Annotated in this window: 203 protein-coding genes, 3 tRNA genes and 1 other RNA gene (2 of these 207 only partly in view); 140 read left to right on the top strand and 67 right to left on the bottom strand. The window is 70.5% G+C overall.

Annotation, left to right across the window (positions count from 1 at the left end):
* On the top strand, window positions 1-4,117 hold the 3' portion of the coding sequence (locus LLS1_RS12135; RefSeq protein WP_226655869.1) for an Ig-like domain-containing protein. 164 nt of this gene lie to the left of the window's left edge; only the last 4,117 of its 4,281 coding nucleotides appear in the window; its start codon lies beyond the left edge, outside the window; it ends in the stop codon at window positions 4,115-4,117.
* A gap of 180 nt (window positions 4,118-4,297) precedes the next feature.
* Here LLS1_RS12135 and LLS1_RS12140 read toward each other — a convergent pair whose 3' ends face one another.
* The 6 genes from LLS1_RS12140 to LLS1_RS12165 form a co-directional block, all read right to left on the bottom strand.
* Complete coding sequence (locus LLS1_RS12140) at window positions 4,298-4,756, bottom strand: YbaB/EbfC family nucleoid-associated protein (RefSeq protein WP_226655871.1); 459 nt, start codon at window positions 4,754-4,756, stop codon at window positions 4,298-4,300.
* Window positions 4,757-4,801: 45 nt separating this feature from the next.
* Entirely contained in the window at window positions 4,802-8,515 is a 3,714-nt protein-coding gene (locus tag LLS1_RS12145; RefSeq protein ID WP_226655873.1) for an FtsK/SpoIIIE domain-containing protein, read from the bottom strand.
* Window positions 8,512-9,816: an EsaB/YukD family protein gene (locus LLS1_RS12150; protein ID WP_226655875.1), complete on the bottom strand. Its 1,305-nt coding sequence runs from the start codon at window positions 9,814-9,816 to the stop codon at window positions 8,512-8,514. The genes LLS1_RS12145 and LLS1_RS12150 overlap by 4 nt, the downstream gene beginning before the upstream one ends.
* Window positions 9,813-10,133 carry a hypothetical protein gene (locus LLS1_RS12155; protein ID WP_226655876.1) on the bottom strand — a complete coding sequence of 107 codons (321 nt, stop codon included), beginning with the start codon at window positions 10,131-10,133 and terminating at the stop codon, window positions 9,813-9,815. The genes LLS1_RS12150 and LLS1_RS12155 overlap by 4 nt, the downstream gene beginning before the upstream one ends.
* A 70-nt stretch (window positions 10,134-10,203) precedes the next feature.
* A complete protein-coding gene (locus tag LLS1_RS12160) occupies window positions 10,204-10,497 on the bottom strand; it encodes a WXG100 family type VII secretion target (RefSeq protein ID WP_226655878.1) in 294 nt (97 codons plus the stop codon).
* A 21-nt stretch (window positions 10,498-10,518) separates the two neighbouring features.
* Entirely contained in the window at window positions 10,519-10,827 is a 309-nt protein-coding gene (locus tag LLS1_RS12165; protein WP_226655880.1) for a WXG100 family type VII secretion target, read from the bottom strand.
* Between the two features lie 208 nt (window positions 10,828-11,035).
* On the opposite strand from LLS1_RS12165, the gene LLS1_RS12170 reads away from it, so the two are divergent.
* Window positions 11,036-11,617 (top strand): TetR/AcrR family transcriptional regulator, encoded by a 582-nt coding sequence (locus tag LLS1_RS12170; protein WP_226655882.1) that lies wholly within the window; start codon window positions 11,036-11,038, stop codon window positions 11,615-11,617.
* A gap of 25 nt (window positions 11,618-11,642) precedes the next feature.
* Here LLS1_RS12170 and LLS1_RS12175 read toward each other — a convergent pair whose 3' ends face one another.
* Together LLS1_RS12175 and LLS1_RS12180 are read right to left on the bottom strand one after the other, a co-directional pair.
* The gene (locus LLS1_RS12175) at window positions 11,643-12,836 is read right to left on the bottom strand and encodes a mannosyltransferase family protein (RefSeq protein ID WP_226655884.1); all 1,194 of its coding nucleotides are present in this window, start codon (window positions 12,834-12,836) and stop codon (window positions 11,643-11,645) included.
* Entirely contained in the window at window positions 12,833-13,576 is a 744-nt protein-coding gene (locus LLS1_RS12180; RefSeq protein WP_226655886.1) for a polyprenol monophosphomannose synthase, read from the bottom strand. The genes LLS1_RS12175 and LLS1_RS12180 overlap by 4 nt, the downstream gene beginning before the upstream one ends.
* A 267-nt stretch (window positions 13,577-13,843) precedes the next feature.
* On the opposite strand from LLS1_RS12180, the gene LLS1_RS12185 reads away from it, so the two are divergent.
* The 3 genes from LLS1_RS12185 to LLS1_RS12195 all read left to right on the top strand — a co-directional run bounded on the left by LLS1_RS12185 (window position 13,844) and on the right by LLS1_RS12195 (window position 16,247).
* On the top strand, window positions 13,844-14,104 hold the full coding sequence (locus LLS1_RS12185) for a hypothetical protein (protein WP_226655888.1): 261 nt from the start codon (window positions 13,844-13,846) through the stop codon (window positions 14,102-14,104).
* Window positions 14,105-14,263: 159 nt separating this feature from the next.
* Window positions 14,264-14,923: a response regulator transcription factor gene (locus LLS1_RS12190; protein ID WP_226655890.1), complete on the top strand. Its 660-nt coding sequence runs from the start codon at window positions 14,264-14,266 to the stop codon at window positions 14,921-14,923.
* Between the two features lie 118 nt (window positions 14,924-15,041).
* Complete coding sequence (locus LLS1_RS12195) at window positions 15,042-16,247, top strand: sensor histidine kinase (protein WP_226655892.1); 1,206 nt, start codon at window positions 15,042-15,044, stop codon at window positions 16,245-16,247.
* Between the two features lie 31 nt (window positions 16,248-16,278).
* Here the strand turns inward: LLS1_RS12195 and LLS1_RS12200 are convergent, their stop codons facing one another.
* Entirely contained in the window at window positions 16,279-16,896 is a 618-nt protein-coding gene (locus LLS1_RS12200; RefSeq protein ID WP_226655893.1) for a response regulator transcription factor, read from the bottom strand.
* 400 nt (window positions 16,897-17,296) lie between these two features.
* On the opposite strand from LLS1_RS12200, the gene LLS1_RS12205 reads away from it, so the two are divergent.
* The gene (locus LLS1_RS12205) at window positions 17,297-18,388 is read left to right on the top strand and encodes a sensor histidine kinase (protein WP_226655895.1); all 1,092 of its coding nucleotides are present in this window, start codon (window positions 17,297-17,299) and stop codon (window positions 18,386-18,388) included.
* A 4-nt stretch (window positions 18,389-18,392) separates the two neighbouring features.
* Here LLS1_RS12205 and LLS1_RS12210 read toward each other — a convergent pair whose 3' ends face one another.
* A complete protein-coding gene (locus LLS1_RS12210) occupies window positions 18,393-19,781 on the bottom strand; it encodes an MFS transporter (RefSeq protein WP_226655897.1) in 1,389 nt (462 codons plus the stop codon).
* A 147-nt stretch (window positions 19,782-19,928) separates the two neighbouring features.
* On the opposite strand from LLS1_RS12210, the gene LLS1_RS12215 reads away from it, so the two are divergent.
* Both LLS1_RS12215 and LLS1_RS12220 read left to right on the top strand, forming a co-directional pair.
* A complete protein-coding gene (locus LLS1_RS12215; RefSeq protein ID WP_226655899.1) occupies window positions 19,929-22,115 on the top strand; it encodes an adenylate/guanylate cyclase domain-containing protein in 2,187 nt (728 codons plus the stop codon).
* Window positions 22,112-23,476: a mechanosensitive ion channel domain-containing protein gene (locus LLS1_RS12220; protein WP_226655901.1), complete on the top strand. Its 1,365-nt coding sequence runs from the start codon at window positions 22,112-22,114 to the stop codon at window positions 23,474-23,476. Before LLS1_RS12215 ends, LLS1_RS12220 begins: the two co-directional genes overlap by 4 nt.
* Window positions 23,477-23,560: 84 nt before the next feature.
* Here the strand turns inward: LLS1_RS12220 and LLS1_RS12225 are convergent, their stop codons facing one another.
* Genes LLS1_RS12225 through LLS1_RS12235 form a run of 3 tightly spaced genes read right to left on the bottom strand, consistent with a single transcriptional unit; the run spans window position 23,561 to window position 26,584 of the window.
* Entirely contained in the window at window positions 23,561-23,983 is a 423-nt protein-coding gene (locus tag LLS1_RS12225) for a DUF3060 domain-containing protein (RefSeq protein ID WP_226655903.1), read from the bottom strand.
* A 22-nt stretch (window positions 23,984-24,005) separates the two neighbouring features.
* A complete protein-coding gene (locus tag LLS1_RS12230; protein ID WP_226655905.1) occupies window positions 24,006-25,121 on the bottom strand; it encodes a glycosyltransferase in 1,116 nt (371 codons plus the stop codon).
* Window positions 25,121-26,584: a sugar transferase gene (locus tag LLS1_RS12235; RefSeq protein ID WP_226655907.1), complete on the bottom strand. Its 1,464-nt coding sequence runs from the start codon at window positions 26,582-26,584 to the stop codon at window positions 25,121-25,123. Before LLS1_RS12235 ends, LLS1_RS12230 begins: the two co-directional genes overlap by 1 nt.
* 400 nt (window positions 26,585-26,984) lie before the next feature.
* Between LLS1_RS12235 and LLS1_RS12240 the strand changes: the two genes are divergently transcribed.
* The gene (locus LLS1_RS12240) at window positions 26,985-27,944 is read left to right on the top strand and encodes an LCP family protein (protein WP_226655908.1); all 960 of its coding nucleotides are present in this window, start codon (window positions 26,985-26,987) and stop codon (window positions 27,942-27,944) included.
* 3 nt (window positions 27,945-27,947) lie between these two features.
* A complete protein-coding gene (locus LLS1_RS12245) occupies window positions 27,948-29,114 on the top strand; it encodes a glycosyltransferase (RefSeq protein WP_226655910.1) in 1,167 nt (388 codons plus the stop codon).
* 40 nt (window positions 29,115-29,154) lie between these two features.
* On the opposite strand, the gene LLS1_RS12250 is transcribed toward LLS1_RS12245, so the two are convergent.
* The 3 genes from LLS1_RS12250 to LLS1_RS12260 are packed head-to-tail and all read right to left on the bottom strand — an operon-like array spanning window position 29,155 to window position 32,643.
* A complete protein-coding gene (locus LLS1_RS12250) occupies window positions 29,155-30,033 on the bottom strand; it encodes a glycosyltransferase family 2 protein (protein WP_226655912.1) in 879 nt (292 codons plus the stop codon).
* Window positions 30,026-31,135, bottom strand: coding sequence for a polysaccharide pyruvyl transferase family protein (locus tag LLS1_RS12255; RefSeq protein ID WP_226655913.1), 1,110 nt, complete (start codon window positions 31,133-31,135; stop codon window positions 30,026-30,028). The genes LLS1_RS12250 and LLS1_RS12255 overlap by 8 nt, the downstream gene beginning before the upstream one ends.
* Window positions 31,136-31,137: 2 nt before the next feature.
* The gene (locus LLS1_RS12260; RefSeq protein WP_226655915.1) at window positions 31,138-32,643 is read right to left on the bottom strand and encodes a lipopolysaccharide biosynthesis protein; all 1,506 of its coding nucleotides are present in this window, start codon (window positions 32,641-32,643) and stop codon (window positions 31,138-31,140) included.
* A gap of 63 nt (window positions 32,644-32,706) precedes the next feature.
* On the opposite strand from LLS1_RS12260, the gene LLS1_RS12265 reads away from it, so the two are divergent.
* Genes LLS1_RS12265 through LLS1_RS12275 form a run of 3 tightly spaced genes read left to right on the top strand, consistent with a single transcriptional unit; the run spans window position 32,707 to window position 36,024 of the window.
* Complete coding sequence (locus LLS1_RS12265; RefSeq protein ID WP_226655917.1) at window positions 32,707-34,056, top strand: hypothetical protein; 1,350 nt, start codon at window positions 32,707-32,709, stop codon at window positions 34,054-34,056.
* Window positions 34,035-35,426 carry a polysaccharide biosynthesis tyrosine autokinase gene (locus LLS1_RS12270; protein WP_226655919.1) on the top strand — a complete coding sequence of 464 codons (1,392 nt, stop codon included), beginning with the start codon at window positions 34,035-34,037 and terminating at the stop codon, window positions 35,424-35,426. Before LLS1_RS12265 ends, LLS1_RS12270 begins: the two co-directional genes overlap by 22 nt.
* Window positions 35,386-36,024, top strand: a complete 639-nt coding sequence (locus tag LLS1_RS12275; protein ID WP_226655921.1) for a hypothetical protein — start codon at window positions 35,386-35,388, stop codon at window positions 36,022-36,024. The genes LLS1_RS12270 and LLS1_RS12275 overlap by 41 nt, the downstream gene beginning before the upstream one ends.
* On the opposite strand, the gene LLS1_RS12280 is transcribed toward LLS1_RS12275, so the two are convergent.
* Window positions 36,005-36,973: an NADP-dependent oxidoreductase gene (locus LLS1_RS12280; RefSeq protein WP_223359721.1), complete on the bottom strand. Its 969-nt coding sequence runs from the start codon at window positions 36,971-36,973 to the stop codon at window positions 36,005-36,007. The genes LLS1_RS12275 and LLS1_RS12280 overlap by 20 nt on opposite strands.
* Before the next feature lie 180 nt (window positions 36,974-37,153).
* On the opposite strand from LLS1_RS12280, the gene LLS1_RS12285 reads away from it, so the two are divergent.
* Complete coding sequence (locus LLS1_RS12285) at window positions 37,154-37,864, top strand: DUF998 domain-containing protein (RefSeq protein ID WP_226655923.1); 711 nt, start codon at window positions 37,154-37,156, stop codon at window positions 37,862-37,864.
* Here the strand turns inward: LLS1_RS12285 and LLS1_RS12290 are convergent.
* The 5 genes from LLS1_RS12290 to LLS1_RS12310 all read right to left on the bottom strand — a co-directional run bounded on the left by LLS1_RS12290 (window position 37,858) and on the right by LLS1_RS12310 (window position 42,993).
* Window positions 37,858-38,613 (bottom strand): YqaJ viral recombinase family protein, encoded by a 756-nt coding sequence (locus tag LLS1_RS12290; protein ID WP_226655925.1) that lies wholly within the window; start codon window positions 38,611-38,613, stop codon window positions 37,858-37,860. The genes LLS1_RS12285 and LLS1_RS12290 overlap by 7 nt on opposite strands.
* A gap of 35 nt (window positions 38,614-38,648) precedes the next feature.
* Window positions 38,649-39,704 carry a Gfo/Idh/MocA family protein gene (locus LLS1_RS12295; RefSeq protein ID WP_226655927.1) on the bottom strand — a complete coding sequence of 352 codons (1,056 nt, stop codon included), beginning with the start codon at window positions 39,702-39,704 and terminating at the stop codon, window positions 38,649-38,651.
* Between the two features lie 119 nt (window positions 39,705-39,823).
* On the bottom strand, window positions 39,824-40,561 hold the full coding sequence (locus LLS1_RS12300; protein ID WP_226656194.1) for a ThuA domain-containing protein: 738 nt from the start codon (window positions 40,559-40,561) through the stop codon (window positions 39,824-39,826).
* Window positions 40,558-41,643, bottom strand: a complete 1,086-nt coding sequence (locus LLS1_RS12305) for a Gfo/Idh/MocA family protein (protein ID WP_264186907.1) — start codon at window positions 41,641-41,643, stop codon at window positions 40,558-40,560. The genes LLS1_RS12300 and LLS1_RS12305 overlap by 4 nt, the downstream gene beginning before the upstream one ends.
* 159 nt (window positions 41,644-41,802) lie before the next feature.
* On the bottom strand, window positions 41,803-42,993 hold the full coding sequence (locus tag LLS1_RS12310) for an ROK family transcriptional regulator (protein WP_226655932.1): 1,191 nt from the start codon (window positions 42,991-42,993) through the stop codon (window positions 41,803-41,805).
* 170 nt (window positions 42,994-43,163) lie between these two features.
* On the opposite strand from LLS1_RS12310, the gene LLS1_RS12315 reads away from it, so the two are divergent.
* Genes LLS1_RS12315 through LLS1_RS12335 form a run of 5 tightly spaced genes read left to right on the top strand, consistent with a single transcriptional unit; the run spans window position 43,164 to window position 47,854 of the window.
* Window positions 43,164-43,886, top strand: coding sequence for a sugar phosphate isomerase/epimerase (locus LLS1_RS12315; RefSeq protein ID WP_226656196.1), 723 nt, complete (start codon window positions 43,164-43,166; stop codon window positions 43,884-43,886).
* Window positions 43,883-44,980: a Gfo/Idh/MocA family protein gene (locus tag LLS1_RS12320; RefSeq protein ID WP_226655934.1), complete on the top strand. Its 1,098-nt coding sequence runs from the start codon at window positions 43,883-43,885 to the stop codon at window positions 44,978-44,980. Before LLS1_RS12315 ends, LLS1_RS12320 begins: the two co-directional genes overlap by 4 nt.
* Before the next feature lie 8 nt (window positions 44,981-44,988).
* Window positions 44,989-46,146, top strand: a complete 1,158-nt coding sequence (locus tag LLS1_RS12325; RefSeq protein ID WP_226655935.1) for a Gfo/Idh/MocA family protein — start codon at window positions 44,989-44,991, stop codon at window positions 46,144-46,146.
* Between the two features lie 6 nt (window positions 46,147-46,152).
* Complete coding sequence (locus LLS1_RS12330) at window positions 46,153-47,208, top strand: sugar phosphate isomerase/epimerase (protein WP_226655937.1); 1,056 nt, start codon at window positions 46,153-46,155, stop codon at window positions 47,206-47,208.
* Window positions 47,209-47,254: 46 nt separating this feature from the next.
* Window positions 47,255-47,854: a pentapeptide repeat-containing protein gene (locus LLS1_RS12335; protein ID WP_226655939.1), complete on the top strand. Its 600-nt coding sequence runs from the start codon at window positions 47,255-47,257 to the stop codon at window positions 47,852-47,854.
* A gap of 78 nt (window positions 47,855-47,932) precedes the next feature.
* Here the strand turns inward: LLS1_RS12335 and LLS1_RS12340 are convergent, their stop codons facing one another.
* Complete coding sequence (locus tag LLS1_RS12340; RefSeq protein WP_223359736.1) at window positions 47,933-48,604, bottom strand: ABC transporter ATP-binding protein; 672 nt, start codon at window positions 48,602-48,604, stop codon at window positions 47,933-47,935.
* A 23-nt stretch (window positions 48,605-48,627) separates the two neighbouring features.
* Window positions 48,628-50,196 (bottom strand): ABC transporter permease, encoded by a 1,569-nt coding sequence (locus LLS1_RS12345; protein ID WP_226655941.1) that lies wholly within the window; start codon window positions 50,194-50,196, stop codon window positions 48,628-48,630.
* A 165-nt stretch (window positions 50,197-50,361) separates the two neighbouring features.
* Between LLS1_RS12345 and LLS1_RS12350 the strand changes: the two genes are divergently transcribed.
* From LLS1_RS12350 to LLS1_RS12375, 6 genes are all read left to right on the top strand, one after another.
* On the top strand, window positions 50,362-51,132 hold the full coding sequence (locus tag LLS1_RS12350) for a response regulator transcription factor (protein WP_308443812.1): 771 nt from the start codon (window positions 50,362-50,364) through the stop codon (window positions 51,130-51,132).
* The gene (locus tag LLS1_RS12355) at window positions 51,129-52,820 is read left to right on the top strand and encodes a HAMP domain-containing sensor histidine kinase (RefSeq protein WP_226655942.1); all 1,692 of its coding nucleotides are present in this window, start codon (window positions 51,129-51,131) and stop codon (window positions 52,818-52,820) included. Before LLS1_RS12350 ends, LLS1_RS12355 begins: the two co-directional genes overlap by 4 nt.
* Window positions 52,817-53,599: an alpha/beta fold hydrolase gene (locus LLS1_RS12360; RefSeq protein ID WP_226655944.1), complete on the top strand. Its 783-nt coding sequence runs from the start codon at window positions 52,817-52,819 to the stop codon at window positions 53,597-53,599. Before LLS1_RS12355 ends, LLS1_RS12360 begins: the two co-directional genes overlap by 4 nt.
* A gap of 242 nt (window positions 53,600-53,841) precedes the next feature.
* Window positions 53,842-54,357, top strand: a complete 516-nt coding sequence (rplJ, locus tag LLS1_RS12365) for a 50S ribosomal protein L10 (RefSeq protein ID WP_223359741.1) — start codon at window positions 53,842-53,844, stop codon at window positions 54,355-54,357.
* Window positions 54,358-54,430: 73 nt separating this feature from the next.
* Window positions 54,431-54,820, top strand: coding sequence for a 50S ribosomal protein L7/L12 (rplL, locus tag LLS1_RS12370; RefSeq protein ID WP_223359743.1), 390 nt, complete (start codon window positions 54,431-54,433; stop codon window positions 54,818-54,820).
* 229 nt (window positions 54,821-55,049) lie between these two features.
* Window positions 55,050-55,193, top strand: a complete 144-nt coding sequence (locus LLS1_RS12375; RefSeq protein ID WP_223359745.1) for a hypothetical protein — start codon at window positions 55,050-55,052, stop codon at window positions 55,191-55,193.
* A 62-nt stretch (window positions 55,194-55,255) separates the two neighbouring features.
* On the opposite strand, the gene LLS1_RS12380 is transcribed toward LLS1_RS12375, so the two are convergent.
* On the bottom strand, window positions 55,256-55,696 hold the full coding sequence (locus tag LLS1_RS12380) for a DoxX family protein (RefSeq protein ID WP_226655946.1): 441 nt from the start codon (window positions 55,694-55,696) through the stop codon (window positions 55,256-55,258).
* A 179-nt stretch (window positions 55,697-55,875) separates the two neighbouring features.
* Between LLS1_RS12380 and LLS1_RS12385 the strand changes: the two genes are divergently transcribed.
* Entirely contained in the window at window positions 55,876-56,565 is a 690-nt protein-coding gene (locus tag LLS1_RS12385; RefSeq protein WP_226655948.1) for a class I SAM-dependent methyltransferase, read from the top strand.
* Here the strand turns inward: LLS1_RS12385 and LLS1_RS12390 are convergent.
* On the bottom strand, window positions 56,520-58,022 hold the full coding sequence (locus LLS1_RS12390) for an amino acid permease (RefSeq protein ID WP_226655949.1): 1,503 nt from the start codon (window positions 58,020-58,022) through the stop codon (window positions 56,520-56,522). The genes LLS1_RS12385 and LLS1_RS12390 overlap by 46 nt on opposite strands.
* A 102-nt stretch (window positions 58,023-58,124) precedes the next feature.
* Between LLS1_RS12390 and LLS1_RS12395 the strand changes: the two genes are divergently transcribed.
* Window positions 58,125-58,595, top strand: a complete 471-nt coding sequence (locus LLS1_RS12395; protein WP_226655952.1) for a MarR family winged helix-turn-helix transcriptional regulator — start codon at window positions 58,125-58,127, stop codon at window positions 58,593-58,595.
* The gene (locus LLS1_RS12400) at window positions 58,520-59,884 is read left to right on the top strand and encodes an MFS transporter (protein WP_374758273.1); all 1,365 of its coding nucleotides are present in this window, start codon (window positions 58,520-58,522) and stop codon (window positions 59,882-59,884) included. Before LLS1_RS12395 ends, LLS1_RS12400 begins: the two co-directional genes overlap by 76 nt.
* Window positions 59,885-60,128: 244 nt before the next feature.
* On the opposite strand, the gene LLS1_RS12405 is transcribed toward LLS1_RS12400, so the two are convergent.
* The 5 genes from LLS1_RS12405 to LLS1_RS12425 form a co-directional block, all read right to left on the bottom strand.
* On the bottom strand, window positions 60,129-61,145 hold the full coding sequence (locus tag LLS1_RS12405) for a LacI family DNA-binding transcriptional regulator (protein WP_223360899.1): 1,017 nt from the start codon (window positions 61,143-61,145) through the stop codon (window positions 60,129-60,131).
* A 16-nt stretch (window positions 61,146-61,161) separates the two neighbouring features.
* Window positions 61,162-61,401 (bottom strand): hypothetical protein, encoded by a 240-nt coding sequence (locus LLS1_RS12410; RefSeq protein ID WP_223359754.1) that lies wholly within the window; start codon window positions 61,399-61,401, stop codon window positions 61,162-61,164.
* A gap of 4 nt (window positions 61,402-61,405) precedes the next feature.
* The gene (locus tag LLS1_RS12415) at window positions 61,406-62,320 is read right to left on the bottom strand and encodes a carbohydrate ABC transporter permease (protein ID WP_223359755.1); all 915 of its coding nucleotides are present in this window, start codon (window positions 62,318-62,320) and stop codon (window positions 61,406-61,408) included.
* Window positions 62,317-63,354 (bottom strand): carbohydrate ABC transporter permease, encoded by a 1,038-nt coding sequence (locus tag LLS1_RS12420; protein ID WP_226655955.1) that lies wholly within the window; start codon window positions 63,352-63,354, stop codon window positions 62,317-62,319. The genes LLS1_RS12415 and LLS1_RS12420 overlap by 4 nt, the downstream gene beginning before the upstream one ends.
* A gap of 85 nt (window positions 63,355-63,439) precedes the next feature.
* The gene (locus LLS1_RS12425; protein WP_226655957.1) at window positions 63,440-64,723 is read right to left on the bottom strand and encodes an ABC transporter substrate-binding protein; all 1,284 of its coding nucleotides are present in this window, start codon (window positions 64,721-64,723) and stop codon (window positions 63,440-63,442) included.
* 283 nt (window positions 64,724-65,006) lie between these two features.
* Here LLS1_RS12425 and LLS1_RS12430 point away from each other — a divergent pair, with 283 nt between their 5' ends.
* Window positions 65,007-66,890: an ABC transporter ATP-binding protein gene (locus LLS1_RS12430; protein WP_226656200.1), complete on the top strand. Its 1,884-nt coding sequence runs from the start codon at window positions 65,007-65,009 to the stop codon at window positions 66,888-66,890.
* A gap of 299 nt (window positions 66,891-67,189) precedes the next feature.
* Window positions 67,190-68,431 carry an Nramp family divalent metal transporter gene (locus LLS1_RS12435; protein WP_374758274.1) on the top strand — a complete coding sequence of 414 codons (1,242 nt, stop codon included), beginning with the start codon at window positions 67,190-67,192 and terminating at the stop codon, window positions 68,429-68,431.
* A 111-nt stretch (window positions 68,432-68,542) separates the two neighbouring features.
* Here LLS1_RS12435 and LLS1_RS12440 read toward each other — a convergent pair whose 3' ends face one another.
* Entirely contained in the window at window positions 68,543-69,211 is a 669-nt protein-coding gene (locus LLS1_RS12440; RefSeq protein WP_223359759.1) for a metal-dependent transcriptional regulator, read from the bottom strand.
* 64 nt (window positions 69,212-69,275) lie between these two features.
* On the opposite strand from LLS1_RS12440, the gene LLS1_RS12445 reads away from it, so the two are divergent.
* Window positions 69,276-70,640 carry a cystathionine beta-synthase gene (locus tag LLS1_RS12445; RefSeq protein WP_226655960.1) on the top strand — a complete coding sequence of 455 codons (1,365 nt, stop codon included), beginning with the start codon at window positions 69,276-69,278 and terminating at the stop codon, window positions 70,638-70,640.
* Window positions 70,641-70,669: 29 nt separating this feature from the next.
* Window positions 70,670-71,857 (top strand): cystathionine gamma-synthase, encoded by a 1,188-nt coding sequence (locus LLS1_RS12450; RefSeq protein WP_223359762.1) that lies wholly within the window; start codon window positions 70,670-70,672, stop codon window positions 71,855-71,857.
* A 31-nt stretch (window positions 71,858-71,888) separates the two neighbouring features.
* On the opposite strand, the gene LLS1_RS12455 is transcribed toward LLS1_RS12450, so the two are convergent.
* Window positions 71,889-72,686: a hypothetical protein gene (locus LLS1_RS12455; protein ID WP_226655962.1), complete on the bottom strand. Its 798-nt coding sequence runs from the start codon at window positions 72,684-72,686 to the stop codon at window positions 71,889-71,891.
* Window positions 72,687-72,854: 168 nt separating this feature from the next.
* Here LLS1_RS12455 and LLS1_RS12460 point away from each other — a divergent pair, with 168 nt between their 5' ends.
* Together LLS1_RS12460 and LLS1_RS12465 are read left to right on the top strand one after the other, a co-directional pair.
* Window positions 72,855-73,976, top strand: a complete 1,122-nt coding sequence (locus LLS1_RS12460) for a glutamate--cysteine ligase (protein ID WP_226655964.1) — start codon at window positions 72,855-72,857, stop codon at window positions 73,974-73,976.
* A 91-nt stretch (window positions 73,977-74,067) separates the two neighbouring features.
* The gene (locus tag LLS1_RS12465; RefSeq protein WP_223359767.1) at window positions 74,068-74,337 is read left to right on the top strand and encodes a hypothetical protein; all 270 of its coding nucleotides are present in this window, start codon (window positions 74,068-74,070) and stop codon (window positions 74,335-74,337) included.
* 55 nt (window positions 74,338-74,392) lie between these two features.
* On the opposite strand, the gene LLS1_RS12470 is transcribed toward LLS1_RS12465, so the two are convergent.
* On the bottom strand, window positions 74,393-74,599 hold the full coding sequence (locus tag LLS1_RS12470) for a hypothetical protein (protein WP_226655965.1): 207 nt from the start codon (window positions 74,597-74,599) through the stop codon (window positions 74,393-74,395).
* Between the two features lie 120 nt (window positions 74,600-74,719).
* Entirely contained in the window at window positions 74,720-74,911 is a 192-nt protein-coding gene (locus tag LLS1_RS12475) for a hypothetical protein (protein WP_226655967.1), read from the bottom strand.
* 180 nt (window positions 74,912-75,091) lie between these two features.
* Here LLS1_RS12475 and LLS1_RS12480 point away from each other — a divergent pair, with 180 nt between their 5' ends.
* From LLS1_RS12480 to LLS1_RS12500, 5 genes are all read left to right on the top strand, one after another.
* Window positions 75,092-75,295 (top strand): cold-shock protein, encoded by a 204-nt coding sequence (locus tag LLS1_RS12480; protein WP_223359771.1) that lies wholly within the window; start codon window positions 75,092-75,094, stop codon window positions 75,293-75,295.
* Window positions 75,296-75,393: 98 nt separating this feature from the next.
* Window positions 75,394-76,644: a bifunctional glycosyltransferase family 2/GtrA family protein gene (locus LLS1_RS12485; protein WP_226655968.1), complete on the top strand. Its 1,251-nt coding sequence runs from the start codon at window positions 75,394-75,396 to the stop codon at window positions 76,642-76,644.
* Window positions 76,645-76,648: 4 nt separating this feature from the next.
* Window positions 76,649-78,718, top strand: a complete 2,070-nt coding sequence (locus LLS1_RS12490; protein ID WP_374758269.1) for an ArnT family glycosyltransferase — start codon at window positions 76,649-76,651, stop codon at window positions 78,716-78,718.
* Window positions 78,719-78,759: 41 nt separating this feature from the next.
* The gene (locus tag LLS1_RS12495) at window positions 78,760-80,079 is read left to right on the top strand and encodes an APC family permease (protein ID WP_226655970.1); all 1,320 of its coding nucleotides are present in this window, start codon (window positions 78,760-78,762) and stop codon (window positions 80,077-80,079) included.
* A 139-nt stretch (window positions 80,080-80,218) separates the two neighbouring features.
* Window positions 80,219-81,202, top strand: coding sequence for a LacI family DNA-binding transcriptional regulator (locus LLS1_RS12500; RefSeq protein ID WP_226656204.1), 984 nt, complete (start codon window positions 80,219-80,221; stop codon window positions 81,200-81,202).
* Between the two features lie 4 nt (window positions 81,203-81,206).
* Here LLS1_RS12500 and soxR read toward each other — a convergent pair whose 3' ends face one another.
* Complete coding sequence (gene soxR, locus LLS1_RS12505; RefSeq protein WP_308443813.1) at window positions 81,207-81,674, bottom strand: redox-sensitive transcriptional activator SoxR; 468 nt, start codon at window positions 81,672-81,674, stop codon at window positions 81,207-81,209.
* 36 nt (window positions 81,675-81,710) lie between these two features.
* Here soxR and LLS1_RS12510 point away from each other — a divergent pair, with 36 nt between their 5' ends.
* The 3 genes from LLS1_RS12510 (at window position 81,711) to LLS1_RS12520 (ending at window position 84,963) form a co-directional block, all read left to right on the top strand.
* Entirely contained in the window at window positions 81,711-82,118 is a 408-nt protein-coding gene (locus LLS1_RS12510; RefSeq protein WP_226655973.1) for a hypothetical protein, read from the top strand.
* Window positions 82,031-83,140 carry an MFS transporter gene (locus LLS1_RS12515; RefSeq protein WP_226655976.1) on the top strand — a complete coding sequence of 370 codons (1,110 nt, stop codon included), beginning with the start codon at window positions 82,031-82,033 and terminating at the stop codon, window positions 83,138-83,140. Before LLS1_RS12510 ends, LLS1_RS12515 begins: the two co-directional genes overlap by 88 nt.
* A gap of 62 nt (window positions 83,141-83,202) precedes the next feature.
* Complete coding sequence (locus LLS1_RS12520) at window positions 83,203-84,963, top strand: glycoside hydrolase family 9 protein (protein ID WP_226655978.1); 1,761 nt, start codon at window positions 83,203-83,205, stop codon at window positions 84,961-84,963.
* Window positions 84,964-85,098: 135 nt separating this feature from the next.
* Here LLS1_RS12520 and LLS1_RS12525 read toward each other — a convergent pair whose 3' ends face one another.
* Window positions 85,099-86,076, bottom strand: a complete 978-nt coding sequence (locus LLS1_RS12525; protein WP_226655979.1) for an alcohol dehydrogenase catalytic domain-containing protein — start codon at window positions 86,074-86,076, stop codon at window positions 85,099-85,101.
* Between the two features lie 250 nt (window positions 86,077-86,326).
* Here LLS1_RS12525 and LLS1_RS12530 point away from each other — a divergent pair, with 250 nt between their 5' ends.
* From LLS1_RS12530 to LLS1_RS12580, 11 genes are all read left to right on the top strand, one after another.
* Window positions 86,327-87,409, top strand: a complete 1,083-nt coding sequence (locus tag LLS1_RS12530; protein ID WP_226655981.1) for a Gfo/Idh/MocA family protein — start codon at window positions 86,327-86,329, stop codon at window positions 87,407-87,409.
* A gap of 11 nt (window positions 87,410-87,420) precedes the next feature.
* Window positions 87,421-88,164: a ThuA domain-containing protein gene (locus LLS1_RS12535; RefSeq protein ID WP_226655982.1), complete on the top strand. Its 744-nt coding sequence runs from the start codon at window positions 87,421-87,423 to the stop codon at window positions 88,162-88,164.
* A complete protein-coding gene (locus tag LLS1_RS12540; protein WP_223359788.1) occupies window positions 88,161-89,135 on the top strand; it encodes an ABC transporter permease in 975 nt (324 codons plus the stop codon). Before LLS1_RS12535 ends, LLS1_RS12540 begins: the two co-directional genes overlap by 4 nt.
* 11 nt (window positions 89,136-89,146) lie before the next feature.
* Window positions 89,147-91,213: a dipeptide/oligopeptide/nickel ABC transporter permease/ATP-binding protein gene (locus LLS1_RS12545; RefSeq protein ID WP_226655984.1), complete on the top strand. Its 2,067-nt coding sequence runs from the start codon at window positions 89,147-89,149 to the stop codon at window positions 91,211-91,213.
* Window positions 91,210-92,379 carry an ABC transporter ATP-binding protein gene (locus LLS1_RS12550; RefSeq protein WP_226655986.1) on the top strand — a complete coding sequence of 390 codons (1,170 nt, stop codon included), beginning with the start codon at window positions 91,210-91,212 and terminating at the stop codon, window positions 92,377-92,379. The genes LLS1_RS12545 and LLS1_RS12550 overlap by 4 nt, the downstream gene beginning before the upstream one ends.
* Window positions 92,376-94,034 (top strand): ABC transporter substrate-binding protein, encoded by a 1,659-nt coding sequence (locus LLS1_RS12555; protein ID WP_226655988.1) that lies wholly within the window; start codon window positions 92,376-92,378, stop codon window positions 94,032-94,034. Before LLS1_RS12550 ends, LLS1_RS12555 begins: the two co-directional genes overlap by 4 nt.
* A gap of 81 nt (window positions 94,035-94,115) precedes the next feature.
* Window positions 94,116-94,784 carry a ThuA domain-containing protein gene (locus tag LLS1_RS12560; protein WP_226655989.1) on the top strand — a complete coding sequence of 223 codons (669 nt, stop codon included), beginning with the start codon at window positions 94,116-94,118 and terminating at the stop codon, window positions 94,782-94,784.
* Window positions 94,781-95,548: a sugar phosphate isomerase/epimerase gene (locus LLS1_RS12565; protein ID WP_223359794.1), complete on the top strand. Its 768-nt coding sequence runs from the start codon at window positions 94,781-94,783 to the stop codon at window positions 95,546-95,548. Before LLS1_RS12560 ends, LLS1_RS12565 begins: the two co-directional genes overlap by 4 nt.
* Window positions 95,545-96,555 carry an NAD-dependent epimerase/dehydratase family protein gene (locus LLS1_RS12570; protein ID WP_226655991.1) on the top strand — a complete coding sequence of 337 codons (1,011 nt, stop codon included), beginning with the start codon at window positions 95,545-95,547 and terminating at the stop codon, window positions 96,553-96,555. The genes LLS1_RS12565 and LLS1_RS12570 overlap by 4 nt, the downstream gene beginning before the upstream one ends.
* Window positions 96,556-96,591: 36 nt before the next feature.
* On the top strand, window positions 96,592-97,365 hold the full coding sequence (locus LLS1_RS12575) for a GntR family transcriptional regulator (protein WP_226655992.1): 774 nt from the start codon (window positions 96,592-96,594) through the stop codon (window positions 97,363-97,365).
* Window positions 97,366-97,469: 104 nt separating this feature from the next.
* Complete coding sequence (locus LLS1_RS12580; RefSeq protein ID WP_226655994.1) at window positions 97,470-98,189, top strand: SDR family NAD(P)-dependent oxidoreductase; 720 nt, start codon at window positions 97,470-97,472, stop codon at window positions 98,187-98,189.
* Between the two features lie 4 nt (window positions 98,190-98,193).
* On the opposite strand, the gene LLS1_RS12585 is transcribed toward LLS1_RS12580, so the two are convergent.
* The gene (locus LLS1_RS12585) at window positions 98,194-98,898 is read right to left on the bottom strand and encodes an SDR family oxidoreductase (protein ID WP_226655995.1); all 705 of its coding nucleotides are present in this window, start codon (window positions 98,896-98,898) and stop codon (window positions 98,194-98,196) included.
* Between the two features lie 380 nt (window positions 98,899-99,278).
* Between LLS1_RS12585 and LLS1_RS12590 the strand changes: the two genes are divergently transcribed.
* The 11 genes from LLS1_RS12590 to LLS1_RS12640 all read left to right on the top strand — a co-directional run bounded on the left by LLS1_RS12590 (window position 99,279) and on the right by LLS1_RS12640 (window position 111,018).
* Complete coding sequence (locus tag LLS1_RS12590) at window positions 99,279-100,319, top strand: Gfo/Idh/MocA family protein (protein WP_226655997.1); 1,041 nt, start codon at window positions 99,279-99,281, stop codon at window positions 100,317-100,319.
* Window positions 100,316-101,116: a GntR family transcriptional regulator gene (locus tag LLS1_RS12595; RefSeq protein ID WP_226655998.1), complete on the top strand. Its 801-nt coding sequence runs from the start codon at window positions 100,316-100,318 to the stop codon at window positions 101,114-101,116. The genes LLS1_RS12590 and LLS1_RS12595 overlap by 4 nt, the downstream gene beginning before the upstream one ends.
* Window positions 101,113-103,161, top strand: coding sequence for a primary-amine oxidase (locus tag LLS1_RS12600; RefSeq protein WP_226656000.1), 2,049 nt, complete (start codon window positions 101,113-101,115; stop codon window positions 103,159-103,161). The genes LLS1_RS12595 and LLS1_RS12600 overlap by 4 nt, the downstream gene beginning before the upstream one ends.
* Window positions 103,158-103,862: a sugar phosphate isomerase/epimerase gene (locus LLS1_RS12605; protein WP_226656001.1), complete on the top strand. Its 705-nt coding sequence runs from the start codon at window positions 103,158-103,160 to the stop codon at window positions 103,860-103,862. Before LLS1_RS12600 ends, LLS1_RS12605 begins: the two co-directional genes overlap by 4 nt.
* Window positions 103,859-105,028, top strand: a complete 1,170-nt coding sequence (locus LLS1_RS12610) for a Gfo/Idh/MocA family protein (RefSeq protein ID WP_226656003.1) — start codon at window positions 103,859-103,861, stop codon at window positions 105,026-105,028. Before LLS1_RS12605 ends, LLS1_RS12610 begins: the two co-directional genes overlap by 4 nt.
* Window positions 105,025-106,044: an SIS domain-containing protein gene (locus tag LLS1_RS12615; protein WP_226656004.1), complete on the top strand. Its 1,020-nt coding sequence runs from the start codon at window positions 105,025-105,027 to the stop codon at window positions 106,042-106,044. The genes LLS1_RS12610 and LLS1_RS12615 overlap by 4 nt, the downstream gene beginning before the upstream one ends.
* Window positions 106,041-106,937, top strand: a complete 897-nt coding sequence (locus tag LLS1_RS12620; RefSeq protein ID WP_226656006.1) for a BadF/BadG/BcrA/BcrD ATPase family protein — start codon at window positions 106,041-106,043, stop codon at window positions 106,935-106,937. Before LLS1_RS12615 ends, LLS1_RS12620 begins: the two co-directional genes overlap by 4 nt.
* 72 nt (window positions 106,938-107,009) lie before the next feature.
* Entirely contained in the window at window positions 107,010-108,386 is a 1,377-nt protein-coding gene (gene aldh / locus LLS1_RS12625) for an aldehyde dehydrogenase AldH (RefSeq protein WP_226656007.1), read from the top strand.
* A complete protein-coding gene (locus LLS1_RS12630) occupies window positions 108,383-108,925 on the top strand; it encodes a hypothetical protein (RefSeq protein ID WP_226656009.1) in 543 nt (180 codons plus the stop codon). Before aldh ends, LLS1_RS12630 begins: the two co-directional genes overlap by 4 nt.
* A gap of 74 nt (window positions 108,926-108,999) precedes the next feature.
* Entirely contained in the window at window positions 109,000-110,028 is a 1,029-nt protein-coding gene (locus tag LLS1_RS12635) for a LacI family DNA-binding transcriptional regulator (RefSeq protein WP_226656010.1), read from the top strand.
* Window positions 110,029-110,037: 9 nt separating this feature from the next.
* Window positions 110,038-111,018 (top strand): LacI family DNA-binding transcriptional regulator, encoded by a 981-nt coding sequence (locus tag LLS1_RS12640; protein ID WP_226656012.1) that lies wholly within the window; start codon window positions 110,038-110,040, stop codon window positions 111,016-111,018.
* 109 nt (window positions 111,019-111,127) lie between these two features.
* Here the strand turns inward: LLS1_RS12640 and LLS1_RS12645 are convergent, their stop codons facing one another.
* From LLS1_RS12645 to LLS1_RS12670, 6 genes are all read right to left on the bottom strand, one after another.
* A complete protein-coding gene (locus LLS1_RS12645; protein WP_226656013.1) occupies window positions 111,128-112,027 on the bottom strand; it encodes a carbohydrate ABC transporter permease in 900 nt (299 codons plus the stop codon).
* Window positions 112,024-112,992, bottom strand: a complete 969-nt coding sequence (locus LLS1_RS12650; RefSeq protein ID WP_226656015.1) for a carbohydrate ABC transporter permease — start codon at window positions 112,990-112,992, stop codon at window positions 112,024-112,026. The genes LLS1_RS12645 and LLS1_RS12650 overlap by 4 nt, the downstream gene beginning before the upstream one ends.
* Before the next feature lie 104 nt (window positions 112,993-113,096).
* The gene (locus tag LLS1_RS12655; RefSeq protein ID WP_226656016.1) at window positions 113,097-114,410 is read right to left on the bottom strand and encodes an ABC transporter substrate-binding protein; all 1,314 of its coding nucleotides are present in this window, start codon (window positions 114,408-114,410) and stop codon (window positions 113,097-113,099) included.
* 108 nt (window positions 114,411-114,518) lie between these two features.
* Window positions 114,519-115,940 carry an aldehyde dehydrogenase family protein gene (locus LLS1_RS12660; protein ID WP_226656018.1) on the bottom strand — a complete coding sequence of 474 codons (1,422 nt, stop codon included), beginning with the start codon at window positions 115,938-115,940 and terminating at the stop codon, window positions 114,519-114,521.
* 52 nt (window positions 115,941-115,992) lie between these two features.
* Window positions 115,993-117,003: a hydroxyacid dehydrogenase gene (locus tag LLS1_RS12665; RefSeq protein WP_226656019.1), complete on the bottom strand. Its 1,011-nt coding sequence runs from the start codon at window positions 117,001-117,003 to the stop codon at window positions 115,993-115,995.
* A 204-nt stretch (window positions 117,004-117,207) separates the two neighbouring features.
* Complete coding sequence (locus LLS1_RS12670; RefSeq protein ID WP_226656021.1) at window positions 117,208-117,876, bottom strand: ThuA domain-containing protein; 669 nt, start codon at window positions 117,874-117,876, stop codon at window positions 117,208-117,210.
* A gap of 178 nt (window positions 117,877-118,054) precedes the next feature.
* Between LLS1_RS12670 and LLS1_RS12675 the strand changes: the two genes are divergently transcribed.
* From LLS1_RS12675 to LLS1_RS12695, 5 genes are all read left to right on the top strand, one after another.
* Window positions 118,055-119,329 (top strand): MFS transporter, encoded by a 1,275-nt coding sequence (locus tag LLS1_RS12675; protein WP_226656022.1) that lies wholly within the window; start codon window positions 118,055-118,057, stop codon window positions 119,327-119,329.
* A 148-nt stretch (window positions 119,330-119,477) separates the two neighbouring features.
* The gene (locus LLS1_RS12680; RefSeq protein ID WP_374758270.1) at window positions 119,478-120,680 is read left to right on the top strand and encodes a Gfo/Idh/MocA family protein; all 1,203 of its coding nucleotides are present in this window, start codon (window positions 119,478-119,480) and stop codon (window positions 120,678-120,680) included.
* Window positions 120,677-121,855, top strand: coding sequence for a DUF993 family protein (locus LLS1_RS12685; RefSeq protein ID WP_226656024.1), 1,179 nt, complete (start codon window positions 120,677-120,679; stop codon window positions 121,853-121,855). Before LLS1_RS12680 ends, LLS1_RS12685 begins: the two co-directional genes overlap by 4 nt.
* The gene (locus tag LLS1_RS12690; RefSeq protein WP_226656026.1) at window positions 121,852-122,745 is read left to right on the top strand and encodes a sugar phosphate isomerase/epimerase; all 894 of its coding nucleotides are present in this window, start codon (window positions 121,852-121,854) and stop codon (window positions 122,743-122,745) included. The genes LLS1_RS12685 and LLS1_RS12690 overlap by 4 nt, the downstream gene beginning before the upstream one ends.
* Before the next feature lie 58 nt (window positions 122,746-122,803).
* Window positions 122,804-123,964, top strand: a complete 1,161-nt coding sequence (locus LLS1_RS12695; RefSeq protein ID WP_226656206.1) for a glycerate kinase — start codon at window positions 122,804-122,806, stop codon at window positions 123,962-123,964.
* 129 nt (window positions 123,965-124,093) lie between these two features.
* On the opposite strand, the gene LLS1_RS12700 is transcribed toward LLS1_RS12695, so the two are convergent.
* The 6 genes from LLS1_RS12700 to LLS1_RS12725 all read right to left on the bottom strand — a co-directional run bounded on the left by LLS1_RS12700 (window position 124,094) and on the right by LLS1_RS12725 (window position 132,441).
* Window positions 124,094-125,527 (bottom strand): xylulokinase, encoded by a 1,434-nt coding sequence (locus tag LLS1_RS12700; protein ID WP_226656027.1) that lies wholly within the window; start codon window positions 125,525-125,527, stop codon window positions 124,094-124,096.
* 98 nt (window positions 125,528-125,625) lie between these two features.
* Complete coding sequence (xylA, locus tag LLS1_RS12705; protein WP_226656029.1) at window positions 125,626-126,816, bottom strand: xylose isomerase; 1,191 nt, start codon at window positions 126,814-126,816, stop codon at window positions 125,626-125,628.
* A gap of 53 nt (window positions 126,817-126,869) precedes the next feature.
* Complete coding sequence (locus LLS1_RS12710; RefSeq protein WP_226656031.1) at window positions 126,870-129,182, bottom strand: beta-glucosidase; 2,313 nt, start codon at window positions 129,180-129,182, stop codon at window positions 126,870-126,872.
* A gap of 34 nt (window positions 129,183-129,216) precedes the next feature.
* Window positions 129,217-130,101, bottom strand: a complete 885-nt coding sequence (locus LLS1_RS12715; protein WP_226656033.1) for a carbohydrate ABC transporter permease — start codon at window positions 130,099-130,101, stop codon at window positions 129,217-129,219.
* Window positions 130,098-131,144, bottom strand: a complete 1,047-nt coding sequence (locus tag LLS1_RS12720) for a carbohydrate ABC transporter permease (RefSeq protein ID WP_226656035.1) — start codon at window positions 131,142-131,144, stop codon at window positions 130,098-130,100. Before LLS1_RS12720 ends, LLS1_RS12715 begins: the two co-directional genes overlap by 4 nt.
* A 10-nt stretch (window positions 131,145-131,154) precedes the next feature.
* Window positions 131,155-132,441 carry an ABC transporter substrate-binding protein gene (locus LLS1_RS12725; protein WP_226656036.1) on the bottom strand — a complete coding sequence of 429 codons (1,287 nt, stop codon included), beginning with the start codon at window positions 132,439-132,441 and terminating at the stop codon, window positions 131,155-131,157.
* A gap of 172 nt (window positions 132,442-132,613) precedes the next feature.
* On the opposite strand from LLS1_RS12725, the gene LLS1_RS12730 reads away from it, so the two are divergent.
* Window positions 132,614-133,609: a LacI family DNA-binding transcriptional regulator gene (locus LLS1_RS12730; protein WP_226656038.1), complete on the top strand. Its 996-nt coding sequence runs from the start codon at window positions 132,614-132,616 to the stop codon at window positions 133,607-133,609.
* 297 nt (window positions 133,610-133,906) lie between these two features.
* Here the strand turns inward: LLS1_RS12730 and LLS1_RS12735 are convergent, their stop codons facing one another.
* Window positions 133,907-134,881 carry an acetylxylan esterase gene (locus LLS1_RS12735; protein ID WP_226656040.1) on the bottom strand — a complete coding sequence of 325 codons (975 nt, stop codon included), beginning with the start codon at window positions 134,879-134,881 and terminating at the stop codon, window positions 133,907-133,909.
* A 26-nt stretch (window positions 134,882-134,907) separates the two neighbouring features.
* On the opposite strand from LLS1_RS12735, the gene LLS1_RS12740 reads away from it, so the two are divergent.
* The 4 genes from LLS1_RS12740 (at window position 134,908) to LLS1_RS12755 (ending at window position 139,018) form a co-directional block, all read left to right on the top strand.
* Entirely contained in the window at window positions 134,908-135,942 is a 1,035-nt protein-coding gene (locus LLS1_RS12740) for a LacI family DNA-binding transcriptional regulator (protein WP_226656042.1), read from the top strand.
* A gap of 91 nt (window positions 135,943-136,033) precedes the next feature.
* Window positions 136,034-137,221 carry a Gfo/Idh/MocA family protein gene (locus LLS1_RS12745; RefSeq protein ID WP_226656044.1) on the top strand — a complete coding sequence of 396 codons (1,188 nt, stop codon included), beginning with the start codon at window positions 136,034-136,036 and terminating at the stop codon, window positions 137,219-137,221.
* 22 nt (window positions 137,222-137,243) lie between these two features.
* The gene (locus LLS1_RS12750) at window positions 137,244-137,936 is read left to right on the top strand and encodes a ThuA domain-containing protein (protein WP_223359824.1); all 693 of its coding nucleotides are present in this window, start codon (window positions 137,244-137,246) and stop codon (window positions 137,934-137,936) included.
* Window positions 137,921-139,018: a Gfo/Idh/MocA family protein gene (locus LLS1_RS12755; protein WP_226656046.1), complete on the top strand. Its 1,098-nt coding sequence runs from the start codon at window positions 137,921-137,923 to the stop codon at window positions 139,016-139,018. Before LLS1_RS12750 ends, LLS1_RS12755 begins: the two co-directional genes overlap by 16 nt.
* A 27-nt stretch (window positions 139,019-139,045) precedes the next feature.
* On the opposite strand, the gene LLS1_RS12760 is transcribed toward LLS1_RS12755, so the two are convergent.
* Entirely contained in the window at window positions 139,046-140,404 is a 1,359-nt protein-coding gene (locus LLS1_RS12760) for an alpha/beta fold hydrolase (RefSeq protein ID WP_226656048.1), read from the bottom strand.
* A 146-nt stretch (window positions 140,405-140,550) separates the two neighbouring features.
* On the opposite strand from LLS1_RS12760, the gene LLS1_RS12765 reads away from it, so the two are divergent.
* From LLS1_RS12765 to LLS1_RS12815, 11 genes are all read left to right on the top strand, one after another.
* Window positions 140,551-141,774: an ROK family transcriptional regulator gene (locus LLS1_RS12765; RefSeq protein WP_226656050.1), complete on the top strand. Its 1,224-nt coding sequence runs from the start codon at window positions 140,551-140,553 to the stop codon at window positions 141,772-141,774.
* Window positions 141,775-141,984: 210 nt separating this feature from the next.
* The gene (locus LLS1_RS12770) at window positions 141,985-143,295 is read left to right on the top strand and encodes an extracellular solute-binding protein (protein WP_223359830.1); all 1,311 of its coding nucleotides are present in this window, start codon (window positions 141,985-141,987) and stop codon (window positions 143,293-143,295) included.
* Between the two features lie 68 nt (window positions 143,296-143,363).
* Entirely contained in the window at window positions 143,364-144,320 is a 957-nt protein-coding gene (locus tag LLS1_RS12775; RefSeq protein ID WP_226656052.1) for a carbohydrate ABC transporter permease, read from the top strand.
* The gene (locus LLS1_RS12780; RefSeq protein ID WP_226656053.1) at window positions 144,320-145,219 is read left to right on the top strand and encodes a carbohydrate ABC transporter permease; all 900 of its coding nucleotides are present in this window, start codon (window positions 144,320-144,322) and stop codon (window positions 145,217-145,219) included. Before LLS1_RS12775 ends, LLS1_RS12780 begins: the two co-directional genes overlap by 1 nt.
* Before the next feature lie 2 nt (window positions 145,220-145,221).
* The gene (yicI, locus tag LLS1_RS12785) at window positions 145,222-147,465 is read left to right on the top strand and encodes an alpha-xylosidase (protein ID WP_226656055.1); all 2,244 of its coding nucleotides are present in this window, start codon (window positions 145,222-145,224) and stop codon (window positions 147,463-147,465) included.
* A 16-nt stretch (window positions 147,466-147,481) separates the two neighbouring features.
* Window positions 147,482-148,666: an ROK family protein gene (locus tag LLS1_RS12790; protein WP_226656057.1), complete on the top strand. Its 1,185-nt coding sequence runs from the start codon at window positions 147,482-147,484 to the stop codon at window positions 148,664-148,666.
* A gap of 318 nt (window positions 148,667-148,984) precedes the next feature.
* On the top strand, window positions 148,985-150,214 hold the full coding sequence (locus LLS1_RS12795; RefSeq protein ID WP_226656059.1) for a multidrug effflux MFS transporter: 1,230 nt from the start codon (window positions 148,985-148,987) through the stop codon (window positions 150,212-150,214).
* Window positions 150,215-150,314: 100 nt separating this feature from the next.
* A complete protein-coding gene (locus LLS1_RS12800) occupies window positions 150,315-151,004 on the top strand; it encodes a phosphatase PAP2 family protein (protein WP_226656061.1) in 690 nt (229 codons plus the stop codon).
* 97 nt (window positions 151,005-151,101) lie between these two features.
* Window positions 151,102-152,373: a saccharopine dehydrogenase family protein gene (locus LLS1_RS12805; RefSeq protein ID WP_226656063.1), complete on the top strand. Its 1,272-nt coding sequence runs from the start codon at window positions 151,102-151,104 to the stop codon at window positions 152,371-152,373.
* Between the two features lie 33 nt (window positions 152,374-152,406).
* Entirely contained in the window at window positions 152,407-154,356 is a 1,950-nt protein-coding gene (locus tag LLS1_RS12810) for a helicase HerA-like domain-containing protein (protein WP_226656065.1), read from the top strand.
* Between the two features lie 20 nt (window positions 154,357-154,376).
* Window positions 154,377-154,865, top strand: a complete 489-nt coding sequence (locus LLS1_RS12815; RefSeq protein WP_226656067.1) for a DUF2247 family protein — start codon at window positions 154,377-154,379, stop codon at window positions 154,863-154,865.
* A 47-nt stretch (window positions 154,866-154,912) separates the two neighbouring features.
* Here LLS1_RS12815 and LLS1_RS12820 read toward each other — a convergent pair whose 3' ends face one another.
* Complete coding sequence (locus tag LLS1_RS12820) at window positions 154,913-155,698, bottom strand: DeoR/GlpR family DNA-binding transcription regulator (RefSeq protein WP_223359840.1); 786 nt, start codon at window positions 155,696-155,698, stop codon at window positions 154,913-154,915.
* A gap of 300 nt (window positions 155,699-155,998) precedes the next feature.
* On the opposite strand from LLS1_RS12820, the gene LLS1_RS12825 reads away from it, so the two are divergent.
* The 3 genes from LLS1_RS12825 to LLS1_RS12835 are packed head-to-tail and all read left to right on the top strand — an operon-like array spanning window position 155,999 to window position 159,093.
* Window positions 155,999-157,240 carry an extracellular solute-binding protein gene (locus tag LLS1_RS12825; RefSeq protein ID WP_226656069.1) on the top strand — a complete coding sequence of 414 codons (1,242 nt, stop codon included), beginning with the start codon at window positions 155,999-156,001 and terminating at the stop codon, window positions 157,238-157,240.
* Window positions 157,241-157,246: 6 nt separating this feature from the next.
* On the top strand, window positions 157,247-158,200 hold the full coding sequence (locus LLS1_RS12830) for a carbohydrate ABC transporter permease (RefSeq protein ID WP_226656071.1): 954 nt from the start codon (window positions 157,247-157,249) through the stop codon (window positions 158,198-158,200).
* Window positions 158,197-159,093 (top strand): carbohydrate ABC transporter permease, encoded by an 897-nt coding sequence (locus LLS1_RS12835; RefSeq protein WP_226656072.1) that lies wholly within the window; start codon window positions 158,197-158,199, stop codon window positions 159,091-159,093. Before LLS1_RS12830 ends, LLS1_RS12835 begins: the two co-directional genes overlap by 4 nt.
* A 15-nt stretch (window positions 159,094-159,108) precedes the next feature.
* Here the strand turns inward: LLS1_RS12835 and LLS1_RS12840 are convergent, their stop codons facing one another.
* Both LLS1_RS12840 and LLS1_RS12845 read right to left on the bottom strand, forming a co-directional pair.
* Entirely contained in the window at window positions 159,109-159,969 is an 861-nt protein-coding gene (locus LLS1_RS12840; RefSeq protein WP_226656074.1) for an aminoglycoside phosphotransferase family protein, read from the bottom strand.
* Window positions 159,966-160,781 (bottom strand): AraC family transcriptional regulator, encoded by an 816-nt coding sequence (locus tag LLS1_RS12845; protein ID WP_226656076.1) that lies wholly within the window; start codon window positions 160,779-160,781, stop codon window positions 159,966-159,968. Before LLS1_RS12845 ends, LLS1_RS12840 begins: the two co-directional genes overlap by 4 nt.
* Window positions 160,782-160,798: 17 nt before the next feature.
* Here LLS1_RS12845 and LLS1_RS12850 point away from each other — a divergent pair, with 17 nt between their 5' ends.
* Window positions 160,799-161,407 (top strand): N-acetyltransferase, encoded by a 609-nt coding sequence (locus LLS1_RS12850; RefSeq protein WP_226656077.1) that lies wholly within the window; start codon window positions 160,799-160,801, stop codon window positions 161,405-161,407.
* 23 nt (window positions 161,408-161,430) lie between these two features.
* Here the strand turns inward: LLS1_RS12850 and LLS1_RS12855 are convergent, their stop codons facing one another.
* Window positions 161,431-162,003, bottom strand: a complete 573-nt coding sequence (locus tag LLS1_RS12855) for a hypothetical protein (RefSeq protein WP_223359847.1) — start codon at window positions 162,001-162,003, stop codon at window positions 161,431-161,433.
* Between the two features lie 15 nt (window positions 162,004-162,018).
* Window positions 162,019-162,246, bottom strand: a complete 228-nt coding sequence (locus LLS1_RS12860) for a hypothetical protein (RefSeq protein WP_226656079.1) — start codon at window positions 162,244-162,246, stop codon at window positions 162,019-162,021.
* 58 nt (window positions 162,247-162,304) lie between these two features.
* On the opposite strand from LLS1_RS12860, the gene LLS1_RS12865 reads away from it, so the two are divergent.
* The 6 genes from LLS1_RS12865 (at window position 162,305) to LLS1_RS12890 (ending at window position 169,490) form a co-directional block, all read left to right on the top strand.
* Window positions 162,305-163,381, top strand: a complete 1,077-nt coding sequence (locus tag LLS1_RS12865; protein ID WP_226656081.1) for a LacI family DNA-binding transcriptional regulator — start codon at window positions 162,305-162,307, stop codon at window positions 163,379-163,381.
* A 125-nt stretch (window positions 163,382-163,506) separates the two neighbouring features.
* Window positions 163,507-164,766 (top strand): ABC transporter substrate-binding protein, encoded by a 1,260-nt coding sequence (locus tag LLS1_RS12870; RefSeq protein ID WP_226656083.1) that lies wholly within the window; start codon window positions 163,507-163,509, stop codon window positions 164,764-164,766.
* A 56-nt stretch (window positions 164,767-164,822) separates the two neighbouring features.
* Complete coding sequence (locus tag LLS1_RS12875) at window positions 164,823-165,770, top strand: carbohydrate ABC transporter permease (RefSeq protein ID WP_226656085.1); 948 nt, start codon at window positions 164,823-164,825, stop codon at window positions 165,768-165,770.
* Entirely contained in the window at window positions 165,770-166,657 is an 888-nt protein-coding gene (locus tag LLS1_RS12880; protein ID WP_226656087.1) for a carbohydrate ABC transporter permease, read from the top strand. Before LLS1_RS12875 ends, LLS1_RS12880 begins: the two co-directional genes overlap by 1 nt.
* The gene (locus tag LLS1_RS12885) at window positions 166,654-167,946 is read left to right on the top strand and encodes a family 1 glycosylhydrolase (RefSeq protein ID WP_226656089.1); all 1,293 of its coding nucleotides are present in this window, start codon (window positions 166,654-166,656) and stop codon (window positions 167,944-167,946) included. Before LLS1_RS12880 ends, LLS1_RS12885 begins: the two co-directional genes overlap by 4 nt.
* 26 nt (window positions 167,947-167,972) lie before the next feature.
* The gene (locus tag LLS1_RS12890) at window positions 167,973-169,490 is read left to right on the top strand and encodes an alpha-N-arabinofuranosidase (protein ID WP_226656091.1); all 1,518 of its coding nucleotides are present in this window, start codon (window positions 167,973-167,975) and stop codon (window positions 169,488-169,490) included.
* 215 nt (window positions 169,491-169,705) lie between these two features.
* Here the strand turns inward: LLS1_RS12890 and LLS1_RS12895 are convergent.
* Window positions 169,706-169,793: transfer RNA gene (locus LLS1_RS12895), tRNA-Ser, on the bottom strand.
* Window positions 169,794-169,892: 99 nt separating this feature from the next.
* On the opposite strand from LLS1_RS12895, the gene ffs reads away from it, so the two are divergent.
* From ffs to msuE, 23 genes are all read left to right on the top strand, one after another.
* Window positions 169,893-169,989, top strand: an RNA gene (gene ffs, locus LLS1_RS12900) — signal recognition particle sRNA small type.
* Window positions 169,990-170,086: 97 nt separating this feature from the next.
* Complete coding sequence (locus LLS1_RS12905) at window positions 170,087-171,505, top strand: DUF1254 domain-containing protein (protein ID WP_226656093.1); 1,419 nt, start codon at window positions 170,087-170,089, stop codon at window positions 171,503-171,505.
* A 3-nt stretch (window positions 171,506-171,508) separates the two neighbouring features.
* Complete coding sequence (gene pta, locus LLS1_RS12910; protein ID WP_226656094.1) at window positions 171,509-173,632, top strand: phosphate acetyltransferase; 2,124 nt, start codon at window positions 171,509-171,511, stop codon at window positions 173,630-173,632.
* Window positions 173,629-174,825, top strand: a complete 1,197-nt coding sequence (locus LLS1_RS12915) for an acetate/propionate family kinase (protein WP_226656096.1) — start codon at window positions 173,629-173,631, stop codon at window positions 174,823-174,825. The genes pta and LLS1_RS12915 overlap by 4 nt, the downstream gene beginning before the upstream one ends.
* Window positions 174,826-174,924: 99 nt before the next feature.
* On the top strand, window positions 174,925-176,223 hold the full coding sequence (locus LLS1_RS12920; protein ID WP_226656098.1) for an acyl-CoA thioesterase/BAAT N-terminal domain-containing protein: 1,299 nt from the start codon (window positions 174,925-174,927) through the stop codon (window positions 176,221-176,223).
* Window positions 176,224-176,231: 8 nt separating this feature from the next.
* Window positions 176,232-177,488 carry an acyl-CoA thioesterase/BAAT N-terminal domain-containing protein gene (locus tag LLS1_RS12925; RefSeq protein WP_226656099.1) on the top strand — a complete coding sequence of 419 codons (1,257 nt, stop codon included), beginning with the start codon at window positions 176,232-176,234 and terminating at the stop codon, window positions 177,486-177,488.
* Between the two features lie 46 nt (window positions 177,489-177,534).
* Window positions 177,535-180,135, top strand: a complete 2,601-nt coding sequence (locus tag LLS1_RS12930; protein ID WP_226656100.1) for a DNA polymerase III subunit gamma and tau — start codon at window positions 177,535-177,537, stop codon at window positions 180,133-180,135.
* Between the two features lie 3 nt (window positions 180,136-180,138).
* Entirely contained in the window at window positions 180,139-180,735 is a 597-nt protein-coding gene (gene recR / locus LLS1_RS12935) for a recombination mediator RecR (protein ID WP_223359860.1), read from the top strand.
* A gap of 108 nt (window positions 180,736-180,843) precedes the next feature.
* Entirely contained in the window at window positions 180,844-182,130 is a 1,287-nt protein-coding gene (locus tag LLS1_RS12940) for an aspartate kinase (RefSeq protein ID WP_226656101.1), read from the top strand.
* Between the two features lie 112 nt (window positions 182,131-182,242).
* Window positions 182,243-183,313 (top strand): aspartate-semialdehyde dehydrogenase, encoded by a 1,071-nt coding sequence (locus LLS1_RS12945; protein ID WP_223359862.1) that lies wholly within the window; start codon window positions 182,243-182,245, stop codon window positions 183,311-183,313.
* Window positions 183,314-183,443: 130 nt separating this feature from the next.
* A complete protein-coding gene (locus LLS1_RS12950) occupies window positions 183,444-183,932 on the top strand; it encodes a DUF1801 domain-containing protein (RefSeq protein ID WP_226656102.1) in 489 nt (162 codons plus the stop codon).
* An 85-nt stretch (window positions 183,933-184,017) separates the two neighbouring features.
* Window positions 184,018-185,493, top strand: coding sequence for a malate:quinone oxidoreductase (locus LLS1_RS12955; RefSeq protein WP_223359864.1), 1,476 nt, complete (start codon window positions 184,018-184,020; stop codon window positions 185,491-185,493).
* A 235-nt stretch (window positions 185,494-185,728) separates the two neighbouring features.
* Window positions 185,729-187,366: an ABC-F family ATP-binding cassette domain-containing protein gene (locus LLS1_RS12960; protein WP_226656103.1), complete on the top strand. Its 1,638-nt coding sequence runs from the start codon at window positions 185,729-185,731 to the stop codon at window positions 187,364-187,366.
* A 31-nt stretch (window positions 187,367-187,397) separates the two neighbouring features.
* Complete coding sequence (locus LLS1_RS12965; protein ID WP_226656104.1) at window positions 187,398-188,585, top strand: Rv2578c family radical SAM protein; 1,188 nt, start codon at window positions 187,398-187,400, stop codon at window positions 188,583-188,585.
* Between the two features lie 170 nt (window positions 188,586-188,755).
* Complete coding sequence (locus LLS1_RS12970) at window positions 188,756-189,964, top strand: sensor histidine kinase (RefSeq protein ID WP_226656105.1); 1,209 nt, start codon at window positions 188,756-188,758, stop codon at window positions 189,962-189,964.
* Entirely contained in the window at window positions 189,961-191,178 is a 1,218-nt protein-coding gene (locus LLS1_RS12975) for a hypothetical protein (RefSeq protein ID WP_226656106.1), read from the top strand. The genes LLS1_RS12970 and LLS1_RS12975 overlap by 4 nt, the downstream gene beginning before the upstream one ends.
* The gene (locus LLS1_RS12980) at window positions 191,175-191,849 is read left to right on the top strand and encodes a response regulator transcription factor (RefSeq protein WP_223359869.1); all 675 of its coding nucleotides are present in this window, start codon (window positions 191,175-191,177) and stop codon (window positions 191,847-191,849) included. The genes LLS1_RS12975 and LLS1_RS12980 overlap by 4 nt, the downstream gene beginning before the upstream one ends.
* Window positions 191,850-191,876: 27 nt before the next feature.
* Window positions 191,877-192,554 carry a thymidine kinase gene (locus LLS1_RS12985; protein WP_223359870.1) on the top strand — a complete coding sequence of 226 codons (678 nt, stop codon included), beginning with the start codon at window positions 191,877-191,879 and terminating at the stop codon, window positions 192,552-192,554.
* Between the two features lie 30 nt (window positions 192,555-192,584).
* Window positions 192,585-193,892 (top strand): UDP-glucose/GDP-mannose dehydrogenase family protein, encoded by a 1,308-nt coding sequence (locus LLS1_RS12990; protein ID WP_226656107.1) that lies wholly within the window; start codon window positions 192,585-192,587, stop codon window positions 193,890-193,892.
* Between the two features lie 71 nt (window positions 193,893-193,963).
* Complete coding sequence (locus LLS1_RS12995; protein ID WP_226656108.1) at window positions 193,964-195,829, top strand: DUF4012 domain-containing protein; 1,866 nt, start codon at window positions 193,964-193,966, stop codon at window positions 195,827-195,829.
* Window positions 195,830-195,880: 51 nt separating this feature from the next.
* Window positions 195,881-196,441, top strand: a complete 561-nt coding sequence (locus LLS1_RS13000) for an LPXTG cell wall anchor domain-containing protein (protein ID WP_226656109.1) — start codon at window positions 195,881-195,883, stop codon at window positions 196,439-196,441.
* 55 nt (window positions 196,442-196,496) lie between these two features.
* Complete coding sequence (locus tag LLS1_RS13005; protein ID WP_226656110.1) at window positions 196,497-197,513, top strand: LLM class flavin-dependent oxidoreductase; 1,017 nt, start codon at window positions 196,497-196,499, stop codon at window positions 197,511-197,513.
* 90 nt (window positions 197,514-197,603) lie between these two features.
* Window positions 197,604-198,197: an FMN reductase gene (gene msuE / locus LLS1_RS13010; RefSeq protein WP_223359875.1), complete on the top strand. Its 594-nt coding sequence runs from the start codon at window positions 197,604-197,606 to the stop codon at window positions 198,195-198,197.
* A 224-nt stretch (window positions 198,198-198,421) separates the two neighbouring features.
* Here msuE and LLS1_RS13015 read toward each other — a convergent pair.
* From LLS1_RS13015 to LLS1_RS13025, 3 genes are all read right to left on the bottom strand, one after another.
* Window positions 198,422-198,495: transfer RNA gene (locus LLS1_RS13015), tRNA-Pro, on the bottom strand.
* A 63-nt stretch (window positions 198,496-198,558) separates the two neighbouring features.
* A complete protein-coding gene (locus LLS1_RS13020; RefSeq protein WP_226656111.1) occupies window positions 198,559-199,539 on the bottom strand; it encodes a metallophosphoesterase in 981 nt (326 codons plus the stop codon).
* On the bottom strand, window positions 199,539-202,091 hold the full coding sequence (locus tag LLS1_RS13025; protein WP_226656112.1) for a transglycosylase domain-containing protein: 2,553 nt from the start codon (window positions 202,089-202,091) through the stop codon (window positions 199,539-199,541). Before LLS1_RS13025 ends, LLS1_RS13020 begins: the two co-directional genes overlap by 1 nt.
* 52 nt (window positions 202,092-202,143) lie before the next feature.
* On the opposite strand from LLS1_RS13025, the gene LLS1_RS13030 reads away from it, so the two are divergent.
* Together LLS1_RS13030 and LLS1_RS13035 are read left to right on the top strand one after the other, a co-directional pair.
* Complete coding sequence (locus tag LLS1_RS13030) at window positions 202,144-202,311, top strand: DUF4177 domain-containing protein (protein WP_223359879.1); 168 nt, start codon at window positions 202,144-202,146, stop codon at window positions 202,309-202,311.
* Window positions 202,311-202,781: a RidA family protein gene (locus tag LLS1_RS13035; protein ID WP_223359880.1), complete on the top strand. Its 471-nt coding sequence runs from the start codon at window positions 202,311-202,313 to the stop codon at window positions 202,779-202,781. Before LLS1_RS13030 ends, LLS1_RS13035 begins: the two co-directional genes overlap by 1 nt.
* Before the next feature lie 60 nt (window positions 202,782-202,841).
* On the opposite strand, the gene acs is transcribed toward LLS1_RS13035, so the two are convergent.
* On the bottom strand, window positions 202,842-204,791 hold the full coding sequence (acs, locus tag LLS1_RS13040; RefSeq protein ID WP_226656113.1) for an acetate--CoA ligase: 1,950 nt from the start codon (window positions 204,789-204,791) through the stop codon (window positions 202,842-202,844).
* Between the two features lie 346 nt (window positions 204,792-205,137).
* Between acs and LLS1_RS13045 the strand changes: the two genes are divergently transcribed.
* The 5 genes from LLS1_RS13045 to LLS1_RS13065 all read left to right on the top strand — a co-directional run bounded on the left by LLS1_RS13045 (window position 205,138) and on the right by LLS1_RS13065 (window position 208,588).
* Entirely contained in the window at window positions 205,138-206,136 is a 999-nt protein-coding gene (locus LLS1_RS13045; protein ID WP_226656114.1) for a TadA family conjugal transfer-associated ATPase, read from the top strand.
* On the top strand, window positions 206,133-207,314 hold the full coding sequence (locus tag LLS1_RS13050) for a pilus assembly protein TadB (protein WP_226656115.1): 1,182 nt from the start codon (window positions 206,133-206,135) through the stop codon (window positions 207,312-207,314). Before LLS1_RS13045 ends, LLS1_RS13050 begins: the two co-directional genes overlap by 4 nt.
* A 278-nt stretch (window positions 207,315-207,592) precedes the next feature.
* On the top strand, window positions 207,593-207,823 hold the full coding sequence (locus LLS1_RS13055; RefSeq protein WP_226656116.1) for a DUF4244 domain-containing protein: 231 nt from the start codon (window positions 207,593-207,595) through the stop codon (window positions 207,821-207,823).
* A complete protein-coding gene (locus tag LLS1_RS13060) occupies window positions 207,798-208,199 on the top strand; it encodes a TadE family type IV pilus minor pilin (protein ID WP_226656117.1) in 402 nt (133 codons plus the stop codon). The genes LLS1_RS13055 and LLS1_RS13060 overlap by 26 nt, the downstream gene beginning before the upstream one ends.
* On the top strand, window positions 208,199-208,588 hold the full coding sequence (locus tag LLS1_RS13065) for an Rv3654c family TadE-like protein (RefSeq protein ID WP_226656119.1): 390 nt from the start codon (window positions 208,199-208,201) through the stop codon (window positions 208,586-208,588). Before LLS1_RS13060 ends, LLS1_RS13065 begins: the two co-directional genes overlap by 1 nt.
* A gap of 53 nt (window positions 208,589-208,641) precedes the next feature.
* On the opposite strand, the gene LLS1_RS13070 is transcribed toward LLS1_RS13065, so the two are convergent.
* Window positions 208,642-208,893: a hypothetical protein gene (locus LLS1_RS13070; protein ID WP_226656121.1), complete on the bottom strand. Its 252-nt coding sequence runs from the start codon at window positions 208,891-208,893 to the stop codon at window positions 208,642-208,644.
* Window positions 208,894-209,139: 246 nt separating this feature from the next.
* On the opposite strand from LLS1_RS13070, the gene topA reads away from it, so the two are divergent.
* The 6 genes from topA to LLS1_RS13100 all read left to right on the top strand — a co-directional run bounded on the left by topA (window position 209,140) and on the right by LLS1_RS13100 (window position 216,239).
* Complete coding sequence (gene topA, locus LLS1_RS13075; protein WP_226656123.1) at window positions 209,140-211,935, top strand: type I DNA topoisomerase; 2,796 nt, start codon at window positions 209,140-209,142, stop codon at window positions 211,933-211,935.
* Window positions 211,932-212,549 (top strand): dTMP kinase, encoded by a 618-nt coding sequence (tmk, locus tag LLS1_RS13080; RefSeq protein WP_226656125.1) that lies wholly within the window; start codon window positions 211,932-211,934, stop codon window positions 212,547-212,549. The genes topA and tmk overlap by 4 nt, the downstream gene beginning before the upstream one ends.
* A 38-nt stretch (window positions 212,550-212,587) precedes the next feature.
* Window positions 212,588-213,754: a DNA polymerase III subunit delta' gene (locus LLS1_RS13085; protein WP_226656127.1), complete on the top strand. Its 1,167-nt coding sequence runs from the start codon at window positions 212,588-212,590 to the stop codon at window positions 213,752-213,754.
* Window positions 213,751-215,310: an alpha/beta hydrolase gene (locus LLS1_RS13090; protein ID WP_374758271.1), complete on the top strand. Its 1,560-nt coding sequence runs from the start codon at window positions 213,751-213,753 to the stop codon at window positions 215,308-215,310. The genes LLS1_RS13085 and LLS1_RS13090 overlap by 4 nt, the downstream gene beginning before the upstream one ends.
* 69 nt (window positions 215,311-215,379) lie before the next feature.
* A complete protein-coding gene (locus tag LLS1_RS13095; protein ID WP_226656129.1) occupies window positions 215,380-216,075 on the top strand; it encodes a TetR family transcriptional regulator in 696 nt (231 codons plus the stop codon).
* Between the two features lie 91 nt (window positions 216,076-216,166).
* Window positions 216,167-216,239: transfer RNA gene (locus tag LLS1_RS13100), tRNA-Thr, on the top strand.
* A gap of 64 nt (window positions 216,240-216,303) precedes the next feature.
* Here LLS1_RS13100 and LLS1_RS13105 read toward each other — a convergent pair.
* Together LLS1_RS13105 and LLS1_RS13110 are read right to left on the bottom strand one after the other, a co-directional pair.
* Window positions 216,304-217,356 carry an ABC transporter ATP-binding protein gene (locus LLS1_RS13105; RefSeq protein ID WP_226656131.1) on the bottom strand — a complete coding sequence of 351 codons (1,053 nt, stop codon included), beginning with the start codon at window positions 217,354-217,356 and terminating at the stop codon, window positions 216,304-216,306.
* On the bottom strand, window positions 217,343-218,347 hold the full coding sequence (locus LLS1_RS13110; protein WP_226656133.1) for an ABC transporter ATP-binding protein: 1,005 nt from the start codon (window positions 218,345-218,347) through the stop codon (window positions 217,343-217,345). Before LLS1_RS13110 ends, LLS1_RS13105 begins: the two co-directional genes overlap by 14 nt.
* Before the next feature lie 167 nt (window positions 218,348-218,514).
* Here LLS1_RS13110 and LLS1_RS13115 point away from each other — a divergent pair, with 167 nt between their 5' ends.
* Genes LLS1_RS13115 through LLS1_RS13145 form a run of 7 tightly spaced genes read left to right on the top strand, consistent with a single transcriptional unit; the run spans window position 218,515 to window position 226,380 of the window.
* Complete coding sequence (locus LLS1_RS13115) at window positions 218,515-219,723, top strand: dipeptidase (protein WP_226656134.1); 1,209 nt, start codon at window positions 218,515-218,517, stop codon at window positions 219,721-219,723.
* Window positions 219,723-221,339, top strand: a complete 1,617-nt coding sequence (locus LLS1_RS13120; RefSeq protein ID WP_226656136.1) for an ABC transporter substrate-binding protein — start codon at window positions 219,723-219,725, stop codon at window positions 221,337-221,339. Before LLS1_RS13115 ends, LLS1_RS13120 begins: the two co-directional genes overlap by 1 nt.
* Before the next feature lie 22 nt (window positions 221,340-221,361).
* Window positions 221,362-222,324 carry an ABC transporter permease gene (locus LLS1_RS13125; RefSeq protein WP_223359902.1) on the top strand — a complete coding sequence of 321 codons (963 nt, stop codon included), beginning with the start codon at window positions 221,362-221,364 and terminating at the stop codon, window positions 222,322-222,324.
* Entirely contained in the window at window positions 222,321-223,235 is a 915-nt protein-coding gene (locus LLS1_RS13130; protein ID WP_226656138.1) for an ABC transporter permease, read from the top strand. Before LLS1_RS13125 ends, LLS1_RS13130 begins: the two co-directional genes overlap by 4 nt.
* 30 nt (window positions 223,236-223,265) lie before the next feature.
* Window positions 223,266-224,438: a Xaa-Pro peptidase family protein gene (locus tag LLS1_RS13135; RefSeq protein ID WP_226656139.1), complete on the top strand. Its 1,173-nt coding sequence runs from the start codon at window positions 223,266-223,268 to the stop codon at window positions 224,436-224,438.
* Between the two features lie 14 nt (window positions 224,439-224,452).
* Complete coding sequence (locus LLS1_RS13140) at window positions 224,453-225,364, top strand: alpha/beta fold hydrolase (protein WP_226656141.1); 912 nt, start codon at window positions 224,453-224,455, stop codon at window positions 225,362-225,364.
* A complete protein-coding gene (locus LLS1_RS13145; RefSeq protein WP_226656143.1) occupies window positions 225,298-226,380 on the top strand; it encodes an Lrp/AsnC family transcriptional regulator in 1,083 nt (360 codons plus the stop codon). The genes LLS1_RS13140 and LLS1_RS13145 overlap by 67 nt, the downstream gene beginning before the upstream one ends.
* Window positions 226,381-226,462: 82 nt before the next feature.
* Here the strand turns inward: LLS1_RS13145 and LLS1_RS13150 are convergent, their stop codons facing one another.
* The gene (locus LLS1_RS13150; RefSeq protein WP_226656145.1) at window positions 226,463-228,073 is read right to left on the bottom strand and encodes a hypothetical protein; all 1,611 of its coding nucleotides are present in this window, start codon (window positions 228,071-228,073) and stop codon (window positions 226,463-226,465) included.
* Window positions 228,070-228,669, bottom strand: a complete 600-nt coding sequence (locus tag LLS1_RS13155; RefSeq protein WP_226656146.1) for an RNA polymerase sigma factor — start codon at window positions 228,667-228,669, stop codon at window positions 228,070-228,072. Before LLS1_RS13155 ends, LLS1_RS13150 begins: the two co-directional genes overlap by 4 nt.
* Before the next feature lie 127 nt (window positions 228,670-228,796).
* Between LLS1_RS13155 and LLS1_RS13160 the strand changes: the two genes are divergently transcribed.
* Both LLS1_RS13160 and LLS1_RS13165 read left to right on the top strand, forming a co-directional pair.
* Window positions 228,797-230,422, top strand: a complete 1,626-nt coding sequence (locus LLS1_RS13160) for a D-alanyl-D-alanine carboxypeptidase/D-alanyl-D-alanine-endopeptidase (protein ID WP_226656148.1) — start codon at window positions 228,797-228,799, stop codon at window positions 230,420-230,422.
* 34 nt (window positions 230,423-230,456) lie between these two features.
* Window positions 230,457-230,686, top strand: partial view of an isochorismatase family protein gene (locus tag LLS1_RS13165; protein WP_226656150.1) — the 5' end (the start) only. Its footprint extends 352 nt past the window's final position; the window shows 230 of its 582 coding nt (coding positions 1-230); it begins with the start codon at window positions 230,457-230,459; its stop codon lies off the right edge, out of view.

Genomic DNA, 230,686 nt, shown 5'->3' on the forward strand with positions numbered 1-230,686 from the left:
CTCGGGCAGCATCACTCCCAACAACGGGCCCGCCGCCGGCGGCGGTACCGCGACGATCTCCGTCCCCGAGCTGACGACGGGGGTGACCCCCAAGGAGCTGGACCACGGTGGTGGTGTGCTCGGCTCTGACGACCAGTTCTACATCCCTCACGCGGCCTTTCGCCCGATGGGGCTCCCGACGGGTGTCACCGTCGTCAAACACACCAGCTGGTTCGCCGGCGGGTACTTCTACGCATCGGTCATCGGCTCCGACGGCAACCTCTACTACACCGGCAGCGGTTTCGACTTCTACCGGATCAACCTTCCATCGGGTGTGAACCCGCAGTCGTTCGTCGCGGACGGAACCGTCATCGGGTCGAACGGTACCCTGTACCGGAGCACCGACGGCGCGGCGCTGCCCATGCCGGCAGGGGTGACTCCCGCACAGATCACCAGCGACATGCACGGCTGGGCGGTCACCATGATCGGCTCCGACGGCAACCTGTACTTCAACGACTTCGGCGGAACCTTCCGCAAAGTCAGCCTGCCGAGCGGTGTGACGCCCAAGTCGGTTGTCGACGGCGGGACCGTCATCGGCTCCGACAACAACCTCTACCGGCCGGGCGACGGCGGGCTGATCGCGCTTCCGAGCGGTGTCACGGTCTCGAAGGCGAGCGGTCTGCGTGCCTGGACCACGGTCATCGGTTCCGACGGGAACGTCTATACCAACGACGGTGGCTCGTCAGGCACGTCGTTCCGGAAGCTGGCGTTGCCGGCCGGCGTGACCGCGAAGTCTCTCTTCCCCGGCGGGGGTATCAACGGTTCCGACGGTAAGATCTACCGCCCCGACGGCCAGGAGCTCGTCATGCCGGCCGGCATCCAGGTCGTGTCGGCCGTCGCGATCAACGACTACGCCTACGGCGCACAGATCGTCGGCTCCGACGGATTCATGTACGCCGCCGACAACAACTCCATGCCCTCCAAGATGCAGGGCTTCCCGACCGGTGTGACGAAGACCGTGACCGGTGTCACGATCGGTGGTGTGGCCGCGACCGGTCTGACGCAGTCGGGCACGTCGGTGTCGGTGACGGTCCCGGCTCATGCGGCCGGTGCCACGGACGTGGTCGTCACGACGTCTGACGGCTCGACGTACACGCTTTCCGGCGCCTACCGCTACAACGCGCCGTTCGTGATCTCGTCTCCTGCCTCTGGCGCGACGGTGACGACGGCGAAGCCGACCTTCACGGGTACCGGGACAGTCGGCGCCGCGATCTCGGTGAAGTCTTCTGACGGAACGGCTCTCGGTACGGGCACCGTGGGCTCGGACGGGAAGTGGTCGGTGACCTCCACCGCTGCGCTGTCCGCGGGTGCCGCGAGTGTGACGGTGTCGCAGGACGCATCGGGTTCGACCACGTCCGCTTCCGTGTCCTTCACGGTGGCGCCGGGCGCTCCGGTGGTCATCTCGTCTCCCGTCGCCGGATCGACGGTCAACGTCGCGAAGCCGACGTTCACCGGAACCGGTGAGAAGGGCGCGGCGATCACCGTCAAATCGGGCGCGACGACGCTCGGCACCGGCACCGTCGGCAGCGACGGCAAGTGGTCGGTGGCCTCCACGGTCGCTCTGGCCGCCGGCGCGGCGAGCGTGACCGTGTCGCAGTCGGCGTCGGGGATCACGACCGACACCTCCGTGTCGTTCACGGTCGCACCGGCGTCGCCGATCGCGATCGTCACCCCGGCGCAGGACTCGACGGTCCCGAACCGGAAGCCGACGTTCACGGGCACCGCGGTGCCCGGCTCGGACGTCTCGGTGAAGACCTCCGCGGGCACGGCCCTGGGCTCGGCGAAGGCCGGAACCGACGGGAAGTGGTCGGTGACGTCCTCGGTGTCGCTCCCCGATGGCGCGGTGTCGGTGACGGCGGCGCAGACCACTCCGGGCGGGATCACGACGGACACGTCGGTGTCGTTCACGGTCCAGGCTCCGGCCTTCGCACTGGGGTCGCCGGCCGTGGGCTCGCTGGTGCGCACAGCGCCGACCGCCTTCACGGGCACCGGCGACGCAGGTGCCACCATCGAGATCGACGACGAAGACGGTGGGCTCCTGTCGTCGGCGACGGTGGACGCGGACGGCAACTGGACTGCTCCGGTGTCCGGCCTGACCGAGGGCGTCTACAAGGGCGAGGTCCGTCAGATCACGACCGACCACACGGTGTCCGAGCTCGCGTACGAGTTCGAGTACCGCAAGGTCGCTCAGGTGAGCCTGACGGCTCCGGCGATCGACGCGACGGTGTCGAGCTCGCGCCCGACCTTCTCCGGCAAGGGTGAGCCGGGCGCGACGGTGACCATCACGGACGCCAACAAGCGCCAGCTGGCCACGGCCACCATCGGCACCGACGGCACGTGGTCGGCGACGTCGATCTACACGCTGACCGCCGGCAAGCAGGAGGGTGTCGTCACCCAGTCCTACAACGGCGCGGTGTCGTCCGCTCCGTACCGGTTCACCTACAAGAACACCCCGGTCGTCGCACCGGTGGTCCTGACCGCCCCGGCGAACGGCTCCACTGTGACGACGGCGACCCCGGCGTTCCAGGGCACCGGTCAGCCGAACGCGACGGTCAACGTCTACGGCAGCAGCGGTCGCCTGCTCGCCTCGGGCACGGTCGACTCGACCGGTCACTGGTCGGCGACCTCGACCGTCTCCCTCGGCAACGGCGCGTATGTCGGCACCGTCTCCCAGACGGCGTCGGGCGTCACCAGCTCTGACACGTTCAGCTTCACGGTCAACACGTCCGCCCCGGCGACCGCGGTGACCCTGTCGACTCCGGCGAAGGACGCCACGGTCAAGACCCCGACTCCGGTGTTCGCCGGATCGGGTCAGGCCGGCGCGGCGATCACGGTCCTGGACGCCAAGGGCAACACGCTGGCCACCACCAAGGTGGGTGCAGGCGGAACCTGGTCGGCGACTTCGATCTCGCTGCCGTCCGGCTCCTACACGGGCACCGTGCGCCAGAACATCGATGGTCAGACCAGCGATGCGGACTTCGCGTTCACTGTCGCCCTGGCCAACGTGACCCTGCTGGCGCCGACCATCGACCAGGCTGTCACCACCGCGACCCCGGTGTTCTCCGGCACCGGACAGCCGGGTGCGAAGGTCACCGTCAAGACTGCTTCCGGCACGACTCTGGCTCAGGCCACGATCTCGGCCGACGGCGTCTGGTCGGCGACCTCCACGGTCACCCTCGCCAAGGGGTCCTATGCCGGCACCGTGTCCTCGGACGCCGCCGGTCAGACCAGCAGCACGCCGTTCCGGTTCTCCGTCGTCGCCAACCCGGCGGCACCCGTGAAGCTGACCACTCCGGTGGCCGACGCGAAGCTGTCCGACCCCAACCCGGTGTTCACCGGGACCGGTCAGGCCGGAGCCACGATCACCGTCGCCGGATCCTCCGGCAAGGTGATCGCCTCCACCACGGTCGGCAGCAACGGCACGTGGAAGGCGACGTCCACGATCGCGCTGGGCGACGGCAGCTACGTCGGGACGGTCACCCAGAACGCCTCGGGTGTGACGAGCACCGCGAAGTACTCCTTCACGATGATCAAGCACGTCAACGTCACGCTGACCAGCCCTGCGCTGAACTCCACCGTGACCTCGACGACCCCGACGTTCTCCGGCAAGGGGACCCCGGGTGCGACGATCAGCGTCAAGGGAAGCAGCGGCAAGGTGGTGGCCTCCACCACGGTCGCCTCCAACGGCACCTGGTCGGCCACCTCCACCATCACCCTGGTGAAGGGGACCTACGTGGGAACGGTCAACCAGACCGCTGACGGCAACACCGACAGCACTCCCTACCAGTTCACTCTCAACCCGGCCGCCCCGGTGAGCGTCCTGACGCTGACCAGCCCGGCCAGCGGTGCGACGGTCACCACCACGTCGCCGACCTTCATCGGCACCGGCGCACCCGGCGCCACGATCAAGGTCGTCGGCAACAGCGGGAAGGTCCTGGCGACCACGACCGTCGGCACCGACGGCAAGTGGACGGCCACGACCAGCCTCACCCTCGCGCGTGGCAACTACATCGGGAACGTCGTCCAGACGCTGTCCGACAAGACCACCCAGGTGGCGTACGCGTTCAGCATCAAGTGATCTGAACCCGGCCGAACGACAAGCCTGAAGCCCGGGAGCACATGCTCCCGGGCTTCAGGCCTTTCTCGTCCGGCGGCATCCTGACGGATCGCGCGGCTCGAGGCGCCGAGCAGAGTGGCGCCCCGGAGCGGAGCAGGCTGAACCGGTCCTCGCCTCTCGCGGCCGTTCCGGACGAGGGCGTCAGTTCGCGCGACCGGTGTGGTGGCGCACCCGGGCGCTGGAGCTCTCGACCTCGTGCAGAGTGAGATCCCGGCAGCGGGCGATGGCGTTGGTGAACGCGGAGGCGATCGCCCGCTCGAGCTCTTTCGGTGTCGCCGTGGCCGCGCCGGGGCCGAGCGACACCGCGACATCCTCCAACCGCGCGCTGCATCGCACGGTGACGAGTCCCGACTCGTCGGAGGCGACGGCCTCTGTGTCGCCGAGCCGTCGGGTGGCGTTGTCCATGGTGGTGCCGAGCGCCTGCAGTGAACGGATCAGGTGCGAGAACTCGCTACGGAAATGCCCCGGGTCGATCGTGTCGTCCAGCGCTGTCGCCTGGCCGGCGATGGACCCGAGGGTCTGTGCGGTCTCCGGCAGCCGTCGACGCACCCGGTCGAGGTAGGCCTCCAGCGCTTGACGGTCGGTGAGGTTGTCGTTCATGTCGTTTTCTCGCGATCTCTCGGATGCGGATGGATGGACAGGCGTTCAGGGCAGGTCGATCCGGGGGATGCGGACATCCTCGGGCGGCGTGCCGGGGCGGGCGACCCTCCCGGTGCCGACCGCCCTCACGGTGGTCGACGCCTGCCGCCCGGAGGCGGAGCCATCGGCGCTGCCGAGATCGAGAGCGACGGCCCCGAGCGCGCGCAGCTGCTGAGCGGCGGCCGTCCCGTCGGTGGACGACACCACGATCGAGAGCCCGAGCAGCCGGGAGAACGAGAGCAGTTCCGTCAGTGCGGTGAGAGGGTTCGTCCGCATGGCGAGGTGAGCGTCATCGATGGCGAGCACGATCCGCGGCCGCCGGCTGTCACCGGGGCTTCGCACGAACTGCGGGAGCTCGTCCGGAGCGGGCAGGCGCTCGAGCAGCCGTGTGTGCAGCTCGGAGAGGACGGCTTCGGCGCGGGTCGCCGTCGCGGCCACGGTGTGGGAGAGATCGGCGGGCAGCGAGGCGCTCAGCGTCAGCCGGGGGTCCAGGAGGGTGACGATCGCGTCCGGCGCTTGTTCGCTCACCTGCGCGAGGACGAGGCGGATCGCGTTGGTCTTGCCCGATCCGCTCGGTCCCACGATGCACAGGAGCGATTCGCTGTCCAGGAAGTCGACGCTGACGACTCTGTCGTCGGAGGCGGCGACGCCGAGCACGATGCCGCTGCCGCCCGTCCGATCGATCGACGAGAACGACAGGGGTGGTCGGCCGAGGTCGGGCAGTCGAGACGCCGTCCCCGACCAGGTGATCCGGAGCAGCCCGACGGCACCATCGATCCCGGCGGAGTCGAGTTGCGGCAGCGCCACCTGCATGACCCCGTCCGCGGTCGCCGCACGGCCGGGGATGTCCTTGGGCACCGGGTGGCGGCGCTGGTAGATCGAGTCGGTGGGATCGTTGAGTCCCAGCTCGATACGCGTGGCGACCATCTCCTGCGTCGATATCCGCAGCTCCCCCCAGCGCCGCACGGTGAGAACGACGTGGATGCCGACTCCCGGGCCTTCGGCGAGCAGAAGCCGGACCAGCGCCTCGAACTCCGGGTCCGCGGCGGCGAACGACGCCAGGCCGTCGATCAGGACGAAGAGACGTTGCGGCCCGGCGGCGGCCCGGTCGTCGTCGGTCCAGGACTCGAACAGGGCATCGACATCCAGGAGCAGCCGCCGGCGGAGCGCCCGGGTGCGGTACGCGAGAGAGTCCTGCAGGAACGCGATCAGGTCCGCGAGCTGCGCGTCGGAAGGATGCGCGTAGAACGTGAGATGCGGCAGCGACGTCAAGCGGGCGAGTCCGCCATCTGCGTCGAAGAGCACAAAACCGATCGCGTTCGGCGAGGTCGCGTACGCCGCGGACACGACGAGGGTCTGCACCAGCGTGGTCTTGCCACGGCGGGCGGAGCCGGCGATCGCGACACTCGCATCGCGCCCGAGAGGATCGAGCGACCAGACCGATTGGCGTTGCAAAGCGGGTTCATCGAGGAGCGCGATCGGAAGAGCGGTGTCCCCGTGGGCGGTGCGCGCCGCACTCAGCAGTGAGGAGAGCGGGAGGGTCCGGGGGAGGGGCGCCAGCCAGATCTGATGCGCCGCGGGGAGGACCCCGTCGAGGGCTTCGCTCAACCGCTGGACGGCGGTGCGTGGATCGGCAGTGCGGGGGAGCGGTGCGCTCCGCTGCGCCTCCCAGCGTCGTCCGTCGAGGCCGCGGACGACCACTTCGGCGCGTCCAGTGCCGGGGTCGGTGAGACGCGCGCCGACGTGGTCGGCGCGGAACGCGAGGAGTTCGCTCCCCGAGGTCCGCAGCAGGGCGGTGCCGGGCTCGCGGGGGAGAGAATACGCGTCGCGCGTGCCGATCGCGGCCATGCTGTCCGAGACGTTGAACGTGCGGAGCGCGATCCGGAAGCTGAGGTGACTCTCCAGGCCCCGGATCCGTCCCTCGTCCAGCCGCTGGGAGGCGAGGATCAGGTGCAGGCCGAGGCTTCGCCCCAGCCTCCCGACACTCACGAAGGTGTCGACGAACGACGGCTCCTTCTCCAGCAGCTCGCTGAACTCGTCGATGACGAGCACCAGGTGCGGGAGAGGCGCCCACTCGGGGTGCTCGCGTCGGCGTCGTTCCCGGTACTCGCTCACCGAGGCGGCGCTGTGCGCGGCCAGAAGCTCCTGCCGCCGATGCAGCTCTCCGTCGATCGACAGCTGGACACGGGCGATGAGGTGGGCGTCGGCATCCAGATTGGTCACCACTGCGGAGACGTGGGGCAATGCCGAGATCCCGATGAAGGAGGCGCCGCCTTTGAAGTCGGCCAGAAGGAAGGCGAGGTCGTCGGTGTGATGGCGTGCGGCGAGAGAGACGACCAGCGTGCGCAGCAGCTCGCTCTTCCCCGAGCCCGTGGCGCCGACGACGACACCGTGCGGACCCACCCCGCCACTGGACGGCTCCTTCAGGTCGAGTGCGACGGGCGCACCCTCGGGCGTTCGGCCGAGGGCTGCGACCAGGAAGTCGGCGTTCTCCTCGTCGATCGGCGTCGCCGTCCGGCTCTCCCAGTCGAGGATGGCCCTCGCCGTGCCGGTGGAGAGCGGACCGCTTGCCGTCGATGTGCCGTCCACCGGCGCGGGGGAGGCTCGGGCGAGCGCGCGGGCGAGCACCTCGGCCGCAACGGCGCCGAGCCGATCGGGTTGGAACGACACCGCGGGACGACCGGGAGACCGGAGTCGGCAACGCTCCTCGTCGTGCGCTTCGATGACGACATCGAGGCGGCCGACACGCTGCGAGCGTCCGACTCTGACCACGCACGCCGTCTCGTCGTGCGCCGTCAGCGCCTCCAACGCCTCCTCGATCGGATCATCCGGAGCCGGATCGAGAGCGATGACGAGGAGCACCGAGTCCGTCTTGCCGTTCAGGCGGGCGCTCAGCGCGTCGAGTGCACCCATCGTCGTGGTGACGCCCGTCGCGCTGAGCCGATGGGGCAGCCAGCGCGTCCATCGCCAGCCCGGGTGCAGGGCCGGGGGAGCCACGACGAGGATCTGCAGGTCGACCGTGGAGTGACAGGCGCAGGCGGAGGCGACCAGAGAGCGCAGGAGGTCGTTGACCGCCGGAGAGTCCGCGTCGCCGATGACGCGAATGGGCGCCGAGCCGACGGCGAGCCGGATCGGCCAGCTGTCGACACCTGATAGCGCGCGCAGTGCCTGCTTTCCGGCCTCGAGACAGGCGGGGTCGGAGTCGATGGACGCGCGGCTGGTGACCTCGTCTCCGATCCCGCCCAGCGGCAGCGGCCCTGACCCGACTCGGACGAGGAGGTGGTCGGTGCGCTCCCGCCCGCGCACCAGATCGCGATCGCGCACGCGCCAGACGAGGTCGTGGGCGGCGGGAGCCGCTCGGGTCACGGCTCTCTCGGCTCGGGCGGCATCCTCCAGCGCACGACGCAGCGCCGCGTCGAGGTCGTAGAGATAGAGGAGCTGGCTCTTCCGGCGGCGGCGGGCCGCACGAAGCCGCGTGGCCACGGTCGTCCCGACCACGGAGACGATGGTCGTCATGATCACAGCGCCGCCGACCAGCATCGCCTGCGGCGTGGGGTTGACCACATAGAGGAGCGACATCCCGGCGACGCTGACCAGGGGGAGCACCGCCTGGGCGACCGATGCGCCCGCCGCGTCGTCCTGCTCGCGAGCCGGCACCGCGGGCACGTCGACGGCCAGCTCGAAGTCGGCAGCCAGCGGGTCGCCGGATGCTCTGCTCATGATCCGGTCACCGCGTGCCCGAGCGCTTCACCGAGTTGCCAGCATCGGCGCCAGGCGTCGATGTCGGCGAGGAAAAGGCAGAAGACGATCAGCAGGAGCGGCGTCTCCGAGCGGGCGACGACCATCGCCCCGAGACCCGGCGGGAATCGGATCAGGCCGGAGAGCGCGACGGCCGTGGCGGCCGCCGCAGCCACCAGTACTCCGCTGATGGGTGGGGCCCAGGCGGTGACGAGCGCCGTCAGGGAAGCGACGGCGATGATCATCGTGACCATTCGCGCGGAGTGACGGACCCGAGCGGCGGTGCCGAGGAGCGACAGCATCGCCGCCGTGTAGAGGAGGAGAGTGTAGAGCGACGACCGGTCGAGGCCGATGCAGTAGACGACGAACACGGACGCCCCGATGACGTGGGCGACCTGGACGGCGCGCGCCCGTGCGATGTACTGCCGCGATCGGTCGGTCTCGTGCAGGCGGACCTCGTCGAGGTCGGCGGCGCGTGCGGCGACCCGCTCGCGTGACCGAGGCGTCATCGCCACGGCGAGACGCGGCGCGTAGGCGGCGACGCAGACCGCGGCGACGACGGCCGCGCCGATGCGCATGGGCTCGCTCACCGGGAGGTACCCGGTGGCGCTCAGCGCCCCGACGAAGGCGGAGAACACGACCGCGCTCAGACCGACCACGGGCCACGGTGCGGTGAGCCAGAGAGTGAGCCCCGCGGCGCCGGTCGCGAGCGCGACGGCCGCCCCGAGATCGAATCCCTGATCCAGCATCGCTGCGGCAGCGTTACCGGCGCCGAGTATGACGAGCGCGACGTGCACCAGCCAGAGAGGCCGCACGGTTTCCCTCCCCGTGACCGCGCGCCGGGCCCAGAAGAGCCCCCCGAGCTGGCCCGCGTACAGAGCGAGCACGCACCACAGCAACCCGCTCGAGGTCCCCTGCAGGACCATGGTCGCTTGGGCGCCGAACAGGATGGCGGACGCCAGGCAGCTGCCCGACAGAAGCAGGCGTGAGCGGTCGGGGCCGTCCGCCGTGCCGTCGTCCTCCAGCTGCAGCTCGACCTGATGGGGGCGGACCGCGCGCGCGATCACCGCGCCCGGTGCGACGCCCTGCGCCTCGAGCCCGGCGGCGGGGTCGAGCGGGGCGTGGTCCGGCCCGATCCAGGGGGCGGCCTCGGTCTCCGCGTCGATGGGGATGCCGCGTGCGGCGAGGATCTCGACCACCTCCGCCTCCCACTCGGCGATCGGGACATCGCCGGCGAGGTCGAGGTCGAAGCGATGCTCCCCCCAGTGCACGTGGATCCTCACGGCCGGACCCTGTCGTCCGCGGTCTGAGACGGGGCCGGACGCTGCGGCGATGGCTGCGTCGTCGACGTCGCCGGGGCCGGATGGACCTGTGAGACGGCGATCGTGACGAAGCCGGCGAGGAACGCCACGACGAGCGAGATCGTGCAGAGCAGGGCGGCTCGCAGCACCCCGTCCGCCGGTCGCAGCTTCTGCAGCACTTCGGCCACCTGATCGCCGTGGACGAGGCCACGACGCAGCCGTCGGTCCAGGGTGCGGAGCTCATGTTGTGCGATCGCCGTCCCCACGGGAGTGGGATCGCGGTGAGTGTCGTCTGTCATCGTCTACCTCCGAGACCCGACGGGGGCGGGATCGACCGCACCCGCGGTCGATCCCGCCCCCGTCCGGACTTCAGCGCCACATCCGCGCGTTGGCGGACTCGGCCTCCTCGTAGTTGGACGCGATGGTGGCGGTACTGGAGGCGAGGAGCTCCAGGATGCGGTTCATCTCTGCCGCCGCCCTGTTCCACTGCTCCTTCTTCTGCTCGTACTGGCTCTTGGCGGACCCGGACCAGCCCGACATCTCCGCTTCCACGCGGGACTGGAGCGCGCTCAGGAGCCCGGTGATGCGCTCGTTCTGCGACGCCATATCGGCATTGACGCTGCGCATCGCCGCGGTGTCGATGCGGATGGTGTTGTTCGACATGCTCTGTTCCTCGTCTTCCGGTCAGATCGCGTAGGTGAACTTCTCGAGGGCCGTGAGATGCTCCGTCTCCGCCTGGTCGTAGTTCTCCTGCGAGACGGAGAGCGCCCGCGCGATCGAGGTGAGCGCGTCGAGGATGGAACGGGCGTCTCCGTTCCACTTCTCGACGGCGCGCCGGTAGGCGTCTGCGGCCGGGCCCTGCCACCCTTCGAGCTGGGCGGACGTCCTCGACACGAGGCCCTGGACGACCTCCTCGATCTCGTTCGCGCAGGTCTGCGTGGCGTGGGCGGCGTCGGCGATGCTGCCCGTCTGTGCGGCGAATTCCACACTCATGACTGTCCTTTCTCCTCACGGTTGCCGGGTGGCGGAAAGCACAGCGACCGGCATGGTTGCGCACAACTCAATCCCGATCGGCGGGAGCGGGCCAGGGCACCCCGGCGACTGTCAACTTTGGTCGGAGCCGGGAGGAGATCCGTGGCCGAAAAGAGAATTCTCTGTGTCAAAAAAGATCACTAAGGAGTTCTGCCGTAGAGTCGTCGTCATGGGAAACATTCCGGACGGCCTGGCCTCGACGCCGGCGCAGCGCAGGGCGGTCGCCGCCATCCTCGACACGGCGCGTCAGCTGCTGCCCTCCGCGCCGGCGTCGTCGCTCATCGACATCGCGGCCGCCGCTCAGGTCTCCCGCAGCACCCTCTATCGCTACTTCCCCGACCGTACCGCCCTGGTCAAAGGTCTGGCTGTGCAGGCGTACGCCGAGGCCGACGAAGCCGTGCGTCGCATGCTCGCACTGGATCTGGCCCCCCTCGTGACGCTCCGCAAGGTGGTGGAGGCGCATCTGGCCCTCGGGCCCACGATGATGTTCCTCTACGCCGACCCGTCGATCAGCGACGACGACGAGTTCTGGGCTTCGCTCCGACGAGAGGGCGACCCGGTCGATGTCCTGCTCGCACGCGTTCGCGTGGCGGACGCCGAGGACGGCATGACCGCATCCTGGCTCCAGCGTTCCTATTGGGGTCTGCTCTACGTCGGCTGGGAATCGATGGCCGAGCAGGAGCTGAGCGCATCCGAGGCGGCCGAGCTGGTCGTCCGCTCCCTCCACGACGGCGTCCTCGGCCGGCACTGACCGCCCCGAGACCCCCGGGGCGGCGTCAGGGCGCGCCGCGCAGCCAGAGTAATGCGATCGCGACCGGCTGCAGGGCGAGGAACACGACGAGGATCCCGACGCGGCGTGCCCGCGTACGAGTGAGCCGTTCGTCGGCGAAAGCCGGCGCCAACGGGAGCATCACGCGCGGCAAACTCTGCTGCGGCAGGAACACCGCGAACAGATACAGCGTGTACGACCACAGATAGCCGGCCGTCACCGGGCCCAGACGACGGAACGGCTTCCCGCACATCCAGACGATCCCAGCCGCCACCGCGACGGCGACGGCCACCGCGCCTGCGATGCCGAGATACGCGTACCCGACGAGGAACCAGGGGGTGAGCGGGAACAAGTGCGGGTCCGGGATCGTGTTCGACCACCAGGCCGTCTCCGTCGCGATGTACGCGTCGGGACGCCCGGTCACGGCGGCGGCGATCAGGGGCCAGGCGAGTCCCGCGGAGGCGGTCACCAGGCCTGCGACGGTGATCCGCGCCGCGTCCCGTACGGCGAGCGGGTCGTCGCGTCGCCGCACGAAGCGGACGACGAGGTGAATAGCGAGAACCAGTGCGAGGGCGAGCGCGCCCGGCCGGGTGAACGCCGCGACCACCGCCACGGCGGTCGCGAGCTCGTATCGACGCTGTTCGATGAACACCAGGCCACTGAACAGGAGCAGGACGAACAGGGCTTCGGCATAGGCGGTGCTGAAGATGAACGACCACGGACTGAAGCAGAAGAGCAGGACCGCCCAGCGCGCCTGCTGCGGCGCGACCCGCAGAGAGACCAGTCGATGCAGGACCACGGCGGCGGCGGCGCTCGCGGCGATGGAGATCAGCGTGCCGAGCAGCGGAAACGGGGCGCCGGTCGCCATCAACCCACGGACGAGTGCGGGGAAGACCGGCAGGAACGCCCAGGCGTTCTGTCCGACGGAGCCGCCGACCATCGGCAGCTGGTGGGGATACCCCTGGGTAGCGATCTCCGCATACCAGCGGCTGTCCCACATGCCCAGGAATGCGACGGAGTCCGGCACCGGATGACGGGCGTCCATTCCCGTCCACCCGTGGGCATGGGCGATCGTGAAGGCGATGAGGAGGAGGATCAGGCTGAGCACGCGTGCCGCCAGAGCGACGAGGCAGATCCTGACCCAGCGAGGCAGGGCGGACCAGGCGCGACGGCTGCGCGCGATCACGGAGCGCTCGCTCATCGCCGGACACCGGCTACCGGCCGGGCCTGCCGGTGCGTCCTCAGCGTCACGAGCTGGTGCGCGAACGCGAGGCCGTTCGCCAGCCCCGCCTTCGACTCGCCGTCATGGCGCTCGCCGAAGGCGAGCGGAACCTCCGCCACGCGCGGCGACGTCCGGACGAGGATCTCCAGCAGGATCTTGAAGCCGGTGGGCGCCAGAGCGTCGAGATCGACCGCTGAACGTCGAACGGCGAAGAATCCGGACATCGGGTCGCTGCACTGGCGCAGGCGCCGCGGGAACAGCATCTTCGCGACGGTCGTCGACACGTGGGAGACCAGGCGGCGCACCCGGGTCTCCAGGCCGGAGGAGGATCCGCCGGGAATGTTGCGTGAGGCGACGACGACATCCGCGCCCGAGGTCTGCGCCTGCCGCAGTACCGCGGGGATCGTCGCGGGATCGTGCTGAAGGTCGGCGTCGAGCACGACGACCCAGTGACCGCGCGCGTCGCGCATTCCGGCGACGACCGCCCCGGCCAGACCTCCGACCGCGTCGTCGCGGTGCAGCAGCCGCACCGGCAGGTCACGGATTTCCGACTGGTCGAGGATGCGATCGGGCGTGTCATCGCTGGAATCGTCGACGAAGAGCACTTCCGTCGTCGCGGCGTCGACGGCCTCCTCGATCTTGTCGAGCAGGCGCACGATGTTCCCGGCCTCGTTGAAGGTCGGCACCACCAGGGTGACGTCGCAGCGCGGATGGCTCATGGCTCGGGGCCTTTCGATTCCTCGGAGAGATGGGCGGAGCCGGACGACCCCGGAATCCACTCTGGTGGGGCGGCATACGGCGCGCTTCACCCGGCCGCAGACGATCAACCAAAGGTGATGGGTCGTCGCCGAAGCGCTGGATCACGGCGGCCGCCGGATCACCCGATGGTGGACTCTTGCCCGTCTTCGGCGGGGACCCCGAGCTGGGGTCGGTGAGGTCGGGGTGTGCCCACCCGGGCAGTGCGTGACCACACGAGAGGAATGTCCATGAAGAAGTCAACGATCGCTGTGATGACCGCGGGTGCCGCGGTCGCCCTCGGGGTGCTCGTTCCCGTCGCCGGCTACGCGGCGACCCAGGGCGCGGCACGGCCTGCGAGCAGCAGCGTGCCGGCCGTCGGCGGCGTCACCGGAGAAAGCACCCCCTCCGGAGTCTCGTCCACGCCGTCCGCCGACATCGGCTCGGGTGCCTCGGCCGACCCGGCAGACGCGTCGACGGCTCGCATCGGGGTGGAGAGCCCGGGCCGCTGAGTCGATGGGCGGCCCGCCTTCCGCCCGAAGGCGGGCCGCCCTCCCCCTCTCTCTTCGAATACTGTTTGTGAGGGTAGACCGACTCGTTCACCAGAGACCGGGTAGCACTAGGAGGAGGCGAGCGGGAGGTCCGTCCGCCGTGCGACACCGGGAGGCGCCATGATCGCGGACGAAACGAGATGCAGACTACTGATCGTCGATGACGACCCGATCGTGCGGCGAGCGTTCCGACTCGCGCTGCACGGCGAGACGATCACCGTCGTCGGCGAGGCCTCGGACGGTGTCGACGCGCTGCTCCTGCTCGAGACGCACCGGAATCTCATCGATGTCGTACTGCTCGACGTGCGGATGCCGACGATGAGCGGGATCGCGACCGTCAACCCGATCAGGGTGCGCTTTCCCGCCGTGCGCATCGTTCTGACCACCAGCTTCCTCGACGACTCCCTCTCCGCCCACATCTCGAACATGGGCGCGCATGGGTTCGTCGCCAAGAGTGCTCCCATCGATGACTTCACGCGAGCGATCCTGGGCGATCAGAGACGCTCTGAGGAGCCGCCAGGCGTCATCGAGACGACCTTGACGACACGCGAACGATCGGTCGCGGCCCTCGTGGCCGAAGGCTACTCGAACTCCGGTATCGCGGCGGTGCTCGGTCTCAGTGTCAACACCGTGAAGACATACACGTCACGGATCTTCGCGAAGCTCGGCGTCCGCAACCGGGTGCAGCTCGCGAACCGAGTCAGCCTGGGGCAGAACCGGGTACCTCCTTTAGTTGACGGAAGGGCACGGGACGGCGATCGCGCCGGGAGCGGGGTCTAGCGTCGATGTCGAGCAGGTGGCCGGTTCGGGTCCGGACTGTTCGTGGCGGTGGAGCCGGGTCGGGTTCCGGCTCCACCGCCCTTCCGAACGGCCGAGACGCCGATCGTAGACTGGACGCATGGCGACGACGGGCGCTCCGATGATGGGGACACGCGTGTTCCGTGCCGTCACCGCGCTCGTGGCGATCGCAGCCGGGATCATGCTCTACGCCTTCGAGGAGTCCTGGCGCACGAACGGCGTGGTGCTCCTCGTCCTCGCACCGCTGGCAGGCCTGGTCGCCGCGTCGGCCATCCTCTTCGTCTCACGCGGATGGGCGCAGGCGCTGATCGTGCTCTGCGCGGCGGTGTCTCCGGTCGCCGTGCCGGCGCTCTGGGTGGCGCTGTTCGTGCGCGGCGCCCAGGGGGCACGCCGCAAGGTGATCGCCACCCTCTGCGCGGCGTGGGTCGCCGGGCTGATCCAGACGGTGCTGTACACGACACGCGTCGACGGGGGATTCGAGTGGGGCGTGACTGTCCGTCAGATCGTCTTCCTCGAGATCGGATTCGCGCTGGTCGTGTTCGTCGGCCTGGGGTTCGGCGAGCTGCAGTCCCGTCAGCGTCGGATCGACCACCTGGTCGCGTCGCTGGACGACAGCCACCGCGCGGCCGCCTCCGAGGTGCGGGAGCGGGAGCGGATCCAACTGGGGCGCGACCTCCACGACACGCTCGGCGCCAACGTGACCGTGCTCAGCCTCTACTCGCGCGCGCTGCTGGCCGATCCCGAACTCGACGAATCGGAGCGGATCGTCGCGGTCGAGCAGCTCGCCCGAGCAGGGCAGACGCTTTCGTCCGATGTGCGTGCGACGATCACCAGCCTGGTCGCCGGCCACCAGGCGGAGCTCGTACCCGCGGATCCGGAGAACACGGCGCGCACCTTCGTCGCGGCATTCGCGCAAATCGGGTCGACATTCGAGATCGACTGGGGCGACATCGCGGCGCCCTTGCCGCCGGAGGTCGAGCGGGTGCTGGCGATGTTCGTCCGCGAAGCGCTGACCAATGCTCTGAAGTACTCCGCTCCGGGCGTGGTGCGGTTGAGCGTCGAGCGAACGGTGGGCGATGGGGTGCGCGCGACGGTCCTCTCCCCGCTTCCGTCGATCGTCGCCGACGACGTGCGCCGCCGGATCGACTCCACGGGTGTCGGCCTGCGGAGTCTGCGCGTGCGGGCGGAGAACGCCGGCGGATCCCTCCGCGCTGCGCCGGAGGGCAACCAGTATCTCGTGAGGCTGGTTCTCCCGGGTCGGCGCCAGGATGACGAGGCACAGCCCGCAGACGATCGGAGTCCGTGACCGGCCCGTGCAGGCTGGGCGATGTCGACGATCAGGTCAGGCGGTCCCGGTCGTTGGCGCGTACTTCGTTGGCGAGCTGGACGCGATTCTCCAGGCCGAGCTTGGCCAGGCAGCGCGACACGTAGGTCTTGACGCTGTTGACGCTCAGGTGCAGTTCCCGGGCGATGCTCTCGTTCGACAGTCCCGTCGCGACCGCCCGCGCCACCGACAACTCCCGTGCGGTCAACGACATCAGCGCGCTCTCCGTCTCGCTCACGAGGTTGGACGTCGTCGCCGCCCGTTCGGTCGCGGTGCCGAGGAGAGCCTTTCGGAGTGTCTCGGTGGTCGCCGTCTTGGGGACGAAGGTCGTCGATCCGATGTTCCGCGCATGCTGGGCGAACTCCTCGTTCAGCAGCGACGACATGAGGACGATCCGGAGATGCGGGTAGCGCTGGCGGATCGAGCGGGCGGCGGCGATGCCGTTGACGTGCCGCATGCGGATGTCCATCAGGACGACATCCACAGGGATCGTGTCGAGGAGTCCGGCGACCTCGCTGCCGTCGATCGCCTCGCCCACGATGTCGAGTTCGGGGATCGAGCGGAACAGCAGCCGGAAGCCCATGCGCACGATGGGGTCGTCGTCCACGATCAGGACTCGTGTCGATACCATGTTCTCCTCGTTCGTCGGTGGACCCCGGTGGGCGGTCGCCTGGTGTCACTGTATTTATAGCCCGCCTCACAACGGCCGCGATCAACTTAGGAGGACCACTGTCTTCCTAAGTTGATCGCACGTGTTCTCTTTGGTTGACCAGTCGTCACGGGCGGGTTCACCGCCGTGCCCCGGTGCCTACGCTCGAAGCAATCGATCACTGGGGGAATTTCCATGCGACTTCTTTCGTCAGCAGACCGTGCCCTGTTGCGGCGATTGGGGCTCCTCGTCGGCGAGGAGGCGCACGCCAGCGCTGTCTCTGCTCTGGTGGAACGCCGGCTCCGCGATCACGTGTGCCCGGTGTTCCCCTGTTGCGTGATGCCACAGGCAACCTCGCGCGCCCCCCGCGGCGTCGTGAAGAATGCCCGGTGAGCTGGGACGGACACGAAGCCGCCTCGCCAGCGCGACCGGCGTCGCCCTGGCGGGTCTCAGTGTGCACTTCGCGATCGGGTGCACGGGGTGGCTCGTGTATCCGGCCCTTCTTCTGTGCGCGGCGGCACTCCTCCTCGATACCTGTCCGCCGTACACGACGGCGTTCGTCGCCGCCGCTGTCATCGGCCTCGCGCCGGATGCCATCCCGTTCGCGTGGTATGTGACCTTCGTTCTCGCCGTCAGCGGCCGACGGAGCGCGCTCTCGGTCGCGACCGGCGTGTTCCTGACGGTGGGAGGCCTTCTGCCGCTCGTGCTCGCTGTCATGCTCGTCGGCACCGTGTCGGGACAGGCCCAAGCACAGACCTGGATCCTGGTCGCGGGGGAGGCCACCGTCATCGTGGCCGGCGTGCTCGTGCGCAGGCAGACCCTGGCGGCGCGCCGATCCAGGCCCGACGAGCAGGGGCCCCGGATCGAAGAACTCGTGGAGATCCTGCACGATCAGCTGGGCCACCGACTCGCGCTCCTGAACCTGTATGCCTCGACGCTGCAGAACCGGCGTTCGCTCAGTCATGACGAGGAGGAACAGGTTTCGCAGGCGATCCAGTACAACGTGCGAGAAGCGGCGACCACCCTCGCCACTCTGCTGTCGAACACGACGCCGCCCAGCAGGACACCGCTGGCCGACCTGAACAACCTCCTGCTGGAGTTCCGGGCCGCTGGCATTCCCATCCACGCGCAGCTGACCGACCAGATCGAGGATTTCGCGCAGGATGTCTGTCTGTTCGTCTTCCGATTCGTCCGGGAGTGTTTGACCAACGCGGCCAAACACGGATCGATCCGGGGTATCGACATCCTGGTGTCCTACGACCGCGTCCACGACGTCGCGGGCATCGTCGTCCGCTCCGCGTCGGGTGCACCGGCGGTCTCCGGCGGCGTCGCGCGCGTGGAGTCGTCCTCCGGACTCGGCCTCGCCTCGCTGCGCGAGCAGGCGGCCGCGCTGGGCGGAGCGGTCCAGGTCGGCGCCGAGCCGGGCGTGTTCACCGTGTCGGCGGAGGTCCCTCTGCGGCGCAACGCCGCCTGACGGATCACACCGAAGAGCGCCGTCGGAGCGCGATTCCGACACCTGCTCCCGAGACGGCCAGTAAGACCGCCGCCACGAGGACGGCCAGGTGGAAGCCCTGGCCGGATGACGGTGCGGTCACGGCGATGGCTCCGAGGATCGCGGTGCCGAAGCCGCCGCCGAGATCGTACGAGATCTCCTCCAGCGCCGCCGCACCGCCCACTTCGTGCAGTCCCGCCGACGAGACGATCAGGTCGTTGGCGCTCACGGCGGCGATCTCGATGCTCAGCCCGACCAGGGATGTGCAGGCGGCGAAGAGCAGGAAGCTCAGGGGTTCTCCGAGCAGCGCTATCGGGGACAGAGCCACGCCGGCGACGATGAGCGCCATGCAGATGCTGACGCGGTGCCCGAGGAGGCGGAGGACCCAGGGCGAGACGAACGCACCGACCAGCGTCGCCAGAGCGAGAGGGATCAGGAGCATCGCTGCGTCGAACGGAGAGAGCCCCCGCACCAACTGCAGGTATCGGGCGAACTGGAGTTCGAGTCCGACGACGGCGAACATCGCCAGTCCGACGGCCAGCAGCGCGGAGGAGAAGGCGCGGTTGAGGAAGAGACGCACGTCGAGCATCGGCTGACGGCCGCGTCGCAGCATCCCGCGCTGCCGTCGGACGAAGATCCAGACGAGTACGGCGGCCGTGGCCAGACCGACGGCGAACACCACCGTCCCGTGGTCCGACAGGCTGTTGGCGGCGACCGCTGCGCAGAGCACGGCGGCGACCGCGAGGAGCTGACTGGCGATGTCCGTGCTGCCCGGTCTCTCCGAGCGCGACTCCGGGATCCAGGCCGCGGCCGCCGCGATCACCGCGATGCCGAGCGGGAGGTTGAAGAGGAACACCCCTCCCCACCAGCTGTGCTCGACGATGAGACCTCCGAGCACCGGTCCGGCTGCCGCCGCAGCGGCCGAGGACATGGACCAGATCGCGACCGCGCGCACTCGTCGCCGGCGATCGGGGTAAGCGACCCGAAGGAGCGACATCGTCGACGGCAGCGCCGCCGCCGCACCGACCGCCATGGTCGCGCGCGCGGCGATCAGCAGCTCCGGTGAAGGGGCGAACGCGGCGGCCGTGGAAGCGGCGACGAACACGAGCATGCCGACGACGAGGAATCGGCGCCGCCCGAACCGATCGCTCAGGACACCCGCCGAAAGCAGCAGCGGAGCGATCACGAACGGGAACGCGTCGATGATCCACAGCAGCTCCGCGTCGGTCGCGTCGAGGTCGCGCGCGATCGTGGGCGCCGCCACGTGCAACACGGTGACATCGATCGAGATCAGCGCGAGCGCGCCGCAGACCGTCGCCAGCACCAGGGCCGGACGTCGGACGGCTGCTGCCGCCGGCGGGGTCGGGTCATCCACGTTCCCATAGTGCCGGAACGGCGCGACGGGAGGGACGCGCCGGACGAGACCGTCCACGAAGGAATGCCGCTCCCGTGCCGGAACACGGGGTATCTTGGCGGACAAGTCAGTTCTGTCAGCCAGCGAGCACAGCGCGAGGAGTGGCGTGTGGAGTCGTCCGTGAACACCGAGCCGACGCTGCCGGTGCCTCCGCGGAAGCCGTTCCGCAGGCGCCGCGGGCTCACCATCCAGTCGAAGCTGCTGGTGATGCTGCTCGTCGTGGGAGTCGGCGCCACCGCCGTGACCGGCTTCATCTCCTACTACAGCTCGGCACAGTCGTTGCGGGAGGCGGCGTTCGATCAACTCACGAGCGTTCGTGCCAACCGGTCGGCCGAGGTGCAGCGGCTTTTCTCCAGCGTGCGCTCGGCGGTGGCTCTCGCCTCGAGCAACGCGAGCGCCGCCGAGGCGTCGAACGCGTTCAACGCCGGATTCTCCGCACTCGCCACCTCCTCGATCGAGCCGGGTGGCGAACAGTCGCTGACCGCCTACTACACCGATCAGTTCCTGCCCAAGGTGACCGAGCGCACCGCGAAGACCTACGCGGTGGACTCCTTCCTGCCGACGGATCCCGCCGCGCGCTATCTGCAGGCGAAGTACACGGCGGTGGTCGGCTCCGACTACCAGAAGGCCCTCGACTATGTCGATCCGGCCGATCAGGGCCCGTGGAGCGCCGCGAACGCGACGTACGGTCCGTACTTCGCGGATCTCGCGACGAAGCTCTCGTTCAATGACGTCCTCCTCCTCAACACCACCGGGGACATCGTGTACTCGGCGTACAAGGGCGTCGATCTCGGCACGAACGTCGAGACCGGGCCGTTCCGTGATTCCCTCCTGGCCGACGCGTACGAGGAGGCCCTGCGTTCCAACACGGTCGACACGACGGTGACGACGGACTTCCAGAACTACCTGCCGGCGTTCGACGAACCCGTTCTCTGGATCGTCTCCCCGGTCGGCAGAGACGGTGTCGTGACGGGCGCCCTCGCCTTCCAGATCGATGTCAGCGCGATCAACGACGTGATGACCGGAGGGACGAAGTGGCAGGCGCAGGGCCTCGGCAAGACGGGTGAGTCGTATCTGGTCGGCCCGGGGAGCACCATGCGCTCGACCTCGCGGCTGCTCGTGGAATCGCCGAAGACCTATCGCACGGCGGTCGTCGACGCCGGGACCGCGCCGAGCGTCGCCGACCAGATCGTCCGGACGGGCGATCCGATCCTCCTCCAACCGATCGAGACGACCGCGGCGAAGGAGGGGTTGCGCGGAGAGACGGGTCTGAGCACCGAGACCGGTTACACCGGGCGCGAAGCGTTGATGGCCTACGCGCCCCTGCGCGTGCAAGGCCTGGACTGGGCGATCGTGGCGCAGATGGACACGAGCGAGGCATTCGCCCCGGTGAATCAGCTGACCCAGGCCCTGCTGATCGCCATCATCGTGATCGTCATCGCGGTCTGCCTGCTCTCCCTCGGCCTCGCACAGGTCTTCCTGCGGCCGATCCGCCGGCTGCACCGGGCCGTCGAGGAGACGGCGGGCGGCGAGCTGGGCACGCAGGTCGACGTGCGCTCGACCGACGAGATCGGCGACCTCGGACGGGCGTTCAACGACCTCTCGCGGTCGCTGCAGACCAAAGATGCCCTGCTGCAGGAAGAGAAGCGTCAGCATCAGGACCTCTTGCGCACGATGATGCCGGACGACGTCGCCCGACGCTTCCAGGGCGGAGAGGAGACGATCGCCGACGATCACGCCGGTGTCGCCGTGCTCTTCGCCGATGTCGATGGATTCGAGCAGTACAGCCGCGGCCGTGAGTCCGCAGAGTCGCTGGCCACCCTGAACTCCATCTTCCGTGCGTTCGACGACGAGGCCAACCGGTTGGGGGTCGAACCCGTTCGCAGCACACGCCAGCAGGGCTACCTCGCCAGCTGCGGGCTCACCGTGCGGCGCGTGGACGCTCCCCGCCGGATGGTCGAGTTCGCGCTCGCCGCCGATCGGGTCGTCCGGCGGTTCAATGCGCAACTCGGCGTCGATCTCCGCCTGCGAGCCGGGATCGATTTCGGCACGGTCACCAGCGGGCTGGTCGGCCGGAGCGGTGTCATGTTCGACATGTGGGGTGACACCGTCGATCTCGCCCACCGGGCCTTCGAAGGGGAGGAGCGCTCGGGCATCTTCGTGACGGCCCGGGTGGCCGCCGCATTGCCCTCGACGATCGATGTCGTGCAGGCAGAGGAGGCCGCCGACCCGCAGACCGGTGAGCCGCTCTGGCGCGTACTGCCAGCCGCGGACGCGGAGCCGACCGGCCGATGAACACGACGCTGCTCTGGACCGCCGGAATCGTCGTCGTGGCGCTCCCGCTGGCGATGCTCGGCCTGACCGAGTTCGCCGCGGCCCTGGGGCGCCGAGCACATCCCGCCGCGAGACTCGTCCGGCTGGTGCGCGATGTCGTGCTGCCTCTCGCAGCGATTCTGGTGTTGCTGACTCAGCTTCACCTGCCCGCCGAGTCGGTGTCCTGGACGCGGGTGGTGGCGACCGTCCTCGGCTTCCTGATTCTGCTCGTGCTGCTGAACGGCCTCAACATCGGGCTCTTCGTCACGGCGCAGCGGGGAACGTGGCGCGCGCGCATCCCTTCCATCTTCGTGGACATCGTCCGGATCGCTTTGATCGTCGTCGGTCTGGGCGTGCTCTTCTCCTGGGTCTGGGGAGCAGACGTCGGCGGCCTCTTCGCCGCTCTCGGAGTCAGCTCGATCGTGATCGGTCTCGCCCTCCAGCAGGCGGTGGGCCCGATCGTGGCCGGTCTCTTCCTGCTGTTCGAGCAACCGTTCCGGCTGGGCGACTGGCTCGTGATCGGGTCCATCGAAGGCCGCGTGGTCGAGGTCAACTGGCGTGCCGTGCATCTCGACACCGCCCGCGGTGTCGAGATCATCCCGAACGGCTCCCTCGCGACGACATCGTTCGCCAACCGCTCGCGCGGACCGGGGCCGACCACGGTGATGCTCGACGCGGCATTCGCGAGTGACGACGCGCCGAGTGCCGTCGCGGTGACGCTGCGCGCCGTCGCCGCGGACCTGCCGACCTGCGTCTCCCCGGACGCCGTCCGGGTCGATCACGCGGGCGCGGGCTCCTACCGAGTGACGGTACCGATCGCGAGTCCCGCGGATGAGACCCGCACGGTCTCGATTTTCAATCAACGGCTGTGGTACGCGGCACGCCGTGCCGGGCTCGCCCTCGATGGCGACGTCTCCGCCAGGGAGGCGACTCGTGTGCCGGAGGCCGACGCCACCGCGGTGACCGGTGCGTTCCGGCTGGGCGGCAGCGCGGTCGAGGTGTTCATGCGATCGAGCAGGACGCTCGTCTTCGGCGTCGGCGAGGTCGTCGAGCGAGAGGGCGTGCAGACGCCGTTCGTGGGCATCATCCTCGCCGGCCGGGCGCGCATCGACGTGACGCAGCGTCAGGGAGACGACGCATCGCCTGCCACACTCGACCGCGACGACATGGTCGGTGTCACGACCCTTGTCGGGCGGTCGCCGCGGGCCCGAGTGGTCGCGGAGACGGATGTGCGGATCCTCGCGCTCGACGTGGAGGCGGCCGACCGGCTGATGGACGAGAACCCCGGTTTCGGTCGGCGCATCGGACAGATCATCGACTTCCGGCTGGCGCTCGCGCCCTGAGGGGTGCTCCGCGGAGCTGCTGGACGCACGACCGCGGTCCTCGGCGGACCGCGGTCGTGCTGGCGGGCGGGCATGCGTTGCGGGTCAGTGGGCCGCAGTGATCTCGTTGCCCTTCCCGTGGTCGGTGACGGAGGGGGTGCCCTTGGTCGTGACGATGTTGCCATCGGCCGTGAGCTCCACCGAGCCGACCTCGCCCGCGCGAATGAGGTTGATCGAGCCCGACACGATCACGTGCTTGACCGAGCCCAGGTCCAGGATCGAGTTGGAGGCCTTCACCTCGACGGTGTCGCACGGACCCGAGAGCGTCGCCTGGACGTTGTTCTCGGTGAGGACGGCTTTGCCGTCCGTGCAGGTGAGGGAGGCACGAGGCAGATCGGTTGCCGGGGCGACGTTCGCGTTCCCGGTCGAGCTCGGGGCCGGGGCGGGTGCCGAGCAGCCGGTCAGGACGGCGGCGAGGACGCCGAGCCCGAAGAGGGCGCCGGCGGTCTTGGTGTGGCGGATACGCATGGGTTTCTTCTTTCTCTGTGGGTCAGCGATGGCGTGTCATCCAGGTGCGGATGCCACGTTCGAACTCCTCCGTGCGGAATCGGCGCGCGCCTGCGCGCACGACGGCCCGGTCGAAGCTCTGAACCGCTTCGAGGGCCGAGCGGAACGCCCGATGGTCCTCGAAGTCGGGGATCGCGATGCCGGAGACACCGGCTGCGATGGTCTCGGCGGCCCCGCCTCGGCGGTTGACGATGACAGGGGTGCCGGTCGCCATCGCTTCGACGGGGGTGATTCCGAAATCTTCGACACCAGGAAGCACGTACACCGTCGCGCGCTGCATGAGAGCGCGCAGCAACGGGGTGGAGGGTGCCGTGACGAACGTCGTCGCGGAGCCGAGCGATTCCGCGATGTCGCGCAGGCGCGGCAGATCCGGTCCCGCACCGGCGATGACGGAGGGGATGCCTGCGTCGTGAGCGACCCTGATGACCGTGTCGAGACGCTTGTAGCGGACCAGACGCGACGCTCCGAGGACATAGTCCCCGGGGATCCCGGCGAGCACAGCGGCGTCGGCGTCGTCGAGCTGTGTGCTCCAGTCGTCGACCGCTTGGATGCCGTCCACGTCGACCGGGGGATGGATGACGGTCGAGTCGACGCCCCAGCTCCGGGCGATCCTTTCGCGGACGTACGCGCTGTTGGCGGCGAGGTTGACGTGACCGTCGGCACGTCGAGCGTCGATCGCCCGGAAGACAGGGGCCACGGTGCGGACGGCGAGGCTGCGGCCGCGATCGTCGCACTCCGGAGCCCAGAGGTAACGAGCGGGCGAGTGCGTGTACACGAACTTGCGCGTGTCGGGCAGTCCGCGGAGTCGCGCGTGGTGAGCGAACAGGTGCGAGCTGACCAGCAGCCAGTCGTACTCCCGGTTCGGCAGCCGCCGCCAGATCATCGGCATGAGCGGCAAGGAGGCCGCCTTCCGGCCGCGGAGGGGGGTGCGAGCCAGTGCGCTCTCCCGCACACGGTTCGTGGGGTAGCGTCCCGCGTGGTCGTTCCACAGGGTGAAAATGTCCGCGTGCGGGTAGAGGGAGGCGAACGAGTCCAGCACTCGCTCTGCGCCGCCGAGGCGTTCGATCCACTCGTGCGCTATGAGTCCATGGGCGACCATCAGTAGGCTCCCTTCGGCCGGATGACGACGGTGACGGTGCGGGCCAGGACGATCAGATCGAGGATGAGGGACCAGTTCTCCACGTAGTGGAGATCGAGGCGCACGCCTTCTGTCCAGCCCAGGTCGCTGCGACCGCTGACCTGCCAGAGACCGGTGACGCCCGGGCTCACCATCAGCCGTCTGGCTTCGTGGGGTTCGTACTCCAGCACCTCCGACGGCAGCGCCGGCCGGGGGCCGACGAGGCTCATCTCTCCGCGGATCACGTTGAGCAGCTGCGGAAGCTCGTCGAGTGAATAGCGCCGCAGGATGCGGCCGACGGGGGTGACTCGAGGATCGTCGCGAAGCTTGAACAGGGGGCCTTCGGCGTCGTTGCCCGTGAGGGAGGAGCGCAGGTGTTCCGCTCCATCGCACATGGTGCGGAACTTGAGGATCGAGAACACCCTCCCGCCCTTCCCCACGCGTTGCTGGCGGAACAGCACCGGGCCGGGGCCGCTGGATCTGACCGCGACCGCGACGGCCACGAGCACGGGGGTCGCGAGGACGAGGGCGATGCTCGCGGCGACGATGTCGAATCCGCGTTTCAGCCGGGACGCGACCCCGTGGTGGTCGGGGAGGGCGACGTGCTGGAACGGGAAGCGCCCGACAAGACGGGGCTGGATGCGTGCGTGGTCGACGCCGACCAGCGGCGAAGAGATGATCATCTCGATGCCGGCCTGTTCGAGGTCCCACATGAGGCGTTGGGTTCCGCGGCTGTCGTTGGCGAGTTCCCCGACGAGCAGCACGACGGATGCGTCGGCGCCGATCGCCTCGCGGGCGATCTGGTCGAGTGTGCCGTCGTCAGCGGAAAGCGGGCGGCCCTCGTCGGTGCTGAACACCCCGACGACGCGAAGACCGCAGTGCGCGTCGTCGCGGATCTGGGACTGCACCAGCGCGGCGGCGGCGGCGTCGCCCACGATCAGAGCGGAAGCGAGGCACCGCCCGCGGGAGCGCTGGGCGACGAGGGCTCGGCGCATCGCGGCCCGGCCGACCAGGAGCGCCAGGGATCCCAGCGGGACGACGATGGCGAGGTAGCCGCGAGCGACGTCGGTGTGCAGGGAGTAGGAGCCGATGGCCATGAATCCGGCTGCGCAGATGCAGGAGAACAGCACCCGCTTGTACTCGAGGTATCCGCGCCCGAGGATACGGGGATCGCGCGACCGAGACGTCCCGAGCAGCAGCCACCAGAGGGCTGCGCATACTGCGGAGACGAGCCAGTACTGGACCGGTGTGTAACCGACGACCAGTGTGTCGGGGGACGCGGTGCCGCTGAACCGGGCGAGGTGCGCGACGACGAATGCCGCGAGGATCACGATGGAGTCGGTCGCTGCGAGGAGCTGCGGCCAACCATCGGCGTCGGCCCGGCCCGGTACCCGATGAGCGCCTCGTGCCGACGCGATGGCCGGTGTGCGAGCAGAGGTTGACACGTCGTCGACCCTTCCTTTCCCCCTTGGTGGTGTCCGGCCCGATCCCGGTTCCGGCATAGACACGGTTGTCCATCGAGAGAGGCGGAGGCGCCTGCGCATCGGAAGGTGTCGCCGAAAGTGGACGCCCCGCGTGACTCGAGCACAACTGTGACAACTAGAGTCTTTTTGAACCTATCTGTCTCATCAACCCCGCCCGCCCGACCGTCAACTTTCGTGGACCTCTCTGCTTCGGCCTCGGCGGCGAGGGTGCCTGGTCATCGACAGTGGGAGTGGGTGGCCGCCCATCACGGCGAGCTGCGCCCTGGAAATAGAACGGTATGTTCTAAAAAGAGTCTTTATGTATCACTGAGGGGAAATCATGGGAAAGAGGGTCCGGGCGCGTACGGGTCGAAAACGCTCTGTGCTCGTCGTCGTCGCGGTTCTCGCCGGGCTTCTGGTCTCGGGCGTTCTCGCCGCCGCGCTGGCGTTCAACACTCTGGTGACGACCTTCGCGAGCAATGCGACGGTGCTGCCCGACTCACAGGTGTTCCCGTCGGGTGCCCGGCCCGATCCTGCGTCCAACGGCGCGAAGAACATTCTGCTCGTCGGTGTGGACGGGCCGGCCGCGAGCGCGGATACGGTCACCCCCGGGGCGACCGGCATGCGATCGGACACGATCATGCTGGTCCACCTGCCCGCCGATCGATCGTCCGTGCAGATCATCTCGATCATGCGCGACAGCTGGGTCCCGATCCCCGGACATGGGACGGACAAGATCAACGCGGCCTTCTCGTGGGGTGGCGCGCCATTGCTCGTCCAGACCGTCGAGCAGCTCACCGGCGCGCGCATCGATCACGTCGCGATCGTGGGATTCGACGGTTTTCGTGACATGGTCGACGCGCTGGGGGGCGTGTCCGTCACCGTTCCCCAGGGTTTCGCTACCGATCACTACACGTTCGCTCCTGGTCCACGTCGCCTCGACGGCCGGGAAGCGCTCGAGTTCGTGCGCACCCGCGTCGGGCTCCCCGGTGGCGACTACCAGCGGGTGCGGAATCAGCAGGCTCTGATCGGGGGCATCGTGCAGGCCCTGATCGCGCGTTCCACGCTCACCAGCCCGGAGAAGATCTTCACGTTCACCGGCGCCGTCACGAAACATCTGACCATCGATCAGGGGCTCACCTTTCAGACGATCTTCGAGATCGGCATGAACTACGGGCGGATCCGCTCCAGCGATGTCCGTTTCGTCACCCTGGCGACCTCCGGGAGCGGGATGGAGGGGGACCAAGCCGTCGTCTACCTCGACCAGAAGCAGCTGGGCGAACTCCGCAGCGCATTGCGAAGCGACACCGTCGACGCGTTCGCCCGTTCGGCCCAGGGCTGACCCGTGGAAGAGACACCGGCCTCCTCTGACGGGCGACGTCCGGTCGTCCTCCTGCTCTCGCAGAGCGCGCAGCTGGCCGGCGCGGAGATCCTCATGGCGCGGCTCTCCGGCGGTCTGCGTCGGCTCGTCCCCTTCGTCGTGCTGGGCGAGCACGGTCCGATCGAGCATGAGCTTCGCGTGCGCGGCGTCGAGTATCTGGTCGTCCCCTTCCCGTCCTCGTCCGCGCGGTCCCGAGGGCGCCGGGCCGCGCGTCTCCCGCTGGACATGCTGCGAAGCCTGCGCGCGTTGTGCGCCGTGGTCGGGCGACGTCGGCCCGACGTCATCTATACGCACTCCGCCCAGGCGCACGTGCTCGGCGGTCTCGTCGGCCTGCTCCGAAACGTCCCCGTCGTCCAGCATCAGCACGTGGTGCTCGACCGCGGGCTGCTGAGCAGGCCGGCGATTGCGATCTACCGGGTCTGCGCGGCTGTGCTCGCCGATGGCATCATCGGCAACTCGCGGGCGAGCCTCGCCTCCATCGGCGCCTGGCGGCTCGGCAAGCCGGGCTTCGTGATCCGCCCTCCGCTGCCGTACCCGCCCGTCGATCGTCCCGTGGTGCGGCCGACCGTCACGCGGTTCGTGCTCGCGGGCCGGATCAGCGAGCAGAAAGGACAGGACATCGCCGTCCGCGCGTTCGCTGCGGCACGTCACGCGCTCGCCCCGGATGCCCGGCTGCACATCGTCGGGGACGCGCTCTTCGCCCGGGACCAGTCGTTCAAGGCCGCTCTGCGCGCGCTCATCGACGAACTCGACCTCGGAGACGCGGTGGTCATGCACGGGGCACGCTCCGACATGGACGCGGTGATCGCGGAGGCGGATGTCTGTCTGCACACGGCACGATGGCCCGAGGGCTTCGGCATGGTCGTGGCGGAGGCGATGGCAGCAGGGACCCCGGTCATCGCGTCGAGGCTGGGAGGTCCGGCTGAGATCGTCAGCGACGGGATCAACGGGCTGCTGGTCGAGCCGGACGTCGACGCGATCGCGACCGCTCTGGTCTCGGTCGCGGAGAGCATCGGGCTGCGTGCGAGGCTTGCAGTGGCCGGATTGCAGACGGCGCGCCGTCTCACGACCCCGCGGATCGTGGCCGCGACCGAGAACGCGCTCCTCCGGCTCATCCGTCGCCGCTCCTGAGCACGTCGATGACGCCGCCGGGGGCGGGCTCGTCAGCGGTTCAGCGCCGTCGCGCAGCTCGTGCGAGCGCGCCGATCGTGCACGCGTGTCCGGCGAATCGTCCGGATCGACTGGCGAGCTTCGTCCTGCCGTCGGCCGACACGACGGCCTCGGCGGCGGCGACGGCGACGCCTGCCGCCTCGCGCACGAGATCATGGATCGCCCAGTGGGCGCCGTGCGGTCGATGGCGTGCCAGCAGCACCGCATCCGACCGGGCATCGGCCCACGCTTGAGCGAAAAGCGCCCGCGCTCCGCTGCGCCGCCGCACATGCACGACGGCGGCGGGCGCACGCTCGACCCGCATGCCATGCTGCTGCGCCCGCCAGGAGAGATCGACGTCCTCGCCACGATGCAGGCCGACGTCGAACCCGCCCAGGGCCTCGAGTGCCGCCCTTCGCGCGCCGAGGGTGCCGCTCGGTATGAACGGCAGATAGCGGAACTTGCGAGGAAGCGAGCAGCTCCCGGTGGCTCCCCAGGAGGTTCGCACGAGTCCGCTGAGAGTGTCGTGCTCGAGTGTCCCGCCGACCAGGTCTGCTCGGCCCAGCGCCGTGAGCAGCCCCTGGGCCCACCCCGATGCGACGATGTCGTCGGCGTCACAGAAGAGGACCGTGGGGCTCGACGATCGCCGCCACCCGCTGTTCCGCGCGTAACTCGGGCCGCTCATCTCGGCGGCGTCGATGATCTCGATCGTGTGGGGGCCCTGCCAGGTGTCCGCGACCAGCGACCGCGCTGTGGCGGGCGGGCAGCCATTGCAGGCCAGGATCACGTGAAGCGGGCGATCGGTGACCTGACGGGCGAGCGCTCGGAGTTGTTCCGGAAGGTGCTCAGCGCGGGGGCCGACGGGGACGACGACGGTCGCGTCACCATGCTCGTCAGGCATCGCACATCACCGCTTCTGGCCGGAATCCGAAGAGTGAGGCGGTGTCGCGTTCGCCGCGCTGCCAGGCATCGAGGGTCCGCGAACACTCCAGCAGGGAGCGCTGGGCCGCCTCGACGGCGCGCGCGACACGGCCGGTGAACGCGGGTTCGACGCAACGGCGGACTTCCGCCATCACGTCAGACGTGCGGGAGGTGGGCGAGAGACGAGGCATCTCGCCGGTGATGCTCAGCCAGAAGTCGTCGCACTTGCTCCCGTAGGACAGCGGCACGACAGGAACCCCCACGGCGGCGGCGGCGACCGTGCCATGCAGGCGTTCCGAGACGAACGCCGCGCAGGCTGCGATCTCGCCCATCATGGCGTCGACGTCGCCCTCGAAGGCGACCACCCGGGCGCGGTTCCCGAGCCGCCTGCGGGCGGCGATGGTCACCGGCCGGTCGGCCGGCGTGAGCTCGAAGAGCACCACCTCGCAGTCGCGCGTCCATGCGTAGCGGTTGATGGCGTCCACGATCTGGGGCACCGAGTAGGCGCTCGTTCCTTCGGAGCCGAGGCACAGGCCGATCGCCGGGGCGGCGAGGCGGCTCTCCAGCGGCCGGACGACCGGATAGAGGAGGGCCGGGTCGCCGACGACCGGGGCGGAGAGGCCGGCGCGGGCGCATTCGTCCTGCGTCGACGGGCCGCGGACACCCCACAAGGCGAAGGCCTCCAGCTGCGACCAGCGCCGCCAGTCCTGTGGCTGACGGGTCGCCGTCACCGGGTCGTCGTGACGTGCCGCTCCGGCACCGGCGGCGACCAGGGCGCGGGCCCCGTACATGCGCAGCGCGAGCTCGGCGTGGTCGGCCCAGGCGTCGAAGCCGACGGTGGTGCCACCCCCGAGAAGCACGATCCGCTCATCGCCCAGGGTGCGGGCGCGCTGGCGAAGGAAGGAGGCGGCCTCCGTCACCAGGTAGCGCCGGAGCGTCAGCGGTGCCTCGTCGTTCAGCGACGAGGAGAGCGCGGCCTTCCAGGTGTCATAGAGCAGCTCATCGCCGAAGTTGTCGTTGCCTTGCCAGCCGAGGTAGACGATGCTCCGGCGAGCGGGTCGGAAGGGAGAAGTCGTTTTCATGATCATGCTTTCTGGGTCGGTCCGGCGATGGGGCGTCGGACGGTCGAGACGAGCGCGGCGACCGTCCGGCGACCGTGCGGGAGGAGGAAGATGGTGACCAGCCCGCCGGCGGCGCCGGCGGACACGCCGGCGATCAGACGGGGCAGGTCCGGTGCCGGAGCGAGTTGAGCCGCTACGGCGGACACAGCTGTCGCCGCCCCGACTGCGACGGGGCCGAGCAGGGCGCTCAGGAGGTCGCTCGTCGTCACCGGCGCCCGGCGCCGGGCGAGCAGGAAGCCGACGACCGCCGTGACGGTCGCACACCCCACCACCGCGATGGCGGTGCCCGTCGCGCCGAAGGTCGAGGCGATGGCGACGGCGGCGACGGTGACGAGCATGGACGCGGCAAGCTGTCGCGACTGGCTGCGCACAGCGGCCGTCGCGACGAAGACCCAGGAGTTGAGGTATGTGACGACGGTGGCCACGACACCGGTGCACAGGACGACGATCAACGGGGCCGATTCCGCCCAGCTGGGCCCCAGCACGACGAGGACGAGCGGGGACGCCGTCGCCGCGCAGAGCCCGGCGACAGGGAAGAGGACGTATCCGAGCAGCGCTGCAGCGTGCCGGTAGTAACGGCGGAACTGCGCCGGGTCGGCCATCGCTCGGCTGAGCACGGGCAGCATCACCCGCTGCACGGGTCCTGCGGTCTGGCCGATCGGAACCGTGACGACTTGGCTTGCCTGAGCGTAGAGGCCGGTCTGCGCCGGGCCGGCGAACAAGGTCAGCGCGACGCGATCGCAGGTCAGCGACACATAGCGGAAGAGCTGTCCGGCGCTCGAACGCAGGCCGAAGACGAGGAGGGTGCGTGATTCGCGGAGGCTTGCGGGCCGCCACGGGAGTCGCGGGCAGACCGTGAGAACGCCCAGCGTGGTCAGTCCGGCGGTGAGGACCGCCTGCCAGAGGAACGCCTGCGCGCCCGCGCCGAGCCATCCCAGAGCGATGCTGGTCGCGCACGCCACAAGAACGGCACACGTCTCCACGACGGCGAGTGCGCCGAATGCGAGTGCGCGCGACAGCAGGGCGCTGGGGATCGCGCTGATGCCCACGAAGGCGAACACCAGACCGAGCCAGGGGAGGGCGCCCGCGAACTCACGCTCGCCGATCGCGGTCGCAATGGCGACCGCGCCCCCCGTCACGATCGCGCCGAGCGCGACGGCGACGGCGATGCAGACGTAATGGACCGTCGCCGTTCGCCGAGGGTCCAGGGTCGGCGACTGGATGATCGCGTGCGTGAACCCGGAGAACCGGATCAGCTCCGATGCCGTGGCGGCGGCGACGACGATCGCTCCGAGGCCGTATCCTCCTGGCCCCGTCAGGCGGGCGAGGACGAGCGCGCTCACGAACTGCGCGGCGGATCGCAGCACAGAGCCTCCCCCGCTCCACAGACCCGCGAGCGCGGCAGCGCGCGGGGGTGTCGGGGCGTGCTCCCAGGGGATCTCGATGCGCGGACGGGAAGTTGTGAACATAATGGTTTATTATGGTACAGTCTGATTCGAAATAGAACAAGTAGATCAATTTAGGAGGAGAAGGTGACCGCCCTCGGCGTGGTGTTCCTGCTCGGCGCGCTCGCGTGCCTTGCCTTCCGCAGGGATGCATTCGTCGTCGTGGTCGCTGCGTCCGCCGGGGTGCCTGCGAGTGCTGCCATCACCGTCGGAAGCATCTCGATCTCGCCGTTCCAGATGCTCGGAGTGATCTGCGCGATCGCTCTGCTGTTCACAGCCCGGCGCGTCTCCGGCGGGGCCGGGCACGTGCCGATGGTGATGTTCACGGCCTGGTGCGTGCTCATCACGGCCGCGGGCCCGCTGATCTTCGCCGGACTCGATGTTCTTCCGGCTCGGAAAGGCGTGGACATCGCCGTGCGGTCTCCCGAGGCCCTGACCTACACCGTCTCGACGATAGCCCAGACGGTCTACCTGCTCATCGGGTTCGCGGTGATCGTCTACTTTGTGGTCACGAAGCGTTCTCCGCTGCTCGCGGCGATCCCGCTGGCGGTCGGCACCGTTCTCAGCAGCCTGCGCATCGTGTCGGGCCTCGTCGGCGTCCGCTGGCCCGCCTGGATCTTCGACAACGCGACCAACGTCATCTACGCCGACGAGACGAGCCGCGCTCGCGGGGTGCTGGCGGAGCCGTCGGAGCTCGCCGGCTTCTCTCTGGCCGCGCTCGCGTTCGGCGTCGCGTGCTGTGTCTCGTCGCGTGTGTCGGTTCGCCTGCTGGGCGCCGGACTCAGCCTCCTCGCGCTGATGAACCTGCTGCTCTCCGGCTCCGGCACCGCCGTCGTCGCCGGTGCGGTCCTCGCGGCGATCGCCGGCGTGGTCAGCATCCTCCGCGCTGTCCGCGAGGATTCCCCGCGCGTGATCTGGCTGTCTCTGGTGGCGCTCGCGCTCATCCTGGGCGCGGTGCTCGCCGGCAACAGGCTGGCATCGTGGGCCACGGACATCGTCACGCGCAAGGTCGGCAGTGCATCGATGGGATTCCGGAGCTCGGCGGACTCCTTCTCTCTCGAGATCGTTCGGCAGACGTTCGGCCTGGGCGTGGGGCTGGGAGGCAACCGCCCCTCGTCGTTCGCGCTCATGCTCCTCTCCAACGTCGGCGTCGTCGGCTTCGTCCTGCTCGCCGTGGCCATCGCCGCGCTCGTGCGCCACGCGTACAAGGCGCGCTCCGCCGTTCCGGCGTGCTGGTCGCTCGTGGGACTCCTCATCGCCAAGATCATCGGCCTGCCCGACCTGTCCACGCCGATCCTCTGGGTGCTCCTCGCCGCGTGCGCGGCGGCGGTGTGGACCACGCAGGACCGTCAACCCCTCACGCGTCGGACACTCCCGTCCGTACCCTCGACCATCCCTTCACGAAAGAGAATCCCATGCACCTCAAGGACTATCTGAGAGTCCTCCGCACGCGCTGGCTGCTGATCGCCTTCAGCACCCTGCTGGCCGCCCTCGCCGCGGTCGGTATCACGACGATCACTCCGCCGAGCTACCAGGCATCCGCCCAGTTGTTCGTCCTGGTCCAGGGGAACGACAGTGTCATCGACCTCAACCAGGGGAACGCTTTCGCGCAGAGCCGGGTGAGCTCGTACGTCGCGCTCGCCACCAGTGCGCGTGTGCTGCGTGACGCGTCGCGCGAGGTGGGCGTCGATCCCGGCGTGCTCAAGGGCAGCATCGGCGTGGAGAACCCCGCCGACACCGTGCTGATCAACATCCGCGCGACCGCGCCGACGGCCAGTCAGTCGGAGAACTGGGCGAACAGTGTCGCCGACACGCTCGTCAGCGTCGTCAACGGCCTGGAGAACACCGACACCGCCTCGCCATCGGCCGCGCCCGTGACTCTGAAGAAGGTGCAGGACGCCACCCGTCCGACCGTCCCGTTCGACCCGAGTCTGACCCGCAACGTCGGCATCGGGATCATGCTGGGGCTGATCCTCGGCATTCTCGCCGCATTGCTGACCGAGGTGCTGGACACGCGCCTGCGGGGCCGCGAGGCCATCGAACGGGTCAGCGGTGCCGGCGTGCTCGGCAGCTTCGAAGCCGAGCCGAAGGAATCGGCGGCGCTCGTCCTCGAGACTCTCCACTCCTACAGCAGCCGCACCGAGAGCTTCCGCCAGCTGCGGACGCATCTGCAGTTCGTCAGCATCGACCGCGGCATCCGCTCGGTGCTCGTCACGTCGTCGATCCCGGGGGAGGGAAAGAGCACGATCGCCTCGAACCTCGCGATCGTCCTCGCGGAATCGGGGATGCGGACGGTCCTGATCGACGCTGATCTGCGTCGTCCCCGGATCGCGGAGCTCTTCGGCCTCGAAGGCGGGGTGGGGCTGACCACCGTCCTCACCGGGGCGGCCGAGCTCGACACGGCCCTTCAGCCTGTCTCGGACGTGCCGGCGTTGCGTGTGCTCGCGGCTGGAGCGCTCCCTCCGAATCCGGCCGAGATGCTCGCCTCGGCGACGATGGAGAAACTGATCCACCGTCTTCAGGGTGATGCGGACATCGTCATCATCGACAGCCCGCCCCTGGTGAGCGTCTCCGATCCCTCGGCGCTCGCCGCACTGACGAGCGGAGTGCTCGTCGTGGCAGCAGCCGACGGGCGGCTGCGCCGCGATCAGCTGCGTCAGTCGTTCGAGACCCTGAACTTCGTGGGTGCAACCATCTTCGGGATGGTCGTGAACCGAGTGCGCCCGACCGGGAAAGCCAAGTACTACGGCTACGAACCATCCGGGCGTGACCGAGCGCGCAAGCGCCGCGAGCGGAAGAAGGGGTGAGAACGTGCTCTCGGTCCTCTTCGTGTGCACGGGCAACATCTGCCGATCGCCCTACGCCCAAGCGATCGCCGTGGCGAGAGCCACCGCCGCCGGCGCGGCGCTCACGTTCGCGAGCGCCGGCACGCAGGCGCGAGACCGGATGCCGATGGATCCCCGGACGGTCGCGCTGCTCGCGCGCGCGGACGTCCCCGTCCCCGCACACCAAGCGCGCCTTCTCCGCGAGGAGTTCGTGTCCATGGCCGACCTCATCGTGACGATGACCGGTGAGCAGCGTTCGGCTGTCGTGCGCGCCTGGCCGGACGCCCTGCGGCGCACGTTCACGATCGCCGAGCTCCCCGAGCTCGCCGACGCCTCGGGAGCGACGCCGGACGGATCGGCACCGATCGACGTCTATCTCGACGCGCTTCGCGCGGCGCGACCCCGGCTCCGTGATTCGGTGACGGCGCGGGTCGATGTCGCGGATCCGTACGGCGGTCCGGCCGCGGGGTACGCAGCCATGGCCGAGCATCTCGGCCCGCTGGTGGAACGCCTCGTCGACCTGCTCGCGAACCGGACCACGCGACCTGATGCGGGCGGCGTCAGCCCTCGGCGACCTTGACCACGACCTTGCCGCGGGTGTGGCCGCCCTCGACGGCGCGGTGCGCGTCGGCGATCTGGTCGAGGGCGAAGATCTCGTCGACGTGCACGCGCACGTTCCCCGCCTCGAGCAGACGCGCGATCACCGACAGGGTGTTGCCGTCGGGCGCCACCTTGTAGTGGGTGCCCCGCATCCCGGCCGCCGCCACCTCGTCAGCGAAGCCGGGCCAGCTCCCGGTGGGGGCGTTGACGATGAGCCCGCCGGGGCGGAGGACCTCGAGCGAGCGGCTGCCGGTGTCGTCGTGCACGTTGCCGACGAGGTCGATGACGACGTCGACCTCGCGCACGGCGTCCTCGAAGCGGGTCGTCGTGTAGTCGACCACCTCGGAGGCCCCGAGCGAGCGCAGCCAGGACGCCTTCGACCCCGACGCGGTCGCGATCACGTGGGCCCCGAAGTAGGAGGCGAACTGCACGGCGAAATGGCCGACACCGCCGCTGCCCGCGTGGATGAGCATCCGCTGCCCTTCGTGCGCCTTGGCGACCTCCACGACCATCCCCCACGCGGTGAGTGCGGCGAGCGGCGCGGCCGCCGCCTCGATGTGGGAGAGGGTGGCCGGTTTGCGCACGACACTGAGGCTGGGAACCGAGATGTACTCGGCGAACGAGCCGCCGAAGCGGGGGACCATGACCATCCCGAAGACCTCGTCCCCCGGCCGGATGGGATGCGCGCTGTACGGAGACTCCACGACCACTCCGCTGAAGTCGTGGCCGAGCACGGCGGGGAAGCTGTGGATGGCCTCGAACACCCCGCGGCCGGCACGGGTCTTCGCGTCGATCGGGTTCACCCCGGCCGCGACGACCTTGACGAGGAACTCGGCGTTCACGCGGTCGGGGGTCGCTGTCTCGCCGACCCGCAGCGCCTCCGGTCCGCCCGCGGCGTCCAGGAGCGCGGCCCGCATCGTCTTCGGCATTCATCGTCCCCTCGTCGGTCCCACCGGTGGTGCGGTCGGTTCGTCACCAGTCAATCCCGGGATTGCGTCACCGGTGTTACGCCGGGGTCACCGCATGTGAACACTCTGTTTCGGATACCCCCAGGTCGTTTCCAGCCGACGTCACGTTAGGATGCTTCGACCCCGAACCGAGGAGCCCGCGTGGAGCGATTCCTGCGCATCGTGCGCCAGCCGTTCGCGGCGCCGCCCCTGGTCCGCGGGTGGCAGCGCGCCGTGCCCGTCCTGCTCGCGATCGGCACCATCTGCGTCCTCGGGGGCCTCACGATCATCTGGGCGGCGCGGCTCACGGTCGCGTACCCGGTGTACGTCAGCGAACTGGGTGCAGAGGGCGCTCCGACCGCGGGGATGTTCCGGATCGCGCTCCTGCTGATCGCCGCGGGCGGGTTCTCGATCGCGTTGGCGAGCGGGCACGTGCGTTCGCGGGTCCGCCTGCTCGACCGCTGGGCACCGGCGCTCAGCCTCGGCGTCGCTGCGCTGTGCTTCGTCATCGCGTCGCAGGTCACGTGCACGGCGAACTGTCCGGTCCCCCTCGCGGATCCACGGTCGACGGGCCAGGATCTCGCCCACACCGTGTCGGCGGTGCTCGGCTTCGCGGCGGCCTGCTTCGCCATGCTGCAGGTGGCGTTCGCCGCGCGGTTGCCGCGGGTGGCGCGGTTCTCCCTCGCGAGCTGCGTCGCCGTCGCCGTCATCACGATCGTCGGCGGGATGCTGGCGATCGTGCACGCGGCGACCGACGTGGGGGCATGGCTGGAGCTGATCGGGACGACCGTGGCGATCGCGTGGATCGCCGTCTACTCGCTGGCGTTGGTGCGGACGCCGCTGCGCTCCGCGGAGCCCGCCACCGCTCAGTAGAGCGTCGGCAGCGGGGTGGACACCGCCTCCGCCGGTGGGGGTGCCGCCGGCCGCGCGGTGGCCTGGCGCAATAGTTCGATGAGGTCGCCTGCGAGCGTCACCAGCTTCGCGATCTCGTTCTCGTCACGGTCGACCCAGCGGCACTCCGGCTCGTCGTGCAGCGGAACGAACCCGTCGTGCTGCTCCCAGACGAAGAGGGTGCGCTCGGCGCCGAGCACATACTGCTGCCACCAGATCTGCCGCAGGTAGCTGCGCGGGATGCTGCGGAACGGCTTGTTCGTCGTCTTGATCTCGCAGAGCTCGATGCGCTCGTCCGCTCGCACCGCGAGGCCGTCCGGCGTCGCCAGGTGACGGCGGTCCCGCTCGGCGTGGAAGAGGGCGTCGGAGGGCTGGATGCCGTGCGTGGCCGCGACCCAGGCGGCGATCTCCGGCTCGCGCACGCGTCCGTGCTGGGTGAAGGAGTTGCCCGAGAACCCGCTGCCGTGCAGCTTGTCGTACACGGCCGCCCGCAGAGAACGCGGGGTCGAGAGCTTGGCGACATCCGTGGCGGTGATGCCACGGCTCCGTGCGCGCAGCCAGCCGACGCGGTCGCTGGAGCGCGCGACGACGCGCGCGAGATGCCCCGTCTGCCCGGGTACCGCCGGGATCACGGGCACAGGGGCCGGAGCGGCCGCGCGGACCGGCTCGAGATCCGCCAGCACGCCCGGCCGGTAGAGGTCGGCGGAACGGAGCGGGGCGTGGTCGAGCACCCCTCCATTGTGCCCCGCCCCGGCGACTCCGGCGATCAGCCCACGCCCACGTCGACGCCCGCGGCGCCGAGCTGCCGGCGCGCCTCGTCGATGGTCTCCAGCGTCGACACGGCCTCGTCCAGCGGGTGGACGGGCGACTCGGTCCGACCCTCGGATACGTAGCGGGCGAGAGCGGCGCCTTCGTACGACATCCCCTGCCGGTGGGGACGGCCGTACGGATCGCGCCAGTGGGCGGCCAGCGAGCCGTCGGCCCGGTGGACACGCAGGCCGCTCGGACCCCAGAACGGCGCATCCGTCTCGATCCGCCCGTCCACTCCGCTGATGGTGGCGAGCGACGGGGTGCCCGCGCGCAGTCCCGTGCTGAGCAGCGCCTGAGCCCCGGAGATCGTGCTCAGCACCAGCGCCGCCTGCTCGTCGACGCCCGAGGGGGCGAGGGTGCCGCTCGCGATGATGCCGGCGGGAGCGCCGAGGGCGAACGACGCCCACGACACGACGTAGACGCCGAGGTCGAGCAGGGCGCCGCCCGCCAGCGCCGGGTTCCAGAGGCGACCCGCCGCGTCGTACGTCGCGTTGCCGCCGAAGTCCGCCGTCACCACGCGCAGCTCGCCGAGTGCGCCGTCGTCGAGCAGCTGCCGGGCGATGTCGGTCTGCGGCAGATAGCGGGTCCACATCGCCTCCATGGCGAAGACACCGGCCTCCCGTGCCGCGGAGACGATACGCCGCGCCTGCCCTGCGGTCGCGGCCATCGGCTTCTCGATGAGGACGTGCTTGCCCGCCGAGATCGCGAGGAGCGCGTGCTGCAGGTGCTCGGAGTGCGGCGTTGCGACGTAGACGACGTCGACGCCCGGGTCGGCGACGAGCGCCTCGTACGACGCGTGCGCGCGTTCCACACCGTGCGTCGCGGCGAAGGCGGCGGCGCGCTCCGCGGAGCGCGACCCGCACGCGACGACCCGCTGGGCGGTGTGCGCGTGCAGGGCTTTCGTGAAGTCGGCGGCGATCACGCCCGGACCGAGCACTCCCCAGCGCAGGGGCGGGGCGTCGGCGGGATCGGGATGCCGTGGTGCGGGGAGGGGCGAGAGCGCGTCCGTCATGTGCTCAGTCTGCCGTGCGGCGATCGGAGGAGGTTCGGGCCGGTGCACGGCGCGCCGTGCGGGAACGGAGGGGATCGGGCCCGGATGGGCTGGGATCCCCTCCGTTCGCGGCACGGCCGCTAGACCGGCTCGGGGTTCGAGACGGCCGGGGCGACACGGGCGCCCTCGACCGGCGCCGCCCAGCGGACGCCGTTCGCGAGCACGCGCCGCACCTGGGGGTGGAAGTACATCGGGTACTCCTGGTCGCCGGGGGAGAAGTAGAAGATCTTGCCGCGCCCGCGCGTGAAGGTCACACCAGAACGGAACACCTCCCCGCCGGTGAACGAGCTGATGAACACCAGGTCGTCCGGCGTCGGGATGTCGAAGAACTCGCCGTACATCTCCTGCGCCTCGATCACGATCGGCTGGTCGACGCCCGCCGCGATGGGGTGGGTCGGATTCACGTTCCACACCAGCTCGCGCTCGCCGCCCTCGGGGTTGCGCCAGCGCAGTGAGCACGTGGTGCCGAGCATGCGGATGAAGATCTTCGAGAAGTGACCGGAGTGCAGGACGATCAGCCCCATGCCGCCGAGCACGTGCTCGCGGACCCGCTCCACGACCTCATCGGAGACCTGATCGTGCGCGATGTGGCCCCACCAGAGCAGCACGTCGGTCTCGCCGAGCACGGCTTCGCTCAGCCCGTGCTCCGGGTCGGCGAGGGTCGCCGTGCGCACCGCGACCTCCTCGCCGAGCAGCTCGCGCAGGCCCGCGGCGATCGCGCCGTGGATTCCCTCCGGGTAGAGGGCGGCGATCTCGGGCTGGGTCGTCTCGTGGACGCCCTCGTTCCAGACGGTGACGCGGAGTGCGGACACGCTCAGGCTCCCTTCGGTGCGGTGGCGGAGGTGGTGGTGGCGTCGACGGGCTCGTCGGCACCCTGAGTGGACGGCTGCAGCCGGACCTCGGCCCCGCGCTGCGCCGACTCGTACGCGGCGTCGATCACGCGGGCGCGGTCGAGGGCCAGTGAGCCGTCCCAGTGCGCCCAGTTCGCCTCGTCGGCGACGTGGGCGAGGAACGTCTCGACGACGGCGACGTGCCCCCGGCCGGGATCGGCCGCCACCCGCACATCCGCCGTCTCCTCGCCGTCGCCGGTGAAGATCGTCAGCTCACCGGCGGGTGCGTAGTCGACCACCCGGAGATCGGCCCCGCCCTCGGTGCCGTACAGCGTGATGCCGAACTCGTCTCCGGCGGGCCGGTACGCCGCCCAGCTGGTCTCGAGGACGATCGAGCCGCCGCCCTCGAGCCGCAGGAGCAGGCTGGCGAGATCTTCCACCTCGTAGGCCGAGCCCACGTGCTGCTTGCCCCCGGCCGAGCCGCCCCGCCCGCGGATGCCGAGCTCGGAGTGCGTCACGGCGGACACGGCGGTGACGACCGGCTCGCCGAAGAGGTGCAGCGCGTAGTCGAGCACGTGCACGCCGATGTCGATCAGGGGACCGCCGCCGGCCATCTCGCGGTTGGTGAACCAGCTGCCGAGCGCCGGGATGCCCGATCGCCGCAGCCAGATGGCGCGCGCGTGGTACGGGCGCCCGATCTGGCCGTCGTCGATGGCCGCCTTGAGCGCCTCGATGTCGCCCCGGCGGCGGTGGTTGAAGGCGACCTCGAGCACGCGTCCAGCCCGGTGGGCGGCGTCCACCATGTCCTGGGCCTCGGCTGCCGTGCGCGCGATGGGCTTCTCGCTGAGCACGTGGATGCCGGCGTCGAGGGCGCCGACCGCGATGGGTGCGTGCAGGAAGGTCGGCACGGCGACGCTCACGACGTCGAGACCCCCGTCGGCGACGAGCTCCTTCCAGTCGCGGTAGCGGCGCCCGACACCGTACTTCTCGCCGAGCTCGTCGCGCGGGCCGTCTTCCATGCCCGCGATGGCCACGAGTTCGACGCTCGGCAGCGTCGCGTACGCGTCCATGTGCTGCTGCCCGGCCCAGCCCAAGCCGATGACTCCGGCGCGCAGTGGGCGTCCGGCGCCGGTGCCGGAGGAGGAGGATGCGATGGTCACGAGATTCCTTTCGAAGAGTCGAATCGATTCGATGCTGACGGGGAGGGGAGGGGAGGGGAACCCGACGGGTCAGCGCGCGGGAGTGCGCGCCGCCCCGGAGCCGGGGTCCAGCACGTGCTGGATCACCATGATCGCCGCGCCGATCACGCCGCCGGTCCCGCCGGAACGGGACTCGGTGATCGTGAGGTGCTGCGTGGCCAGCGGTGTCGACCGCTGGTAGACGACCTCCCGCACCCCGGCGAGCAACTGCTCGCCGACGCGGGAGAGACCTCCGCCGACGATGACCATCGACGGGTTCAGGAGGTTGACGCAGGTCGCGACGACCTCGCCGAGATCGCGCCCCGCCTGACGGATGGCCTGCTGCACGACGGGGTTGCCGGTGCGGGCGAGGTCGACCACGTCGTCCGTCGTCTCGGCGGGGATGCCCACCGCGGTGAGGGCGCGAGCGATGGCCGGTCCGCTCGCGAGCGCCTCGAGGTCCGCGTCCTGTGCGCCGTGGCTCGGGGTGTCCGTGCCGAACGGCACGCGGACATGGCCGAGGTCGCCGGCGGAGCCCTGCGCGCCACGCTGCAGGCGACCCCCGCTGATGAGGCCGGCGCCGATTCCGGTCGCGACCTTCACGAACAGGAGATCGGTCTGCTCCGGCCAGACGCGGGCGTGCTCGCCGAGGGCGAGGAGGTTCACGTCGTTGTCGACGAGCACGGGGACGTCGAAGACCCGCTGCACGTGGGCGGGGATGTCGAAGCGGTCCCAGCCCGGCATGATCGGGGGGTTTACGGGCAGCCCCGTCGAATGCTCCACCGGCCCGGGCACGCCGATGCCGACACCGACCAGGTCGTCCGCCGGCCGTCCGCTTGCGCGATACAGGCGGCGCGCGCTCTGCAGCGCCCAGTCGAGCACCGCCTCGGGACCGTCGGCGATGCGCAGGCGCTGCGAGTCGCTCGCGAGGATGTCCCCCGCGAGGTCGGCCAGGGCGACGACGCCGTGCGTGGCGCCGAGATCGATCGCGACGACGACGCGCGAGGCGGGGTTGAACCGCACGCGGGACGGCGGGCGCCCTCCGGTCGAGACGTCGTCGCCCGCCGGGGCGATGAGGCCCGACGCGGTGAGGGCGTCGATCCGCACGGCGACGGTCGATCGGGCCAGGCCGGTGAGCTCGGCGAGCTGCGCGCGTGTACGCGGGACGCCGTCGCGCAGGATCGCCAGCAGGTCGGCGGCGTCCGTGGCGACCAGTCCCGTGTCGCGCGCGGTGTCGGTCATGCGGTCATTGAACCACACGTGTCGGCATCCGTCCAAAGATAGCCAGAGACCGTATGACTTTTGATTGACATCCGACAGAAGTCTCGATTGAATGGAGCCACCGCCGTCCGGCGGCCACCCATCCGCACCACCACTCGACGAGGAGCACTGTGTCGACGTCAAAACTCTCCGTGCAGCTCTATACGGTCCGTGAGCTGCTGACCGAGGACACGGTCGGCACACTGCGCCGCATCGCGGACATCGGATTCACGCAGGTCGAGCCGTTCGCCTTCCTGTCCTTCGGCGACACCCTCCGCGAGGGCCTCGCCGAGGCGGGCCTGACGGCCCCCACCACCCACCAGGGCTTCATCGGCGGCGACCTCGACGAGGTCTTCTCCGCCGCCCAGGCGCTCGGCATCCAGACGGTCATCGACCCCTACGTCGCGCCCGAGCGCTGGCAGTCGGCGGAGGACGTCGCCGCGATCGCCGAGCAGCTCAACGAGGCCGCCTCCGTGGCCTCCCGCTACGGCGTCCGCGTCGGCTACCACAACCACGCGCACGAGCTCGAGAGCACCGTCGAGGGCACCACCGCCCTCCAGTTCTTCGCCGGCAAGCTGGCGCCGGAGGTCGTGCTGGAGGTCGACACCTACTGGGTGGCGGTCGGCGGGCACGATCCGCTGACGCTCCTCCCCGCGCTCGGCGACCGCGTCGTCGCCCTCCACATCAAGGACGGCCCCGGCACCACGGAGACCAAGGACCAGGTGGCCGTCGGCCAGGGCTCGCTCCCGATCGCCGACATCATCGCCGCCGCTCCGGATGCGCTCCGCGTCGTGGAACTCGACGACTCGCGCGGCGATCGCTTCCAGGCCGTCGCCGACAGCTACGCCTTCCTCACCGAGAAGGGCCTCGCGTGAGCGCCGGGCGCGTGGGTGTCGGCGTCATCGGCGCGGGCGTCATCAGCAACCAGTACCTCGAGAACCTGACGGCGTTCCCGGACCTCGAGGTCCGGTTCGTCGCCGACATCGACCAGGAGCGCGCTCGCGCCCAGGCCGAGAAGTACGGCGTCCCGGGAGCCGGGTCCGTCGAGGAGCTCCTGGCCGACGACGGCATCGAGATCGTGGTCAACCTCACCATCCCCAAGGTGCATGTCGAGGTGGCGCTGCAGGCGCTCGCCGCGGGCAAGCACGTGTGGAGCGAGAAGCCGTTCGCGCTCGACCGCGCCAGCGGCACCGAGCTCCTGGAGGCCGCGCACGCCGCCGGACTCCGCGTCGCGACCGCGCCGGACACCTTCCTGGGCGCGGGAATCCAGTCGGCGCGCCGCCTCATCGAGAGCGGCCGCATCGGCGCGCCCCTCACGGCGCTGACGCTCATGCAGTCGCCCGGCCCGGAGTCGTGGCATCCCAACCCGGACTTCCTGTTCCAGGAGGGCGCCGGCCCGCTGTTCGACATCGGCCCGTACTATCTGACGGCCCTCGTGCAGCTCTTCGGTCCGGTCGCCCGGGTGACGGCGGTCGCCTCCCGATCGCGTGAGACGCGCATCATCGGCTCGGGCCCGCGTGCCGGCGAGGAGTTCGCGGTGACGGTGCCCACCCACGTGAGCGCGCTGTATCAGTTCGAGAGCGGTCAGACGGCGCAGGCCATCTTCAGCTTCGACTCGAAGCTCGGTCGCACGCTGTTCGAGGTCGCGGGCGCCGACGGGACCGTCGAGGTCCCCGACCCCAACACCTTCGAGGGCGAGCTGCGTGTCCACGGCGCCGACGGCCAGGAATCGGTCGCGTCGACCGGGTCGACCTCCAGCCGAGGCACCGGCGTCGTCGAGCTGGCGCGGGCCATCCGCGCCGGAGTGCCCGAGCGGGCCTCGGGCGAGCAGGCCTACCATGTGCTCGACGTCATGGTCTCGACGATCGAGGCGGGCGAGTCCGGCGTGCCGGTCGAGGTCGCGAGCACCGTGCAGGTGGCTCCGGCCCTCCCGGAGGACTGGGACCCGCGAGCGGCGACCCTGGCGTAGGCGGCACGATGACAGAGAGTGCGAGTGCGCGCGAGTCGGCACGCGGCGACGCGACACAGGGCGGCCTGACCCGCCGCGACGGCAGCCGGGCGGGGGAGCGCCTCCGGGTCGCAATCGTGGGCGGAGGCTTCATGGCCGAGGTCCACAGCCGCGCGGCCCGCGCGTCGCGAGCGGACCTGGCCGGGGTCGTGTCGTCGACGGCCGAGAGATCGGCGGCGGCGGCGGAGCGCCTGGGCATCGCCCGTGCGTACGGCTCGCTCGACGAGCTGCTCGCCGACGACACGGTCGATGTGGTCCACGTGACCACGCCGAACGCGCTGCACGCGAAGCAGGCCGGAGCGGTGCTGGCCGCGGGCAAGCACGTGATCTGCGAGAAGCCGCTCGCGACCACGACGGCCGATGCCGAGGAGCTGGTGCGCGCGGCCGAGGGCCGGGTGGCCACCGTGCCGTTCATCTACCGGTTCCACCCGATGGTCAGGGAGGCGCGCCACCGCTTCGCGTCGGGCCAGGCCGGGCACGTACTCAGCATCAATGCCTCCTACTTGCAGGATTGGCTGCTGGGCGCGGGCGACGACAACTGGCGGGTCGATGCCGCCCAGGGCGGCCGGTCGCGCGCCTTCGCCGACATCGGATCACACCTCGTCGACCTGGTCGAGTTCGTCTCGGGCGACCGCGTCTCGCGCGTGTCCGCGACGAAGCGCACAGTATTCGCCGAACGGGCGTCCCACTCCGCCATCACGACCGAGGACGCCGTGGCCGTGGTGGTCGAGACCGAGGGCGGCGCGCTCGGCACCCTGCTGGTGTCGCAGGTCGCCCCGGGTCGCAAGAACCGGCTCTGGCTCGAGATCGCGGGCACCGCCGAGAGTGTGGCGTTCGACCAGGAGCAGCCGGAGACGCTCTGGGTGGGCCGCCGGGCCGGCAGCCTCCTGGTCCCGCGCGACGCCGACCAGCTGAGCGCCGACGCGGCCCGGCTCTGCGTCGTCCCCTCTGGGCACCCGCAGGGCTACCAGGACGCGTTCAACGCGTTCGTGGCCGACAGCTACGCGGCCGTCGCGGGGGAGGAGCCGGACGGGCTCCCGCGCTTCACCGACGGCCTGCGCGCCGTGCGGATCACCGACGCCGTGCTCGACTCCGCCGAGTCGGGTACCTGGATCGAGATGGGATAGGGATCGATGACCGATCAGAACACGACTGCACAGCGTGAACCGGCACAGGCGGGGCACACGCACCCGGTCACGCTGTTCACGGGCCAGTGGGCCGACCTGACGCTGGAGGAGGTGGCGAAGCTCGCCTCCGAGTGGGGCTACGACGGCCTCGAGATCGCGGCGTCGGGGGAGCACCTGGATGTGTGGCGGGCGGCGGAGGACGACACGTACCTCCAGGGCCGCCTCGACATCCTGGACCGGTACGGCCTGAAGGTGTGGGCGATCTCCAACCACCTCAAGGGCCAGGCCGTGTGCGACGACCCGATCGACTTCCGTCACCAGGCGATCGTCGGCTCGAAGGTGTGGGGCGACGGCGACCCGGAGGGGGTGCGCCGGCGCGCCGCGGAGGAGCTGAAGCTGACCGCGAAGGTCGCCCGCAAGCTGGGCGTGGACACGGTCGTGGGGTTCACCGGCTCGAAGATCTGGCCGTATGTCGCGCAGTTCCCGCCGGTTCCCGCCTCCGTGATCGACGCCGGGTATCAGGACTTCGCCGACCGCTGGAACCCTATCCTCGACGTGTTCGACGGGGAAGGCGTGCGGTTCGCCCACGAGGTGCACCCGTCCGAGATCGCCTACGACTACTGGTCGTCGGTCCGGTCGCTGGAGGCCATCGACCACCGGACGGCGTTCGGCTTCAACTGGGATCCGTCGCACATGATGTGGCAGGACATCGACCCGGTCGGCTTCATCGTCGACTTCCAGGACCGGATCTACCACGTGGACTGCAAGGACACGCGCCTGCGCCCCCGCAACGGCCGTGCCGGCGTGCTGGGTTCGCACCTGCCGTGGGGCGACCCGCGCCGCGGCTGGGACTTCGTCTCGACCGGGCACGGCGACGTGCCGTGGGAGGACTCCTTCCGCGCCCTCGAATCCATCGGCTACACCGGTCCGATCTCGATCGAGTGGGAGGACGCCGGCATGGACCGGCTGCACGGTGCGAAGGAGGCCGTCGGCTACATCCGCTCGCTGCTGTGGACGACGCCCACCGCGTCCTTCGACGCCGCGTTCAGCAATCAGGACTGACGCGCCGCCGCGCGGCGGCGTCACCCCGGATGGCTAGGCTCGAACCGTGAGCACGGAGAGCACCATCCGGGGTGAGGACTGGTACGGACGCGACCTCGACGGCGTCGAGTACACCGATGTCGAGTTCGTGGATGTCGACATGACGGAGCTGCGCTCCTCGGGAGCGACCTTCACCGGGTGCACGTTCCGCTCGGTGCGCTTCAACGTGAGCGAGCACACCGACTCGGCCTTCGTGAACTGCACCTTCCACGGCTGCAACTTCTTCGACTCGGCGTTCCGCCGCTGCAAGCTGACCGGCAGCACGTTCGATGCGTGCGAGTTCGCGCTGCTGAAGGTGGAGGGCGGCAACTGGGCGTTCGTGGACCTGGGGCGCGCCGACCTCGGCGGCGCCGACTTCCGCGGCGTGCGTCTGCGGGAGGCCGACCTCAGCCGTGTGCGCGCCGTCGAGGCGCGGTTCGACGGCTGCGATCTCTCCGCAGCGACCCTCACCGGTGCGGACTTCTCCGCGGCCTCCCTGGTCGGGAGCGACCTCACGGGCGTCGACCCGGCCGAAGTCTCGTTCCGGGGCGCGACCATCGACGAGCGTCAGGCCGTCGTCTTCGCCGAGGCCCTCGGCATGCACGTCGTCCCCACCCCCGAGCGCTGAGACGCCCCTCGACATTCGTGCCGAATGTCGACTCCACCGCCGCCAGAGCCGACATTCGGCACGAATCGCGCGTGGGGGTCAGGCGACCTCTTTGACCTGGCCGTGCTTGATGTGGAGGCGGCGCTGGGCGCGTTTTGCGACGGCGCTGTCGTGGGTCACGATGACGAGGGTGAGACCGCGGTCGCGCCAGAGGCCCTCCAGCACGTCCATGATCTCGTCGCGGGTCTCCTCGTCGAGGTTTCCCGTGGGCTCGTCGGCGAGGAGCACCTCCGGGTTCTTCACCAGGGCGCGGGCGATCGCGACGCGCTGCTGCTGACCGCCCGAGAGTTCTGACGGCAGGTGTGTGCCGCGGTCGCCGAGCCCGACGGAGGCGAGGGCTTCCGCGGCGCGACGCTTGCGCTCGTCCCCGCTGATCTTGAGCGGGGCCAGCGCGGTCTCCACGTTCTCCTGCGCCGTCAGCGTCGGGATGAGGTTGAACCCCTGGAAGACGAAACCGATCTCGCTCGCGCGGATTCCGGCCAGCTTGCCGTCGCCCAGCTTCGAGAGGCTCGACGAGCCGAGCTCCACCGACCCGGAGGTGGGGCGGTCGAGGGCGCCGAGCATCTGCAGCAGCGTGGACTTGCCGCCGCCGGTCGGCCCCTGGATGGCGACCAGCTGGCCGTCCGGGATGTCGAGGGTGACGTCCTTGAGGGCGACGACCTCCCGCTTGGACTGCGTGTACTTCTTGGTGACGTTCGTGAGGGTGTACATGGCTGCTCCTTGAGGCGGTGGGTTCAGGCGACCGAGCGGAGGGCGGCTGCGGGACGGAGACGGGAGGCGCGCCACCCGCCGATCGCGCCGGCGAGCAGGCCGCCGAGCACGGCCAGGCCCACGGCTCCGAGGATGATCCAGAGGGTGACGGGCGCGTGGAGGGCGATCTCCGTCGTGGAGGCCGCGGCCCGGCGGACGCCCTCGAATCCGCCGCCACCGCCGAATCCGCCGCCTGCACCGCCGAATCCGCCGCCGGGCGCGTTGGTCGCCGCCGTGCCGACCGCGCCGGTCCCGCGGCCCGCCGCGTCGGCGAAGCCCGACTGCGAGCTGACGCTGCCGGTGAGCGTGGGTGAGACCAGGTTGACGATGAAGACGCCGATCAGGCCGACCGCGACGCCGATGATGCCGCCCAAGACGCCCTGTACGACGGACTCGCCCGCGACCTGTCCGACGATGCGCCGGTTGGACCAGCCGATCGCCTTGAGCGTGCCGAACTCGCGGGTGCGCCGGGTGACGCCGGAGATGGTGAACAGGATGGCGATCAGGAACGCCGCCGCGAGCACGATCAGCGAGAGCCAGGTGCCGAGGTTGGCGATGAGCTGCCCCGCGCTGCCCAGCGAGCCGGACACGTCGGAGGCGAGGTCGGCCTCGGTGCTCACGGTCGCGCTCGGGAGGGCCTTGGTCAGGTCGGTCTTGATCTGCGAGATGTCGCTCGACGACGCCGCGGTCACGTAGACCGAAGAGATCTTGCCGGCCTGACCGGACAGGGTCTGCGCGACGTCGAGGGGGATGTAGGCGTTGGAGGCGGTGGTGGAGTCGGAGCCGGTGGCTGCGACGATCCCGATGACGCTGAAGTCCGTCCCGCCGATCGTGAGGCTGTCCCCGACGGTCTTGCTGGCGGTCTTCGCGTACGCCGAGTCGAGCACGACGACATCCTTGCCGGCGTCGGCCTTCGTGAAGGTGCGGCCGGAGGTCAGGGTGACGGAGGCGAGCGGTCCGACGGACTTCCCCGCGGGGTCGAGGCCGAGCACGGTGAAGGAGTCGACGTTGAACGAGCTGCCGCCCGCGCCGTCCGCCCCGCCGGTGGGTGCCGGGTTCGGCACCTCGCCGCCGCCGCTCCCGCCCGTGCCGCCGGACTCACGCTCCTGGCGCAGCTGCTGGAAATCGGGGAGGGTTCCGCTGAAGCTGGTGTTGGTGAGCGACAGAACGGCCGCGGCCGCCGACACGTTCTGCACCTTCTTCACCGTGGCGAGCGTGGTGTCCGCCATGACGGTGGCGCCGCGTGCGGGCTCGAGTCGCGACGTGTTGACGCTGCGGCTGCCGCCTGCGTCCGTCCCGGCGTTCGCGCCGAAGTCGAAGCGGCCGCCGCCCGCCTCGGGGGTGCCGCTGCCCGCGGTGGCGGGCTGGCTGACCGTGATGTCGGTGCCGACGCCGTAGACGGACTGCAGCACACTGGCCTGCGCGTCCTTGACTCCGGCCGAGACCGCGTTCACGAGGATGACGAGCGCGATCGCGAGGGCCATGCCGATCGCGATGATGACCGTCTGCTTGCGACGGCCGAGGAGTTCCCGTCGCAGATACGTCCCGAACATGTGGCTTCCAAACTTGGCTGGGGGGCTTGTGCTGACGGGGGGACGCTAGGGCCGGGTCCTTTCGACGGCGTAGGCCCCGCCTATGTTTTCGCTGAACACGGGTCGCTCGACGCTCACAGACTCTCCATAGGTTTCGCATAGCCACCGCGAAGAGGTCTCCACATAATGGAGAAGGTGACCATCAACGCCCGCGCCGCCTCCAGCGCCTCCAGCCAGCCTCGTACCCTTCTGCGCCGCGCCGACGGCAGCTCGATCCGCGTGCTCGTCGTCGACGACGAGTCCACGCTGACCGATCTGCTCGCCATGGCGCTGCACTACGAGGATTGGGACGTGCGCACGGCGGCCACCGGCCAGCAGGCGCTGCAGCTCTCGCGCGAGTTCAAGCCGGACGTCGTGGTGCTGGACATCATGCTGCCCGACATCGACGGGATGCAGGTGCTCTCGCGGATGCGTGCCGACGGCAACGAGGCGCCCGTGCTCTTCCTCACGGCGAAGGACTCCCTCGACGACCGCATCGCCGGCCTGACCGCCGGCGGCGACGACTACGTGACGAAGCCGTTCAGCCTGGAGGAGCTGGTGGCGCGTCTGCGGGGGCTGCTGCGCCGGTCGCGCGCGGCGGTGGCGGATCAGGACGACCCGGTGCTGATCGTCGGTGACCTGGTGCTCGACGAGGACAGCTACGAGGTGCACCGCGACGGCGAGCTCATCCAGCTCACGGCGACCGAGTTCGAGCTGCTCCGATTCCTCATGCGCAACCCGCGCCGCGTGCTCAGCAAGGCGCAGATCCTCGACCGCGTCTGGAGCTACGACTTCGGCGGCTCCAGCAGCGTGGTCGAGCTCTACATCTCCTACCTCCGCAAGAAGATCGATGCCGGCCGCCCCGCGATGATCCACACCGTCCGTGGCGCCGGCTACATGGTGAAGGCCGCGCAATGACCGCTGCCCGCACCGCGGGCGCACCGGCACCCCACGGCGGGACCAGCTGGACCCAGCGCATCCGCCCCTTCCGGTCCTGGACGCTGCGCAGCCGTGTCGTGCTCGCCGTCGTGGCGATGCTCGCCGTGCTCGGTGCGGTCATCGGGACGGTGAGCGTGCTGGCGTTGCAGAGCTACCTCGTCGGACGACTGGACGCGCAGCTCACCTCCTCGTTGAACCGGGGGCAGCAGCGGGCGAACTCGTTGTTCGGCGAAGGCCCGACCACTCCCCAGGTGACCCAGGTGGTGGCGGCCCCCGGACAGCAGACGGAGACGTTCGGCGTCGTCCGCAACGGCCAGAACCTTCTGTACCCGGTCATCCTGGCCGACCGGCCGCCGCAAGGGTCGCCCGATCAGTCCGCCGCCCCCCAGACGGTCGACATCGACAGACAGGCGCTGCTCAAGCTTCCGGCGGACGGGACGCCGCGGACGATCACGCTCGGACCGACGGTCGGCGACTACCGGGTGGCGGCCGTCCCCCTCGACAACGGCGACAGCGTCATCATCGGCCTCCCGCTCACCTCGGTGAACGCGACAGTGGCCCAGCTCACGCTCGTCATCGTGCTGGTCACGCTGGCGGGGCTGATCTTCGCCTTCCTGCTGGCGAGCTCTATCGTGCGCCTCGCGATGAAGCCCCTCGAGCGTGTCACCGGCACGGCCGAGCAGGTGGCGAACATGCCCCTCGACCGCGGAGACGTCGCGCTCTCGGTGCGCGTCCCCGACGAGGACACCGATCCGCACACCGAGGTCGGCAAGGTGGGCTCCGCCCTCAACCGGATGCTCGGCCACGTCGCCTCCGCCCTGACCGCCCGCCAGGCGAGCGAGCAGAAGGTGCGCCAGTTCGTCGCGGACGCGAGCCACGAGCTGCGCACGCCACTCGCCTCGATCCGCGGCTACGCCGAGCTGACCCGGCGTGCCCCGCACGAGCTGCCGCCCGATGTGACGCGCTCGCTCGGGCGCATCGAGTCGGAGGCCACCCGCATGACCTCCCTCGTGGAGGACCTCCTGCTGCTCGCCCGCCTCGATGAAGGACGGGAACTCGACCGCGACCCGGTGGACCTCTCCCTGCTGCTCATCGACGCCCTCAGCGACGCGCACGCGGCCGGGCCCGACCACCGCTGGCGGATCGTGGTGCCGGAGGCTCCCGTCGAGGTGGTGGGGGATGCGCCGCGACTCCACCAGGTCGTGATGAACCTGCTGGCCAACGCGCGTGTGCACACGCCGGAGGGCACCGTGGTCACGGTGGCGCTCGACGTCGACGCGGACGCCGGCCGGGCGATCGTGACCGTGGAGGACGACGGCCCCGGCATCCCGGAGGAGCTCCAGTCCACACTGTTCGAGCGCTTCGCGCGCGGTGACAGTTCCCGCAACCGTGCGACGGGGTCTACGGGGCTGGGCCTCGCGATCGTGCAGGCGGTGGTCGAGGCCCACGGCGGCGACGTGTCGGTGCGCAGCGAGCCGGGCGCCACGGCCTTCACCGTGAGCCTGCCGCTCGTGGAGGGTGCGGGCCATGCGACCGCGCCCGAGCCGATGCTCGAGCCGGAGGAGATCGACACGGACGACGCCGACACGGCCCCGCACGAGGCGAAGGCCACCGAAGTCGCCGACACCTCGGACGCCGCCGACACCGCCGAGACGGGCCGGGAGTGACCGGGCGCGCGACGATCGCGGCGACGCCGTACGGTCCGGCCTCCGCGCCCCCGCTGGTCTTCTTCCGCGGTCTGCCGGCGGCGCCGCACGCCCCGCGTGGCGTCGACGCGGCCACCGAGCGCCTCACTCTGCGTGGCACCCAGGGGCATCGGGTGCACGCGCTGGGGCGGCCGGGCGCGCTTCCCGACGGGGCGGACATGGCCGAGATCGCCGACCTCTACGGGCGGGCGCTCCGCCGCCGGTTCGCCGCCCCCGTGCCGGTGCTGGCGACGTCCACCGGGGCGAGCATCGCCCTGCAGCTCGCGGCCGATCATCCCGAGCTCGTGAGCGCGCTGGTGGTCGTCTCGGGCGCCGGCCGGCTCGGCGACGAGGGGAGGCTGCTCCAGCGGCGCTACGCCGACCAGCTGGAGGCCGGCGACCGTCGCGCCGACACCGAGCTCGCGCTGGCCACGCTCGACTTCTTCGGCGCGGGGCCGATCCTGCGAACGGTGGCGCCGCTCCTTCCGGTGCCGGAGGCCCTGGAGACGCTCGTCCCGCTGGTGCGCGCCGAGGACGGCTACGACATGCTCGGCCGCGCACACCGCATCAGCGCGCCCACGCTCTTCCTCTGCGGCGATCACGACGCGTTCTATCCGCCCGAGGTGGTCTACGAGACCGCTCGCCGCATCCCGCACGCCCGGGTGGTGCTGCACAGGCGCTGCGCCCACGGGGAGGTCGTGCTGCGGCCGGGGCACGGTGCCGCGGTGCGCGGGTTCCTGCACCGGCACCGGGTGCGCTGACCGCGATTTGCGCGATCCGGTGCGTGTCGCGTACCCTGGATGAAGCCAAAGACCGCTGGTCCGCGTGTTCGCACGCAGAGAAGATCCACTCAGGTGGGCGCCCGCGCAGGTGTATGAAGCAAGATTCGCAGGTTTCTGCAACCCTCTCGCTCCGTGCCTCTGCGCCGGAGCTTTTTTCTTGCCCGCGGTCGAGGCGCACATCGCTCCCGCGGTGTGCGACGAAGAAGATTGAGAGGTAGGCCATGGCGAACAAGGAAGCCACGGTTGCCGAGCTCGAGAACCTGTTCACGAGCTCGACCGCCGTTCTGCTGACCGAGTACCGCGGTCTCACTGTCGCTCAGCTCAAGGAGCTGCGCACGTCGATCAGTGAGCACGCGACGTACGCCGTGGTGAAGAACACGCTGACCAAGATCGCGGCGAACAACGCCGGCATCTCGTCGTTCGACGACGAGCTCGCCGGTCCGTCCGCGATCGCATTCGTGCACGGTGACCCGGTCGCCGTCGCGAAGGCGCTGCGTGCCTTCACCAAGGCGAACCCTCTGCTGGTGGTCAAGGGCGGTTACTTCGACGGTAACCCGCTCACCGCCGAAGAGGTAGGCAAGCTCGCCGACCTCGAGTCCCGTGAGGTTCTGCTGGCCAAGCTGGCCGGCGCCTTCAAGGCCTCGCTGTTCGGAGCCGCATATCTGTTCAACGCACCGCTGTCGCAGGCCGTTCGCACGGTCGACGCGCTGCGTGAGAAGCAGGAGTCCGCTGCGTAAGTCCCCCGCCCCGGCCCTGGCCGGACGGAGACCCGCACGCGGTGAGTAACCAACACACACTAAGGAGAAAATCATGGCAAAGCTGTCGACTGACGAGCTGCTCGAGGCGTTCAAGGAGCTCACCCTGATCGAGCTCAGCGAGTTCGTGAAGAAGTTCGAGGAGACCTTCGAGGTCACCGCCGCCGCCCCCGTCGCGGTCGCCGCCCCGGCTGCCGGTGGCGCCGGTGCCGCTGCCGAAGAGGTCGAGGAGAAGGACTCCTTCGACGTCGTCCTCGAGGCCGCCGGTGACAAGAAGATCCAGGTCATCAAGGAGGTGCGCGCCCTCACCAGCCTCGGCCTCGGTGAGGCGAAGGCTCTCGTCGACGGTGCGCCCAGCACCGTTCTCGAGGGTGCCAACAAGGAGACCGCTGAGAAGGCGAAGGCCCAGCTCGAAGAGGCTGGCGCCACCATCACCCTGAAGTAAGTCGCGCCCCATCGGGGCTCTTCTACTCGCAGGCTGATAGACGCTGCACGACGCGGACTCCTCTCACGAGAGTGTCCGCGTTGTGGAGGGCGTCGCCCCCACTCCGGGGCGACGCCCTCCGTGCGTTAAGGCGCGCGGACGCGGATGCTCATCCATCACCAGAGCGTCCGATCGCGCCTGCCTGCGTGCATCGCTGTGCAAGGACGCACAACCATGAGGAAGAACCACGATGAGCACATCGCTGTGGCGCAGCTGCGCCGACTACCTGCGCGGTCTCGGGGCCGCGCTCCTGCACGGTGAGGACGGCGACACCGCCTCCCACCCGCCGGATCTCTGCCGCAGGACCCTGCTGTACGACCGGTACCTGCGGTAATCCGATGAGCGAAGCGCCCCCGGCCATCACGGCCGGGGGCGCTTCTGCGTGCGGCGCGGGCGTCAGGCGGCCAGCGGTGCCCGCCCGCGCAGCAGGGCGGTGTGCACCGAGAGCCGTCCCGGTCCGGTCAGCGCGAGCGCCACGGCGGCGCACGCGATCAGCAGCGGCAGCTCGAAGCCGCCGTCGGTGGCGAAGAAGCCCGCACCGGCGTGCGCCGTGAAGACCGCGCCGAGCATCGCGGCGGCGGCCAGCAGGCCGGCCACCCGTGTACCGATGCCGAGGACGATGAGGCTGCCGCCGATCAGCTCGATGGCTGCGACGGCCGGGGCGACCACCTCGGGCAGCGGGATGCCCATCCCCGCGAACGACCCGGCCACACCCGGCAGGGTGAAGACGAGCAGCTTCTGCAGGCCGTGGGCCACCAGGGTGCCGCCGACCGCGAACCGCAGGAGCAGCAGTCCGAGGTCGAGGGTGGCGGGGCGGGATGTCGAGCGAGCGCTCATGGGATTCCTCCGTCGATCGGTTGTCGTGGGTCGCGTCGGGTTCCGCATCGCCCACCCTCCCAGCGCGTCCTGGCCCTCTCGTGCGGAAGCCCTCCGAATCGCCGGGGAACGGCGCGTCGGGTGAACCGCCGGGCGCCACGTCTCGTGTGCCAGCCCACGGGTTGGGGGAGAATGCGGTGATGAGCGAGACCGCCGACACCGCCGCGACCCGCGCCGCCTACGACATCGTCGCCCGGTCCTACGCCGACCTGCTCCGCGACGACCTGCGGACGAACGTGTTCGACAGGGCCGCGCTCGCGGCGTTCGCCGAGCAGGTCGACGCGGACGGAGGGGGAGCGGTGGCCGACCTCGGCTGCGGTCCCGGCCGGATCGCCGGGCACCTCGCGGATCGGGGACTCGACATCTCGGGCGTCGACCTGTCACCCGGGATGGTGGAGGTCGCCCGCCGCGAGCACCCGCACCTGACGTTCGCCGTCGGCTCCATGCTGGACCTGCCGTTCGGCGACGCCGGACTCGCAGGTGCTCTCGCCTGGTATTCGATCATCCACATCGCTCAGGACGAGCAGGACGCGCTCTTCCGCGAGTTCGCGCGAGTCGTGCGCCCCGGCGGGCGTCTGCTGCTGGCGTTCCAGGTGAGCGCGGCCGGCGACGAGGACGTGGTGCATCTGACGCGCGCGTACGGGCACGACATCGATCTGCGCACCCGGCGCCAGTCGGTCGGCCGGGTCCGCGAGCGGCTGGCCGTCGCCGGGTTCTCCGTGGTGGCCGAGCTTGTCCGCGAGCCGGTCGCCCCGGAGAAGTCCCGGCAGGCGTACGTCTTCGCTCAGCGGACGACCGTCTCGGCGTCGCCCGCATCGTCCGCCTCCTGAGCAGGGACTCCGGAGCTCCGAGCGGCGGCCTCCTCGGCCGAGTACAGCCGCACACGATCGCGCACGAGGCGCCAGCCGAGGACGAGCAGGGGGATGACGACGACGACCGCCGCGCCCACCGTCAGCGTTCCGGTCGGCCAGTCGAGGAGCATGAGCAGGGCGATGACGCCGAGGAACGCGAGGGCGGCGTAGCCGGACCACGGCGACCACGGCATCCGGAACGGAGGGCGCTCGTCCTCGCCGCGAAGAGCCCTCCGGTGCAGCTCGAGCTGGCACAGCACGATGACCGCCCAGGCGACCAGCAGGCCGACGGAGGTCAGGTTGATGCCGATCTCGAAGGCGTGATCGGGCACGAAGACGTTGAGCACGATCCCGATCAGGGCGACCGCGCCGGTGATGACGATGCCGCCGTAGGGGACTCCCGCGCGGTTCACGCGGGCCGCGAAGGCGGGAGCCGCACCGCGCAGCGCGAGCGAGCGGGCGACCCGGCCGGTCGAGTAGAAGCCCGCGTTGAGGGAGGAGAGCGCAGCGGTGAGCACGACCAGGTTCATCACGACGTCCGCACCCTCCACACCGATGGAGGAGAAGAAGGTGACGAACGGACTCTCGCCCGCCGAGTAGGCGGAGGAGGGGAGCAGCAGGGAGAGCAGCAGCACGGACCCGACGTAGAAGAGTGCGATGCGGAGGATGACCGAGTTGATCGCGCGCGGCATCGTGCGCTCGGGGTTCGCCGTCTCGCCCGCCGCGGTGCCGATGAGCTCGATCGCTCCGTACGCGAAGACAACGCCCTGCACGACGAGCACGAGCGGCAGAAGGCCGTTCGGGAAGAGCCCGCCCTCGTCCGCGAGGAGCGCGAACCCGGGAGTGCGGCCGGCGACGGGCGTTCCGAGCACCACGAAGAGCGTGCCGACCACGAGGAAGACGACCAGCGCGGCGACTTTGATCAGTGCGAACCAGAATTCCAGCTCGCCGAAGACCTTGACCGACAGCAGGTTCAGGGCGAAGACCGTCACGAGTGCGCAGAGCGCCCAGACCCACTGCGGGACGTCGGCGAAGAACGGCAGGTAGGTTCCGAAGAACCGCAGGTAGACCGCGACCGCGGTGGCGTCGACGACACCGATCATGGCCCAGTACATCCAGTAGGTCCAGCCCATGACGAAGCCGGCCTTCTCGCCGAGGAACTCGCGGGCGTAGCTGACGAACGAGCCGGAGTCGGGCCGGCGCAGCACCAGCTCGCCGAGGGCGCGGAGGATCAGGAACGCCACCAGGCCGCACACCGCGTACGCGATGACCAGGGAGGGCCCGGCCGCCGCGAGACGGCCGCCGGCGCCGAGGAACAGGCCGGTTCCGATCGCCCCGCCGATGGCGATCATCTGGATGTGCCGCGGCTTGAGCGTCCGCCGGTACGCTGCGGACGGGCTCGTTCGGGTGTCGAGAGAGGGGGTGCTTCGTCGCATGCTCCGATTGAAGCACCCCGGATGGTGTATATCACCAGCTTGCATTGATTGCATTGCGGTCAGGGGTTGATTTATATAGGCAAGCTATATAAAATGGACGGCATGTCCGAGAACCGCACCGAAGAACTGCGGCGCACACTGGGCGACCTGGTCGTCGCCAGCCACCGCCTCGCCCGCCTCGCCGCCCAGGTCACCGGGAGTACCGAGTCGCCCGCGGTCTGGCGCACGCTGAGCGTGCTGCAGGCTTCCGGTCCGTTGCGCCTCGGCGAGCTCGCGTCGCACAGCCGGGTCTCGCAGCCCACGATGACCAAGCTCGTCCGCACGCTGGTGGAGTCCGAGTGGGTCAAGCGCATCGCCGACACCGACGACGCCCGCGCCTGGCAGATCGCGCTCACCCCGAAGGGGGCGGGCGCCCTCCTGGCCTGGCGCGACGAGCTCTCGGCCGCGCTGGTTCCGATGTTCGCCGATCTCAGCGACGACGAGCTCGCCGCCATGCGCTGCACGGTCGAGATCATCGGCTCGCGCGTGGATCTCTCGACCGCGGCCTCCGCCGCCCTCGCCGGCGCCCGCTAGCGGCCCGCACCCGTACCTCACCCCGACCCACCAGGAGCACACACCCCCTCATGTCGCACGACAAGCCGGACAACATCCTCAAGCAGCCCACCGCCGTCTGGGCCGTGGCCTTCGCCTCCGTCATCGCCTTCATGGGCATCGGACTCGTCGACCCGATCCTCCCGGCGATCGCCACGAGCCTGAAGGCCACGCCCACCGAGACGGAGATGCTCTTCACGAGCTACCTGCTCATCACGGGCGTCGCGATGTTCTTCACGAGCTGGATCTCGAGCAGGATCGGGGCCAAGCGGACCCTCCTGATCGGGCTCGCGCTCATCGTCGTCTTCGCGCTCGCCGCCGGGCTGTCGCAGAACGTGGAGTCCATCATCGGGTTCCGTGCCGGCTGGGGGCTCGGGAACGCGCTCTTCATCTCGACGGCGCTCGCGACCATCGTCGGTGCGGCATCGGGCGGCACCTCGTCCGCGATCATCCTGTACGAGGCGGCTCTGGGTCTCGGCATCGCGATCGGACCCCTGCTCGGCGGTCTGCTCGGCAGCTGGAGCTGGCGCGGGCCGTTCTTCGGCACGGCCACCCTCATGGCGATCGGCTTCATCGCCATCGTGGCCATGCTCAGGAAGAACCCTGAGAAGCCCGTCCCCACGAAGCTCTCGGCGCCGTTCCGCGCGCTGGCCCGCCCGGCCCTCGGCTTCCTCGCCGCCGCCGCGCTGTTCTACAACATCGGCTTTTTCGTGCTCCTGGCCTACACGCCCTTCGCCCTCGTGCCGCTCGGCGTCGCGGACGCGATCACGCTCGGCCTGATCTTCTTCGGCTGGGGCGTCTCGCTCGCGGTCACGTCGGTGTGGGTCGCGCCGCTGCTGACCTCCCGCCTCCCGCGCACCCGCGTGCTCTGGATCGTGATGCCGCTCCTGGCGATCGATCTGCTCGCTGCCGGTCTCTTCATCTCCTCGCTGGCGGCGCTGATCGTCTGCGTGATCATCGGCGGCCTGCTCCTCGGCATCCTGAACACCGTGCTCACCGAGTGCGTGATGGAGGCCACGGACCTGCCGCGCTCCGTCGCATCGAGCGCGTACTCGGGCGTGCGGTTCCTCGGCGGGGCGATCGCCCCGCCCGCCGCGACGCTGCTGGCCGACACCATCAGCCCGGCCACCCCGTTCTTCGCGGGCGCCGTCTCGGTGCTCATCGCCGTCGCGCTCATCATGATCGGCCACACACACCTGCGCCGGGTCGACGCTCCCCAGGAATCCGCGCAGCAGGAGGCCGAGGTGCTGTCGCTCGCCGACGCCGACTGACGCGGGCAACCGGTTTCCGGCACCGGCGGCGCCCTCCCGATGAAACGGAGTTCCGCGGTGGCGGGACCGGTCTCCTCGCCCCCGGAATTACGAAGGGCCGCCCTGTCCTAGTCAGGGCGGCCCTTCTCGCGTCGAGAGCTAGGAAGCCCGTCGCGAACAGCCACTGCGCACTCGATCGTGCCTACCCGAAAGGCGCGATCCGCGGCAGCGGTGCAGGAACATTCTTTCAGATGAGGACGGGTGCTCAGTACACGCCGCGCGGGGGAGCCGTGGAGGTGCGCACGACGAGTTCGACGGAGGACCGCACCGACCGGGAGCGCGGCTCGGAGCCGGCGAGCTCGTCCAGCAGGATGCGGGCCGCGACGGAGCCTTGCTCGAACGGGCTCTGCGCCATGGTGGTCAGCCCGAACGAGGCGGAGAAGTCGTGGTCGTCGATGCCGATCACGGACAGATCCCCCGGCACGCTGAGACCGTGGTCGCCGGCGGCGAGGATCGCCCCGAACGCCATCTCGTCCGAACCGGCGAACACCGCGGTCGGTCGCGGACCCGGCCGGTCGAGCAGCCGGTTCATGGCCGCCCTGGCCTCCGGGAGTGCGAAGCCGCCGGGGATGATCCAGTCCTGCCGCACGGGCAGTCCTGCCGCGCGCATCGCGGTCGTGAAGCCGCGGAGCCGGCCGGCGGGCACCTGGCTGTTGAGACCCTCCTCGTCCTCGCCGCCGAGGTGCGCGATCTCGGTGTGCCCGAGGTCGATCAAGTGCTCGGTCGCGCGTCTCGCCGTGGAGCGTTCGTCGATTCCGACGCTCCTGAGCCCCTTGACGGGGCCGCCCACGACGATCGTCGGATGGCCGAGGGAGGCCAGCTGCTCGCGCTCCTCCACGGTGAAGTCGAGGCAGAGCGCGAGCAGGGCGTCCGTGCGCTTGCGGAGAATGCTGCGATGGAACACGCGCTCACGGTCGCCGCGATGGCCGCCGAGGTTGAACAGGATCATGTCGTAGCTGGCGGCGCGCAGCTCGGCGTCCACCCCCTCCAGCACCTGCGTGTAGAACCACCGGCTCACCGACGGGACGACGACGCCGAGGGCGAGGGTGCGGCCGCTGGCCAGACCCGATGCGCTGGACGACGCGACATAGCCGAGCTCGTCCGCCGCCCGGCGCACTGCGGCGCGGGTCGTATCGGAGACGTTGGGGAGGCCGCGGAGCGCCCGTGAGACCGTCGCCGTCGAGACGCCGGTCGCGCGCGCCACCTCCTCGATCCCCGGCATCCGCATGGTCGCCCGCTCAGAGGTTCTCGGAGGCGGCCTGCTCCTCGCGCGCTCGCAGGCGCGCCGCGATGATGCGGCGACGCGCCTGCCAGAGCGCCACGAAGAGCAGCACGAGCACCAGCGTGATCAGCGCCCACACCAGCGCCGGCTGGCCGGTCAGCTCGCAGACCAGCGTGATGACGAAGAACGCGACCGCGAAGAAGCCGACGAAGCCGATGCCAACGTCGACGGCCTCCCGCGGATCGCTCCAGCGCATCTGCTCAGCCCTTCACTCCGCCGGCGGTGAGTCCTGCGACGATCCGGCGCTGGAAGATCAGCACGAGGATGATGAGCGGGACGGTCACGATCGTACCGGCGGCCATGACGGCGGTGTAGGGCTCCTGGTGGGGCTGGCTGCCGGTGAACGACGCGATCGCGACGGTGACCGGCTGGGTGGCGTCCGAGGACAGCTGGCTCGAGATGAGGAACTCGTTCCAGGAGGAGATGAACGCCAGGATCGCGGTGGTGAAGACCGCGGGTGCGGCCAGCGGCAGGATGATCTTGCGGAACGCCTGCGCCTGCGTGCATCCGTCGATGCGGGCGGCCTCCTCCAGGTCCCACGGCATCTCGCGGAAGAACGAGGTGAGCGTGTAGACCGTCAGCGGCAGGGCGAAGGAGATCTGCGGGATGATCAGCGCCTGGTAGGTGCCCATCCAGCCGATCGAGGTGAACAGCTGGAACAGCGGCGTGATGAGCGCGACGCCGGGGAACATCGAGGCGGCCAGGATGATGCCGAGCACGATGCCCTTGAACCGGAAGTCCAGGCGGGCCAGGGCGTAGGAGGCGAAGATGCCGAACACCAGGGACACGACGGTGACGCAGACGCCGATGATCAGCGAGTTCAGGAGCGCCTGGCCGAGGTGGTTGCCCAGGTTCGTGGAGAACGCGGTCACGTAGTTGTCCCACGTGAAGTGCGTGAACCACGGGGTCGTGTCGAACGTGTAGCCGACATCCCGGAACGAGGTCACGACCATCCAGTAGAACGGGAGCAGACACCACAGCACGATCACGATCGCCTGCACACCGGTGCGGACACCGGCATTGCGGCGACGGGCTGCGCCCTTTCGCTTGGTCTGGGTGCGGGGGAGGGCGTTCGCCTCGGCGGTGGCGGCGGCGGGGCCGGCGACTGCGGTCATCCCTTCGCTCCCTTCTGCTGGGCTTCCTGCGTTCTCACGACGTTCGTGCCGAGGAGCCGCACGAAGATGAACGCGACCAGGAAGATGATGATGAACGTGATGGTGGAGAGGGCGGCCGCGCTGTTGAAGCCCTGCCTGATCTGATCGATCACCAGGATCGACAAGGTCGTGGTGGCATGGCCCGTCCCTCCTCCACCTCCGGTGAGGATGGCCGGCAGGTCGTAGATCCGGAGTGCGTCGAGCACACGGAACAGGATGGCGACCATGAGCGCCGGCTTCAGCAGCGGCATCGTGACCCGCCAGAAGCGCTGCCAGGTCGACGCGCCGTCCATCTTGGCCGCCTCGTAGACATCCTCGGGGATCAGCTGCAGACCGGCGAGGATGAGGAGCGCCATGAACGGCGTGGTCTTCCAGGTGTCGGCGATGATGACCGCGAACCGGGACGCCCACTCGTCGCTGGTCCACAGGATGTGCGCACCGAGGATGGCGTTGGCGATGCCGGCGACCGAGAAGATGAAGAACCACAGCTTCGCGGTGACGGCGGTCGGGATGGCCCACGGCACCAGGATGGCCGCGCGGACGAAGCCGCGGCCGCGGAAGGCGCGGTTCATGATGAGGGCGAACCAGAGGCCGAGGACGGTCTCGAGGATCACGGTGGTCACGGTGAAGAAGAACGTGACGAAGACCGCGTTCCAGAAGGTCGAGCCGAGGTTGCCGGGCGGGCAGGCGATGGTGGAGCCGTCGGTTCCCATGCACTGCTGGAACAGCCAGTGCGCGTAGTTCTGGAAGCCGGCGAAGCCGCCCTGGACGAACAGGCCGGTCGCGGGATCGAGGCCGGCGTCCTTCTGGAAGGACATGACGATGGCGCTCACCACCGGGTAGCCGATGACGACGGCCAGGAGGATGAGTGTCGGGATGATCAGGTAGAGGGCCCAGCGGCTCTGCTGACGCCTGTTCTGCTTGATCCCGGCCCGGACCGGTGGTTTGCCGCCTGTTGTGGTGGATGAGGGGGCGACGACGTTCGACGCTGACATGTGTGCCTCCGGTGACGTGGCAGAAGAGTGTGGGACCGGGCGGCGGGAGGGGTCCCGCCGCCCGGTGACCGGGAGACCGGCCGGGTCAGCCCTGGCTGGCGGTCTGGATCGCCGAGGCCATGTCCTTCAGGGCCTGGTCGACGCTCTTGTCCCCCTTGAGGGCGGCGTAGGAGTTGTCCTGAACGGCCTTGGTGATGGCCGGGTAGAACGGCGACACGGGACGCGGCACCGCGTTCTCGATCGACGTCTTCAGGGTGGACAGGTACGGCAGCTGGGTGTTCAGGTCCGCGTCGTCGTACAGCGAGGACAGCACCGGTGCGAGCGAACCCTGGGTGACGAAGAACTTCTGCGTCTCTTCCGACTGCAGGAACTTCAGGAACTCGAACGCGGTGGCCTTGTGCTTGGAGTACACGCTGATCGCGGCGTTGTGACCGCCGAGGCTGGAGACGCCCGGCTTGCCGTCACTGACTCCCGGCAGCGGCGCGATCCCGAAGGTGTCCTTCACCGTCGAGGAGCCGTCCGTCTTGGCCAGGTTGTACACGTACGGCCAGTTGCGCAGGAACATCAGCTTGCCGGCCTCGAACGCCTGCCGGCCCTGCTCCTCCTGGTAGGTGATGGCCTCGGCCGGGATCTGGCCGTTCTTGAAGCCGTCCACCAGCCGGGTCAGGCCCGCGTTGGCCTCCTTCGAGTCCACCGTGACCGTCTTGCCGTCCTCGCCGACGATGGTGCCGCCGTTGGTGTTGATCGCCTCGGCGACGTTCACCGTGAGGCCCTCGTACTGCGCGAACTGACCGGCGTAGCAGCCGATGCCCTTCGCCTTGGCGATGTCGCAGTCCTTGAGCATCTCATCCCAGGTCTTCGGCGGGGACTGGACGAGGTCCTTGCGGTAGTACAGGATGCCGCCGTCGGAGGTCTGCGGGGCCGCGTACTGGGTGCCGTTGTAGGTGCCCGACTTCACCGTCGGGGCCAGCAGGGCCGAGTTGTCCATCTTGAAGTCCCCGGTCAGCGGCTGCAGCCAGCCCTTCGCGGCGAACTCACCCGTCCACACCACGTCGACGTCGACGACGTCGTAGTTGGAGTCCTTCGCCTGGAAGTGCTGCACCAGGTCGTCGTGCTGCTGATCCGCCTGATCGGTCTGCTCCTTGAACGTGACCTTCTCGTCGGGGTGTGCGGCGTTCCACTTCTCGATCAGGGGGCGGACCACATTCGAGTTGTCCTTGCCCTGCACGTAGGTGATCGGACCCTTGCCCGTGAGGTTCTGGCTGGCGTCGCCGCCGCCGCTGCCCCCCGATCCGCCACCTGTGCATCCGGCCAGTGCGAGGCCGACCAGGGCGACTCCCGCGACCACGGAGAGACGTGCTGCTTTCATTTCACTCCTCGTTGAGCTCTTGGTGCAGGCGCAGGTGCGCCCGCGGTCACGGTACTCCCGGCGTGCGCGGTTATGCAAGCGTTTACGTCAAGCGCTTGCATCACGGTTCCATCACGGCAGTCGACCCCTGGGCGGGGGTCAGTGTCGCGCAGCAATGCGTCGCCCGCAGCCCGATTTCGCGTCGTTGCGGCCATGGGACCGGTCATACGCGCAACGTCCCGCACCTCGGGTGCGCGGGTGCGGGGTGGGGGAGAGCCGGGCTTAGGCTGACACCGTGAGCGGGATGCGTGGGATGGGCATGGCCGGTGGCGGCGGCGGGATGCGGTCGCGCGTCAGCGGGGGCGACGCCGAGGCGCAGAAGGCGCTGAACGCGACGGCGCCGAAGATCCCGCATCTGTTCCGCCGGATCGTGTCGCTCTTCTCGGCCCATCGTGCCGCGATCGTCATGACCATGGTGCTCGTGCTCGTCGGTGCGGCGCTCTCCGTCATCCCGCCCCTGCTGACCCAGCGGGCGTTCGACGACGGCCTGTTCCCGAAGGGCGGGCCGGACATGCCCGTGCTGATCGAGATCGTGGTGGCCATGATCGTGGTCTTCGTCGGCTCGGCGCTCCTCGGGGTGTGGCAGACGTACCTCACCGCGTCCGTCGGCAACAAGGTGATGGGCGCGTTGCGCGTGCGGCTGTTCTCGCACCTGCAGGACATGGAGCTGAGCTTCTTCACCAAGACCAAGACCGGCATCATCCAGTCGCGGCTGCAGAACGACGTCGGCGGGGTGGCGAGCGTGCTCACCAACACGATGTCGAGCATCCTGGGCAACACGGTCACCGTGATCGCCGCGCTCGTGGCCATGCTGCTGCTCAACTGGCAGCTGACGATCGTGGCCGTGATCCTGATGCCGATCCTCGTGATCGCCCAGCGTCGCGTCGGACAGGTGCGCGCCCGCATCGCGACCCGCACGCAGGAGTCGCTGTCGGACATGACCGCGATCACCCAGGAGACGCTGAGCGTGTCGGGCATCCTGCTCTCGAAGAGCTTCAACCGGCAGGGCGCGGAGGTGCAGCGCTACTCCGACGAGAACGAGAACCAGATCCGCCTGCAGGTCTCGCAGGCGATGAGCGGCCAGTGGTTCTTCGCGATGGTCAACATCTTCCTGTCCTCCATTCCGGCGATCGTCTACCTCGTCTCGGGCTGGCTCATCCTGGGCGGGGCCACGGACATCACCGCGGGAACCATCGTCGCCTTCACCACCGTGCAGGCGCGGCTGCTGTTCCCGCTGCTCGCGCTGATGCGGGTGGCACTCGACCTGCAGACCTCCGGCGCGCTCTTCGCCCGCATCTTCGAGTACCTCGACCTGAAGCCCGCCATCGCCGACCGGCCCGATGCGGTGCCCGTCGACCCCTCGCGCGACCTCGGCCGCATCGAGTTCGACCACGTCGTGTTCCGTTACCCGGACGCCCGCGAAGGGGAGCGGAACACCCTCGACGACGTCTCGTTCACCATCCGCGCGGGAGAGTTCGCTGCGTTCGTCGGCCCGAGCGGCGCGGGCAAGACCACGGTGTCGTACCTCATCCCTCGTTTCTACGACGCGACCGGCGGCCGCATCCTGTTCGGCGGCGCCGACATCCGCGAGCTGCAACAGGACTCCCTCGTCTCCCACATCGGCGTCGTCAGCCAGGAGACGTACCTGTTCCACGCCTCCATCGCCGAGAACCTCCGCTATGCCCGCCCGGACGCCACCCAGGAGGAGCTGGAGGCCGCCGCCCGCCAGGCCAACATCCACGACACCATCGTCAGCTTCCCCGACGGCTACGCCACCGTCGTCGGCGAACGCGGGTACCGCCTCTCCGGCGGCGAGAAGCAGCGCATCGCCATCGCCCGTGTGCTGCTCAAAGACCCGGAGGTCCTCATCCTCGACGAGGCCACCAGCGCCCTCGACACCATCTCCGAGCGCGTCGTGCAGCAAGCCCTCGACACCGCCTCCCGCGGCCGCACCACCATCGCGATCGCCCACCGCCTCTCCACCATCGTCGCCGCGGACGTCATCTTCGTCGTCGACCACGGCCGCATCATCGAGCACGGCACCCACCGCGAACTGCTCGAGGCCGGCGGCGTCTACACCCGCCTCTACCGCGAGCAGATCGAAGGAACGCTCAGCACCGAGGCCTGAGCACCCGAGCAATTCCGGAGGTCTATGCCGCGCGGGCTGGGATCTCCGGAGTTCCGGCGAAATGAGCGGCGTGGCGCAGAATAGCTCCGGATTCGCGTGTCGAGCGACGCCAGGACAGGAGGTGCACCGTCCTGGCGTGATAACTCCGGAGTCTCGCAGTGGCACGCCGCTCATTTCGCCGGAACTCCGGTGACTCGTGCCGTGACCTGGTAGATCTCCGGAATTGCTAGGGCGGGCCTGGACCGGGGGTGCGCGTCAAGTGTTAGGCTGGGCTAACACTTGAGTTTGAGGTGGTGAGCATCGTGGTGGTGACGGAGGAGCGGGCGACCGGATCGCGGGCGCGACTGCTGGCCCTGCTCGGGCCGGCATTCGTCGCGGCGATCGCCTACGTCGATCCCGGCAACGTGGCCGCGAACCTGACGGCGGGCGCGAAGTACGGCTACCTGCTCGTCTGGGTCCTCGTCGCCGCCAACGCCATCGCGGTGTTCGTGCAGTACCAATCGGCCAAGCTGGGCATCGTGACGGGACGCAGCCTCCCGGAGCTGCTGGGCGCGCGGCTCGGCACCGGGTCGCGCCGCGCCTACTGGGTCCAGGCCGAGCTGGTCGCCGCCGCGACCGACATCGCCGAGGTGATCGGCGGCGCGATCGCGCTGAACCTGCTCTTCGGCCTCCCCCTGCCCGTCGGCGGCATCATCGTGGGCATCGTCGCGATCGGCATCCTGAGCATCCAGTCGCGACGGGGCCAGCGCCCGTTCGAGGCCGTCGTGCTCGGGCTGCTGGGAGTCATCGCGATCGGGTTCCTCGCGGGGCTGTTCGTGAGCCCGGTCGACTGGGGCGCTGCGGCGGGCGGGCTGGTCCCGCGGTTCGACGGAACGCCGACGGTGCTGCTCGCGGCGAGCATGCTCGGGGCGACGGTGATGCCTCACGCGATCTATCTGCACTCGGCGCTCGCGCGCGATCGGCACGGCGCCTCGAGCGACGCGGGGCGGGTGCGAACGCTGCTGCGCGCCACGCGGCTCGACGTGGTGCTCGCGCTCATCCTCGCCGGAGCGGTGAACATCGCGATGCTGCTGCTCGCGGCCTCCGCGCTGCGCGGCGTCGACGGCACCGACACGATCGAGGGGGCGCACGCCGCGATCTCGTCCGCGCTCGGACCGGTCGTGGGAGTGGTCTTCGCGATCGGCCTCCTCGCCTCCGGGCTCGCCTCCACCTCCGTCGGCAGCTACGCGGGGGCCACCATCATGAGCGGTCTCCTGACGGTGCGGGTGCCGCTGCTCGCGCGCCGGATCGTGACGCTCATCCCCGCCGTCGTCATCCTCGCCGCCGGCGTCGACCCGACCTGGGCGCTGGTGCTCTCGCAGGTGTTCCTGAGCCTGGGCATCCCGTTCGCGATGATCCCGCTGCTGCGGCTGACCGGGTCGCGCACGGTGATGGGAGACCGCGCAGACGCGGCGTGGGTGCGGGTCGCAGGCGGCCTGGTCGCCGCGCTGGTCGTGGTGCTCAACCTCGCGCTGGTGGTCCTCACGGTGACCGGCGGGTAGTCGCTGCGGGGACGGGAGGGGATCGTGCGGGGCACGCCGGGGCGCGGCGGCTGACGGAGGCGATGCCGGGCGCGCTCGCCGGGATCTCCTCCGGTGGCTGCGGCCTCCGGATCAGGCGGTGACGACCCAGACCGCGGCGGCGGCGGTCGCGCCGAGCACGATCGTGGAATCGGCCGTGCGTACGGTCACATCGCCGGCGAAGGCGCGGTGCTCGTCCACGGTCAGGGCCGTGTCCAGGCCGATGCGGAGCTCGTCGAGGTAGCGCAGGATGGCCGGGTCGGCGTCCGAGATGCGCGCCACCACGACCTCCACGCCCGTCGGCGCCGACAGCAGCGGCACGGCGTCCGGGCGGCGGGGCTGGCCGTCGGCCGTCGGGATGGGGTCGCCGTGCGGGTCGCGCGCCGGGAAGCCGAGACGCTTGTCGATGCGGTCGACGAGGTCGTCCGAGACAGCGTGCTCCAGCACCTCGGCCTCGTCGTGCACCTCGTCCCAGCCGTACCCGAGCTCTTCGACGAGGAACGTCTCGATGAGCCGGTGCCGGCGGACCATCGCGACCGCGTGCCGCCGGCCGTCGTCCGTGAGCTCGATGCCGCCGTACGGCTCGTGGGCCAGGAGGCCCTGCTCGGTGAGCCGCCGGATTCCGTCGGAGACCGTCGCCGCGCGCACGCCCATCCGCTCCGACAACTGCTTGACGGTGATGGGGTCGCCCTCCCATTCGGTGGCGGACCAGATGAATTTGAGGTAGTCCTGCGCCACGGGAGAGAGGTCGGACACGGGCATGCACGAGAGTCTACGGGCTGTAACGCGATCGATCCGCGGAGGCGGCGCTGTTACGGTTGTCCCCGTGAAGTACGCAGAGACCATCACAGACCTGGTCGGCGACACCCCGCTCGTGAAGCTCAACCGGCTGACCGAGGGGATCGCGGCGACGGTACTCGTCAAGCTCGAGTACCTGAACCCCGGAGGATCCTCCAAGGACCGCATCGCGAGCCGCATCATCGATGCCGCGGAGCGCGACGGCCACTTGAAGCCCGGCGGCACCATCGTGGAGCCCACGAGCGGCAACACCGGCGTGGGCCTGGCGCTCATCGCCCAGCAACGCGGCTACCGCTGCGTCTTCGTGCTGCCCGACAAGGTGGGCGAGGACAAGCGCAACGTGCTGACCGCCTACGGGGCGGAGATCGTGGTGACGCCGACATCGGTTCCGCCGGATCACCCCGACTCCTACTACTCGGTGTCCGACCGCCTCACCGCGGAGATCCCCGGCGCGTTCAAGCCGAACCAGTACGCCAACCCGAACGGCCCGCGCAGTCACTACGAGACCACCGGTCCGGAGATCTGGCGCGACACCGAAGGAAAGGTGACCCACTTCGTCGCCGGCGTCGGCACGGGCGGGACCATCTCGGGCACGGGCCGGTACCTCAAGGAGGTGTCCGACGGCACGGTGCGCATCGTCGGCGCCGACCCGGAGGGCTCGGTCTACTCGGGAGGCACCGGCCGGCCGTATCTCGTGGAGGGCGTCGGCGAGGACTTCTGGCCGGGCGCGTACGACCCGACCGTCGTCGACGAGGTCATCCCTGTCACGGACGCCGAGTCGTTCCACATGACCAGGCGCCTCGCGCGCGAGGAGGGCATCCTCGTCGGCGGCTCCAGCGGCATGGCCGTCGCCGCCGCCCTGCGCGTCGCGAAGAGCCTCAGCGCCGACGATGTCGTGGTCGTCCTCCTCCCCGACGGAGGCCGCGGCTACCTGGCCAAGATCTTCAACGACAAGTGGATGCAGTCCTACGGTTTCAGCGAGGTGCCGGACGAGTCGACGGTGCAGGACGTCATCAAGACCAAGCGCGGCGACCTCCCGGACCTCGTGCACACGCATCCGGCCGAGACGGTGCGCGACGCCATCCAGATCATGAACACGTACGGCGTCTCGCAGCTGCCGGTGCTGACGGCGGAGCCGCCGGTCGTGATGGGGGAGGTCGCGGGCGCGCTCGACGAGACGTCGCTGGTCGACGCCGTGTTCAGCGGACGGGCCGCGATGAGCGATCCGGTCGCGAAGCACGTCGGCGACCCTCTGCCGCTGATCGGCGTGAACGAGTCGGTGACGGCCGCGCGCTCCGCGCTGGCCACCGCGAACGCGCTGCTCGTGACCGAGGGCGGCAAGCCGCTCGCCGTGCTCACCCGCCAGGATCTGCTCAACTACCTCAGCGACTGAGCGCTCGGCTCCGCCTCGCTCACGCCCCGATGACCGACACGAAAGACACCGCCATGACCGCCGAGAACGACCACCAGCACGGCTTCGCCACCCGCGCCATCCACGAGGGCCAGGAGTTCGACCCCACGACCGGCGCCATCATCCCGCCGATCTACCAGACCTCCACCTTCGTGCAGGACGGCGTCGGCGGCCTCCGGAACGGCTACGAGTACGGGCGCGGCGGCAACCCGACGCGCACCTCGCTCGAGACCCTGCTCGCGTCGCTCGAAGGCGGCGTGCGCGCGCTGTCGTTCGCGTCGGGCCTCGCCGCGGAGGACGCCCTGCTGCGCGCCGTCCTCGCCCCGGGCGACCACGTGGTGCTCGGCAACGACGTGTACGGCGGCACGCATCGCCTCATCAACCGCATCCACCGCGCGTGGGGGATCGGCAACACGACCGTCGACCTGTCCGACCTGGACGCGGTGCGCGCCGCCCTGACGACGGAGCGCGCGCGCATCCTCTGGATCGAGACGCCGAGCAACCCGCTGATGAAGATCAGCGACCTGGCGGCGTTGGTCGAGATCGGCCACGCAGCCGGCGTGCTCGTCGTCGTCGACAACACCTTCGCCTCCCCCGCATTGCAGCAGCCGCTGTCGTTCGGCGCCGATGTCGTCGTCCACTCGACCACGAAGTACCTCGGCGGGCATTCCGACGTGATCGGGGGCGCCCTGGTCTTCGCGGACGAGGAGCTGGCCGAGAAGGTGCAGTTCATCCAGTTCGCCGCCGGCGCGGTGTCCGCCCCCCTCGACGCGTTCCTGACCGTGCGCGGCATCAAGACACTCGACGTGCGCATGCAGCGCCACACCGCGAACGCACAGGCGATCGCCGAGGCGCTGGTCGGGCACGCGGGCATCGACGCGGTCTACTACCCCGGCCTCCCGACGCACCCCGGTCACGAGCTGGCCGCGCGTCAGATGAGCGGCTTCGGCGGCATGATCTCGGTGGCGCTGAGCGGTGGCGCGCCCGCGGCCCGCCGATTCGCGGAGTCGACGCGCGTGTTCCAGCTCGCGGAGTCGCTGGGCGGAGTGGAGTCGCTCATCGGCTACCCGTCGGAGATGACGCACGCGTCGGTGCGCGGCACGGAGCTCGAGGTGCCCGACAACATCGTGCGCCTGTCGGTCGGCATCGAGGACATCGCCGACCTCCTCGCCGACGTGGAGCAGGCGCTCGGTCGCTGACCCCGGTTCGCGGCGATCGTCACGAATCGCGTCAGGTCGTGAGCGAGGAGGCCTCGCGGGCCACGGCCAGCAGGTCGTCGAGCGGGCGGAGTCGCGCCTTCTTCAGGTTCTCGCGGGCGATCCAGCGGGCGTCGGGATCGGCCGAGGTGGCCAGGCGCTCGAGGAGCGGGACGCCGTCGTCGGGGGCGGCGGCCGCGACCACGCTGACGGCGTAGCCGAGCGCCTGCCGGAGCACCCGCACGTCGCCGTCGCGGCGCTCGCTGTCGGGGAGGGAGAGCAGCAGATCGGTCGCGGCGGCGACCACGGCGCAGGCCTCCGAACCGTGCGGCGGACGCTTCAGGAGGCGCGGCTCCGCGACGGCCGCGGCCGCGGCACGGGCGAGGAGCGCGCGATTCCGCAGAGGACCGCGGTCGCGCAGCCACACGCGCACCTCCCGCAGGCCGCCCTCCCAGTCGCGGTCGAGGATGCGCTGCATGCCGGTGGCGGCGAGCTCGCGCACACGCCAGCGCTCGTCGACCGCGGCGGTCGTCAGCAGCGGCACCTCGCCGAGGGCGCCGGCCGCCAGCGCGGCGCACGCGGCCACGTACTCGCGATGAGGCTCGGGCAGCTCGGCGGCGACCAGCGGGGGATGCGCGAGCCAGCCCGTGAGCAGGCGGATGGCGCCGGCGTGGCCGTCGGCAGGGGTGCTGCCGGCCACGTCCGCCAGCCGGCCGGCGAGCTCCAGGTCGGCGCGCGGTCCCGGGAGCCGGCTGTTCGCGCCGAGCATCGCCTCGAGCGGCGCCGCATCCCCCGCGAGCGCCTGCCCCCACAGAGCAGAGAGATCATCCACATCCCCGATCCTACGGACGACATCGCGCTGCGAAGCGGCACGAAATGAGCGGGTCCGCTGCGAGACGGCGAGCATTCGGCCGTCTCGCGGGGAGGACACGGGTGGGCACGGGAGTGTCGGATTGTCCAGGGATTGCCGGGTGCCCGGGCGTACGCGCAGACTGAAGCGGTGAGGACGGTCGGAGTGGAGGAGGAGCTCCTGCTGGTCGACGCGCGCGGCGCGGCGTCGCCCGTGGCGCCCCTGCTGCTGGCGGACGCCCCCGCCGCCGGCGCCGGACCGGTGGTCAGCGCCGAGATCCAGCAGGAGATGATCGAGACCCAGACGCGGCCCCAGGAGTCGATGACGGCGCTGCTCTCGGACATCGTCGCGGGCCGGACGCTCGCCGACGACCTCGCGCGCGGTCATTCCGCCCGCGCGGTGGCTGTGGCGATGTCCCCGCTGCGCCTCCGGCCGCACGCCACCTCCGACCCGCGCTACGACAGCATGATGGACCGGTACGGGCTCACCGCGCGTGGCACCCTCGTCTGCGGCTGCCACGTGCACGTCGCCATCGCCTCCCGCGAGGAGGGCGTCGCGGTGCTGGACCGCATCCGCACCTGGCTGCCCGTGCTGCTCGCGCTGACGGCGAACTCGCCGTTCGCCGGCGGCGTGGACACCGGGCACGCGAGCTACCGCTTCGTGGCGTGGCATCAGTGGCAGAGCGCCGGCCCCACCGACCTGTTCGGGTCGGTGGACGCGTACGACCGTTTCGAGAGCATCCTCGTCGACACGGGGGTCATCCTCGACAAGGGGATGCTCTACCTGGACGCGCGGCTGTCGCACAAGCAGCCGACGATCGAGGTGCGCGTCGCCGACGTCTGCCTCGACGCGCGCGACACCGTGGTCCTGGCCGCCATCGTGCGCGCCCTGGTCGAGGAGGCGGCGGCAGAGTGGCGCGCGGGGGTTCCTCCGACCCCGATGCCCTCGGCCGCGCTGCGCCTCGCCGAATGGCAGGCGGCGCTCACCGGCGTGAGCGGACGGCTGCCGCATCCGCAGACCGGTCTCGCCGGGACGGCCGCGGACGCAGTGTCCGCGCTGCTCGCGCACACGCGCCCGCAGCTGGAGCTCGCCGGCGACCTCGCGCTCGTGCGCAGAGGGGTCGCACGCATCCTGCGCACGGGGGGAGGAGCCGGCCGGCAGCGCGCGGCGTTCGCCCGCCGGGGGAGGATGCGCGATGTGGTGGAGGCTGCGGTGGCGGCCACCCACGAGCGGACGGAGGACGACGACGGCGATGACCGCGACGCAGCGTGAACGCGGTCCGTGGCGGTGCCGGCGCCGTGGTGTCCGCCCGGTCCGCGGTGCTCTCTTCCGTGGCGCAGAGAAGACGCCTATCCTGCCGAACATGACGGACAAGCAGCTCGCGCATCAGCACGCCGTCTACACGTACGGCTCCCGCCCGCTGACCCTCATGTACAGCCCCACCTCGACCGCGGCGTGGGAGCTCTACTACGGCGGGGACTATCTCGGCCTGGTCGAGGAGCAGCATTCCGCCGGCGCGACGTGGCCGTCGTTCGTGGCGCGGCTCCCCGGTGAGGAGGAGACCGGCGACGGGATCGCGACGGACGACTGGCGCGCCGCCGTCGAACTGCTCGCCGCGCGCGCCGGGCTCTGACGCACGTCTGCCTCGGCGGACCCGCTCCGCTGGGGCGACCGCGCCCGACCCGCGGTCAGAATGCGAACTGCGCCCATTCCTCGCGCGGCAGCTCGACGCGAGAGCCGTGGGACTCCACGATCCAGTCGCGCCGCGTTCCCGCCAGATACGTGCAGAGCAGGGTCTCGCTGCTCCAGCCGTCGGCCCGATGCACCCAACGGACCAGATGGATGTCCTGCCCGGCCTTCGGTGTGTTACCGATCGGTGTCTCATAGGTCGTCACGCGGCACTCCTCCCCGAACGTGCAGCTTGCTTGGCTCGACCCTAGCGGGGTACATGGTCGGGGGACAAGAGGGCTGGGATGAACGGCAGCCGTACGGATGGACGCGCTCGGCCGGCGTCGTCAGTCGCGCCGGAGCCCGCAGTCGTCCGCATCGTCGCGCAGCGCTTCGTCGTCGTCGGCCGTCTCGTCGTGCTCGGGCTCGAACACGCCGTCGGCGTCGTAGGGACCGCTGCCTCCGCCCTCCGCGATCGCGTCCACGTCGATCGGCTCGCCCGAAGGCGTCTCGGGGAACTGCTCTCGCGCGTCGGTCATCGTCGGGCCTCCTGTCCGCCCCGCGGTGGCCGGCATGCCGCCGCTGGACCGGATGGTAGGCGTGTCGCGGGCGGTCGGGAAGGGGCGGGTGACGCCGAAGCACTCGCGTTTCCTCCCCGGTTGGGGGACACTGGCGGAGGGTCGTACCCGTGACCCGTGCAGAAGAGAAGGCAGAGAACGATGGCAACAGGCACCGTCAAGTGGTTCAACTCGGAGAAGGGGTTCGGCTTCATCGCCCCGGACGACGGGTCGCCCGACGTGTTCGCCCACTTCAGCGAGATCGCCGGGGACGGATACCGCAACCTCACCGAGAACCAGCGCGTGGAATACGAGGTGACGCAGGGGCCGAAGGGTCTCCAGGCGTCGAACATCCGTCCCGCCTGACGCGCGTCTCCTGCACATAGGAAGTGCGCAGGAGACGCATGAGCCGCCCATAGTCCCGCGAAAGGTCACGGGAATGTAACAGGGCGAGGGTGGTGCGCATGTCGTACGAAACCGCCACCCTCTCGCTCGACATCGTCGTGCCCGTCTACAACGAGCAGGCGACGCTCGAGTCGTCCATCCGCCGGCTCCACGCCTATCTGACCGACGCCGTCGAGCAGGCCTGGCGGATCACCATCGCGGACAACGCCAGCACCGACGAGACGGCCGCCCTCGCGGACCGCCTCGCCGGGGAGCTCGCCGGCGTCGTCGCGGTGCACCTCCCCCTGAAGGGCCGCGGTCGCGCGCTCAAGCAGGTGTGGGGGGCCTCCGAAGCCGAGGTGCTCGTCTATCTGGACGAGGACCTCTCCACCGATCTCGCGGCGCTTCCCCCGCTGGTCGCCCCGCTGCTCTCCGGGCACTCCGACCTCGCGATCGGCACGCGGCTCGGCCGATCGTCGCGCGTCACGCGCGGCGGCAGACGCGAGTTCATCTCGCGCAGCTACAACCTGCTGCTGCGGCGGACGATGTCCGTCGGCTTCAGCGACGCCCAGTGCGGGTTCAAGGCGATCAGGAGGGATGTCGCGCAGCGGCTGCTCCCGCTCGTGGAGGACGACGCCTGGTTCTTCGACACCGAGCTCCTGATCCTCGCCGAGCGATCCGGGCTGCGCATCCATGAGATCCCCGTCGACTGGGTCGATGACCCGCACAGCTCCGTGGACGTCGTGAGCACCGCTCTGGAGGACGTGAAGGGCATGGTGCGCGTCGGCACGAACATCGCCCGCGGCCGGATCCCGATCGAGTCGGTGTACGCGGAGCTCGGGAGGCGGCCGTTCGAGCCGCCCCGGCCGCCGAGCTTCTTCGGCCAGGTGGTGCGGTTCGGCGTCGTGGGGGTGCTCTCCACCGTGGCCTACGCGCTGCTGTACCTGCTGCTGCAGACGCTCGTGCCCGCGCAGGTCGCCAACTTCGCCGCGCTGCTCATCACAGCCGTCGCGAACACATGGGCCAACCGGCGCTTCACCTTCGGGGTGCGCGGGCCCGGGATGGTGCGGCATCAGTTCCAGGGGCTCATCGTCTTCGGGATCGCGTGGGCGCTGACCAGCGGATCGCTGCTCACCTTGCACGCGCTGGCACCCACGGCCTCCGCCCGGTGGCAGCTGATCGTGCTCACCGCGGCCAACCTCGTCGCAACGCTGATCCGCTTCGTGCTCCTGCGGCTCTGGGTCTTCCGGGCATCGCGCCGGGCGATCGCGCCGTCCGCCGATGCGGCTGCCTCCCGCCCCCTCTCCTTCACCACCAGCGAAAGCGAGTGACACCATGACCACCACGACGACCACTGCGTCCACCCCGGCCGCCCCCGTCGCGGCGCATCCCGAACGGGCGGCCGCGCCCGGCCGCATGCGCGCCGCCCTCCGCCGGCTCGTCCGAGGCAGGGAGGACGCCGCCGCCTGGGAGCGGCCGGCGCTGCTCGGCCTCCTCGCCGTCACGGCGTTCCTCTACATCTGGGACCTCGCAGCCAGCGGCTGGGCCAACTCCTTCTACTCCGCGGCCGTGCAGGCCGGATCGGTCGACGGGGAGGCGTTCTTCTACGGATCCAGCGACGCGGCGAACTCGATCACGGTCGACAAGCCGCCCGCGAGCCTGTGGATCATGGCGCTCTCGGTGCGCATCTTCGGGTTGAGCTCGTGGAGCATCCTGGTTCCCGAGGCGCTCATGGGGGTCGCGACCGTCGCGCTCGTCTACGTGACGGTGCGCCGCCACTTCTCGGCGCGCACCGCGCTGCTCGCGGGAGGCGTGCTGGCCATCACCCCCGTGGCCGCCCTGATGTTCCGGTTCAACAACCCGGACGCGCTGCTCGTGCTCCTGCTCACGCTTGCGACCTCCCTGACCCTGCGCGGCATCGAATCCGGCCGCATCCGCTGGGTGGTCTGGGCGGGCGTCGCGATCGGCTTCGGCTTCCTCACCAAGCAGCTGCAGGCCTTCCTCATCCTCCCGGTCCTCGCCGGGGTCTACCTGGCCGCGGCACCGCTCTCCTGGAAGAAGCGGTTCGGGCACTTGTTCGCCGCGCTCGGCGCGGTCATCGTGGCCGCCGGCTGGTGGGTCGCGGTCGTCGAGCTGGTGCCGGCCTCGTGGCGTCCGTACATCGGCGGCTCGCAGACCAACAGCTTCCTCGAGCTGACCTTCGGCTACAACGGGCTCGGCCGCCTCACCGGCGACGAGACCGGCAGTGTCACCGGAGGCGGCGGCACGACGGGCGGCGGGATGTGGGGCTCCACCGGCATCACGCGTCTTTTCGAGAACGAGATCGGCGGTCAGATCACCTGGCTCCTGCCCGCGGCCCTCGTCCTCTTCGTGCTCGCCCTCGTGCTGGGGCGGCGGAGTGCGCGGACCGACGCCCGCCGTGCGACCCTCCTGCTCTTCGGCGGCTGGCTCGTCGTGACCGCGCTCGCGTTCAGCTTCATGGCCGGCATCTTCCACGCCTATTACACCGTGGCCCTCGCCCCGGCGCTCGCGGGCGTCGTCGCGATCGGCGCCGCAGCGGCCTGGGAGGCACGCGACCGGCTCTGGGTTCGCATCGTCTCGGGGGCTGTCATGCTCGGCACCGGAGGGTGGGCCTGGGTACTGCTGGACCGCGCGACCGACTGGCTGCCCTGGCTGAAGGTCCTCGTGGTGCTGCTCTCGATCATCTCCGCCGGTCTGCTCCTGCTCCCGCAGCGCGGCCGGGCGCTGCGCACCGCGACCATCGCCGCCACCCTGGTCGCCGGCCTGCTCGCCCCGTTCGCATACACGATCCAGACCGTCACGACCCCCCACACCGGGTCGATCGTGACCGCGGGCCCGACCGTGTCCGGCTCGATGGGCGGACCGGGCGGGGGAGGCGGCTTCGGCGGCTTCGGCGGAAACGGCGGCCAGGGCGGACCCGGCGGGCCGGGCGGCACGCCGCCGAACGGGTTCGGCGGGAACACCGGCGGGACCGGAGCCCCCGGCGGCGGGACCGCGACGCAGACCGCGCAGGGCGGCGGTGGAGCGGGCTCCCTGCTCTCCTCCGGCAGCGTGGGCTCCCGGCTCGCATCGATGCTGAAGGCCGACGCCGCGAAGTACACCTGGGTCGCGGCCGCGATCGGCTCCAACTCGGCTGCCGGATACCAGCTCGCGACGCAGGAGGCGGTGATGCCGATCGGCGGGTTCAACGGCTCCGATCCGTCGCCCACGCTCGCGCAGTTCGAGCAGTATGTGGCCGAGGGGAAGATCCACTACTTCATCGGCGGCGGTGTCGGGCGGTCGAACGGCGGGAGCAGCGCCTCCAGCGAGATCGCCGGCTGGGTGGAGCAGAACTACACCGCCCAGACCGTCGACGGTGTGACGGTGTACGACCTGACCGAGTAGGCGGAGGGAGGAACGTCGGGGGCCCGGGCCATCATGGGGACATGACGGACGGGCCCCCTCGCACACGCACGCCCGCTGACCCGATCGACGGGTCGCACGGCAGGCTCGGCGTCGCCGGCGGCACAGCGCTCTATGTCGCCGCGGTGCTCGGGACGGGCATCCTCGTGCTCCCGGCGCTCGCGGCCTCCGTCGCCGGCCCCGGGGCGATCCTCGCGGTGGCGGCGCTCGCGCTGATCTCCGTCCCGCTCGCCGCGACCTTCGCCGCCCTCGCGCGCCGGCATCCGGACGCGGGAGGCGTCGCGACGTTCGTGCGGCGTGCCTTCGGGGCGACGGCGGCGCGCATCGTCTCGTACTGGTTCTTCTTCGGCACGCCGATCGGGGCCCCGATCGCGGCACTCATGACGGCGCGCTACGTCGTCGCCGTGATCGGCGGGGACGCCGTGAGCACGACCATGATCGCAGTGGCGCTCATGGTCGTGCCGGTCACCGTCACCGCGTTCGGCGTCCGGTTCGCCGCATCGGTGCAGCTCGTGCTGTCGGGCGCGCTCATCGCGGTGCTGGTGTTCGTGCTCGCCGCTGCCGCTCCGCACGGCGATCCCGCGCGCCTCGAGCCGCTCCTCCCGCACGGCTGGGCCGGAGTGGGTCTCGCCATGAGCCTCTACATCTGGGCGTTCGCCGGGTGGGAGGCGGTGGCCGGCATCGGCGGAGAGTTCCGCGACCCGCGACGCGACATCCCGCGCGCCACGGCGCTCGCGCTCGTCATCGTGTCGGTCGCCTACCTCGCGATCCAGACGGTGACCGTGCTCGTGCTGGGCGACGCGGCGGCCACCAGTGAAGTGCCGCTCCTCGATCTGGTGTCGGTGGCGACCGGGACGGGCGGCGGAGTCGTCGTCGCCGTGATCGCGGCGATCGTCGTCACCGGGGTGTTCAACGCGTACCTCGCCGCGTTCTCCAAGCTGGGCGCGGCGATGGGACGTGACGGAGACCTCCCGCGCTGGTTCGGTCGCGGTGTCGAGAACGGCGCGGTCGCCCGGCGCGGGCTGCTGCTCTCGACCGTGGTCATGGCCGCGTACTCGGTCGTGGTGCTGGCGAGCGGCGACCTCGAACCCTTCATCCTGGTGCACACGAGCATCGCGGCGGCGGTCTACGGTCTCGGCGTCGCGGCGGCCGTGGTCCTGCTGCCGCGCGGATCCGTCGGTTGGTGGATGGCGGTGCTGTCGTGCGTGTTCGCGGCGGGGCTGCTGCTCCTCGCCGGCTGGCATCTGGTGTTCCCGGCCGGCGTCGCACTCGTCGCCGTCCTGGTCGGCCTGCTGTCGGCGCGCGCGGCGCGGGCGCGGCGGGCGGTGACGGGCGGGGTGTGACGCGTCCGCCGGTCGCCCGCGGCACCATGACGCATAATTGGGGAAGCCGCGCCGGACCGGCGCACGTCCGAAGGGGGAGGCCGTGGCTGCTGACGCTGACGTGCCCGCCGACCGGCCGCACCCGCCGCGGGCCGCGAGCATGCGCGACGTCGCCGCGCTCGCCGGGGTGTCGCACCAGACGGTCTCGCGCGTGCTCAACGGGCACGAGAGCATCCGTGACGCGACCCGGGAGCGCGTGCAGCGCGCGATGGATGAGCTGAACTACCGGCCGAACCGTGCCGCGCGCGCCCTGGTCACCGCACGCTCGCGCACGATCGGCGTGCTCTCGACCTCCGCGGCGGCACTCTACGGGCCGGTCTCCAGCATCAACGCGATCCAGGACGCCGGGCGCGAGGCCGGGTACTACATCGCCGTCGCCCAGCTGGCCGACCTGACGCCCGCCGGGATCGAGGCGGGAATCGACCACCTCCTCGCGCAGGCGGTCGAGGGCGTCATCGTGATCGCGCCGCAGGAGGTCGTGCTCGAGCAGGTCGCCGCCGCGCGGATCGGCGTGCCGTACATCACCCTCCAGAGCGGCACGGCGAGCATCGATCGCGAGCTCTCGGTCGACCAGGTGGCGGGCGCGCGGGCGGCGACGCGCCACCTCATCGATCTCGGCCATCGCACGATCGCCCACCTCGCAGGGCCGCTCGAATGGTTCGAGGCGCAGGCGCGTCGCGCCGGCTACGAGCAGGAGCTCGCCGCGGCCGGGCTGCCGGTCCCGGTGGTGCTGCACGGCGACTGGACGGCTGAGTTCGGCTACCGGTCGTCCCTGCAGCTGCTCGCCGGTCGCGAGGTCACGGCGGTGTTCACCTCCAACGATCAGATGGCGCTCGGCGTGTACCACGCGGCGCACGAGCTCGGCCGTACCATCCCGGGCGACCTGAGCGTGGTCGGCTTCGACGATATCCCCGAGGCGGCGCACTTCTGGCCGCCGCTGACCACCGTGCTTCAGGACTTCACCGTGCTCGGCCGGGGAAGCGTCGAACGGCTGGTCGCCGAGATCGAGGGCGGTGCGGAGGCGACCGGGACGAGCATCCAGCCCGACCTGGTGGTGCGGGCCTCGACGGCGGCACCGCGCTGAGGGATCAACCCCCGGTCGCGTCGGCGTCGCCGTCCATCCAGCGGCGCGGCCCCGCGCCTTCGGCCGCCAGCTCATCGGACGGGTTCTGCAGCGCACACGTGCGCAGGCTGAGGCAGCCGCAGCCCATGCAGCCGGTGAGGTCGTCGCGGAGGTGCTGGAGGTCGCGGATGCGCTGGTCGAGTTCCGTGCGCCAGAGGCGGGACAGCCGCGCCCAGTCCTTCTTGGTGGGAGTCCGGCCCTCCGGGAGAGAGTCGAGGGCGGCCCGGATGTCGGCCAACGGCACGCCGACACGCTGCGAGACGCGCACGAACGCGATGCGCCGCAGGACGTCGCGACGGTAGCGGCGCTGGTTGCCCGCGGTGCGCTCGCTGGCGATGAGGCCCTGACGTTCGTAGAAGTGCAGGGTCGAGACGGCGACGCCGCTGCGGGAGGCGACGTCGCCGACGCTCAGGATGGGTTCGGCGGGAGTCATTGACCTCAACAATAGTTGAGGTTCTAAGCTCGGACCATGACCTCCCGCGACACGGACGCCGAACCCTTCGGCGCCCCGACTCACCCTGACACCACCGTCGTCGAGACGCCCGTCGACCGCTCTCCCCCCGGCGGTGTGCTCAGCGCGCACTACCGCTGGGTCAGCATCGGCATGTGCCTGCTCATCATGCTGGCCGCCTTCGAGGCGCTCGCGGTGACGACCATCATGCCGACGGTGAGCCGGGAACTGGACGGCGCGTCCCTCTACGCCTTCGCGTTCGCCGGTCCGCTGGCGGTGAGCGTCGTCGGCATGGTGCTTGCGGGAGCGTGGTCCGACCGGGCAACCCGCGCTCGGCGATGTTCGCATCCGTCGTGTTCTTCTCCGTCGGCCTGCTCGTGGCCGGGACGGCGACGGCGATGCCGCTCTTCGTCGCCGGCCGCCTGATCCACGGACTCGGCGGGGGCGGCCTCACCGTGTCGCTGTACGTGATCGTCGCGCGCGTCTACCCGCCGCGGCTGCATCCCCGTATCTTCGCCGGCTTCGCCGCCGCGTGGGTCGTCCCGTCGCTCATCGGGCCGCTGATCGCGGGGCTGCTCGCCGAGACGGTGGGCTGGCGGTGGGTCTTCCTCGGCGTCGTCGCGCTCGTCGTGCTGGCGATGCTGATGGTGGTCCCCGCCATGCGCGGCGTGCACGGTCCCGACGACGAGGCGGACCTGCCTCCGCGCGACCTCGGCCGCATCGGCTGGGCGGTGCTGGTCGCCGCGGCGGTGCTCGTGCTGACGCTCTCGGCCGAGGCGACCGGGCCCGTCCAGTGGATCCTGCCGCCCCTGGCCGCGGCCGTCGCCATCGTCGCCATCCGGCCACTGCTCCCGCGCCGGACGCTGCGTGCCGCCCGGGGTCTCCCGAGCGTCATCCTGACCCGTTCGCTGGTGGCCGGGACCTTCTTCGCTGCCGAGGTGTACGTCCCGCTGCTGCTGGTGACGCAGTACGGGATGTCGGCGGCCCTCGCCGGGCTCGCGCTCACGGCCGCCGGGCTCAGCTGGGCGGCCGCCTCCTGGGCGCAAGGGCGCTTCGAAGGGATCTCCAACGGCACGGCGGCGTGGCTCGGCGCGCTCGGTCTGTCCATCGCGATCGGCTCATTGATCGCGACGGCCGCCCTCCACCTCCCGCCCGCGGTGGTCGTGGTCGGCTGGGCGTTCGCCGGGGCGGGGATGGGTGTGCTCTACCCGCGTCTCGGCGTGCTGACCCTCGAGTACTCGTCGCGCGACGACCAGGGGTTCAACAGCTCGGCCCTCTCGATCGCCGATTCGATCGGCTCCGCGATCTCGCTGGCGGCGACCGCGATCGTGTTCGCCGCGCTCGGAGCAGCGGCAGGCGGGGCGGTGCCGTTCGTCGGAGCGTTCGCCTTCACCGGCGTGCTGTGCGCACTGGCGTGGATGGTGGGGCCGCGCATCCTGCGGCGCTGACGACCCGCGTTCCGCTGGTATTGTTTTGGTACTAGTGGTACGCATGTTGTCTGGAGGCGCGGATGGAGACGGTCGCGGGACCCGCTGTGCTGGTGAGCCAGCTCGGCTACAACGGGCGGGCGGACAAGGCGGCCGTCATCGTCGGACGCCGGGTCGCCGAGGCGCGGGTGGAGACCGTCGACGGCGACCCGGTCGACGTTCCGGTGCATATCGCCGGCGCTCCGGAGCCGGTCGCGCACTGGTCGGGCGCCCGCTACACGCGGGTGGAGTTCAGCGGTCTCACCAGGCCGGGCCACTACCGCGTGATCGCCGAGGTCGACGGAGCGGACGTCGCGTCCGAACCGTTCGCCGTCGCGGCCGACCGCCTGCCGGGCCTCGTCGTCGCCGATATCACGGCGATGTTCCGTGCCCAGCGGTCGAGCGGCGAGATCGAGCGCAAAGACGCCGCCGCCCGCTTCTACGACGACGACTCCGGGCGCACGGTCGACGCGCGCGGCGGCTGGCTCGACGCCTCCGGCGACTACAGCAAGTTCCTCAGCCACCTGACCTACACGCGCATGATGAGCCCGCAGCAGATCCCGCTCTGCGCCTGGGCGCTGCTGACCGCGGGCCGGGAGCTGCGCACGGCGCATCCCGCGTTCCGGACGAGCCAGTATCCGCGGCTGCGGGACGAGGGGCTCTTCGGCGCGGACTTCCTCGTGCGGTTCCAGGACCCGGCCGGGTTCTTCTACACCGGGATCTTCGACGCGCTGACCAAGCGGCTGGAGGAGCGGGTCATCACCGCCCCGCTGCAGGACAGCGTGCGGACACAGCGCTGGCAGGCGGCGTACCGGCACGGCGGCGGGCTCGCCATCGCGGCACTGGCCCTCGCCTCGACGGCGGACGAGGACGGCGACTACTCGCGCGACGCGTACTTCGACGCCGCCGAGCGCGGGTTCGACCACCTCGAGCGGCACAATCGCGAGTACCTCTTCGACGGCGAGGAGTCGGCGATCGACGACTACTGCGCCCTGCTGGCCGCGGCCGAGCTCGCGCACGCGGCTTGGACGCGCGGCGGCGATGCGTCGCGGTTCGTCGCGGCGGCGCACGGGCGCGCGGCCGCGCTCGCCGGCCGCGTGCGGGCGGGGGAGACCGGTGCGTGGCTGGTCGGAGACGTGGAAGGGCGGCCGTTCTTCCACGCCGCCGAGCCCGGGCTCCCGGCCGTCGCGCTGCTGCGCTGGGCCGAGGTGCTGCGCGCCGGGGCTGCGGGCGACGTCGCGGGCGATCGCCTGACGGATGCGCCTGAGCAGGCGGCACGCGCCGAGGAGGTCGCGCTCACCGTCCTGAGCGGGTTGCTCGAACGCACCGACGCGGTCGCGAACCCGTTCGGGTATCCCCGCCAGCGCGTCCGACCGCTCAGCGGCGCCGACCGGGACGCGTTCTTCTTCCCGCACGAGAACGAGACCGGCTACTGGTGGCAGGGCGAGAACGCGGGCATCTCGTCCCTCGCGTACGCGGCAACGGTCGCCTCCCGGCTCCCCGGGGGCGACGACGCGGCGCGCGAACGGCTGCGACGCCTCCACGCGGACGTGATCGGCTGGGTGGGCGGCCTGAACCCGTTCGACGCGTGCATGCTCCAGGGCCGCGGACGCAACGGGGTCGAGTACTCGGCGGAGTATCAGAACACACCGGGCGGCATCGTCAACGGGATCACCTCCGGCTGGGGGGACGAGGAGTCCATCGCCTTCCTGCCGGCCGAGGCGCCGGACGGCGAGGAGTGGCGCTGGGCGGAGCAGTGGATCCCGCACTCGGGATGGTTCCTCCTCGCCGTCTGCGCGGGCTGAGCGGGCACGCCGGCCGGGCGCGATCGGGCGCCCGCCCGGTGATGTGGACCAAATGTCGCGAAAAGCGGCGTTGTCCAACACATTTGGCCCGAATCGGCGGAGGAAGGGGGCGGGGAGAAGCGGGACTGCGTGGGGTCAGGGCTCGATGACGGCCTTGACGAAGCCGGGAGCGTGGGCGGCCATGAGGGCGTAGGCGGCGTCGACGCCGTCGAGGCCGAAGCGATGGGTCACGAGCGGGGCGAAGGTGAACCGGCGGTCGGCGACGTGGCGCAGCGCGTCGGTCATCGCCTGCATCACGCGGGGATGGTCGGGGCAGAAGCCGTTGACGACGGTGGCGCCCTTGTACCAGAGCTCCATGTCGAAGGGGGCCGTCCCGGCGTGGTGGTAGCCGACGACGCACAGGGTTCCGAACGGGCGGACCAGCGGGGAGGCGGTGGCGAGCCCGGGGGTGACTCCGGTGGCCTCGAGGACGACGTCGGCGCGCGGGTCGGCCGCGCCGTCCGCCGCCGCTGCGCCGCCGGAGCCCTCCGCTCGTCCGGTCTCCGCGTACGCCGCGACGTCGTCGGGGTGCAGCGCCACGTGTGCTCCGAGCGCCAGAGCGCGCTCCCGCGCCTCGGGATTGGGATCGACGGCGATGATCGTGCGCGGGGCGCGGGTGCGCACGAGCTGCAGCAGGCCGAGGCCCATGAAGCCGAGGCCGATGATCGCGACGCGCGACCCGGCGGTGACCGGCGTGCGCGAGATCGCCTCCTCCAGGGTGGCGATGGGCTCGCCGATCGCGTGGGCGGGCTCGACGCCGGCAGGAACGGGGAGCAGCAGGTCGGCCTCCAGTACGGCGTGCGTGGCGAAGCCGGGACCGCCGAGCCCCGTGACCAGCTCGCCGTCCCGCCATCGGGACGCTCCCGGACCGGTGGCGACGACGCGGCCGGCGATCTCGTGTCCGAGGGCGATCGGGCCGCCGCCTGGGGTGGGTCCGTCACGCCAGGGCGTCAGGTCGGAGGTGCACACCCCGCTGGCGAGGATCTCGACGAGCACCTGCCCGGCGCCGGGCGCGGGGGTGGGGATCTCATCGATGCGGGAGGTGCGGGCGGAGACGACGCGGCTGATCAGCATGCGGTCAGTGTAGCCCTCGTGGTCGATTGTGGTTCTATGTGGATCGCTCCCGTATCCGGCGTGACCGCGCGATTCCGGCTTCCGCTTCGGCCTCCGGCATGTTTCGTCCGTGTGAAACCTCCTCCGCGCTCTTGTTACCGTGCACTTTTCGTCTTAGTCTGGCATCGGGTGGTATTGATTTGGGATACCGTTCGGTTCACCCGCCCGGCGCCGCACAGGGTGCCGGACGGCGCATTTCAAGGGAGAGTGTGTGGTGCAGACGTATTCCGCGGCGGTGGTCGCCGCCGGCGGCCAGGGCAGGGTCCATGCGGCCGCCTACCTCGCCGATCCCCGCGTGCGCCTGGCCGGGGTAGCCGACCTGGATCTCCCGGCGGCCGAGCGCCTGGCCGCCGAGCTCGACATCCCGCACGCCGTCGCCGATGCCGCGGCCATGATCGCCGCGGTGCGGCCCGACATCGTGAGCGTCTGCACGCCGCCGCAGCACCGCCGCGCGGTGGTGGAGGCCGCGATCGATGCGGGTGTCCTCGCCGTCCACTGCGAGAAGCCGTTCGCCCTCACCTACGGGGACGCTGTCGCGATGACCCAGCGTGCGGCGGACGCGGGTGTCCAGCTGACCGTCAACCTGCAGCGTCGATTCGAGCCCGTGCACCGCTTCGCCCGCGCCCAGCTGGACGAAGGGATGATCGGCGAGCTGGTGACCATCGAGGGCTACTGCCCGAACCTTTTCGACTGGGGCAGCCACATCGTGGACCTCGCCCTGTTCTACCGCCACGACGCGCCGGCCGAATGGGTGCTCGCGCAGCACGACGTGAGCATCAACCGCTACGTCTACGGCGCGTTCGTCGAGACCTCCTCGGTCACGCAGATCGCATGGGCCGACGGCGTCCGCGCGACGATCGCGACCGGCCGCGAGCCGGCCACGCCCGTCCTCAACCGTGAGAACAACCTCGGGCTCATCCTGCAGGGCACCCGCGGGCGCATCGTCGTCAACGGCCAGGAGTGCGTCGTGCAGCGGTTCGGCGCCGACGGGATGCGCTTCGCCTCCCCGTACGCCTCCGACCCCGCGGGCTGGGACCACGGGATCGACCCGGCCATCTTCGCGTGCACCGCGGAGGCGGTGGCCGACCTGGTGGATGCGCTGGAGACCGGCGCGGAACCCGTACTCGCGGGCCGCCACGCCCTCGCCGGGGCCGAGATCGTGTTCGCCAGCTACGAGAGCGCACGATCCCGCGGTCGCGTGACGCTGCCGCTCCGGGTCTACGACAACGCCCTGACCGCAGGACTCGACGAAGGACTGTGGTCGCCGGTGGGCGAACTGCGGTCGACGTGGTGAGGGAGGGCGTCATGACGACGGCGACGGTCGTGCTCACGGGGGACGACGTGTACGAGGACCTCTTCGGCGCAGGCGTCGAGCTGCAGGGGCTGCTGGCCGCGGAGGGGCTCGCGACCCGCGTCAGGATCGGCACCGGATCCCTCGGCCGGGACGAGACCACCACCGACGTGCTGATCGCCCTCTACCGGGCGGCGGGCGACCTGGGCCCGCGGGAGCGCGCCGGACTGCGGGAGGCCGTGGCCGCCGGGGCCGGTCTGCTCGCGGTGCACTCCACCGCCTACTTCGACGACGGCGCCACCGCCGACGCGGAGCTCGCCGAGTTGATCGGCGCCCGCTACCTCGACCACGGCCCCCAGCCGCACGAGAGCCGGTACACCGTGCGGCTCGCGGAGCATCCCATCACCGCGGGCGTCGAGCCGTTCGATCTGCAGCACGAGCACTACCGGCTGGCCGTGCGGCCCGGCTCCGACGTGCTCGCCTGGCGGGACGCTCCCTACGGGCGCGAGCCTCTCGTGACGGCGCACCGCTACGGGCAGGGCCGGGTCTGCTACCTCCAGTTCGGCCACGACCTGCGCGCCTGGGCGTCGAGCGGCGTCCGCGCGCTCGTCGCCGGCGCGGCCCGCTGGCTCGTCGCCCCGCCCGCCGCCGAACCGGTGCCCGCCGCCGTCCCGGCGGCCGCCGCACGCGGCCCCGGTGGCGCGCCCGGCACCGCCCCCACCCGTCCGACCGAGACCGAGAGCAGCGACACCCCATGAGAGTGCTCCTGAGACGAGCCGTCTTCTACCTGATCACCGCCTGGGCGGCGATCAGCCTCAACTTCCTGCTTCCGCGCATCATGCCAGGGAGCCCGGCCGACGCGTTGATCGCCAAGTTCCACGGCAAGCTGTCGCCGCAGGCGATCGAGGCGTTGCGCGTGCTGTTCGGGCAGAGCGACGCGAGCCTCTGGCAGCAGTATCTCGACTACTGGAAGAACCTGTTCAGCGGCAACTTCGGCATCTCCTACGCGTACTACCCGACCCCTGTCGCCGACGTGCTCGCGAGCAGCATCGGCTGGACGCTGGTGCTCATCACGGTCTGCACCGTCCTCGGCTTCGTCATCGGCACCGGGCTCGGGATGATCGTCGGCTGGAGGCGCGGCAGCTGGCTCGACGGCCTCATCCCCGTGACCACGCTGCTGTCGAGCATCCCGTACTTCTGGTTCGCGATCTGTGTCGTGCTGGTCTTCTCGATCATCCTGCACTGGTTCCCGCTCTCCGGCGGCTACGCGGTGACCGAGACGATCGGCTGGAATCTCGGCTTCATCGGCAGCGCGACCTACTACGCGATCCTCCCGGCGCTCACGATCGTCGTCGCCTCCATCGGCGGCTGGCTGATCGGAATGCGCAACATGATGGTGACCACGCTGAGTGAGGACTACGTGCGGCTCGCCGAGGCGAAGGGGCTGCCGAAACGGCGCGTGATGTTCACCTACGCGGCGCGCAACGCCATCCTGCCGTCGTTCTCGAGCTTCGCGATGTCGCTCGGCTTCGTGGTCGGCGGCTCCATCGTGACCGAGGTCGTCTTCAACTATCCGGGCATCGGCACCGTGCTGTTCAAGGCGGCGCAGGCGCAGGACTACCCGCTGATGCAGGGCATCTTCCTGGTCATCACCATCACGGTCCTGATCGCGAACATGCTCGCCGACCTCATGTACGTCTTCCTCGACCCCCGCACCCGAGAGAGCTGAGAGCGCAACCCATGGCCATCACCACCGCCACCGTCGCCGAGGCCGAGTCCGGCGAGACGGACACCCCCACCTCCCGCTTCGCCTGGATGCGCGCCTTCCGGCGCCCCTGGACCCTAACGGGCGTCGTCATCGTCGCCGTGTTCTGCGTGCTCGCCATCATCGGCCCCTGGATCGCTCCGTACGACCCGTCGGCCGTCAGCAAGCAGACACTGCAGCCGCCGAGCCCCGAGCATTGGCTGGGCACGACCCAGACCGGCCAGGACGTCTTCTCGCAGATGCTCTACGGCACGCAGATCTCGCTGCTCGTCGGCGTCGGCGCCGCGATCGTCGCCACCGTGCTGTCGGTGATCGTCGGCCTGGCCGCCGGGTATCTGGGCGGGCTGTCCGACGAGCTGCTGTCGCTGCTCGCCAACGTCTTCCTCGTCATCCCGGCGTTGCCGCTGACCGTCATCCTCGCCGCGTATCTGCCGAAGTCGGGTTCGATCGGGATCATCCTGGTCATCTCGATCACGGGATGGGCGTGGGGCGCGCGCGTGCTGCGCGCGCAGACCCTGTCGCTGCGCAAACGCGACTTCGTCGAGGCCGCCCGAGCGACCGGCGAGCGCACGTCGAGCATCATCTTCCGCGACATCTTCCCGAACCAGATCGCCGTGATCGCCGCCAGCTTCCTCGGCACGGTCACCGGCGCGATCCTGACCCAGGCCAGCCTGGCCTTCCTCGGGCTGACGAACGTGACCGAGTGGTCCTGGGGCACCATCCTGTACTGGGCGCAGGTGTCGAGCGCAATGCTCACCGGGTCGTGGTGGTGGTTCGTGCCGGCCGGCCTCGCGATCGCGTTGCTGGGCACGGGGCTGTCGCTGGTCAACTTCGGCATCGACGAATTCATCAACCCCCGGCTGCGCCAGGCGGGAATCGGAACGAAGAAGGCCCAGAAGGCGCAGGCGCGGGCACAGCGCGCGAAGACCGTCCGACGCCCGGCGCGCGTGCGCGGAGAGCGCCCGCCGCACCGGCCGTTCGACCCGGCGACCAGCGACGTGATCCTCCGGGTCGAGAACCTGCACGTGGACTATGTGGGGGAGTCGTCGGTGACGCCCGCGGTCAACGACGTCACACTGACGCTGCGCCGCGGCGAGGTGCTCGGCGTCGCCGGCGAGTCCGGCTCGGGCAAGTCGACCCTGGCCTACGCCATCACCCGTCTGCACAAGCCGCCGGCGCAGATCACGAGCGGCCGGATGCTCTACACGAACCCGGACGGTTCGGTCACGGACATCCTCGCGATGAGCGACAACGACCTGCGGGACTTCCGTTGGGAGGAGCTGTCGATCGTCTTCCAGTCGGCGATGCACGCCCTGAACCCGGTGCTCACCGTGGGCGCCCAGATCGACGACGTGCTCCGCGCCCACCGGCCCGGGATGTCGCCGGCCGAGCGCGCGGCGCGGGTCGTGGAGCTGCTCGGGCTGGTCGGCATCCAGACGGATCGCGTGAACGCGTACCCGCACGAGCTCTCCGGCGGCATGCGCCAGCGCGCCATGATCGCCGTCGGCCTCGCGCTCGATCCCGAGATCATCGTGATGGACGAGCCCACCACCGCGCTCGACGTCGTGATCCAGCGCCAGATCATCGAGAAGATCATCGAGCTGAAGGACCGCCTCGGTTTCGCGGTCGTGTTCATCACGCACGACCTGTCGCTGCTGATCGAGCTCTCGGACACCATCGCCGTCATGTACGCCGGGCGCGTGGTCGAGCTCGCGGACGCCGACGAGTTCTACCGCAACCCGCGGCACCCGTACAGCCAGGGTCTGCTCGGGTCGTTCCCGACGCTCTCGGGCCCGAAGCGCGAGCTCGCGGGCATCCCGGGATCGCCGCCCGACCTGCGCCGGCTGCCCGCGGGATGCGCGTTCGCCGACCGTTGCCCGCTCGCGTTCGACCGCTGCCACGAGGTGGTGCCCGAGCTGCTGACGCTCGCCGGCCCCGCCGAGTGGCGGCAGACCGAGGCCGCGTGCCTTCTCTACGAGGGCGACGGCAGCGCCCCCGACCGCCCGGCCGACGCCGACACCCTGATGGAGGACGCCCGATGACCACGATCGAGACCGCACCGGCGGCCGCCGACGAGCGGGCGGACGTCCCCGTGCTCGAGGCGCTCCACGTCACCAAGCACTTCCCCGCTCGCGGACGGCTCTTCGCACGCGGCCCCAAGCGCGTGGTGCACGCGGCGGACGACGTGTCCCTCGCGCTGCACGCCGGCCGGATCATGGCGCTCGTGGGCGAGTCCGGTTCGGGCAAGTCGACCTTCGCGCGCCTCCTGGCCCAGTTGCACCCGGTGACGAGCGGCGAGATCCGCTACCGCGGCACGCCCGTGCGTGTGAAGGGCGGCCGCTCGCTGCGGGAGCACGTGAGCCACGTGCAGCTGATCCTGCAGGATCCGTTCGGCTCCTTCAACCCCGTCGCGACCATCGCCAGGACGCTGACGCGGGCCGTCCGCATCCACCATCCGAAAGCGTCGCCGAAGGAGCAGACGGCCCTCATCGACGACCTGCTGGGGCAGGTGAGCCTCCGGCCCGCACGACAGTTCACCGAGAAGTATCCGCACGAGCTCTCCGGGGGCCAGCTGCAGCGCATCTCCATCGCGCGGGCGCTCGCGGCGAACCCCGACGTGTTCCTCGCGGACGAGCCGGTGTCGAGCCTCGACGTCTCCATCCGCCTCGGCGTGCTGAACCTGCTGCGGCGGCTGGTGGAGGAGCGCGGGGTCGCCCTCCTCTATGTGACGCACGACATCGCCTCCGCCCGCTACTTCGCCGAGGACACCAGCGTGATGTATGCCGGGCAGCTGGTGGAGGCCGGGCCCAGCGAGACGGTGACCCAGAAGGCCGCGCACCCGTATACCCAGCTGCTCATCGCCTCCGCGCCCGACCCGTCCCGTCCGGACGACGAGCGTCCGCGCGACATCGGGCAGCCGCCGAGCCTTATCGATCCGCCCGCGGGCTGCCGGTTCCACCCCCGCTGCCCGTTCGCCATGGACCGGTGCCACACCCAGGCCCCGCCCGCGTTCTCGCTCGAGGACGGCCAGTGGGCGAAGTGCTGGCTGTACGCCGACGACGCCGAGGCCGTGGTCAAGCGCACCGAGAACGCGGCCGCCTACGGCCTGGGCCCCGTGCGCCCGGCCGGCCGCCGCCTCACCACCGGGCCGCACGCGGCCCCCGCAGACGCTCCACGCACAACCGAAACCAAGGGAGACCAGCAATGAATCGCAGAAGGTCCGTGCGCCGCGCCCTCATCGGCGCGACGCTCGCCGCCTCGCTCGTCGTACCGCTCGCCGCCTGCTCGTCGAACGGTTCGAACTCGGGCGACGGACTGATCCTCAACGTGGCGAGTCAGTCCGACAGCCTCACCCAGTCCTTCAACCCGTACCTGCCGAACACCGCGCAGGGCGCGACCTACACCAACCAGGGCGCCGGCGGCTTCATCTACGAGCCGCTCGTGCAGATCAACAACGTCGACATCGGCAAGGACATCCCGTGGCTCGCCAAGTCGTGGGAGTGGTCGAACGAGAACAAGACGCTGACCCTGCACCTGCAGAGCGGCGTGAAGTGGACGGACGGGCAGAAGTTCTCCGCCGACGACGTCGTCTTCACCTACGAGATGCTGAAGAAGTACCCGGCCCTGAACGTGGGCGGCGTCGACTTCGACACCATCACCGCGCCCGACGCGGACACCGTGGTGATGACCTTCACCGCGCCATCGGAGACGAAGTTCACCTCGCTCGTCGGGGCCGCGATCGTCTCGAAGCACATCTGGTCGAAGGTCGGCGACCCGACCACCTACGTGGACAAGGATCCGGTCGGCACCGGACCGTTCGTGCTCGACAGCTTCTCGCCGCAGAGCTTCGTGCTCAAGACGAACAAGGACTACTGGCAGGAGCCGGCCAAGATCGGCGGCATCCGGTTCATCCCCTACAAGGACAACCAGGGTCAGACGAACGCGCTCGTGCAGGGACAGGCCGACTGGTCGGGCACGTACATCGCCGACGCCGAGAAGACCTATCTCTCCAAGAGCAAGGACAACCACTACTGGGCCCCGGTCGTGGGCTCGGACGGTCTCATCCCGAACCTGGAGAAGTGGCCGCTCAGCGACATCGCCGTGCGCCGCGCGATCAGCCTCGGCGTCGACCGTGCCCAGATCGGCGCCGCGACCGACTCGCCGCCGGCGACCAGCCAGACGGGTCTCCCGATGCCGGCCTTCGCGAGCGAGGTCGCACCCAAATACAAAGACCTCGTCTTCACGCAGGACAAGCCGGCCGCCGAGAAGCAGCTGACCGATGCCGGCTACACGAAGGGCTCCGACGGCTACTACGAGAAGGACGGCAAGAAGGTCGAGTTCTCGGTCAGCTTCCCCGCCTCCTACACCGACATCGCGGCCCGTGCCCAGGTACTGGTCTCGCAGCTGAAGGACATCGGTATCAAGCTCGACATCGACACCACCTCGGTGAACGACATCAACAAGATCACCGCAGACGGCACCTTCCAGTCCACGATCGGCTACCCGGTGGGTCCGGCGCCGCGCGCGTTCAACATCTACGACTCGATGATGAACCCGAACAAGTACTACCCCCTGGGGCAGGCGACGCCGACCTTCGAGAACATCGAGCGCTTCAACGACCCGACCGCCAAGGCGCTGTTCGCGCAGTACCCGCTGGCGACCACGGACGAGGAGCGCGCCGCGATCCTCGAGAAGCTCCAGGGCATCTGGATCGACCAGCTGCCGATGATCGTGATGTTCTACTGGGGAAACTACGGCGACTGGAGCAGCGCGAAGGTCACCGGCTGGCCGAGCGAGGACAACCCCTACTTCGCGCCCTACCCCAACCCGGTGGTGGCACTGAAGCTGAAGCCGGTCTCCTGACCCAGGAGCACCCGGAACGAGCGACCGCGGGCGGGCCGGAGCGACCGGTCCGCCCGCGGGCGCGGACAATGAGAAGACGAGATGAGCCGAAACAGATCAGCACTCGTCGTCGTGAACGGCGACGACATCCACCACGACCTCCTCACCGCCTCGCAGGTGTACCAGCAGCTGGGCATCGAGGCGGGCCTCGTGACGCGGCGCGGGATGGGCATGAACCGCTTCATCGACGCGCGCCCCGAGACAGCAGACGCCGACACCTACCTGCTCTACACGTCCGGCGGCCAGTTCCCGACCGGGCAGCAGGAGGCGCTCGCCGCCGCCGTGCGCGCAGGCAAGGGCGTCGTGGGCATCCACGGCGCCAACATCCTCGGCTGGGAAGGCGACGGGCTCGACCCTGCCGATCGGCCGATGTTCGAGCTGCTCGGCAACCGGTACCTCTCCCACGGGCCGGGCCACCACGAGGGGCGGCACACGGTGGAGATCGTGGGCGAGCACCCGATCACCGCAGGGATCGGAGACTTCGAGCTCTTCGACGAGTACTACGAGTTCGAGCTCGCGGACGACGACGTGCAGGTCATCGCTCAGCGCCATCGTGCCGACGGCGAGGTGATCCCCGTCATGTACGCGCGGGAGGTCGGCGAGGGGCGGGTCGTCTACCTCGCCCTGGGCCACGACCTGCGGGCGTGGGGAGAGCCTCCTGTGCGCGAGCTGGTGCGCCGGGCACTCCTGTGGACGGCGGGGGCCCTGTGAGCGCGCCGATCGCCGTGATGGGGTACACGATCCTGGAGCAGGCGCGGGCGGATCTGGAGGGGACCTTCGCCCGTGTCGCAGGCATCGGCTACCTCGGCGTCGAGACCTACGGGCTCGTGGAGGAGTACGGACCCGAACGGGTGCGCGCCGCCGCCGACGCGGCGGGACTCGCGATCACGAGCGCGCACACGCCGTTCCCGGCGGGAGAGGACGCCGAACGCCTGCTCGACGCGGCCGGGGCGCTCGGTGCCGGAACGCTGGTCTGGTCGATGGAGCGCGAGGAGTTCGACTCGCCCGAGACCATCGCGGCGGGGGTGCGCCGCGTCAACGAGGCGGCGGCGAACGCCGCCGAGCGCGGGATGGTCGTCGGCTACCACAATCACTTCGCCGAGTTCGCGAACCGCTTCGACGGGCGGCAGGCGTACGACCTCCTGCTCGACCTGCTCGACCCCCGCGTCGTGATCGAGCTCGACGCCTACTGGGCGCGGATGGGCGGCGCCGACCCCGCCGAGGTGCTCACGCGTCTCGGCGACCGGGCGCGGCTCATCCACATCAAGGACGGCCCGGCGCAGAGCTACGAGGACGACGTGATGGTCCCCATCGGGGCGGGAGCGATGGATTGGCGGGGCATCCTCACCGCGCCCTCCGGACTCCGCTGGCACATCGTCGAGCTGGAGCGCCTCAGCGTCGACACGTTCGACGCCCTCGAGGAGTCGTACCGCCACCTCGTCGGCTCCGGGCTCTCCGACGGGAGGACCGCATGAGCGGCCGTATCCTGTTCCTCGGCGGCAACGGCATGATCGGCTCGGCCGCCGCGCGCGAGGCGGTCGCGCAGGGCGCCGAGCTGACGATCATCACGCGCTCGGCACCGCGGCGGCCCGTGCCCGACGGCGTCCGGCTGCTCACCGGCGACGTGCGAGACCCTGCGGCGCTGGCCGGGCTTCTCGGCGACGAGCGCTGGGACGCGGTGGTCAACTGGGTCGCCTTCACCCCGGCCGACCTGGACGGACACGTCGAGTACTTCGGCGACCGCACCGGGCAGTACGTGTTCATCTCGACCTGCTCGGTGTTCGGCCGCCCCATCCCGCTGCTGCCGATCACGGAGTCGAGCCCGCGTCGTCAGCCCGTGTTCGGCTACGCCCGCGACAAGATCGCGTGCGAGCTGCTCCTCGAGCAGGCCCATCGCGAGAGCGGCTTCCCGCTGACGATCGTGCGTCCCTTCCACACCTACGACGAGACCACGGTGCCGCTCCTGTCGGGCTGGACCGCCGTCGAGCGGATGCGCGCGGGGGAGCCGGTCGTCGTGCACGGCGACGGCACCTCGCTGTGGACGCTCATGCACTCCGCCGACTTCGCGCGGGCGTTCGTGCCGCTGCTGGGGGAGGGGCACGCGATCGGCGAGAGTGTCAATGTCGTGAGCGGCGACGTGCTGACATGGGACCAGATCCACCTCGAGCTCGCGCGGGCGGCCGGGGTGCGCGAGCCACTGCTCGTGCACCGGTCGAGCGAGTCGATCGCCGAGGAGATCCCCGGCTGGCGCGAGGTGCTCGAGCACGACTTCCGGCACACGATGCTCTTCGACACCACGAAGCTGCAGCGTCTCGTGCCCGGGTTCGCGCCACGGGTGTCGTTCGCCGAGGGAGCGCGCCGGGTCGTCCGCCACCACGATGCGCACGACGGCGCGCGCGGGGTCGACGCCGAGCTCGGTGCGGCGTTCGACCGGCTCTCCGCCCGGGTCGCCGCTGAGCCTGACCGGTCACAAGTGGTATGAATGAGGCACGCGATCGGCAAGGGGAGGGTATCGACTGTGACGCAGCCGGAGACGCTCGGGGGTAACGCGGTCGCCGCGATCAGGCCGGACTACCCCGAGCCACTGTGGATCCAGGTGATCACCCTGATCAACAACGAGATCGCTTCGGGCGTGCTCAAACCGGGGATGCGCCTCCCCCCGGAGCGGGAGCTCTGCCAGCAGCTGTCGATCTCCCGGGTGACGCTGCGCAAGGCGCTGAGCCAGCTTGTCGAGGACGGCGTGCTGAGCGCCTCCCACGGCCGCGGCTGGTACGTCGCCCAGGCGCCCGCCGTCGGCAAGGACTTCCCGAACAGCCTGGAGTCGTTCACCGAGACCGCCGCCCGGATGGGGCTCGCCGCGTCCTCGCGCGTGCTCCGCGCCGAGGCGAAGCCCGCCACCCTCGACGAGGCCGAGGAGCTGGGCGTCGCCCCGGGCACCCCCCTGTTCCACCTGGAGCGGGTGCGTCTGCTCGACGACGTGCCGATCGCGGTCGACGTGACGAGGATGCCCGCCGCGCTCGCCCCCTCGCTCGAATCGGTCGACTTCTCGACGGCGTCGTTCTACGAGGCGCTCGCGGAGGCCGGGGTGGAGCCCCTGCGGGCGGACGCGACGATCGAGGCGCGCGAGAGCACGGCCTCCATCGGGGAGCACCTCGGGCTGGAGGTCGGCAAGCCCGTGCTGGTGATGCGCCAGGTCGCCGTCGACGACAGCGAGCATCCTCTGTTCGTCTCGACGATCACGTACGCGGGCGAGCGCTACCGTCTGCGCACCAACTTCGCGCGCGCCCGCTAGCCTCCTGCGCGATTCGGCCCGAATGTCGCGTCTGGGCGACGCTGACGCGACATTCGGTCCAAATCGCGAGCAGTAGTGTCGACACGTCGTCGAGAGGAGACATCATGTCCGGACCAGCCGAGGCGAAGACCGCTCACCGCAACGTCCTGATCATCGGAGCCTCGCGCGGTCTCGGGGAGGCGATCGTCGAGACCTACGTGGAGCGGGGCGCCCGGGTCGTCGCGACGGTCAGGAACGACGCCCCGTCGCCCCTCCGCGACTTCGTCGACTCCACCGACGGGGGCGTCACGATCGAGCAGGTCGACATCGCGGAGCCGGAACAGATCGACGCGCTCCGGGCCCGGCTGTCCGGCGAGGTATTCGACCTGCTCTTCGTGGTCGCCGGCCTGTCGCTTGCCCCGGCCGACGCCGTCGGTGCGGACATCGATGTGCGGGACTTCGACAGGATGATGGAGACCAACGTCCTGGGGGTCATGCGCGCGGTCGAGCGACTGCAGGACCTCGTGGACCCGGGAGGCACGATCGCTGTGATGTCCTCGGGTCAGGGCAGCGTCTCCAACAACACCACGGGAGGCTTCGACGTCTACCGGGCGACGAAGGCGGCGCTCAACCAGATGTTCCGGAGCTATGCGGCCCGCCACGCGGATGAGCGGCGGTCACTGCTGCTGCTGGCGCCGGGGTGGGTCAGAACCAGCCTGGGCGGGGAGAACGCCATGCTCGAGATCGGCGAGAGCATCCCCCCGCTCGTCGACACGATCGATGCGCAGCGCGGCACACCCGGCCTTCGATTCCTGGACCGTCACGGCAACGACGTGCCGTGGTGACCCGTCACGCGGCGGCGAACGGGGGCACCGGCTCGGCGGATGCTGCTTTCGCCGCGCGGGACATGTCGTCGATGAGCACCTCTTGGGCGCCCGAGGCGATGGCGGACAGGGCGTGCGCGGCGACCTCGCGCGGGCTGAGCTTCCGACCAGGGAAGGCCGCCATCATGTCGGTGTCGATGAAGCCGGCGTGGATGGCGGTCACCTGGACGCCGCGCGGGCCGAGCTCGGCCCGCATGTTGTTCGTCAGAGAGAGCGCGGCGGCCTTCGAGACCGCGTAGGCCAGGTTGCCCGGGCCGGCGAGCCACGAGCCGGCCGAGAGCATGTTGGCGATGATCCCGCCTCCGTTCTCGACGAGCCGGGGCGCGAAGGCGGCGCTCACCGTGAGCGTCCCCACGAGGTTCGTCCGGAGCACGGAGTCGACGACGTCGACGACGCCCTCGTCGAAGAGGGAGGCCCGCCGGTGGATGCCGGCGTTGTTGATCACCATCGTCACGTCGGACAGCCGCTCCGCGAGAGCGGCGGCCTGGTCGCGGTCCGTCACGTCCAGCCGCACGGGCGTGACGCCGCGACTCCGCACGGTCTCGGGGTCGCGTGCCGCGGCGTACACCTTCTTCGCCCCGAGCTCCACGAGCGCATCCGCGAACGCCGCGCCCACCCCCCGATTCGCTCCCGTGACGAGCACGGTCGTGCCGTCGTAGACGTCTCTCATCGTGCCTCCTCGGCTCTGTCTCGATGATGACGCCGGCCGCTGTCAGGGCGCTTGCGTGGCTCTTACACGGTTCTGTCGCTGACCGGACAGCGTCCTCGTCACACGCCCGCCAGCAGCTCGTGCAGGGCGGCGTCCTCCGCGCGCGCCCGCGCCCAGTGCCGGCAGCAACGCGCATCTTCATCGACGCGCGTGGTTGCACTGCAGTTCTCCTCGGTGTTCGGGGACCCCGGTGTTCGGGGGATGGATCGAGCGAGAGCATACATAGAGGTACTTTGAGGTAGCAAGAGGTATTTTTGCTCTGCAAGTAATCCGCGATTGATATAGACCAAATGCGTACCACATGGCTACTATGGCTAACACCACCGCCCACAGGAGGAAATGTGATTCGAGTCGGTCTTCTCGGTTCCGGTTTCATCGCCGACACCTACGCGGACGCCCTGCAAGACGTCCGCGGAGCCGAGATCGTCGCCGCCTACTCCCGTGATCTCGGCCGCGCCGAAGCCTTCGCGGAGAAGTGGGGCCCCATCGCCCGGCAGTACGACGACATGGCGGCGCTCTGCGCCGACCCGGAGATCGACCTCGTCGTGATCGCACTCCCGAACGAGGCGCACGTGGAGGCGGTGCGGATCGCCGCCGAGGCAGGCAAGGGCATCGTGTGCACCAAGCCGCTCGCCCGCACGGGAGCCGAAGCCGCCGAGATCGTCCGCATCGTGCGAGAGGCCGGCGTCTGGCACGGCTACGCGGAGAGCTCCGTCTTCTCTCCCAACATCGCGAAGGCGCACCAGATGGTCACCGCCGGCGCCATCGGCGAGCCACTGACCATGCGGGCCCGGGAGGCACACTCCGGCCCGCATGCCCCGCACTTCTGGGACGCCGAGACGGCGGGAGGCGGCGCCCTGCTCGACATGGGCTGCCACACCGTCGAGTCGGCCCGCCATTTCTTCGGCAAGGACAACCCGGTCACCGAGGTCTTCGCCTGGGGCGCGACCATGGTCCACTCCGACAAGACCGCGGGCGAGGACACCGCCATCGCACTCCTGAAGTTCGCCGGCGGCCAGCTGGCCCAGATCGAGTCCTCGTGGATCGAGAAGGGCGGCATGCAACTGCGCCACGAACTGGTCGGGACGGCCGGGCGCCTGGTCACCGACACCTCCCACACCCCGGTGTGGGGCTTCATCGAGAACCCGGCCGGCTACCTCGTCGAGAAGGCCGACGCCGAGACCGGCTGGGTGTACCCGGTTCCGGAGGAGGCCCGCGCCTACGGCTTCAGCCAGGAGATGCGCCACTTCGTCGAGCGCTTCGCCGCCGGCGCGACTCCGGACGAGACCTTCGACGACGGTTTCGTCGTCAACTGCATCCTCGACGCCTGCTACACCTCGATGCGCACCGGCGTCTGGGAGACGGTGAGCCTCGAGCGATGACGCAGACACCAGAGGCGGCGGCGCCCGGACTGGCCCTCGGCCAGCCGGGCGTCCGCACGGACCATCCCGAGCCGTTGTGGGTGCAGGCGGCCGACTCCGTGCGCGAGCGGATCGCGAGCGGTGAGCTGCGCTCCGGCAGCCGGCTCCCTCCCGAGCGCGAGCTCTGCCGGCTGCTCGGCATCAGCCGCGTGACCCTCCGCAAGGCGCTCCAGGCGCTGCTCGAAGACGGCGCGCTCGCCTCCTCGCACGGGCGCGGCTGGTATGTCTCGGGCGGCGCGGACACGCGCAACGAGTGGCCGAACAGCCTCGAGTCGTTCAGCGAGACGGCCGAGCGGATGGGGCTGGAGGCCACCTCGCGCGTGCTCCAGGCGCGCATCGCGCCCTCGACCATCGACGACGCCGAGCTGCTCGGCATCGCACCCGGCCTCCCGCTGTTCCGGCTCGGCCGGGTGCGGATGCTCGGCGGCGTGCCGATCGCCCTCGACTGGGCGCTCATCCCGGCCGCGCTGCTCCCGGACGCCGACGCGCACGACTTCTCGACCGCCTCCCTCTACGAGGCGCTGACCGCGGCGGGCAACGAGCTCGCCAACGCCGAGACCACCATCGAGGCTCGGGAGGCCGGATCTGACATCGCCGCGCAGCTCGGCGTCGAGGCGGGCACTCCCACGCTCGTCATGCACCAGGTGGTGCGCAACCGCTCGGAGCGCGCCGTGCTCGTCTCCACCGTGCAGTACGCGGGAGACCGCTACCGCCTGCGCACCTACTTCGCCCGCCACAACCGAACGGAGACACCGTGACCGCCACCGCCACGCCCGCGACGACGACCGTCGCCGCCGCCCTCGCCTCCCTCCGCCCGGAGGAGGTGGACGCCGCGCGGGCGATCCTCCAGCGCGAGGGTCTGCTCGGGCCCGACACGCACGTGTCGTACTTCGGTCTGCTGGAGCAGGACAAGCGGACGCTGCTCGCTCCGGGCACCGCGCCCGCGCCGCGCCGCTTCCGCGCCATGCTCGTCGACCTGGCCTCCGGCGCCTCCCACGACGCCGTCGTCTGCCCGGCGGAGGACCGCCTGGTCTCGGCCGTCGAGCTCGACCCCGCCGACGGGCAGGTGCCGGTCGTGCTCGCCGAGTTCGGCCTGGTCGAGGAGATCGTGCACCAGGACGAGCGCTGGCTCGCCGCGATGGCCAAGCGCGGCCTCACCGACCTCTCGACGCTGCGGGTCAACCCCCTCTCGGCGGGCGTGCTCGCACCGGAGGAGGCCGGGCGCCGCATCCAGCGCTGCTTCACCTTCGTGCAGAAGACCCCGGACGACCTCGGCTGGGCGCACCCCGTGGACGGCGTCACCGCGATGGTCGACGTCGTCACGCGGGAGGTGCTCGACGTGATCGACTACGTCGAGTTCCCGGTGCCGGAGGAGGACGGCAACTTCCACCTCCCGGAGTGGGTCGGCAAGCCGCCGCGCGCGGGGCTGAAGCCGATCGAGATCACCCAGCCGGAGGGGCCGAGCTTCACCATCGACGAGGACGGCGTGCTGTCCTGGGCGGGCTGGGAGCTCCAGGTGTCGTTCGACCAGCGCGAAGGACTCGTCTTCCACAACGTCTCGATCGACGACGATGGCGTGCAGCGCCCGGTGCTCTATCGCGCCTCCATCGCCGAGATGATGGTGCCGTACGGCGATCCGAGCCCGCAGCGCTGGTTCCAGAACTTCTTCGACTGCGGCGAGTACCTGCTCGGCGGCTTCGCCAACTCGCTGGAGCTGGGCTGCGACTGCGTCGGAGATATCACCTACCTGGATGCCACGCTGGCCGACAACGCGGGGAACGTGCGCGTGATCCCGCAGGCCATCTGCATCCACGAGGAGGACACCGGGATCCTCTGGAAGCACTTCGACAACTGGAACGGTTCGAGCGACTCCCGCCGCAACCGGCGCCTCGTCGTCAGCTTCTTCGTCACCGTCGGCAACTACGACTACGGCTTCTACTGGTACTTCTCCCTCGACGGCGCGATCGAGCTGGAGGTCAAGGCGACGGGCGTCGTCTTCACCTCGGCGTACCCCGGGCCGGGCTACGCGTACGCCTCCGAGCTCGCGCCGGGCCTCGGTGCTCCGTACCACCAGCACCTGTTCTCCGCCCGCCTCGACATGATGGTCGACGGGCTCGGCAACAGCGTCGACGAGCTGGAGGCGGCTCTCGTGCCGCGGGGGCCCGCCAACCCGACCGGCACGGGCATCACCCAGACCGTCACCCGGCTGCGCACCGAGAAGGAGGCGCAGCGGATGGCCGACAACGCCCGCGGCCGCGTCTGGCTGGTCTCGAACCCGCACAGGCAGAACCGGCTCGGGCGCGACGTCGGCTACGTGCTCTTCCCGGAAGGACAGCCGGCGCTGCTCGCGGACGAGGAGTCCGACATCCACGCCCGCGCGACCTACTCGGCCAAGCACCTGTGGGTCACGCCCTACGAGCCCGCCGAACTGTACCCGGCCGGCGACTTCGTGAACATGCACCCGGGAGGCGCCGGACTGCCCGCCTGGACCGCCGCCGACCGCCCGGTCGAGGACGCCGACATCGTGCTCTGGCACACCTTCGGCCTCACGCACTTCCCCCGCATCGAGGACTGGCCGATCATGCCCGTCGACACGGCCGGCTTCGTGCTGAAGCCGCACGGGTTCTTCGGCGCGAACCCGACGATGGACATCCCGGAATCGGTGGGCGACCACTGCGCGCCCGGCCACTACGAGCACGGCGGCCACCACGATCACGCCGGGCACGACGCCCCCGGCGCGCACGAGGCCCCCGGCGCGCACGAGGCGCCGGTCGGCCACGAGAGCGAAGGGCACGGAGCATGAGCCTCGGCATCCAGCTGTACAGCGTCCGCGACGACATCGGGCCGGAGGCGCTCCCCGGCACCCTGGCGAGACTCGCCGGCTACGGCTTCACCCACGCGGAGCCCTACGACATCCTGAGCGACACCGAGGGACTGAACGCCGCCCTCGACGCGGCCGGTCTCCAGGCGGACACTGCGCACGCCAAGATCACGGAGCTCGACCGCGACCGGGTGCTCGACGCCGCCGAGCGGCTCGGGATCGGGACGGTCATCGTGCCCTTCGTGCCGCCCGCGAGCATCGCGGAGCGCGACGGCGTGCTCGCCCTGGCCGACGCGATCAACGCCATCGTGCCGGTCGCCGCGGATCGGGGGATCCGCCTCGGCTACCACAACCACGACTTCGAGTTCGCGCAGCGTATCGGCGAGCGGACGGCCTACGACGTGCTCGTCGACGCCCTCGACCCGGCCGTCGTGCTGGAGCTCGACACGTACTGGGCCGCCGTCGGCGGTGAGGATGTGCCGGCCCTTCTGCCGAAGCTCGGCGATCGCGTGCGCTACCTGCACGTGAAGGAGGACGGCACGAACCCGTTCGACGTCGCCGAGGCGGTCGGGCTCGCGGGCTCGTTGGAGCTGCCGGTGGTGGAGGTGGTCGTGCACGAAGGCGACGTCTTCCCGCTGATCGAGCGGAACGCCGCCTTCTTCCGCGGGCTGGTGCGCGCATGAGCGGCGCCGTGGCCCCCACCGGTGTCGGGATCGTCGGAGCCGGCACCATCTCCGACGAGTACCTGCGCTCCCTGGCGACGTACCCGGACGTGCGCGTCGTCGCCATCGCCGATCTGGACCCGGATCGGGCGCGAGCGCAGGCCGAGCGTTTCGGCGTGCCGGTCGCGACGACGGTCGACGCGCTCCTCGCCCGCGAGGACGTGGAGATCGTGGTCAACCTGACGATCCCCGCCGCGCACGCGGAGGTGGCCCTCGCGGCCATCGCGGCCGGCAAGCATGTATGGGGCGAGAAGCCGCTCACGCTCGATCTGGCGAGCGCCCGCGAGGTGCTCGATGCGGCCCGTGCCGCCGGGGTCGTGGTCGCGAACGCGCCCGACACCATCCTGGGCGAGGGCATCCAGAACGCGCACCGTCTGCTCGCGGACGGCGCCGTCGGCGCGCCGCGCACGTTGCTCACGCTGATGCAGGGCCCGGGACCGGACTCCTGGCACCCTCGACCGCAGTTCCTGTTCGCGCGCGGGGCCGGGCCGCTGTTCGACATCGGCCCGTACTACGTGAGCACCATGATCCAGCTGCTCGGCCCGATCGCCTCGGTCCAGGCCGTCGGACAGCGACCGCGCGCCGAACGCGTCGTCGGCTCCGGGCCGGACGCGGGAGCGCGGTTCCCGGTCGAGGTGGATACGCACCTCAGCGTGCTGACGCGTTTCGCCTCCGGCGTGGTCGGGACCTCCGTCTACAGCTTCGACTCGCCGCGCCGCCGTCAGGCCTTCGAGATCACCGGCGCCGACGGCGTGCTGGAGGTCCCGGTCAGCGGCTTCGACGGCCCGACCCGCGTGCTCGCCGGCGACGACCGGGAGACCGACTGGGTCGAGGTCGCGCCTCCCGGCGTGCACCGCGAACGGGGCGTCGGAGTGCTCGAGCTCGCCCGCGCTCTGCGTGCGGGACGGCCGCCTCGCGCGTCGGGGGAGCTGGCATTCCACGCCCTGGAGGTCATGCTCGCCATCGAACGGTCGGCGGCCACCGGCGCCGCCGTCGCGATCGGGAGCACCGCCCCCACCGTCGAGCCACTGCCGGCCGACTGGGATCCGACGGCATCGACGGCCGGCGGGTCCGCACCATCCACGCCGGAGGGCGACCTCCCGGCATCAGCAAGGGGAGTCCGATGAACGGGTACATCGCTTTCGCGTCCGCCCGCGCGACGCAGGCCGAGGAGCTGGGGCGCGCGATCCCGCTGATCGCCGACCAGGTGGGCGCACGCGCCGGGCTCGGGCAGCTCACCGGCCCCGGCCCGATCTTCGTCGGCATCGGTGCCAGCCTCGCCGCGGCCTGCGCCCCGGTGTGGGCGCTGCGTTCGCGCGGCATCCACTCGTGGCGGCTGGGCGCGGGGGACTACCCGCTGCCGTTCCCCGAGAGCGTGCACCCGATCGTCGGGATCTCGCAGAGCGGGCGCAGCGCCGAGACGCTCGCCGTGCTCGAATCGGTGCCGGAGGAGCTGCGGTTCGCAGTCGTGAACAGCGAGCCGTCGCCGATCGGTCGCATCGCCTCCACCCTCACCCTGGGCAACCTGGCCGACAGCTACGCCTCGACCCTCGGTTACACGGCCACGGTCGCCGCACTCGGCATGCTCGCCGACAGCTGGCAGGGCGGCGCGCCCGACGCCGGCTGGTCCACCCTCTCCGCCCGGTTCGCGGAGGCGGAGGACCGCCTCGCCGCGCCGGTCACGGCCCTGGCCGAGCTGTTCGCGACCGTCTCGTCGAGCGACTTCGTCGGTGCCGGCCCCGCGGTCGGCTCCGCGGAGGCGGGAGCCCTGCTCTTCCGTGAAGTGGCGCGCATCCCCGCCACCGGCATGAGCACCCGCCAGTACCTGCACGGCTCGATGGAGTCGGCGGGCGACGGCGTGCACGTGGTCTTCGGCGACAGCCGCGAGCTCGACCTCGCAACGACGCTCGCCGACGCCGGCCATCACGTCGTCCTGATCACGGGCGAGGAGATCACCGGCTCGCGCACGCTCCACCCGGTGCGGCTGCCCAAGCTGCCCGCCCCGCAGCGCGCCATCCTCGAAGCGCTCGTGATGCAGCTCCTCGTCGGCGCTGTCGCGGACGTGCGCGGCGTGGACATCGAGGAGTTCGTGTTCCACAACGCGGACACGAAGGTCCCCGTGGATGCCGGAGGGGCGGCGTGACGGGGGCGGAATTGATCGTGGGCTTGGATGCCGGAGGCACCAAGCTCGGCGTGCGCGCGGAGGCCCTTGATGGCTCGCGCGTCGCCGACGTCGCCCTGCCGGCGGAGGAATGGAGCGCTTCGCCGGCGGGCGATGCCGCTCGGTGGTTGCACGCGCGCATCCGGCGCGTGCTCCCCGAGGGGTCGACCGTGGTCGCTCTCGGCGTCGGGGCCCAGGGTCTCGACACCGTGGAGCATGCCGACGAGTTGGGCGACGAGCTCGGCGCGCTCGGCTACCGGGCCGCCGTGGTGAATGACGCGCAGCTGCTCGTCCCGGCCGCCGGTCTGCGTTCCGGCATCGGGGTGATCGCGGGCACGGGCTCCATCGCCGTCGGCTCGGACGCCTCCGGTCGCACCCTCTTCGCGGGGGGATGGGGCTGGGTGCTCGGCGACGAGGGCGGCGCTCCCGCCATCGTGCGCGAGGCCACCATCGCCGCCCTGCGCGCAGACGACGAGGGGGCACCGGACGACGGGTTGCTCTCCGGGCTCGTCCGCGCCTTCGGGGTCGATGCGGCTCCCGCGTTGGCGCGTGCCGTCAATGACGACCCGACGCCGGAGAACTGGGGGCCGCGCGCCATCGCCGTTTTCGCTGCCGCGGATGCGGGCTCGGTGCTGGCGACCGGGGTGATCGAGAGTGCCGGGCAGAGCCTTGCGGCACTGGTGGACCGCCTCGTCGCGCGCGGCGCCACCGGGTCCGATGTCGTCGTGGCCGGGAGCGTCTTCGTCCATCAGCCGCGACTGCTCGCCGCCTTCACCCGGACGCTCGGCACGACCCGGCCGGCGCTCGCCGTCGTGCCGTTGTCGGACGCCCCCGTCGCCGGGGCCGTCGAGCTGGCGCGCCGTCTGGTGTCCTGAGCGCCCCCCGGCGGCCGAGCGCCGCCTCCCGAACCGTCCCGATCCCGCCACGCAGAACAAAGGAGTCAGCACATGGCCATCGCCACCGTCAATCCCGCCACCGGCGAGACCCTGAAGACGTTCGAGCCGCACACGCCCGAGCAGCTGGAGGGCATCCTCACCGCGGCCGAGGCCGCCTACCGGCAGCTCGCGGGCACCACGTTCGAGCAGCGTGCCGCGTGGATGCACGCCGCCGCGGACCTGCTGGACGCCGAGCTCGACGAGGTCGCCGCCCTCGTGACCACCGAGATGGGCAAGACCATCGGCACCGCGAAGTACGAGGTCGCCAAGTCGGCCCGCGGCATGCGCTGGTACGCCGACCACGCCGCCGAGTATCTGGCGGACGAGCACCCCGTCGCGGCGGGGGACGTCGGAGCGTCCGCGGTGAGCGTGCGCTACCAGCCGATCGGCACCGTGCTCGCGGTGATGCCGTGGAACTACCCGTTCTGGCAGGTCGTCCGGTTCGCCGCGCCCGCGCTCATGGCCGGCAACACCGGCATCCTGAAGCACGCGTCGAGCGTGCCGCAGAGCGCCCTCTACCTGGGCTCGCTGTTCGAGCGCGCCGGCTTCCCCGTGGGCGCGTTCCAGACGGTGCTGGTCGAGGGCGGTGCGGTCGCTCCGTTGATCGACGACCGCCGCATCCGCGCCGTGACACTGACCGGCTCGGTGGGCGCGGGCTCCGCGGTGGCGGAGGCGGCCGGGCGCAACATCAAGAAGTCGGTGCTGGAGCTGGGCGGCACGGACGTCTTCGTCGTCATGCCGACCGCCGACATCGCGGCCGCCGCGGCCGCGGGCGTGAACGCGCGCGTGCAGAACTCCGGACAGAGCTGCATCGCGGCCAAGCGCTTCTACGTGCACGCGGACGTCTACGACGCCTTCGAGGAGGCGTTCGTCGCCGGGATGCGCGCCCAGGTGACCGGCGACCCGTTCGACGAGGCGACCTCGTTCGGGCCTCTCGCGACCGAGCAGGTGCGCCGAGACACGCACGAGCTGGTGGCCGACGCCGTCGCCAAGGGTGCGACCGTGCTGACCGGCGGCGAGCTGCCGGACGGGCCCGGCTGGTTCTATCCCGCGACCGTGCTGCGCGATGTGACCCCCGAGATGCGCATCTTCCGCGAGGAGTGCTTCGGACCCGTCGCCTGCCTGTACACGGTCTTCTCGGCCGAGGAGGCGATCGAGCGCTCCAACGACTCCGAGTTCGGTCTGAGCTCGAGCGTGTGGACGAACGACGACGCCGAGGCCGACGCCTTCCAGAACGGCATCGAGGCGGGCGGCGTCTTCGTCAACGGGCTGACGGCCTCGTTCCCGCAGCTGCCGTTCGGCGGAGTGAAGGACTCCGGCTACGGCCGCGAGCTGTCCGCGCTGGGCATCCGCGAGTTCACCAACGTGAAGACGGTCTGGCGGGCGTGACCGCGGTAGCGGGATGGGAGGGCGGAGCGCGTGCCCCGCACCTCCCGCTCGGCAGGCGTCTCCTCATCGGACGGCACGGTCTGCTCCTCGCGCTGGCGCACGAGGTGCCACCCGCGGCGGCGATGGTGTGGGCGTGCGCGGCGGGGAGCGCGGCCGCTCTGTGCGGCGCGGCGATCGCGCTCGCCGTGCTGTCCTGCGTGTACGCCCGGGCGGCGCGGACGTCGGCGTGGGCGCGCGAGCACGTCGTCGACCTGTGGGCCATGCTGCTGGTGATGGTCGGAGCGGCTTTCGCCGGGACGGGAGCCGCGCACACGCCGGGCTCGCACCCGCCGGGCCTCGGACGGGGCGCCTCCTCCCTCGCCCACCACCACCTCGCCGGGAGCCTCGCCGCCGCTCCGCTCGCCGGAGCGCTCATCGCCGGAGCCGTGTGCGGCTGGTTCGTCACGCGCATCCTGCTCGCCCGTCGGGTCGTGCGCCCGCACACGGTCGTCTCGGCGGTCGTCTGCGGCGGGATGCTCGCCGTCATGGCCGTGATGTGACCGTGTCGCGCTGCGCCTGACGACATGCGGGGATGCGCATTCCCGGGTGCTCTCGATGCCGGTAAGGTGACTCCGTGGTCGATGCACAGAGCGAGACGGCGCCACGCCGCCCGGTGACGCTGACCGATGTCGCGCGGCATGCGGGCGTCTCGCAGCCGACCGCCTCGCGGGTGCTCAACGGCAGCGCCCGCACCGTTGCCGAGACCTACCGCGTGCGCGTGCTCGAGGCCGCCCGTGAACTCGGCTACACACCGAACCTCGCCGCGCAGGCGATCGCGCGCGGCACCTCCCGCACCATCGCCCTGGTGATCGGCGGCATCTCGGACCCGTACTTCTCGGCGATGGCGGCGGCCCTGATGAAACAGGCCGAGACCTACGGCCTGCGCGTCTCGATCGCAGTGACCGACCGCCGGCCCGATCGCGAACTGGAGCTGGTGCGCGAGCTGCGCGGGCAGCAGCCCCGCGCGATCGTCCTGGCCGGGACGGGCTACGTCGACCCGCCCGACCGCGACGAGTTGATCGCCGAGCTGCGCCGCTACGAGGAGACGGGCGGGAAGGTGGTGCTGATCAGCCGCACCGACCTCCCCTTCGAGACCGTCACGTTCGACACGCACGAGGGCTCGCGCGAGCTCGCAGCCGAACTCACCACCCTCGGCTACCGTCGCGCGCTCGTGCTCGGGAGCGGCACCCCCCTCCTGTCGATGCAGCAGCGCGTCGACGGCTTCGTCACGGGGTTCGGCGGGGAGTCCGCGGTCGCCTACCCGGAGTTCTCGTGGGATGGCGCGCGCGCGTTCATCCGCTCGCTTCCCGACGACGAGCTCGTGGCCCTCGAACTCGTCTTCGCGATCACGGACGACATGGCGCTGGGCGCGATCGCGGGCCTCCGCGATCGCGGGCGCCGCATCCCGCAGGACGTCGCCGTCGCCGGATTCGACGACATCACGACGTTGCGCGATGTCGTCCCGCCGCTCACCACCGTCCACGTTCCGCTCGACCAGGTCGCGGAGGAGGCGGTGCGTCGCGCGCTCGACGCCGACGGGGGAGGACGCACAGTGCCGGCCCACCCGGTCATCCGCGCCTCCACCCCGCCGGTCCGCCGGTAGGTTGGGCGTGTGAGCGAGAACGCCCCCACCCTGTCCGATGTCGCCGCGCACGCGGGGGTCTCGCTCGCGACCGCGTCCCGCGCCCTCAACGGCAGCGCGCGCAAGGTGAACCCGGAGCTGCAGGAGCGCGTCCTCGCCTCCGCCCGGCACCTCGGCTACAGCGCCAACGTGCAGGCGCAGGCCGTCGCCCGGGGCACCAGCAACCTCGTCGCGCTCGTGGTGGGCGACATCGCCGACCCGTACTTCGCCTCCATCTCGTCCGGTGTCGTTCGGGTGGCGGACGAGCGCGGGCTGGTGGTGACGATCACCGCGACCGGTCCCTACGCAGGCCCGGACTCGACGGCGCGCGAGGAGGCCGCGCTCGACGCCCTGCGTGGACAGCGACCGCGTGCCGTCGTCCTCGCGGGCAGTCGCGTCGCGGGTGCGGAGACGCGGGTCGGCGACCCCGGACGCGTGGCCGTCATCGGGTCCGGTGCGCCCGGGCTTCGGACCGTCGACGTGGACAACCGCGGCGGTGCGGCGGCGCTCGCGACATCGCTGCGCGGGCTCGGCTACGCGGATGTCGCCATCCTCGCCGGCCCCGGGGAGCTCATCACGGTGCGCGACCGCGTCGAGGGCTTCCGCTCGGTGCTCCCCGCCGCGTCGGTCGTGCACACCACGTTCACGCGTGAGGGCGGACACCGGGCCATGACGGAACTCCTCGCATCGGGCGCGCGCCCCGAGTGCGTCTTCGCCGTGAGCGATGTCATGGCCATCGGGGCCATGGCCGCGCTCCGGGCGGCCGGGATCACGCCCGGTGCCGACATCGGCGTCGCCGGCTTCGACGACATCCCCCTCGTGGCGGACGTGACGCCGGCCCTCACCTCGGTGTCCCTCCCGCTCGCCGACCTCGGCGCCCGGGCGCTCGAGCTCGCCCTCGCCGACGCGCCCCTCCCCGCGGCGCCCGTCCCCGCCGAAGTCCGCCTCCGCGCCTCCACGCCGCGCCGCTGACCCGGCCGTCGCACGGTCGCGCCGGGTCGTCGGCTGCAATCCCGGGGTCGCAAAACGCCGTTCCGGCTGGGCCGAAACGGCGTTTCGCGACCCCTGAGCGGGGTAGCGGCTACAGCTTCACGCCTCCGGAGATGAGGTCGATCTTCCAGTAGCGCTGCAGCGACAGGAAGAGGACGGCGAGCGGCAGGATCGAGACGAGCACGCCGGCGATGACGATCGAGTACTGCGCGGCCTGACCGCCGGTGATGATCATCAGCCCGTACAGCCCGAGGGTCAACGGGTACAGCTGGTCGTTGTTGAGCATGACGAACGGGAGCAGGAAGTTGTTCCAGATGCCGATGAACTGCAGGAGGAACACCGTGACGAGGGCGGGCATCATCAGCCGCGAGCCGACCGACCAGAAGATCCGCCACTCGCTGCCGCCGTCGATGCGCGCGGCCTCCATGATCTCGTCGGGAACGGAAGCCTCGGCGTAGATCTTGCAGAGGTAGATCGCGAAGGGCGACACCAGCTGCGGGAGGATGACAGACGCGTAGTTGTTGGTCATCCCGAACTTGGCCATGAGCAGGAACTGCGGTATCGCGAGCATGATCTGCGGGAGCAGTACGGCCGCGACGATGAGACGGAAGATCCACTTCGAGCCGGTGAAGCGGTATTTGCCGAGCGCGTAGCCCGCGGCGCCCGCGATGACCGTCGAGAGGATGCCTCCGCCGATCGCGTACACGACCGAGTTGAGCGCCCACCGGCCGAAGATGCCGTCGTTATAGGTGAAGAGCGCCTCCATGTTGGTCCAGAAGCCGCCGGTGAAGGAGGGTACGAACGGGGGAGTGGAGAACAGCTCGTCGTTGGTCTTGGTCGCCGCGATGACGATCCACAGCACCGGCAGCACGCAGTACAGCGCGCCGACGATGAGGATGAGGGTGGGCACGATACGCACGCCGGTGCGAGTGCGCAGCGGCGCTTTGCCCGTGCGCGGGCCGGCAGCGCGGTCGGCGGTCAGGGTGGTCATCGGGTCTCCCTCCGGGCGATGCGCCGGCCGATCACGTTGACGAGCACCGTGGCGGCGACCGTCATGACGATGAGGATGAACGAGGTCGCGGCGCCTTCGTAGATGCTGTTGTTGACGAAGGCGTCCGTGTAGACGCGCATGAGCGGCACCCAGGTCGACGAGATCGCGTTGGCGAGCGGCTTGAGCGTCGTCGGCTCGTTGAACAGCTGCAGCGCGCCGATCACCGAGAACAGCGCGACCATGGTGATGGCCGGGGCGATCAGGGGCAGCTTGATGCGGAGGGCGATCTGCAGTTCGGAGGCGCCGTCGAGCTCCGCCGCCTCGAAGAGGTCCTTCGGGAGGCTGCGGACGGCCGTGTAGAGGATGACCATGTTGAACCCGACGACGCCCCACACCGCCACATTGGCGACGGAGAAGAAGATCCCCGTGGCGCCGAAGTAGTCGATGACGCGACCGCCGATCGGGCTGGTCGCCGGCAGGTACATGAAGCCCCAGAGCAGCGAGGCGACGACGCCCGGCACGGCGTACGGCAGGAAGATCGCGAGCCGGGTGAACCCGACGAGGCGGGCGCGCTTGGCATCCAGGCAGAGCGCGAAGACGGTGGCGAGCACGATGGTGAGCGGCACGCCGATGAGGGCGACGATGAGCATCCGGCCGAGGCTCGCCCAGAACTCGGGGTCGACGAGGGTGCTGACGTAGTTGGCGAAGCCGGCGAAGACCTCGGTCGGTTCGCCGCCGCCGAGCAGGCCGCCGCCGACCTTCAGCTGCAGGAAGCTGAGCACGACCGCGTAGATGCCGGGCGCCACGGTGAACAGAAGCAGCAGGACGACCGCCGGTGCGACCAGCAGCACGGGCAGGAGGGTGGGGCCCCGCCGCGGTCGGCGCCCGGACGACGGGGCGGTGGAAGTCCGCCGGCCGGCGCGTGCCGGTGCCGGCGGTGCGGTGCTGTCTCCGATGACGGCCATGTGCGGACTCTCCTCGGGAGGGTGGATGGGAGCGGGGTGGAGATGGTGGTGCCGGGCGAGGGCGGCGGATGACGCGCCGCCCCCGCCCGGGGTCGTGACGGGGGTCAGCCGGCGACTGTGAACCCGATCTTCTTCATGTCGGTCACGGTGTCCGTCTGCATCGTGCCGAGTGCTGCGGAGAGCGGCGTCTTGTTCTGCAGGGCCGCGCCGAAGGCATTCGAGTAGGAGTCGAACGTGACGTTGGCGTTCGGTCCCCAGATGTCGAACGTGCGCACGCCCTTGGCGACGGTCGCCATCAGCGTGTTGTAGTCCGGCTGGTTCGACATGAACGGCGGCGGGGTCTGCAGCTCCGGCGCCGACTGGTTCGAGAGGCTCGCCGGGAAGACCTGTACGTTCGTGATCAGCGACGCGACGCCCTCCTTGGAGGAGTTCATCCACTTCACGAACTTCGCGGCCTCGGCGGGGTGCTTCGAGTTGGCCGTGACCGCCTCGGTCTCGCCGCCCCAGATGCCGACCGTGGTGTCGCCGGCGGTCCAGGCGGGGAGCGCGACGGCCTCCCACTTGCCCGCGGTGTCCTTCGCGATCGACGGGAGCTGGTTGGGCGCCCACTGCGCGCCGACCCAGCCGACCAGGGTGCCGTTGTTCATGTCGGTGTTCCACTGTGCGGACCAGTTCGGCTCGGGGCTGACGACGCCCTGGTCGACGAGTCCGCTCCAGTAGTCGGCGACCTTCTTGCTGGCCGCGTCGTTGATGTTCACGCTCCAGGTGTCGCCGGAGGCGCTCCACCAGTTGGCGCCCGCCTGCTGCGCGAGCCCCGCGAACCAGCCCGGGTCGGCGGCGGTGAAGTTGCCGATGTACTTGGACGGGTCGGCGGCGTGGATCGTGGCCGCGTCCGCCGCGTACTCGTCCCAGGTCTTCGGCGGGGTCAGACCCAGCGAGTCCCAGATGTCCTTGCGGTAGAAGAACACCATCGGGCAGACGTTCTGCGGCACACCGTACGTCTTGCCCTCGAACTGCACCTGCGCGAGCGTGGACTTCGAGAAGTCGCCCGAGAGGTCGCCGACGTACTCGTCGATCGGGATGACCACCTTGTTGGCGATGAGCGCCGGGAGCGCCTGGTACTCCACCTCGGTGACGTCCGGGTTGGTCCCGGCCTTGTTGTTGGTGATGAGCTTGTTGTAGAGCGTGTACCCGGTGCCCGACGGTTTGGTCAGCTTGACCTGGATGTCCGGGTTGGCCTTGTTCCACTCGTCGACGACGGCCTGCATGCCGCCGTCCCAGTTGACGTAGGACAGGGTGACCTTGCCGCCCGACGTCGAGCTTCCGCTCGGCGAGCTGGAGCAGCCGGTCAGGACCGTGGCGGTCGCGGCGGCGACGCCGACGATCGCGCCGATGGTCCTCAGCGTTGACTTCCTCACTGTGTGCATCTCCTTCGATGGTTTCGTGGTGCGGTGGGGTCCGTGCGGGTTCGGGGATCCGCGCGGAGTGCGGGGATCCGTGGGGTGCGGTCGGCTGCGCCGGGCGATTCAGCCCTCCGCCCAGGCGGGGTAGCGCACGGGAGCGGTCTGGAGGCCGATCCACTGCCGGCGGGTGAAGCCGGCGAGCTGTCCCTCGCCGCCATGGCGGGCGTAGCCGTCGTTCACGTGCACCTCGTTGCTGCGCACCTGCTCGGCGAAGGCGTACCCGCGCATCGGGTCGCCGGTGAAGACCGAGTTCATGAGCGTGCGGTGCCGGTTGACGAGGGCGAGCGCCTCCGCCTCGCTGTCGACGACGGTGATCGGCATCACCGGGCCGAAGGTCTCCTCCGCGAACACAGGCATGTCGGGGGTGACGCCGGTGAGAACGGTGGGGCGGTAGAAGAGGCCGTCGTGCGTGGCGCCCGTCGCGACCGACGCCCCTGCCGCGATCGACGGCGCGACCAGACCGTCGGAGAACCGGCGCAGCTGGGTCTCGCTGATGATGGGGCCGAGGTCGACCTCCTCGCGGAGCGGGTCCCCGACACGGAGGGCGCGCACGCGCTCGACGACCGCCTCGGTGAATGCGCCAGCGGCCTCCCGCAGCACGATGTGCCGGCCGGCGCTGATGCACGTCTGGCCCTGATACCAGAGCGCGGACCAGACGGCGCAGCTGGCGGCCTGGTCGATGTCGGCGTCGTCGAGCACCACGAACGCGTTGTCGCCGCCGAGCTCGGTGGCGACCGGTGTGAAGGAGCGGGCCGCGAAGTTCGCGATCTGGTGGCCGACCTCGAACGAGCCGGTGAAGTGGATGAGGTCGAGGGCGGGGTGCTCGCTGAGCGTGCGTCCCGTGGTCGGACCGTCGCCGGGGACCACGGCGAAGACACCGGCCGGCACACCTGCGGCGAGGGCCGCCTCCGCCAGGATCTGGCCTCCCGCGACCGGCGTCAGCTCGGCGGGCTTGAGCACGACTGCGTTGCCGTAGGCGAGTCCGGGAGCGAGCGCGCGCATCGCGAGGCTCATCGGGTAGTTCCACGGCACGATCAGGCCGATCACGCCGAGCGGCACCGCGCGCGACAGCGAGAGCTTGCCCGGCTTGTAGGGCGGCAGGATGCTGCCGGCGTTCTCGGTGAGCTGCGTCGCGGAGTTGTTCAGCTGAGTGATCGACTGGTCGAGCTCCTCCTCCGCCTTCTCGAGCGTGCCTCCGGTCTCGCGGATCAGCAGGGTGAGGAGCTCATCGCGACGGTTCTCGAGCTCGTCGGCGAAGCGGCGGATGATCGCCGAGCGTGTGTTGGCGTCGACCTCGCCCCACGCGGGCTGGGCGCGGCGGGCCGTCTCCACGGCGCGGTCGACCTGGGCGGCCGACGCGTTGCCGTACGTGGCGAACGGAGTGCCGGCGGCCTTGTCGAGCACGGGCAGGCCGTCGCCCGCTTCCGGGCGCTCGAACCGGCCGTCGATGAACACCTGGACGTCGTAGTCGCGGAGCTCGCGCATGGGGTGTGCCTCCTGGGTGGGGGAAGTGGGCGGAGTGGATACGGTGACAGTCTCAGGCAACGGCGGTCAGCGCTTCTTTCGTCACAGGATGCTCGGCGGGCTCTCCCGCGGAGAACCGCTCGACCTCGTGCAGCGCGCACTCGCCGAGGCGGCGCAGCTCCGTCCCGAGCGCACCGGCGACGTGCGGTGTGAGCACGACGCCGGGGAAGGTCCGCAGCGGGTGGCCTGCGGGGAGCGGCTCCGGGTCGGTGACGTCGAGCACCGCGCGCAGGCCACGGTCGCGGACGGCGGCGGTGAGCGCCTCCTGGTCGACGATGGGTGCCCGCGCCGTGTTGATGAGCGTGGCGCCGTCGGGCAGGAGGTCGAGCTGGGCTGCGCCGATCATGCCGATCGTCTCCGGCAGCAGTGGGGCGTGGACGCTGACGATGGTCGAGCGGTCGAACAGCTCGTCGAGGGAGACGGGCTGCGCGCTGCGGAGCACCGGGTCGCCGGGCGCGAGGTACGGGTCGTAGAGCAACACGTCGATGTCGAACGGCTGGAGCAGCTCGATCACCCGGCGGCCGACCCGGGAGGCGCCGACGATCCCGACGGTCCGGCCGAAGTTGCCGATAGCGGGATCGGGCTCCTGCGCGTACGCGCTCGGATCGGCGGCGTAACCGCGGATGTAGTCGGGGACGCGCTTGCCCGCGAGGAGGATCATCGCGAGGGTGTACTCGGCGACGGGGTACGCGTTCGCGCTCGCCGCGCTGGTGACGAGCAGTCCGCGCTCCCAGACCGCGTCGTCGATGTGCCCCTTCACGGTGCCGGCGGCGTGGACGATCGCGCGCAGGCGGGGCATCCGTTCGAGCTCGGCGGCGCCGATCCGGGGTGCGCCCCACCCGGTGATGAGGACCTCCACCGCGTCGAGGAGGGCGGCGGGCGCGGTGCCGAAGTCGGTGATGGTGAGACCGGTGTCGATGTCGGCGACGCGGGCGAGCGCGGCGAGCTCGTCTGCCCCGAACAGCTGCTCCGGCAGGTCCGGCCGCATGGCGAATGCGGCGACGGGCGTGCGTCGTGCGGTCATCGTCGACTCCTCGGGGTGCGGGATTGCGCATTCCCAGAATGCGCATTCCCGAGTATGCGACCTCCTGCGCCCGCCGTCAAGCGGCAATTTCTGCGACGACCACCACACGTGCACAGAGGGGCCGCATTCCGTCGTTCCGACGACGCCGAAGCGGCAGAATGCGACCCCCCTGCGGCGCCGGACGCGTGTCGGCGCCCGGTCGGCTCAGGAGATGAGCCAGCCGGTGGCGCGGGCGAGGATCTCGCGGTGGGTCGGCGCGTCGTACGACGCCGCGTCGTGACCGAGGGCGTCGTAGAAGACTTTCGCGTCGCCGTACCGCCGCGTCCACATCAGGGGATGCTCCCGGCCGTCGTGCTCGTGGGAGGCCAGGGCGACGACCGCGGGGTCGACGCGGAGATTCGTGTACCGCTCGTCATCGACGGTGAAGTCGTCCAGCCCGGCGACGATCGCGTCCCGCTCCGGATGCACCAGGATCGTCGCGCGCCCGTACTCCGGGTGGAAGGTCGTGCCGCGAACCCACACCCCGCCGAGGATCGCCTCCCACTCGGGCACGCCCCGCAGCGACGTCGAGCTGACGTGCGAGACGAGCAGCGGCCGCCCGCGGCCCAGGTGAGCGAGCAGCCCCTCGCGTCCCGCGGCCTCCGCTTCGGGGTCCGGGGTGCCGGTGTGCGCGGGATCCCCGATGTTGAGCACCAGGAGGTCGGGGTCGCGCTCGGGGGCGACGAGGGCGGCCATGCGCGCGTCGACCTCGCCCGAGATCTCCACGTCCAGGCCCTGCCCGCGCAGGATGTCGGCCAGTCGGGCCGACGTCTCGGCAAAGGGGTGCCAGGGGTCGGCGTAGCGGCCGGAGCCGGTCAGGATGAGTGCGCGCATGGAGTCCTCTCGGTCACCGCGATGGTAAGCGCTCTCCGCCGCGGATGCCAACGCCGCGCGCGCCCGGGAACCGGGAGCCGGGTCGGGTTGACACGCGCGTTCTCAGGTCTACGGTGACCCTCCGGCAAGCGCTTTCTCGTGCATTGCCGCCGATCACCGACGATCGTGAGGAGAAACCGTGTCCGACGCCGCCGTCGCCTCCACCCGCCTGAGCCCCGATCAGCGCAACGCGTTCGCCGCGTCCCTGCTGGGCTGGATGATGGACGCCTTCGACTACTTCATCATCGTGCTCGTCTACGCCGACATCGGCGCCGAATTCGGTGTCCCGCTCGAGCGGATGGCCTTCCTGACCACCATCACGCTCGTCATGCGGCCGGTCGGCGCGTACCTCTTCGGCCTGTGGGCCGACCGGGTCGGCAGACGCATCCCGCTGATCGCGGACGTCTGCTTCTACTCGGTGGTCGGCTTCCTCTGCGCGTTCGCGCCGAACTTCACGGTGCTGTTCATCCTGCGCCTGCTCTACGGCATCGGGATGGGCGGCGAGTGGGGTCTCGGCGCCGCCCTCACGATGGAGAAGGTCCCGCGCACCCGGCGCGGGCTGTACTCGGGCATCCTCCAGGCCGGCTACTCGGCCGGGTACCTGCTCGCCGCGCTCGCCTTCCTGCTGGTCCACTCCGTCTTCGGTCTGAGCTGGCGCTGGCTCTTCGCGCTCAGCATCCTGCCGGCGCTCATCTCCCTCATCATCCGGTCGCGGGTGCGCGAGTCCGAGGTGTGGGAGACGACGCGTGACAAGCTGCGGGCGAGCGGGAGCTCGATCCGCCGGGTGTTCTTCGACGGGAAGGTGCTTCGCCGGTTCGTCTACCTCGTGCTCCTGATGGCGGCCTTCAACTGGATGAGTCACGGCACGCAGGACATCTACCCGACCTTCCTCAAGGCGACCGACAACGGCGGGGCGGGCCTGGATGCCGCGGCGGCCGGGTGGATCGCCGTCGTGTACAACGTGGGTGCGATCATCGGGTGCATCGTGCTCGGCTCGCTGTCGGATCGCTGGGGGCGCAAGGCGACCATCATTCTCGGGGCAGCGCTGACGCTCCCGATCATCCCGATCTTCGCGTTCTCGACGACGGCCGGGATGCTGTGCCTGGGCTCCGCGCTCATCCAGTTCACGACGCAGGGGGCGTGGGGCGCGATCCCGGCGCACCTCAACGAGATGTCGCCGAACGCGATCCGCGGCTTCTACCCGGGCGTGACGTACCAGCTGGGCAATGTCATCGCGGCCTTCAACCTGCCGATCCAGCAGGCGCTCGCGCCGCAGTGGGGCTACCCGTGGGCGATGGCCTCCACCGTCGGGATGGCGGCGGTCGCGGTCATCCTGCTCACGGCATTCGGCAAACAGGCGCACGCCGTCTCGTTCACCGCCGAGAGTGCGCAGGAGGCCCCGGCGGCCGCGTGAGTCGCTGCGCGACGCCGAGGTTCACGTCGTTGCGTCCATTCTCCGCCCGTGACCGCAACCACGTGAACCTCGAGGGCCGAGCGGAAAGGGGAGTGGAGGGTTGCGCGGTGGCGGGGGTGCGAAGTACTGTCGGGTAAGCGCTTTCCCGATGGGTCGGGCGGGCACCTCGCATGAGCACAAAGGAGTACACGTGTCGTCGATCGGCATCATCATGAACGGCGTCTCCGGGCGCATGGGCTACCGGCAGCACCTGGTGCGGTCGATCCTCGCCATCCGGGAACAGGGCGGCATGCTGCTCTCCGACGGCACGCGCGTGCAGGTCGAGCCGATCCTGGTCGGGCGCAGCGAGGAGAAGCTGGCCGAGCTGGCGCGGCGCCACGGCATCGAGCACTACACGACCGACCTCGACGCGGCACTGGCGGACGACCGCTGGCAGATCTACGCCGACTTCCTCGTCACCAAGGCGCGCAGCACGGCGATCCGCAAGGCCATCGCGGCCGGCAAGGCGATCTACACCGAGAAGCCGACCGCCGAGTCGTTCGAGGAGGCGCTCGAACTCGCCCGTCTGGCGGAGGAGGCCGGCATCAAGAACGGCGTCGTGCACGACAAGCTCTACCTGCCCGGGATGCGCAAGCTCAAGCGACTCGTCGACTCCGGCTTCTTCGGCCGCATCCTCTCGGTGCGCGGCGAGTTCGGCTACTGGGTGTTCGAGGGGGACTGGCAGGCGGCGCAGCGCCCCAGCTGGAACTATCGCGCCGAGGACGGCGGCGGGATCGTCGTCGACATGTTCCCGCACTGGAGCTACGTGCTCGAGAACCTCTTCGGCCGCGTGGAGTCGGTGTATGCGCAGGCGGTGACCGAGATCCCCGAGCGCGTCGACGAGCAGGGGCGCCCGTACGCGGCGACCGCGGACGACGCGGCCTATGCGATCTTCCAGCTCGCGGGCGGTGTGACCGCGCAGCTCAACTCCAGCTGGACCACGCGCGTCAACCGCGACGAGCTGGTCGAGTTCCAGGTCGACGGTACCCACGGCAGCGCGGTCGTCGGACTGTTCGGCTGCAAGATCCAGCCGCGCAACGCCACCCCCAAGCCGGTGTGGAATCCCGACCTCGCCGACGAGCACGACTACGACGGGGACTGGATCGAGTCGCCGGCCAACGAGGTGTTCGAGAACGGCTTCAAGACGCAGTGGGAGGAGTTTCTCCGCCACGTGCTCGAGGACGCCCCGAACCGCTTCGACTTCCTCGCCGGCGCGCGCGGCGTGCAGCTGGCCGAGGAGGGCCTCCGCTCGTCGCGCGAGGGGCGACGCATCGACCTCGCCCCGGTGCGCTTGCCCGAGGTGGCCCGATGACGGTCGGCGCCGAGACGACCGCCGACATCGCTGTGCGCGCTGTCCCCCTCCTGCACGCCGATGGCACGACCTCCACCACCGACGTCCGAGCGCCGGGTGGCACCGCGCGTCCGGACGCCCCGCTGCGGTCCCGCGTCGCCTACGCCGCCGCGCACGTCATCCCGAAGCCCTGGGCCGACAACGTTCCCGGCGCCCCCGCCGAGATCGACTGGGACGCGACGCTCGCCTTCCGCCGTCACGTCTACGGGTGGGGCCTCGGGGTCGCCGATGCGATGGACACCGCCCAGCGCAACATGGGCCTCGATGCGGCGGCGACGCGCGAGCTCATCACGCGCAGCGCGGCCGAGGCACGCGCGGTCGGTGGAGCCGTGGTCGCGGGCGTCAACACCGACCATGTGGACGAGCCGGTCATCCCGCTCGACGCCGTGATCGACGCGTACATCGAGCAGCTCCACTTCACCGAGGATGCGGGGGCCGGGGTCGTGCTCATGGCGAGCCGTCATCTCGCCCGGGCAGCGCAGTCCCCGGCGGACTACGAGCACGTCTACCGGAAGGTGCTCGCCGCAGCCGGCGCCCCCGTCGTGCTGCACTGGCTCGGCGAGGCGTTCGATCCGGCGCTCGCCGGCTACTTCGGCGACGCGGACACCGTGCTGCGCATCATCGAGGCCGGCGGCGAGAAGGTCGCGGGCATCAAGATGAGCCTCCTCGACGCCGACGCCGAGGTCGCGCTGCGCTCCCGCCTGCCCGAGGGCGTGCGGATGTTCACCGGAGACGACTTCAACTACGTCGGCCTGATCGAGGGCGACGGCGACGTGCACTCGGACGCGCTGCTCGGCGCGTTCGCGGCTCTTGCCCCGAGCGCGTCCGCCGCGATCCGTGCCCTCGACGCCGGGGATGCGGCCCGCTACCGGAGCATCCTCGGGCCGACGGAGGCACTCTCCCGGCAGATCTTCGCGGCGCCGACCTACTACTACAAGACCGGCGTCGCGTTCCTCTCCTGGCTCAACGGCCACCAGGACTCCTTCTCGATGGTGGGCGGCCTCCACGCGGCGCGCAGCCTCCCGCACCTGTCGGAGATCGTGCGGCTGGCGGCGGCGTGCGGCGCCCTCGAACGGCCGGACCTGGCCGCGCAGCGCTGGACGGACCTCCTGCACCTGAACGGGGTGGACGCGTGAACGCTCCCGGGCGCGCCGTGCCGTCGCGGCTGTCGATCAACCAGGCGACCATCAAATACACGAGCCTGGCCGACGCCCTGCGGATCACGGCGGACGCGGGCGTCGAAGCGATCGGCCTGTGGCGAGAACCGGTGGCGGAGGTGGGGCTCGCGGAGGCGGAGCGGATGGTCGGCGGCAGCGGCCTCCGCGTGTCGAGCCTCTGCCGGGGCGGGTTCTTCACCGTGCCCGAGGGCCCGGACCGGCGTGCCGCCCTGGACGAGAACCGCCGCGCGATCGAGGAGACGGCGGCGCTCGCCGCGGCCGGCGCTCCCGGATCCGCCCCGGTGCTCGTGCTCGTCGCCGGCGGCCTTCCCGCCGGGTCGACCGACCTCGTCGGCGCACGCGCCCGCGTCGCCGACGCGCTCGCCGAGCTCGAGTCCGACGCCCGCGCCGCCGGGGTGACTCTCGCGATCGAGCCGCTGCACCCGATGTACGCGGCCGATCGTGCGGTCGTCTCGACGCTCGGCCAGGCGCTCGACCTCGCCGAGCCGTTTCCGACGGCCTCCGTCGGCGTGGTGGTGGACACGTTCCACGTCTGGTGGGACCCGCAGGCGCTCGACCAGATCGCGCGCGCCGGGGCGGCGGGACGCATCGCGAGCTACCAGGTCTGCGACTTCCTCACGCCGATCCCTGCGGACGCCCTCCTCGCCCGCGGAATGATGGGGGACGGTCACGTCGACTTCGCCTCGCTCACCGCGGCCGTGGACGCCGCGGGCTACGCCGGCGATGTCGAAGTCGAGATCTTCAACGCCGAGATCTGGGCGGCCGACCCCGTGAAGGTCGTCGACCGCACCGTGCGGGCGTTCGAGCGCAGCATCCCGGTGCGGGATGCGCCGGCGCGATCGCGGTGATCGTTCGGGCGGCTGTCCTCCCGCGGCAGCCTGTGACAGGGTGGGCGACGTGACCGCCCTGACCGTCGTCATCGCCCCCGACTCGTTCAAGGGCTCCGCGTCGGCCGCCGAGGTCGCCGAGGCGCTCGCCGCCGGATGGGCGGAGGTGCGGCCCGGCGACGAGGTCGTCCTCGCCCCGACCGCGGACGGAGGCGAGGGGACGTCGGACGCGTTCGCCGCGGCCGTCCCCGGCTCCGTCCGACACCCGGTGCGCGTGCTCGGCCCGTCCGGCGACCTCGTGGACGCCTCCTGGCTGGAGCTGCCCGACGGCAGCGCCGTGGTCGAGCTCGCCGAGACCAGCGGCCTCGGGCTTCTGCACGCTCCCGCGCCGTTCGACGCCCACACGATCGGGTTCGGCCAGGCGATCGCCGCCGCCGTGGACGCGGGCACCACCTCCCTGCTGCTGGCGATCGGCGGCAGTGCCTCGACCGACGGGGGAGCGGGGGTGCTCACGGCCCTCGGCGCCCGCCTCCTCGACGGTGCGGGGACGGACATCGCCCCCGGCAATCGCGGCCTGGCCGCCCTGGTGCGCGCGGACCTGACCGGGATGCGTCCGCTTCCTCCCGGCGGCGCGCGCATCCTCAGCGACGTCTCGAACCCGCTGCTCGGTCCGCGGGGTGCAGCCGCGGTCTTCGGCCCGCAGAAGGGTGCGAACCTGCAGGACGTCCCGCAGCTCGATGCGGGGCTGGCGAGGTTCGCGGAGGTGCTCGACGCGGCAGCGGTGCCGGGTGCGCGTGCGAGTGGCCGGCCGAGCGATGTCGGCCGTGGCGCCGCCGGGGTCGGTGCGAGGGAGGTCTCGGCCGACGACCCGGGCACCGGCGCGGCGGGAGGCACCGGTTTCGGCCTCCGCATCTGGGGCGCCGACATGACCGCGGGAGCGCCGGCCGTCGCGGAGGCGCTCGGCCTGCCCGCGCGCATCGCCTCTGCCGACCTCGTCATCACGGGCGAGGGACGCTACGACAGCCAGTCCGCGTCCGGCAAGGCGCCCGAGCATGTGGCCGAGCTGGCGCGCCGGGCCGGTGTCCCCGTGCTGCTCGCGGCCGGTGCGATCGCGGCCGAACCGACCAGCTTCGCCGACTCGGTCGCGCTCGCCGACCTCGCCGGAGGCTCCGCCGCCGCGATCGCGGACCCGCTCCGCTGGGCCCGTGCCGCCGGCGCCGCCCTCGCCTCCCGCACCTGAGCCGCTCGCTCCGACCCGGGCCGCCGCAGCAATTCCGGAGATCTGCGCGAGTCAGCCCACATCCACCGTTCGAACGGACAACTGAGCGGCGTGCCGCAGATCAGCTCCGGAGTTGCCCTGCGGCACCCGCTACGGCCGCGCCGCCGCGTACTGCTCGCGGATCACCGCACGCGTGTCGACCGGCAGCGGCGCTGCGGCCTCCACCGGCCACGTGGGGCGCGCGCCGGTCAGCACCCATGCCGCCTGCACCGCGCCGCCGTCGGCGACGTACTCGCCAGGGGCCGGGACGACGACGGGGGCGTCGAAGACCTGCGCGGCGACGGCGGCCACGGCCGGGTTCTGGGCCGCACCCCCGATCAGCAGGATGCGCTGCTCGGTCACTCCGACCCCGCGCACGGCGTCGAGGCCGTCGGCGAGTCCGCACAGCATCCCCTCGATGGCCGCGCGGGCGAGGTTGGCGGGGGTGGTGGAGGCGAGGGTGAGCCCGTGGATGCCCGCCGTCGCGTCCGGGAGGTTGGGGGTGCGTTCGCCTTCGAAGTACGGGACGAGCACCACGCCTCCCGCACCCGGCTCGGCCGTGAGGGCCAGCTCGGCGAGCCCGTCGTGGTCGACGCCGAGGAGGCGGGCGATGGCGTCGAGCACGCGGGCCGCGTTGAGAGTCGCGATGAGGGGGAGGGAGAGTCCGCTCGCGTCGGCGAAGCCGGCGACCGTGCCCGAGTCGTCGGAGACGGGTGCGTCGGTGACGGCGAAGACGGTGCCGCTGGTGCCGATGGAGACGACGACGTCGCCGTCCGCCGCGCCCAGCCCCAGCGCCGCCCCCGCGTTGTCTCCGGCTCCGGGCCCGACGAGCACACCGGACGGGGTCCGTCCCGCAGCCTCGCCCGGCCCCAGCACCCGCGGCAGCACGACCGCATCGGCGGACCCGGGCGTCCCCGCCTCGCGGCCCGGCCGGCCGAGCGCCCGCTCGAACAGCTCGAGGTCGTAGGCGCCGTGGGCCGCGCTCCAGTAGGCCGTCCCGCTCGCGTCGGAGCGGTCGGTGGTCAGAGACTCCAGGTCCGGTCCCAGCGGGCTCTCGTCCGCGGGCCCGTAGCCGCGCAGCCGCCAGGTCAGCCAGTCGTGGGGGAGGGCGATGGCGGCGACGCGCGCGGCGTTCTCCGGTTCGGCGTCCCGCAGCCAGCGGAGCTTCGTCGCGGTGAAGGATGCGACCGGCACGACGCCCACGCGCGACGCGTAGGCGGGGGCCCCGACCTCCGCGATCAGGTCCCGGGCGGCCTGCGCCGACCGGGTGTCGTTCCAGAGCAGGGCGTCGCGCACCACCCGGCCGGAGGCATCCAGCGCCACCATCCCGTGCTGCTGGCCGGCGACCGAGATCGCGGCGACGTCGTCGAGCCCGCCTGCGGCCTCCAGGGCGACGGTCAGCGCCTCCCACCACGCGGCTGGCGCGACCTCGGTGCCGTCGGGATGCGCGGCCCGGCCGCTGCGCACGAGGGCGCCGGTCTCCAGGTCGCGCACGACCACCTTGCAGCTCTGGGTCGAGGAGTCGACGCCGGCGACGAGAGTCACGTCACTGTGTCCTAACGATCGATCGAGGTGCACGTCGTGGTCGTCATCCGCGGGGAATGAGCGCCACGACGTGCACCTCGGTGGTCAAACGAGGGGGGTCAGCGGGCGTTGAGGAGGTGCTCCAGCGCCAGCTGCTGCAGGCGCACGAAGCCGAAGCCCTTGCCGCCGAAGTAGGCGCCCGCGTCGAAGTCCTCGTACGCGCTGCGGTCGGCGAGCAGGTCGTCGTAGCTCTCGCCGGCGCCGAGTGTCGTCTCCGACAGCTCCGTCACACGCGCGGCCTGCAGCGCCTCCTGCACCTCGGGGTCGGCGCGGAAGGCCGCGGCCCGCTCCTTGAGCAGGAGGTACGTGCGCATGTTGGCGGCGGCGGAGTCCCACACGCCCGAGGCGTCCTCGGTGCGCGACGGCTTGTAGTCGAAGTGGCGGGGGCCGTCGTAGGCCTGGCCGCCGTTCGGGCCGCCGTTCTCGAGCAGGTCGACGAGCGCGAAGGCGTTCTGGAGGTCGCCGTGGCCGAACACGAGGTCCTGGTCGTACTTGATGCCGCGCTGGCCGTTGAGGTCGATGTGGTAGAGCTTGCCGTGGTACAGCGCCTGCGCGATGCCGGCGGCGAAGTTCAGGCCCGCCATCTGCTCGTGGCCGACCTCGGGGTTGAGGCCGACGAGCTCCGGACGCTCCAGCGAGTTGATGAAGGCGAGGGCGTGGCCGACGGTCGGCAGCAGGATGTCGCCACGCGGTTCGTTCGGCTTCGGCTCGATGGCGAAGCGGATGTCGTAGCCCTTGTCGGTGACGTAGTCGCCGAGCAGGTTGACGGCCTCGCGGTAGCGCTCGAGAGCGGCGCCGATGTTCTTGGCCGAGTCGTACTCGGCGCCCTCGCGGCCTCCCCACATCACGAACGTCTTGGCGCCCAGCTCGGCGGCGAGGTCGAGGTTGCGGAGCACCTTGCGCAGCGCGAAGCGGCGCACGGCGCGGTCGTTGGAGGTGAAGCCGCCGTCCTTGAACACCGGCGCGCTGAAGAGGTTGGTGGTGACCATCGGCACGATCACGCCGGTGTCGGCGAGGACCTGCTTCAGGCGGTCGATCTGCTTCTGGCGCTCGGCGTCGGTGGAGCCGAAGGCGAAGAGGTCGTCGTCGTGGAACGTGAGGCCGTAGGCGCCGAGCTCGCTGAGCTTGGTCACCGCCTCGACCACGTCGAGCTGGGGGCGGGTGGGTCCGCCGAACGGGTCGGTGCCGTTGTAGCCGATCGTCCACAGTCCGAACGAGAACTTGTCGGCGCGGGTGGGGGTGAGGCTCATGGTTCTGCTTTCCTTCAACGTCGTCGGTGATTTGTTGTTTCGATAAACTTATATCAGGAGATCGCGTCGGCCGCGACCCCGATGCGCTCGATCGTGACCGGCACGATCCGGGCATCGGCCGCGGAGACGACGTGGAGGTCGCCTGTGATCGCGAGAGTAGCGCTCGTCTCGCGCTCAGCACAGGAGGGACCGACCCACAGCTCGATCGCCCCCGGCTCGACGACGCGCCGGAGCGACCGGTCGCTGAACGCGAGGCGGGCGGTCGGAACGTCGAACCGCACCTCCGCCTCCTCGCCCGCATCGAGATCGACGCGGGCGTACGCGAGCAGCTGCGCCACCGGCCGGGTCACGCTCGCCTGCACGTCGCGGGCGTAGAGCTGCACCACATCCGACCCGCCCCGGTCACCGGTATTGGCGACGCGGACGCGTGCGGTGAACGTGCCTCCCGCCTCCACGCCGGCGTCGACGACCAGCTCCGTGCGGGAGAACGACGTGTACGAGAGCCCGTGGCCGAACGGCAGCACCGGCGTGCTGTCGGCACTCGTGATCTCGTTCGGGCCGCCGAGCAGCGGGTGGAGATAGGAGTAGGGCTGGGCGCCGGCGGAGCGCGGCAGCGAGACCGGCAGCCGGCCGCTGGGCGAGACCGCGCCGGACAGGACGCGGGCGAGCGCGGCGGCCCCCTCCTCGCCCGGGAAGAACGACTGCAGCAGCGCCGACGGCGCCGTCGGGCCGTCGACCGCCCACGCGAGGGCGTACGGTCGGCCGGAGAGCACGACCACGATCACGGGGGTCCCGGTGCGCACGACCTCCTCGACCAGCTCGCGCTGCACGCCGGGGAGCTCGAGGCTCTCCACGTCGTTGCCTTCGCCGACCGTGCCGCGCCCGAAGAGCCCAGCACGGTCTCCGACCACCACGATCGCGACGTCGGCGGTCTGCGCGGCGGCGACCGCGGCCGGGATGCCGGTGCGGTCGTCGCCCTCGACAGCGCAGCCGCTCTCGTGCACGATCCGGGCGTCGGGGAACTCCGCGCGCAGGCCCGCGAGCACCGACGGGATCTCGAACCCGAGCGGGAACTCGGGGTGGTGGGCGAGGACGTGGTTGGCGAACGAGTAGCAGCCCATGAGGGCTTCCGGCGCGTCCGCGTTGGGGCCGACGACGGCGATCCGGGCGGGGGCCGGCGCGAGCGGCAGCGTCCCGTCGTTGGTCAGCAGCACCAGCGACTCCTCCGCCAGGCGGCGGGCGACGGCGCGGTGGCCGGGGCTGTCGATGTCGATCGCGGTGGGAGGCGTGTCGAACGTGGCGTCGAGCAGTCCGAGCTCCTCCTTCTGGGACAGCACGCGCAGCACGGCCCGGTCGACGAGGCCCTCGTCGACCGCACCGGAGCGCACCGCAGCCGCAAGCGGTTCGAGGTAGGCGTCACCGGTCGGCAGCTCGACGTCGATGCCCGCCGCGAGGGCGAGCGCCGCCGCCTCGCCCAGGTCGCCGGCGACGCCGTGCATCGTGTGGAGGAAGGCGACGGAGAAGTAGTCGGCGACGACGACGCCGTCGAAGCCCCACTCCTCGCGCAGCACGCCGGTCAGGTAGTCGGGGTTCGCCGCGGTGGGGATGCCGTCGATCTCGGCATACGAGTTCATGACCGAGCGCACGCCGCCGTCCCGCACCGCCATCTCGAACGGGGGGAGCAGCACATCGCGCAGCTCGCGCGGCCCGGCGTGCACGGGGGCGTGGTTGCGGCCCGACTGGGAGGCGGAGTACCCGACGAAGTGCTTCAGCGTCGCGTGCACGCCGGCATCCTGCAGCCCCCGGACGAACGCGGTCCCGATCGTGCCGACCACGTACGGGTCCTCGGAGATGCACTCGTCGACCCGGCCCCAGCGCGGGTCCCGCACCACGTCGAGCACCGGCGCGAGGCCCTGGTGGATGCCGAGGGAGCGCATCGACCCGCCGATCAGCCCGGCCATCTCCTCCACCAGCTCGGGGTCGAACGCCGCGCCCCAGGCGAGCGGTGTCGGGAAGGTCGCCGCCTTCCACGCGGCGAGGCCGGTGAGGCACTCCTCGTGCACGAGCGCCGGGATGCCGAGGCGGGTGCCCTGCACCAGCCGCCGCTGCTCGTTCCACAGCCACGCGGCACGCTCGGCCGGGTCGACCGGCCGCGTGCCGTAGACGCGCGTGAGGTGGCCGATGCCGTGCGCGGTGACGTCCTCGTAGCGGCCGGGATTCCCCATCTCGCCCGCCATCGGCGCGACGAGCTCGTCTCCCTTGTCGACCCAGTACCCCACCAGCTGTGCGAGCTTCTCGTCGAGGGTCATCTCCGCGTGCAGCAGACGGACCCGCTCCGACACGGTCGGGAGCGTGGTTTCGCTCATGGAATCACTCACAGTTTCTCTCGCAGGCGAGGGGTCAGCCCTTGACCGCGCCGGTCAGGCCGCCGACGATCCGGCGTTCGAACAGGCTGAAGAAGATCAGGGCCGGGATCATGGACAGGGAGGTGAAGGCGAGCACCTTCGCGGTGTCGACGGAGTATTGCGACGAGAACGCCTGCACTCCGAGGGGCAGCGTGAACGTCGCCTCGTTGTTGAGGATGAACAGGGGGAGGAGGTAGCTGTTCCAACTGCCGATGAAGGCCAGGATGCCGGTCGTGATCACGCCGGGCAGCGACAGCCGCAGCACCATCCGGAAGAAGAAGCCGAGCCGGCTGCAGCCGTCGATGAACGCGGCCTCCTGGATCTCGTCGGGGATCGCGCGCAGGAACGGCACCAGGATGATGATCGTCGTGGGCAGGGCGAACGCGATCTGGGGGATGATGACGCCCCCGAGCGAGTTCATCAGCCCGAGGTTGCGCACCACGATGTACAGCGGGGTGATGGCGACCGTGATCGGGAACATCAGTCCGGCGGCGAACAGGGCGTAGAGCACCCCGCGCCCGCGGAAGCTGTAGCGGGCGAGGACGTAGCTCGCCATCAGCCCCAGCGCGACCGCGCCGATCGTCGTCGCCAGGGCGGCGATCGTGGAATTGAGCACCTGGCCCCAGAAGACGCTGCCGCCGAGCACGCCGAGGTAGTTCTGGGCGTTCCACGGGTTCGGGAAGCCGGCCGGGTCGACTGTGATCTGGGAGTTGGTCCGGAAGCCGCCGAGGATGATGTAGACGATCGGCACCAGCATCAGCGCGATCACGACCAGCGCGATGAAGTACACCGCGGGCGAGCCCCAGGGGAGCGCCTGCCGCTGCGCCTTGCGCCGGGTGCGGGAGGGTCGGGTCGGGCGGGGTGCGGTGAGCGCGGTCATCGCGCCTTCCTTCCGGTTCGGGGGGCCTTCGCCGGCTCCGTGAGCGCGCCGGCGGTGTCGCGGCGGAGCACGAAGCGCTGGTAGACCAGGGCGACGATGAGCGAGATGAGGAAGATCACGACAGCGACCGCGTTGCCGTAGCCGTAGTTGCCGGCGTTGCGGCCGTTGGCCACCATGTAGGTCGCCATCGTCGAGGTGCCCGCGGTGGAGGCCACGTACTGTCCCCAGATGATGTAGACGAGGTCGAAGAGCTGCAGCGCGCCGATGATCGAGAGGAACGCCCAGATGCGCAGGGTCGGTCCGAGCAGCGGCAGGGTGATCCGGCGCTGGATCTGCCAGTACGACGCGCCGTCGAGCGCCGCCGCCTCGTAGAGCTCTTCCGGAACGCCCTGCAGGCCGGCCAGGAAGAGGATGACGGCGAAGCCCACGTACTTCCAGGTCAGGATGCCCATCAGGGTCCAGATGGCGATGTTCGGGTCGGACAGCCAGTCGTGGGCGAGGGCGCCGAGCCCCAGGTTCTTGAGCGCTCCGTTGAGTGCGCCGTTGGTCTGGAGCATGAGGCTCCATCCCGTCCCAACCACCACCTCCGAGATGACGTAGGGCACGAAGATCAGCACGCGGATGAGGGACTGCCCGCGCATCCGGCGATTCAACAGCAGGGCGAGCAGGATGGCGATCGGCCCCTGCAGGACGAGCGACATGACGACGATGAAGGCGTTGTGCCCGAGGGCCTGGAGGAACGCCGGGTCGGTCAGGATGACGACGTAGTTCTGGAGGCCGACGAAGTCCGTCGGCGGCCCGTAGCCCGCCCAGCGGTAGAAGCCGTAATACGCCGCCATCACGACCGGGAAGATCACGAAGGCGAGGAAGACGAGGACGGCCGGGCCGGCCAGCAGGGCGATCTCCGCCCGGCCGGCCCAGCCCAGTCCGCGGCGGCGGCGGCGCGGCGACAGCGGGGGCGCCGCGATCGCGTCGCCCCCGCTGTGCTGCGCGAGATCCGCCTGCGGCAGGACTGCCGAGGGTGTCTCGCGGGTGTTGCTCACGGGTCGGTCCTCAGCCCTTCTTGGCGGCGTCGTTCGCGGCCTGGATGAGGCCCTTCGCGTCGCTCTTGCCTGCAAGCATGTCGACGACCGCCACGTTGAGCGCGTTGCCGATGTTCTGGCCCAGGACCGTGTCCAGCCACTGCGAGACGAACGGGGCCTTGTTGTAGACGGCGAGCACGTCCTGCAGGTAGGGCTCGGTGACCGCCTTCTGCGCCTCGGTGTTGACGGGCGGAGCGTTGAACGCCTTGTAGTAGTCGGTCTGGACCGGGGTGGTCGCCAGGTAGTTCAGGAAGTCGGCGCACTCCTTCGGGGCCTTGACCGAGCAGGAGTAGCCGTCGACGCCGCCCATGATCGATCCCGGCTCGCCCTTTCCGCCCTGCACCTCGGGGAACGGGTAGAAACCGAGGTCGGGAAGCGGCTTCTGGTCCGGGGTGAGCGAGGCGATCACTCCCGGGTCCCAGGCGCCCATGAGCTCCATGCCCGCCTTGTGGTTGGCGAGCAGGCCCGCCGAGCTGGAGGCCCCCTGCTGGGCGGAGGTCGTCAGGAAGCCGTCGTTGAACGGCTTGGTGTCGGAGAAGTTCTGCAGGTCCTCGGCGGCCTTCAGCCAGCACGAGTCCGAGAAGCTCTTCGAGTCGGCCGTCTTCTCCATCGTCGCCGGGGCGCACTCGCGCAGCGCGAACCAGTAGAACCAGTGGGCGGCGGGCCAGGCGTCCTTCGCGCCGAGGGCGATCGGGGCCACACCGGTCGCCTTGAGCTTGCTGACGTCGCTGTTGAGGTCGTCGATCGTGGCGGGAGCCTCGGTGATCCCGGCCGCGGTGAAGAGGTCCTTGCTGTACCAGAGGCCGCCGGGCAGGACGGCGATGGGCATGGCCCACACCTTGTCCTGGTACGTCTCCGACTTGAACGACCCCTCGGAGATGACCTTCTTGGTGTCGGCCGACACCTTGTCGGTGATGTCCATCAGCTGGCCGGCCTGGACCATGGCCGCCATCTTGCCGCCGCCGCGCTGCAGGAAGATGTCCGGCGCGTCACCCGAGTTGAGCGCGGTCTGCAGCTTGCCGTCGAGGTCCTCGTTCTGGATGGCCTGGATCTTGATGGTGACGTTGGGGTTCTCCTTCTCGAACCCGGCGACCGCGGTCTTCCAGAACTCCTGACCGGGACCGGTCGTCGAGTTCTGCCAGAGGGTCATGCTGACCTTGCCGCCGCCGGCGTCGTCGGACGTGCCGCTGCAGCCGCTCAGCGCGAGCGCGCCGACCGCGACGACCGAAGCCCCGATGAGGAGTCTCTTCGCTTTCATGTGATTCCAACCCGTTCTCTTCGTTGAGTGACGCCGCAGGGAGGGCGCCGTGGTGGTGTCAGGGGTCCGGGAGAGCATCCCGGCGGTCCTCAGTGTGACAATCGGCCGGAGGGGTGTCAAACGTTTTCAATATCGTTTTCAAGCGCCGTTTCCGATGCTAGGCTCGCGCTCCATGAGCCGACCAACGATCAACGACGTCGCCGCTGCGGCGGGCGTCTCGGTCGCGACGGTGTCCAAGGCGGTGAACGGCCGGTACGGCGTGGCCGTGGCCACTGTCGAGCGCGTCCTGCAGGTGGTCGAGGAGCTCGGCTACGAGTCCAGCCTGGTCGCGAGCAGCATGCGCTCGCGGCAGACCGGCGTCATCGGCGTCCTCGTGGCGGACTTCGAGCCGTTCAGCGCGGAGATCCTCAAAGGGGTCGGCGCGGCTCTGCACGACTCGCGTTACGACCTCCTGGCGTACAGCGGATCGCGTCAGCTCTCGCCCGAGGGATGGGAGCGCCGTTCGCTCAGCCGGCTGAGCGGCACGCTGATCGACGGGGTCATCATGGTGACGCCGACGGTGGTGAACGTCTCGGCCGACGTCCCGATCGTCGCGATCGACCCGCACACGGGCCGGGCGGACCTCCCGACCGTGGAGTCGGACAGCTTCGGCGGCGCGCGGCACGCGACCCGCTTCCTCGCCGGGCTCGGGCACCGGCGCATCGGCTTCGTCGCCGGCCGGCCCGACCTGCGCTCCTCGAGTCTGCGCGACGCCGGCTACCGCCACGCTCTGGCGGAGTCCGGCATCCCGTTCGACCCGGAGCTCGTGGCCGTGGGGCGCTACGAGCAGGACACGGGTCGCGGCGCCGCGAAGCGCCTCCTCACCGGACCCGACCGGCCGACGGCCGTCTTCGCGGCCAACGACCTGTCGGCGATCGCCGTGCTGGACGTCGCCGCCGAACTCGGCCTCAGCGTCCCGGGAGACCTCTCGGTCGTCGGCTTCGACGATGTCCCGGAGGCCGCCCAGTCGTCGCCGCCGCTCACCACTGTGCGCCAGCCCATCCAGCAGCTCGGCGCGGCCGCGGTATCGCTGCTGACCGCCCTGCTCGCGGGCGAGGAGCCGGAGAAGACCCACCTGGTGCTGCCGACCCGCCTGATCGAACGGGGCACGACCGCGCCGCCGCGCTGACCCGCCCCCTTTCCGCCTTGCGACCGTGCGACCGCGGCGCCTTGGGACGTTCGCGGTGCGGCGCCGCGGCGCGTTCGTCCCGAACCGCAGCGGTCACGGCTGCGGGTGTCCCGATCGCGAACGACCGCCGTCGCGTCCGTCGCTCAGCCGCGACGCACCCGGTCGGGGCGCCTCGCCCGCTCCCGCGCACGCGGGTGCCGGCGACCGCGGCGTCTTGGGACGTTTGCGGTGCGGCGCTGCGGCGCGTTCGTCCCGAACCGCAGCCGTAGCGGCCACCGTCGCCGCGCGCGAGGCGCGTCAGCGCGCGAAGCGCTCCGCGAGCCAGCGGGCCTGCTTCTCCCAGTGGCGGGTGCCGCCCCCCTCGTGGTCGTTGAAGGCGTACACCTCGATCGTGCGGTCCGCCGAGGCGAGGTGGTTGTAGGCGGCGAACGTCGTCGAGGGCGGCACGATCGTGTCCATCAGGCCGACCGAGAAGAGGGCGGGCGCGTGGATGCGGCGGGCGAAGTTGACTCCGTCGAAATACGACAGCGTGCGGAAGACATCGTTCACGCGGTCGCGATGCACCGACAGATACTGCGCCAGCTCGACGAACGGTCCGTCGGCCGCGACGTCCGCACCGCGACGGTACGCGCAGAGGAAGGCGACGTCCGGCAGCACCGCGTTCACGCCCTCCGCGAGCGCCCCGGCCGCGATCGCGATTCCCCCGCCCTGGCTACCGCCGGTCACGGCGAGGAGCGACCGGTCGACGAACGGCAGCTCGCGGGCGGCGTCGACGGCCCGCACCGCGTCGATGAACACGCGCCGGTAGTAGTAGTCGTCGGGGTTCTCGACGCCCCGGGTCATGAAGCCGGGGACGGCCGGTCCGGCGCCGTGCGGGTCGGCGGTCGTGCCTCCCGAGCCCCAGCGGCTGCCCTGGCCGCGCGTGTCCACCATCACGTGGACGTATCCCGCGAGCGCCCACAGGGTGTTGTCGCCGGGCAGCCCGCGGCCGCCGCCGTAGCCCTGATACTGCACGACGGCAGGGAGCGGGCCGTCGGCCTCCTTCGGACGCGTCACCCAGGCCTTCACCGGCTCCCCGCCGAAGCCCGGGAAGGTGAAGTCCTCGACGATCAGCTGCGTGATGGGCGTCTCGGCGGGCACGAGCACGGCCTCTCCGCCTGCGGCCCGCGCCTCCGCCAGAGTCTTCGTCCAGAACGCGTCGAAGTCGGCCGGCTGCTCGACCTCCGGGCGATAGGCGAGCAGCTCGGCATGGGTGAGGTCGGTGAGAGGCATGGCCGACATTGTGGCACAGTGACGGCATGCCCGATCGCACGTCCCCCGCCTCCGCGCGTCCCACCCTCGAGGCGATCGCGCAGGAGGCGTCCGTCTCGCTCTCGACCGTCTCGAAAGTGCTGAACGGCCGCCCCGGGGTCTCCGCCGCGACCCGGGATCGCGTCGAGCGCCTCCTGCATCGCTCCGGCTACGCCCGCCGCGGTCTCGACCCCGAGCGCGGAGGGATGGTGGAGGTGGTGGTCGAGGACATCCAGAGCGAGTGGTCCATCGAGATCCTCCGCGGGGTGGAGCGCATCACCCGCGAGAACGGGCTGGTGCTCGCGCTCAGCGTGCTCGGCGACCACCACGGCGTCGGCGACGAGTGGATCGCGGGCGTCCTGCAGCGCAAGCCGCTCGCGGTCGTGCTGCAGTTCTCCCACCTCACTGCGACGCACCGCCGGCAGCTGCGCACCCGCAACATCCCCGTGGTCGTCGTCGATCCCGCGGGCGACCCGCCCGCGGACATGGCGGCCGTCGGCGCGACCAACTGGGCGGGCGGTGTCGCCGCCACCCGGCACCTCCTCGCCCTCGGCCACACCCGCATCGCGTGCGTCTCCGGCCCGACGGAGCTGATGTGCTCGCGCGCGAGGACCGCCGGGTACCAGTCGGCGCTCGCCGAGGCCGGGATCGCGTTCGACCCGGCCCTGACCGCGGTCGGCCGGTTCGGCCAGGCCGACGGAGAGCGAGCGGGCAGTCGTCTGTTGAGCCTCCCGGACCGCCCGACGGCCGTCGTCGCCGCCAACGACATGCAGGCGCTCGGCGTCTACGACGCGGCCGCGGCGCTCGGGCTCCGTATCCCGGAAGACGTCTCCGTCGTCGGCTTCGACGACGTGCGGCCGGCGCTCTGGGCGCGTCCGCCTCTCACGACGGTGCGGCAGCCGCTGCAGGAGATGGCCGAGGAGGCGACCCGGCTGGCGCTGCGGATGCGCACAGGCGAGGCCGAGGCCACACGGATCGAGCTCGCGACCTCGTTCGTGGAGCGCAGTTCGACCGCGACTCCCGCGGGCCGCCCCGCGGCGTGATCCGCGAAAGTTTTCCAATCGGTCCGCGGTAACTTGCGGGCCCGATCCGCCCGCCGTTAGCGTCGCCACGACGGAGCGAAGGAGCAGCGCGATGACGGACGCGGCGGGCCGCCTGCGGGTGGCGATGGTCGGCTACGGGTTCATGGGAGCCGCCCATTCGCAGGGTTGGCGGGTCGCTCCGCGCTTCTTCGACCTGCCCGTCGAGCCGGTCATGCGCACCATCGTCGGGCGCGATGCCGGGCGGGTGGAGGCGGCCCGGCAGCGGTTCGGCTGGGAGCGGTCGGAGACCGACTGGCGCCGGGTGATCGACGACCCGGAGATCGACGTCGTCGACATCTGCTCGCCCGGCGCCTCGCACGCGCAGATCGCGATCGCCGCCCTCGACGCCGGCAAGCACGTGCTGTGCGAGAAGCCGCTGGCCAACACCGTCGGCGAGGCGGAGGCCATGGTCGCCGCCGCCGAGCGTGCGGCCCTTCGCGGCGTGCGCTCGATGGTGGGCTTCAGCTACCGCCGCGTCCCGGCCATCGGCTTCGCCCGGCGTCTGATCGCCGACGGCCGCCTCGGCGACATCCGGCAGCTGCGCGCCCTCTACCTGCAGGACTGGCTCACCGACGAGGAGGGCCCGATGACCTGGCGGCTCGACAAGGAGCAGGCGGGCTCGGGGTCGCTCGGCGACATCGGCGCGCACGCGATCGACCTGGTCGAGCACGTGACGGGCTCGCGGGTCGCGAGCGTCTCCGGTACGCTCGCGACCTTCGTGGAGGAGCGCCCGCTCCTGGGCGAGACCGTCGGGCTGTCGGGCACGGCGTCGGAGGAGCGCGGGCGGGTGACCGTCGACGACGCCGCCTGGTTCACGGCACGCCTGGAGGGCGGGGCCGCCGCGGGGGCGATCGGCGCGTTCGAGGCGACCCGGTACGCCACCGGGCGCAAGAACGCGCTGCGGATCGAGCTCTCCGGCTCGCGCGGTGCGATCGCGTTCGACCTGGAGGCGATGAACGAGCTGCAGTTCTACGACGCGACCGCGCCGGCCGGCGAGCAGGGCTTCACCCGCATCCTCGTGACGGAGCCCGAGCACCCGTACATGGCGAACTGGTGGCCGACCGGGCACGCGATCGGGTACGAGCACGCCTTCACCCACCAGGTCGTCGACGTCGTCACCGCCATAGCCACGGGCAGGGATCCCGAACCGTCGTTCGCGGACGGCCTCCGCATCCAGCGCGTCCTCGACGCCGTCACCCGCAGCGCCGCCTCCGGCAGCGCCTGGACCCCGACCGCGTGACCCGCGGCGGACGGAAGGAACCATGACCAAGCAGGCCCTCGTCGTCCGCGGCGGCTGGGACGGGCACATGCCCGTCGAGACCACGGACCTCTTCCTCCCCTTCCTGGAGACGAACGGGTTCACCGTGCGCGTCGAGGAGGCGCCCGCCGTGTACGCCGACGCGGCGTTCATGGACACCGTCGACCTCGTCCTCCAGATCAACACCATGAGCACGATCGAGCCCGCGGAGCTGGCCGGGCTGCAGCGCGCGGTGCTGAACGGCACGGGCCTGGCGGGGTGGCACGGCGGCATCGCCGACAGCTATCGCGACAGCGCCGACTACCTCCACATGATCGGCGGCCAGTTCGCCCACCACGCGGGCAAGGATCCGGCCGAGCGCACCGGCGCCCAGGACGACAACTACATCCCCTACACCGTGCACATCACGGAGCTCGGGCGCACGCATCCCATCACCGCGGGCATCGACGACTTCGATCTGGTCACCGAGCAGTACTGGGTGCTCTCCGACGAGTACAACGATGTGCTGGCCACGACCACGCAGGAGGTGCGGCCGTGGGACGCGTGGAACCGTCCGGTGACCGCGCCCGCGATCTGGACCCGCCAGTGGGGCGAGGGACGCGTGTTCGTCTCCGCGCCCGGGCACCGGTTGGAGGTCGTCGCGAGCGAGCCCGTCCGCACCATCATCGAGAGGGGCCTGCTGTGGGCCGCCCGCTGACCGTCGGCGTCATCGGCGTCGGGAACATCAGCGCCCAGTACTTCGCCGAGTTCCCGAAGCTCCCCGGCCTGCGGCTGGCGGCGGTCGCCGACCTCGACGTCGCCCGCGCCGCAGCCGTGGGGGAGGCGCAGGGCGTCCGCGGCGTCTCCGTCGACGATCTGCTCGCGGATCCGCGCATCGACGCCGTGCTCAACCTGACCGTCCCGCAGGCGCATGCCGAGGTCGCCCTCCGCGTGCTCGACGCCGGCAAGCACGTCTACGGTGAGAAACCCCTCGCCCTCACGACCGCCGAGGCCGCGCCCGTGCTCGCGCGCGCGGCCGAGCGCGGGCTGCGCGTCGGCAGCGCACCGGACACCGTGCTCGGCACCGGCATCCAGACGGCGCGCGCCGTCATCGATGCGGGTCGCATCGGTGACCCCGTCGCGGCCGCGGTCGCCTGGAGCGCACCCGGCCACGAGCTCTGGCATCCCGCCCCCGCGTTCTACTACCAGCCGGGCGGCGGCCCGCTGTTCGACATGGGCCCGTACTACCTGACCAGCCTGGTCACGTTCTTCGGCCCGGTCGTGCGCGTCTCCGGCGTCACCGGCCGTTCCGCCCGCGAGCGCACCGTCGCGACCGGCCCCCTCGCAGGAACACCCGTCCCGGTGGATGTCGACACCCATGTGACCGCCATCCTGGAGCACGCTTCCGGGGCCGTCTCGACCGTCACGGTCTCGTTCGAGGTGTGGGCGACCCGCCTGCCGCTGTTCGAGGTGCACGGCACTGCCGGGAGCATCGCCGTGCCGGACCCCAACCGGTTCTCCGACCCGGTGCTCGTCGCGACCGCCGACGACCGCACGTTCCGGGAGGTGTCCGTCGCCGCCGGCTATCCCGACGCGGGACGCGGCGTCGGCCTGGCGGACATGGCCCGCGCGATCGACACCGACCGCCCGCACCGGGCCTCCGGCGACCTGGCCTTCCACGTGCTCGACATCATGGAATCCATCCTGACCGCCGGCCGCGCGCACGCGGTCGTGGAGGTGACGTCGACGGTGGAGCGGCCGGAGGCCGTGCCGCCGGGGGAGCGTCCGGACACCTGGTGACGACTCCCGTCGGACCAACGCGGCTGATCAGTCGCCTCCGATGCGGGCATGCTCCCGGATCCACTGTCCGACGTCCCCGCCGACACCGTCGAGCACCGACAGATGGGTGGCACCCGGGACGATCGAGGTCGTCAGAAGGCGCTGCGGGGCGGCGTGCGCGAAGGCGGCCACCCGCGCCGGGTCGAAGACCTCGTCGCGTGAGCCGATCCACACGCCGACGGGGTGGCGGAGACGGCTCAGGATCCCGCGCGCGTCGGTGACGTTCTGGCCGATCGCCATGGCCGCGGTGTAGCGGGGGATGAGCCCGGAGCGCACCTGTGCGGGCGTGTAGGCGAACGCGACGGCGTCCCGGTGTGCGTCGACCAGCCCGTTGCTGAGGGTGGCCGCGACGAGCGGGGGCTGGCAGACCGTGGCGAAGTTCGACGCGTCGGCGACCGACTCCGTGTCGGAGTGGAGGCCGAAGTCGGGTGCGACGAGCACATATCCACGCACCCGGGAGCCGAGTGACGCCGCGCTGTTGAGCACGATCCCCGCGCCGGCCGAGTGCCCGCCGACGAACACCGGCAGGCCGGGATGCGCCCGGGACGCCACGCCGACCGCGGTCGAGGTGTCCGAGACCAGCTGACCGGGGGACGGGGTGTCGCCGCGCGGGCCACCGGAGGCGCCGTGGCCGCGGACGTCGAACAGGTAGGCGGCGACGCCGCTCTCGGCCAGAGCGTGTCCGAAGCCCAGGTATCCGAGCGTGCTGTTCGCACCCGAGCCGTGGAAGAAGACGAGCGAGGCGATCGGATGGGCGGGTGCGAACGCGTAGTAGGCCAGCCGTGTGCCGTCGGTCGCCCGCGCGGTCCCGGACGGTCGCATCCCTGCGCCGCTGCTCGGACCGGTCGACGAGACGTCCAGCCCGCTCGCGCTGACACGGGGGAAGGAGCAGGGGGCGCTCACGGCCGCTGCGCCCGCTGCGGTCATGCCGGCGAGCACGATGACGGTGACCCCGACCGCCCCGCCGAGGCGCCGGGCACCGAAGGCGGGCGGTGTCCACCGGCGGCCGGCTGCGGGAATCAGCGCGAGAATCGCCGACGCCACTCCGAGGGCGGCGGGGACGGATCCCGCCGCGCCGCCGCCGACGGCCAGGTGGATGACTCCTGCCGTGAGGGCGGAGACGGCGGCCGAGCCGATCCACCACCGCCCGGACCGCCCGGGACGGCGCTGCAGGATCACCCCGACCCAGAACAGCACTGCGGCCCCGAGCAGGATCCCGCCGGCGACGGGCAGGCCGGCGGAGGCCCAGGGACCGACATCGGCGATACCGACGGCAAGGGCGACGGCGCCGGCGACGGTGGCGAGAACGCGGGAGGCGGAGACGGAAACGGGAATGCGGGAGGACATGCCTTCACGCTAAGAACGCCCGGCCGCGATCGGATCGACCCGTGAGTGGACCCGAGGTGGAGATCGATGGCGGATCTTCACCGGCGCAGCCCAGCGCGCACGACGACGTCGCATCTGCGACCTCCGCGCGGGGCTATTGTCGGATCATGTCGTCGCCCTCCGAGCTCAGCACCGTGCGGCATGCCACGGGCGGCGCGACGGACGCGCTGCGGCGGAACAATCTGGCGACCGTGCTCGGGCTCGTGCATCGGGATGGGGCGCTCTCGCGCAGCGACCTGACGCGCCTGACCGGGCTCAACCGGTCGACCGTCGGCGACCTGGTCGGTGAGCTGGCGGCGCTCGGGCTGGTGGTCGTGGACGAGTCACCCGCCTCCGTCGCCGAGCCGGGTGTGCGTGCGGCCCGCGGGCGGCCGAGCCCGCTCGTCCGCGTCTCCGACCAGGTGGCGGCGGTGGCCGTGAACCCGGAGGTCGACGCCGTCATCATCGGGCTGGTCGGGCTGGGCGGGCGGGTGCTCAAGCGCATCCGGGTCGAGACTGCGTCCGCGCGGAGCGTGGGGGAGACGGTCGGCCTGGCGTCGGCGGGCATCGCGGGGATGCTCGCGGGGGAGACGGGGATCCGGGTCGCTGGCATCGGCGTCGCCGTGCCCGGTCAGGTGCGGCTCTCCGACGGCATGGTGCGGGAGGCCACCCACTTCGGCTGGGTCGACGAGCCGCTGGCCGCCATGCTGGGGGAGTCGACGGGGCTTCGGGTGTGGGCGGCCAACGCCGCCGTCCTCGGGCTCCGGGCCGAGAGCGCGTTCGGAGCCGGGCGCGGGATCGACGATCTCGTCTACATGATCGGCGGTGCCTCGGGCATCGGCGGGGGCGGGATCAGCGGCGGCCGCTTGCTCACCGGGGCCTCCGGCTACGCGGGCGAGTTCGGTCACACGTTCGTCCGCTCCGACGGGCGCGCGTGCCCCTGCGGTGCGCGCGGGTGCCTCGAGGCGGAGGTCACGCAGGCCGAACTGCTCGCCGCGGTGGGCCTCGACTCCGCGCAGGCCGCAGAGCTGGCCGATCGACTGATCGCGACCGATGACCCTGTCGCGCGCGCGGTCGTGGAACGGCAGTACGAATTCCTCCGCATCGCGACCCGCAGCGCCGTCAACGTCTTCAACCCGTCCGTCGTCGTGCTCGGCGGATTCCTCGCCGCGTTGTACCGGGGAGCTCAGGCGCACGGCGCGCCCGACGTGCTCGGCGACGTGATCCACTCGTCGCGGGACGGCGTCGCCGTGACCGAGGCGTTGCTCGGCACCGACCAGATGCTGATCGGCGCCGCCGAGCTCGTGTTCGCCGAGCTCATCGCGGACCCGGCGCGCGCGCTCGCCGCGTAGTCTCGGCACCTCCCGGCCTAGGCTCACCCGCTGGGCTTCCATTGTTGTGTTCGGAAACTAATCGGTTTCCTTTGTGTTGCTTGGTATCCGGCGAAGAGATCTGCTTGCAATCTCCTGCACCGTCGTTTATGTTGTGTTCGTCAACAAAATGCATCGGAGTGGCTGCGAGACCTGCAGACGCGCGTCCACTCCACTACAAGGAGGTAAACGATGCGCACGAGGCACCTCGCACTGGGCGCCGCTCTCGCCGCCGGTGCACTGCTGCTGGCGGGCTGCTCCGGCACGTCCGACGCCGGCTCGGACAGCACCGACGGAACCGGCAAGACCCTCACCCTCTGGCACTACGAGGGCGAGGACTCCGCGATGGGCAAGGCCTGGAACCAGGCCATCGCCGACTTCGAGAAGGAGACGGGAGCGAAGGTGAAGTTCGAGGCGAAAGCCTTCGAGCAGATCCGCTCCACCGCCTCCCAGGTCCTCAACTCCAACGAGGCCCCGGACATCCTCGAGTACAACAAGGGCAACGCGACCGCCGGCCTGCTGGCCAGCCAGGGCCTGCTCACCAACCTCGACGACGCCGTGAAGAAGTACGGCTGGGACACGAAGCTCGCATCGAGCCTCCAGACCACCGCCAAGTACGACGACAAGGGCATCATGGGGTCGGGTTCCTGGTACGGCATCCCGAACTACGGCGAGTACGTCGAGGTCTACTACAACAAGGACATGTTCGCGAAGTACGGCATCGAGGTGCCGAAGACGCAGGACGAGTTCGTCGCCGCGCTGCAGAAGTTCAAGGACAACGGCATCACCCCGCTCGCGGAGTCGGCGGCCGAATACCCGCTCGGCCAGCTCTGGTACCAGCTCGCGCTGACCAAGGCCGACCGCTCCTTCGTCGACGACTACCAGCTCTACAAAGGCAAGGTCGACTGGCAGGGCAGCGAGCTCGCGTACGCGACGAAGACCGTCGACGACTGGGTGCAGAAGGGCTACATCTCGAAGGACGCCTCCGGGCTGAAGGCGGAGGACGCCGGGACCGCGTTCATCGCGGGCAAGTACCCGATCTTCTTCTCCGGCAGCTGGTGGTACGGCCGGTTCCAGTCCGAGATCACGAACTACGACTGGGGCACCTTCCTCTACCCGGGAACGAAGATGTCGCCCGGCTCGGCCGGCAACATGTGGGTCATCCCCGAGAACGCCAAGAACAAGGGGCTCGCCGAGAAGTTCATCGACATCACGATGAGCGACAAGATCCAGGCCCTCATCGGCAACAACGGCGGCGTGCCCGTCGCGGCGAAGACCAGCGACATCACCGACGAGAAGTCGAAGGAGCTGATCGCCAACTTCAACACCCTCACCGGGGAGGACGGCATCGCCTTCTACCCCGACTGGCCCACCCCGACCTTCTACGACCAGCTGAACGCCGGTCTGCAGGAGCTCATCAACGGGACGAAGGACCCGGCCGCCGTCAACAAGGAGCTCGGCAGCGAGTACCAGGACGGCGTCGACCAGATCGTCAACCAGTAACCCTCCGCGCAGGGCCGGCCGTCGCGACACGGCGGCCGGCCCGCGCGGCCCACAGCAAGGAGCAACGCATGGTCGCAGTCGACGTGCGCGCGGCGTCGCGGAAGCGCGGCGGAGACTCGCTGCTGCCGAGCAGCGGCCGCGGATCGTTCTGGTGGTATCTGCTGCCGGGGTTCGTCCTGCTCGCGGTGATCGTCCTGATCCCGCTGGTCTGGAACGTCTACCTCAGCTTCACGAGCTACCGCGGCATCCGCCCGCCCAAGTTCATCGGCGTCAGCAACTGGGTGCGCCTGTTCGGCGACGACAAGTTCTGGACGTCGTTCGGCAACTCGATCGCCATGATCGTCGCGATGGTGGTCATCCCCACCCTTCTCGGCCTCATCCTGGCCGCGATGCTGTTCGACCTCGTCGGCAAGAAGTTCGGAGGAAGGCTCGCGAGCTTCCTACGGGCGACCTACTACCTGCCGCAGATCCTGCCGGTGGTCATCGCGGCCATCGTGATCGGCTGGATCCTGCGGCCCGACAACGGCGCGCTCAACACCATCCTCGCCGCGATCGGGCTGGGCGACCTCCAGCACAACTGGCTGGGCAGCCCGGACACCGCGCTCGCGTCGATCATGGCCGTCATGGTCTGGGTGCAGCTCGGCTACCCGATCGTCATCTTCATGGCCGCCCTGCAGCGCGTCGACCCCGAGCTGTACGAGGCGGCGGAGCTGGACGGAGCGAACTGGTTCCAGCGGTTCCGCGCCATCACCGTCTCGATCATCCGCCCGGAGATCTTCGTCGTCACCCTCACCTGCACCATCGCGGCGCTGAAGGTGTTCGGCCCGGTCTACACCCTCACCCGCGGCGGCCCGGGCACCGCGACCATGGTGCCGAGCTACTACTCCTACAGCGAGTTCTTCCAGAGCCAGCAGGTGGGATACGGCGCCACGATCGCGACAGCACTGACGGTCGTCATCGTCGCCGTCGCCATCCTCTTCATCATCGCCCAGAACCGGGCGGAGCGCCGGGAGAACGAGAGCTGATGTCCACCGCCATCGAACGCCGCCGCACGGATGCACCAGCCCCGGCCGCACCCCGCCGGCTCAAACGGCAGAAGCCCAAGAAGACCGTGACCGACTGGGTGATCCTCGTGGTCGCCATCCTCATCGGCATCGGGATCGCCTTCCCGTTCCTGCTGATCGTGATCAACTCGTTCAAGAGCCCGGCCGACTACAATTCCGGCGGCCCCCTCCAGCTCCCGACGTCGTTCTACACGGACGGCATCGTGAACTTCTGGAACCGCGTCAACTTCCCCGAGAAGCTCTGGAACTCGATCTTCATCTCGGGCGTGGTCTCGATCCTCGCCGTGGTCATCTCGGTGCTCAACGCCTACGCGCTCGGCATCGGCCGGGTGAAGGCGCGCACCTGGATCATCGTGCTCTTCCTGCTCGCGAACATGCTGCCCCAGGAGGCGCTGCTCTACCCGCTCTACTACATGTTCAAGCAGGTCGGCCTCTACGACAACGTGTGGAGCGTCATCGTCATCTTCACGGTGATCCAGAGCGCGTTCGGAACCTACTTGCTCTCCAGCGTCTACGGCACGTTCCCCAAGGAGGTTCTGGAGGCGGCGTCGCTCGACGGCGCCGGACGCTGGCGGATCCTCTGGCGGGTCGTCGTGCCGATCTCGCGGCCGACGCTGAGCGTGCTCCTGATCTTCTTCTTCATCTGGACGTGGAACGAGTTCCTCATCCCGTTGACGTTCCTGGTCTCCAACGACAACCAGACCGTGCCGGTCGCGATCAGCGCGCTGCAGGGCGACCGGCTGATGGACGTGACCACCACCTCCGCGTCGGCGCTCCTCGGCCTCATCCCCACCCTCGTCTTCTTCCTCATCTTCCAGCGCACCCTCACCCGGGGCATCACAGCAGGAGCAGTCAAGTAGCAATGAAGTTCACCGATGGTTTCTGGCAGCTCCGCGACGGCGTCACGCCCGTCTACGCCCAGGAGGCGTACGACGTGACCGCCGGCGACGGAACGGTCACGATCACCGCGCCCGGCAAAGTCATCGAGCGCCGCGGCGACACCCTCAACCGCCCCACTCTCACGGTCACCCTCCACTCGCCGCTGCCGAACGTCATCGGCGTGCGCGTGGAGCACTGGCAGGGCGCGGCGTCCGGCCCGGCGTTCGCGCTCGCCGCCGAGTCGGGCCACGCCGAGGTCGCGGTCGACGACGAGGGCGGGACGCTGCGCAGCGGCGACCTCGTCGCGACGATCCGCCGCGGGGCGCCCTGGTCGCTGACGTTCTCCGCCGGGGACCGGGTGCTCACCTCCAGCGGGCACAAGTCGCTGGCACACATGACCGTCGCCGGTGAGGGCGCATACATGCACGAGCAGCTGGCGCTCGGCGTCGGCGAGCTGGTCTACGGGCTGGGGGAGCGGTTCGGGCCGCTGGTGAAGAACGGGCAGACCGTCGACATCTGGAACGCCGACGGCGGCACCTCCAGCGAGCAGGCCTACAAGAACATCCCGTTCTATCTGACCAACCGCGGCTACGGCGTGCTGGTGAACCACCCCGGGCACGTCTCGTACGAGATCGGATCGGAATCGGTGGAGCGAGTGCAGTTCTCCGTGCCGGGGGAGAGCCTCGAATACTTCGTGATCCACGGTGCGACGCCCAAGGACATCCTGGAGCGCTACACGGCACTGACCGGCCGCCCCGCCTCCGTGCCCGCCTGGTCGTACGGGCTGTGGCTCTCGACGAGCTTCACCACCTCGTACGACGAGGCGACCGTCACCTCCTTCATCGACGGGATGGCCGAGCGCGACCTCCCCCTCTCGGTGTTCCACTTCGACTGCTTCTGGATGCGCGAGTTCAACTGGTGCGACTTCGAGTGGGACCCGCGCACCTTCCCCGACCCGGAGGGGATGCTGGCCCGTCTGCACTCGAAGGATCTGCGCGTCTGCGTGTGGATCAACCCGTACATCGGGCAGCGCTCGCCTCTCTTCGCGGAGGCCGCGGCCGCCGGCTACCTCGTGAAGCGGCCGGACGGCTCCGTCTGGCAGTGGGACCTCTGGCAGGCCGGGATGGGCCTGGTCGACTTCACGAACCCGGAGGCGACCCGCTGGTACCAGGACCACCTGCGCCGGCTCGTCGCCCAGGGCGTCGACTGCTTCAAGACCGACTTCGGCGAGCGCATCCCGGTCGAGGTCGAGTACTTCGACGGCTCCGCGCCCGAGCGCATGCACAACTACTACACGCAGCTCTACAACGAGGCGGTCTTCGCCGTGCTGCAGGAGGCGCGCGGGGCCGGGGACGCGGTGCTGTTCGCCCGGTCGGCGACCACGGGCGGACAGACGATGCCGGTGCACTGGGGCGGCGACAACACGTCCTCGTACGAGTCGATGGCCGAGACCCTCCGTGGCGGGCTCTCGCTCGCGTTCAGCGGGTTCGGCTTCTGGAGCCACGACATCGGCGGCTTCGAGGGGACGCCGGACCCGGGCGTCTTCAAGCGCTGGACCGCGTTCGGGCTCCTGTCGAGCCATTCCCGGCTGCACGGCAGCGACTCGGTGCGGGTGCCGTGGGCCTTCGACGAGGAGGCGGTGGAGGTCACGCGCCGCTTCACGAAGCTGAAGCTGCGCCTCATGCCGTACCTGTACGCCGCGGGGCGGGAGGCCGCGCTGCGGGGCACACCCGTCATGCGGCCGCTGCAGCTCGAGTTCCCCGGCGATCCCGCCGTCGACCACCTCGACCGGCAGTACCTCCTCGGCCCCGATCTCCTCGTCGCGCCTGTGTTCTCGCCGGCCGATGTGGAGTTCTACCTGCCCGCGGGCACGTGGACCTCGCTGCTGACCGGAGAGCGCGTCGAGGGCGGAGCGTGGCGGCGCGAGACCCACGCCTTCGACAGCCTCCCGCTCTATGTGCGCGAAGGGGCCGTGCTGCCGCTCGGCGGCCGCGACGACCGGCCGGACTACGACTACCGGGAGGGCCTGACCCTGGCCGCCTACCCCGGACCGGGCGGCGAGCGCGCGGTCACCGTGACGACTCCCGATGGCGAGACCGCGGAGTACGTCGTCACGCGCGCAGGGGAGGGACTGTGGGCCTCCGGTCCGGCCTCGCACCCGTTCACGCTGAGGGATGTCGGCACCGGCCGCAGCGTCGTGTCCAGCGGGGGTCGCGCCCAGCTGTAATACAGTACTCGGGACCATGAACGGCAAGACGACGGCGGGGACGAACCTCGACACGGTGCGGCGGCACAACCTCGCCGTGGTGCTCGGGATGGTCCACCGTGACGGTCCGCAGGCCCGGTCCGCCCTGACCCAGGCGACGGGCCTGAACCGGTCGACCACCGGGGCGCTCGTCGCGGAGCTGGTCGAGTACGGGCTCGTGCGCGAGCGCGAGCCCGAGACCAGCAACCGCGTCGGGCGGCCGTCGCCGGTCGTCGTCGCGGACGGCCGTGTCGTGGCGCTCGCCGTCAATCCCGAGATCGACGCGGTGACCGTCGGCATCGTCGGGCTCGACGGGGTGGTGCACCGGCGGGTCCGTCTCCCCACCGGGCACGTGCCGACCGCGCAGGAGGCCGTAGCGGTCGCCGCCGCGGTGATCGACGGGCTGCGCCCCGACCTGATCGCAGCCTCCCGTGTCGTCGGCATCGGTGTCGCCGTCCCCGGTCTCGTGCGGGAGGAGGACGGCGTGGTGCGGCTCGCTCCGCACCTCGAGTGGGCGGAGGAGCCGTTCGCCGCGGAGCTCTCCGCCGCCACCGGCTACCCCGTGCTGGCCGCCAACGACGCGAGCCTGGGCGCCAACGCCGAACGCCTGTTCGGCGCCGGGCGCGGAGCCTCCGACCTCGTCTATCTCAACGGCGGAGCCTCCGGCATCGGAGCGGGCGTGATCGTCGGCGGTGTGCCGCTCACCGGCATCAGCGGCTATGCCGGCGAGCTCGGGCACACGCTCGTCAACTCGTCCGGCGTGCGCTGCCACTGCGGCGCGATCGGCTGCCTGGAGACGGAGGTCAGTCAGCGCGCTCTGCTCGCCGTTCTCGGCATGGAGGCCGCGGACGGCGAGGAGCTCGCGCGCGCACTCGCGGGGGCCGTCGCCTCGGGGGATGCCGCGGTGACCGCGGAGGTGGACCGCCAGGTCGGCTACCTCGCCACGGCCCTGCGCAACGCGACCAATGTCTTCGCGCCCGAGCGGATCGTGCTCGGCGGCTTCCTCGGCGCGCTGCACGCTCTCGCACCCGAGCGCCTGGCGGCTCTCGTCGCAGAGCAGGCGCTGGCCGCGTCCGCCGAGCGCCTGCAGATCGTGCGCGCCGGGCTCGGCGGCGACATCCTGATGATCGGCGCCGCCGAGCTCGCCTTCGCGCCCCTCCTCGCCGCCCCTTCTCCGCGCTGATCGGTGGCCGCCCGTCATCGACGCGGCCGATTGTCGGCCGTCTCGCGCCCGCGTACCCCACATTGGGCCGTCTCGGCGGCGGTGGACCCCGGAGTGTGGGGGATGTGCACGGTAACATTCGGCGGCCGACTGCGATAGGATGAGTGGTGTCCCGGAGTCGAATCGATTCGACACTCGGCGCCGATCGGACACCCGGCACCGCGTGAACTCGACGCGGTGCTTCTTCGTGCGGCGCCTCTTCGTGCGGTGCTCCTTCGTCTGGAGAGCGCCGCGTTCGCGCCGCACCCGTGACCCTCCGACCCAGCAAGGACCTTCTTCGTGACCACCGTCGTGCATCCCGGCGACTCGCTCTCCGGCCGCCAGCGCCTGAGCTACATCCTGATCCTCGGCGCCCTCACCGCGCTCGGGCCGTTCACGATCGACACCTACCTGCCCGCCCTGCCCACACTGCAGTCCGACTTCGGTGTCTCGACCGCCGCGATCCAGCTGACGCTGACGGCCACGACGATCGGCTTCGGCCTCGGCCAGCTGCTGGTGGGCCCCTGGTCGGACAAGATCGGGCGGCGCACACCGCTGATCGTGTCGACCGCCGTCCACATCCTGGCGTGTCTGGGTGCGGCCCTCGCTCCCAACGTGGAGCTGCTCGGGGCCGCCCGCGCCCTGCAGGGCATCGGCGCCGCGGCCGGCGGCGTCGTCGCCATGGCGATGGTGCGTGACCTGTTCGGCGGTCGGCCGCTCGTCCGGATGCTCAGCCGTCTCGCCCTCGTCAACGGCCTCGCCCCCGTACTCGCGCCCGTGATCGGCTCGTGGCTGTTGCTCGTCATGCCCTGGCGCGGCATCTTCGTCGTGCTCGCCGTCTACGGTGCGTTCGTCGTCGTCTGCGTCTCGCTCTGGATCGTCGAGACGTTGCCCAAGGCACGTCGTCACGACGCGGGCCACTCGACGGTCGGGCAGCGGTACAAGGCGGTGCTCTCCGACCGCGTGTTCGTCGGGATCGCCATCGTCGGCGCCGCGAACTTCACCGGTCTGTTCGCCTACCTCTCGTCGAGCTCGTTCATCTTCCAGGAGCTCTACCGGTTCAACGCGCAGGAGTACGGCCTCCTTTTCGCCGTGAACTCGATCGGCATCATCATCGGCGTGCAGTCCGCGTCGCGCCTGACGAAGTACTTCGGCCCGCAGTGGATCCTGGCCGTCTCGACCGTCGTGATGTTCGCCGCCTCCGTCGTGATCGTGATCCTCGACCAGGCGCATGTCGGACTCTGGGGAACGGCGATCCCGCTGTGGTTCTTCATCGCCGCCTGCGGCTTCGGATTCCCGTGCGTGCAGGTGCTGGCGCTCGCGAACCACGGTCACGAGGCGGGGACGGCCGCGAGCCTCCTCGGCGCCCTCAACTTCGGGATCGCCGGAATCGTCTCCCCGGTCGTGGGGATACTCGGCGTCGGCAGTGCCGCCCCGATGGGTGCGGTGATGGCCGTCTGCGCCCTCGTCTCCATCGCCTCCCTCTGGCTCATCGTCCGCCCTCGCAGCGTCCCCGCCCTCGCCCACTAGCGGGGCCGAACCCCGCGAGACGTGAGTGGTCGCGGGTCCACTGGGCTCCCGCCCCGCACCGTCTCACGCTTCGCGCATCGGGTGTGGGTACGGTGGGGGGATGGGAGCGGAAGCCGACGAGCGGGCGGTGCACGAGCGGGCGGCACGGATCAGCAGGCGCTGGCCGGTCGTCTCGGCGTTGGTCGCCGTCGCGCTGGTGCTCGGCCTCGGCGCGATCATCGCGTTCCGCCCGACGGAGCCGTTCGCGCTCGACCTCGAGTGGATGGAGGAGGTCGTCGAGCATCGCTCTCCGTTCTGGCTGGCACCCGCCCTGTTCTTCAACTATTCCGGGGGAGGTGTGCTCGGCTCGGTCGTCATCCCGGTGCTGATCGTGCTCCTGCTCCTCGCGTTCCGGCGTCCGTGGGGCGCGCTGTTCTTCGCGTCGGCCAGCATCCTCTCGGTGGTGCTGGTCCAGCTGCTCAAACACACGGTCGGTCGTGCGCGCCCGTCCGAGATCCTGGTGAGCGCCGATCCCGGTTCATTCCCGTCGGGGCATACGGCGAACGCGGCGACGATGGTCGTGGTGCTCGCCCTGCTCTTCCCGCGCGTCTGGGTGTGGTGCCTCGGCATCGCCTGGGCGCTGCTCATGGCCGTCAGTCGCACGTATCTCGGCGCGCACTGGATGAGCGACACGGTCGGCGGGCTGCTGCTCGGCGCCGCGGTCGCCGTGATCGTCTGGGCGCCGCTCGCCTCCCGTCTCGCCCGGGAGCGCAGCCTCCCGCACCCCTTCGTCCTCGCGCGCACTCCCTAGCCGAGGTTCACGTGGATGCGCGAATTCGCGCCGAATGGGCGCAACGTCGTGAACTTCGCAGGCGCGGGGAGGGGCCGCGGGCGCTACCCTGACGGCCATGAGGATTCTGCTGGTCGGCGCCGGAGGCGTCGGGGACGCCATCGCCAAGATCGCCGCACGCCGCACGTTCTACGACACTCTCACCGTGAGCGACTACGACGTTTCGCGCGCCGAGCGCACGGTCGCGTGGATCCGCGACCGCCACGGTGCGGAGGTCGCCGCACGGTTCCGCACCGCGGCGATCGACGCCTCCGACCCGGACTCGGTGGAGGCCGTGGCGCGGGAGCACCGGGCGACGCACGTCATGAACGCCGTCGAGCCGAAGTTCGTCCCGACCATCTTCGCCGGCGCGTTCGCCGCGGGCGCCGATTACCTCGACATGGCGATGAGCCTGTCCGAGCCGCATCCCACGCACCCGTACGAGCAGACGGGCGTCAAGCTCGGCGACGACCAGTTCGCGGTTCGCGGCGATTGGGAGGCGGCAGGGCGGCTCGCGCTGGTCGGCATGGGCGTCGAACCGGGGCTCTCGGACGTGTTCGCCCGCTACGCCGCCGACGAGCTCTTCTCGTCCATCGACGAGCTCGGCACCCGCGACGGTGCGAACCTCGTGGTGCGCGACGAGTCCGGCGCCGAGATCTTCGCACCGTCGTTCTCGATCTGGACGACGATCGAGGAGTGCCTGAACCCGCCGGTGATCTTCGAGAAGGACACGGGATGGTTCACCACGGAGCCCTTCAGCGAGCCGGAGGTCTTCGACTTCCCGGAAGGCATCGGCCCGGTCGAGTGCGTGAACGTCGAGCACGAGGAGGTGCTCTTGATGCCGCGCTGGCTCGACGCGAAACGCGTGACGTTCAAGTACGGGCTTGGGGAGGAGTTCATCGGCGTGCTGAGGACGCTCCACCTGCTGGGCCTGGATGCGACGACCCCGATCCGCGTGCGCAGCGCGTCGGGACCGGTGGAGGTCGCACCGCGCGACGTCGTGGCCGCCGCGCTGCCCGATCCGGCCACGATCGGTCCGCGCATGACGGGCAAGACCTGCGCCGGCGTGAACGTGACCGGGATCGGCGTCGACGGCGCGCCCCGCGAGGTGTACCTGTACCACGTCAGTGACAACGAGTGGACGATGCGCGAGTACGACTGCCAGTGCGTGGTCTGGCAGACCGCCCTCAACCCCGTGATCGCGCTGGAGCTGCTCGCGAAAGGCGCCTGGTCCGGGACGGGTGTGCTCGGCCCGGAGGCGTTTCCGGCCCGGCCCTTCCTCGAGCTCATGGAGCGTCCCGAGCACGCGGGCGGCTACGGCCAGCAGTGGGGGATGCGCGAGGGGCGCTAGGCGACGCAACGCCCCGTCAGTAGGCTGAGCCGCATGACCGACGCTGACGCGCTGGCGGAGACCGCCGCGAAGCTGCAGGCCGAGGCGGACGAGGCGCTGCGCAAGGCGCAGGAGGCCGCGGCCGCGGCGGCCGCTGCACAGCAGGCCGCCGCGGCGCAGGCGCAGGAGGCCGCCGCGGCGCAGGCGCAGGAGGCCGCCGCGGCGCAGGCGCAGGAGGCCGCCGCGCAGGAGGCCGCCGCACAGCAGGCCGCCGCGCAGGAGGCCGCCGCGCAGCAGGCCGCCGCGCAGGAGGCCGCCGCCCCGGCCGCCGCTGCACCCGCTTCCGTGCCCTCCACTGCCGCCGCCCCGCTCACCCCGGACGCCGTCGCCGCCATCCGCGCCGGCTACGCCTTCGACGCTCCCGCGCTGGAGCTCGGCGCGCTGGTCAACGGCGACCCGGTGGCCGACGTGCCCATCCGCATCCCGCTCGCCATGACGAACCGGCACGGTCTCGTCGCGGGCGCGACCGGCACGGGTAAGACCAAGACGCTGCAGGTGCTGGCCGAGCAGCTCGCCGCGGCGGGTGTGCCGGTCTTCGCCGCCGACATCAAGGGCGACCTCTCCGGCATCTCCGTGGCGGGGGAGGCGAGCGACAAGCTCCTCGAGCGCACCCGCGGCATCGGCCAGGACTGGACGCCGCGGGCCGTGACGACCGAGTTCTTCTCGCTCGGCGGCGTGGGGCGCGGTGTGCCGGTCCGGGCGACGGTCGCCGGGTTCGGTCCCCTCCTGCTCTCGAAGGTGCTCGGGCTCAACGACACGCAGGAGTCGAGCCTCGGCCTCGTCTTCCACTATGCCGACCAGGCGGGTCTGCCGCTTCTCGACCTGTCCGATCTGCGCGCCGTGCTCACCTATCTCACGAGCGAGGACGGCAAGCCGGAACTCGCCGGGCTGGGCGGTCTGTCCAGCGCGACCGTCGGCGTCATCCTGCGCGAGCTGATCGCCTTCGCCGACCAGGGCGCCGACGCGTTCTTCGGCGAGCCGGAGATCGACACGGCCGAGTTCCTGCGGGTCGCGCCCGACGGGACCGGGGTGGTGAGCCTCCTGGAGGTGCCGGGCGTGCAGGACAAGCCCGCCGTCTTCTCCACCTTCCTCATGTGGCTGCTCGCCGATCTGTTCAACGATCTTCCCGAGGTCGGCGATCTCGACAAGCCCAAGCTGGTGTTCTTCTTCGACGAGGCGCACCTCCTGTTCAAGGATGCCTCCAAGGACTTCCTCGCGTCGATCACGCAGACCGTGCGCCTCATCCGCTCGAAGGGCGTCGGCATCTTCTTCGTCACGCAGACGCCGAAGGACGTGCCCAGCGACGTGCTGGCCCAACTGGGGTCGCGGGTGCAGCACCAGCTGCGGGCGTTCACCCCCGACGACGCCAAGGCGCTGAAAGCGACCGTCTCCACCTATCCGACCTCCGGCTACGACCTGGCGGCCGTGCTCCAATCGCTCGGTACGGGGGAGGCCGTGGTGACGGTCATGAACGAGAAGGGCGCCCCCAGTCCGGTCGCGTGGACGCGGCTGCGGGCCCCGCAGGGGTCGATGTCCCCGGCACCGGAGGCCCAGGTGGACGCCGCGGTCGCCGCGTCGCCGCTGCAGGCGAAGTACGGCACCCCGATCGACCGCGACTCGGCCCGCGAACTGCTCGCGCGCAAGCTGGACGCGGCGGCGGCAGCGGCGGAGCAGGCGGAGACCCAGGCGAAGGCCGCGGCGGACGCGCAGAAGGCTGCCGAGAGGGCCGCGGCAGCTCAGGCGAAGGCCGACGCGAAGGCGCAGGCCGCCGCTCAGAAGGAGTACGAGCGCATCCTCAAGAGCACGTCGCCCCGCACCACCTCCCGCCGCACCACCAGCAAGCCCGCCCCGAACGTCTTGGAGCAGGTGCTGGGCTCCAAGGCGACCCGTGACATCCTCACCGGCGTCGTGGAGGGCATCTTCGGCACCCGGCGACGGCGCTAGCTCTGCTGAACGGAGAACCCATGTCGAGCGACGTCAGGATCGCTGTGTCCCTTGACGTCGCCGAGTCGTTCGCTCCCCTGCTCGAGGCGGACGTTCGCTACGGCTATGAGCGTGGTCTTCTCCGTTCAGAGGCCGTGGTGGCCTACTGTCTGGGGAGACTTGAACGGGGCGAGAAGCTCTCGGAGGCAGCGGAGTCCCTTGCGCTTCTGTTGTCGGATCAGTTGGAGGACGCCGACGCCTTGATTCGCGGTCTGGACTCACCGGTCGACCAGGAGAGCAGGCGGCTGTGGATCGCTCTCTGTCTCGATCGCGCCCGCCGTCTCCCCGAGCCCGGACTCGCGATCGAGAACGTCTACGAGTTCTTCGACGACGACGAGCGTCTTCTGCCGTTCGTGGGGTGGATCCACCCTGGAATGGCGTCCGAGGCCGACCGTCTCGAACGATTGGCCGTCCACCTCCGCAGCGAGAAGATCTGGGGACATCTTCGCGCGACTGGATGTCTCGAATAGTCTTTCGCGCTCGGGCGAAACGGCGCATGACGCTGTGGCCGAGCCGGTCAGACGACGATGAGCTCGTATCCCGCCTCGATGAACGCCGTCCGCTGCTCGTCGGTGATGCCGGCGTCGGTGATGATCGTCGTGAGCAGCGTCGATCCGCCGAGGGTCGCGAAGGCCCGGCGGCCGATCTTGGACGAGTCGGCGATGATGACGGCCCGCGCCGCGCGCTGCGCCATGAGGGCGTTCACGCTCGCCTCCCCCTCGTCGTTCACGGTGGCTCCGATCACGGGGTCGATCCCGTCGACCGCGATGAACGCGATGTCCATGGTGATCCGCTCCAGCACGGCATTGCTGTAAGGTCCGACCACCTCGTAGCTGCGGGATTGGACGACGCCGCCGGTGACGACGATCTTGATCTGCGGGCGGATCACGAGCTGCGCCGCGATGTTGATGGCGTTGGTGACGACCGTGAGGTTCGGGTACGGCGAGGGCTCCAGCACGTCCGGGCGCGAGCTCAGAACGGTGGCGACCGCCGTGCTCGTCGTGCCACCGCACAGTCCCACGACGGAGCCTCGCGGCACGAGGGCGCTCGCGGCGTGGGCGATGCGCAGCTTCTCCGGTGCGTGCCGCTCGTGTTTGTAGCGGAAGGGCAGGTCGTATGCGACGGATTGGCCGACCGCCCCGCCGCGGGTGCGCGTGAGCATCTGCTGCGCGGCGAGCGCATCGAGGTCGCGCCGTGCCGTCGCGGGGGAGACGTTGAGCTTGGCGACGAGGTCCTCCACCTCGATCTGCCCGGACTCGGCGAGGAGTTCGAGGACGACGCCGAGGCGTTGCTCTCTGTTCATCGCTGTCCGCTCTCGGTTCCGCCCGATCCGTCCCACGGATCTCTTCGTCGATGATCCCTCATGATCGCGGCCATTGTCCAGCGAACAGTTTCGATCACCCCGGGCGGAGGCGCGCCGCCACGGCGCGATCAGCACGCCGGTCCTTGACGGAGACCCCATCAGGGTCCATGCTTTCGATCATCCATTGCGTGCAGGTGCGTGATATGCGCGCAAAAGCGTCAATAAAGATCAATGGTTCTGCAGTGCGCGCACGCGCGTCAGCGGTACCGACACGTGTTTCTTCGAGAAGTGGGGAAGTCCATGAAGAAGTCTCTCCGGTGGGGAGCGACGGTCGTCACCGCGGCCGTCGCCACCCTGTCACTCGCCTCCTGCGGCTTCAGCGGCGGGTCAGGCGGTTCGTCCGGCGGCGCGCAGTCGCTCGACCTGATGGTCGCGAGCTATTCGGACAACACGAAGGCCGAGTGGGAGCAGATCATCAAGGACTTCGAGGCCAAGAACAGCGGCATCACGGTGAACCTCGACGTCGAGTCGTGGACCGACATCAACAACGTCATCAAGACGCGCATCCAGGCGCAGAAGCAGCCCGACATCCTGAACATCGACGCCTTCGCCGGATTCGCGGCGGACGACCTGCTCTACCCGGCGAAGGACATCGTCTCGGCCTCCACGCTCGACGATTTCCAGGACGCGTTCAAGAAGAACGCGAGCATCGACGGCACGCAGTACGGCCTCCCGTTCATCGCGTCGGCCCGCGCGCTATTCTACAACAAGGACGACTTCGCGAAGGCCGGGATCTCCGCGCCGCCGAAGACCTGGGCCGAGTTCGAGGAGGATGCCGGCAAGCTCAAGGCCGCCGGGGTCACGCCGTACGGGATGCCGCTCGGCAGCGAGGAGGCGCAGGCCGAGACGGCGCTCTGGTTCTACGGGGCCGGCGGAGGCTACGGCGACGCCAAGAAGCTCACGATCGACAGCCCGGAGAACGTCGAGGGCGCGACGGAGATGCAGAAGATCATCGAGCAGGGCTACACCGAGCCGAACCCGGGGTCGACCAACCGCACGCCGCTGCTCAACGTCTTCATCCAGGGCCAGCTGGGCATGCAGGTGGGGCTGCCGCCGACGGTGGGGCAGATCAAGGACAAGAACCCGTCGCTGAACTACGGCGTCGCGCCGATCCCGACCAAGGACGGCTCGTCGTTCACGCTGGGCGTCGCGGACCACCTGATGGCCTTCAAGAACAAGACCGACAAGAAGGCCGCGATCACGAAGTTCCTGGACTACTTCTACTCTCCGGCGGTCTACACCAAGTGGGTGGGGGCGGAGGGCTTCCTGCCGACGACCAAGTCGGGCGCGAAGGAGATGGGCTCGGACGAGACCATCAAGCCGTTCCTCGACCTGCTGCCGGACGCGAAGTTCTACCCGTCGACGAATCCGAACTGGTCGGCGGCGCAGGGCGCGATCCAGACCCAGATCGGTCAGCTCGGGCAGGGTGCGGCGCCGGCCGACCTGCTGAAGTCCATTCAGGCCAAGGCCGACGGCCAGTAACGCCGGATGACCAGCACCGCTGAGTCGACTCGCGCGGGGGCGGCTGCCGGCCGCCCCCGCCGCGGGTCCCCACCGAAGCGCTCCGGCGCGTCCGACCTGCTCCATGCCGTGCCGTGGACGCTGCCGGCCCTCCTGCTGATCTTCGGCGTCGTCCTGTTCCCCGCCGGGTACATGATCTTCAACTCGACGCGGAAGATCTCCATCGCCGGCGTGGACCACGGCTCCGTGGGCCTGCAGAACTACCTGACGGTGCTCTCGCGGCCGGAGCTTCCCGGCATCCTGCTGAACACCCTCGTCTGGGTCGTCGCCGTGGTCGCGATCACCGTGCTGATCGGGCTCGCGCTCGCCCAGTTCCTCGACAAGAACTTCCCGGGCCGACGCTGGGTGCGGATGGCGATCATCATCCCGTGGGCGGCGAGCGTGGTGATGACGACGACCGTCTTCGTGTACGGCCTCGACCCCTTCTACGGGATCATCAACAAGTTCCTCGTCGACATCCATCTGCTCACGGAGCCCTTCGGATTCACGAAGGAGCCGGTTCCGGCGTTCCTGTCGTCGATCGGCATCGCCGTCTTCGTGTCGCTGCCCTTCACGACGTACACGATCCTGGCGGGGCTCGCCGGCATCCCGAGCGACATGCTGGAGGCGGCCAAGGTGGACGGCGCGAGCGCCTTCCGCTCCTACTTCGGCGTGACGCTGCCGAACCTGCGCAACGCGATCGCGCTGGCCACGCTCATCAACATCATCAACGTGTTCAACTCGCTCCCGATCCTCAAGCTGATGACCGGCTCGATCCCCGGCTACACGGCGGATACGACCACGACCTACGTGTTCAAGCTGTTGCAGAACGAGCAGCGCATCGACCTGTCGAGCGCCCTCAGCGTGATCAACTTCCTGATCGTGCTGGTGGTCGTCGCACTGTACCTGTGGATCGTGAAGCCGATGAAGGAGGTCGCATGACCGCGCCGGCCCCGACCCTCGTCGCGGGGGCGCCGCAGGCGCGCCGCCGTCGGTCCCGCCTCACGGGCTCGCCGGGGCGGACCGTCGGCAAGACGCTCGCCGGGATCGTGATCGCCCTCGTCTTCATCGCGCCCTACCTGATCATGCTGGTCGGCTCGTTCAAGTCGCGCAACAACATCCTCCAGGTGCCGCCGACGTACCTGCCCGACCAGTGGCATCCCGAGAACTACCTCACGATGTGGTCGACGCCGGAGACGCCCCTCCCGCTGAACCTCGTCTCGACGATCGTGATCTCGGTGTTCGCGACGCTGCTGGTGCTGGTGGTCTGCGTGCCCGCGGCGTATTACACGGCGCGGTTCCGGTTCCCCGGCCGCGGGGTGTTCCTCTTCCTGGTGATCGTGACGCAGATGCTCCAGCCCACGGTGCTCGCGACGGGCCTGTTCAAGGAGATGGTCGCGCTCGGGCTCAACGACACGTGGCTGGCGATGATCCTCGTCAACGCCGCGTTCAACATCGCGTTCGCCGTCTGGATCATGCACACCTTCTTCGCGGGGATCCCGAAGGAGGTCGACGAGGCGGCGCAGCTCGACGGGGCGGGCAAATGGACGGTGCTCCTCCGGGTGCAGCTACCGCTGGTGTGGCCCGGGATCGTGACGGCGATCATCTACACGTTCGTCGCCTCCTGGAACGAGTTCGCCGCGAGCCTGGTGATCCTGTCGACGGACGCGAATCAGCCGCTGTCGGTGGCGCTGACCAAGTTCGTCGGGCAGTACGACGCCGCCTGGCAGTACGTGTTCGCCGTCTCCGTCGTGGCGGTGATCCCGGTCGTGGTGCTTTTCGCCCTGATCGAGAAGCGTCTGGTCGGCGGGCTCACCGCGGGCAGCGTCAAGTAGCGCAGGAGGCGGTGGTCAACCGCCGAGCAACACCCTGGCGCGTCGGCCGACGGCTAGGGCGACCTCCGCCTCCTCGCCCGACCGCTCGCTCCATGAGGCCGAAAGCCCCGCCCACGCGAACGCCCAGCGCATCAGCAGCCCCTCATCGGCGGCCACCTCAGCGGCGATCACGGCCGCCGTGCGCTCCAGGCGGCCGGCCCGCAGCGCGACGTCGACGTCCGGGTTGCACAGGATGTTGACCCAGTCGAACAGGGGAGCGCCATGCACGGGCTTGGGGTCGATCGCGAGCCAGCCGCGCTCGCCGAAGTCGAGCACGTTGCCGTGATGGAGATCGCCGTGCAGCACGACGTCCTCGGTGGGCAGCGCGAGCAGCTGAGCGGCCGTCGCCGCCGCCGCCGGGAACAGGCCGTGGTGGTCGTCCGGGCGATCCTCCGCGTGCACGAAGAGTTCGCGGAACCACTCGGCGAGTGGGATGAGCCCGTCGGGCCGCGGCTCCCTCCCGGCCTCGTGCAGCCGGAGGCCCGCGCGGCACAGGATGCGGGTCGCGTCGTCGTCCCCGTCGGGTCCGGATCGCGCGAGCGCGGCGAGCGAGCGCAATCCCTCGGCCCGCTCCAGCAGGAGCGCATCGCCGTCGCCGCCGAACGCGAGCACGTCCGCCGCCCCTTCGCCGGCCCACCAGCGCTGCACCCGCGCACCCGCGGACTCCTCGTCGACGAGCGCTCGCTTGAGGAATGCAGCCCGCCCGTTCCGGCGGACGGGCTGCAGTGCACTCGACGGGGTCACGAACGGGTCGCCGTCCGCGATGAGCGACCAGCGGGCGCGCCAGGGCGCGAGCACCGCCTCCGGGTCGGTCCGTGTCTCCGTCCTCGCGCTCACCGTGCCCTCTCCCGCGCCGCGTACGCACCCGGAGGCGACCCGATGACGGCGCGGAATTCGCGGCCGAAATGCGCCTGGTCCGCGTAGCCGAGTCCGGCGGCGAGTTCCGCGAGCGCGGGAGGCGCGGGCGAGCGCAGCGCGGCGGCGGCCTCCTGCAGGCGGTACCGCTGGATCAGCCACTTGGGGCCGAAGCCGATGTGCCCTGCGACCAGTCGCTGCAGATGTCGGACGCCGAGCCCGAAGCGGTCCGCGACGTCTTCGACGCGCCGCAGGTCGCGGTCCTCCTCGACGGCGGCCACGATGGCGTCGACGAGCCGGGCCTCCTCGTCCGGCGGTTCGAGCCGTGCCAGCCAGCGCTCGACGACGGCGACGGCCGCGTGGTCCTCACCGGACGCCATCGCGTCCTGGACGGCGCGAACGAGCGCCGCCGTCCCATCGACGCGCAACTCGCGCAGGGCGATCGACGGCGGAGCCGTCCGGAGCGATGACCCCGTCCACGCGCGCGCGACGCCCGGGCGCAGCAGCACCCCGAACGCCCACCCCGAGCCGCGCAGCGTGCGCTCCGTGCGCCCACGGTTCGCGCGATACAACCACCCGCCCTCCCGTTCCACGACGAGGTTCGCGGTGGGGTACTCCAGCACCTGCGGCCGCAGCACCCTGCCTGCGGCGAGTGACCAGCGTGGCAGCCAGTAGTGGCGTACGAGCACGGCGGCGGTGTCGCCGGGGAAGACGCGCTCGATCCGCACCTGCTCGTCGTCGGAGGGGGTGAGCAGCCCCTTGCTGCGTGGCACGGCGGTCGTGTGCAGACTCACGCTGCCATACTTTCACGGTGAGCTCGATCCGCCCCTACCATCCGGCCGACCGCGACGACGTGTACGCCGTGTGCGTGCGGACCGGGGCCAGCGGGGAAGACGCGACCGGCCTGTATTCGAGTGACGACCTGCTGCCGGACATCTTCGCGGGCCCCTACGTCGCCTATCAGCCCGACCTGGCGTTCGTCGTCGACACCGGGGACCACGTCGCCGGGTACGTCATCGGCGTCGCCGACAGCCTGGCCTTCGCCGACTGGTACGAGGCGGAGTGGCTGCCCGGCTTCATCGCGAAGCACCCGCTCGAGGCGGCACGCGACGAGCGGGACCGCCGGGCGATCGGTTTCGGCCTGGACGTGCGCGGGGCGATCGTGCCGGAGGTCGACCGTTATCCGGCGCACCTCCACATCGACCTGCTCCCGGAGCTGCAGGGCCAGGGATTCGGGCGGTCTCTGATCCGCACCCTGCTGAACGCCCTGCGGGAGCGCGGTGTCCCCGGCGTCTACCTCACGATGTCGGCCACCAACCACGGCGCCCGGGCGTTCTACGAACGGCTGGGCTTCGCCGAGTTGCCGTCCAGCACGCCCGAAGCGCCGGCTCTCGCGATCAGCACCGACGCGCAGGTCTGACCGCCGCGCTGTCGGCCGCGTTCTCAGCGACCGAACAGGGCGGGCAGGCGCTCGAACCAGTACAGCAGCTCGGGCGAGGTGCGCCGCAGCTGGGCCAGCGTCATCGACTCGGCGGGGCGGGTGACCGGGACGTCGAGCTCCTCCGCCACACGTTCCATGCTTTCGAGCGACCAGAACTGACCGCGCATCCGGATGAGGAGGCGCCCGTCGAGCCCGGTGACGAAGAGCTGGGGGAGGGTGTCGAGAGTACTGCTCTCATAGAGCTGCACGAGGAGGACCGACCCCACCTCGGCGTGCCGCACCTGCACGACACGGCCGAAGAATCCGCGCTCCCGCACGCCGTGGTCGCCGACGCTGATCGTGACGCTGAAGAAGGAGAACACGGACAGCACCGTGGCGCCGATCACCAGCACGTGGGCGATCAGTACCAGCGGCCATCCGCCGGTCGGGATGCTGAGCCAGTAGAGCACGGCGAACACCGGTGTGGTCAGGGCGAGGATGGCGACCACCCCGCGGGCGAACAGGTGGCGGAACGGGCGCAGCACCGTCTCGCGCATCACACCCGACTCCCGTCCGAGTTCCCGTTGCTCTGTCATCGCAACGAGCCTCGCTTATCGGTCGTCGCCTCCGGTAGCGGCATTTTGGGGGACACGGTCTGCTTTCGCGGCGACCTCCCTGGCCCGTATGCTGCGGACGCGGAACGCGCTCAGGATGGTCGCGAGCACACCGACGGCGAACAGGATCACCGTCCCCAGGTCGTGCAGGGAGCGCCCCACCAGGAGAGTGATCGCCCCGATCGCCACGGTGGCGCAGAGCTGTGCGAACATCTTCTTGCTCATCGGGACCATCCAACAGGACGTCGCGGCTGCCGTGTGAACCCGACGCGCTGCGAATAGGATGGCCCGAGATCGAAATGGGGTGACTCTGGTGGCGACGCTTCGTGATGTCGCGGCCTTGGCGGGGGTATCCGTCAAGACCGTTTCCAACGTTGTGAACGACTTCGAGTTCGTGCGCCCGTCGACGAGGGAGAAGGTCAGGGAGGCGATCGCCGAGCTGGGGTACCAGCCGAACCTCGCCGCGCGGCAGCTCCGCGCCGGTCGCACGGGCGTCATCGGACTGGCCGTCCCTGAGCTCAAGTTCAGCTACTTCGCCGAGCTTGCCGATGCGGTGCTCGAGGCCGCGCGAGCGCGCGACTATGTCGTGCTGATCGAGCAGACCGGCGGCGACCGCGACGCCGAGGCCGCCCTCCTGACGGGATCGCGCACCGCGATGATGGACGGTCTGCTCTTCTCGCCGCTCGGCCTTTCGTACGAGGACGCGGGGATTCTGGACGTCGGCTACCCGCTGGTGCTGCTCGGCGAGCGGATCTTCGACGGGCCGACCGATCATGTCGTCATCCAGAACGTCGAGGGAGCCGCGATGGCGACGCGCCGTCTGCTCTCAGCCGGCCGAAGCCGGATCGCCGTGCTCGGCGCGCACGAGGGCGAGCGGGTCGGTTCCGCCGCGCTGCGTCTGCGCGGCTACGAGGAGGCTCTGCTCGAGGCGGGGATCGCGTTCGACCCCGCGCTCGTGGTGGCGCGCGAGGGCTGGCACCGGCGCGACGGGGCGGAGGCGATGCAAGAACTGCTCGACCGTGGCGTGGGCTTCGACGCCGTGCTCGCCCTGAACGACGAGCTCGCCCTCGGTTCGCTGCGCACCCTGGCCCAGCATCGCATCGCCGTGCCGGAGGACGTCGCCGTGATCGGCTACGACAACGTGACCGAGTCGCAGTTCGCGATGCCGAGTCTCACGACCGTCGACCCGAACCGCGCGCGGGTCGCCGAGATCGCGGTGGAGGCGCTGGTCGAGCGGATCGCCGGCCGGGTGCCGGCGGACGCGGGACCCCGCCTCTTCGACGTGCCCGCCCGTCTCGTCGAGCGGGAGTCCACCCCGGTTCCCGTCGCGGCGCGGGCCTCCTCCGTCACCGCGGTCTGAGTCGGCGGGCGAACGACGTTGACGGAGGGATGCCGCGTTTGTACAATCGCTTCTACAACGTTGGAATTGCAGCGTTGTAAACCCGATCCGATCCACGGCGCGATCGGACACACGAGAGGCATTCAATGAAGAAACTGCTTGCGACGCTCGCCGCCGCAGCCGGCGTCTCCCTCGCGCTCGCGGGCTGCTCCGGCTCGACGGGCTCGGACTCATCCGGCCCGGTCACCCTTACCTTCTGGCACGGCTACACCGAGGCCGACGGCAAAGTGCTCGACCAGATCGTCGACGACTTCAACAAATCCCAGAGCTCCATCACGATCAAAACGACCACCAAGACATGGGCCGTCATCGGCGACACCCTCCTGCCCGCACTGTCGGCGAAGAAGGGCCCGGACATCGTCGCCATGCCGGCCGAGAACCTCCCGGTCTACGCGTCCAAGGGCGCGTTCGCGAAGCTCGACGACTTCTACGCGAGCGACGCCACGAAGAAGGCGTCCCTCAACGCGAGTGCGGTCGAGATGGAGAAGGTGAACGGCTCCTACTACGGCGTCCCGACCGGATTCGTCCCCCTCTCGGTCATCTACAACAAGACGCTCTTCGAGAAGGCGGGCATCTCCACCTTCCCGACGACCTGGGACGAGTGGGTCGCCGACGCCAAGAAGCTCACGGTCGACGCCGACGGAGACGGGACGCCCGAGCAGTACGGCCTGGCCCTCCCCGATCACGCCACCGTCGGCAACGGTGTCTGGGCGAGCCTCTTCTACGGCAACGGCGGCGAACTCGTCGACGGCACGAAGTCGGCTCTCGACTCGAAGGCCAACACCGAGACGCTGACGTACTGGGCCGACGCCGTGCGCAACGGCAAGATCTCGCCGACCGGACTCGACGGCGTCGCCTCCGACAAGCTGTTCTCCTCCGGCAAGGCCGCGATGGAGATCGGCGGACCGTGGATGGCGTCCGTCGCGACCGAGAACAAGATCGACTACGGCATCGCGGGCATCCCCGCCGGCCCGAAGGGGTCCGCCTCCTCCGCCATCGGCATCTCCGCCGCCGTGACCGCGCAGGCCGACTCGGCCAAGAAGGCCGCCGCCGAGAAGTTCTTCGACTACTTCTTCACCAAGGAGGTGGCCACGAAGTGGTCGCTCGGCTCCGGCTGGCCGCCCCTGCGCACCGACATCCCGTCGTCGGCCGTCTCGTCGAACCCCGTCGTCGCGTCCCTCACCGACCTCGTGGGCGACGCCCGCCCGCTGCTGCCCGGCGTCGCCAACAGCACCGACGTGCTCTCGGCGGTCGATGAGGCCACGCAGAAGGCGCTCACCGGCGGCGACCCGGCCGCTCTGCTGAAATCGGCCTCCAGCCAGGTGCAGCAGGCGCTCGACAACTGACCCGCCCGGGCGGCCGCCGTCTCCCCACGGCGGCCGCCCACCCCACGAAAGCGACCATGACCTCTCTCACCCGCACCCGCGAGCGCCGGCGACCGTATCGCCCGCCCGCCCCGCTCGGCGGCCGACGGCGCTCCGGCGGCACGGCGCCGATCGCCCTCCTCTTCCTCCTGCCCGCCCTCGTCATCCTGATCGCCTTCGTCGGCTGGCCGATGCTCTCGGCGCTGCGGCTGTCGTTCACGAACGCGAGCGGCTTCGGGTTGGAGCAGTGGGTCGGGCTCGACAACTACGTGCGCGTGTTCACCGATCCGCGCATCCTGTCGACGCTGGGCAACACCGCGCTCTACACGGTGCTCTTCACGCCGACCGCTCTCATCGCGGCCCTGCTGCTGGCGCTGCTGCTCGGCAACCGCCGCCTGATCGCCCGCGGCTTCTTCCGCACGGCCCTCTTCCTGCCGTTCATCGTCTCGCTCGCGGTCGCGGCGTTCGCCTGGACCTACCTCCTCGACCCGCAGGTCGGCCTCCTCAACTACTGGCTGCGATCGGTCGGCATCCAGCTCGGCAACGTGCTCCAGGATCCGGCTCTCGCCATGCCCACCGTCGTGCTGGTCGCGATCTGGAAGAGCTTCGGCTTCTACATGGTGATCTTCATCGCCGGGCTGCAGGAGATCCCCGAGTCGCTCTACGAGGCGGCGAAGATCGACGGCGCCGGCGCCTGGCGACGCTTCACCAACGTCACGCTCCCGCAGCTGAGCAACACGCTCGCCTTCGTGGTCGTGTTCGCGATGATCGCGGCCCTCCAGGCGTTCGACCAGATCTACGTCATGACCGGAGGCGGGCCCTACCGATCGACCCAGACGGTCGTGATGGAGATCTACCAGGAGGGCTTCAAGAAGCTCGACCTCGGCGTCGCCACGGCGCTCTCGTACGTGCTGCTGGCCGCCACCCTCATCCTCAGCCTGGTGCAGTTCCGGTTCTTCGGACGACGTGAGAAGGACAACGCCTGATGACCACCATCGCCACCCGGCCGCGCACCGGCGCCGACCGCACACCCATGCGCGGCCGTCGCCGCCTCGGTCGCACCGCCGAGCGCTGGCTGCTCTTCGCCGCGGTGCTCGCACTGACCCTCATCGTGCTGCTGCCGGTCGTCATCATCGTGCTCACGGCGTTCAAGCCGGCCGCCGAGATCAACGCCTACCCGCCGACGCTCCTCCCGGGCACCTGGACCTTCGACAACTTCACGAAGATCTTCAGCGACCTCCCGTTCGGCCGGCTGTTCCTCAACAGCCTGGTCTTCGCGGGCGGCGTCACGGTCTTCGCGCTCGTGTTCGACGCGCTCGCCGCCTATGCGCTCGCTCGGCTCGACTTCCGCGGCAACCGCGTGCTGCTGATCGTGATCGTCGCGAGCCTCATGATCCCGTTCCAGGCGACCCTGATCCCCGTCTACCAGCTGGTCGCCGGGCTCGGCTGGGTCAACACGTTCGCCGGCCTGATCATCCCGCGCGCCGCCGACGCGTTCGGAATCTTCTTCCTGCGCCAATTCTTCATCTCCCTCCCGCGCGACCTCGACAACGCGGCGCGCATCGACGGCGCGGGGGAGTTCCGCATCTTCCGCAGCATCGTGCTGCCGAACGCGGTGCCCGCGCTGCTGACGCTCGCGATCTTCACCTTCGTCAACAACTGGAACGACCTGTTGTGGCCGCTCGTGTTCACGACGTCGCCGGAGATGGGCACCATCACCTCCGGGCTCACCCTGCTGACCGGCCCGAGCGGGATCATCCCCTATGGCACGATGATGGCGGGCTCGCTCATCGCGGTCCTCCCGCTCGCGGTGATGTTCCTGATCATGCAGCGGCGCTTCATCGAGAGCGTCGCGACGACGGGGCTCAAATGACGGCCGCGCACTGGTTCGAGGACGGCCGCCTCCACCTCGGTCTCGGGATCGAGGACACGTTCGTCCCGCAGGCCCGGCCGGGGGAGCGGGCGATCGACGAGTACGAGCTGACCGAGCACTATGAGCGCTTCGACGCCGACTTCGCCCTCGCGGCCCGCGTCGGCGCGGAGGTGCTGCGCTGGGGCGTCCCCTGGTACCGGGTCGCACCGGAGCCCGGTGTCTGGGACTGGGAGTGGACGGACCGGGCGATCGCGTCGATGCTGGCGCACGGAATCCGTCCGATCATCGACCTCCTCCACTACGGCACACCGCTGTGGCTCGACGGCCAGTTCGCGCATCCCGACTACCCGCTCCACGTCGAGGAGTACGCGCGCCGGTTCGCGGAGCGCTACGGCGATCGGGTGACCGACTACACGCCGGTCAACGAGCCGGTCATCCACGCACTCTTCTCGGGCGAGTACGGCTACTGGCCCCCTTACCTGGAGGGCGCGGAGGGCTTCGCGCGCATCGCGGCGAACCTGGCTCGCGGATTCGTGCGGAGCCAACGGGCCATCGCCTCGGTCGTCGGCGAGCGGGCGGTGTTCGTGCACGTGGACGCCGCCATGAGTTTCGTCGGCGACGACGCGGCGCCGGAGCACCGCGCGGAGGCCCAGCGACTGCGCCACCAGGTGCACCTCGTCGAAGACCTCGTCACCGGGCGGGTGGATGCGGCGCACCCGCTGCGCGACCGTCTCGCGCCGGCCGTCTCCGACGCGGAGCTGGAGTGGTTCCGCGCCAACGCCGTCCACCCGGACGTCATGGGCGTCAACTATTACCCGCGGCACTCGACCGAGCTCTTCGAGGCGGGGGTCCGCCACGGCGGCGGCTTCGCCGACCCGCGGCCCAGCGTCGACCGCGGCACCGACGGACTGCAGGAGGCGCTCCTCGGGTTCGCCGCGCGCTACGGCGCGCCCGTGATGGTCACCGAGACCTGCGTCACCGGCACGGTCGCCGAGCGCCTGGAGTGGCTCGACGAGTCGCTCGCGCTGGTGGAGCGGATGCGTGCGGGCGGGGCCGACATCGTCGGCTACGTCTGGTGGCCGCTCTTCGACATGTACGAGTGGACCTGGCGGCACACGGAGGCCCCGCGCGCCGACCATCTGCTGACGATGGGCCTCCACGACCTGGTCGAGTCGCCGCACGGCCTGCTGCGCGTGCCCAACCCGGTCGCCGACGGCTACCGCGAGCACGCGCGGCGCCTCGGCGGCGCCTCCCCGACCTCCCCGACTGACGACCGACTGAACGCCTGACCGCCCGACCTCCGACGGAAGAACGAATGAACACTGCACACCTCTCCCTCCGCCCCTCCGCCGTCATCGGCGCGATCAACCCGCGGCTCTACGGCTCGTTCCTGGAGCACCTCGGGCGCGCCGTGTACGACGGCATCTACGAGCCGGGGCACCCGTCGGCCGACGCCGACGGCTTCCGCACGGACGTGATCGAGCTGGTGAAGGAGCTCGGGGTCTCGACCGTGCGCTACCCCGGCGGCAACTTCGTCTCGGGCTTCAAATGGGAGGACTCGGTCGGCCCGCGCGAGGAGCGTCCGACGCGTCTCGACCTCGCCTGGCACTCCACGGAGACCAATGAGATCGGCCTGCACGAGTTCCAGGACTGGCTCGACAAGGTGGGCAGCGAGCTCATGCTCGCCGTCAACCTCGGCACGCGCGGCGTCGCGGAGGCGCTCGACCTGCTCGAGTACGCCAACCACCGCGGCGGCACGGCGCTCTCGGAGCAGCGCATCGCGAACGGCCGCACCGACCCGTTCGGGGTCCGGATGTGGTGCCTCGGCAACGAGATGGACGGCCCCTGGCAGGTGGGCCACTCCACCGCCGAGTACTACGGGACGCTCGCCGCGAAGACCGCTCAGGCCATGAAGATGGTCGACCCCGATCTCGAACTGGTCGTGTGCGGCTCCTCCAGCTCCTCCATGCCGACGTTCGGCGAGTGGGAGCGTGTGACGCTCACCCACGCCTATGAGGATGTCGAGTACATCTCCTGCCACGCGTACTACGAGAACACGGGCGACCTCGGCGCGTTCCTCGCCTCGGGCGTCGACATGGACTACTTCATCAACAGCGTCGTCGCGACCGCCGATCACGTGAAGGCCGTGCGCGGCAGCCGGAAGACGATCGACATCTCCTTCGACGAGTGGAACATCTGGTACAACACCCGGTTCGAGACCGTCGACCGCATCGCCGGCGTCGACAACTGGCCGATCGCCCCGCGTCTGCTGGAGGACACCTACACCGTCTCGGACGCGGTGGTCTTCGGCAGCCTCCTCATCACCCTGCTGAAGCACGCGGACCGCGTGACCAGCGCCTCCCTCGCCCAGCTCGTCAACGTCATCGCCCCGATCATGACCGAGCCCGGCGGGCCGGCGTGGCGCCAGACCACGTTCTTCCCGTTCGCCGCCACCTCCGCCCACGGCCGCGGGGTCTCGCTCGACGTGCACGTCACCAGCGGCACCTACGCGACCGAGCGCTTCGGCGAGGTCCCGCTCGTGGACGCCGTCGCCACGCACGACGCCGAGGCGGGCCGCTACGCGATCTACGCCGTCAGCCGGGCGGTCGATTCCGCCACCGAGCTGATCGTCGACCTCGCCGACCTCGGTGCGGACGTCGACGGCCTCACCGTCTCCGCCCGCACGCTGAGCGACCCGGACCTCGACGCGGCCAACACCCTCGAGGACCCCGACCGCGTCTCCCTCGCCGACATCCCGTTCACCCGCGACGGCTCGACCCTGCGCATCGAGCTCCCCGCCGTGTCGTGGACGGAGATCCTGCTCCAGGGCTGACCGGCCGCCGCACGACGCCGCGCACATTCGCGCCGAATATCGACTCACAGCGCTTCAGAGTCCACATTCGTGCCGAATGTGCGCGTCGTCTGTGACGGGGAAACCCTCTCCCGACCCGAAGCCGGCGCCGCGCGAACATTCGTGACGAATGTCGACGTCGGCCGCGGCAATCCGCGCATTCGTGACGAATGTACGCGGGACTCGCGACGAAAAAATGGCGGAGAATGGGGGATTCGAACCCCCGAGGGCTTGCACCCAACACGCTTTCCAAGCGTGCGCCATAGGCCACTAGGCGAATTCTCCTGGGTCGCCACCGCCTTGCGGGCGACGGCTCACAATATCCTAGCGGACGTCGAGGGGCGCTCTGTGCACGCCCTCTCAGTCCGACCCGCTAGACTGTTCTCCGGCTCCCCACGTGGCGCCATCCAGGCCAACTCCCCCAGGGCGGAAACGCAGCAAGGGTAACCGGGCTCTGGCGGGTGCGTGGGGGGTCTTTTTCCATTCCGCGCCCGGTTCGTGCCGCGTAGAGTTGAGGTCAGCCACTGTTCTTCTACGTTCTGTAGAATGGCATCCCGCCCGACGAGTGAGGTGGTGGAATGACCGAGCACGAATCGATCGTGAGCGACGCACCGGGCCCCGGTTCCGCTGGGCACGAGCCCACCGGGCATCTGGCCGTCCTGGCGTCCGAGGCGTATGTCGTCGGGTTCCCGCTCGTCTTCGGTCTCGAGCAGGTCGATCGGTCTGTCCGCGAGGGACTCGGCGCGCTCCCGGCCGCCCCCTTCAATACGTTCTGTCACGCGCGTGCGCTGGCCGGTCCCGGTGAGCGATTCGTCTCCATCAACAACGACACCGTGTACTCGGTCGCGCAGATCGACCTCGGGATCGGTCCGGTCCTCCTGAGCGTCCCCGATGCGGGGGAGCGTTACCACGTCCTCCAGTTCGTCGACGCGTGGACGAACAACTTCGCGTACATCGGCACCCGCGCGACCGGTGCGGGGGCGCGTGAGTACCTCCTGCTGCCCCCGGACGGCACGGGTTCCGGGATGGGCGCCGGCGCGGCTGCCGACCACGAGCGCCCGGATGTCACCGCCGTGCGGTTCCCCACCCGGATCGCGACGATCGTGGGCCGCTGGGCGGTCGACGGCCCGGAGGACCTCCCCGCGGTGCACGCCCTGCAGGACGCCCTCACGCTCACCCCCGTGCTGCGCTCGCTGGTCCCCCCGGCGGGCGTACCGGAGGTGCCGGCGCAGGGCACGGAGGCAATGACGTTCTTCGAACGGCTGCGCGTGTGGTCGCAGGCCTTTCCACCGGCGGAGCGCGATCGGGAGGCGCTGGCCTCCTACACCGAGCTCGGGCTGACCGGCGAGGTGCCCGTCGCCGACCTCCCCTCCGAGACGATCGCCGCACTGGAGACGGGGTACGCGGTGGGCAGGGAGGCCCTGGAGACGTCCGTGCGCAGCGGATCGCCTCTGGTGGACCACTGGCAGTCGACCCTGCACGCCTTCGACTACAACCTGGACTTCTTCGAGGTGGGCGCGCTCGACGAGCCGGCCTGGAAGCTCGACGACCCGCGGACGCGCTACGCCGTCCGCGCCGGGGCCGCGCTCGGCGGGCTGTGGGGCAACCACGGCTACGAGGCGGCCTACTCCGCGACGTACGAGGACGCCGACGGCGCGCTGCTCAGCGGTGAGCACGTGTACCGGCTGCGCCTCGCGCCGACCCCGCCGGTCGGCGCCTTCTGGTCCCTCACCATGTACGACCTCCCGGGGTTCTTCCTCGTCGCGAACGCGGCGGAGCGGTACTCGATCGGAGACCGTACCCGGGGGATCGTGTACGACGACGACGGAGGATTGACCATCACGATGAGCGCCACCCGACCGACCGATCCGACGGCGGCCGCCAACTGGCTGCCGACGCCTGCGGGGGAGTTCCGCCCGATGATGCGGATGTACGCGCCGGGAGCCGCCGTGCTCTCGGGCGACTACCGACTGCCGGCCATCGAGCGGATCGGCTGAGTCGTGGTCCGTTCGCTCTACATCACCTCCGCGGAGGGGCACACCGGCAAGTCCACGATCGCCCTCGGCGTCATCGAGGCACTGCGGCACTCGGTCGGCCGGGTGGGTGTGTTCCGCCCCATCGCCCGATCGACGGTCGAGCGCGACTACGTGCTGGAGCTGCTGCTCCAACGCGTGACGGCCGATCTCTCGTACGAGGAGGCGATCGGCGTCACCTACGAGGACGTCCACGTCGACGCCGACGCGGCGCTGGCGGAGATCGTGCACCGCTTCCGCGCCGTGGAGGCGCGGTTCGACACGGTCGTGATCCTCGGCTCCGACTTCACCGACGTGGGCAGCCCGACCGAGCTCGGCTACAACGCGCGCATCGCGGCCAATCTCGGCGCGCCGGTGCTGCTCGTGCTCGGCGGGCGCGTCGGGCAGGGCTTCGGGGAGCGGCTCGGCCAGGCCGATCCGCGCTCGCCGGAGGATCTGAAGCAGCTCGCAGAGCTCGCCTACGCCGAGCTGCGCGCCGAACACGCCGGCGTACTGGCGGTCATCGCCAACCGCGCCGACGCCGAGCGCCTCGACGACATCGTCGCCGCGATCACGGAGGTCACCCCCACCGAACGCGCCGGCGACCGTCCGCCGGTCTGGGCGATCCCGGAGGACGAGTTCCTCGTCGCGCCGAGCATCCGCTCCATCGTCGAGGCGACGGGGTCGACGCTCATCGCCGGCGACGAGGCACTGCTGGCCCGGGAGGCGCTGGACGTCGTCGTCGCCGGCATGTCGATGGACAACGTGCTCCCCCGTCTCGTCGAGGGCGCCGTCGTCGTGGTGCCCGGCGACCGCACCGAAGTGCTGCTGGCCGTGCTGATGGCAAACGCGTCCGGCACGTTCCCCTCGATCGCGGGCATCGTCCTGAACGGCGGCTTCGACCTCCCGGAGCCGATCGAGCGGCTGCTCGCCGGGCTGCGGTCGCCGCTTCCGATCGTGCGCACCGGGCTCGACACCTACGACACCGTCGTGCGGATCACGCACGCGCGCGGTCGTCTCGCCGCCGATTCGCAGCGCAAGTACGATACGGCGCTGGCGCTGTTCGAGCGTCACGTGGATGCGGACACGCTGCTCGGGCGTCTCGACGTGACCCGGCACGACGTCGTGACGCCGCTGATGTTCGAGTACGACCTGATCGAGCGGGCGCGGGCGGCGGACAAGCACATCGTGCTCCCGGAAGGCGAGGACGACCGCATCCTGCGCGCCGCGGGCACCCTGCTCGCGCGCGGTGTGGCCCGGCTGACCATCCTCGGCGAGCCGTTCGAGGTGCGCTCGCGCGCCATCGAGCTCGGTCTCGACCTGTCGCGCGCGGAGGTCATCAGCCCGTTCGACGATGTGCTGCGCTTCCGGTTCGCGACCGAGTACGCGAAGCTCCGCGCCCACAAGGGCATCACGATCGACCAGGCCTCCGACACCGTCACCGACGCGTCGTACTTCGGCACGATGATGGTGCACCTCGGGCTGGCCGACGGGATGGTGTCGGGTGCCGCGCACACCACGGCGCACACGATCCGCCCGGCCTTCGAGATCATCAAGACCAGGCCGGGCGTCTCCGTGGTCTCGAGCGTCTTCCTGATGGCGCTGGCGGACCGGGTGCTCGTCTACGGCGACTGCGCGGTCATCCCGGACCCGACCGCGGAGCAGCTGGCCGACATCGCGGTCTCGTCCGCGCGCACCGCCGATCAGTTCGGCATCGAGCCGCGCGTCGCGATGCTGTCGTACTCGACAGGCGACTCCGGGGCGGGTGCGGACGTCGACAAGGTCCGCGCCGCGACCGCGCTCGTCCGCGAGCGCGCGCCGCAGCTGGCGGTCGCCGGCCCCATCCAGTACGACGCCGCTGCGGACGCCGCGGTCGGCGCCGCGAAGATGCCGGGATCCGACGTCGCCGGCCGGGCGACGGTCTTCGTGTTCCCGGACCTCAACACCGGCAACAACACCTACAAGGCGGTGCAGCGCAGCGCGGGCGCCGTCGCGATCGGACCGGTGCTCCAGGGTCTCCGCAAACCGATCAACGACCTGTCGCGCGGCGCGACCGTGGAGGACATCGTGAACACCGTGGCGATCACCGCGATCCAGGCGGCCCTCGCATGAGCGCCGTCCTCGTCGTCAACAGCGGATCGTCGTCGCTCAAGTACCAGCTGATCGACGCGGCGTCGGAGGAGGCGCTGGCCAGCGGCCTCGTCGAGCGGATCGGCGAGGAGTCGGGGCACATCCGGCATCGCGGTCCGGGCGGCACAGCCGAGCGGTCGCTGCCCATCCCGGACCACACCGCCGGCTTCCGGGCGATGCTCGAGCTCTTCGCGAGCGAGGGGCCCAGCCTGGAGGAGAACCCCCTGGTCGCGGTGGGCCACCGGGTCGTGCACGGCGGCAAGCGGTTCTTCGAGCCGACGATCGTGACGCCGCTGGTCGAGATCAACATCGAGGACCTCTCCGATCTGGCTCCGCTCCACAACCCGGCGAACCTGCAGGGCATCCGCGCCGCGAAGACCGCGTTCCCCGAGGTGCCGCACGTCGCCGTCTTCGACACCGCGTTCCACCAGACGCTGCCACCTGCCGCGTACACGTACGCGATCGATGCCGACCTGGCGGAGAAGCATCGCGTGCGCCGGTACGGCTTCCACGGCACCTCGCACAAGTTCGTGTCGGAGGCCGCCGCGGACTTCCTGGGCCGACCGCTCGGCGAGCTGAAGCAGATCGTCTTGCACCTCGGTAACGGTGCCTCCGCCTGCGCCGTCGACGGCGGACGCTCGGTGGAGACGTCCATGGGCATGACGCCGCTGGAGGGCCTGGTGATGGGCACCCGTTCCGGCGACCTCGATCCGGCCGTCCTGCTCCACCTGTCGCGGCGCGCCGGGCTGGACACCGACGCGCTCGACGAGCTGCTCAATCGCCGCAGCGGCCTGCTGGGGCTGGCCGGCCGCGGCGACATGCGCGACGTGCGCCGAGCGGCCGACGGCGGTGATCCGGCGGCACGGCTCGCCCTCGACGCGGTGGCGCACCGGATCAAGCACTACATCGGCGCGTACACCGCGCTGCTCGGAGGGCTGGACGTGCTCGTCTTCACCGCCGGCGTCGGCGAGAACGACGCGCGGCTGCGCGCCGAGGCGCTGGAGGGACTCGGGATCCTCGGGCTGCGACTCGACCAGGAACGCAACGCGTCACCCTCCGGGGAGGCCCGCGTCATCTCGTCCGACGACTCGGCGGTGACCGTGCTGGTGATCCCCACGAACGAGGAGCTCGAGATCGCCCGGCAGGCCGTCCAGGCGGTGTCGGGCGGCAACTGACCGAGAGGGGTCCACGGCGCGATGAGGCGGCGGAGCGGCGACGGAGACGGAAGGCGGAGGCCTCCCGCCCACTCCTCGTCGCGCCACCTCGCCGCAGCGGTGGGCGCTGTCGCGGCCCTCGCTCTCGCGCTGACGGGCTGCACGGCCCCCGCCGACGGCCCCTCGGGCCCGCGGTTCGTCACGCCGCCGCTCGTGCACCTCACCTCGGTGCTCTGGCCGATCCCGCTGGAGCTGGTCGGCGTGATGCCGGGCAGCAGGCTGCGGATCGCGGCCTCCCTCACCACGGCGCGCGGCACCTGGCGCTCGTCGGCGACCTACACGACCCCGGCGAGCGGCATCCTCGACCTCGCGAGCGCGCGGCCGCAGCTGGCGCCGTTCGAGCAGCCCGACTCGGCCGGCCTGTTCTGGTCGCTCGACGGTCCGGACCTCCCCGGGACCGCTCTGGCGACGCAGTGGATGCACGAGACGCTGCCCGTCACCCTGACCGCGTTCGACGCGGATCGCGTGGTCGCGCGGCGCACGTTCGCACTGCAGGGCCTCGCCGACGGCCTCCGCCCGCACACGCTCTACACGCGCGACTTCACCGGCGCGGGTCCGACCCCTCCGCCCCACGAGACGCACGAGGACCAGCCTGTCGCCCGATTCTGGAGCGCGACCTCCGTGGAACGGCCGGTCACCCCCGCGGTGCTGATGTTCGACGACCCGTCGCCGGGCGCGTCGTCCGACTTCACCGCTCCACTGCTCGCGCGGTTCGGGGCATCGGTGCTCGTCCTCCCCGTGTCCGCGGCGCCGGACGGCGTCCGCGCGTCGAGCGTCGTGGACAGTACGACGGTCGATGACGCGCTGACCTGGCTCGACGCCCAGGAGGGCATCGATGCCGCGCACGTCTTCGCCTACGGCACCGGGGTCTCGGAGCCGCTCGCGGCATGGGCGGCGACACGATTCCCGGCCCGGCTGCACGGGCTCTTCGCCGCCGCGGGCGCGCCGCAACTGCTCTGCCTGCCGTCGGGGCGGACCGCCCCCGCGTTCGAGGACGGAGCCGGTCTGCCGTGCCGCGTGGCGCCGGGTCCGGCGTCGGCCGCATCCGTCTTCCCGCTGGACGCGGTGACGGGTCCCGTCGTGCTCGCCTGCGGGGGCCGTGACACGCTGGTGTCGTCCGCGTGCGCCGGGCAGTCGGCGCTCGCGGCGGCGCGCGGCGTCCGGGCCGGTGACAGCATCCAGAGTCCCGCTCTGGCCGGCCACGCCGTCACCGTGCCGCCGGGGCTCCCGATCGCGCTGCCGGAGGACGGAGAGGGAACGGACTCGTCGGGCGGGGGAGACCCGCAGGCGACGGAGCACGCCCGGGTGGCGTTCTGGAACGCGGTGGCTCAGATCGTGCTGCGGGCGGCGCGCACGTGAGGCGGCTGGTGGACGGGTCCGTTCCGCGTCGACGAGGCGTGCTCCGCGCGGTCGCCTTGCTGGCGGTCGTCACGGCGGCTCTCGCGGGATGCGCGGCGGTGCGCGTCGGCGGCCCGCGGTTCGTCGTCCCGACGAATCCCGCGGGTGTGTGGGAGGGGGAGCGGATCTCACTCGCCGACCTCCCGCCCGGTCAGCGTGTGCTGGTCACCGCGAGCGTGCGGTCCTCCGGCCGCTGGTCGTCCCAGGCGGTGTTCGCCGTGCCGCCCGACGGGGAGGTGGACCTCGCACGCCAGGCACCCGTGCAGGCGTCGTACAGCGGCGTCGATCCGATGGGGCTGTTCTGGACGATGCGCAACGCGACCGGCTCCGCTGCGACCTCTGACGAGACCTGGGGAGGCGCGACCCTCTCGATCGACCTCGCCGCCACCGTCGACGGCGTGCGCGTCGCCGCGACGCGCATCCAGCGGGTCGGGCTCGCGGCGTCCGCGCCCGCGGTCGCGGTGGCGGAGGACGGCTTCAGCGCCGACTACTTCGCCCCCGTCCAGCGATCGGAGGGCCTGCGACCGGCCGTGCTGGTGCTCGACGGCACCGACCCGGGCACGCCGACCGGCGTGCTGGCCGCCGCCACCCTCTCGGCGATGGGTTACCCGGCGCTCGACCTGTCGACGTACGGCGCCGGGCAGCTGGAGCCGCGGCGAACCGTCCCCGCCGAGCGTCTGCTCGCCGCCCTCGCGTGGCTGAAGACCCGGCCCGGTGTCGACGACGCGCGCGTCTTCGTCATGGGGACCTCCCGCGGCGCGGCTCTTGCTCTGTGGCTTGCGGTCGCGCATCCCGGTCTGGTCTACGGCGCGATCGCACCGGGAGGCACGACCGGTGTGGTCTGCCCGTCACCTGTGCCGAGCCCGGCGATCACGGTGGCCGGGGCCTGGGTGCCCTGCGTGACGGGCACCACCGATGTCGAGCCGGCCTCGGTGCTCGATCTCGGCCGCGTCCGTGGACCCCTGGTCCTCGGCTGCGCGGGGCGGGACGAGCAGCTCGTCAACGGATGCGCGTGGATGGCCGAGGCCGCCCGGCGGCGCCCCGCCCGCCCCGGAGACACCTACGTGACAGCGGCCGGCGCCTCCCACCTCTTCTACACGCCGCCGTACTCGCCACTGAACCTGCCGGAGGACGCGACGGCCCAGGCGACGGAGCGCGGGAGGGAGGCCGTGTGGAGGGCCATCGCGGACGCGCTGTCCGAGCCGTCCTCCGTCCCCTCGGGATGAGGGGACGACCCCGGCGAATGTCAGCGGCGGCAAGTAGCATGTGTGGGTGGTAACCGCTCTCTATCGCCGCTATCGGCCCGACACCTTCGCCGACATGATCGGCCAGTCCCAGGTGACGGAGCCGCTGATGACGGCGCTGCGCACCAACCGCGTGAACCACGCCTACCTCTTCTCCGGCCCGCGTGGCTGCGGCAAGACGACGTCGGCGCGCATCCTCGCCCGCTGCCTCAACTGCGCGGAGGGCCCGACCGACACCCCGTGCGGAAAGTGCGCGAGCTGCGTCGAGCTGAGCCGCGACGGCGGCGGCTCGCTCGACGTCGTCGAGATCGACGCGGCGAGCCACAACGGCGTCGACGACGCCCGTGACATCCGCGAGCGCGCGATCTTCGCCCCCGCGCGCGACCGCTACAAGATCTTCATCCTCGATGAGGCGCACATGGTGACGCCGCAGGGCTTCAACGCGCTGCTCAAGATCGTCGAGGAGCCGCCGGAGCACGTGAAGTTCATCTTCGCGACGACGGAGCCCGAGAAGGTCATCGGCACCATCCGCTCCCGCACCCACCACTACCCGTTCCGGCTGGTCCCGCCCGCCCAGATGCTCGAGTACGTGCAGAGCCTCTGCGACAGCGAGGGCATGACGGTCGCGCCGGGTGTGCTCCCGCTCGTCGTGCGGGCGGGCGGCGGCTCGCCCCGCGACACCCTCTCGCTGCTCGACCAGTTGATGGCCGGCTCCGACGGCGACGCGATCGGATACGAGCGGGCGGTCGCGCTCCTCGGCTACACGCACGCCGCCCTGCTCGACGAGGTCATCGACGCCATCGCCGCCCGCGACGCCGCCGGCGCCTTCTCCGCGGTCGACCGGGTCATCCAGACCGGTCAGGACCCGCGCCGCTTCGTGGAGGACCTGCTGGAGCGCCTGCGTGATCTCATCGTCGTGGCCGCGACCAGTGTCGACGGCGCCGCCGCCGTGCTGCGCGGGGTGCCCCAGGACGAGCTCGACCGCATGGGCGTGCAGGCCATGAAGTTCGGCGCCGCCGAGCTGAGCCGCGCCGCCGACATCGTCAACGCCGCTCTCACCGAGATGACGGGCGCGACCTCTCCCCGATTGCACCTCGAGCTCCTGCTCGCCCGCGTGCTGGTGCCGTCGAGCGACGCCTCCGAGCGCGGCGCGCTCGCCCGCGTCGAGCGCCTCGAACGCCGTGTCGGCGTCAGCGACGGCGACGGAGGAGCGGCCGGCGACCCCGCGGCGCCCCGTGCTCCCCGCGCTTCCGCACCGGTCTCGGCGCCGGCTCCCGTCGCCGCGACGGGCGCCGAAGCGCCCGCCCCCGTCGCTTCCACCCCGCCCTCCGCTCCGTCGGCCTCCGGCGCGCCCGCGCCGGCCGCCGAGCGCCCGGCGCCCGGCGAAGCCGCGACAGCTCCTGAATCCCCGCCGCCGGCTCCCGACGCGGACACCGCGGAGGCCGCTCCGACTCCGTCCGCAGAACCTGCCGAGGCTACGGCTGTCCCGGCTGCGGCCGTCCCGGCTGCGGCCGCCCCGCCCGCGGCCGCCGCGTCCGGCTCCCCGGTCGGTCCGGTCACGACCCAGCAGGTCAAGGACTCGTGGACCCAGATCCTCGACGCCGTGCAGCGCGCCAAGCGCAGCGCGTGGATGGTCGTGTTCACCGCCCAGGTGCGTAACCTCGACGGCGACGTGCTCACCCTGTCGTTCCCGAGCGACAACGATGTGCAGAGCTTCCGGCAGCCACAGGCCCCGGGGACCCCCGGTGTCAGCGAGTACCTGCGCCAGGCCATCGTCGACATCCTCGGCATCCGGGTGAAGTTCATCGCCCGCGCCGACGGCGGCCCCGGCGGGGGCCAGCGTCCCGGAGGCGGAGCCCCGCAGGCGCCCGTCGCCGACACCTGGCCCGGCAGCTCGAAGGCGGCGGCCCCCGGCGCGTCCGGAGAGCCCGGCTCGTCCGAGAGCGCCGCCGTGTCCGGTCCGTCGTCTCCCGCGCCCGCCGCGTCGGCTCCGCCCGTTCCGGCCGCGTCGACCGCTCCCGCTCCCGCCGCGTCGGCTGCGCCCGCCGCTCCCGCTCCCGCCGCGTCGGCTGCGCCCGCCGCTCCCGCATCCGCCGCTCCAGCCCCGTCCCCCGACGCCACGGGTCCGGTCACGGATTGGGCCATCGCCGCCATCCCCGGTTCGGCCGGGGCACCCGCCGCCCCACCGGCGTCCGTGGCGACCCTGGAGCGTCCGGCGACGGGTGCCGCATCCGTCCGGCCCCGCCCCGCTGCGCCGGCGGCACGACCGTCGGCTCCCGCCGTGGACGAGCCGCCCTACGACGACGTCCCGCCGGACGAGACGGAGCCGCCCTTCGAGCCTCCCGTGCCGGACGAGCCCGCGGGCGACTGGGCGGCTGCGCCCGGAACCGCCGACCGCGAGTCCGCTCCAGCCGCTGCACCCGCTGCTCCGCGCACGGCCCCGGCCACTCCGACGGCACCCTCGGCCTCCGCACGCCCGGCGTCCGCCCCGCGCACCGCGCCCGCCTCCGGCGCCCGCACGCCCGCCTTCCAGGAGCCGCAACGCTACGGCGAGGCCGTGGTGCGCGAGCTGCTCGGCGCCACCTTCATCGAGGAGCTCGACGCCCCTCCCTCGATCGGGATGAGGTAGCCGGTGTACGAAGGCATCGTCCAGGAGCTGATCGACGAGCTCGGCCGCCTGCCGGGCATCGGTCCGAAGTCGGCGCAGCGCATCGCGTTCCACATCCTCCAGACTGAGAGCTTCGACGTCACGCGGCTCGCCGAGGTGCTGATCGAGGTGCGCGACAAGGTCCGCTTCTGCGAGATCTGCGGCAACGTGTCCGAACAGGAGACCTGCTCCATCTGCCGCGACCCGCGACGCTCGCCCGAGCTGATCTGCGTGGTCGAGGAGGCGAAGGACGTCGTCGCGATCGAGCGCACACGCGAGTTCCGCGGCCTGTACCACGTGCTCGGCGGCGCGATCAGCCCGATCGACGGTATCGGGCCGGACGACCTGCGCATCCGCCAGCTGATGCAGCGCCTGGCCGACGGCACGGTGCAGGAGGTCATCATCGCGACCGACCCCAACCTCGAGGGCGAGGCGACCGCCACCTACCTGAGCCGGCTGCTGACCACGCTCGAGATCCGCGTCACCCGGCTGGCCTCCGGCCTCCCGGTCGGGGGCGACCTCGAGTATGCCGACGAGGTCACCCTCGGCCGCGCGTTCGAGGGGCGCCGCCAGGTCTCCTGAGCGCTCTCGGTCCTGCGCGTTCGCGGCCTTGTCCGGCGTCGTCGTCATATGGGAATCCGGGTATGCGGCGGCCGGTAGGATGGGAAGCCCGTGAGTCCAGGAGTGTCCGTGGCCCTTATCGTCCAGAAATTCGGCGGTTCGTCCGTCTCCGACGCCGAGAGCATCAAGCGCGTCGCGAAGCGCATCGTCGAGACCCGCAAGGCCGGCAACGAGGTGGTCGTCGCGGTCTCCGCGATGGGCGACACGACGGACGAGCTGGTCGATCTGGCCCATGAGGTCACCCCCATCCCCGCGCCGCGCGAGCTCGACATGCTCCTCACCGCGGGCGAGCGCATCTCGATGGCCCTGCTCGCGATGGCGATCAAGAGCATGGGCTACGACGCCCGTTCCTTCACCGGCAGCCAGGCGGGGATGATCACGGACGCGCAGCACGGCTCCGCCCGCATCGTCGACGTCACACCCGGCCGCATCCAGGACGCGCTCTCGGAGGGGGCGATCGCCATCGTCGCCGGCTTCCAGGGCTTCAATCGCGACACCCGCGACATCACAACGCTCGGCCGCGGCGGCTCCGACACCACCGCGGTCGCCCTCGCCGCGGCGCTCGGCGCCGAGGTCTGCGAGATCTACACCGACGTGGACGGCGTCTTCACCTCCGACCCCCGCCAGGTCCCGCTGGCGCGCAAGATCGACCGCATCACCAGCGAGGAGATGCTCGAGCTCGCCGCAGCCGGCGCGAAGGTCCTGCACATCCGCGCGGTCGAGTACGCCCGCCGTCACAACGTGACCCTGCACGTGCGCTCCTCGTTCTCGAACAAGGAGGGCACGTACGTCCTCAACGAAGCAGCTGCGGCCGAGGCCGCGAAGAAGGATGGAACCGTGGAAGAGCCGATCATCTCCGGAGTCGCCACCGATCTGAGCGAAGCGAAGATCACGGTCGTCGGTGTGCCCGACGTACCGGGCAAGGCCGCGCAGATCTTCAAGATCGTCGCGAAGGCCAACGCCAACGTCGACATGATCGTGCAGAACGTGTCCGCCGCGGCCACGAGCCTCACCGACATCTCGTTCACCCTCCCGAAGTCGGAGGGGCAGCGCGTGCTGACCGCACTCACCGCGGAGCACGAGGAGGTCGGCTACCAGTCGCTGCAGTACGACGACCAGATCGGCAAGCTCGCGCTCGTCGGTGCCGGGATGCGCACCAACACCGGCGTCTCGGCTCAGCTGTTCGAGGCGCTGTACGACGCGGGCATCAACATCGAGATGATCTCCACGAGCGAGATCCGCATCTCGGTGGTCACCCGCGCCGACACGGTGGCGGAGGCCGCGCGCGTCATCCACACCGCTTTCGGGCTCGACGGCGATGAGAAGGCCGTCGTCTACGCCGGAACCGGTCGCTAGACCCGCCTTCCGGCGCCGTCGCCCTTCGCGCTCCCGCTCTCGCCGTGGGAATGGCGGCAGGGGCGTCCACGTTCGTTTTCTGCAAGACCACCGACCCGAAGGGGCCAGCACCATGAGCGAGACCACCGGACTCAACATCGCCGTCGTCGGAGCGACCGGCCAGGTCGGCAGCGTGATGCGCCGCCTGCTGGAGGAGCGGGCCTTCCCCGCGTCGTCCGTGCGCTTCTTCGCATCGTCCCGCTCGGCGGGTACGACGCTGCCGTTCCGCGGCGAGCAGATCGTGGTGGAGGACGTCGCCACGGCCGACGTCTCGGGCGTCGACATCGCGCTGTTCTCGGCCGGCGCCACCGGTTCGAAGGCGCACGCGCCGCGATTCGCCGAGGCGGGCGCCATCGTCATCGACAACTCGAGCGGATGGCGGATGGACCCGGACGTGCCGCTGGTCGTCTCCGAGGTCAATCCCGAGGCGATCGCCGACGCACGCAAGGGGATCATCGCGAACCCCAACTGCACCACCATGGCGGCGATGCCGGTGCTCAAGGTCTTGCACGACGAGGCCGGCCTCCGGCGCCTCACCGTCAGCACCTATCAGGCGGTCTCCGGATCCGGCCTGGCGGGCGCCGAGGAGCTCGCCTCCCAGGTCCGCACCGCGGTCGCCGACGAGAACCTCCTGCAGCTCGTGCACGACGGCTCGTCCGTCACCCTGCCGGAGCCGGTCAAGTACGTGCGTCCGATCGCCTTCGACGTGATCCCGCTCGCGGGCTCGATCGTCGACGACGGCCTGAACGAGACCGACGAGGAGAAGAAGCTCCGCAACGAGAGCCGCAAGATCCTCGGCCTGCCGGAGCTGCTGGTGAGCGGCACCTGCGTGCGCGTGCCGGTCTTCACGGGCCACTCGCTCTCGATCAATGCCGAGTTCGCCGAGGCGATCACTCCCGCGCGCGCCGAGGAGCTGCTCGCGTCGGCTCCCGGCGTGGTCCTCACCGACGTCCCGACCCCGCTCGAGGCCGCAGGCAAGGACCCGAGCTTCGTCGGCCGCATCCGCCAGGACGAGGGAGCGCCCGCCGGCCGCGGCCTCGCGCTGTTCATCAGCAACGACAACCTGCGCAAGGGCGCTGCGCTCAACGCGGTCCAGATCGCCGAACTGGTCGCCGAGCGGCTGTCCACGCCCGTCGAGGCCTGAGCCGCCGCACCGTCGTCGCGAATGCCGGGAGAGCGCCGCACTCTCCCGGCATTCGTCGCGAGTGGCGGCGCTCCTGCGGCCGGTCGAACCGGGCCTGCACGCGCCGTGATCGGGGCGCTAGCCTGGGCGCATGCGCGCCGAACCGCCCGTTGCCGCCATCCCGTCCGCAGGCTTGTCGTCCGCGGAGCCGCCGCCGGCCGACGTCGCCGACTATCTCGAGTCGCTGCCACCGCGGCGACGGGAGGTCTTCCAGCCTGTGTTCGACACCGTCGCCGCGGCGATGCCCACCGGGTACCGGCTCGGGATCCACTGGCGGATGCCCGGCTGGGTCGTCCTGCTCGAGACCTACCGTGACACGTACAACAAGCAGCCGCTGGCCTACGTCAGCATCGGTGCGCAGAAGAACTACACCGCCCTGTACCTGATGGCCCTCTCGAGCGACTCTGCGGAGGAGGGTGCCTTCCGTCGCGCGTGGGGGCGGACGGGTCGAACCCTCCACATGGGCAAGAGCTGCCTGCGGTTCCGCTCGCTCTCCGACATCGACCTGCCGCTCATCGCCACGACCGTCCGAGCGTTCCCGGTCGAACGGTTCGTCGCCCTCTACGAGCGGGGCGCGTGACGCCGCGGCCCAGGTTTGTCTCGACATCGAGATACTTTCCCCCGTGAGAAAAGGGAAGGCGCCGGGCGCACCGTAAGATCGTACGGTGAGCAATTCTCCCATCGACGTGGTCCTCATCGGCGGCGGCATCATGAGCGCGACGCTCGGGGCGCTCCTCCAGCGCGTGCAGCCCGACTGGAGCATCCGCATCTACGAGAACCTGGGCGAGGTCGCCCAGGAGAGCTCGAACCCGTGGAACAATGCCGGAACCGGGCACGCGGCCCTCTGCGAGCTGAACTACATGCCCGAGGCGTCCGACGGCTCCGTCGACCCGGCCAAGGCCATCAGCATCAACGAGCAGTTCCAGCTCAGCCGTCAGTTCTGGGCGAGCCTCGTCGAGGCGGGCGACCTGCCCGCGCCGGAGACCTTCATCAACCCGACGCCGCACATGACGTTCGTGCGCGGTCGCGACAACGTCCGCTACCTGCGCCGTCGTTTCGAGTCGCTCAAGCAGCAGCCGCTCTTCTCCGACATGGAGTACTCGGAAGATCCGGCCGTCATCGGCGAGTGGACCCCGCTCCTGACGAAGAAGCGCAACGCCAAGCAGCGCATCGCCGCCACCCGTTCCGCCTCCGGGACCGACGTGGACTTCGGCGCGCTGACCCGCGCACTGGTCGACAACCTCGTCGCGAACGGCGCCGAGCTCGCGCTCAACCACCGGGTGCGTGGCATCAAGCGCACCAAGGACGGCCTCTGGCGCATCAGGGTGATGCACGAGGTCGGCCACACCCCGCACCAGGTGGAGGCGCGGTTCGTCTTCGTCGGCGCGGGCGGCGGCGCGCTGCACCTGCTGCAGAAGTCGGGCATCCCCGAGATCAAGGGCTTCGGCGGGTTCCCCATCTCCGGCCAGTTCCTGCGCACGTCCGACCCGAAGATCGTCGCCCAGCACCAGGCGAAGGTCTACGGGAAGGCCGCCGTCGGCGCGCCGCCGATGTCCGTCCCGCACCTCGACACCCGTGTCGTCGACGGTCAGGCGTCCCTGTTGTTCGGCCCGTACGCCGGGTTCAGCCCCAAGTTCCTCAAGACCGGCTCGTGGTTCGACCTCCCGGGCTCCGTCCGCGCCGGCAACCTCGGCCCGATGCTGGCGGTCGCGCGCGACAATTTCGACCTCATCAAGTACCTCGTGGGCGAGCTCCTGGCCAACCGCGCCAAGAAGGTGAAGGCGCTCCAGGAGTTCATGCCCACCGCCAAGAGCGAGGACTGGGAGCTCATCACCGCGGGCCAGCGCGTCCAGGTGATGAAGAAGGACGCGAAGAAGGGCGGGGTGCTGCAGTTCGGCACCGAGGTCGTCGCTGCGGAGGACGGTTCGATCGCCGGGCTGCTCGGTGCATCGCCGGGTGCGTCCACCGCCGTGCCGATCATGGTGGACCTGCTGAAGCGTTGCTTCCCCGACCGCTACGACGGCTGGCTGCCGACGATCCAGAAGCTCATCCCGACGGTCGGGACCACCCTCAACGACCGGCCCGACGAGGCTGCGCGCGTGCTGTCGGAGACCGCCGCGACCCTGAATCTGGTTCGCTAGCCCGCCCCGCATTCCGCGCCTCCCGCCCGGAAGGGGTGGACGCGGGCGCTGGTGGCCTGTTAGGGTCGTCAGCGCTATGAAGTGATCACCTCCTCTCGTCCCGCGCCCGAGGCGCCGTCGACAGAGTGGGTGACCCCTCGAAACAGGTCATCGCGTTCACTGCGCTCACGCGCCGCTCTCGACGGAGCATGCCCGGCGGGAACCGGCTCATCGGAGCGCTCGGAGGGCGGTCTCCATGCCTGTATCCACCACACTCACCCCGCTTCGCGCGGACGGCGTCTCGCTCAGCTACGGCGAACGCCGCATCCTCTCCGACGTCTCTCTCACGGTCGCTCCCGGCTCGCGCCTCGGGCTGATCGGCGAGAACGGTGCCGGCAAGTCCACCCTGCTGCGCCTTCTGGCGGGTGTCGAGCCTCCGGACGCCGGCGCCATCCGTCGGCCCGCGCGCGTCGGCTTCCTCTGGCAGGAGGTCCGCTTCCGCCCGGAGGACACGCTCGACTCCCTGATCGAGGACGCGCTCGCCGGCGTCCGCGCGATCGAGCGCGAGCTGGAGTCGGCGGCCGCATCGCTCGCAGGCGGTGATGCCGCCCCGCGGGGCGGCGATCCGTACGACCGCTATGAACGCGCCCTGGAGGCGGCCGAGCGCGCCGAGATCTGGACGATCGAGGCACGCCGCGACGAGCTCCTCGCCGGACTCGGCGTCGAGGGGATCCCGCTGGACCGGCGACTCGGCGAGGTCTCGGGCGGCCAGCGCAGCAGGTTCGCGCTCGCCGCGCTGCTCCTCGGCCGACCCGACGCGCTCCTGCTCGACGAGCCGACCAACCACCTCGACGATGCCGCCGCGTCGTTCCTCGAACGGCGGCTGCTCGGCTGGCAGGGGCCTGTGCTCTTCGCGAGCCACGACCGCGCTTTCCTCGACGCGGTCGCGACCGGCCTGCTCGACATCGACCCCGCCCGCGGCGGCCCGGTGGCCTTCGGCGGCGGCTACAGCGACTACCTCGCGGCGAAGGCCGCGGAGCGTGCCCGCTGGGAGAAGCAATACGCCGACGAGCAGGATGAGCTGGAGGCGCTCCGGTTCGCGGCGGACGTCACCGCACGGTCGATCGCCTGGTCGGGCAAAGTCCGCGACAACGACAAGTTCGCGAAATCGTTCAAGGGAGGCGCGCTCGACAAGCAGATCAGCAGACGGATCAGGAACGCCACCGGCCGGCGCGAGGAGCTCGAGCGCACGCAGGTGCGCAAGCCGCCGCCCGTCCTGCGCTTCGGCTGCATCCCCTCCGGGTTCCAGTCGCTCGCGGATGACGGCGGGCTGCTCGTGCACGCCCGGGGGCTGCGCATCCCGGGCCGGCTGGACGTGCCGACGTTCGACGTGGCTCCGCAGTCCCGGGTTCTGGTCACCGGGCCGAACGGCGCAGGCAAGTCGACACTCCTCGCCGCCTTGGCCGGACGGCTCCAACCGGCGTACGGCACCGTCGGGCGACGGCGTGGCCTGCGCGTCGGACTGCTGGAACAGGACGTGCGCTTCGCCGACCCCGCCGCCTCCCCGCGCAGCGTGTATGCCGCGGCGATGGGCGAGCGGCGGGCCGAGAGCATCCCGCTCGTCGGGCTCGGGCTGATCGCCCCCAGAGACCTCGACCGTCCGGTCGGCGCCCTGTCTGTCGGCCAGCAACGGCGGCTCGCGCTGGCGCTCATCCTCGCCCGCCCGCCGCACCTGTTCCTGCTCGACGAGCCGACGAACCACCTGTCGCTCTCGCTGGCGACCGAGCTGGAGGAGGCGCTCGACGGCTACCCGGGAGCGGTCGTCGTCGCCAGCCACGACCGGTGGCTGCGGGCACAGTGGTCGGGGGAGGAGGTGGCGTTGGGAGCGGCTTGACGAACATTCGAACATATGTTCGAATATTCGTATGAGATGGAGCGGGCAAGAACTCACGGCGGAGGCGCCGGCCACGCTGCCGGGGCTCGCGCGGCTCAACAACCTCGTGCGCTCGGTGCGCACGCCCGACTTCGCGGGCATCACGTTCCACGAGGTGCTCGCGAAGTCGGCGCTCAACAAGATCCCCGGCGGGGGAGGGCCGATGCCCTTCGGCTGGACGATCAACCCGTACCGGGGGTGCTCGCACGCGTGCGTCTACTGCTTCGCGCGGCCGACGCACAGCTATCTCGAGCTCGACCAGGGCAAAGACTTCGATCAGGAGATCATCGTCAAGGTCAACGTCGCCGACGTCCTCCGCAAGGAGCTGTCCCGGCCGAGCTGGGGGCGGCATCCCGTGGCGCTCGGCACCAACACCGATCCGTATCAGCGGGCGGAGGGGCGCTATGCGCTCATGCCGGGCATCATCGACGCGCTCGCCGACACCGGCACGCCGTTCAGCATCCTCACGAAGGGATCGCTGCTGCGACGCGACCTGGACCGGCTGGCCGAGGCGGCGACGCGCGTGCCTGTCGACCTCGCGATGTCGATCGCCGTCTACGACGATGAGCTGCAGCAGTCGGTCGAGCCCGGAACGCCCACCACGAAGGCGCGCCTGGCGACGGTCACCGCGGTGCGCGAGCACGGGTTGGACTGCTCGGTCTTCCTGATGCCCATCCTGCCGTACCTCACGGACACACGGGCGCACCTCGACGAAGCCCTCCGGCAGGCGAAGGAGGCAGGCGCGACCTCAGTCCTCTACACCGCCCTGCACCTCAAGCCGGGCGTGAAGGAGTGGTACTACCTGTGGCTCGGACGCGAGCATCCGGAGCTGCTTCCGCGGTATCGCAGTATGTACGGCCGGGGTACGTACGCGCCGGCCGAGTACCGCAGATGGCTCGCGGCGCGGATCAAACCGCTGATCCGCGCGCACGGGCTTCAACGCGGGGAGGAGGATCCGCTGACCGGAGGAGTGCGCTCCTCGGCCCTCGGGATGCTGCGCGACGGTGACGGCGAGCGCCGTGCGGTCGCGGCGGGGACGACAGCCGGCGGGCCGGTCGGCAGCGGGCCGGTCGGCAGCGGGAAGGCCGGAGGGACCGGAGAGGGGCATGGCGCGCCGGATGCGGAGTCGCTCTTGGGGGCGTCGCTGCTGGCAGCGGGATTGCAGCCGACCTTGTTCTGAGGTGTGGAGGTGTTTCGAGGCGCGGAGGCGGGCGGCCGACATGGGGTACAGATTGGTCCTCGGTGCGGGGTACACGGGAGAGACTGCGGATGCCATAATTCCCGAGGGAGCCGCGACCGGACGGCCCCGCCGGCTGTGCCCGGACCGCTTGCCCACTCGAAAGGGGTCGTGTGTCGCTCGGTCTGCCTACCCACCTCTCGAGAGCAGCCAACTCCCGAGCGCTCGCCACAGCGGCCCGCTGGGCAGGGCTCGTGTGTCTGGCTGCGGCCGTGGTCAACGTGCTCTTCTCCGGGTTCTCGCGAGGAGTCGACGGACTCGCGTTGCTCACCCTGTCGATGTTGCTCCCGATGGTCGCGTTGCTCGCGATCCTCGCGATGCTCGCGCGCGGGCGCACGGTGGGTCTCACGATCGCCTACCTGGTCGCGGGCACGCTGTGCACCTATTGCTACGTCGTAGCGATCTTCGTCGGCACTCCGAGCTACCGGGACACGAACCTCTTCGTCGTCGCTCTTCCCGTGGTCGCGATGACGCTGGTCGGTGGCACGGGAACCGGAGCCCTCGCGGGCATCCTGTGGGCGTCCCTGGGCTTCGCGCTCGCGGAGGCGGCCGTGCTGCTGGCGGCCGTGACCACCGGGCGCACCTTCACGACGGACGCGATGACCCTCGGAGCGTACCTGCTCCTGGTGGGGGTCCTCACGTTCGACGGGCTCACCCGCGGATCTCGTGGACGCACGCAATCGGCGATCCATCGAGCGGTGCGCGACGTGCGCCTGGTCGAGCTCCGGCGGGCCATGTACGCCGACCTGGCGGCGGACACGCACGACACCGTCCTGAGCGACCTGCTCGCGATCTCGCGCGCCGAACCCGGACCGGTGAGCGACCGTCTCCGCGAGCGGATCGGATCCGACCTCGAGGCGCTCGGGCGCGGTCTCGTGACTGAGAGCCCCGACGTCACCGCAGAGCCGATCGACGACCCGTGGTACGGCAGTGATCTGCACCGCGCCGTTGAGGACGCCCGCGACGAAGGCCTCGCCGTCGACGTCTCGGGTGACCGGGCCGCCGTCGGCCGCCTCGACGAGGCGACGCTCCGTGCGGTCGGACTGGCGGTGCGCCAATGCCTCGTCAACGTGATCCGCCACTCGGGCAGCGCGACGGCCGAAGTCGCGCTGAGCACGTGCGACGACAGCCTGTCCGTGATGGTCGTCGACGGCGGGCGCGGATTCGCTCCCGACGCGACCGGAGCCGACCGGCTCGGTCTCCGCCAGTCCGTGCACGACCGGATCTCCCGCGTCGGCGGCACGGTGACGGTGTACTCCAGCCCCGACGTCGGCACCACCGTCATCATGGTGGTGCCCTGGGCTGCGGAGGAGGCCGCATGAGCGTGCCACGCGGAATCGCCTCCGAGACCATCGTGCGGTTGCGCTCGGTCCCCGTCGAGAGGACGCCGCAACGCCTCGACCCGCTCGGCGTGCAGTCCGCCTGGCTGCTCGTGCCCCTGATCGGCATCGCGGCGGTCGGGTACGCCATCGCATCGACGCTCTGGCACCTCCCGCAGCTGCGTTCGCCGGGGCTCGCGCTGACCGCCATCGGCGTGCTCGCGCTCGCCGTCGCCGTGGCCACGATCCGCACCCACCCCGGGCTGGCACCGTTCGGACGCTGGTCGCACGTCACCGTGATCGGCCTCGCCGTCATCGCCGCCTGCCTGTTCGCCGCAGCGGTCTGGGGCCGCAACCAGCGCATCCAGGACGACTGGGGTCAGATCGCCGTCGCTCTGCTGCTGATCGCGATGCCGCTCTACCGACCCGTGCTCGAAGTGATGATCGCCGCGGTGGCTGCTGCGACCGTCCTCGGTGCACTTGCCGCACTGCAGGCGGGATCGCTGGAGATCGTCACCGGTCCGATCGTCTACGCGACCGTCGCCGCCACCCCCGTGCTGGCGCTCGCCGCGGGCGGCGCCGGGTACGCATGGACGATGACCGGCGAGACCCTCCGCTGGCGGGAGGTCGCTCGCGCCGGCCAGGCGCGACTCGAGACCGAACTGCGCGAGACCGCCCGGCGGACAGTCGCGCAGAAGAGCGCAGCCGTGTTCGACGCGGAGACCGTACCGTTCCTCGCGGACATCCTCCGGCGCGGGGAGATCACCGAGGCCGACCGCGAACGAGCAGCGGTGATCGCCGACGGACTGCGTGCCCTCGCCGTCTCGTCGGTCGAACGCACCTGGCTCGACGAGACCCTCGCCCTCGCCCTCGCCCCGCATCTCCCGCCGTCCGCCGACCCGGCGGGCGCGGTCCACGATCCGGGTGGTCTCGACCGGGCGCTCACCGAGGAGCAGCGTGCGATCGTCTCCGCACTCGTCTCGACGGTCGTCGAACTGCCCGGGCTCGAACCCGCCACCGTCCGCGTGGACGTCAGCGCGCCCGAGCATCCCGCCTTCGTCCTCACCGCTCGCGTGCACGAGGGCCGCCGCGCCATCCGCCGCGAGATCGTGCCGTACCTCAGCGCCCTGCGGTCGGCCTCCATGGTGACCGGACTCCGCGTGCGAGCGGGCGAGCTGACGCTCCGATTCGCCTACCCTGGAAGCAGCAGACTATGAGCACCACCCCCGTCCCGCCCTCCGCAGCTCCGGCCCGGCTCGCCATCCTCGACGACCATGAGATCCTGCTCGACAGCCTCGCCAGCTGGATCGAGCGCAACGCGCCCGAGTTCGACCTCGTACTGCGGGCCGGCAGCTGGATCGAGCTCGTGCACAGCGACGCATTCCCCACCGATCTCGTGATCATGGACCTCCAGCTCCGCGAGTCCGTGTCCATCGGTGCGCGAGTGCGCACCTGCCGCGCTGCAGGGGCGAAGGTCGTCGTGCTGAGCGCCGTGGACACGCAGGAGGACCGCGATGCCGCGCTCGCCGCCGGTGCGGTGGCGTATGTGACCAAGTCGCAGCCGATGAACGAGCTGCTCGCCGCCGCCCTCGCCGCGATCGGGCGCGGCGGCGATGCACGGCAGCCCATCGCGGAGCCCGCCTGGCGGCCGCGCCCGATCATCCCCGACGCCGCCCGGCCGAAGCTGAGTGACGGCGAGCGGCAGGCGCTGCTCCTCTACGCGGACGGCCGCACCACCTCCGAGGTCGCCACGGCGATGAACGTGCAGTACGAGACGGCGAAGACCTATCTGCGCCGCGTGCGCGAGAAGTACGGCAAAGTCGGGCGCCCCACCAGCTCCCGTGCCGACCTCATCCGGCGGGCCGCCGAAGACGGCTACCTCACCTGAAGCGGTCGTGCCGTCTAGGATCGTGGCGTGGCAAAACTGTATTTCCGCTACGGCGCGATGAACAGCGGCAAGAGCACGGCGATGCTTCAGGCGGCCTACAACTACGAGGAACGCGGTCACCGTGTGCTGCTCGCCAAGCCGGCGATCGACACCAAGGGCGACATGGGCATCCTGTCGCGCCTCGGTGTGACGCGCGATGTCGACTTCCTGATCGCCCCGGAGACCGACGCATACGGCAAGTTCCAGCAGCACCGCGAGCGGACGCTCAAGCGCTTCGATCGCGACGTCAGCGCTCTCCTGGTCGACGAGGCCCAGTTCCTGACCGAGGCACAGATCGACGACCTGCTGCGGATCGCCCTGCTCGAGAACATCCCGGTGCTGGCGTACGGCATCCGCACCGACTTCCAGACGGTCGCGTTTCCGGGCAGCCGCCGCCTGCTCGAAGTGGCGCACAGCCTCGAGGAGCTGAAGACGATCTGCCGCTGCGGGCGCAAAGCGATCTTCAACGCGCGCACGATCGACGGCGTCTTCGTCTTCGACGGCGCACAGGTGGCGATCGACGGGGTCGACGTCGCCTACGAGTCCCTGTGCGGCAATTGTTACCTGCAGGAGAGCCGGGGAGTGCTCAACAATGGTCGTCGGCGCTGGCCGGTCGACGACGCGGCGACCGCCTACGACAACGAACCCGACCCCGATTTCACCTGAGCGACCGCGCGCGCGGCGAGAAGAGGCGACATGCGTATTTCCGTGATCGGTTGCGGCTATCTGGGGGCGGTCCATGCCGCGTCGATGGCGGACCTGGGCCATGAGGTCGTCGGGATCGACGTCGATGAGGCCAAGATCGCCGAGCTCTCGGCGGGGCGGGCTCCGTTCTTCGAGCCGGGATTGCCGGAGGTGCTGACGTCGGCGACGGCCAGTGGCCGGCTGCGGTTCACGACGGATTTCTCGGCGGTGGCCGAGGCCGATGTGCATTTCGTCGCGGTCGGGACGCCGCAGAGCGCGGACGGGGATGCCGCGGATCTGCGCTTCGTGGACGCGGCGTTCGCGACGCTGCTGGAGCATGTCAAGCCGGGGGATGTGCTGGTGGGCAAGAGCACTGTGCCGGTGGGCACGGCGACTCGTCTCGCCGCCGTGGTGGCCGAGCGGGCACCGGAGGTGGTGCTGACGTGGAATCCGGAGTTCCTGCGTGAGGGTTTCGCGGTGCAGGACACGGTGAGCCCCGATCGACTCGTCTACGGTGTCCCTTCGGGTGCGGCGGGCGAGCGCGCGGCCGGAATCCTGAACGAGGTCTATGCGACCGCGGTGGCTGCGGGAACGCCCGTGATCGTGACCGACTATGCGACCGCCGAGCTGGTGAAGGTGGCGGCCAATGCCTTCCTCGCGACGAAGATCTCGTTCATCAACGCCATGGCCGAGATCGCGGAGGTGACGGGTGCGGACGTCACCCGGCTCGCCGATGCGATCGGCCACGACGCCCGCATCGGCCGCCGGTTCCTCAATGCCGGCGTCGGGTTCGGCGGTGGCTGCCTTCCCAAGGACATCCGCGCGTTCACGGCCCGTGCGCGCGAGCTCGGGCGCGGCGAGGCCGTCGAGTTCCTCGCGGAGGTGGACAAGATCAACCTGCGTCGCCGCGACCGCGTCATCGATTTGGTGCGTGAGGAGGCAGGCGATCTCGCGGGCCTGCAGGTCGCCGTCCTGGGGTTGGCCTTCAAGCCGCACTCGGACGACATCCGCGACTCCCCGGCACTCGATGTCGCCGTGCGCCTGGCAGAGGCCGGAGCAGTGGTGACCGCGACCGACCCGGAGGCCGTCGCGAACTCGAAGCGGCGTGCCCCGCAGCTGAACTACGTGGACTCCGCGGAGGAGGCCGCAGCGGGCGCGGACATCGTGGTGCTGATCACGGAGTGGCCGCAGTTCCGCGGGCTCGACCCCGTCGCGTTCGGCGAGCTGGTCGGATCGAAACGCGTCATCGACGGGCGCAACGTGCTCGACCCAGCCGCATGGCGCGCGGCCGGGTGGACCTACCGCGGGCTCGGTCGCTAGCCCGTTGCGGCGGTTCTGCGCCCCTCGTTTCGGGGGATGCTAAAAAGTGAGGATTTGTTAGATTTGTCCTCATGGCGATCGGTCTCTCGCAGGAGAAGGCGCCGCCCGTCCCGGCGGAGCCCGCTCCTCCGACGCGCCGTCGACGGCACCCGCTGGCCACCGGGATCGCGGTCGCCCTGGTGCTCGTGGTTGCCGGACTGGTCGGATGGATCGCCCTCCGCGGCTACCTGGCCCGTCAGGAGCTCTACGCGGCCCTCCCGGCGGCACACGGCATCCAGAGCGCGATCGTGTCGGGAGATCTCGGCTCCGCCCGCTCGTCCGCCGACGAACTGCAGAAACGGGCGGCGTCCGCCGCGTCGCTGACCGGTGATCCGATCTGGCGGGCGGCGGAGATCGTCCCGTGGGTGGGTCCGAATCTTGCGGCGGTGCGAACGGCGGCCGCGGCGACCGAGCAGGTGTCCTCGCGGGTGATCCAGCCGCTCGTGCGAGTGGCGGCGACGGCCGACCCGCGCACCCTCGCGCTGAAGGACGGGCGTGTGGACCTCGCCCCGCTCGTCGCTGCAGAGCCCGTCGTCGCCAGGGCACAGGCCGCTTTCCACGCGGCCGCCAAGACCCTCGACACGGTCGACACCTCGGCGACGATCCACCCGGTGGGGTCGGCCGTCGACCGGCTGCGGGAGCTCTTCGCCGAAGCCACTCCGGCGGTCGATGCCGTCGGGAACAGTGCGAGGCTCCTTCCCGCGATGCTCGGGGCCGACGGTGCTCGCAACTACCTCCTGGTCGCGCAGAACCCCGCCGAGCTCCGGGCGACGGGCGGCCTGATCGGATCCGTCGCGCTGATCCGTGCCGACCACGGCGCCATCTCGCTCGTCGCGCAGCAGGCCGGAACCTCCATCGGGCCGTGGACGGAGCCGGTGGCCGCCATCCCCGACGGTCCGACCGGCCTGTTCGGCCAGCTGATCGGCACGTTCATCCAGGACGTCAACCTGACACCCGACTTCCCCCTCGCCGCCTCCACCGCATCGCGGATGTGGACATCGACCAACGGCGGGACCGTCGACGGCGTGATCACGATGGACCCGGTGGTGCTCGCAGCCCTCCTGCGCGCCACCGGCCCGGTCGCCGTCCCGAGCGGCGAGACGCTGACGTCGGACAACGCCGTCAGCCTGCTGCTGAGCGAGGTCTATCGACGCTATCCCGACCCGGCGCAGCAGGACGCGTTCTTCGCCGCCGCCGCCTCCGCTGTGTTCCAGCGGGTCGCTCAGGGCGGAACGGACGGCTCGGCGCTCGTCTCGGCCCTGGCGGCTGCCGCATCATCGCGCCGGATCCTGATCTGGAGCGCGCATCCGGCCGAGCAGGGCATCCTCGCCACCACCAGTCTCGCCGGCGAGCTTCCGCTGTCGACCGGGACGACTGCGGGGGTGGGCGTGTACTTCAACGACTCGACGGGCGCGAAGATGGACTACTACCTCGACACGTCCGTCGCCGCCGGCGGTGCGATCTGCCGGGCCGACGGCCGGCCGACCACCCGCGTCGCGGTGACGTTGGCGAACCGTGCTCCCGCGGATGCCGCGACGACGCTGCCGGACTACGTCACGGGAGGCGGGCGGTTCGGCATCCCGCCCGGCTCGATCCAGACCCGCGTCGCCGTGTACGGCCCGTCCGGTGGCCTCCTGGCGGCCATCACGAGCGGCGGGGAGACCAAGTCCGCCATCTCCGGCACGGACCGGGGGCGGCCGGTGAGCGTGTTCACGGTCACGCTCGCCCCGGGGGAGCAGCGCACCGTGGATGTCGACTTCCTGGGCATGGAGCAGACGGGTACCGGGGTGTCGGTGACGACCACGCCGACACTGCCGGGCACGGGGGCGACCCCCGATGTGGGGGCAGAATCCGCCGTCGGTTCGATTGCCGTCGATTGCGCATCCGTCGTAAAATGAGAATTAATCACGTATCCCGACGCTGATGCCGGGCAGGCGAAAGGCGGTGCCATGTTCAAGAAGATCCTCGCGGCGGCAGCCGTGACCGTGGCGGTGCTCCTCGCAGCCCCCACCGCGGCGAACGCGGTGGACTACACCCAGGGCTCCCCCTGCAGGTTCGACGCCGCGGTGGCGAAGGCCGGTGACACGGTCCACATCGTGTGCACTCCGGGGACGTGGTCTCCGCAGGAGTTCATCGACTGGACGGGGACGGGCGAGAACGGCTCCAGCATGAAGCTGGTCAGCTTCCGCACCAGTGCCAGCAGCGTCCACTTCGCGAAGCAGTCCAACGCCGACGGCAGCGACCTGCTCACGGTCACACTCCCGGCGGACGCCACCGGCGTCTACTCCTTCACGGGCGTCGGCCGCACCAGCACTCACACCTGCCCCGCCTCGATCACGGTGCTGCCCGCCGACTCGTCTGCGGTCACCGTGTCCGACCCCGGGTCCGGCCTCGCCGACACCGGCTCGACAATGGCGGTCTGGGCGGTCTGGATCGGGGGAGGGCTGCTCGCGGCAGGCCTCGTCACCGTCTCGGTGGTGTTCTGGGCGCGCAAGGTCCGCGCCTCCTGAGCGATCCGGGCGACCAGGATGGAATGACACCCCGGGTCGCCCGGTTCTCCTCAGTGTGACCGACCGCAGCATCCCCCTCTCCGTCCTCGACCTCGCCAGCCGTCCCGCCGGAGGCACCAACGCCGACGCCGTCTCCGGCACCATCCGCCTCGCGCAGACGGCCGAACGTCTGGGCTACCAGCGCTTCTGGGTCGCCGAGCACCACGGCATGCCGGCGATCGCCTCCAGTGCACCCGCCGTGCTCATCGCGGGTGTGGCCGGCGCGACGGAACGCATCCGGGTCGGCTCGGGCGGCGTGATGCTCCCGAACCACGCCCCGCTCGTCGTCGCGGAGCAGTTCGGTACCCTCCGCGCCCTCTACGGCGACCGTATCGACCTCGGCATCGGGCGCGCGCCCGGAACGGACGGCGCCACCGCGATGGCGTTGCGGAGGAGCGAGCAGGGCCTCGGTGTGGACGACTTCCCGCAGCAGCTGCTCGACCTCTTCGGCTTCTTCTACGGGGGCATGAGTGACGCTAACCCGCTGCACTCCATCACCGCGGTGCCCGGGCTCGGCGACGCCCCGCAGGTATGGCTGCTCGGTTCCAGCGGCTTCAGCGCGCAGGTCGCCGCCGCCCTCGGCCTGCCGTTCGCCTTCGCCCACCACTTCGCCGGAGAGAACACCGAGGCGGCGCTCGACCTGTACCGGTCGAAGTTCGAGCCGAGCGACTTCCTCGACGAACCGCACACGATGATCGCGGTCAATGTCGTCTCCGACGCCGACCCGCAGACGGTCCGCGCGCTGTCGCTGCCCGGGCAGCTCTCCTTCCTCCGCATGCGCCAAGGCCAGAAGCCGCAGCCCGTGAGCGTCGAGGAAGCCCTCGCCTACGACTTCAGCCCACTGGAGGAGGAGTTCATCGCCGCCCGCAACGCCCGCCAGGCCATCGGCACCCCGGACGAGGTGCGCGCACGCCTCGACTCCCTCCTGGGCTCCACCGGTGCGAACGAGCTGATGGTGTCGTCCGGCGCGGCGACCGTGGAGGGCCGGATCCGCTCCCTCGAGATCGTCTCGGAGCTGTACCCCGCTCCATGACGGCGCATGACGCGGCCAGGAGAGTCTGACGCGTCGCGCGAGTAGCGTGGGTGCGTTCCCGAGCCGAAGACACACGAAGGCGGTCCCCGCATGGCACACGTCCCCACGGTCGTCGGAGTGAGCGGAAGTCCGACACGCCCCTCCCGCACCACGGTGCTGGTCGACGAGGTCGCCCGCTCGTTCGCCGGCGCGATCGGCGGCACCCACCGCACCATCGAACTCGCACCACTGCTCGGCCAGCTGGGGGCGGGACCCTTCCGTTCGCACCTGGGGCCGGAGGTCGCGGAGGCCCTCGAAGCCGTGGAGGCCGCCGACGTCATCGTCGTCGGTTCACCTGCCTACCGCGCTACCTACACGGGACTCTTCAAGCTCTTCTTCGACCACATCGGGCAGTACGCGCTCGTCGACAAGCCCATCGTGCTCACCGCGACGGGCGGAAGCGACCGCCACGCCCTCCTCGTCGAGCACCAGATGCGCCCCCTCTTCGGCTTCTTCCAGTCCCTCACCCTCCCGCTCGGCATCTACGCCGCCGAGAGCGACTTCGCCGACTACCGGATCACCTCCGAAGACCTCCGCGGTCGCATCGACACCGCCGTCAACCGCACCATCCCGCTCGTGCGCGCCCACATCGACCCGGAGTCGCGGTACGCGACGGCGGAGTTCGCGCGTCCCGACGCGTTCTGAGAGGGCCCCGCTGCTCCTGTTCTGCAGGGGGTGATTCCCTGTGGCTGAGTGGGAGGGTGTCTCGCGTGTCGGGGCTACCCCAGACCCCGCCTCACGCGTCGCGTTCTGCGGCGCCCGGGGCCCCTCGCGGCAGGGGCCGGGAAGTCGCCAGCGAAGAGCGGTAAACAGAAGAGGAGCCCCGGTTCGCGATGCGAACCGGGGCTCCTCTTCTGTTTACCGCTCTGTCGGGGTGACAGGATTTGAACCTGCGGCCTCTTCGTCCCGAACGAAGCGCGCTACCAAGCTGCGCCACACCCCGATGGCCCTGAAGGCCTCATCTAGGATACACGAGCCGGAGGTGTGCTGATGACCATCCCGGCGCTCAGGCCGCTGTCAGAGTGACCAGGGTGGCCTCCGGGCGGCACGCGAACCGCACGGGCGCGTAGATGGAGGTGCCCAGCCCGGCGGAGACGTTGAGGAAGGCCGAACGGAAGGCGTGGCGCCACATGCTGAGGCCCTTGACCTGCTTGCGGGGGATGTCGCAGTTCGTCACCAGCGCGCCGTAGCCGGGCACACAGACCTGGCCGCCGTGCGTGTGACCGGCGAAGATCATCGCGGCGCCGTAGGTCACGAAAGCGTCCAGCACGCGTCGGTACGGCGCGTGCACGACACCCAGCGTCACCGTCGGCCGCGCGGTCGTCGGCTCGTCCTCGGGCCACATGGCGTCGTCGCTGTACGGATCGTCCTCGCGGAGTTCGTCGAGAGCGCCCGGGATGGCCTCCACGCGGTCGAAGCGGACGTGCGGGTCGTCGACGCCGAACAGCTCGAGGTGGGTGCCACGGATGTCGAGGGAACCGACCGCGTTGTTCAGATCCAGCCAGCCCAGATCACGCAGGTACGCCGTCAGCGCCGCGGTGTCGAGCCGGGGAGCGGTGGACCCGTTCTTCTTCGATGGGCCGGTGAAGTACTTGAGAGGGTTCTTCAGCTGCGGGCCGAAGTAATCGTTCGACCCGTGGACGAAGACACCCGGCGTGCCGCGGAAGGCGTCGAGCGCCGCACGGATTCCCTCCAGTCCGTTCTCGTGGCTGAGATTGTCGCCGGTGTCGACGACCAGGTCAGGCTTCAGCGCCGCGAGCGAGCGCACCCACTCCTGTTTGTCCCGCTGCCACGGGGCCATGTGCAGGTCGGACAGGTGCAGGACACGGATCGGCGCGGATCCGGCAGGGAGCACGGGTACCGACACCTCCCGCAGCGTGTAGGCACGACGTTCGATGAGCGAGCCGTATGCGAACGCGGCCGCTCCTGTGGCTCCCAGCACCGCGAGCGCGGTGCCGAGCGGACGGAGCGCGGAGCGGCGACCCACTAGCCGGCGCCCGGTGTGGGCGCCGCGGCCGGCGGTCCGGCAATGGTCAGCGCGACCTGCGTCCCCGGCTTGGTGGGCGTGCCGGCGGCGGGATTCTGGGTCTGCACGACGGCGTCGCCGCCACCGCTGCCCGAGATCTTCACGCTGAACCCGGCGGAGGTGAGCGCCTTCTGCGCGTCCGACGCCTTCTGGCCGACGACGTTGGGCACCGCGACGAGGGAGCCGTTGCTCGTGAAGATGGTGACGACCGTGCCCTTGCCGACCGAACTACCCGCTGCGGGGTCCGTCGCCGACACGGTGCCGGCGGGCTGGACCGAGTCCTGCTGGCCGCCGTCGGTGCTGTCCAGTCCGAGGCCCTTCAGGATGTTCTTGGCCTCGTCCGGCGACTTGCCGGCCAGATCCGGGATCGAGACCTGAACGCCGCGGACGAGCTTGTCCGGTGCGGCCGGGAAGTCATCGCCGCCGTACTTGGCGACCGCGGCCGACATCATGGCGCGCTGCACCGCGGTGCGGGCGATCGCGGGCGTGGTGCCGTGCGTCGGGTAGATCCTGCGCATGTCCTGATGGCCGCTGACGTTGCCGACCCAGTAGGCGCCGGCGACCTTCGTCGTGGCGGCGACCAGCCACAGCTGCTCGTTGCCGTCGGTGGTGCCGGTCTTGCCGAGCATGTCCTTGCCGGTGGTGTTCATCCCGGCGGCGGTCCCGCTCTGGACAGGGCCCTGCAGTGCCTTGGCCATGGTGTTGGCGACCGTCGGGTCGACGGACTGCGTGCACTTCGTGGCGGGCGGTGCGACGTCCTTTCCGGCGGCGTCGGTGATCTTGTCGATCGCGATCGGGCTGCAGGTGAGGCCGTTGTTGGCGATGCCCGCGAAGGCGGTCGCCATCGTCAGCGGTGCGATCTCGTTCACGCCGAGCACCGAGGACGGCACCGTGCTCAGCGGCTCACCCTTGGCGGTGTGCACGCCGAACGCCTCGGCGTCGTTCTTGATCTCGCACAGGTCGAGCTGGGAGGCCATGGAGACGAACGCCGTGTTGATGGAGTTCGTGGTGGCGTTCTGGGCGCTGCGCTGCCCCTCCTCGCCACCGGAGTCGTTCGTCGGGCGATAGGTTCCGGTCCAGTCGCCGTCGCACGAGTTCTTGAACTTCGTGTAGGTGCGGATGTTGGCGTTGACCGTCTCGTTCAGCGAGTGTCCCTGCTTGAGCCATTCGGCGAGCGTGAACACCTTGTACGTCGATCCGACCTGGAACCCCCCGGAACCGCCGTAGGCGTAATCGGTCGAGTAGTTGATCGCGCTGAAGGACGGGTCGGCGGCAGCCTCGTCAGCGTCCTGCGTGTAGTTCTTGTTCTGCGCCATGTAGAGAACACGGCCGGTGCCCGGCTGCACCCCGACGAGCACACCGCCGATGTCGACCTTGTAGGTCTTGGGCACGTAGGAGTTGATCGTCGCTTCCGCGACCGTCTGCAGGTCGAGGTCCAGCGACGTGTAGATCTTGTAGCCGCCGCGGTTGAAGTTCGCCCGGCGCGTGTCCTCGTCGGCACCGAAGGTCGGGTCGTTGAGGATGATCCGCTGCACGTAGTCGCAGAAGTACGCCGAGCCCCCCGCGGTCTGGCAACCACGGGTGGAGGGTGTGATGACGGGCTGCACCGGTGTCTTCACGGCCTCGTCGTACTGCGTCTTGGTGAGCTTCTTGTACTGGTACATCTTCTGGAGGATGTAGTCGCGGCGTTCCTTGTTCTTGGCGTAGCCGTTGGCGGCGCCGTTCGACTCGGAGTCCGGGCTGTCGATCTTGAGCGACGTCGGCTCGTTCACGATCGCGAGCAGGCTGGCCGCCTGCGCGGGCGTCAGCGCCGCGGCGGTCGTGTTGAAGTAGTACCGGGCCGCGGCCTCGATGCCGTAGACCGAGCCGCCGAAGCCGGCGATGTTGAGGTAGCCGACCAGGATCTGGTCCTTGCTGTACTTCTTCTCGATGCCGATGGCGTACTTCATCTCCTTGACCTTGCGGTCCGGGGTGACGCCGGTCGAGTCGTCGACGCAGGTCTGGTACGCCTTCTTCTGCTCGTCCGTCTTGACGGGCATGGCCTCGCACTTCTGCAGCAGAACGTTCTTCACGTACTGCTGGGTGATCGAGGAGCCGCCCTGCACTCCGCCGCCGGAGACGGTGGACAGCACACCACGCATGGTGCCCTGGATGTCGACGCCGCCGTGGCTGTAGAAGCGCGGGTCCTCACCGGCGATGGCCGCATCCTTGGCGGCCTGCGAGATCTGGTCGAACGTGACGGGGAGACGGTTCTGTGAGTAGAAGGTCGCGAGAGCGCGGTCCGTGCCGTCGCTGTTCTTCGCGTAGATGGTGGTCGGCTGGGCGAGCGTGCCCGGCTCGAGGTACTCGGGAAGGCCCTCGAAGACGCCGATCCCGTTGTTGGCCGCCATGCCGGTCACGGCGATCGCCGGCGTGACGGCGGCAGCGACCAGAAGGCCCGCGACAACACTCATGCCGAGGAACGCGGCGCCGGCGCCGAACGCACCTCTAGCCCGTGGTTTTTTCGCAGACATAGGATCAGAGTAGGTGATCAACCTGATAAACGGCCCGAACGCAAGGAGCACGATGCCGCGCTGGGAGTACCTCACGACGCCCCTGATGATCCACAACACCGCCGCCATCCTCAACAACTGGGGCTCGGAGGGGTGGGAGCTGGTGCAGGTGGTGACGGGTCCGGAGGGCGGTCTCGTCGCCTACCTGAAGCGCCCCGTGCAGGACGAGGCGGACGCCTGATGGCCGCCATCGAGGCGCGTCTCGCCGAACTGGGCATCGACCTGCCGGACGTCGTCCCGCCGGTCGCCGCCTACACCCCCGCCGTGATCGACGGCGGCCACGTCTACACCTCCGGCCAGCTGCCGATGGTCGCCGGCGCACTCCCCGCGACCGGCAAGGTGGGCGAGGGCCACGGCCTCGTTCCGGCCGCCGACGCCAAGGACTATGCGCGCACCTGCGCGCTCAACGCCCTCGCCGCCGTGAAGAGCGTGCTCGGCTCCCTCGACCGGGTCACCCGCGTCGTCAAGGTCGTCGGCTTCGTCGCCTCCGATCCCGCGTTCACCGGTCAGCCCGGCGTCGTCAACGGCGCCTCGGAGGTGCTGGGAGAGATCTTCGGCGACGCCGGAGTGCACGCTCGGTCGGCCGTCGGTGTCGCCGTGCTCCCGCTCGACTCGCCGGTCGAGGTCGAGATCGTGGTCGCATTCGAGTAGTCCACGCCAGGAGACGACGAAGGGGGGGGGGCGGGGGGGCCCCCCCCCTTCGTGCATCCGTCAGGACAGCTTGCTCTGGATCGAGCTCATGACCGCGGTGTCGGCGAGCGTGGTCGTGTCGCCCACCTCGCGCCCCTCCGCGACATCCTTCAGCAGGCGCCGCATGATCTTGCCCGACCGGGTCTTCGGCAGCTCGGTGACGATGAAGATGTCCCGAGGACGGGCGATGGCGCCGATCTGCTCCGCGACATGCTTGCGCAACTCGGCCGCCACGTCGATCGACTGCGCCGTCTCGAGCTGGTTCTCCTTGATGATCACGAACGCGACGACGGCCTGGCCGGTCGTCTCGTCCTCGGCACCGACCACGGCGGCCTCCGCCGTCAGCGCGTGAGCCACGAGCGCCGATTCGATCTCCGCTGTCGAGAGCCGGTGACCGGACACGTTCATCACGTCGTCGACCCGGCCGAGCAGCCAGATGTCGCCCTCCTTGTCGTACCGGGCGCCGTCGCCGGCGAAGTACTTGTCGCCGAACTTCGACCAGTAGGTCTCGACGAACCGGTCGGGGTCGCCCCAGATGCCCCGCAGCATGCTCGGCCACGGCTCCGTGACCACCAGCAGGCCGCCCTGGTCCTTGCCGACCGGCACACCCGCCTCGTCGAGGATCTCGATCGAGACACCCGGCAGCGGCACCTGCGCGCTGCCCGGCTTGAGCGTCGTCACCCCGGGCAGTGCGGAGATCATGATGGCGCCGGTCTCGGTCTGCCACCAGGTGTCGACGATCGGGGTCCCGCCGCCGCCGATGACCTCCCGGTACCACATCCACGCCTCCGGGTTGATGGGCTCGCCCACCGACCCGAGCACGCGCAGGCTGGAGAGGTCGAACCGCTGCGGGTGCTGCCGGCCGAGCTTCATGAACGAGCGGATCGCGGTCGGCGCGGTGTAGAAGATCGAGACCTTGTACTTCTCGATGATCTCCCACCAGCGGCCCGGGTGCGGCGTCTCGGGGGTCCCCTCGTAGAGCACCTGGGTGGCGCCGTTGGCGAGCGGGCCGTACACGACGTAGCTGTGGCCGGTGATCCAGCCGACGTCGGCCGAGCACCAGTACACGTCGGAGTCGGCGTGGAGGTCGAACACGTTCTTGTGGGTGAACGCGGCCTGCGTGAGGTACCCGCCCGAGGTGTGCAGGATTCCCTTGGGCTTGCCGGTCGTACCCGAGGTGTAGAGGATGAACAGCGGCTGCTCGGCCGGGAACGCCTTGGCGACGTGGTCCGCGTCCACCTGGGCGATCTCGTCCTGCCACCACAGGTCGCGGCCCTCGGTCCAGGCCACCTCGTTCTCCCCGCGCTTGACGACGAGGACGTGCTCCACCGTGCTCTCGGAGCCCGACAGGGCGGCGTCGACCGCGTCCTTGAGCGGGAACACGCGGCCCTTGCGCCAGCCGCCGTCCGCGGTGATCACCAGCTTGGCCTCGGCGTCGTCGATGCGCGAGCGCAGGCTCTCCGCGCTGAAGCCGCCGAAGACGACGGAGTGCACCGCGCCGATGCGTGCGACGGCGAGCATCGCGATCACGGCCTCCGGGATCATCGGGAGGTAGATGGCCACGCGGTCGCCCGCACGGATGCCCAGGCTGGTGAGCAGATTGGCCGCCTTCTTGACCTCCGCGGTGAGCTCGGCGTAGGTGAGCGAGCGGGAGTCGCCGGGCTCACCCTCCCAGTGGATGGCCACACGGTCGCCGTTGCCGGCGAGCACATGCCGGTCGAGGCAGTTGTAGGCGACGTTGAGCTCGCCGTCGTCGAACCACTTCGCGAACGGCGGGTTCGTCCAGTCCAGCGTCTTCGTGAACGGTTTGTGCCAGTGCAGGAGGTCGCGGGACTGGTCGGCCCAGAACCCGAGGCGGTCGTCGGCGGCGCGCTCGTAGAGATCGGCTGTCGCCACGGCGTGCGCGGCGAACTCCTCGCTCGGCGAGAACCGTCGGGCTTCATGGAGCAGGTTGTCGATTGTGTTGCTCATGGGGAGGCTGTTCGCTCCTTTGCGATGCTGAGTGTTCTGTCGTGGCGCGACAATGCCTGACTCTACAACCTCGGGCGGGCCGGTCCCACGGAGACTTGCGTTTGCATTGATTCCGCGTAAACTTGTCCCCGGCCGAATGTAAATTCGTGCGTGCGGCGCTAACGATTCCCCCCAATCCAGCGCCGCAGTGGCCGCACCTGTTCCCCCCAATAGGTGCGGCCCCCCTTTTTTAACCGGCATCCCCCTAGCGCGCCGCTCGTCATTCCCAACCGCGGGCCTCCCGTCAGGACTCCACAGATCCTTCGGAGTCGTCCCGGTTCCGCCGTCTGTGCTCTTGGCTCGGAGGATGAGAGACGAGACAGCGAGCCCCGCTCAGCGTGAACCCGGTCTGTGGGAGACGTTCGGCATCCTGACGCCCTACCTCCAGCGACCGGGCGTGACCGACCTGTTCATCACCGGAGCGGGCGAGCTCTGGAGCGACGGCGGCCCACCGGGTCTCCATCGCATCCCGGACTGGAACCTGGACGAGCGTTCCGTCCGCCGCCTGGCCGTCGATCTGATCGGTCGTGGTGGGCGGCACATCGACGAGGCGACGCCGTTCGTCGACGTGCGCCTGCGCGGGGGAGTGCGCGTCCACGCCGTGCTCCCGCCCATCTCGACCGGGGGAACGCTCCTGTCCATCCGTATCCCGCGCGAGGAGGTCCTGACGCTGGAGGATCTCGCCGCCGCGGGCTCGCTGACGCCGGAGCAGGCGCAGACCCTGCGCGCGGCGGTTGCGGCGCGCACGAATCTGCTCGTCACAGGGGCGGGCGGGGCAGGGAAGACCACCCTGCTCGCCGCCATCCTGGCCCACGCGCCGCCGACCGAGCGGATCGTCGTGATCGAGGACGTCTCGGAGCTCCGCGTCCCGCACCCGCACGTCGTCGCGCTGCAGGCACGCCAGCCGAACCTCGAAGGAGCGGGCGGCGTGGATCTGCGTCGGCTCGTGCGCGAAGCACTCCGGATGCGACCCGATCGCCTCGTGCTCGGCGAGTGCCGCGGAGAAGAGGTGCGCGATCTGCTGAGCGCCCTCAACACCGGACACGATGGGGGAGCGGGCACGCTCCACGCGAACTCGCTCGTCGACGTCCCGGCGCGCTTGGAAGCCTTGGGCGCTTTGGCGGGCCTCGGGGAGCACGCGCTCGCCCGGCAGGCGGTGAGTGCGATCGGGCTCGTCGTCCATGTCGAACGGAGGGGGGAGGGCCGCCGCGTGGCCGGATTCGCCCGCCTCGCGCTCGGCGGGGACGGCCGGCTGGGAGTCGTGCCCGCGCGGGGTGCCGTCGAGCAGCCCGGGGGCAGGGCATGAGCAGGAAGCGCGGGACGGCTGTGGTGCCACAGCGGCGACGAGCGGGCCGCGGGCGCGCGGCCGCGACACGAAAGCGGGACGGCGTCCTCCGTCGTTCCGCTTCGTCGGTCGTCGAGACGGACGCCGACGCACTCGCCGGTGCCGCCGAGGCACTCGCGGTGCTCCTCGACGCGGGTGTAGCGCCCACGTCTGCGTGGCGGCACGTGGGGCGGGCGGGCGCTCCACCGTCGGTGCGCCGGGTGGCCGCGCGCATCGAGGCAGGGGCGGCCGTCGAGGATGCGCTCGCCGAGGAGTCGCTCGCCGAGCAGTCGGCGTCGGTTCGGCGGACGATGCGCGGGAGTGCGCGCGGACGGAGCCGCGACTCTCCGCAGGGGCGGGGGTCGTCGCGCGGGTTGCCGGATCCGTGGGCGTCGTCTGAGGCGGCCGTGCGCGCTCCCACGACCGGCGCGGGCCCGCCGGGCGAGGCGTCGGTGAGCGGGGGTCCGCTGGCGACGCTCGCCGCCGCCTGGGCCGTCGCGGTGGCGGCAGGAGCGCCGCTGAGCCCGGCGTTGCGGGGCGCGGCGGACGCGCTACGGGACCGGGCGGAAGTGGCGCGGGATGTGGAAGTGGCGCTGAGCGGCCCCCGAGCGACGGCACGGCTGGTGAGCTGGCTGCCGCTGGCGGGCGCGGCGTCGGCGATGCTCCTCGGAGTCGACATCGTCGGAGCGCTCGGTTCCGGACCGGTCGGTGGGATGCTCCTCACCGCGGGTGCAGCCCTGGGGATCGCCGGGAGGAGATGGACGGCGAGTCTTGTCCGCAGGGCGGCCCCGAGCGGGGACGTACCGGGGACGACCGAGGAGCTGACGGCGATCGCACTGAGCTCGGGGCTGTCGGTGGAGCGATCGCGCCGCCTCGTCGCGGAGACGTGCGACCGGCTGGATCTCCCCGGTGGATCCGACGCCGCCATCGACGACATCCTGGAGCTGGCGGCGCGGGCCGGGGCCCCGGCTGCCGAGCTACTCTCCTCCTCGGCGGTGCAACGGCGGCGCACAGCCCGCGCTGCAGGACGCACCGCCGCCGCGCGCCTCGGTGTGCAGCTCCTGATGCCCCTCGCTGTCTGCGTACTGCCATCGTTCCTGCTCCTGGGAGTCGCACCCGTGATGCTCGCGCTGATCTCCTCCACCGTTGCGGGGTTCTGAGCAGTTGTCCACCGATTCGGGTGACCGGCCCACGCGCCGACAGCCCTCGCGAAGGATGAGGAGCACCGGCCATCGGCCCGGACCGGTCGAGAGGAAAGGGATGACGAGATGGGGAGCGAGTGCTGAGAGAGCGATGGGCGGGGGAACGAAAGGTGCGGGAACGAAAGGTGCGGGAACGAAAGGTGGGGGAACGAAAGATGGGGGAACGAATGGTGGGGGAGCGGGAGCACGTGCCGGAAAGGCGGACACGGAGCGAGCGGGAGCCGGAGGAGCGGCCGATGACAGAACGGCCGGCCCGCTGGGCACAGCGGGTATGGCCGGCACGAGCCCGGCGGGCCCGGGCCTGGGAAGCAGTACGGGACGAGCACGGCGCGGCGACGGCGGAGTACGCGATCATCACGGTCGCGGCGGTGGGCATCGCGGGTCTGCTCGTGGTCGTGCTGCGGAGCGACGAGGTGAAGAGTCTGCTCACGGAGCTGGTGCGTGGTGCTCTCACGGTCGCGGCGTGAGAGCGGCTCGCCCGGAGAGCCGCGCGGGTCCGAGCGAGAGAGGGGCAGCGTCACCGCCGAGTTCGCTGTCGCCCTCCCCGCGGCCCTCGTGTGTCTCGGGCTCGGCGTCGGCGCCGTGCAGGCCGGTGGACAGCAGCTCCGGTTGGCCGACGCCGCGGCGGTGGACGCGCGGCTGCTCGGCCGGGGTGATCCGCCCGTTGCTTCCGCGGTGTCCGGCCTCGAGGCGGAACGTGTGATCGATCGGCGGAGTGGGATGGTGTGCGTGACCTTGACGGCCCACAGCGCCGTGGTGGGGCTGGGCGCAGCAGGGCTGCGGATCAGCGCACGAGCGTGTGCGGTGGACGAGGCCCGTGCCGAATCCGGAGGCACGGGGTGATGCCGGTGCGAGGCGCCGCATGGCGGCCGGGCACGTCCCGGTTCAGGGGCCGGCTGGGCGGCGAGTACGGAAGCGCGAGCGTCGTGGTCGTGACGCTGGTGGGGGCGATGGTCGCGGTCCTCGTCGCAACGCTGGCGGTCGGGGCCGCGCACGTCGCGAAGCGACGGGCGGCGACGGTCGCCGACCTGGCGGCGCTCGCCGCGGCGGACGCCGCGGTCGGGAGGATCGGAGGCGAGCCGTGCGAACTGGCCGACCGGGTGGCGGAGGAGAACGGCGCAGAACTGGAGGAGTGCCTGATGGCAGGGCTGGAGGCGACGGTCACCGTGGGCGTCGACATTCCGGGAGGGTGGCGCACGGCCGTGAGTGCACGTGCGGGACCGCCGGGATGAGCCGGGAGCACCGGGTAACGCGTTCGGCCGGGGAAAGTTCGGCCGAAACGGAGTCAGTCGAACAGCGTCTCCAGGTAGCGGTAGCCCACGGCGCTCGGCCGGTCGGCATTGGCGTCGGTCCCCGAGTACTCGGTGTCCGTGCCGGCGGCGCGGACGTAGAGGTAGCGCTTGCCGCCTCCGGGGGCGGCGAGCTCGAGCCGGGGACGCGGGTCCCCGGAGGGGAGGAACTCGGTGGCGATCGTCTTGCCCTCGAGAGGTCCGTCGGTCAGCTTGGCGGTGTACGTCGTCAGTGATGTCGTTGCCATACCTCCATTGTCCTCGGCGCTCTGCCGTCCACAAGGGAGCACACGCGCCGTCCCTGCGCCCAGGGCGAACGGACGGCACCGGATTAGGCACACCCGAGGGCAAGGTGTGTATGGTTTGCCTGTTGGGCCACTCCGGCCCACGCTCGTCCGGCTTTGCGCCGAGGACCGGGCTCCGCGGCACAGACGCGGGAGCGTGCTACCGACATCCGGTCGGGGCGACATCGTCGTACATATAAGAGGAGTCAGGTGCCTGACACGAAGAAACTCGTCATCGTCGAGTCTCCGAACAAGGTGAAGTCGATCGCCCAGTACCTGGGCGACGGCTACGAGGTGATGGCCTCCGTCGGCCACATCCGAGACCTGATCGAGCCCAAGAACCTGCCGCCGGAGCTGAAGAAGGGGTCGCTCGGGAAGTTCTCGGTCGACGTCGAGAAGGACTTCGAGCCGTACTACGTCGTCTCCGATCAGAAGAAGAAGACGGTCGCCGATCTCAAACGCGCCCTCAAGAACGCGGACGAGCTCCTGCTCGCCACGGATGAGGACCGCGAAGGAGAAGCCATCGCCTGGCACCTCGTCGAGGTGCTGAAGCCGAAGGTCCCCGTCAAGCGCATGGTCTTCCACGAGATCACGCGCGAGGCCATCGAGAAGGCCCGCGACAACACCCGCGAGATCGACACTGCTCTGGTCGACGCTCAGGAGACCCGCCGCATCCTCGACCGCCTGTACGGCTACGAGGTATCGCCGGTCCTGTGGCGCAAGGTCGGACCCGGACTGTCGGCGGGCCGCGTTCAGTCTGCGGCGACGCGCCTGGTCGTCGACCGCGAGCGGGAACGGCTCGCGTTCGTACCGGCGTCCTACTGGGGCCTGACCGCTCAGCTCGCGCCCGAGGGCGCCACCGCCTTCCAGGCGCGCCTCGCCCGCGTCGACGGTACGCGCGTCGCGACCGGTCGAGACTTCGACGACCACGGTCGCCTCACCTCGGACGCCCGCACTCTCGACGAGGAGGCCGCCCAGGCGCTCGCGGACGCGGTGCGCCGGCCGAGCACCGTCGTGACCGTCTCCAAGGTCGACTCCAAGCCGTACTCCCGTCGTCCGGCCGCGCCGTTCACGACCTCGACGCTGCAGCAGGAGGCCGCCCGCAAGCTCCGCTTCTCGGCCCGGCAGACGATGAGCGTCGCTCAGACGCTCTACGAGAACGGCTACATCACCTATATGCGCACCGACTCCGCGTCGCTGTCGCAGCAGGCCACGAACGCGGCCCGCACACAGGCGGCGAAGCTCTACGGGCCGGAGACGGTTCCCGACAAGCCGCGCACGTACGCCTCGAAGAGCAAGAACGCCCAGGAGGCGCACGAGGCCATCCGTCCGTCCGGCGAGGTCTTCCGCACCCCGAGCGAGCTCGAGAAGGTGCTGCGCGGCAACGAGTTCCGGCTCTACGACCTGATCTGGAAGCGGACCGTCGCCTCCCAGATGGCCGACGCGAAGGGGCAGACCGCCTCCGTCACGGTCGAGGCGTCCATCACGGAGGGAACCCTCGACGGCACCGTCGCCGAGTTCACCGCGAGCGGCACGGTCATCACCTTCCGCGGGTTCCTCAACGCGTACGAGGAGAGCAAGGACGAGGAGCGCAACTCCTCCGACACGGCCGAGGCCAAGCTGCCGCCGCTCGAGCCCGACCAGTCCCTCTCGGTCGCCGAGGTCGAGGCGGATGGGCACGAGACCACACCGCCGCCGCGCTACACGGAGGCGAGCCTGGTGAAGGCGCTCGAGGAGCTCGGCATCGGCCGGCCCTCCACCTTCGCGAGCATCATCTCCACGATCATCGACCGCGGTTACGTGACGCAGCGCGGCCAGGCGCTCGTCCCCAGCTGGGTCGCGTTCTCGGTCGTCCGACTCCTCGAGGACTACTTCGGCGACCTGGTGCAGTACGACTTCACCGCCGAGATGGAGGACGACCTCGACCGGATCGCGGACGGCGAAGCCGAACGGATCGACTGGCTCAACAGCTTCTACTTCGGCAGCGACAAGCACAAGGGCCTGCGCCGGGTGATCGACAATCTCGGCGAGATCGACGCGCGCAGCATCAACTCGATCGCGATCGATGAGGGCGTCACCCTGCGCATCGGCAAATACGGCCCGTACCTCGAGGTCGCCGAGCCCGGCGCCGCGGAGGACGCCACCCCGCGGCGCGTCAACCTCCCTCCGGAGCTGGCCCCGGACGAGCTCACGCCCGCGAAGGCCCGCGAACTGATCGACGCCCCGGTGCAGACCGACCGCGTGCTGGGCTCGAACCCCGAGACCGGCAAGGTCGTCCTCGCCAAGGACGGCCGCTTCGGCCCGTACGTGACCGAGGCCGACCCGGAGCCAGAGCCGCAGGCCGACCCGCAGACGGGTGAGGTCGTCGAGGCCAAGAAGCCGGCGAAGAAGGCCGCCGCGCCGAAACAGCGGACCGCGTCGCTCTTCAAGTCGATGGACATCGCGTCCCTCGACCTCGAGACGGCGCTCAAGCTCCTCGACCTCCCGCGGGTCGTCGGCATCGACCCGGAGAGCGGCGACGAGATCCAGGCGGCCAACGGCCGGTACGGCCCCTACCTGAAGAAGGGGACGGACACCCGCTCGCTGACCTCCGAGGACGACATCTTCACGGTCGATCTCGCCGGAGCGCTGGAGCTGTTCGCGCAGCCGAAGTACGGCAACCGCCGCGCGTCGAGTGCCCTCAAGGAGTTCGACGCGGATCCGGTCAGCGGCAAGCCGATCAAGGTCAAGGACGGCCGCTTCGGACCGTACGTGACGGACGGCGAGACCAACGCGACGATCCCGCGCGGGGAGACGGTCGACGAGGTCGACTTCGAGCGTGCTGTGCAGTTGCTCGCGGACAAGCGCGCCAAGGGGCCGGCCAAGAAGCCCGCGGCGAAGAAGGCGACGACGCGGAAGGCGCCCGCGAAGACGACCGCCGCGAAGACGACCGCCGCGAAGACCACGGCCGCCAAGAAGTCCACGGCAGCGAAGAAGGCCCCCGCGGCGAAGCCGGCGGCCGAGTGAGCGGGTTCTTCATCACGTTCGAAGGGGGTGACGGGGTCGGCAAGTCGACGCAGGCCGCGCTCCTGACGGAGTGGCTCACCTCCCGCGGACGCACCGTCGTTCGTACCCGCGAGCCCGGCGGCACGGCTGCGGGCGTCGAGATCCGCGAGATCGTGCTCCACCATCGCGGGGACATCGCGCCGCGGGCGGAAGCACTGCTCTACGCAGCCGACCGCGCTCACCACGTCGCGACCCTCGTGCGCCCCGCCCTCGACCGCGGCGATGTCGTCGTGCAGGACCGCTACATCGACTCGTCGGTGGCGTATCAGGGAGCCGGACGCGTCCTCGGCGGCGACGAGGTGCGCGCCCTCTCGCTGTGGGCGGCGGAAGGTCTGCTCCCGGATCTCACGATCCTCCTCGACCTCGACGAGACGACGGCCCGTGCACGCCTCGACAGCTCCCGTACACGCTACGACCGCCTGGAGGCCGAACGAGCCGAGTTCCACGCCCGCGTCCGGGCCGCCTTCCTCGAGCTCGCCGCCGCGGAACCGGAGCGATTCCTGGTGGTGGATGCCTCCTTGCCCATCGACGAGATCGCCGCCGAGATCCGCCGCCGCCTCGATGGCCGCGTCTGACCGCGCCGGTGTCCGCCGTGCCCGCTAGCCTGGAACGCATGGCAGTGTGGGACGACCTGACGGGGCAGGACGACGCCATCGCCGTCGTGCGGGCCGCCGCCTCGGGATCCGACGCCCGCGGCATGACCCACTCGTGGCTGATCACGGGCCCTCCGGGGTCCGGCCGTTCCAACCTCGCCTACGCCTTCGCCACGGCGCTGCTCAGCCCGGGAACGCCCGAGGGCGACCTGGCGACGCAGCGACAGGTCGAGGCGCGGACCCACCCCGACCTCGCCGTGCTGAGCACCGAGCGCGTCATCATCTCCATCGACGAGGTGCGCACGCTCGTGTCCAGCTCGCAGTTCTCGCCCTCCGTCGGGCGATACCGGGTGATGGTGATCGAGGATGCGGACCGCATGAGCGAGCGCACCTCCAACGTGCTGCTGAAAGCTCTGGAGGAGCCGCCGGAGCGGACGGTCTGGATCCTGTGCGCCCCGAGCGACGCCGACCTCCTGCCGACGATCCGCTCCCGCGTCCGCACCGTGCGCCTGAAGGTGCCGAGCGTGGCCGATGTCGCCGCCCTGATCGAGCGCCGGGACGGCGTGGACGCCGTCACTGCCGAGCGCGCCGCACGGCACGCGCAGAGCCACATCGGGATGGCGCACCGCCTCGCGACCAACGAAGAGGCGCGCAGACGGCGTTCGGAGACCCTGACGCTCGCGCTCGGCATCCGATCCGTCTCGGACGCCGTCCTCGCCGCGGCGACGCTGCTCGAGATCGCGGGTGCCGACGCGAAGGCCATCACGGAGGAGCGGGACGCGGAGGAGCGCGAACACGCGCTCCGTTCCCTGGGCGTCGAACCGGGCGGCACCGTCCCGCCCGCCCTGCGCGGACAGCTGCGTCAACTGGAGGACGACCAGAAGCGGCGCGCGACCCGGAGCCTGCGAGACGGCATCGACCGGATCCTGGTCGACCTGCAGTCCCTCTACCGTGACGTGATGATGCTGCAGCTGCGCAGCGACAGCGCGCTCGTGAACCTCGAGCTGCGGGAGCGGCTGGAAGCTCTCAGCGCTCATTCGACTCCCGCCGATACGCTCGCCGCGATGGACGCGGTCGCAACCGCTCGCGAGCGGATCGACGGCAACGTCGCGCCGGCGTTGGCCCTCGAGGCCATGCTCACCACCATCCTTCGCGGCACCGCCGCGCGAAAGGGGACCGACCTGTGATCACCCGCTCGGGCCGCCCAGGCCCCCGTCGGCGCGTTCTGCGCACGGCCTCCGTCGCGATCGCGGCGATCGCCGCGCTCACCCTGACCGGCTGCGTCACGTGGTTCATCCCGCCCAAGACCGCCGCGACCTCCTCTCCGGTCAGGGAGGATGTCGCCGCGAACCTCAAGCCCTTCTACGAGCAGGTGCTGAAGTGGAGCAGCTGCTCCGGCGGGATGCTGTGCACGACCGCGAAGGCTCCGCTCAGGTGGGACGACCCGTTCGCGGGCGAGATCGAGCTCGCGCTCATCCGCCAGAAGGCGAAGGGCACCAAACAGGGGTCTCTCCTGGTCAATCCCGGGGGGCCGGGCGCGTCGGGCTACGACTTCGTGAAGGACAGCGTCGGCTACGCGACCGACAGCACACTGCAGGACCACTTCGACGTCGTCGGCTTCGACCCGCGCGGGGTCGGCCGGTCGACCGCGGTGAAGTGCTACGACGCCAAGCAGATGGACGGCTACCTCTACGACATCACCCCCGGCGTGCGCGGCTCCGACGAGTGGATCGCCGCGAACACCACCGCATCGGTCGACTTCGGCGCGGCCTGCGCCAAGAACACCGGAGCGCTGCTCGACGAGGTCGACACCGTGAGCGCCGCGCGCGACCTCGACCTGCTGCGCGCCGTGCTCGGCGACACGAAGCTCAACTACCTCGGCTACTCCTACGGCACCTACCTCGGAGCGGTGTACGCCGACCTCTACCCCGGCAAGACCGGCCGGCTCGTCCTCGACGGTGCGCTCGACCCCGCCGCCAGCAACTTCGACGTGACCAAGGTCCAGGCGCAGGGCTTCGAGAGCGCATTGCGCGCCTACCTCACCGACTGCCTCGGTCAGAAGGACTGCCCGTTCGACGGGACGGTCGACGACGGCATGAAGACCATCTCCGCTCTGCTGGCCTCGGTCGAGAACAGCCCCATCCGCAACTCCGACGGCCGTGAACTCGGCGCGAACACCCTCGTGACCGCGATCATCTATCCGCTCTACGACGCGAACGGATGGTCGTACCTGAGCCAGATGTTCGAGTCGGTCATGCGCGGCAGCGCCTCTGTCGCCTTCACCCTGGCCGACGCGTACAACAGCCGTGACAGTGACGGCACGTATTCGGACAACTCGACCGAGGCGTTCATGGCGATCAACTGCCTCGACTACGCGTACGATGCCGATCCCGCGACCATGCGCGCGCAGGCCGCCGAGCTGGCGAAGGACGCCCCGGTCATCGGGCCGTACATGGCGTACGGGGACATCGGCTGCGCCTCCTGGCCGTACAAGTCCACGGTCAAGCGGGGGCCGATCGCGGCGGCGGGCTCCGCCCCCATCCTGGTCGTCGGCACCACCAACGACCCCGCGACCCCGTACGTGTGGGCGAAGAACCTCGCCCACGAGCTGGAGAACGGCCACCTGCTCACCTACAAGGGCGAGGGGCACACCGCCTACAACAAGTCGAACTCGTGCGTGAACGACACCGTCGACGCGTTCCTGGTGAAGGGGACGCTGCCGACGGAGGGCAAGACCTGCTGAGCGGGCCGGTGGCGTCACAGTTCGCTCGGTCGAGTGGTGCAATTTTGCAGCGGATGAAATAATCCAGGAGTGACTGTGGCCCCCGACTCCGCACTGGATCCCGAGCTCGGCCTGCGCGAGCGCAAGCGCATCGCCACCCGGCGCGCGATCCAGCTCGCCGCGCTCACCCTCACGAGCGAGCGTGGCTTCGACCGTGTCACGGTGGACGAGATCAGCCATGCGGCGAACGTCTCGCCGCGGACCTTCTTCAATTACTTCCCCTCGAAGGAGGCGGCGATCATCGGGGAGCTTCCCGAGCTTCCGGGGGAGGATGACGTCGAGCGCTTCGTCGCAGCCGGCCCAGAGGAGCCCATCCTGCACGGGATGAGCCTGTTGCTGATCGCGGCCATCGACGGCGGCGACCTCGGCGAGGCCGCGCAGAGCGCCCCGGGGGAGGCTGCGGCGACCCTGCAGGAGATGCACACCCTCCGGCGGGCACTCCTGAAAGACAACCCGGAGCTCTTCGCGCAGCGCATGGCCAGCATGCACACGTTCGAGGAAGGGTTGAGCGCCGTCGTCCAACGCCGTCTCGCCCACGACGACCCGGCTCTCGCGGAGGACGAGGAGGGCTTGCACCAGCGTGCCCGCCTCGTCACCTACGTGGCTTTCGCGGGGATGCGTCACGCCTGGTCGTGCTGGGCGGATCACGGCGGCGTCGAACCCCTCGCCGACCGCCTGCGCGCCTCCTTCGACCAGTTGCAGGCGCTCGGCAGCCAGGTGCACTGACCCGGCTCGCTTCCCGCGCCCGCATGGTCGTGAGCACCCCGCCCGATCGGGTAAGCTATCTGACTGTGCGCCGAGCGAGAGCCCGGCCCACGCCGCCCTAGCTCAGTCGGCAGAGCATCTCACTCGTAATGAGAAGGTCAAGGGTTCGATTCCCTTGGGCGGCTCCGACGAACACGAAAGGCCCGCGGATGATCCGCGGGCCTTTCGGCTTCCCGGTGAGGTATTCGCCTAGCTTGCGAGCACCGCTTCCTCGGCGTGGTGGCACGACACGTCTCGCAGGGGGACGCCGGGGCCGGCCAGTGCGCGCAGCGGCGGCACGATATCGCGGCACTCGTCGGTCGCCATCCAGCAGCGCGGGTTGAAGCGGCAGCCGGCGGGCGGGTCGACGGGCGAGGGGGGCTCGCCGCCGAGGATGCGACGCCGGGAGAGGCGGCCGCGGCCCTCGCGGGTGGCGGTGGGGGTCGCCGAGAGCAGCGCCTGAGTGTAGGGGTGCGACGGGTGATCGTAGACGGCCTCGGTGTCGCCGATCTCGGCGATGCGCCCGAGATACATCACGGCGACGCGGTCGGCGATGTGGCGGACGACCGAGAGGTCGTGGGCGATGAAGACGATGGAGACTCCGAGGCGGCGGCGGATGTCGCCGAGGAGGTTGATGACCTGCGCCTGCACCGAGACGTCGAGTGCGGAGACGGGCTCGTCGCAGACCAGCACGTCGGGGTCGAGTGCGAGAGCGCGGGCGATTCCGATGCGCTGACGCTGGCCGCCCGAGAACTGGTGGGCGAACCGGCCGAGCATGTCCTCGCCGAGACCGACGAGCTCCAGCAGCTCGACCGCACGGGCGCGGCGGGCTGCCCGGCCCATGGCGTGGGCAGCGGCGATGGGCTCGGTGACGATGTCGAGCACGGTCATGCGCGGGTCGAGGGAGGCGTACGGGTCCTGGAAGATCATCTGGACGCCCTGCCGCAGGTGCTTGCGGTCGCTCAGCCGGCCGCGGCCGACATCGCGCCCGCGGTAGGCCAGCGTTCCCTCGTCCGGGCGCTCGAGACCCACCAGCATCCGAGCGAGCGTGGACTTGCCGCAGCCGGACTCGCCGACGATGCCGAGCACCTCGCCGGCGTGGAGCTCGAGGCTCACGCCGTCCACGGCCGAGACGGTCGCGGGACGCAGCCGGGACCCCGTGGCGAAGCGGCGGGCCAGGCCGGAGGCGGCGAGCACGACCTCGCGGGCGCCCTCGCCGGGACGGGGGAGGACGGCGGCGGTGCGGGGGTCAGACGAGTTCACCGATGAGCTCCTCGGATCGGAGGCAGGCGGCCCGCCTGCCGGCGGCGACCTCGAGCAGGGGAGGCCGGGTGGTGGCGCACGCGTCCACCGCGAGGTGGCAGCGCGGGTGGAACGAGCAGCCCTGCGGCACCCGGGCCGGGCTGGGCGGGGATCCGGGGATGGTGAGGAGGTCGGAGCCGCGCTGAGCGGCCTGCGGCACGGAGCGCAGCAGGGCCTGCGTGTACGGATGCGCCGGGTGCGCGAACACGGTGTCGGCGGAGCCGCTCTCCACGATCCGGCCCGCGTACATGACGGACACGTGGTCGGCGACCTCCATCACGACGCCGAGGTCGTGGGTGATGAGCAGGATGCCCATCCCGAGCTGGTCGCCCAGCGAGCCGAGCAGGTCCAGGATCTGCGCCTGCACCGTGACGTCGAGGGCGGTCGTCGGCTCGTCCGCGATCAGGAGCTCGGGGTCGAGGGCGATGGCCATGGCGATCAGGATGCGCTGGCGCATCCCGCCGGAGAACTGGTGCGGGTAGTCGTCGACCCGTCGCGAGGGCGCGGGGATGCCGACGAGACCGAGCAGGTCGATGGCACGAGCACGGGCCTCCTTGCGGCTCGCTCCGCGGTGCACCCGGAAGAGCTCGCCGATCTGGTTGCCGATCGTCATCACCGGGTTGAGCGCCGAGAGCGCGTCCTGCAGCACGAGCGCGATGCGCTCGCCGCGGAGCCGTCGCCGTCTCTCCTCCGTCAGGTGCAGGAGGTCGATGTCGCGGAGCAGAAGCTCGTCCGCGGTCACCCGGGTGTGCTCGTCGCCGAGGCCCATGATGGCGCGGGCGGTGACGGATTTGCCGGAGCCGGATTCGCCGAGCAGGGCGACGAACTCGCCGCGGCCGACACTGAGGTCCACCGCGCGCACGGCCGGGATGTCCGGTCCGGAGCCGGTGAACGCGACCGAGAGGCCGCGCACCCGCAGCACCTCGTCGCCGGAGGGATTCGTTGTGTCCACGCAGACATCCTCGCATGTGAGTGATTTCCGGAATGTTTCAATCAAGAAACGAATTTGCCGAATTTTCAAACTCATGTTGACACAGATGCCGGATATCCGCGAGATTGTCTTCCACTGCGCCAGGTGCGCACTTCGAACACCACCTCACCAGGAACGAAGGAGAAAGCGTGCTCGACCCCTCCCCGCGCTACACCGGCTACACCGCCTACGACTACCTCGAGGCGGGCAAGGACTACCGGGAGTTCCGCTACGCCAAGCAGCTCGGCCGTGTGCCCGCCTACGCCGGTCTCGGCCTCAGCGACGCTCAGGCCGAGCGCACGACCCGCCTGCTCGCCGAGTCGACGGTGATCTCGCTGCACGACCACGTGCAGGTCTTCCCCGAAGACATGACCCAGCTCCGCGACCACATCCGCCAGGGCCGCGAACCAACCGGCTACGAGGGGCTCAGCCGCTCGGGCATCACGGCCGTCTTCGACAACGGGATGGACGGCACCTGCTGCATCTCGAGCGACGCGGGCTGGAAGTACCAGGACGTGCTCTTCGACCTCGGCGTGCGGATGGCAGACCTCGCCCACCAGGACTTCGTCATCAAGGGGGAGTCGATCAAGGACATCGAGTACGCCGCGGAGACGGGCCGCATCGCGCACGTCTTCGCCCTCGAGGCCTCCACGATGATCGAGAACGAGGTCGACCGGCTCGACGTGCTCTACGGCTTCGGGGTGCGCCAGATGGGCATCGCCTACTCCGAGGCGAACACCCTCGGCTCCGGGCTCAAGGAGCGCGGCGACGGCGGGCTGACGTACTTCGGGGAGCGCGCGGTCGAGCGGATGAACAAGCTCGGCATCGCCATCGACGTCTCGCACTCGGGAGACCGCACCGCGGTCGACGCGATCAAGGCGTCCACCAAGCCGACGTTCATCACCCACGCCGGCGCCCGCGGTCTGTGGCCGACGAACCGCATGAAGACCGACGAGACGATCATCGAGTGCGCGAAGCGCGGCGGTGTGATCGGCATCGAGGCGGCGCCCCACACGACGCTGTCGCCGGCGCACCCGCGCCACTCGCTGGAGTCGGTGATGGACCACTTCCAGTACTGCGTCGACCTGGTCGGCCTCGAGCACGTCAGCTTCGGTCCCGACACGCTCTTCGGCGACCACGTCGGCCTGCACGACGCCTTCTCGTCGAACCTGTCCCTCGGGCAGGCCCACGGGACGGTCGACTACGAGAAGGTCGAGTACGTCGACGGCCTCGAGAACCCGGCCGAGGAGTTCTACAACATCATCGGCTGGCTGGTGAAGCACGACTACTCCGACGACGAGATCCGCGCCGTCGTGGGTGGCAACACTCTGCGGGTCCTGAAGGAGGTGTGGGTCTGATGCGCCCACGGAAGATCGCACTCACCGCGGCCGTGCTGGCCGCGTCGGCGCTGGCGCTCAGCGCCTGCGCCCCCAGCGCGCCGCCGGCCGCCACCTCGGCGACCGCCGGTTCGCAGACGCTGACAGTGGCCACGACCACCGACGTCGTGAACTACAACCCGCTGGTCGGCAACAGCCGCAGCGACTACTGGATCACGAACCTCATGTACCCGCACCTGCTGAGCATCGCGAACGACGGCTCGAAGGAGCCGCAGGTCGCGACCAAGTGGGGCTACGTGGACGACACCACCGGCTTCTACGAGATCCGCGACGACCTGAAGTGGAGCGACGGTGAGCCGCTGACAGCCGAGGACGTCGCCTGGACCATGAACGCGGTCAAGAAGGACAAGCCCTCCGGGACCTTCTACGGTCAGCTCGCCAACCTCGACACGGCGAAGGCCGTCTCGAAGACCCGGGTCGAGTTCACCCTCACCAAGCCGGACTCGTCGATCGTCGACGAGATCGGCTTCTGGGGCAACATCGTCCCGAAGCACGTGTTCGAGAAGGCGGAGTCGGTCGCGTCGTTCCCGAACGACGGAAGCGACGGCGGATGGGTCAGCGCCGGCCCGTACAAGCTCACCAAAGTGCAGGTCGGCCAGAGCTACACGCTCGAGCGCGTCGACGACTACCCGCTGGTCGAGGGCGGAACCCCGCTCTCCGCGTCGGTGGTCTACCGCGTGTTCCCGGACATCAACACCGAGATCCTGGCGCTGCAGAGCGGCGAGGTCGACGTGATCGCCAACGCCCTCCCGCCGGCGCAGGTCGCGAAGCTCAAGTCCACCAGCGGCATCGCCGTGGAGGAGGCCGTCGGGCTCGGCTACGCGCACATGACCTACAACATGAACAACGCGGACCTGGCCAAGGTCGAGGTGCGGCAGGCGCTCGCGCACGCCGTCGACTACGACGCCATCCGCAAGGTCGTGCTGCAGGGGCAGGCCGTCTCCACCGGCTCCAGCCCGCTGATGCCGGTGCTGAAGGACTACTACGACAAGTCGATCAAGGAGTACGCCTTCGACACCGACGAGTCGCGGAAGCTGCTGGAGAACGCGGGCTACACCGCCGGCTCCGACGGGATGTTCCCGCTGAAGTTCCGCCTCATCTACTCGCTGCAGGACAGCGTCACCAGCCAGTGGGCGACCCTGGTGAAGGACAGCGCGGCGAAGGCGGGCATCGCGATCGAGCTGCAGGGCACGGAGCGCAACACGTACCTCGCGATGACCAACAAGGGCGACTTCGACATCTACGCCGGCAACTTCGCCATCATGGACGACCCGGTGACGAACATGACGCTCGCCTACCTGCCGGGCGGCGCCATCAACTACACCTACGTCGACGACGCGAAGCTCAACGACCTGATCGCCCAGGGCACCGCGACGACCGACAAGGACGAGAAGGTGAAGCTGATGCGGGAGGCCGCGAAGATCGTGCGGGACAACGTGTACGACAACATCATGTACACGCAGAACCTGTACTTCGCGCACTCCTCGAAGTGGACCGGCTTCGTCTCGAAGCCGAGCGAGTTGCTCTCCATCGTCAACCCGGTGTCGCTGGCCAGCGCGCACCCGACCGGCAAGTAACCGAAAGCAGAGGTACGCCCGCGTGTCCCGGTTCCTGTTCCTCCTCCCGCGGCTCGGCCGGGGTCTGCTCACGGTGTGGTTCGCCGTCACCGTGACCTTCCTCCTGCTGCGCCTGCTGCCCGGAGATCCGGCGCTGGCCGTCGCCAGCCCGAACATGACCGAGGACGCGCGGGCCGCCCTGCTCCAGCAGTACGGCCTCGATCAGCCGCTGATCGTGCAGTACGGGATCTACCTGTGGCAGCTCGTCCAGGGCAACCTGGGCGTGTCGTTCACGCAGTCGATCCCGGTGCTCGACGTGCTGATGCAGCGCCTCCCGTGGACGCTGCTCCTCACGGGCGCCGCGCTCGTGGCCACGGTGGTCGTCGGCATCCCGCTCGGGGTGCTGGCGGCCTCCCACCGCGGCCGGTTCCTCGACCGGCTGGTGCAGATCATCGGAGTCACCGGGCAGTCCATCTTCGTTCCGAGCATCGGCGTGCTGCTGCTGTTCGTCTTCGGGCTGATGCTCGGCTGGCTGCCCATCGGCGGGGCCTACGACCAGGACGCCTACGGGCTCGCCTGGTACGGGAGCGTCGCCGCCCACCTCGTCCTCCCCGCGCTCTCGCTGATGCTCGTGCAGCTCGGCAGCTACGTGCTGACGATGCGATCGACTCTGATCGACGCGCTCGGGGAGGACTACACCACGCTCGCGAAGGCGAACGGCCTGCCCTACCGCCGGGTGCTGTGGAAACACGCGCTGCGCAACGCGCTGCTGCCGACGACCACGCTCATCGGCCTGCAGCTCGGCTTCCTCGTGGGAGGCGCGGTGCTCACCGAGACCGTGTTCGCGTATCCCGGCATCGGCCGGGGCATCTACGAGGCCGTCACCCAGCTCGACTTCCCTGTCCTCCAGGGTGCGTTCCTGATGCTCGCGATCACGGTGGTGGTCGCGAACATGATCACCGACACCGTCTACGGTTTCCTCGACCCGAGAGTGAAGAAGGCATGACCGACGCGACCACCCAGAACGCGGCGACGGTCACCGAGGAGGCGGTCGGGCTCGAGCCCGTCGCGCTCGGCAACGGCCGCGCGAGCGCACAGACGTGGAAGGCGTTCCGGCGCGAGCCGCTCGGGATGCTGGCGCTCGGCGTGCTCATCCTGCTCACCGTCGTCGCGGTCGCGGCGCCGCTCATCGCCCCCTACCCGCCGAGCTACGGCGACCCGGTGCTCGCCCCGCCGAGCCTCGCGCACTGGTTCGGCACCGACAGCCTCGGTCGCGACGTGTTCGGCGAGGTGGTCTGGGGATCGCAGCAGAGCATCCTGGTGGCCGTCGCCGCCTCCGCCATCGCGATCGTCGTCGGCACCCTGATCGCGGTGGTCGGCGCCTACTTCCAGCGACTCGACGGTGTCATCAGCGTCATCGTGGACCTCACTCTGTCGCTGCCGGTGCTGCCGCTCATGATCCTCATCGCCGCGCTGGTCGGGCCGAGCACCGGGACGATCATCCTCGTCGTCGCCGCGTTCTCCTGGCCGGAGGTCACGCGCCTCGTCCGCTCGCAGGCGCTCACGGTGGTGCGGCTGCCATACGTGGACGCCGCACGGCTGATGACCACGTCGCCGCTGTGGATCATCGTCCGGCACGTCGTGCCGGCCGTCACCCCGGTCATCGTGGTCTCCGTCGTGGTGACCGCCTCCCGCGCGGTGCTCTCCGCGGCGGGACTGGCGTTCCTCGGGCTGGGCGACCCGAACGTGTGGTCGTGGGGACGCATCCTGTACGAGGCGCAGCAATCGGGCGCCATGTCGAGCGCCTGGTGGCTGACGCTGTTCCCGTCCATCGCGATCCTGCTGCTCGTGCTGTCGGCGACGCTGCTCTCGATCGCCTACAACGACGCCCGCAACCCGCGGTCGCGCCGCCGCTGACCCACCCGCCCGTATCGACGAAGGAGGACCGTGTTCACCACCCGCCTGAGCGCCGACGCTCTCGACCGGCTGCAGGACCGCGTGCGCGAGCGCATGCGTTCGGAGGGCCTCGACGCCCTGCTGACCGACTCGCCCGAGGACGTCGCGTACCTGACCGGGTTCTTCCACCATCCGTGCGAGCGACCGGTCGCCGTCTGGCTGGGCGCCGACGGCGGCGCCGTGCTGCTCGTGCCGGAGCTCGAACGCGAGAACGCCGAGCGGCAGCACGCGCGTGCCGAGATCGTCTCCTACGCCGAGTTCCCGGGCGTCGTGCCGCCGTTCCGTGCGCTGGCCTCCCGGGTGGGGCGTGCCGGCCGCGTGGGCTATTCGACCGGCATGACCTGGGAGCGGCAGCACGCCGCCTTCACCGAGCTCGCAGTCGTCGAAGCCGTCCCCACCCCGATCGTGACCGTCGCCCGCTTCGTCAAGCTTCCCGAGGAGGTCGCGCTGCACGCGGAGGCGGCGCGGATCACCGACCTCATGCTGGAGGCGGGCGTCGCCCTGGTGCGCGAGAGCATCACGGCGGGCGCGACCCTGCCGACGGAGGCCGAGCTGGCCTCGCACGTCGGCGGGGTCGGCGTCGCCACGATGTACGCGGAGCACGACGAAGTGATCGTCGTCTCGCCGCTGGCCGGCGGGCTCGTCTACTCCGGAGCGAACTCCGCGTACCCGCACGGTCTCCCCTCCGGGTACCGCCTCCGGCCCGGCGACACTTTCATGCTCTCGCTCGGCTGCGCCGTCGGCGGGCGGTTCGTGGAGGGCGAGCGCACCTTCGTGCTGGGCGAACCCAGCGCGGAGCAGCGCCGCTACCACGACGCGGTGCGGCTGGCGCAGGAGATCGGCGGCCGGGCGATCCGGCCGGGACGCGAATGCCGCAACGCCAACCGCAACTGCCTCGACGTGATCCGCGACGCCGGTCTCGGCGAGTATCTCCGCCACCGGCAGGGCCACGGGATCGGCCTCGGCATGCACGAGCCGCCGTGGCTCGAAGACGGCGACGAGACCCCGCTCGAGGCGGGCATGATCGTCTCGAACGAACCGGGCATCTACATCCCGGGGCACGCCGGTTACCGGATCTCGGACAGCATGCTGGTGACGCCGGACGGCTCCCGCCCGCTGACCGCCTTCCCCCGCGACCTCGACTCCTGCACCATCGCCCTCTGAAGAAAGGACCAACCGTGACCGGAACCCAGGACGTCTCCCCGGAGTTCGCCGCCGCGACCACCACCGCCGAGTTCGTCGAGATCAACGGCAACCGCCTCGCCGTCGAGGTGCTCGGCCCCGAGGGCGCGCCGGTCATCATCACGCACCACGGCGCCCCCGGGCTCGGTTCGCGCGCCGAGCCTCGCGCCAGCTTCGGCCGGCTCGCGGACGAGTACCGCGTGGTCGTGTTCGACGCGCGCGGCTCCGGCGAGAGCGAGGGATCCGGGGAGTTCAGCCACGAGCAGTGGGCGGCCGACATCGACGCCCTCCGCAAGTGGATCGGCGCCGAGCGGATCATCATGGCCGGCGGGTCCTACGGCGGCTTCATGTCGATGGAGTACGCCATCCGGTATCCGGACCGCGTGCAGGCCCTCGTGCTGCGGGATACCGCTCCCGACAACTCCCACTCGGAGCTTTCGCGCGCCAACGCCCTCGCCTCCGACCGCGTCACCGTCGACATGGACAAGTTCGACCGGATCGACGAGGGACGCGTGCGCGACGACGACGATCTGCGCGATTGCTGGCGCGAGATCCTCCCCCTGTACGACTTCGTCTACGATCCCGAGGCCGTCGAGCGCAAGGTCGCCGCGACCCCCTACCGGTACGAGGCGCACAACTACGCCTTCTCGAAGAACCTGCCGAACTATGATCTGAAGGGGGCTCTCCCCGGGATCAGCGCTCCGACCCTGGTCACGGTGGGGCGCACGGACTGGATCACGCCGGTCTCGTGCAGCGAGACGATCGTCTCGCTCATCCCGGACGCGCGGTTGGCGATCTTCGAGAAGTCGGGGCACTCGCCCCAGATCGAGGAGGCGGAGGAATGGACGGCCACGGTTCGCGGCTTCCTGCACCAGGTCGCGCCGCCCCGGTCGGGCACGGCCGCGTGAAGGCGCTCGACTCCCTCGACGAGCTCGACCGCAAGATCATCGTCGCGCTGCAGCACGACGGCCGGGCCAGCTGGACCGCCATCGCCGACATGGTCGGCAGCTCGACTGCGACGGTCGCGCGGCGCGGCCAGCAGCTGGTCGCCGACGGCGTCGTGCGCATCGCGATCGTGCCCGCGCTCGGCAGCTCGGGGCAGGTGGACTCGTTCCTCGTGCGCCTCAACTGCAGGCCAGGCACTCAGTTGGAGGTCGCGGCCGCGCTGGTCGCTCACGAAGACGTCCGCTTCCTCACCCTGGTGACCGGGCAGTACGACATCATGGCCGAGGTCGTCGTGTCCGGGGGAGCGGCGCACTACCCGAAGCTCATCCAGTCGCTGCAGTCCATCCAGGGCATCAAGCGCTGGCGCAGCGACATCATCATGCACGTCTACAAGGTGCGCCACGACTGGAGCCGCCAGCTCTACGCGGAGACCATGAAGCTGCCCGCCGAGATCGAGAAGACCTCCCTGGTCGATCCGGAGTACTGCGAGCCCGCGCACTTCGACGACGCCGACCGCCGCATCCTCGCCGAGCTGCGCGAGGACGGCCGCGTCACGTTCCAGTCGATCGGCGACAAGACCGGGATGAACGAGTCCAGCGTGCGGCGACGCTTCGACCGCCTGCGCGCCAAGGGCTGTGTCGACATCCTCACCCTCGTCCCCGCCGCCGCGCTCGGGATGGGAGCCGAGACGCTGCTGCTCGTCCGGGTCGAGCCTGCCCGACTGGAGGCCGTCGCGGAAGCGCTCTCGACGTACCCGGCCGTGCGATACCTCGCGGCCATCCTGGATGACAACTCCCTCTTCTGCGAGCTGATCACCCCGTCGGTCGCCGAGCTGAACGACTTCATCTCGCACACCCTGTCCGCCCTCGACGGCGTCGAAGGCTGGACCGGCGCGATGGAGCTGCTGTACCTCAAGCGCGGTTTCGTCGAGACCCCGTGGTGGCGCACGCAGGTGGGGGCGGTGGCGGTCGAGGGGTGACGCGACGGCGGCCGCTCGGGACGACTGCGTGCCGGCGCGCGACCGCGATCGTCCCGAGCGGCCGCGGTCGCTCGTCGGTTCCTCAGCCGATCGACTCCACGCGGTTGCCGTAGAGGCGGACGAGGTACCCGCCCGCGAAGTCCCAGTACTCTCTGCTGTCCAGCGCGAGGGTCCAGAGGACGCGACCGGTCGCCCGGTCATAGGCGGCTCCCTCGTGGGACTCCCAGGAGGTGGCATAGGTGTTTTTCGGACCGAAGGAGTTGATATTGGAGGTCGGGATACCGAGATCGGGAAGGGGTCGACCGGTACCCTGATCGATCGAGCACTCGGTCGAATCGGAAAGCTGCAGCGTATACGCAGCTCGTGCAGCATCGGAGCGGACGGAGACGACGCTGTGCGCGGTGGAGACGCACGCTCCCGGCGCGGACGTCCACACGGTGTCCCCGGACTGCCCGTCGATCACCGTCGTTCCCGTCGTGTCGACGATGGCGAAGTCGCCCGTCTGCGCGAGGTCGGAGCGATCTCCGCCCGGAAGGACAGCCAGCGTATCGATCGGGATCAGTCGGGCACCCTGCCCGAGGTTCTTCGTCCACGCAGTCGTTCCGGATCCGTCGAGCGCTGTCAGATTGGTGGAGCCGTCTGCGCGGCTGGTCGCCCACACGGTGACGACATCGGATGCCAGCCTGAAATCGGTGAACTCCGGGTGCTGTGTGAATGCCCCCGATGCGAGGTCGATGGTGCCCAACACTCGCGTGTTCGGATCGTTCTGGAGGTAGTAGTAGGCGGGAAGGACCGATGCATCACTCGTTCCGGACGCGACGACCGGACTGCTTCCGTCGACGCGAGTCGTCCAGAGCGGGGAGGCGGCGTTCCTCGGGTCGATGCGTGAGATCCAGCCCGGGCCGGGGAGCGTAGGGTCGCTGGCAACCACGAGGTCGCCAGAGTCGCCCGGCACGGATACGCCGTAGAAGAGTGGTTGGGCGTCATAGGTCGCGAGGCTTTCACCAGTGTTCAGGTCGATCACATCGTGAGCGCCCGAGGTTCCGTCGGTAGAGGTGAACATCGCACGACCCGACGTCCCGAGAAGCTGGAAGCGCGTACCGGCGAAACCTTGCAAACGGTCCGACGTGTAGCTCCACTCCCGCTGCCAGACGACTTTGCCGTCTCTGGTGTCGATCATCGTCAGGCCGACCTTCTCGTCACGGCTCTCCGTGCAAGCACCCCCGCCTTCGTACTCCTTGGGTCGGGCGCCGGAGAGGAAGACGCTGAAGTCGTCGGCCACGCTGTAGGCCAGCGGATTCATGCGGCAGCCGTCGTCGATTCCCGGGAGGTCGACGGACCAGCGGGTCTGGGTGGCGAGCGCATCCACATCATGGGGCGTAATCGGTCCTGCCTTCACCTGGATGCGCGGCATCGTTGGAGTCGGTGTGGGCGTCGGAGTCGGCGTCGGCGTGACACTCGGCGTCGGTGTCGTCGGCGCGGGAGCCGGAGCCGGCGCGCCGAAGTGCAGGACCCCCGAGAGGGCGAGCGCGGCGGTCCCCCCGGCGAGAAGGACGGCGACGCCGATGAGTCCGCCCAGGATGGCGAACCGCGTGCGCGGAGGGCGAGCGGGGGAGGTCACGACGGTCTCGTGGAGGATGTCGCGGAGGGCGGCGCTGCGCGCCGGGTCGAAGACGGGGCCGGTGGTGGTCATTCTGCACCTCCTTCGAGGACGGGCTGGGCCGGATCGGCCAGGAGTTCGAGAGCGAGGTCGCCGAGGCGGCGCTTCGCGCGGGAGAGACGGGACTTCACGGTCCCGACGGGGACGCCGAGGGTGCGGGCGGCGTCGGCAAGCGGTAGTTCTTCGAGGACGCAGAGCGTGATCACGTTCTGGTCGGCGGTGGAGAGCGTTCCGAACGCGTCGCGCACGCGGCGGTCACGCTCGCGGGTGTCGAGGTCCTCGGCGACGCCGTCGGCGTGATCGGGCTGGTGTGCGGGCTCGGGCATGCGGGCGAGGGCCTCGCGGTGCCGCCGACGGCTGCGCTCGAGATTGTGGACGGTGTTGTTCGCCGTGACGAGGAGCCACGCGATGATCGACCCGTCGACCACCCGGACGGCGTCGCGCCGCCGCCAGGCCTCGAGGAACACCATGGCGGTGACGTCCTCGGCGTCGTGTGGCTGCCGCACGAGACGCAGCGCGTGGCCGAAGACGCGATCGCGATGCGTGTCGAAGAGCGACGTGAACGCCTCCGGATCCCCGTCGCGTGCACGGGACCAGGTGTCGGCCTCGTCCGTTCCAGCGTTGTTCATATCCCCTAGTGTCCGATCGGCCGAAAAGGTTCCATGAGGCAGGCGACCGTTCGAGAGAAGGATAGCGAGGTGCTTCAACCTCCCCCGGACGGGTGACGTCCTCAGAAAAGGCAGGTACTATGCCCGGATGCACGAATCGGACCTGCCCGACTCCGGTGTGCCCGCCGACACCGAGTCCGACCCGTCGATCCCGTCGACAGCCTCCACCGCCGAGCATGCCACCCGTGCCGAACGGCGCACGGCCGAGCGCGAGGCCGCGACCGGTGCCACACCCGTCGCGCGAGCCCGCGGCGGTGTCGCGGCCGGCGTTGCCGCAGCCACGGCGGGCATCATGTCCACGATCCGCAAGCACCCGACGGCCTGGATCGCGGCCGGAGGCACGGCCGCCCTGATCGTGCTCGGCACCGGAAGCGTCGCCCTCGGCGCGACGGTCGGCTCGCCCGCGGCCGCCGCGGTCGCCCCCAGCCCGTCCGCCTCCGCAACGAAGACCCCCACTCCCACTCCGACGCCCACGGTGGACCCCGCGCGTCCCGTGCCGGCCGCCGCGCCCGCCGCGAGCCGCATCCGCACCTGCTCCGTCGCCGGGCTCGCGCAGGACGGCCGTCTCGGCAACCTGGAGGCGCAGGTCGTCAACGCCAAGACGGGCGAAGTGCTCTTCGATCGCAACGGCGGCACCCCCGGCCCCACGGCTTCCGTGCTCAAGACCATCACGTCCGCTGCGGCGCTCGCGACGCTCGGCCCCGACTACCGCGTCTCGACCACCGTGGTCGCGGGGAGCACTCCCGGTCAGATCGTGATCGTCGGCGGCGGGGACGTCACGCTGTCCCGCCTTCCGGGCGGCCAGGGCGCCTTCTACACGGGGGCGCCGTCCATCCAGGATCTGGCCGACCAGGCGAAGCAGGCGATGGGCGGCCAGCCGATCACATCGATCGTGGTCGACACCTCGCTGTTCGGCGGCCCGGTGTGGCAGCCCAGCTGGGATGAGAACGAGGAGCGCGTCGTCGAGGGCTCCACCCCGTACATGACGGCCCTCATGGTCGACGGCGACCGCGACAATCCGGGCGCCGTGGAGTCGCCGCGCAGCACCGACCCGGTCGGCCGCGCCCTGCAGTACTTCCAGCAGTACCTGGGCACGAGCGTCCCGGTCACCCAGGGCACCGCCCCGGCGGGAGCCCGGCAGCTCGCCGCGGTGCAGTCTCAGCCCGTGACGACACTCATCCAGCAGGCGATGAAGTACTCGGACAACACCATCATGGAGGAGCTCGCCCGCCTGGTCGCCATCAAGACCGGCGCCGGCAACACGTTCGACGCCGAGAATGCGGGCGTTCTGGCCGGCCTCAAAGGCTACGGCATCGACACAGCCGGGCTCCACATCGCCGACGGCTCCGGCCTCAGCGCCGACAACGCGGTGCCGCCGTCGTACATGACGCGCCTCTTCGTCAAGGTGCTGAACCGTGAGAACGGTCTCGGCGTGATCTACGACGGCCTGCCGGTCTCCGGCCAGTCGGGCACGCTCGGCTCCGGCTACAACCGCTTCACGGGTGCGAACGCGGTCGCGCGGGGAGCGGTGCACGCCAAGACGGGCTGGATCGACAACGGCTACACGCTGTCCGGCATCGTGGACGCGGCCGACGGCACGCAGCTCACCTTCGCCGTGTATGCGCTCGGCAATGTGAGCGACAATGCCAAGCAGGCGATCGACACGCTCGTCACCGGCTTCTACAAGTGCGGCGACAACCTGTCGAACACCTGACGATTCCGTCCTCGACCGGCAGAGGGAGCTTCGCATGAGCAAGGCGCTGTTCATCATCGACGTGCAGAACGACTTCACCGAAGGCGGAGCCCTCGGCGTCGACGGAGGTGCGGCGGTCGCCGCGGGTGTGAGCCGCCACCTCGCCGAGCACGGGGACGAGTACGCGATCGTGCTCGCGAGCAGGGACTGGCACGAGGGCCACAGCGACAACGGCGGACATTTCGCCACGGAGGCGGAGCCGGACTACGTCGACACCTGGCCCGC

The sequence above is a fragment of the Leifsonia sp. LS1 genome, assembly GCF_020521355.1.
GTDB lineage: Bacteria > Actinomycetota > Actinomycetes > Actinomycetales > Microbacteriaceae > Leifsonia.

Bases quoted from the DNA above. Each gene is read 5' to 3' on its own strand.
- LLS1_RS12425 (WP_226655957.1), bottom strand. From the start codon at position 64,723: ATGAAAGCAGCACGTCTCTCCGTGGTCGCGGGAGTCGCCCTGGTCGGC.
- rplJ (WP_223359741.1), top strand. From the start codon at position 53,842: ATGGCGAACAAGGAAGCCACGGTTGCCGAGCTCGAGAACCTGTTCACG.
- LLS1_RS12310 (WP_226655932.1), bottom strand. From the start codon at position 42,993: ATGACCGACACCGCGCGCGACACGGGACTGGTCGCCACGGACGCCGCC.
- LLS1_RS12410 (WP_223359754.1), bottom strand. From the start codon at position 61,401: ATGCGCTGGAGCGATCCGCGGGAGGCCGTCGACGTTGGCATCGGCTTC.
- LLS1_RS12205 (WP_226655895.1), top strand. From the start codon at position 17,297: ATGCCCGGTGAGCTGGGACGGACACGAAGCCGCCTCGCCAGCGCGACC.
- LLS1_RS12990 (WP_226656107.1), top strand. From the start codon at position 192,585: ATGCGTATTTCCGTGATCGGTTGCGGCTATCTGGGGGCGGTCCATGCC.
- LLS1_RS12405 (WP_223360899.1), bottom strand. From the start codon at position 61,145: ATGCCGGGGATCGAGGAGGTGGCGCGCGCGACCGGCGTCTCGACGGCG.
- LLS1_RS12950 (WP_226656102.1), top strand. From the start codon at position 183,444: ATGCGCGCCGAACCGCCCGTTGCCGCCATCCCGTCCGCAGGCTTGTCG.
- LLS1_RS12745 (WP_226656044.1), top strand. From the start codon at position 136,034: ATGACGGACGCGGCGGGCCGCCTGCGGGTGGCGATGGTCGGCTACGGG.
- LLS1_RS12750 (WP_223359824.1), top strand. From the start codon at position 137,244: ATGACCAAGCAGGCCCTCGTCGTCCGCGGCGGCTGGGACGGGCACATG.
- LLS1_RS12495 (WP_226655970.1), top strand. From the start codon at position 78,760: ATGACGGACGGGCCCCCTCGCACACGCACGCCCGCTGACCCGATCGAC.
- LLS1_RS12250 (WP_226655912.1), bottom strand. From the start codon at position 30,033: ATGCCTGACGAGCATGGTGACGCGACCGTCGTCGTCCCCGTCGGCCCC.
- LLS1_RS12350 (WP_308443812.1), top strand. From the start codon at position 50,362: ATGGAGAAGGTGACCATCAACGCCCGCGCCGCCTCCAGCGCCTCCAGC.
- LLS1_RS12570 (WP_226655991.1), top strand. From the start codon at position 95,545: ATGAGCGGCCGTATCCTGTTCCTCGGCGGCAACGGCATGATCGGCTCG.
- LLS1_RS12295 (WP_226655927.1), bottom strand. From the start codon at position 39,704: ATGACGGACGCGCTCTCGCCCCTCCCCGCACCACGGCATCCCGATCCC.
- LLS1_RS12510 (WP_226655973.1), top strand. From the start codon at position 81,711: ATGACCTCCCGCGACACGGACGCCGAACCCTTCGGCGCCCCGACTCAC.
- LLS1_RS12960 (WP_226656103.1), top strand. From the start codon at position 185,729: ATGCCTGTATCCACCACACTCACCCCGCTTCGCGCGGACGGCGTCTCG.
- LLS1_RS12595 (WP_226655998.1), top strand. From the start codon at position 100,316: ATGACGCAGACACCAGAGGCGGCGGCGCCCGGACTGGCCCTCGGCCAG.
- aldh (WP_226656007.1), top strand. From the start codon at position 107,010: ATGGCCATCGCCACCGTCAATCCCGCCACCGGCGAGACCCTGAAGACG.
- LLS1_RS12810 (WP_226656065.1), top strand. From the start codon at position 152,407: ATGACCGACGCTGACGCGCTGGCGGAGACCGCCGCGAAGCTGCAGGCC.
- LLS1_RS12945 (WP_223359862.1), top strand. From the start codon at position 182,243: ATGAGCGAGACCACCGGACTCAACATCGCCGTCGTCGGAGCGACCGGC.
- LLS1_RS12545 (WP_226655984.1), top strand. From the start codon at position 89,147: ATGGCCATCACCACCGCCACCGTCGCCGAGGCCGAGTCCGGCGAGACG.
- LLS1_RS12260 (WP_226655915.1), bottom strand. From the start codon at position 32,643: ATGTTCACAACTTCCCGTCCGCGCATCGAGATCCCCTGGGAGCACGCC.
- LLS1_RS12475 (WP_226655967.1), bottom strand. From the start codon at position 74,911: ATGACCGACGCGCGAGAGCAGTTCCCCGAGACGCCTTCGGGCGAGCCG.
- LLS1_RS12555 (WP_226655988.1), top strand. From the start codon at position 92,376: ATGAATCGCAGAAGGTCCGTGCGCCGCGCCCTCATCGGCGCGACGCTC.
- LLS1_RS13155 (WP_226656146.1), bottom strand. From the start codon at position 228,669: ATGAACAACGCTGGAACGGACGAGGCCGACACCTGGTCCCGTGCACGC.
- LLS1_RS12890 (WP_226656091.1), top strand. From the start codon at position 167,973: ATGAACACTGCACACCTCTCCCTCCGCCCCTCCGCCGTCATCGGCGCG.
- LLS1_RS12665 (WP_226656019.1), bottom strand. From the start codon at position 117,003: ATGACCGCACGACGCACGCCCGTCGCCGCATTCGCCATGCGGCCGGAC.
- LLS1_RS12980 (WP_223359869.1), top strand. From the start codon at position 191,175: ATGAGCACCACCCCCGTCCCGCCCTCCGCAGCTCCGGCCCGGCTCGCC.
- LLS1_RS12180 (WP_226655886.1), bottom strand. From the start codon at position 13,576: ATGAGCCATCCGCGCTGCGACGTCACCCTGGTGGTGCCGACCTTCAAC.
- LLS1_RS12390 (WP_226655949.1), bottom strand. From the start codon at position 58,022: ATGCGACGAAGCACCCCCTCTCTCGACACCCGAACGAGCCCGTCCGCA.
- LLS1_RS12865 (WP_226656081.1), top strand. From the start codon at position 162,305: ATGGCCCGAGATCGAAATGGGGTGACTCTGGTGGCGACGCTTCGTGAT.
- LLS1_RS12680 (WP_374758270.1), top strand. From the start codon at position 119,478: ATGGGTCGGGCGGGCACCTCGCATGAGCACAAAGGAGTACACGTGTCG.
- LLS1_RS12995 (WP_226656108.1), top strand. From the start codon at position 193,964: ATGGCGATCGGTCTCTCGCAGGAGAAGGCGCCGCCCGTCCCGGCGGAG.
- LLS1_RS12775 (WP_226656052.1), top strand. From the start codon at position 143,364: ATGGTCGCAGTCGACGTGCGCGCGGCGTCGCGGAAGCGCGGCGGAGAC.
- LLS1_RS12345 (WP_226655941.1), bottom strand. From the start codon at position 50,196: ATGTTCGGGACGTATCTGCGACGGGAACTCCTCGGCCGTCGCAAGCAG.
- LLS1_RS12520 (WP_226655978.1), top strand. From the start codon at position 83,203: ATGGAGACGGTCGCGGGACCCGCTGTGCTGGTGAGCCAGCTCGGCTAC.
- LLS1_RS13050 (WP_226656115.1), top strand. From the start codon at position 206,133: ATGAGCAGGAAGCGCGGGACGGCTGTGGTGCCACAGCGGCGACGAGCG.
- LLS1_RS12685 (WP_226656024.1), top strand. From the start codon at position 120,677: ATGACGGTCGGCGCCGAGACGACCGCCGACATCGCTGTGCGCGCTGTC.
- LLS1_RS12770 (WP_223359830.1), top strand. From the start codon at position 141,985: ATGCGCACGAGGCACCTCGCACTGGGCGCCGCTCTCGCCGCCGGTGCA.
- LLS1_RS12915 (WP_226656096.1), top strand. From the start codon at position 173,629: ATGAGCGCCGTCCTCGTCGTCAACAGCGGATCGTCGTCGCTCAAGTAC.
- LLS1_RS12325 (WP_226655935.1), top strand. From the start codon at position 44,989: ATGACAGAGAGTGCGAGTGCGCGCGAGTCGGCACGCGGCGACGCGACA.
- LLS1_RS12580 (WP_226655994.1), top strand. From the start codon at position 97,470: ATGTCCGGACCAGCCGAGGCGAAGACCGCTCACCGCAACGTCCTGATC.
- LLS1_RS13160 (WP_226656148.1), top strand. From the start codon at position 228,797: ATGCACGAATCGGACCTGCCCGACTCCGGTGTGCCCGCCGACACCGAG.
- LLS1_RS12825 (WP_226656069.1), top strand. From the start codon at position 155,999: ATGAAGAAGTCTCTCCGGTGGGGAGCGACGGTCGTCACCGCGGCCGTC.
- LLS1_RS12485 (WP_226655968.1), top strand. From the start codon at position 75,394: ATGTCGTACGAAACCGCCACCCTCTCGCTCGACATCGTCGTGCCCGTC.
- yicI (WP_226656055.1), top strand. From the start codon at position 145,222: ATGAAGTTCACCGATGGTTTCTGGCAGCTCCGCGACGGCGTCACGCCC.
- LLS1_RS12220 (WP_226655901.1), top strand. From the start codon at position 22,112: ATGAACACGACGCTGCTCTGGACCGCCGGAATCGTCGTCGTGGCGCTC.
- LLS1_RS12465 (WP_223359767.1), top strand. From the start codon at position 74,068: ATGACGGACAAGCAGCTCGCGCATCAGCACGCCGTCTACACGTACGGC.
- LLS1_RS12490 (WP_374758269.1), top strand. From the start codon at position 76,649: ATGACCACCACGACGACCACTGCGTCCACCCCGGCCGCCCCCGTCGCG.
- LLS1_RS13130 (WP_226656138.1), top strand. From the start codon at position 222,321: ATGACCGACGCGACCACCCAGAACGCGGCGACGGTCACCGAGGAGGCG.
- LLS1_RS12550 (WP_226655986.1), top strand. From the start codon at position 91,210: ATGACCACGATCGAGACCGCACCGGCGGCCGCCGACGAGCGGGCGGAC.
- LLS1_RS12710 (WP_226656031.1), bottom strand. From the start codon at position 129,182: ATGAGCGAAACCACGCTCCCGACCGTGTCGGAGCGGGTCCGTCTGCTG.
- LLS1_RS12820 (WP_223359840.1), bottom strand. From the start codon at position 155,698: ATGAACAGAGAGCAACGCCTCGGCGTCGTCCTCGAACTCCTCGCCGAG.
- LLS1_RS12165 (WP_226655880.1), bottom strand. From the start codon at position 10,827: ATGAGTGTGGAATTCGCCGCACAGACGGGCAGCATCGCCGACGCCGCC.
- LLS1_RS12875 (WP_226656085.1), top strand. From the start codon at position 164,823: ATGACCTCTCTCACCCGCACCCGCGAGCGCCGGCGACCGTATCGCCCG.
- LLS1_RS12560 (WP_226655989.1), top strand. From the start codon at position 94,116: ATGAGCCGAAACAGATCAGCACTCGTCGTCGTGAACGGCGACGACATC.
- LLS1_RS12525 (WP_226655979.1), bottom strand. From the start codon at position 86,076: ATGCTGATCAGCCGCGTCGTCTCCGCCCGCACCTCCCGCATCGATGAG.
- LLS1_RS12905 (WP_226656093.1), top strand. From the start codon at position 170,087: ATGACCGAGCACGAATCGATCGTGAGCGACGCACCGGGCCCCGGTTCC.
- xylA (WP_226656029.1), bottom strand. From the start codon at position 126,816: ATGAGCCTCACCCCCACCCGCGCCGACAAGTTCTCGTTCGGACTGTGG.
- LLS1_RS12860 (WP_226656079.1), bottom strand. From the start codon at position 162,246: ATGAGCAAGAAGATGTTCGCACAGCTCTGCGCCACCGTGGCGATCGGG.
- LLS1_RS12800 (WP_226656061.1), top strand. From the start codon at position 150,315: ATGGGAGCGGAAGCCGACGAGCGGGCGGTGCACGAGCGGGCGGCACGG.
- LLS1_RS13065 (WP_226656119.1), top strand. From the start codon at position 208,199: ATGCCGGTGCGAGGCGCCGCATGGCGGCCGGGCACGTCCCGGTTCAGG.
- LLS1_RS12715 (WP_226656033.1), bottom strand. From the start codon at position 130,101: ATGACCGCGCTCACCGCACCCCGCCCGACCCGACCCTCCCGCACCCGG.
- LLS1_RS12830 (WP_226656071.1), top strand. From the start codon at position 157,247: ATGACCAGCACCGCTGAGTCGACTCGCGCGGGGGCGGCTGCCGGCCGC.
- LLS1_RS12780 (WP_226656053.1), top strand. From the start codon at position 144,320: ATGTCCACCGCCATCGAACGCCGCCGCACGGATGCACCAGCCCCGGCC.
- LLS1_RS12885 (WP_226656089.1), top strand. From the start codon at position 166,654: ATGACGGCCGCGCACTGGTTCGAGGACGGCCGCCTCCACCTCGGTCTC.
- LLS1_RS13150 (WP_226656145.1), bottom strand. From the start codon at position 228,073: ATGACCACCACCGGCCCCGTCTTCGACCCGGCGCGCAGCGCCGCCCTC.
- LLS1_RS12255 (WP_226655913.1), bottom strand. From the start codon at position 31,135: ATGAAAACGACTTCTCCCTTCCGACCCGCTCGCCGGAGCATCGTCTAC.
- LLS1_RS12725 (WP_226656036.1), bottom strand. From the start codon at position 132,441: ATGAAAGCGAAGAGACTCCTCATCGGGGCTTCGGTCGTCGCGGTCGGC.
- LLS1_RS12450 (WP_223359762.1), top strand. From the start codon at position 70,670: ATGACCGACACGAAAGACACCGCCATGACCGCCGAGAACGACCACCAG.
- LLS1_RS12185 (WP_226655888.1), top strand. From the start codon at position 13,844: ATGAAGAAGTCAACGATCGCTGTGATGACCGCGGGTGCCGCGGTCGCC.
- LLS1_RS12805 (WP_226656063.1), top strand. From the start codon at position 151,102: ATGAGGATTCTGCTGGTCGGCGCCGGAGGCGTCGGGGACGCCATCGCC.
- LLS1_RS12760 (WP_226656048.1), bottom strand. From the start codon at position 140,404: ATGTCCTCCCGCATTCCCGTTTCCGTCTCCGCCTCCCGCGTTCTCGCC.
- LLS1_RS12200 (WP_226655893.1), bottom strand. From the start codon at position 16,896: ATGGTATCGACACGAGTCCTGATCGTGGACGACGACCCCATCGTGCGC.
- LLS1_RS12195 (WP_226655892.1), top strand. From the start codon at position 15,042: ATGGCGACGACGGGCGCTCCGATGATGGGGACACGCGTGTTCCGTGCC.
- LLS1_RS13000 (WP_226656109.1), top strand. From the start codon at position 195,881: ATGTTCAAGAAGATCCTCGCGGCGGCAGCCGTGACCGTGGCGGTGCTC.
- LLS1_RS13145 (WP_226656143.1), top strand. From the start codon at position 225,298: ATGGACGGCCACGGTTCGCGGCTTCCTGCACCAGGTCGCGCCGCCCCG.
- rplL (WP_223359743.1), top strand. From the start codon at position 54,431: ATGGCAAAGCTGTCGACTGACGAGCTGCTCGAGGCGTTCAAGGAGCTC.
- LLS1_RS13025 (WP_226656112.1), bottom strand. From the start codon at position 202,091: ATGTCTGCGAAAAAACCACGGGCTAGAGGTGCGTTCGGCGCCGGCGCC.
- LLS1_RS12855 (WP_223359847.1), bottom strand. From the start codon at position 162,003: ATGACAGAGCAACGGGAACTCGGACGGGAGTCGGGTGTGATGCGCGAG.
- LLS1_RS12270 (WP_226655919.1), top strand. From the start codon at position 34,035: ATGCACCTCAAGGACTATCTGAGAGTCCTCCGCACGCGCTGGCTGCTG.
- LLS1_RS12660 (WP_226656018.1), bottom strand. From the start codon at position 115,940: ATGCGCGAGCTCCGCGACTACGACGTCCAGGTGTTCATCGACGGCCGG.
- LLS1_RS12355 (WP_226655942.1), top strand. From the start codon at position 51,129: ATGACCGCTGCCCGCACCGCGGGCGCACCGGCACCCCACGGCGGGACC.
- LLS1_RS12645 (WP_226656013.1), bottom strand. From the start codon at position 112,027: ATGACCACCCTGACCGCCGACCGCGCTGCCGGCCCGCGCACGGGCAAA.
- LLS1_RS12650 (WP_226656015.1), bottom strand. From the start codon at position 112,992: ATGGCCGTCATCGGAGACAGCACCGCACCGCCGGCACCGGCACGCGCC.
- LLS1_RS12385 (WP_226655948.1), top strand. From the start codon at position 55,876: ATGAGCGAGACCGCCGACACCGCCGCGACCCGCGCCGCCTACGACATC.
- LLS1_RS12870 (WP_226656083.1), top strand. From the start codon at position 163,507: ATGAAGAAACTGCTTGCGACGCTCGCCGCCGCAGCCGGCGTCTCCCTC.
- LLS1_RS12340 (WP_223359736.1), bottom strand. From the start codon at position 48,604: ATGTACACCCTCACGAACGTCACCAAGAAGTACACGCAGTCCAAGCGG.
- LLS1_RS12395 (WP_226655952.1), top strand. From the start codon at position 58,125: ATGTCCGAGAACCGCACCGAAGAACTGCGGCGCACACTGGGCGACCTG.
- LLS1_RS12610 (WP_226656003.1), top strand. From the start codon at position 103,859: ATGAGCGGCGCCGTGGCCCCCACCGGTGTCGGGATCGTCGGAGCCGGC.
- LLS1_RS12835 (WP_226656072.1), top strand. From the start codon at position 158,197: ATGACCGCGCCGGCCCCGACCCTCGTCGCGGGGGCGCCGCAGGCGCGC.
- acs (WP_226656113.1), bottom strand. From the start codon at position 204,791: ATGAGCAACACAATCGACAACCTGCTCCATGAAGCCCGACGGTTCTCG.
- LLS1_RS12515 (WP_226655976.1), top strand. From the start codon at position 82,031: ATGTTCGCATCCGTCGTGTTCTTCTCCGTCGGCCTGCTCGTGGCCGGG.
- LLS1_RS12740 (WP_226656042.1), top strand. From the start codon at position 134,908: ATGCCCGATCGCACGTCCCCCGCCTCCGCGCGTCCCACCCTCGAGGCG.
- LLS1_RS12155 (WP_226655876.1), bottom strand. From the start codon at position 10,133: ATGACAGACGACACTCACCGCGATCCCACTCCCGTGGGGACGGCGATC.
- LLS1_RS12225 (WP_226655903.1), bottom strand. From the start codon at position 23,983: ATGCGTATCCGCCACACCAAGACCGCCGGCGCCCTCTTCGGGCTCGGC.
- LLS1_RS12480 (WP_223359771.1), top strand. From the start codon at position 75,092: ATGGCAACAGGCACCGTCAAGTGGTTCAACTCGGAGAAGGGGTTCGGC.
- LLS1_RS12145 (WP_226655873.1), bottom strand. From the start codon at position 8,515: ATGAGCAGAGCATCCGGCGACCCGCTGGCTGCCGACTTCGAGCTGGCC.
- LLS1_RS13035 (WP_223359880.1), top strand. From the start codon at position 202,311: ATGGCCGCCATCGAGGCGCGTCTCGCCGAACTGGGCATCGACCTGCCG.
- LLS1_RS12585 (WP_226655995.1), bottom strand. From the start codon at position 98,898: ATGAGAGACGTCTACGACGGCACGACCGTGCTCGTCACGGGAGCGAAT.
- LLS1_RS12170 (WP_226655882.1), top strand. From the start codon at position 11,036: ATGGGAAACATTCCGGACGGCCTGGCCTCGACGCCGGCGCAGCGCAGG.
- LLS1_RS12670 (WP_226656021.1), bottom strand. From the start codon at position 117,876: ATGCGCGCACTCATCCTGACCGGCTCCGGCCGCTACGCCGACCCCTGG.
- LLS1_RS12160 (WP_226655878.1), bottom strand. From the start codon at position 10,497: ATGTCGAACAACACCATCCGCATCGACACCGCGGCGATGCGCAGCGTC.
- LLS1_RS12975 (WP_226656106.1), top strand. From the start codon at position 189,961: ATGAGCGTGCCACGCGGAATCGCCTCCGAGACCATCGTGCGGTTGCGC.
- LLS1_RS12880 (WP_226656087.1), top strand. From the start codon at position 165,770: ATGACCACCATCGCCACCCGGCCGCGCACCGGCGCCGACCGCACACCC.
- LLS1_RS12735 (WP_226656040.1), bottom strand. From the start codon at position 134,881: ATGCCTCTCACCGACCTCACCCATGCCGAGCTGCTCGCCTATCGCCCG.
- LLS1_RS12965 (WP_226656104.1), top strand. From the start codon at position 187,398: ATGAGATGGAGCGGGCAAGAACTCACGGCGGAGGCGCCGGCCACGCTG.
- LLS1_RS12305 (WP_264186907.1), bottom strand. From the start codon at position 41,643: ATGGACGCGTACGCGACGCTGCCGAGCGTCGAACTCGTGGCCATCGCG.
- LLS1_RS12175 (WP_226655884.1), bottom strand. From the start codon at position 12,836: ATGAGCGAGCGCTCCGTGATCGCGCGCAGCCGTCGCGCCTGGTCCGCC.
- LLS1_RS12535 (WP_226655982.1), top strand. From the start codon at position 87,421: ATGACGACGGCGACGGTCGTGCTCACGGGGGACGACGTGTACGAGGAC.
- LLS1_RS12430 (WP_226656200.1), top strand. From the start codon at position 65,007: ATGCGTGGGATGGGCATGGCCGGTGGCGGCGGCGGGATGCGGTCGCGC.
- LLS1_RS12380 (WP_226655946.1), bottom strand. From the start codon at position 55,696: ATGAGCGCTCGCTCGACATCCCGCCCCGCCACCCTCGACCTCGGACTG.
- LLS1_RS12615 (WP_226656004.1), top strand. From the start codon at position 105,025: ATGAACGGGTACATCGCTTTCGCGTCCGCCCGCGCGACGCAGGCCGAG.
- LLS1_RS13045 (WP_226656114.1), top strand. From the start codon at position 205,138: ATGAGAGACGAGACAGCGAGCCCCGCTCAGCGTGAACCCGGTCTGTGG.
- LLS1_RS13120 (WP_226656136.1), top strand. From the start codon at position 219,723: ATGCGCCCACGGAAGATCGCACTCACCGCGGCCGTGCTGGCCGCGTCG.
- LLS1_RS13030 (WP_223359879.1), top strand. From the start codon at position 202,144: ATGCCGCGCTGGGAGTACCTCACGACGCCCCTGATGATCCACAACACC.
- LLS1_RS12375 (WP_223359745.1), top strand. From the start codon at position 55,050: ATGAGCACATCGCTGTGGCGCAGCTGCGCCGACTACCTGCGCGGTCTC.
- LLS1_RS12730 (WP_226656038.1), top strand. From the start codon at position 132,614: ATGAGCCGACCAACGATCAACGACGTCGCCGCTGCGGCGGGCGTCTCG.
- LLS1_RS12190 (WP_226655890.1), top strand. From the start codon at position 14,264: ATGATCGCGGACGAAACGAGATGCAGACTACTGATCGTCGATGACGAC.
- soxR (WP_308443813.1), bottom strand. From the start codon at position 81,674: ATGACTCCCGCCGAACCCATCCTGAGCGTCGGCGACGTCGCCTCCCGC.
- LLS1_RS12280 (WP_223359721.1), bottom strand. From the start codon at position 36,973: ATGCCGAAGACGATGCGGGCCGCGCTCCTGGACGCCGCGGGCGGACCG.
- LLS1_RS12605 (WP_226656001.1), top strand. From the start codon at position 103,158: ATGAGCCTCGGCATCCAGCTGTACAGCGTCCGCGACGACATCGGGCCG.
- LLS1_RS12330 (WP_226655937.1), top strand. From the start codon at position 46,153: ATGACCGATCAGAACACGACTGCACAGCGTGAACCGGCACAGGCGGGG.
- LLS1_RS12420 (WP_226655955.1), bottom strand. From the start codon at position 63,354: ATGTCAGCGTCGAACGTCGTCGCCCCCTCATCCACCACAACAGGCGGC.
- LLS1_RS13055 (WP_226656116.1), top strand. From the start codon at position 207,593: ATGACAGAACGGCCGGCCCGCTGGGCACAGCGGGTATGGCCGGCACGA.
- LLS1_RS12140 (WP_226655871.1), bottom strand. From the start codon at position 4,756: ATGAACGACAACCTCACCGACCGTCAAGCGCTGGAGGCCTACCTCGAC.
- LLS1_RS12815 (WP_226656067.1), top strand. From the start codon at position 154,377: ATGTCGAGCGACGTCAGGATCGCTGTGTCCCTTGACGTCGCCGAGTCG.
- LLS1_RS12230 (WP_226655905.1), bottom strand. From the start codon at position 25,121: ATGGTCGCCCATGGACTCATAGCGCACGAGTGGATCGAACGCCTCGGC.
- LLS1_RS12765 (WP_226656050.1), top strand. From the start codon at position 140,551: ATGTCGTCGCCCTCCGAGCTCAGCACCGTGCGGCATGCCACGGGCGGC.
- LLS1_RS13070 (WP_226656121.1), bottom strand. From the start codon at position 208,893: ATGGCAACGACATCACTGACGACGTACACCGCCAAGCTGACCGACGGA.
- LLS1_RS12790 (WP_226656057.1), top strand. From the start codon at position 147,482: ATGAACGGCAAGACGACGGCGGGGACGAACCTCGACACGGTGCGGCGG.
- LLS1_RS12440 (WP_223359759.1), bottom strand. From the start codon at position 69,211: ATGCCCGTGTCCGACCTCTCTCCCGTGGCGCAGGACTACCTCAAATTC.
- LLS1_RS13085 (WP_226656127.1), top strand. From the start codon at position 212,588: ATGGCAGTGTGGGACGACCTGACGGGGCAGGACGACGCCATCGCCGTC.
- LLS1_RS12500 (WP_226656204.1), top strand. From the start codon at position 80,219: ATGCGCGACGTCGCCGCGCTCGCCGGGGTGTCGCACCAGACGGTCTCG.
- msuE (WP_223359875.1), top strand. From the start codon at position 197,604: ATGGCACACGTCCCCACGGTCGTCGGAGTGAGCGGAAGTCCGACACGC.
- LLS1_RS12415 (WP_223359755.1), bottom strand. From the start codon at position 62,320: ATGACCGCAGTCGCCGGCCCCGCCGCCGCCACCGCCGAGGCGAACGCC.
- LLS1_RS12540 (WP_223359788.1), top strand. From the start codon at position 88,161: ATGAGAGTGCTCCTGAGACGAGCCGTCTTCTACCTGATCACCGCCTGG.